This is a genomic window from Methylobacterium sp. TK26 (genome assembly GCF_055361565.1).
Map to the genome: position 1 here is coordinate 4,319,480 of NZ_CM143965.1, position 183,057 is coordinate 4,502,536.

A 183,057-nucleotide genomic window follows, 5' to 3' on the forward strand; every position below is an offset into this window, starting at 1 on the left:
GAACGGATATTTCAGCAGCGCTCGCGTCGGCGCCATGCCCTTGGCGCGGGCCGTCACTGTGTAGGGCTTGGCGAGTTCGTCGAGCAGGTTCGCCCGCATCCGGCGGATCATCGCCGCCGTGCCGCCGAGGCCGATCACCAGGGTCGGCACGATGAGGTGGGCGGCGAGCGAGCGGATCTTCTCCCCGTCCCAGGGCCGGTTGGTGAGGGAGGCGTCGTAGAGGCCGCCGATGGAAAGCCCGAACCAGCGGTTCGCGTAGAACAGCAGGATCAGCGCCAGCAGGAAGCCCGGCACGGCGAGGCCGACATAGCCGAGCACGGTCACGACGGAATCGCCCCAGGTGTACCGGTGCGTGGCCGAGTAGATCGCCGCCGGGATCGCCACGAGGTGGACGAAGATCACGGCCGTGATGTTCACGAGCAGCGTCAGCCACAGGGCATCGCCGACCACGTCGGCCACCGGCTTGTCGTATTCGAACGACCAGCCCCAGTCGCCCTGCAGCAGGCCGGAGAAGCCGGCGGGCCCCGGCATCAGCCCGACCCAGATCAGGTATTGTTCCCAGACCGGCCGGTCGAGGCCGTATTGGCGGATCAGCAGTTCCGCCTTGGCCACGGAGCCCGCCTCGCCGGTGGCGCGCAATTCCATGATGCGGTTCGTCAGGTAATCCCCCGGCGGGAGCTTGATGACGAAGAAGACCAGGGCGGAGATGATGAGCAGCGTCACCGCCATGGTGAGGAGACGCCGGAGGATCAGGCCGATCATCGCCCCTCGGCCCGCTTGTCCATGGCCTCGTCCCAGAACACTTCGTCCACCCGCTGCACGCCGATCATCGCCGTGGGCTCCCAGGAATAGAGCGCCTTGGCCGGCAGGTTCACGAGCCGGTCGGCGGTGACGACCGGCTGCAACGCCCCCGCCACCGTGCCGATCACCCAGGTGTTGCGCGCGTGGTTCATCAGCATCTCGCGCCAGATCGCCCCCTGCCGGGCCGCGTCGTCGGTGTGGCGCCATTCCCGGTCGAGGTCGATCAGGCGCTGCACCTCCGGCACGTCGCAGGCTTCGCCGCTCCGGCCCCGGCTTTCGACGTTCATCGACCAGCGCGGCCAGGCATAATGGTCGGGCTGGGCGGGGCTCAGTTCGGTCGGCGGCATGATCGCGGTGGGCACCGCGAGGTCGAGGCCCTGCGCCGCCACCATCACCGTCAGCCCGCCGATGGAGCGGCGGCGCAGGTTGGTGCGCTCCTGCGGCTTGGTGACGAGGCGGATGCCGACCTCCCGCCAGAACTCCGCGATGAGGGTGAGGGCGTCGAGGATCTCGCCGGCCTCGCCGTCGCTCTCCACCACGATCTCCAGCGGGCGCCCGTCCGACAGGAGGCGGATGCCCGAGCCGTCGCGCCGGTCGAGCCCGGCCTCGTCCAGGAGCCGGTTCGCCTGCGCCGGATCGTAGCCCGCGTTGAGGCTTCGCATCTCCGGCGCGTAGAGAGGCGAATCGGGGATGATCGTGTCGTTGCCCTCGGTGCCGAGGCCGAAGAGCAGGGTGTTGTTGAGCGTGCGCCGGTCGGTCGCCAGCGAGAGCGCGTGCCGGTAGCGGATGTCCCGGTTCAGGGCGCGCCAGACCGGATCGACCGTCGTCAGGTTCGGGTAGAGGGCGATCTCCGAGCCCCGGGCCACCGGCCAGAGGTTGGTGCGGTAATGGTGGGCCTTCTCGCCCTCCTTGAGGCTCGGGATGTCCGGCATCATGAGGCCCCGGAACATCAGGTCCGCCTCGCCCGCGTTGGTCTTGGCGACGAGCAGGCCGGAGGAGGCCACGTCCATCACGATGCGGTCCACGTAGGGCAGTTGCGTCCCGGCGGCGTCGACCCGGTGATAGGAGCGGTTGCGCTCGAAGGCGAAGCGCGTCGCCGGGGAGCGGGTGCGCGGCACCCACGCCTGCAGCGTCGGGCAATCCGGGTTCATCAGCTCGTAATTGTCGTCGAGCCGGTTGTGCAGGGCGGCCCAGCTCCGCAGCTTCAGCCCCTTCGCCTTGGCCTCGGCGGCCTCCTTGCCGACGTAGCGCGGGTGATACGGCTTCAGGTAATGCGCCGGCCGGTAGATCAGCGGGTCGCGGGGGGCGGCGAGCGCCGGCAGGAACATCGGGTTCGGCCGGGGCCACGTGTAGCGGATGGTCCGTGCATCCGGGAACTCGACCTGCGGCGGCGTGCCGTCGACCAGGAAGAAGGCCGGCGGCCCCTCGGGGCTCAGTTCCTTCTGGTTGGCCACGTCCTCCCAGTAATAGCGGAAGTCCTCGCTGGTGAAGGGCTGCCCGTCCGACCAGCGGTGCCCGTCCCGCAGGGTGAAGGTGAAGCGGCCGCCCTCTACGTCGATCCGCTCCAGCACGTCGGGCTGGAGCGTCAGGCCGGCATCGTAGCCGACGAGGCGGGTGTAGCCGTAGACAGAGAGGTAGCGGACATCCCGCGCCTTCGCGATCAGGGTGCGGATCGTCCCGCCCTGCTTGCCGAGGCGCCTGCCCCGGGCGGCGAGGTCCGCGACGAGGGGCGTGGCGGGCGGCGCGGGGGCGTCCTCGGCGAGGGCGCGGCGGGGGAGAAACGCGGCGCCGGCAAGGGCCGCCATCACGGCACGGCGTGAGACAGCCGCCGATCCCACCCATCCCATCATCCTAAGGTGCGGCGAAGCCGCCTCGAAGGAGGCCTCCAGGGATCGCGGAGACTTCTGGAGGGCTCCTTCGAGGCTTGCCGAGGCGGGCACCTCAGGGTGAGGGACAGGATGGGAGACGAGTGGCTTTCTTCCCCTCACGGCCCGCCCCCGTGCAATTCCACGTAGGTCAGCCGGGCCGGCGAGTAGCCGGTGGCGCGGTGCATGTCGTCGAAGGCGTGGGCGCGGCGGATCAGGTCGCCGGCCTGCCGCGCCTCCGCGTCCCCGGCCGGCTGCTCGAAGGGGCGGCCGTTGCGGGTCCAGCGGATCGGCTCGGGGCTCGCATCCAGGGCGGTGATCATCGCGATGGTCGGATGCGCCGGGCCGCCATGGGCGTGGATGCGGTGCGCCGCCACGTCGTCGTCGAACAGCAGGCGGGTCAGGCCGCGCACATGCGCCTCCACCACCCGGCGGGCCTGGGAGACGTGGTCGTCGAAGAAGGCCACCGTCCGCGCCGGATCGAGCATCGACCAGTCGGCGCGGGACCAATCCTCGCGGCTGTAACGCGCCCCGGCGTCGCGGTATTGCAGGCCCGACAGGTCCGGGTCGTGGCAGAAGATCCGCGCCTCCGGGCGGGCCTGCCGGATGACCCAGGTGGTCAGGCCCCGGAACACGCCGGATTCGATCACGAAATCCGGCCGCAGCACCCGCATCGCCACGTAGAGTTGCAGCGCGCCGTTGAAGCCGCTGCCGCCCCTTCGCTGGCGCACGGGCGCCTCGGGGATGAGGTGCCAGAACCGCTCCACCAGGGCGCGGACATCCTCCTCCGGTGTCAGGCCGGAGGCGCGCAGATCGGTGTGCAGGATCTCGGCGGCGGCATCGAGCAGGCGCCCGACCTCGCGCGGGGAGGTGGGGCGATGGGTCCAATCCGGCGCGGCGGGCACGAGATCGTAGCCGAGGCGGTCGAAGAGCGGCCCGAGCACCTTCCGGCGCAGGCGTTCGAGGACGATGGGCGGGCGCGGCTGCATCAGGCGGCGTTCCGCTCGGCTTCGGATCGGTAGCGGGCCCAATGCCCCGGCTCGACTTGCATCATGATCCCGGATTCCTGAGGCGCGAGGGCGAAACCCTTCGGCCAGCGCGCGGGGTCCGACGCCTCGCCCGTCACCTTCGTGAAATCGAGGGGATGGTCGAGGCTCGGGTCCGGCACGGCGGCGAGCAGCGCCTTCGTGTAGGGGTGGACCGGATCGCGGAACAGGGTGGCCCTGTCGGCCTCCTCCACGATGCGCCCGCGACACATGACGCTGATCGTGTCGGCCATGTAGTCCACCACCGCGAGGTTGTGGGACACGATCAGGTAGGACAGGCCCAGCGCCTGCTGCAGATCCTTGAGCAGGTTCAGGATCTGCGCCTGCACCGACACGTCGAGGGCCGAGACGGGCTCGTCCAGCACGAGGAGGCGCGGTTCGAGGCTCAGCGCGCGGGCGATCCCGATGCGTTGGCGCTGGCCGCCGGAGAAGGCGTGCGGATAGCGGCCGAGGGCGGAATCCTCCAGGCCGACCATCGCCATCAGCTCGCGGCAGCGCTCGCTCCGCTTCGGCTGCGGCACGCCGTGGATCTCCATCGGCTCCGACAGGATCTGCCGCACGGTCATGCGCGGATCGAGGGAGGCGTAGGGGTCCTGGAACACGAACTGGACGTTGCGGCGATAGGCGAACAGGGCATCGCCCTTCAGCGCGTTCACGTCCTTCGGGCCGTCACCGGCATCGAACAGGATGCGCCCGCCATCGGGCGGCATGGCCCGCATGACCATCTTGGAGACGGTGGTCTTGCCCGAGCCCGATTCGCCCACGAGCCCGAGGGTGCGTCCACCTTGAAGGGTAAGGGACACGTCGGACACCGCCCGCACCGTGCGCGGGCTGGCGAAGAGCCGCCCGGCGCGGAGGGTGAAGGTCTTGCTGACCTTCTCCACCTGCAGGATCGGGCCGGCGAGGGGGGGCGCCTCCCGCGTCGGCGGGATCGTCGCGCGGGCGGGGCGGATCGGCGTCAGGCGCTCGCCCGGCGCCATGTCGAAGCGCGGCACCGCCTCGATCAGCGCCTTGAGATAGGCATGGCCCGGCCGGCGCATCACCTCGTCCTTGGGGCCGGCTTCCACCAAGCGGCCCCGGTAGAGCACCGCCACGTCGTGGGCGATGTTGGCCACCACCCCGAGATCGTGGGTGATGAGCAGGATCGCCATGCCGGTCTCGTCCTGCAACTTGCCGAGCAGGGCGAGGATCTGGGCCTGGGTGGTGACGTCGAGCGCGGTGGTCGGCTCGTCCGCCACGAGGAGCGCCGGGCGCATGATGAGCGCCATGGCGATCATCGCCCGCTGGCGCAGGCCGCCGGAGAGTTCGAACGGGTAGGTCCTCAGCGCCCGCTTCGGATCGGGGAAGCCGACCTTCGCCAGGGCCTCCTCCGTGCGCGCATCCGATTCCCGCCGGTCGGCGCCGGTATGGACGCGCAACGCCTCGCCGATCTGATCGCCGATCGTGTGAAGCGGCGACAGGCAGGTCATCGGCTCCTGGAAGATCATCGCGATCCGCCGGCCCCGGATGTCGCGGATGGCCGGGCCGTCCTCCGGCAGGCGGGCGAGGTCGACCGTCCCGTCGGGCCCTTCGAACAGCATCTGCCCCCGGCTGATCTCGGCGGATCGCGGGAGGATGCGCAGGATCGCCTGCGCCGTCACCGACTTGCCGGAGCCGGATTCGCCCACCAGCGCGAGGGTTTTGCCCCGCCGGATATCGAGCGACAGCCCATGAAGGGCCTCGAACCGGCCGGTCTCGGTACGGAAGGCGACAGCGAGGTCGCGGATCGACAGGAGCGCGCTCACCCGGCCCTCGGCCATTCGTCCGCCGGGGACATAGGCGCCGGGACTCCGGCGTCCACAGGCGACGGGAACAGGTCGCAAGGATCACACCAGCGCACGGCCGGGTGATCGAGGAAGGTCAGCAGTTCGGCGAGGAACGCCCACACCGCCTCGTCATGGGCGAGGTGATGGGTGAGCAGCCCGAGCGGCGCCCCGCTCCCGCTCTCCGCATGGGCGGTGAGGGTCGCGAGCAGGGCGGCGGGGTCGCGCAGCGAGCGGGTGCCGCGCCAGTCGATCACGTCGAGGGCGGCGCCTCCCGGACCCTTCGCCGCCGAGAGGCCGGCATAACCGAGGGCGGGCAGGTCGGCCACGAGATCGGGGGCGATCCGGTTCCAGGGCGGCACGAAGACCGGCAGCAGGGTCTCGCGCGGCACCCTGGCCCGCGCGAGGGCCAGCGCGCGGGCCGCCTCCTCGCGGAGGGTGGCCAGCGGCCGGTGCGGGCCGAACTCCGCGGGCTTCGCATCGGGCGGGGCGTGGTTGTCGTGGGCGAGGCCGTGCACGCCGACACGGAGGGTGCGAACCCCGGCGAGATGCCGGGCGAGCGACGGTTCGATCCGCGCCGGGATCGCCGCGATCAGGACCGGGCGGGAGCCCGCGAGGGCCAGCAGGCGGTCCAGGGCGGGGGTCGCGGCCACCGCGTCGTCGTCCCGCCACCAGAGGCGCACCTCGTCCGCCCGGTCGAGGGCGTCGCGCAGGCGGGCGAAGGCGCGCTCGCGGCGAAGCCGTTCCACCAGGGCGACGGTGCGGGCCGCCCCGTCGAGGGCGGGGCGCGGGCCCTCGGGGAGGGGCGGCGCGGCGAGCACGGCCGCCAGCAGCGTGTCGGGCGAGAGCGCCTCCTCCGGGACGATCCGCGCGCGGCCCATCGCGGCGAGGCGTTCGGCACGCAGGCGCTGCTCGGTCTCGCGGCCCGCCTCGAAGGGCACGAGCACGGCGGGCGTGTCCGTCACGAGCAGGTCCACGGCGGTGTTGTAGCCGCACTGGCTCACCGAGACGCGGGCGCCCGCGAGCAGCGCCCGGTAATCGGCCCGCGCCCGCATCACCGTGCCGGCGGGCAGGCCCTCCGACAGGGCGGCAAGGGTCGCGTCCGGGATGCCGTGCCCGACGAGGAGCCGCCAGCCGAGATCGGGCCGCATCCGCGCTGCGCCGACGGCCGCGCGGAACAGGCCGAGCCCGGCCGCGCTCGATCCGGCGGCGACGAGGATGCCCGCGCGCTCGCCCGGCGGCGGGATCGCGGCGCCCTCGTCCACGTAGCCGGTGTAGCGGAGCTTCGGCCGCACCGCGTCATCAACCGGCCAGGAGGCGTCGAGGGGCGCCAGGGTTTCGTCGCCGTGGACGAGCACCGCGTCGTAGAGGGCAGCCACGCGGGCATGGGCCTGCGCGACCTTGGCCGGGCGGTCGGGCGGCACGAGGATGTCGCGCACCGAAGACAGGATCAGCGGCGCGGGGTCGAGGGCGCGGGCCGCCTCCACCAGGGCGAGGTATTCGGGCGCGAGCCCCCGCCGGCCGAAGGGGAAGAGTTCGGTGACGAGGGCATCCGGCGCGCTCTCGCGGAGCGTCGCGAGGAGGATTTCGCGCCGCTCGGCGAGGAGGGTTTCTCCGGCCGGTTCGCCATCGGGGCCGATGAGGCGGGCGAAGTCGAACCCCTCGATCCGCAGGGGCGGCATCTGCACGAGGCGCACGCCGTCGAGGCGCACCAGCGGCGCCGAGCTTCCGCCGGAGACCAGAACGGTCTCGTGCCCGGCGGCGGCGAAGGCGCGGGCGAGGGCGGCGGCGCGGGTGAGATGCCCCGCCCCGAGAAGATGCGTGACCGCGATAAGGATCCTCACGCGGCCTCCTCGCGGACGGGCGACGCCATCCCGGCCGAACGGGCCAGGGCGTCGGCGATGAGGGCGATGCCCGCCTCTTCGGAGAAGTCCTGCACGAGGCGCGCCCGCGCCGCGCGTCCGAGGCGTCGCCGCCCCTCGGGATCGGCGAAGAGGGTGCGCATCGCCTCCGCCAGGGCGTCGGGCTCGCCCGGCGGGACGAGGATGCCGTGGATTCCATCGGTCAGGAATTCCGGCGTGCCGGCGAAGGCCGTGGCCAGGATCGGCAGGTCCTGGCTCGCGGCCTCCATGAGGACGTTCGGCAGCCCGTCGCGGTCGCCCCCGGCGGCCGGCTTGGTCGGCAGCACGAACAGGTCCGCCTCGCGCATCGCGTCGATGATCGCCGGCTGTGGCAGGGCGCCCCGGAAGGCGACGCGCCCCTGCAATCCGCGCTCCAGGGCGAGCCGTTCCAGGGCGCCGCGCAACTCGCCGCCGCCGATCAGGTCGAGCCGCCAGTGCAGGTCGGCGGGGAGGGCGGCGAGCGCCGCGAACAGGTCGTCATGCCCCTTCTTCGCCACGAGGCGCCCGACGCAGAGCAGCCGCAGCGGCGCCTCCGGGTCGCGCCCGTCGCGGGCGGGGCGGGGCGGGGGCGGCGCGGGAAAGCGGGCGAGGTTGAGCCCGTGATAGGCGAGCCGCGTGCGGCCCGGCCCGAGGGCGTCGAGGCGTGCGAGCCCGTCGCGGGTGCAGGTCACGCCCCACGCGGCATCGGCGAGCTTCTCGGACAGCTCCCATTCGGGCGTGGTCCAGATGTCCTTGGCGTGGGCGGAAAAGCTCCAGCACCGGCCCGTCAGCAGGGCGGCGTAGCGGGCGACGCTGCCGGGCGTGTGCAGGAAGTGGACGTGGAGATGGGCCACCGCCGGCCCGGCCTCGCGGGCCAGCACCAACGCCTGCCCGAGCCGCCGCAGCCGCGAGGCGGTGGGGTCCCGCCGCAGGTCGCGCAGAAAGGTTCTCACGAGCGCCGGGAACGCCCGTTGCCGGCATCCCCAGAGAAGCCCGCGCAGCACCCGGGCGGGATCGTCGCGCAGGTATTCGGGCAGGTAGGCGACGGGCGCGCGGATCGCCGCGTGCATCGGGTGGCGGAACCGGTCGGTGGGCTTGCGCAGGGACCAGATGTCGAGGGCGAGGCCCTGCTTCTCGAGGGCCAGGATCTCCTGCGCGATGAAGGTCTCGGAGAGGCGCGGATAGCCCTTCAGCACGATCGCGATGCGCGGGCCGCTCATGACATCGCCCGGCACGGCGTCTCGGCATCCTCCGGCACGAGGTGGTGCAGGCGGCGCACCACCGCGTCGAGCCCGTCGAGGAGGCCCGGCACCACCACCCGCGAGGGTTCGGGCTGGCCGGGCACCGCGCGCAACGCCGCCGCCATGCGCAGCGGATCGCGCCCGTCCTCCTCCATCAGCACCCGCACGAGGCCGAGCCGTTCGGCGGCCAGCGCCCGGATCGCCTGTTCCCGCCGGGGCTCGGTGCGCGGCACCAGCACGGCCGGGCGGTCGAAGGACAGGATCTCGCAGAAGGTATTGTAGCCGCCCATGGCGACGATGCCCGCCGCCTTGCGCATCAGCACCTCGATCTCGCTGTCGAAGGTGATGGCCGAGACCCGGCCGCCGAGCGCCGCGATGCGCCGGTCGAATCCCCCCCGGATCGCCGCGTCGAGGAACGGCCCGAAGGCCACGAGGCAGGGGAGGGGGATGCCGGGATCGGCCTCGTAGGCCGCGATCACCCAGTCGATCAGCCCCGCGCCGTCGCCCCCGCCGCCCGGCGTGACGAGGAGGAACGGTCCCGCCGCCACCGCCGGCTCCCGGCGGTCGGCCCGCGCCTCGGGCAGCTCGCGGCGCAGGTAGCCCGTGTAGACGAGCCGGTTCCCGATCCGCCGCGCGAGGTCGGGCGCCAGGGCGAGCCCCGCCAGGGGCTCATGGATGCGCCCGAGCCCGTAGACCCAGATCTCGTCATAGAAGCGGTCCATCGCCTCGACGGCGCCCTTGCGCTCCCATTCGGGGGCGAGGCGGTCGGCCTCGTCGAGGACATCGCGCAGGCCGAGCACCAGCTTGGTGCCGCGCGCCGCCTCCCGTTCGAGCACGGGCAGCATCTCCCCGTGGAAGCCGGCGGGCTCCTTGTCCACGATCACCACATGGGGGCGGAAGGCTTCGGCCGTGCGCATCAGGGCCGCCGAGCGGTCCTCCACCGTGCGGGCGAGGGTCGCGGGGCCGGCGCTGGCATAGCTGCCGTCGGAGAGTTTCGTCACCGGGGGCAGGCGCACCGTGCGCACGCCCCGCGCGAAGGCGAAGCGGTCCACCACCGGCGATCCCGACACGATCACCGCTTGCGCATTGGGGCAGGCGGCGACGAGGGCGTGGGCGATCGCCCGGGAGCGCCGCAGATGGCCGAGGCCGAACGTGTCGTGGCTGTAGATCAGGACGCGCAAGGCGGACGTTGACCCCATTCCCCAGCCCGGCGACACGCGCCCCATCCCGCGATGCGTCGGACCATCGCAGCCACATCCGTGCTGCACAAGTGTGACGGTCCTTCGAATCCCATCGTTAACGGGCTCGGAACCGTTCTCTCCTAGGCTCGGCCGGGCCTTTTCCGATGGCCCGATGCCGGGACAGACCATGCACGCCACCGCTCCGCAGACCGGCCGGACGTTCCTCGCCGGCCTGCGCGCGGACCTCGCGGACATCGTCTTCAACGATGCGCGCTTCCTGGCCTTCGGGCGGCTGGCGGCGGTGTTCCTGCTGCCGATCACCTGCGTGATCATCGTCGTGCTGTTCGGCACCGGCCCGGAGCCCCGCCGGAACTGGTACGGCGAGATCCTGGGCAACGACTTCTCGCAGATCTGGGTCGCCGGCCGCGCCGCCCTGGAGGGCCGGGCCGCCGAGCCTTACGACCTCGCCCGCCACCTCGCGAACCTGCGGGAGGCGTTCGGGCCGGATTGCCGCTTCGCGTGGCACTACCCGCCGATCTTCCTGATCCCGTCGGCGGCGATGGCGTGGATGGACCCGCAGGCCGGCTACCTCGCGTGGTGCGCCCTCTCGGCCGCGTTCTTCCTGTTCGTGCTGCGGCGCGCGGCGGGGCGCATGGACATCGCCCTCATCGCGTTCGCCCACCCCCTGGTATTCTGCAACCTGTCCTATGGCCAGAACGGGCTGTTCACCGCCGGACTGATGACGCTGGGCCTCGTCCTCCTCGACAGGCGCCCGCGCCTTGCCGGCCTGTGCTTCGGGCTCCTCGCCTTCAAGCCGCATTTCGCGCTGGTGGCGCCGCTGCTGCTGCTCGCCACCGGGCGGTGGACCGCGCTCGTCAGCTGCGCCGCGACGGTGCTCGCCGCCAGCCTCGCCTCGGTGGCCCTGTTCGGCTTCGAACCGTGGATCGGCTTCCTGCACTCGCTGTCGAGCACCAACCGGATCATCCTGCAGGAGGCCGCGTCGGGGCTTGATCTCAACGCCAGCGCCTTCGGGGCGGTGCGCCTCCTCGGCGGCTCGGTGGCCGTGTCCTGGGCGTTCCAGATCGCGGTGGCGCTCACGGCGCTGGCCTTCGTGCTGCGGGTCTGGCGCTCCGGGGCCTCGCCCGAGTTGCGGGCCGCCGCCTGCCTCTGCGTCACGCCGCTGCTCTCGCCCTACGTGCCGGTCTACGACCTCGTGCCCCTGCTGCCCGCGACCCTCTTCCTCGGGCTCGCCGCCGTGAAGCAGGGCGGGCTCGTCGCCCATGAGCGGCTGCTGATCGCGCTCAGCCCGCTCACCGCCCTCGTGCGGTTCGCGGCCGGCGAGACCGGCTTCTCCTTCGGCCTCGCCCTGGCGCTGGCGACCTTCGCCTGCATCGCGTGGCGCGTCGGCCTGACGGCCCTGCTGCCGCAGGGGGGCTTCGCCCTCACCCGCCGAGCGGTCGCGGGATCCTGAAGGGCAGCATCAGCTGCACCAGCGGGTTGCGGAACCGGTCGAGGGACAGGCTCTCGTGGACCGCCCGCACCGGCTCGCCCGCCAGGGTCGAGGCCAGCAGCGAGCGCGAATAGAACGGCGTGTCCTCGAAGGTGGTGATGACCCGCGCCTTGCCGTCGTCGCTGCGGGTCTCGCGGGGCATCCGCCAGAACCCGGTGGGCGGCAGCTTGGCCGAGAGCGGCGGGCGGATGTCCCGCCTCGTTCCGTCGAAGGCGAAGCCCAGCGAGAGGTTGCGACCGCCGCCGTCCCGGTGGGCCACGTCGTAGAGGATCGCCGCCCCGTCCGGCAGTTCGGCCCGGCACCATGTCCAGCGGGTGAAGGCGTTGCCTAAGGGCTCGTCGCCGTCATTGGTGTCGAAATAGCCGCTCCCCTGCCAGGACATGCTGGGCTCGCTCAACGAGACCTCCACTCGCGAGGCCGGGGCCATCGGCCACCAGCGGTGCCGCCCGGCCGGATCGAGGTGGAACGGCCCCGCCGTGATGCCGGAGGGCCGCAGGCGCACCGTGCCCCGGATACGCCGGGGCAGCGGCGCCCCGCGCTCATCGATCCGCACGGTGAGTTCGGTGCCGTCCCACTCCATCGCGCTCGGGCCGATGGCGATGTGGTCCGCCCCGCGCGTTAGGGTGCCCTGCTTCCGCTCCGTCATGGCGAAGCGGCTCGGGCGGCCGTAGAGCACGACGTTCATCGCGCAATGGTCGAAGGGGTTCTTCTCGCGGCTCCAGCCGTAATATGGCGAGAACACGCTGCCGATGAAGGCGATGATGGTGAGGCCCTGGGTGCCGTCGTCGCTCACCGCATCGACGTACCACCAGACATAGCCGTTGCGCCCGACCTGCCCGTCGAACCGAGGTCGGCGAGGATCGCTGCCGCCGCGAGCCTCCCCGATTGCGCCGCCATCGGCACGCCCGGCCCCGGATGGACCGAGCCCCCCGCGAGGTAGAGCCCCGCCACCTTGGTCCGCGCTCCCGGGCGCTTGAAGGTCGCCGCCCAGCCCTGCGACGCCCGCCCGTACAGAGCGCCCTGACTCCCCGGGAACAGGCCCGCGAAGGCCTCCGGCGTCGTCACCGCTTGAGCCGATTCGCGCGTCAGGGACAGGCCGCAGGCGTGCAGCCGCGCCTTCAGGTTGGTCTCGCATCGGGCGATCTCCGTGGCAGGCAGGGGGCGCTCCGTGCCGTCGGCCGGGGCGTTGACGAGCATCAGCAGGCGCTCCGGCCCGCCGGGAAAGGCGCCCTCGGCGCTGCGGTCCTGGGCGCAGACGTAGACCGTGGGGTCCGTGGGCAGGCGGCGATCGCGCAGGATCGTGTCGAACTCGGCGCGGTAATCGCGGGAGAAGAACACCGTGTGGTGCGCCAGCGGAAAGCCCGCCGTCTCGGCCCGCACGCAGAACGTCACCGCCGAGAGCGAGCGCTCGGCCCGCGCGATCCGGTCGCCGGCCGGCGCCGCCGCCCGGCCCAGCAGCCCCGCGCCCAAGGCCGCCACGTCGCCGTTGCAGACCACGACATCCGCCGGGATGCGCCCGCCGCCCGCGAGCCGCACGCCCGTGACCTTGCCCCCGGCGACCTCGATCTCCTGGACATGGGTGCCGTAGCGGAACTCCGCCCCGTTCTCGACGGCAAGCCCGGCGATCGAGGCGGCCAGCGCACTCAGGCCCCCCTGCACGGTCCAGACGCCGGCCTGCTCCACATGCGCCACCAGCATCAGCGTCGCCGGGGCGGTGAAGGGCGAGGCGCCGCAATAGGTGGCGTAGCGCCCGAAGAGCTGGAGAAGGCGCGGATCGCGGAAATACTCCTTCAGCGCCGACGAGAGCGTCGCGAAGGGCTGGATGCGCCAGAGGTCGCCGATCCCGGAAATGCCGACCCGCTTGGCGAGCCCCGTCGGCCCCGTTTGGCCGGAGCGGATGAAGGGCCCCTCCAGGGTGCGGTAGACCTCCGCCGCGCGGGCGCAGAAGCGCCGGTAGCCCTCGGCTTCGCCCGCCCCGGCGAAGGCGTGGATCGCCGCCGCCGAGGCGTCGATGTCGGCGAAGAGGTCGAGGCGTTCGTCTCGGCTCCAGGCGTGGCGGGCGAGCAGGCTCGCGTCCCGCAGGGTCACGCGCTCGGCGAGGCGCGCGCCGCACTCGGCCAGAAGCTCCTCGAACACCCAGCGCATGGTGAAGACGGTCGGCCCCGCCTCGATGCGCGTGCCGTCCACGGGTACCGCGCGCATCTTGCCGCCCGGCGCCTCGGCGCGCTCCACCACCGTGACCGACAGGCCGGCACGGGCGAGCCTGAGGGCGGCGGCGAGCCCGCCGATCCCGGCTCCGATCACAACGACGCGCGTGGCCGACACGGTTGCGGAGCCTCCCAGGTCGGGATTGATCTTATGGTCCGTGAGTGTCAATTATAAGTGACACATGGCGATGGCAACCCGCCATGACAGGGAGGGCGGCATGGAGCCCGGCGCTCGGATCGAATCGGCCCTCGACAGGGCTGTCGCCTACTCGGAGGCGCCCGGCGCGCCACCCCTTCTGGCGGAAGCGATGCGCTACGCCGTCTTCCCCGGCGGGCACCGCATCCGGCCCCGGCTCTGCCTCTCGGTGGCGCGGGCCTGCGGCGACGACGATCCCCTGGGCGCCGATTCGGCGGCGGCGGCGATCGAGCTTCTGCATTGCGCCTCCCTCGTCCACGACGACCTGCCCTGCTTCGACGACGCACCGACGCGCCGCCAGAAGGACACGGTGCACATCGCCTTCGGCACGCCCATCGCCGTCCTCACCGGAGACGCGCTGATCGTGCTCGCCTTCGAGACCCTGGCGCGGGGGGCCTGGCGGCATCCGCGCCGGCTCGCCCGGCTCGTCGGGCTGCTCGGCCGGGCGGCGGGCTCGCCCTCCGGCATCGCGGCGGGGCAGGCCTGGGAATCCGAGGCTCATGTGGACCTCAGCGCCTACCAGCAGGCCAAGACCGGCGCGCTCTTCGCCGCGGCGACGGTGGCCGGCGCGGCGGCGGCGGGGGCCGAGCCGGAGCCGTGGCGGCGCCTCGGCGAGGCGCTTGGCGAGGCCTATCAGGTGGCCGACGATCTGCGCGACGTCGCCTGCCGCCAGGAGGAGATCGGCAAGCCCGCCGGGCGCGACGCGACCCTCGGGCGGCCCAACGCGGCGGCGCTGCTCGGCACGGGCGGCGCCCTCGACAGGCTGAAGCGCCTCACCCGCGAGGCCATCGCGGCGGTGCCGGATTGCCCCGGCGCGAAGGGGCTGACGGCGGAAATCGAGGCGCAGGCCCGGCTGTTCCTGCCGGCGAGCCTGCGTGCGGTGTCGGCCTGAGCCGGGGCGCGGCCCTGTCGGATTCCCCGGCGGCGCGCCCGCGCCCGCTCTCCGAGCGCTGGCTGGCGCTGCGGAACCGCCTCGTGGCGAGCCCGCGCTTCCAGCGCTGGGCGGCGGGCTTCCCGCTGACGCGGCGCATCGCGCGGGCCAACACGCGGACCCTGTTCGATCTCTGCGCCGGATTCGTCTACGCGCAGGTGCTGACGGCTTGCATCCGCCTCGATCTGTTCGCGATCCTGGCGGAGGGGCCGATGACGGGCGAGGCCCTCGCCGCGCGCCTCGGCCTGCCGCCGGAGAAGGCGCGGACGCTGCTCCTCGCCGCCCGCTCCCTCGACCTGATTCGCGCCCTGCCGGACGGGCGCTTCGCCCTGGCCGATCTCGGCGCCGCCGTCACCGGCAATCCCGGCATCGCGGCGATGGTCGAGCACCACGCCCTGCTCTACGCCGACCTCGCCGATCCGGTCGCCCTGCTGCAGGGCCGCACGGAGCGCACGCGGCTCTCCTCCTACTGGCCCTATGCCGAGGGTGGTGCCGTCGCGCCGGGCGAGGCTGCTCCCTACGGCGCGCTGATGGGCACGTCCCAGGCGATGATCGCGCAGGACATTATCGAGGCCTGCGACCTGCGGGGCATCCGCCACTGGATGGATGTCGGCGGCGGGGAGGGGGCCTTCCTCGAAGCCGCCGCGCCGCATCTGCCGGGGCGCCGGCTCACCCTGTTCGACCTGCCCGCCGTGGCGGAACGGGCCGGGGCGCGCCTCGGGCGGGCCGGGCTCGGCGACCGGATCGCGTGCCTGGGCGGCGATTTCCACGCCGGCCTGCCGCAGGGCGCCGACGCGATCTCCCTCGTGCGCGTCCTCCACGACCACGACGACGCACCGGTCCGGGCGCTGCTGGGCGCGGCCCATGCGGCGCTGGCCCCCGGCGGGCGACTCATCATCGCCGAACCGATGGCGGGAACGCCCGGCGCGGAGCCGGTGGGGGACGCCTATTTCGGCTTCTACCTGCTGGCGATGGGCTCCGGTCGCCCCCGGACGGCGGACGAACTGTCACGGCTGGCCCGCGAGGCCGGGTTCGCGGCGGCGAAAGAGCGCAAAACCCGTCGTCCCCTGCTGGCCCGTGTGCTTGTCGCACACAAAACCGGCAGATGACTGTTAAGACAGGTTGACGCGCAAAAGTGTCTATCTAGAATGACACTCAGGAGACCCGCCCCCGCGGTGTCGCCTTTGAGTCGGGCGGAAATTCCAGTCATGGACGCTCTCGCCGTCATCCTCGAACAACCGGAAAGGCTGGCGCTGCGGCGGCTGACCCTCACCGGCGCGGGTGTGGGCGACGCGGTGGTGGACGTCGCCTGGAGCGGCATCAGCACCGGCACCGAGCGCCTGCTCTGGTCCGGCCGGATGCCGGCCTTTCCGGGCATGGGGTATCCGCTGGTGCCGGGCTACGAGACCGTGGGCCAAGTCGCCGAGGCCGCCGCCGACGCTCCCGTCCGCGTGGGGCAATGGGTGTTCGTCCCCGGCGCCCGCTGCTTCGGCCCGGTGCGCGGCCTGTTCGGCGGCGCGGCCTCCCGCCTCGTCGCCCCCGCCGACAAGCTGCTTCCCGTCGATGGGGCGCTGGGCGAGCGCGCCTGCCTGCTGGCGCTGGCCGCCACCGCCCACCGCGCTTCCGGCGGCATCGCGGAGGGCGAGCGTCCCCTGATCGTCGGGCACGGCGTGCTCGGCCGGCTCCTGGCCCGCGTCGCCGTGGCGATGGGCGCCGAGCCGACCGTGTGGGAGACGAACCCCGCCCGCCGCGACGGCGCGGAGGGCTATGCCATCCTGGCCCCCGAGGACGATGCCCGCCGCGACTACGGGCGCATCCTCGACGTGAGCGGCGATTCCGCCGGCCTCGACGGGCTGATCGCGCGCCTCGCCCCCGGCGGCGAGATCGTCCTCGCGGGCTTCTACGAGGCGCCGCTCTCCTTCGCCTTCCCGCCCGCCTTCATGCGGGAGGCGCGCCTGCGCATCTCCGCCGAGTTCCGGCCGGGCGACCTCGCCGCCGTCACGCGCCTCATCGAGGCGGGGCGGCTGTCCCTCGACGGTCTGATCACCCACCGCGTGCCCGCCGCGCGGGCCGAGGAGGCTTACCGGACGGCCTTCGCCGACCCGGCCTGCCTCAAGATGGTCCTGGATTGGAGGGACGCCGCATGAACGTCCAGATCGACAAGACCGCCCTCGCGGGTGCCGCCCTGCTTCGCGCGGAAGCCGCCATCGAGCCCGATCCCGTCTCCACCGCCCCGGCGAAGAAGGAGACGCAGATCATCGCGATCTACGGCAAGGGCGGCATCGGCAAGTCGTTCACGCTGGCCAACCTCAGCTACATGATGGCCCAGCAGGGCAAGAAGGTGCTGCTCATCGGCTGCGACCCGAAGAGCGACACCACCTCCCTGCTGTTCGGCGGCAAGGCCTGCCCGACCATCATCGAGACCTCCACGAAGAAGAAGCTCGCGGGCGAGCAGGTCGCCATCGGCGATGTCTGCTTCAAGCGCGACGGCGTCTACGCCATGGAACTCGGCGGGCCGGAGGTCGGGCGCGGCTGCGGCGGGCGCGGGATCATCCACGGCTTCGAGTTGCTGGAAAAGCTCGGCTTCCACGAGTGGGGATTCGATTTCGTCCTGCTCGACTTCCTCGGCGACGTGGTCTGCGGCGGCTTCGGCCTGCCGATCGCCCGCGACATGTGCCAGAAGGTCATCGTCGTCGGCTCGAACGACCTGCAATCGCTCTACGTCGCCAACAACGTCTGCTCGGCGGTCGAGTACTTCCGCAAGATGGGCGGCAACGTCGGCGTCGGCGGGCTCGTCATCAACAAGGATGACGGCACGGGCGAGGCGCAGGCCTTCGCGGAAGCCGCCGGCATCCCGGTGCTCGCCTCGATCCCGGCCGACGACGACATCCGCAAGAAGAGCGCGAATTACGAGATCATCGGCAAGCCCGACGGGCGCTGGGGCGACCTGTTCTCCGAACTCGCCGCCAACGTGGCCGGCGCCGCCCCGCACCGCCCGACGCCGCTGACCCAGGACGGGCTCCTCGGCCTGTTCTCCAGCGAGACGACGGGCCGCGACGTGGTTCTCGTCCCCGCGACGCAAGAGGACATGTGCGGGGTCGCCGAGGTGATCAAGCCGTCCCTCGAAGTCGTGTACGACGAGGTCTGACGCGCATGGCCGTCTCCCTCGACATCGCCGAACTGCGGGCCCGCAAGGCGGTCCCCGCCATCGACCTCGCCGCCACCAAGGGCGACGGGCTCGGCTGCCACGCCGGCAAGGACGCGATGCGGGAGGCCGCGGAGGCGGCCGGGATGTCCGAGACCCTGGCGCAGTTGCGCGAGGATTATCCGCAGGGTCCGCACGACCAGCCGCAGAGCATGTGCCCCGCCTTCGGCTCCCTGCGCGTCGGCCTGCGGATGCGCCGCACGGCGACGATCCTCTCCGGCTCGGCCTGCTGCGTCTACGGCCTGACCTTCACCTCGCATTTCTACGGTGCCCGCCGGAGCGTCGGCTACGTGCCGTTCAACTCCGAGACGCTCGTCACCGGCAAGCTGTTCGAGGACATCCGCGACGCGGTCCACGCCACCGCGAAGCCTGAGGATTACGACGCCGTCGTCGTCATCAACCTCTGCGTTCCCACGGCGTCGGGCGTCCCGCTGCGGCTCCTGCCGAAGGAGATCGACGGCGTCCGCGTCATCGGCATCGACGTGCCGGGCTTCGGCGTGCCGACCCATGCCGAGGCGAAGGACGTCCTGGCCGGCGCCATGCTGAAGGTCGCCCGCGCCGAGGCCGAACAGGGTCCGGTCCAGGCGCCGAAGGGCGGCCGCTCCGAGCGCCCGACCGTGGCGCTGCTCGGCGAGATGTTCCCCGCTGATCCGATGGTGATCGGCGGACTGCTGGCGCCCCTCGGCCTCGCCGCCGGGCCCGTCGTCCCGACGCGGGAATGGCGCGAATTGTACGGCGCCCTCGACTGTTCGGTCGTGGCCGCGATCCACCCGTTCTACACGGCGAGCATCCGCGAGTTCGAGGCGGCCGGGCGGCCCATCGTCGGCTCGGCTCCGGTGGGCGTCGAGGGCACGGCCGCTTGGCTGGAGCGCATCGGCGCCGCCTGCAACGTCTCGCCTCAGACCATCGACGCGGCCAAGGCCGGCATCCTCGCCGGTATCCGCGGCGCCCTTTCGGCCTCGCCGATCAAGGGCCGGATCACGCTCTCCGGCTACGAGGGTTCGGAGCTTCTGGTGGCTCGCCTGCTCATCGAGAGCGGCGCCGAGGTGCCCTATGTCGGCACCGCCTGCCCGCGCACCCCGTGGTCCGAGGCGGACCGGGATTGGCTTCAGGCCCATGGCTGCGAGGTCCGCTACCGGGCTTCCCTCGAAGACGATCTCTACGCCTTCCACCATTTCCGGCCGGACCTCGCCATCGGCACGACGCCCGTGGTCCAGAAGGCCAAGGAGGCCGCGACCCCGGCCCTCTACTTCACGAACCTCATCTCCGCCCGCCCGCTCATGGGCGCGGCCGGCGCCGGCTCGCTGGCGACGGTGGTCAACGCGGCGCTCCGCAACAAGCCGCGCTTCGATGCGATGCGCGACTTCTTCGAGGGCGTCGGCACCGGCCACGCGGCCGGCGTCTGGCAGGACGTGCCGCAGAAGAAGCAATCTCCGAAGGCCGAAGGCCCGAAGAAGCCGATTGGGGAGATGGCATAATGCTGATCCTCGATCACGACAGGGCCGGCGGATACTGGGGCGCGGTCTACGTCTTCACGGCGATCAAGGGCCTGCAGGTCGTCATCGACGGCCCGGTGGGTTGCGAGAACCTGCCCGTCACCTCGGTGCTGCACTACACCGACGCCCTGCCGCCGCACGAGCTTCCCATCGTCGTGACCGGTCTGGCCGAGGAAGAGCTCGGCCGCCACGGCACCGAGGGCGCGATGAAGCGCGCCCATTCCACCCTCGATCCGGGTCTGCCCAGCGTCGTCGTCACCGGCTCCATCGCCGAGATGATCGGCGGCGGCGTGACCCCCGAGGGCACCGGCCTTCAGCGCTTCCTGCCGCGCACCATCGACGAGGACCAATGGCAGGCCGCCGACCGGGCGATCACCTGGCTCTGGCAGGAATACGGGGCGCGGAAATTCGCCAAGAAGGGCATTCCGGCCCGCCCCGCCCGCAAGGAGGGCGAGAAGCCCCGCGTCAACCTCATCGGCCCGGCCTACGGCACGTTCAACATGCCGAGCGACCTCGCCGAGATCCGGCGGCTGGTTGAAGGCATCGGCGCCGAGGTGAACCTCACCTTCCCGCTGGGCTCGCACCTCGCGGATGTGGGCAAGCTCGTCAACGCGGATGCCAATATCTGCCTCTACCGGGAGTTCGGCCGGGGCCTCTGCGAGGCGCTTGAGCGTCCGTATCTGCAGGCGCCCATCGGTGTGCTCTCGACCACCAAGTTCCTGCGGGCGCTGGGCGAGATCCTGGGCGTCGATCCCGAGCCGTTCATCGAGCGGGAGCGCCACACCACGATCAAGCCGGTCTGGGACCTGTGGCGGTCGGTGACGCAGGACTTCTTCGGCACGGCGAGCTTCGGCATCGTCGCCACCGAGACCTATGCGCGGGGCGTCCGCCACTTCCTCGAAGAGGAGATGGGCCTGCCCTGCCACTTCGCCTTCGGCCGTTCCGCCGGGCTCAAGCCCGACAACGCCAAGGTGCGGGACGCCATCGCCAAGAACCCGCCGCTGGTGCTGTTCGGCTCGTTCAATGAGCGGATGTACCTCGCGGAGGCCGGCGGCCGGGCGACCTACGTGCCCGCCTCGTTCCCCGGCGCGATCATCCGGCGGCACACCGGCACGCCGTTCATGGGCTACGCCGGCGCGACCTACCTCGTGCAGGAGGTCTGCAACGCCCTGTTCGACACGCTCTTCCACATCCTGCCGCTCGCCCGCGACATGGACAAGGTCGAGCCGACCCCGGCCCGCACCCACCGCGAATTGCCCTGGGACGCCGAGGCGCTGTCCGCCCTCGACCGCGCCGTCGAGGCGCAGCCCGTCCTCGCCCGGATCTCCGCCGCCAAGCGCCTGCGCGACGCGGCCGAGCGCGCCGCCCGCACGGCCGGCGCCGACACCGTTGCCGCCGGTCACGTGACCGGCGCGCGCACCGCACTCAGCGCGGGGATCCCCGCATGAGCCGCCTTCCACAAGAGGAGACCTGAGGATGCGTACGATGGCCCCGACCGCGCGCCTGCATCAGGAGGAACTCCAGTTCCGGCTGATCCTGGCCGCGACCTACCCCTTCTTCCTCGCCGCCGCCGCCCTCGGCCGGATATCGCCCGCCCGCAAGCCCGCCCACGCGGGCCTGCCGGCGCCGCACCGTTCCGTTTTCGGCGAAGCCCGGGCGATGGCCGTGCAGGCCATTCCCTTCGCCTTCATGGGATGAGCGTTCGCGCTTGAGCCCCAACACGAGACGCTTCCGTCCGGTCACGCGGGGGAAGTGAGGCCGCGCCACACGCGGCAGCACCCGTCGCGCTTCGTGAGAGGCGCGGCCAACACACGGAGGTCTTAAACCATGGCTGGTGGACCCATCACGACTGAGAGACCGAGCAGCCTGTCCGGGCTGACGGAACCGGAGGCCAAGGAGTTCCACGCGATCTTCCTGACGAGCTTCCTCATCTTCACGGCGATCGCCGTGGTCGCCCACATCCTCGTTTGGCTGTGGCGCCCGTGGCTTCCCGGACCGCAGGGTTACGCCTCCCTCGAAGGCGTGACCGACACGGCCCGCGCCCTCGTTTCGATGATCGGCTGAGGAGGATCGGATGCACAAGGTTTGGTTGCTCTTCGATCCGCGGCGCACGCTGGTGGCTCTGTTCACCTTCCTCTTCATCCTGGCGCTGCTGATCCACTTCATCCTGCTCTCGACCGACCGGTTCAACTGGCTGGAAGGTCCGAAGGCGAACAAGGCCGCGAACGCCATCACGCTCGCGCTGCCGGAAATGCCGGCCTGACACCATTGAGCGGAGGGGCGGACCACGCCGCCCGCCCCTCCGAACGACGAACGGGAGGTCTTCGCCATGGCGATGCTGAGCTACGAGCGCAAATACCGGGTCCGCGGCGGCACCTTGCTCGGCGGCGACCTCTTCGACTTCTGGATCGGTCCCTACTTCGTCGGGTTCTTCGGCGTGACGGGGATCTTCTTCACCGTGCTGGGCACCGCCCTGGTGATCTACGGCGCGGCCCTCGGGCCGACCTGGAACATCTGGCAGATCAACATCGCCCCGCCGGACATCAGCTACGGCCTGAAGCTCGCGCCCCTGAAGCAGGGCGGGCTCTGGCAGATCATCACCATGTGCGCGCTGGGCTCGTTCGTGTCCTGGGCGCTGCGCGAGGTCGAGATCTGCCGCAAGCTCGGCATCGGCTACCATGTGCCGATCGCCTTCGGCATGGCGATCTTCGCCTATTTCACCCTGGTGGTGGTCCGCCCGTTCCTGATGGGCGCCTGGGGCTACGGCTTCCCCTACGGCATCCTCTCGCACCTCGATTGGGTGTCGAACACCGGATACCAGTATCTCCACTTCCACTATAACCCGGCGCACATGCTCGCGGTGACGTTCTTCTTCACCACGACGCTGGCGCTCGCCATGCACGGCGGCCTGATCCTGTCCTCCACCAATCCGCCGAAGGGCGAGGTGGTGAAGACCCCCGAGCACGAGGACACCTTCTTCCGCGACACGATCGGCTACTCGATCGGCACCCTCGGCGTGCACCGTCTCGGCTGGTACCTCGCCCTGGCGGCCGGCTTCTGGAGCGCGGTCTGCATCGTGATCAGCGGTCCGTTCTGGACCCAGGGCTGGCCCGAATGGTGGGGCTGGTGGCTCAACCTGCCCGTGTGGCGCTGACGAATATCCCGCAGTCCGCGCGGGGTGTGTCGCGGACGCTGCGAGCCGGGTCGGGGCGACCGACCGGCCTCCGGGGGATCGGACGATGGCCTATTATCAGAATTTCTTCACCCAGGTTCAGGTCCGGCCCCTGGAGCCGGAGATGGGCATCCCGGTCGCGGTCGATGGCCGCGTCGGCAAGCCGTTCAACAGCTATCTGTTCGGCCTCATCGGCAACAGCCAGGTCGGGCCGATCTACATCGGCTACATCGCGGCCCTGTCGATGGTCTGCGGGCTGATCGCCTTCGAGATCATCGGCCTCAACATGTGGGCCTCGGTGAATTGGGATCCGGTGCAGTTCGTGCGCCAGCTCCCCTGGCTCGCCCTGGAACCGCCGCTGCCGAAATACGGCCTGCGCATCCTGCCGCCGCTGGCTGAGGGCGGCTGGTGGCTGATCGCCGGTTTCTTCCTCACCGCCTCGATCCTGCTGTGGTGGGTCCACCTCTACCGCCGCGCCAAGGCGCTGGGCCTCGGCACGCATGTGCCGTGGGCCTTCGCCAGCGCCATCTGGCTCTACCTCGTCCTCGGCTTCATCCGGCCGATCATGATGGGCTCGTGGTCCGAGGCGGTGCCCTTCGGCATCTTCCCGCACCTCGATTGGACGGCGGCGTTCTCGCTCCGCTACGGCAACCTCTTCTACAACCCGTTCCACATGCTCTCGATCACCTTCCTCTACGGGTCGGTGCTGCTCTTCGCGATGCATGGCGGAACCATCCTCGCCTGCTCCCGCTACGGGGCGGATCGCGAGATCGACCAGATCGTGGATCGCGGCACGGCCACCGAGCGCGCCGCCCTGTTCTGGCGCTGGACCATGGGCTTCAACGCCACGATGGAATCGATCCACCGCTGGGCGTGGTGGTTCGCGGTGCTGACGACGCTGACCGGCGGCATCGGCATCCTCCTCACCGGCACGGTGGTGGACAACTGGTACCTCTGGGCGGTCAAGCACGGCGTCGCGCCGTCCTACCCGCAGGTCTACGGGCCGATCGTCGATCCGGCCCATCTCAACCCCGTCGTGAAGCCGTGAGGAGGGCGCCATGAAGACCGTTCTCTCCGTGGCGGGGGCCGCCCTGGCCCTCTTCCTCACCATCGCGATGTTCGGCGGGGCGGGCTGGACCCACCCCCCGATGGCCAACAAGCAGACCGGCTTCCGCGGCACCGGCATGGACCTCATCCGCACCCGTGCGGGTAACGAGGAACTGGCCGACGCCAACCGGGCGCCGGCCCCGGCCGACCCCGCCGACGCCTCGGGCGACAAGGCGTCGGCCGTCTATGAGAACGTGCAGGTGCTGGGCGATCTCTCGGCCGAGCAGTTCAATCGCGTGATGGTGTCGATCACTGAATGGGTCGCGCCGCAGCAGGGCTGCACCTACTGCCACAGCACCGAGAACATGGCCTCCGACGAGCTGTACCAGAAGCGCGTCGCCCGCCGCATGCTCCAGATGACCCAGCACATCAACTCGACCTGGAAGGAGAAGCACGTCCACGAGGCCGGCGTGACCTGCTACACCTGCCACCGGGGCAATCCCGTGCCGGCCAACATCTGGTTCGACACGCCCCCGCCCTCGGCCGGTGCCAAGTTCATCCCGCGCAACAACGGCCAGAACCTCGCCTCGGCGAATGTCGGCCTGACCTCGCTGCCCTATGCCGTCTTCGATGAGTATTACGGCAAGAAGGACGTGCCGGAATCCTTCGTGCGGGTGAACGCCACGACGGCTCTCCCCGAATCGAAGAGCAAGCCGATCCAGGACGCGGAGCGCACCTTCGCGATCATGATCACCATGTCCCAGGCGCTGGGGGTGAACTGCACCTTCTGCCACAACACCCGCTCGGTGGCGCAGTGGGACACCAGTACCCCGAACCGGGTCCATGCGTGGTACGGCGTGCAGATGGTCCGCGACCTGAACCAGGACTACATGCACCCGCTGACCACGACGTTCCCGGCGGCCCGCCTGGGGCCGACCAACGACGTCGCCAAGATCAGCTGCGCCACCTGCCACAACGGCGCGAACAAGCCGCTGAACGGGGCGAACGTGATCTCGCCCTACCCGGAACTCGCCAAGCCCACGACGCAGGTCGACCTGCCCGTCGGCGAGGCCAAGGATCCGATCCCCGGCACGAACACCCCGACGCCCAAGCCCCCACCGCTGTAGCGCGCGCCCGGCCGCTCCCCGTTTGAGGGGGGCGGCCGAAGCCGCTTTCGGAGGAACCCTCGGGGCCGCCCGGACGTCTCACCCTTACGGCCGAGCTTGGCCGGAGGACGGACCATGACGATCACGATCTCGCACCTGCAGCCGATCATCGCCATCCTGGCGGGCATCCTGATCCTCGTGATGCCGCGACTGCTGAATTACATCGTCGCGATCTACCTGATCGCGGTCGGCGTGATCGGCCTCGGCCTCTTCCGCGGCCTCTCCTGAACCGGTTCCGGCGGGGCCCGTCCGCGCGTCCATCCCCTCCCTTTCGGCGGGTGGGCGTCACGGGCGGGATTTCGTCACACGAGGCTGCCGTTTCGCATTGCCCGTTCATCTTGCGTTGCGGTGCCGAATGGTTCACCCCGCCGTGAAGGGCATTCACGGCCCAACGGCGAGCGACGAGCGGTATCGAGATGGCTGGCGACGCGAAGTGGGTCTACGCTTTCGGTGATGGCAAGGCCGAGGGTAAATCGCAGATGCGCGATCTGCTCGGCGGCAAGGGCGCGAATCTGGCCGAGATGTCGAATCTCGGCCTCCCGGTGCCTCCGGGCTTCACCATCACCACCGAGGTCTGTACGTATTACTACGACCACGGGAAGAGCTACCCGCCGGAGCTGAGGGACCAAGTGACCGCCGCCCTGGCGCAGGTCGGCAAGCTCACCGGCCGCGCCTTCGGCGATGCGAAGGCCCCGCTCCTCGTCTCGGTTCGCTCCGGCGCCCGCGCCTCCATGCCCGGCATGATGGACACGGTGCTGAACCTCGGCCTCAACGACGAGACCGTGACGGCGCTCGCCAAGGAGGCCGACGACGAGCGCTTCGCCTACGATTCCTACCGCCGCTTCATCACCATGTACTCGAACGTCGTGCTCGACGTGGAGCACCACGCCTTCGAGGAGGCGCTGGAGCAGTACAAGGAAACGAAGGGCTTCGACCTCGACACCGAACTCGGCGCCGAGGACTGGAAGACCCTGATCCAGACCTACAAGAAGATCGTCCGTGAGCAGCACGGCGCGGACTTCCCGCAGGGCGCCGACGACCAGCTCTGGGGCGCCATCGGCGCCGTGTTCAATTCCTGGATGATTCCGCGCGCGAAAAAGTACCGCGAGCTGAACAGCATCCCGGAGAGCTGGGGCACCGCCGTCAACGTGCAGGCGATGGTGTTCGGCAACATGGGCGACACGTCGGCGACCGGCGTGGCCTTCACGCGGAACCCCTCCACCGGCGAGCGGGCGCTCTACGGCGAGTTCCTGATCAACGCCCAGGGCGAGGACGTGGTGGCGGGCATCCGCACCCCGCAGAACATCACCGAGAAGGCCAGGGAAGAGGCCGGCAGCGACAAGCCTTCGATGGAGAAGGCCATGCCCGAGAGCTTCGCGGAGCTGACCCGGATCTACGGGATCCTGGAAGGCCATTACCGTGACATGCAGGACATGGAGTTCACCATCGAGAAGGGGAAGCTCTGGATGCTCCAGACCCGCAACGGCAAGCGCACCGCCAAGGCGGCTCTGCGCATCGCCGTGGATCTGGCGGCCGAGGGGCTGATCTCCCGCAACGAGGCCATCGGCCGCGTGGAGCCCTCCGCCCTCGACCAGTTGCTGCACCCGACCATCGACCCGAAGGCCGAGCGCAAGGTGATCGCCAACGGCCTGCCGGCCTCGCCGGGCGCCGCCACGGGCCAGATCGTGTTCAACTCGGAGGATGCCGAGGCGCATCGCAAGGCCGAGAAGAAGTGCATCCTCGTGCGCGTCGAGACCTCCCCGGAGGACATCCACGGCATGCACGCCGCCGAGGGCATCCTCACCACGCGCGGCGGCATGACCAGCCACGCGGCCGTGGTGGCGCGCGGCATGGGCAAGCCCTGCGTCTCCGGCGTCGGCACGATCCGCATCGACTACAAGGCGCAGACGATGACCGTCGGCGGCAAGATGCTGAAGGCGGGCGACAAGATCACCATCGACGGCTCGACCGGACAGGTGATCCTCGGCGAGGTGGCGATGCTGGAGCCGGAACTCTCCGGCGACTTCGCCACGCTCATGGAATGGGCCGACGGCATCCGCACCATGAAGGTGCGCACCAACGCCGACACGCCCACCGATGCCCGCACCGCGCGCAACTTCGGCGCCGAGGGCATCGGCCTCTGCCGCACCGAGCACATGTTCTTCGAGGGTGACCGGATCATCGCCGTGCGCGAGATGATCCTGGCCGACGACGCCGAGGGCCGGAAGGCGGCGCTGGCGAAGATCCTGCCCTACCAGCGGCAGGACTTCATCGAGCTGTTCAAGATCATGTCCGGCCTGCCGGTGACGATCCGCCTGCTCGATCCGCCGCTGCACGAGTTCCTGCCGCACACCGATCAGGAGGTGCAGGAGGTCGTGAAGGCGACGGGCGTTTCGGAGGACAAGATCCGCCAGCGGATGCGCGAACTCTCCGAGCACAACCCGATGCTCGGCTTCCGCGGCTGCCGCCTCGCCATCGCCTTCCCGGAGATCGCCGAGATGCAGGCTCGCGCCATCTTCGAGGCCGCCATCCAGGCCGCCGAGGAGACGGGGAGCCCGGTGACGTCCGAGGTGATGGTGCCGCTGGTCTTCACCCGCGCCGAGTTCGACCTCGTGAAGGGCCGGATCGACGCCACGGCGAAGGCCGTCGAGCAGGAGAAGTCGGCCAAGCTCGACTATCAGGTCGGCACGATGATCGAACTGCCCCGCGCCGCCCTGATGGCGGGCCAGATTGCCGAGACGGCGGAGTTCTTCTCCTTCGGCACGAACGATCTGACCCAGACGGCGCTCGGCATCTCCCGCGACGACGCGGCGACCTTCCTCGGGCCCTACACCCAGAAGGGCATCCTGCCGGCCGACCCGTTCATCACCATCGACCAGGAAGGCGTGGGCGAACTGGTGCGGATCGGCTGCGAGCGCGGCCGCGCGACCCGGGGGAACATCAAGCTCGGCATCTGCGGCGAACACGGCGGCGATCCCGCCTCCATCGCCTTCTGCCAGGAGGTCGGGCTCGATTACGTGTCGTGCTCGCCCTACCGCGTGCCGATCGCCCGCCTCGCCGCCGCCCAGGCGGCCCTGGGCAAGGCCCATGTGGGCGAGGGCTAACGCCCTCCTGGCGCCCCCCGTCGCAGGGCGGGGGGCGCCGCCAAGCTTTCGACAAGCATAGCGGTGCAAAAAATCATGCAACCGGTAATTGTCACGCTTGAACCTTTGCCGTTACGGCACGTTGCATGCTAGCGACCCATAGCGTCCGCATGAGCATGGCCGGATCGTCCGGTCGATGGCGTCGCGGGTGAAGCTAACTCCCATGAGCGACAGCAGCCCGACTCCGCTGGCCCTCGGCCCCTGTGCCGACGAGACCATCGTCCCACGCGCCGCCCTGCGCGCCTATCTGGCCCTCACCGCCGGCCTCGGCGCGATCGGCACCGGCTTGATGCTGATGATGTCCGTCGCGGCCAACAGCGGCGGCGAGGCCGAGCGCATCGCCGACGCGCGATCCGACGGCTACACCCTCACGCTGGTCTCGGCCTTGGCCGTGAACCTCGCGAAGCCTCTGCGCTAAACCCCCGGAGCGGAGGGGGCGGCGAACCGCCCCCCGTTCCTCAATCCTGGCCTTCCATCGCTTCCAATTCGGCGATCATGCCCTCGATCATCCCGAGGCCGACCTGCCAGAAGCCGGGATCGCGCGCGTCGAGCCCGAACGGTGCCAGCAACTCGCCATAGGGCTTTGCGCCGCCCGCTGAGAGCAGCGCCATGTAGCGCTCCGCGAAACCGTCGCCGGACTTCTGATAGACGCCGTAGAGCGAGTTCACGAGGCAATCGCCGAACGCATAGGCGTAGACGTAGAACGGCGAGTGGATGAAGTGCGGGATGTAGGCCCAGAAGGGCTCGTACCCCGCATCCAGGGTGATCGCCGGGCCGAGGGATTCCGCCTGCACCGACAGCCACAGGGCGTTGATCTGCTCGGTGGTCAATTCGCCCTTCGCGCGGGCGAGGTGGACCTTCCGCTCGAACAAGTAGAACGCGATCTGGCGCACCACTGTGTTGATCATGTCCTCGACCTTCGCGGCGAGCATCGCCCGGCGCTGGGTCGTGTTCTGGGTCGCGGCGAGGAGCTTGCGGAAGGTCAGCATCTCGCCGAACACGCTGGCGGTCTCGGCCAGCGTCAGCGGGGTCGGCGCCATGAGCGCGCCGTTCGGGCCCGCCAGCACCTGATGCACCCCGTGCCCGAGTTCGTGGGCGAGCGTCATCACGTCCCGCGGCTTGCCCTGGTAGTTCACCAGCACGTAGGGGTGCACGGAGGGCACGGTCGGGTGCGCGAAGGCCCCCGGCGCCTTGCCCGGCCGGGTCGGCGCGTCGATCCAGTTGCGGTCGAAGAAGCGCTTGGCGATGCCGGCCATGTCCGGCGAGAACGCCTCGTAGGCGGTCAGCACCGTATCGCGCGCCTCGGTCCAGGGGATCGTGCGCTGATCGACCTTCGGCAGGGGCGCGTTGCGGTCCCAATAGGGCAGGGTCTCCTGCCCGAACCACTTGGCCTTCAGCTTGTAGTAGCGGTGCGACAGGCGCGGATAGGCCGCCTGCACGGCATCGACCAGCGCCGCCACGACCTCCGGCTCGACGCGGTTCGAGAGGTGGCGGGCATCGGCCACGTCCCGGAAGCCGCGCCAGCGGTCGGAGATCTCCTTGTCCTTGGCCAGCGTGTTGGTGATGAGCGTGAACACGCGCAGGTTCGTGCGCAACACCTCGCTGATCGCCCCCGCCGCCTCCTTGCGCACGGTCCCGTCCGGGTCCTGCAGCTTGTTGAGGGTCGGCTCCAGGGACAGCCGCTCGCCCTGCACGGTGAAGCGCAGGCTGGCGATGGTCTCATCGAACAGCCGGTCCCAGGCGGCGTTCGCCGTCACCGACTTCTCGAGGAACAGCTTCTCGATCCGGTCCTCGAGCTGGAACGGCTTCTCCCGGCGGAGGTCGTCGATCCACGGGGCGTAGCGCGAGAGCGGCTCCCGCGCCTTGGCGGCGTCGAGGGTCGCGTCGTCCACGCGGTTCAGTTCGAGGCCGAAGAACAGCAGGTCGCCGGAGGCGTTGGTCAGCCGCTCGCGGGTGTCGCCGTAGAACTTGGCGCGGGTCTCGTCCGTCGTGTCGCCGGAATAGACGAGCCCGGCATAGGACATCAGCTTGCCGAGCAGGTCCTCGATCCGCTCGTAGGCGGCGACGGCTTCCGCGAGGCGCGCGGACGCGTCCGGCCCCGTGGCGAGGCCGGTGATCTTGCCCGCATACGATTCGTTGAACTGGCGGCATTCCTCCTCGGCGCGGGTGAGGTCCGTCGAGAAGTTCGGATCGTCCAGCCCGCCATACAGGTCGGTCAGGTCCCATTCCGGCAGCGGGCCGAGAATCTGGCCGAGATCGGCCGCCTTCGCGGCGGCGCGGGCGGCATCGGCTCCTTCTGCCATCACGGCGGGCAGCGGGGCGGCGGGGCTCACTCTCATCGGGTCTTCAGTCCTCGGGCGCGTTGGGGCAGCGTGCGCTCAGGGGGGATATCGAGCGAAGCCCGCTGCAGTTCAACGCAAGCGTCCATCTCTTGCCCCAGAGCACGATCCGCCGGGAAGACAAAACGTCGTTAAGCGCGACTTTACGGATCTGGGCGAGGGTACGGCTCGAAACGAAACAGCCGCCGAATCGGACGCGCGCCGGACTCCCGGCGCCGAGCCGCAGGGTGCGGCCTCAAGGGTGCCGCCATGTCGACCGCCGTCCTCATCGTCGACGACGATCCCGTGCAGCGCCGCCTGACCGAGGCCGCCGTCCGCCGGTTCGGCTTCGAGGCGCGGGTGGCAGAGACGGGCATCGACGGACTCGCCATGCTGCGGGCCGAGGGCGCCGACGTGGTGCTCCTCGACATGGTGATGCCGGGGCTCGACGGGCTCGGCGTCCTGGCCGAGATGCGCCGCAGCGGCCTCGACACGCCGGTCATCGTGCAGACCTCGAACGGCTCCATCGACGCCGTCGTGAACGCCATGCGGGCGGGCGCGGTGGATTTCGTGGTGAAGCCGGCCGGCGCGGAGCGCCTTCAGGTCTCGATCAAGAATGCCCTGCGCGTCGATCACCTCGAAGAGGAGGTGCGCCGGATGCGCCGACGGGCCTCCGGGGCGCTGAGCTTCAAGGACCTCACCTCCCGCAGCCCGGACATGGAGCGGGTGATCCGCCTCGCCGAGCGGGCCGCCAAATCCACCATCCCCGTCCTGATCGAGGGCGAATCGGGTGTCGGCAAGGAGGTGCTGGCCCGCGCGATCCAGGGCTCCGGCGACCGCAAGGGCAAGCCCTTCGTCACGGTCAATTGCGGCGCGATCCCCGAGAACCTCGTGGAATCGACCCTGTTCGGGCACGAGAAGGGCGCCTTCACGGGGGCCACCGAGAAGCACGCCGGCAAGTTCGTGGAAGCCTCGGGCGGGACGCTGTTCCTCGACGAGATCGGCGAATTGCCCCTCGACGCGCAGGTGAAGCTCCTGCGCGCCCTTCAGGAGGGCGAGGTCGATCCGGTGGGCGGCAAGCGCGCGGTGCGTGTGGACATCCGCCTGATCTCGGCGACCAACCGCTCGCTCCTCGACCTCGTGAAGCAGGGCAAGTTCCGCGAGGACCTGTTCTACCGGCTGAACGTCTTCCCGATGACGCTGCCGCCTCTGCGGGCACGCCGCGAGGACGTCGCCGAGTTAGCGCGCTCATTCTGTGCGCGGTTTGCCGCCGAAGAAGGCAAGCGCGTCCGGGGCATCAGCCAGGAGGCGATGGCGCTGCTCACCCGCTATCCCTGGCCCGGCAACGTCCGCCAGCTGGAGAACGCCCTGTTCCGCGCCGTGGTGCTGGCCGATGGCGACGAACTCACCCTGGCCGAGTTCCCGCAGATCGCAGCGCAGGTCGAGGGATTCGACGTGCGCATTCCCCCGGCGCCGAACCAGCCGGTGATGCAATCCTACGTGCCGGAGCCGGTGCGCGAGATCGTCCGGGTGGAGGTGCGCGATCCGCACGCCCTGTCGCTGGTCACGGAGGAGACCGGCGAGATCAAGACGATGGAGACCCTGGAGACGGACATCATCCGCTTCGCCCTGCAATTCTACCGGGGGCGGATGTCCGAGGTGTCCCGGCGGCTCGGAATCGGCCGCTCGACCCTCTACCGCAAGCTGAAGGATCTCGGCCTCGAAGGCGAGGAGAAGGCCGACGACGCGGCCTGACCGGCGAATCGACCGGACCACCCGGCGCAACTCGACTTTGGTACGGGAAATGGCCTGTCGAACTCCCCTGCGGAGGGGGCATCGGGCGATTGCGACGATTGAGCCCGTCGGCTAGATACGCTACCAACGAAAAAACAGTTGCGCCCAAGGGATCCGCATCAGATGGCCGAGAGTCAAACCGTGTCGGGGCACGCCTACAGCCCGGCGATGGATGGGTCCACTCACGAGCAGACCTATCGCGGCTTCGTCCGCTTCGTGGAAATCGGAACCGGCGTCGTCATCTGCTGGGTCCTCGCCCTCGCCGTGGGCGGCATCCGCGAGGCGTGGCTGATGGCCATCTTCGGTGTGGTCGCCTCGGGTGCGGCCGGCGCCGTCGGCGCGCTCGCCCCGGCCATCGGCTGGCGGGCTCCGCTCGTGGTCGGCGTACTTCTTGCTTTGTATCTCGCGTTCGCCTGAGGCCGCATCGCGCGGCCGGGCCGGACCGGGGTCCCGGTCGGTTCAGCGGATCCGCTCGGCGGCAGGAATGCCGTCGGGTTACAACCGCTTCGAAATTCCTATCGCAACCTGACATGATCCCTCGAAATGTCGCCGAGCTTGGCGCATGCGGGGGGTCACACGCTTTTGTCTGAGGGTCGACGCATGCGCATCGCTGTGCTGTCCGAAAGGGACTCCGCGGAACCGCGGGTCGCGGCGGTGCCGGAGACGGTGAAGAAATTCAAGGCGCTCGGCGCCGACGTGGTGGTCGAATCCGGGGCCGGGACCCGCGCGGGCATCCCGGACAGCGAGTTCGAGGCCGCCGGCGCCACCGTCGCGTCGAGCGCCGAGGAGGCCGCCCGCGACGCCGACCTCGTGCTGAAGGTCCGCCGCCCGGCCAAGGAGGAGCTTCCGCACCTCCGGCGCGGCGCGACCGTGATCGCCATCATGGACCCCTACGGCAACGAGGCGGCCCTGAAGGACATCGCCGACGCGGGGGTCGATGCCTTCGCGATGGAGCTGATGCCCCGCATCACCCGCGCGCAGGTGATGGACGTGCTGTCCTCCCAGGCGAACCTCGCCGGCTACCGCTCCGTGGTGGACGGCGCCTCCGAATACGGCCGCGCCATGCCGATGATGATGACGGCGGCCGGCACCGTGCCGGCGGCCCGCGTCTTCGTGATGGGCGTGGGCGTCGCCGGCCTCCAGGCCATCGCCACCGCCCGCCGCATGGGCGCGGTCGTGACCGCCACCGACGTGCGCCCCGCCACCAAGGAGCAGGTCGAATCGCTCGGCGCGAAGTTCGTCGCCGTCGAGGACGAGGAGTTCAAGCAGGCCGAGACCTCCGGCGGCTACGCCAAGGAGATGTCGGCCGAGTACCAGAAGAAGCAGGCCGATCTGGTGAAGGGCCACATCGCCAAGCAGGACATCGTCATCACCACGGCCCTCATCCCGGGCCGCCCGGCGCCGAAGCTCGTCTCCGAGGAGATGGTCGCCTCGATGAAGCCGGGCTCGGTGCTGGTGGACCTCGCGGTGGAGCGCGGCGGCAACGTCGTCGGCGCGAAGCCGGGCGAGATCGTCGTCACCGACAAGGGCGTGAAGATCGTCGGCCACCTCAACGTGCCGGGGCGCCTCGCCGCCACGGCGTCGAGCCTCTACGCCCGCAACCTCTACGCCTTCATCGAGACCCTGGTCGACAAGGAGTCCAAGGCTCTGGCGATCAAGTGGGACGATGAACTGGTGAAGGCCACCAACCTCACCCGCGACGGGTCCGTCGTCCACGCCTCCTTCCAGCCGAAGACCGACGGCGCCGCCTCCGAGGCCGGCGCGGTCGGCCTGGCCAAATCGGAGCCGGGCAAGTCCCCGGCTGCCGGCGCCGCCTGATCCGTCGAGGGGATTCCTGTCATGGCAAACGTTGTCGTCGTTCCTCCCGACCAAGCGGCCGATCAGGCCCGCGTCCTGGCCGATGCGGCCCGTGCCGCCGCCGCCGTCGCCCGTAACGCCGCCGATCAGGCGCAGGTCATCGCCGACGGCATGGGCCACGGCGTGGCCGCCGCCACCGGCGGCGCGGTCGATCCCACCGTCTTCCGGCTCGCGATCTTCGTGCTGGCGATCTTCGTCGGCTACTACGTCGTGTGGTCGGTGACCCCGGCGCTCCACACGCCGCTCATGTCCGTCACCAACGCGATCTCCTCGGTGATCATCGTCGGCGCGCTCCTCGCCGTGGGCGTGCCGCTCATCGAGAAGGGTACGGGCGTCGCCCGCTTCTTCGGCTTCATCGGTATCGTGCTCGCCAGCGTGAACATCTTCGGGGGCTTCCTCGTCACGCAGCGCATGCTCGGCATGTACAAGAAGAAGGGCTGAGCCGGTGTCCGAGAACGTCTCCTCACTCCTCTACATCGTCGCCGGCGTCTTGTTCATCATGGCGCTGCGGGGGCTCTCGCACCCGACCACCTCCCGCCAGGGCAACATGTACGGCATGGTCGGCATGGCGCTCGCCATCCTGACCACCCTGGTCGGCCATCCGCCGGCCGGCTTCGGCGCCTGGATCCTCGTGCTGCTCGGCCTTGGCCTCGGCGGCGGCGCGGGTGCGGTGATCGCCAAGCGCGTGCCGATGACCGCCATGCCGCAGCTGGTCGCGGCCTTCCACTCGCTCGTCGGCCTCGCGGCGGTGTTCGTGGCGGCGGGCGCCCTCTACGCCCCGCAGGCCTTCGGCATCATCGAGAACGGCCACTTCCACAAGCAGTCGCTCTTCGAGATGGGCCTGGGCGTCGCCATCGGCGCCATCACCTTCACCGGCTCGGTCATCGCCTTCGCGAAGCTCGACGGCCGCATGTCCGGCAAGCCGATCATGCTGCCGCAGCGCCACCTCATCAACGCGCTGCTCGCCGCCGGCCTCGTGCTGCTGATCGCCCTGTTCATCGGCACCGAATCGAAGGCCATCTTCTGGCTGATCATCCTCGCCTCGCTGGTGCTCGGCGGCCTGATCATCATCCCGATCGGCGGCGCCGACATGCCCGTCGTCGTGTCGATGCTCAACTCCTACTCGGGTTGGGCGGCGGCCGGCATCGGCTTCACCCTGGGCAACCTCGCGCTCATCATCACGGGCGCGCTGGTCGGCTCCTCGGGCGCGATCCTGTCGTACATCATGTGCCACGCGATGAACCGCTCGTTCATCTCGGTCATCCTCGGCGGGTTCGGCGGTGATTCCGCCGCCGCGGCCGGGGGCGGGCAGGTCGAGACGCGCCCCGTGAAGCAGGGCTCGTCGGACGACGCGGCCTACATCATGAAGAACGCCGAGCGCGTCATCATCGTCCCCGGCTACGGCATGGCGGTCGCCCAGGCGCAGCACAGCCTGCGCGAGATGGCCGACATGCTGAAGAAGGAAGGCGTCGACGTGAAATACGCCATCCACCCGGTGGCGGGCCGCATGCCGGGCCACATGAACGTGCTGCTCGCCGAGGCGAACGTGCCCTACGACGAGGTGTTCGAGCTGGAGGACATCAACGGCGAGTTCCCGCAGGCGGACGTCGCCTTCGTGATCGGCGCCAACGACGTCACCAACCCGGCCGCCAAGACGGACAAGGCCTCGCCGATCTACGGCATGCCGATCCTCGACGTGGAGAAGGCCAAGACCGTGCTGTTCATCAAGCGCGGCATGGGCTCGGGCTACGCGGGCGTGGAGAACGAGGTGTTCTTCCGCGACAACACGATGATGCTGTTCGGCGACGCCAAGAAGGTAGTCGACCAGATCCTCAAGGCGTTCTGATCGCCCGAATGGGACGGAACCGGTGGGCGGGCGATGAGCCCGCCCCTTTTTCGTGTGAGGGTGCCACAGCATTGCCCCGGCCGGCGGTGTAGGATGCGCCCGTGTCTGCCGCCTCAGCCCTGATCGAACCCGCCTCCCTCCTCGGCGTCGACTGCTCCGTCACGGGGCGGCGCTGGGCGACCCGCTGCGCGGGGCTCGACAGCGATCTCGCCATCGCGCGGATGGTACAGGCCCACGCCCTGCCGGAGCTCCTGGCCCGCGTGCTGGCCGGGCGCGGCGTGCGCCCCGACGCGGCCGACGCCTTCCTGGCACCGCGCCTGCGCGACCTTATGCCGGACCCCGACACGCTCCTCGACATGCAGCCGGCGGTGCGCCGCCTCGCCCGCGCCGTGCGCGAGGGCGAGCGGGTGGCGGTGTTCGGCGATTACGACGTGGACGGCGCGGCGAGCGCGGCGATGCTCGCGGAATACCTGCGCGGCCTCGGGCTCACGGTGCCCGTTTATATCCCCGACCGGATCGCCGAGGGCTACGGTCCGAACGAGGGCGCCATCGCGGCGCTCGCGGCCGAGGGCGCGCGGGTCCTCGTCTGCGTCGATTGCGGCACGAGCGGCCACGGTCCCCTGGAACAGGCGGCGCGCAATGGCCTCGGCGTGATCGTCCTCGACCACCACGCCGCCTCGGAGATCCTGCCGCAGGTCCATGCGGTGGTGAACCCGAACCGGCAGGACGACCTGTCCGGCCTCGGCCATCTCTGCGCGGCGGGGGTGGTGTTCCTCACCCTCGTGGCCCTGAACCGCCTGCTGCGGATCGAGGGCTATTTCACATCCGAGCGGCCGGAGCCGCGCCTCACCGATTGCCTCGACCTCGTGGCCCTGGCCACCGTGGCCGACGTGGTGCCCCTGCGCGACCTGAACCGCGCCTTCGTGGTGCAGGGCCTGTCGGTGATGCGCCATCGCGGACGCACCGGCCTCGCCGCGCTCCTCGATGCCTCGTCGCTCTCGGAACCGCCCGAGGCGTGGCATCTCGGCTTTGTGCTGGGGCCGCGCATCAACGCGGGCGGCCGGATCGGCGATGCCGGGCTCGGCGCGCGGCTGCTCTCCACCCGCGACGCGGCCGAGGCGGCGCGGATCGCCGCCGATCTCGACCGCCTGAACCGCGAGCGGCAGGCCATCGAGGCGCAGGCCGTCGCCGAGGCCGAGGCCGAGATGGACCGGGCGCTCACGGATGATCCGGCCCTGCCGGTCCTCGTCATCGGCAAGAGCGAATGGCACCCCGGCATCGTCGGCCTCGTGGCCGCGCGGCTGAAGGAGCGCTTCGGCCGTCCGGCCTTTGCCTTCGCGATCCGGCCGGATGGTAGCGCCACCGGGTCCGGGCGCTCGGTGCCGGGGGTCGATCTGGGGCATGCGGTGCGGGCCTGCGTCGAGGCCGGCACGGCGCGTAAGGGCGGCGGCCACGCCATGGCGGCGGGCGTCACCCTCGACGGCGACGCGATTACCGCCTTCGGCCGGCATCTCTCGACCCATCTCGGGGCGGCGGTGGAGAAGGCCCGCGCGGCGGACGCCCTGCTCATCGACGGCACCCTCAGCGCCGGGGGCGCCACAGCCGAGACGGTGCGGCTGCTCCAGCGGGCGGGCCCGTTCGGGCAGGGCGCGCCGGAGCCGCTCTTCGCCCTGGCGCGGCACCGGATCGTGGATGCCGGCATCGTCGGGACGGGCCATGTCCGCGCGCGGCTGCGCAGCCGCGATGGGCAGGCGGTGGGTGCCATCTGCTTCCGCGCCGCCGAGCGGCCCCTCGGCCGGGCGATCCTCGACAGCATCGGCCGCGAGGTCCACGTCGCGGGCACGCTCTCGCGGGACCAATGGCGCGGCGCCGAGCGGGCGCAGGTCCGCATCGTCGATCTCGCCCCGGCGGATTGACCCCTCCCGTGGACGCCAGCCCGCCCCCCGCCATCGTGCGCCCGGCGCCGGATTGCGACGCAGCGACCCGCGCCCGCATCCTCGCCCCCCGCCGGCCGGGGGACGACGTGGCGAACCTCACCTGCTCCGTGCGCCTCGGGCCGGGGGAGCGCGTGACGAAGCGCCTGCTCCTCGAAGGATCGGCGGCCTCGGGCGTCACCGTCGCCTGCGACGGCGGCGCCATCGGGCCGGGGGAGGCGGGGGCCGGCCTCCTCGACTTCGCGGTGGAGATCCGCTCACGTCCGCCCGCGCCGGGCTCCACCCGCTGGGACCGGCCGGAGGGCGTCACCCTCCGGGGCTGCGCCATCCTCGGTCATGTCCGCATCTGGGGCATGGGGATGAACGGGCAGGGCGAGCGGGTGCGAGATTCCTCGCACAGCCTCGGCCATACCGAGCGCGCTCAGGCGGCCGCGCCGAGCCGGGTGAGCATTCTCGACAGCGCGATCACCGCCTTCGGGCGAATCCCGGTCTATCTCGGGCCGGGGGTGACGGGCTTCACCCTGCGCGGCTCCACGATCGCCGGCACGTCATCCGCGACGGCGGTCTATCTCGATGCCGAGAGCGCGGACAACGTGATCGCGGACAACGATTTCGACATCCGCACCGGCCGCGAGATCGTCGCGGTCGATGGCTCGGCCCGCAACCGGATCACCGGTAACCGCTTCGCCCTGCACGGGGAGGGCGGGGTGCGCCTCTACCGCAATTGCGGGGAGGGCGGCACGGTGCGCCACCAGACGCCGTCCGAGAACGTCGTCACCGGCAACACCTTTCGCGGCGCGGGCTTCTTCGCCGCGCCGATCGTCGTGAATTCCCGCAACGGCTGGGACATCCATTGCGGGGCCGATTCCGGCTACCCGTTCGGCAGCAGCCTCGACAACCGGGACAACGGCACCGGCAACGTCGTAGAGCCGAACCGGACGGAGTGAGTGGGCTAGCCGCCCGCCATCACCAGCGCCCAGAACCGCTTGTAGCGGGTGTCCGGCGCGTCCACGCGGGCGATGCCGATCCGGCGGATCTGCGGGATCAGCATGTTCTTGTTGTGCTCCGGCGAGTTCTTCCAGCGGGCGAAGACCTGCTCGAACGTCTCCGAGCCGGCGCTCAGGTTCTCGGCGGCGTAGGCGCGCGCGAGGCCCGCCGCGCCCATGCGGGAAGTGAAGCTGCCGCCGACATCGTGGCTGAGCTGCCCGTGCCGGGCATTGTTGCCGGCCTGGAAGGCGGCGGCCTTCACGAGGCCGGAATCGACCACCACCGGGCTCAGGCCGTGCTGAACGCGGTAGGCCGAGATCGCGGCGGCGGCGGCGACCTCGTCGAGGAGGGTCGTCTGGGTGGGATAGCGCGCGGCCGGCTCCTCCGTGAGGGAGAGACGTCCGCAGCCGGCGAGGGGCAACAGGGTGAGGGCGAGGGTCAGGAGGCGGGTCGGCGTCACGGGATCGGCTGCTGAGCGGATGCGATGCGCGTCCCTCCCGGTCCCTTGCGGCGAAAGCACGGCAAACCGCGGCGGCGATGGCGCGCGCCGCCCGGCCGTGGCGCGGGGGCCACGGCGGCTCAGGTGATGTAGGGCTCGCAGGCCAGCATCGACGGTGCGAAGGCCGAGAGCAGGGCCTGATCGAGATGGCCCTGCATCTCGACCATGATGGCCAGCGCTTCGGCGGGTCTCGCGGGCTGGCGGTAGGCGCGCCGCTCGGTGAGGGCGGAGAACACGTCGCAGATCGCGACGATGCGCACGAGATCGCTGATCTGCTTGCCCTTCAACCGGTCGGGATAGCCGGTGCCGTCGATCCGCTCGTGATGGTGGCGGACGACGTCGATCACCTCGTCATCGAAGCCGCCCTGCGCGATGAGCAGCGAGGCGCCGATCTCCGGGTGGCGGCGCATAAGCCGCAACTCGTTGACGTCGAGACGGCCCGGCTTGTCCAGGATCTCCTTCGGGATGCGGGCCTTGCCGAGGTCATGCAGCAGGCTTGCCCGCGCCAGCCGGGCGAGGTCGGTGCGCGACAGGCCGATCCGCCCGCCGAAGGCCGCGCAGAGCCCCGCGACGCTCAACGTATGCTCGTAGACGCCGGCATCGTGGCGCCACAACTCCGCGAGCCAGGCCGAGATGCCGGCGTCCGAGACGGCGGCGAGCACCGTCTCGGTGCCCCTGTCGACATCCGCCGGCGCCAGCGTCCCGCCCAGGGCGGCGCTGTCGAACAGGTCGGTGACGATGCTCCTGGCCGCCTGCGCCCGCTCGGTCAGGCGGCGGGCCCGCGCCGCCGCCGCCCGGCTGGCCGCCTCGATCAGCGCGAAGGTCTTAGTGAGGATCACCTCGCGCGAGGCGCCTGCCGGCAGGACGACGGTGTTGGCGTCCCGCTTCACGCCCTCGCCGCGGGCGAGGATGATGCGGGGCACGGCGGGGTTGAAGACGTCGAGCCGGCGGGTCCAGTCCGCCAGGGCGACGGGGGCGAGGTCGAGCACCGCCAGGACCGGGCGACCCCGCGCGGGGGATTCCCCGGGGGCATGCGCGCGGCAGGCGGTCACGAACGCGATGGCACGGGCCAGCGCGGCTCGCTCGGTGGGCCGGTCGGAGACCAGCAGGACGAACGCATCACTCGCTAGAGGAAGCGGTCTGTCCGGAGACGGAGACACGCGAACCTCGTGAGTCTGAAGGTGGCCGCCGGTTCTTTGGCATTAGCACGATCGCCTTATCGAGGCGTTAACCATCTTCCTCTTTCGCGCGGAGGGGAAGTATGTCGTTTCGATGAACGTGACGTTGTGTTCATAGCCTGCTCCCCCCACCGGCCGAGGAGTTATCCTACGGCGGCCGCTTATTTGCGAGGAGGTCGCGCGTTACCGCCACACGGAGAAGCTGCACAGCTTTCGCGTGTGAGGGTTGCCGATTTATGCTGCGGGCTGGGGTCGCTTAACTGCCGGTGAGGCGTTCGGCCTAGCCGAGATAGTGGCCGTACAGGTCCACGTGGTGGGCGAGGCCGAGGCCGTGGTCGCGCACCAGCCGCTCGGCCCGTTCCGTGTCCCGCGCCTGCAGGGCGGCGATGATCGCCTGATGCTCGCGGATGGAGCTTTCGGCCCGCTCGCCCTGGCGCAGCGCGGCGTTGCGGATCGCCCGCACATGCATCAGCAGGTTGCCGGTCAGTTCGGTGATCGCCTCGCAATGGCCGAGGCGGATGATGGTCTGGTGGAAGCGGATGTTCGCGTCCGAGTATTCGTCGATGTGTTCGGCCGGCTTGCCGGAGTAGAATTCCGGGAAGCCGTCCCGCAGCTCCTGCAACTGTGCGTCGCTGGCCCGCGCGCAGGCGAGGCGCGCGGCCATGCTCTCCAGGGCCGCCCAGGCCTGGATCATCCCCACGATCTCGCGCTTGCTCTTGCGGATGACGAAGACGCCGCGCCGCGCCTCGGAGCGCACGAAGCCCTCCTGTTCCAGCACGGTCAGGGCCTCCCGCACGGGGGTGCGGCTCACGCCGAGATCTTGCGAGAGCTTGCGCTCGTCCAGGCGGATCTCGTCCGACCGCCCGTAGATGTCCATCTTGGTGATCGCCGCCTTCAGCGCCTCGTAGGCGAGGGTCCGAAGGCTCGAACTGACGACGATCGGCTTCACGCTCAGCGGTTCAGAATTCGCCATGCCTCGTCCGGCCGTCCTACGGTCAGGTCTCGTGTTCCATGAGACCAAGACCGGCCTAGACCAAAGGCGCCTTGGGGAATAGGCGAAAGCACAAAGTTTCACAGGCAGTGGCAGGGCGGCAGCACTTCCCGGGCGAGCCGCCATGCACCGGAGGATCGGAATGGACGCGCAGGAGCGGCAGGCACGGGAGGGCGTGGTCGCGGCCGCGCGGGACCTCGACGCGATGGGGCTCAACCGGGGCACGTCGGGCAACGTCTCGTGCCGCTTCGGCGGGGGGCTGCTCATCACCCCCTCCGGCGTGCCGACCGCCGACCTCACCCCGGAGGGCATCGTGCCGATGGGGCTCGACGGGAGCTACCCGGAGGGCATGAAGCCGTCCTCGGAATGGCGCTTCCACCGCGACATCCTCGCCGCGCGGCCGGAGGTCGGCGCCGTGGTGCATGCGCACCCGATCTATTCCACCGCCTTCGCCCTGTGCGGGAAGGCGATTCCGGCGGTGCATTACATGATCGCGGCCTTCGGCGGGCCGGACGTGCGCTGCGCCCCCTACGCTCCCTACGGCACCGAGGCCCTGTCGCGGCTCGCCCTGGAGGCGCTGGAGGGCCGCTCCTGCTGCCTGCTGGCCAACCACGGCATGATCGCCGCCGGCTCCGATCTCCGCCGCGCCCTGTGGCTGGCGCAGGAACTCGAGACCCTGTGCCAGCAATACGCGGTGGCCCTTCAGGTCGGGGCGCCGCAGGTTCTGTCGGACGCGGAGATCACCGAGACGGTCGAACGCTTCCGGGGCTACGGGTTGAATGCGGGCACCGGGGCAAAGAGCGCGACTTGATTGGGCATCGGCATGTCGCCAGAGTGCCCACGAACCCGGCAATCCGCGACCGGCACTTTTACTCCCTGAGCAAGATCGACCGATGGCTGCGCGCGATACCCGCGAAACCCAGTACAGGCCGCTCTCTAAGCCCGGAATCTACCTGGCGCGGATGGTGATCTTCCTCGCCCTCGTCGGATTTCTCGCCTTCATTCTGTTCAAGCAGATCACGCCGGCCTTTCTCGCCAATCCCGGGCTGAACGGCCTGATCCTCGGCGTGCTGCTCATCGCGGTGATCATCGCCTTCGGGCAGGTGATGCGGCTCTCGCGTGAGGTCGCCTTCGTCAACGCGGCGGCGGCGGGGGAGACCGCGCGCAAGCCCGCGCTCCTGCTCAAGCCGCTCTCCCGCGCCATCGCCGCCCGCACCGGCGGCAATCCCGTGCCCGGCACGGGGATGGTGCTCGACACCATCGCAGCCCGCCTCGACGAGGGGCGCGAGATGCTGCGCTACATCGCCGGCATCCTCATCCTGCTCGGCCTCCTCGGCACCTTCTGGGGCCTCATCGACACGCTCTCGGCGGTGGGCGGCGTCATCAAGGGCATGCGCGGCGGCGGCGATGCCGGCGTGATGTTCGATGAACTGAAATCCGGACTCGCCGTGCCGCTCTCCGGCATCGGCCTCGCCTTCTCCGCCTCGCTGTTCGGCCTCGCCTCGTCCCTGATCACCGGGTTCCTGGAGTTGCAGGCGGGGCAGGCCCATGCACGTTTCCACAACGAATTGCAGGATTGGCTGATGGCCGTCGGCGTCGCCACCGAGCCGACCCTCACCGCCGCCGCCCCGGCACCCGCCCAGGCCGGCCCCTCGACGCGGGAGTTGAAGGAGGCGGTGGATCACCTCTCGGCCATCATCGCCGACAGCGGCGGCAACCGCGCGACGACGCTCGCCATGACGAACCTCGCCGAGGGCATCCAGGGCCTCGTCCAGCACATGCGGGCCGAGCAGCAGATGATCCGCGACTGGGTGGAGGCCCAGGCGAGCCGCGAGCGTGAACTGAAGCAGGTGCTCGACCGGCTCGGCCGGGAGCGCGTCTGATGGCGTCCACCGCCGCCCGTAGCCGGCGCAGCCTCAACGTCTGGCCGGGCTATGTCGACGCCCTGGCGACGCTGCTGCTGTCGGTGGTCTTCCTGCTGACCGTCTTCGTGGTCGGGCAGTTCTTCCTCTCGCAGGAACTGACAGGGCGCGACGCGACGCTCGCCCGCCTGAACCGCCAGCTTGCGGACCTCACCGACCTCTTGGCCCTCGAACGCTCGAAGAAGCAGGGCGACGAGGCGGAGATGCGCGACCTGCGCTCGACGCTCGCCGCCGTGCAGGCCGAGCGCGATCAGGCCAAGACCCAGGCCGAGGCTGCCACGGTCAGCCAGGGCGCGGCCGGCACTCTCGACAAGCAACTGGAAGCCGAGCGCGGCGCCACCAAGCGGGCCCTGACGCAGGTCGATCTCCTCAACGAGCAGATCGCCGCGATGCGCCGCCAACTCGCGGCGCTGGAGGATGCCCTTGCCGCCTCCGAGAACCGCGACCGGGAGAGCCAGGCGCGCATCGCCGAACTCGGCAGCCGCCTGAACGTGGCGCTGGCGCAGAAGGTTCAGGAACTCGCCCGCTACCGCTCCGACTTCTTCGGCCGCCTGCGGCAGATCCTGGGTAGCCGAGCCGACATCCGCGTGGTGGGCGACCGCTTCGTCCTGCAATCGGAGGTGCTGTTCCCCGGCGGCTCGGCGACGCTGAAGCCCGAGGCCGCGCCGGAACTCGACCGGATCGCCGCCGCCATCGCCGACCTCGCCAAGCAGATCCCGGCGGACCTGCCCTGGGTCCTGCGCGTCGATGGGCACACGGATGCCCGGCCCATCGCGACCTCGCAATTCCCGTCGAACTGGGCGCTGTCGGCGGCCCGCGCCATCGCGGTGGTGCAGTACCTCGCCAGCAAGGGCATCCCGCCGCAGAACCTGCTGGCAGGGGCCTTCGGCGAGTTCCAGCCCCTCGACCAGGGGACGACGGACGAAGCCTATGCCCGCAACCGCCGGATCGAACTGAAGCTGACCGAGCGGTAGGCGGCGCGCTACTGCGCCGTCTCGCTCGGCACCGTGCGGTTCCGGCCCGATTCCCGACCCCGCGCCGTCTCGTCGAGGGCATCGGTGAATTGCAGGCTCGCCAGCTGCGCGTAGAGCGCGCCGTAGGCGAGCAGGCTCTCGTGCGTCCCCGATTCCACGATCCGCCCGTCATCGATGACGAGGATGCGGTCGGCCGCGCGGATCGTCGCGAGGCGGTGGGCGATCACGATGGTCGTGCGCCCGCGCATCAACGTGCCCAGCGCCGCCTGCACCGCGCGCTCGGACTCGGCGTCGAGCGCCGAGGTCGCCTCGTCGAGGAGCAGGATCGGCGCGTCCTTCAGGATCGCGCGGGCGATGGCGATGCGCTGCCGCTGCCCGCCGGAGAGGGTCACGCCGCGCTCGCCCACCTGGGTGTCGTAGCCCTGCGGCAGGGCCTCGACGAAGGCGTGGGCGTTGGCGAGGTCCGCCGCCCGGCGCACCTCCGCGTCCGTCGCGGCGGCGCGGCCGTAGCGGATGTTCTCCGCGACGGTGCCCGAGAACACCACCGGGTCCTGCGGCACCAGGGCGATGCGGGCGCGCAGGGCCTCCGGATCGACCGTCGCGATGTCGATCCCATCGACGCGGACTTGCCCGCCCTGCGGATCGTAGAAGCGCAGGAGCAGTTGCAGCACCGTCGACTTGCCCGCCCCCGAGGGGCCAACCAGGGCGATCCGCTCGCCGGGCGCCGCCGTGAAGCTCAGCCTGTCGAGGGCGAGATGGTCCGGCCGCGTCGGATAGGAGAAGCGCACCGCGTCGAACTCCACCCCGCCGCGCGCCGGCTCCGGCAGGGGCAGGGCGGGTACGGGGGCCTTCACCGCCGGCTCGGCGGAGAGGATCTCGGTGAGCCGCTCGGCGGCGCCGGCCGACATGGCGAGGTCGCCGTAGACCTCGGAGAGCTGGCCCAGTGCCCCGGCGCCGAACACCGCGTAGAGCACGAATTGCGAGAGCTGGCCGCCGGTGATCGTGTGGGCCAGCACGCCCTGCGCGCCGTACCACATCACCCCGACCACGGAGGCCGAGATGAGGAAGATCGCGACGCCGGTCAGGATGGCCCGCGCCCGGATCGAGGCCTGCGCGGCGCCGTAGGCCTCTTCCGATGCGGCGCGGAAGCGCGCCGCCGTCTCGGCCGAGCGGCCGAAGGCCTGCATGGTCCGCACCGCGCCGACCGCTTCGGCCGCGTAGGCCGAGGCCTCCGCGAGGCGGTCCTGCGCCGCCCGCGAGCGCCGCCGCACCCCGCGCCCGGAGAAGATGAGCGGGAACACGATCACCGGGATCGCCGCGAGCACCAGCACGGACAGGCTCGGGCTGGTGATCACCATCATCGTGATGGCGCCGACGAACAGGAACAGGTTGCGCAGCAGGATCGAGATCGAGACGCCGAAGGCCGCCTTGATCTGCGTGGCGTCGGCGGTGAGCCGGGAGACGATCTCGCCGGATTGCGCCTTGTCGAAGAAGGCGGGGTCGAGGATCGTCAGCCGGGCGAAGACCGCCGAGCGAAGGTCCGCCACCACGCGCTCGCCGAGGCTGACGACGGTGTAGACCCGCGCCGCGCTCGACAGGGCGAAGCACAGCACCACGCCGAGCAGGGCGAGGAAATAGGCGTCGATGACGCCGCTGCCGTCCTCGGTGAAGCCGTGATCGATCACCCGCCGCATGGCGATGGGCACGACGAGGGTCGAGCCCGAGGCGCAGACCAGCGCCACGATGCCGAGCGCGATGCGGGCCCGGTAGCGCAGGGCGAAGGGAATGAGCGGGCGCAGCGCCTTGATCGGTGCCTTCGGCCGCGCGGGACCGGCGGTGCCTGCGGCGGCTCTACCTTTGCGGGCCATCACGCCTCATCGTTCACTCCCCCGACGCTTGTTCCGGCGGGACGGCTGGGGTATACGCCGCCCCTTATCCGATTGCGTGTGTTCAATGGCCGCGGGCCGTCACCCGGTCGGCTTCCGACGCGCGGTTGCCATGAACGCCCCGTTCGACGCAACAGCGTAGACCCGTTTTAAAGTGGCAACCGGGTCGGGCGGCGCCCTTCGTGCCTCCCGCCGGCTGCGAGAACAATAGGGATCACGAGTCATGGCGAAGGCACCGGTGAACAAGGCCCCGGCGATTGCTCCGGGGAAGAGCGTCGAGAAGGTGAAGCGCTCGTCGGCGCCGACGGAGCACCCGGATTACCACTTCATCAAGGTGGCGATGACGGACGGCACAGTCTACCAGACCCGCTCCACCTGGGGCGCCGAGGGCGACACGCTCAACCTCGACATCGACCCGCTGACGCACCCGGCCTGGACCGGCGGCGAGCAGAAGATGCTCGACCGCGGTGGCCGCGTCTCGCGCTTCACCTCGCGCTTCGGCAACCTCGGCGCGCGCCGCTAAGGCGCCCCGCGACTCAGTTTCGATAGTCAGGCGGGCGGTCCTTCGGGGCCGCCCGTTTTCGTTGGTGACAGAATGTCCACAGGGGCGTTATACGTTAGTTGAACGTGGATCGTGGAGGATGCCATGAAGATCGAGGTGAAGAAGATCGGCAACTCGACGGGCCTGATCCTGCCGAAGGAATTCGTGAGCCGGCTGAACCTGTCGCAGGGGGATTGGCTGCACGTGACCGAGAACGCGGATGGTTCGGTGCGGCTGTCGCCCTATGACCCAACTTTCGAGAAAGGCATGGAGATCGCCGAGAAGGCGATGAAGACGTACCGCAACGCCCTCTCCGAACTCGCCAAGTAGGCCAACTCGCGAACGACGACGATGAGTGGAATCGTCTGGCTGACAAGTGAACTTGTTCAAGCCATCCACGCCCGGCAGCTTCGTCTGTTCGGCGGGCCGACCGGCCTGCGAGATGAAGGAGCACTCGAATCCGCCCTCGGCCGTCCGGTCAACCGGGCGGCCTATGGTGAGCCCGATCTCGCCGAGTTGGCAGCGGCCTACGCGTTCGACATCGCCAAGAATCATCCCTTCGTGGACGGGAATAAGCGCGCTTCTCTGCTCGCCCTCGTCACGTTCCTCGGACTCAACAAACTCGAGTTCGAGGCCGACGAAGCGCAAGCCGTGGTGATGATTCGCGGCCTCGCTTCAGGCGAGATCGACGAAGCCGGCCTCACGCGCTGGATCCGGGACAACTGGCCGAAAGACTAGCGCCCGCGTTACGGCGTCCCGGTGCCTTCCTGTGGGTGGGAGCGAGGCTTATCTCGTTGTCAAACGCAGTCGAGATGTCGAGCCGATGCCGAGCCCCTACAGAGACCGCGAAGCCAACCGCTTCACCGCCCGCGCCGGGCGCTATGCCAGCGTCGGCGCCAATGTTGGCGGCGTTGCCGCGCGCATGGCCATGTCGCGCCTGTTCGGGAAGGAAGGCACCACCAACGCCGCCGCCCTCGCGGAGGCCCTGGGCGGCCTGAAGGGGCCGATCATGAAGGTGGCGCAGCTTCTCGCCACCGTGCCGGATCTGCTTCCGCCGGAATACGCGTCCGAGTTGCAGAAGCTCCAGGCCGACGCGCCACCCATGGGCGCGGCCTTCGTGAAGCGCCGGATGCAGGCCGAACTCGGGCCCGACTGGTCGAACCGCTTCGGCAGCTTCGACCTGAAGCCCGCCGCCGCCGCCTCGCTGGGGCAGGTCCACCGCGCCACCACCAAGGACGGCCAGCAACTCGCCTGCAAGCTTCAGTACCCGGACATGCAATCGGCCGTGGAAGCCGACCTCAAGCAGCTCGAAGTCGCCTTCGCCCTGCACCGCCGGATGAATTCCTGGCTCGACACCCGCGAGATCGCCAAGGAGATCGGCGAACGGGTGCGCGAGGAACTGGATTACGAGCGCGAGGCCAAGCACGCGAAGCTCTACGGCGCCGTGCTGCGCGACATCGACGCCGTGCGCGTGCCGGAGGTGTTCCCGGAACTCTCCACCGGTCGCCTCCTGAGTCTCGGCTGGCTCGACGGTGAGAAGATCCTCGGCTTCACCGAAGGGTCGGTGGAGATCCGCAACCGCATTGCCCAGGCGATGTTCAAGGCGTGGTGGCACCCGTTCAGCCGCGCGGCGGTGATCCATGGTGATCCGCACCTCGGCAATTACACGATCTTCCGCGACGGCGGCGAGCCGGCGGGCATCAACCTGCTCGATTACGGCTGCGTCCGCATCTTCCACCCGCGCTTCGTCGGCGGCGTGGTCGATCTCTATCGCGGCCTGCTGGAGAACGACGAGTCGCGGGTCGTCCACGCCTACGAGGTCTGGGGTTTCCGCGATCTCGACCGGGAGAAGATCGAGATCCTCAACATCTGGGCGCGGTTCATCTACGGGCCGCTGCTGGAGGACCGGGTCCGCACCGTCGCCGACGGGGTGAAGCCCGGCGAATACGGACGGCGGCAGGCCTTCGAGGTGCATCAGGCCCTGAAGGAGCGCGGGCCGGTGACGGTGCCGCAGGAATTCGTCTTCATGGACCGGGCTGCGGTCGGCCTCGGCGCGGTGTTCCTGCACCTGCGCTCCGAGCTGAATTACCACCAGTTGTTCGAGGCGGAGATCGAGCACTTCTCCACGGACGCCCTCACCGTGCGTCAGGGGAAGGCCCTAGACGCGGCCGGGCTCGCCCGCCCGGTCTGAGGCGGGGCCGGCGTGCGCCATCGCACGCCGCCGCAGGAATAGTATACCCGAGCCGGCGACAGCATTCACTGCAGTTGCCGGCATCGCGACCCCGATCTTCGCCGCATTCCGGGAGCAGAAACCATCGGATACCGGTTCGCGACCGGCCCCTGACAACCTCCGGTTGGGCGCTTCCCGCGCAAGCGGCGTTGCTTAAAGCTTGGCTTAAGGGGATACAGCTACCCGTTGGGTTGCGGCAGTTCGGCCGCCGGTGGAGAATCCGATGCGCGTCTCGCGCTCCAACCAGGCCGCGCTGGCTGCCCTTCTCGCCGGTCTGATGGCCGGCGGACCGGTCCGTGCCGCCTCGCCCGAGCCGAGCCCCACCTCCGTCGATGCGGCGGCCAAGCCCTCCATTGCCGCCACCCCCGAACCCAAGGGCGACGAGGGCAAGGACGCCAACCCCGTCTCCGATTACAAGCCGCCGGAGCCCGCACCGGACAGCGCCCCCGCGCCGGCCCCCACGGCCACCGCCCCCGCCGAGCCGACCGAGCCGCTTCCGGCAGCCGTCTTCGCGCGGCTGAACGAGTCCGCGCCGCTCCTCACCCGGCTGGGTGCGAAGGAGCGCGCGGCGATCAAGACCTTCTACGATGCCCGCGCCGACAAGCCCGTCTGGATCGCGGACGGGGCCTGGACGCCGGCCGCCAAGGCCATCGCCGCGCGCCTCGGCGCGGCCGACGAGGATGGGCTCGATCCACGCGCCTATCCCGTGCCAAATCTCGCCGACAAGCCCGACGACAAGGCTGTCGCCGATGCCGACCTGCGCCTCTCGGCGGCGGCGGTGCTCTATGCGCGGGATGCGCGGGGCGGGCGGATCAACCCGTCCTCGATCTCGCGGCTCATCACCCCGACCCTCGACCTGCCCACCGCCGACGCGGTGCTGACCAAGCTCGCCGAGGCGGGGACACAGGCCGGCGACACGCTTGCCGCCTACAACCCCGCCACCGAGGGCTATCGCGCCCTAAAGGCTCAGCTCGCGGGCCTGCGCGGCCCGAAGGTGCCGGAGGCGAAGCCGCTGACCCTGCCGTCGGGCCCGACCCTCAAGACGGGGATGCGCGATCCGCGCGTGCCCGCCCTGCGGAATCATTTCGGCCTGGAGAGCCGGCCGGGCGAGGGCGACCTCTACGATGCGTCCGTGGCGGACGCCGTGACGCGGTTCCAGCGGGAGCGCGGTCTGCCGGGGGATGGCGTGCTGAACAAGCGCACGCTGCTGGCGCTCGCCAATCTCGGCCGTCCGACGAAGTCCGGCGACGAGGCCGAATTGCTCGTGAACATGGAGCGCTGGCGTTGGCTGCCCCCGACCCTCGGGCCGGATTACGTGCTGGTGAACGTGCCGGAATACCGCCTGCGCATCTTCCGGGACAGCAAGCTCCGCGACGAGACCCGCGTGATCGTCGGCAAGGCGGAATCGCCCACGCCGACCTTCTCGGGGATGATGGAGTACGCCGTCGTCAACCCGTCCTGGTACGTGCCGCCGTCCATCCTGAAGACGATGGCGCCCAAGCTCGCGAGCTACGGCGGCAAGACCTGGGGCGGATACGAGATCGTCCGCCGGGGCGGCCACATCTCCCTGCGCCAGCCGCCGGGTGAGAAGAATGCCCTCGGCTTCATCAAGTTCATGTTCCCCAACCAGCACGCGGTGTACCTGCACGACACCCCGAACCGCTCGCTGTTCTCGGCCTCGACGCGGGCGTTCAGCCATGGCTGCGTGCGGGTGGACGACCCGTTCCGCTTCGCCGACACGGTGCTGCCGGACTGGACCGAGGAGCGCCTGAAGAAGCTGATCGGTAAGGGCGAGCGGACGATCCGCCTGCCGCAGAAGCTGCCGGTCCATCTCGCCTACTTCACCACCTGGGTGGACGACCTCGGCTCCCTGCGCCGGGCGCCCGACCTCTACGGCTACGACGCGCCGATGCGCGCCGCCCTCGGCCTGCCGGGCGGCGGCGGCCCGGCCATGGCGAAGCTGGCGAAGGAGCCGGCCCGCAAGGTCGCGGAGGGCAGCGCCCGTCAGGCGGCGCCGACGCGACACGCGACCCATGCCCGCCCGCATCCGCGCCGCTACGCGCAGCCGGAGATGGACGCCTTCGATTCGCCCCGGGCCGGTCGCGGCGGGCGACCGGAATACGGCGAGCCGGGGCTCTGGACCCCCGCGCCCGCGCCGGTCTCGCGCTCGTTCTGGTAGGCGCGGGCCTTTCTCCCCAGCGAGGCGTGCGCACCCGCACGGCCGGGCACGATTTTGCCATGGTCCAGGCTTAGCCGTTCGGCCGTGTTGGCCGCGCGGAGTCACTCCAGGCACGGCCACGGATCGTCCCGCCTCGGGCGGGCTCCGGGAGGAGAGTGCCGTGCCGACCAGTCGCGTCTCCACCCGATCGATCCGCCGGTGGGTCGTCGCCGCATCGGGCGTCCTGGCGGCGATGGTCGTGGGCACGGTGGAGACGGAGAACGCGGTCGCCAACGGCGACACCCGCACCCTCTCGATCTACCACACGCACACGCAAGAGAGCCTGACCGTCACCTTCAAGCGTGACGGCCGCTACGACCGCGCCGCCCTCGACCAGTTGAACTGGCTGCTGCGCGACTGGCGGGTCAACGAGCCCACCAAGATGGACCCACGCCTGTTCGATACGGTGTGGGAGGCCTACCGGCAGGTCGGCTCCGGCCAGCCGATCAACATCGTCTCGGCCTATCGCTCCCCCGGCACCAACGCCATGCTCCGGCGGCGCTCGAAGTCGGTGGCCGAGTACAGCCAGCACATGCTCGGCAAGGCGATGGACTTCTACCTGCCCGACGTGACGATCGACCGGATCCGCGAGGTCGGCTTCATGATGTCGCGCGGGGGCGTGGGCTGGTATCCCCGCGCCAACACGCCGTTCATCCACATGGATGTCGGCTCGGTGCGCTCCTGGCCGCGCATGACGCACGACCAGTTGGCCCGCCTGTTCCCGGACGGGAAGACCGTCCACCTGCCCGCCGACGGCCACCCGATGGCCCGCTACGAGGAGGCGAAGGCCGAGATCCTGGCGCGCGGCGGCACGGTCGCCGGCATCACCACCCAGTTGGCCGGTGGCGAGGAGGAGGACGGGCCGAGCTTGATGAGCTTCCTCGCCGGCCTGTTCGGCGGCTCGAAGCCGGAGCCGGTCGCGCCGCCCGCGCCCGCCGTCGCCGCGCGCCGGGGCAAGGCGCCGCCAATCGTCGCCGTCGCCAGCGCCGATGCCGAGGACACGAGCGGGGCGAAGGCGGCCCTGGCCTATGCGGCGCCCGCCGCCGCGCCGCAGGCCGACGCGAAATCGATGCTGACCGCCGAGCGCGCCGCCGCCCCGGCCGCCGAACCCGATCTGCCCTCCGTCGTGGCGCCGCTGCCGCCGCGTCGCCCGAGCGAGGCGACCATCATCGCCGCCGCCGCGATCACCATGCCGCTTCCGCCGCCGCGCCCGGTGCAGCTCGCCGCCCTCGACGGCGGAATGGCGTTGCCGCTCCGCGCGGCCATCCCCGCCGCGCCCGCACCGATGCCGCACGCGACCCTCGTGGGGCCGAATGCGGATTCGAAGGCGCAGCTACGTTCGCTGTTCGAGGCGGTCGCGATGGGGCCGGTGGCCGCTCCGGCGAGCCGCAACGTGCCGGTGCGCGTGGCCACCGCGAAGCCCCAGGCCGTCGCCCCGGCCCTGCCGGTGGACGGACCCTCCCGCGTCACGACCCGCTTCGCGCGGGAGGTGCCGGACGGCGCCCTGCTCGGAGACCGCTTCACCGGCCCTGCGGCGGTGAAGCTTCGGACGTCGCAGTGAGGCGCGCGCCTCACTCCATCCCGTCATCCTCGACCGGACGGTAATAGCGGATCACCCGCCCGTCCGGGTATTCCACGGCGCGCCTGCGCATCACGAGGTAGCCCGACCCCACCGCCGAGCTCAGCCGGTCGAGGCGCTGGTCGTCGTAGGAGGGCAGGAAGCCCGCCTCGCTGTAGGTGCGGTAGACGTAGCGGCGCCGCGGCTCCATCGCCACGATCCGGGGGGCTCGCGCGTGGACCATGCGCGGCGGGGGCGGCGCCTCGCGCGCGACCCGGACGCGACGGGGCCGCACGGCGACCCGGCGGGGCGCCTCGGCCGTCCGGCGCTTCACCCGCGCCTCCTTCCGCACGGGCGCCGAGACGGCGGCCGGCGTCTCCGGCTTGGCGGCCTCGGGGCCGGGTTTGGCCGCCTCCGGCTGGCGGGCAGGCGGATCGGTCCATGTCGAGCCGCCGGCCGCATGGGCCGCGAAACCGGTGCAGAGAAGGGCGGCGATGAGGCTGCTGCGCACGCCGTGCGGCATGGGGACCTCCCGAAAGATGCTGCCGCGAAGGCGGTGCAGGATTGCCAAGGACTATACAGCAACCGCACGATTCGAGATATGGCGCGCCGCAATGAGCGGCAAACTTCTACAACTCAAATCGCTATCGAACACGAAAGTGAGTTAATTCCGATCTCGCAGGATTATTGAGCTGTTTCGGCGCAAACGCGAACGCCCAAACCGGATGTTCGGTTTTTCGATGCGGCGCGAAGACCTTCGACGGAACTCAGCCCCGCCGGAGCGGTTTGCGAGCCGATGCCATCCGACATGACCCGTGATGCGGCCCCCCTGCGGGTCAGCGTCGATCTCAACCTCTGCCAAGCTTACGCGCAGTGCTGCTACGCGGCACCGCGACATTTCCGCATCGATGGGCGGGAGGCACTGTTCTACGATCCGGCGCCCTCGGCGGCCGATCGCCTCGACATCGAGCGCGCCCGCTTGGCCTGCCCGGTCCAGGCCATCCGCGTCGAAGACAGCCAATCCTGACATGGCCGACCTTCCTTCGCCGGAGCGTATCGTCGTGGTCGGGGCTGGGCTCGCGGGCCTGCGCGGCGCCGAGGCCCTGCGCGCGGCCGGCTATCGCGGTGCCCTCACCCTCGTCGGCGACGAGCCGCACCGCCCCTACGACCGGCCGCCCCTGTCCAAGCATGTCCTGCTCGGGCACCTGCCGGCGGATGCGAGCCGCTTGCCCTCGGACCTGACGGACGACGTGACGTGGCGCCTCGGCGTCGGCGCGCGCGCCCTCGACCGGGAGGCGCGGATCGTCCACCTCACGGACGGCGACAGCCTTCCCTACGACCGCCTGCTCATCGCCACCGGCACGCGGGCGCGGCCCTGGGTCCACGAGGACGAGGCGCGGCTCGCCAACGTCTTCACCATCCGCACCCGCGACGATTCCGCCGCGCTCCGGGCGGTCCTGGCCGCGCGGCCGAAGCGCGTCGTCGTGATCGGCGCGGGCTTCATCGGCTGCGAGGTCGCCGCCGTCTGCCGCGAACTCGACCTCAAGGTCAGCCTCGTCGATCCCGCCGCCACCACGCTCTCGCGGGTGCTCGGCACCACCGTCGGCGGGATGATCGGCGAGGTGCATCGCAAGGCGGGCGTCGAGATGCGCTTCGGCAGCGAGGTCGAGCATCTCGAACACAAGGACGGCCGCGTGACCGGCGTGCGGCTCACCGACGGCAAGCATCTCAAGGCCGACGTGGTGGTGGTCGCCCTCGGGGCCGTGCGCAACATCGAATGGCTCGACGGCTCCGGCCTGTCGGCCGATCCGGGCGGACTCGATTGCGACGAGCACGGCTTCGTCCTCGACGACCAGAGCCGCCCCGACCACGCCATCACGGCGGCGGGGGATGTCGCGCGCTTTCCCCACCCGCTCTATGGCGGGCGGCGGGTGGCGCTGGAGCATTGGGGCCACGCAGTCGCGCAGGCCGAGTATGCCGGGCGGCTGCTCGCGGGGCTCGAACCGGCTGCGCCCTACGCGGCAGTGCCGAACTTCTGGTCCACGCAGGGCAACATGGTGGTGAAGTCGGCCGGCCTCACGGACGGCGCCGACGCGGTCGCCATCGTGCAGGGCGATCCGGCCGAGCGCCGCTTCGTCGCCGTCTACGGGCGGGCCGGGCGGTGCATCGCGGCGGTCGCCGTCGACAGCGCCCGCTGGCTGCCGATCTACGCCGAAAAGGTCGCGACCGCCGCGCCCTTCCCCCCGACCGAGACGGCCACCGACCGTCCCCTGCGCGACCTCGAGATCCAGGATCCGGGCTTCGCCTGACAGACCGGCAACGGAGCCGACACCATGGCCGACGCCACACTCCTCAACCAAGTCAAGGATTTCGCCAACCGGGCGAATCCGTACCCGATCTATGCCCGTCTGCGGCAGAACCCGGTCTCGCATCAGGACGACGGCTCGCCGGACGGCACCTGGGTGGCCTCCACCCACGGCGCCATCGCGAGCCTGCTCGGCGACCCGAGGGTGAGTTCCGAGACCCTGCCGCCGGCCGACCGGCCGAAGACCGGCAACCCGGTGAAGGACTACCTGATCAAGCCGATCAAGGACCGGATCACCAACCAGCACCGGCCCTTCATCTTCCGCGATCCGCCGGACCACGATGCCCTGCGCGCGGCGGTGATGCACCAGTTCACCCGGGAGCGGGTGCAGGGGATGCGCGCCCGCTCCGACCGGCTGGTCGAGGAGTTGCTGGACGCCAAGCGCGACGCGCACCGCTTCGACGCGGTGGACGACCTCGCCTATCCCCTGCCGGTGACGGTGATCTGCGAATTGTTCGGCGTGCCCCGCGAGGACGAGGCGCAGTTCCACTCCTGGGCGACGCAACTCGCCACGGCCCTGGAGCCCGACAGCCTCGCCGACGACGAGAACCGCGCGGAGAACAGCCGGACCTTCGACGCCATCGCCGATTACATGGCGGGCCTCATCAAGGACAAGCGCCGCCACCCGAAGGACGACATGCTCTCCGGGCTCGCCAACGAGGCGACGCCGGAGGGCGTGAAGATGGGCGATTACGACCTGATCGCCACCTCGGTGCTGATGCTGGTGGCCGGGCACGAGACCACGGTGAACCTCATCACCAACGGCCTCCTGACGCTGCTGCGCCACCCGGACGAGTTCGAGAAGCTAAAGGCCGACCCGGCGCGGGCGCCCCGCGTCATCGAGGAGTTGCTGCGCTACGAGCCCCCGGTGCAGTTCCGGACCCGCACGACGCTCAGCCCCATCGACATCGCCGGGGTCACGATCCCTCAGGGCGCGGACCTCGTGCTGCTGCTGGCCGCCGGCAACCGTGACGCCTCGGTCTTCCCCGATCCCGACACGTTCAACCCCGACCGGGTCGGAAGCCGCCATCTCGGCTTCGGCGGGTCGCTGCACTATTGCGTCGGCGCGCCCCTCGCGCGGTTCGAGGCCGAATCGGCGCTGACCGCCCTGACCCGGCGGCTCAAGAACCCGCGCCTCGTGGAAGACCCGCCGCCCTACCGGTCAGGTGCGGCCCTGCGCGGGCCGCAGCACCTGCCCATCGCCATCGACGGGATGGCCTAGTGCATCGATCCAGACGAAGGCGTCAGCCGTGTCTGGAAAAATTGATGCACAAACAAGAAGCTAGGGCAGAGACGCATGAACGGAGTGAGTGCGTCGCTGCACTAGGTCGTCAGTTCTCCCGCCGGCCGAACACTGCGTGGAGCAGCCCCTGCTGGGCCGCGACCGGGCTCGCCACCGGGCGCGGCGTCGGCCGGTCCTCGGTGATCAGCCCGTCGAGGTGAAGGATGCGCGAGTGCAGCCGCCGCGTGCGCAGGATCAGCTGCTGCAGGCGCATCGGCAGGAGCGCGAAGGCCTCGGCCTTCGGCGGCTCCGTGGCGCCGAGCTTCACCCGGTGCTTCTCCTCCGTCGCCTGGGCGGGGGTCATCTCGCCCTCGGCCACGGCGCGCTGCACCAGCAGCCAGGAGGCGATCTGCATGAGCAGCGTCGTCAGGCGCATGCTCTCGGCGGCGTAGCTCAGGGTCGCGTCCCGCGAGACGAGGCGCGATTCGTCCCGCCCGTCGCCGTCGAGATAGCCCGCCGTCTCCTCCACGAGGGCCATCCCGTCGCGGAACAGGGCCTTGAACGCGTCCGAGTGAACGTAGCTGGCTCCGAACTCCACCCACTCCCGGTTGTCCCGAAACGTGACGTCGTACCCGTTCATCCTGCCTCCTGTGCCGCAGAGCGGCCCCGTCTGTCCCAGGCCGGACCATCGCCCAGCGGATTCTGCGGTGGCGGGGCAATCCTAGCGCCTCGGACGAGGCGTGGCGAAGTTACCTCCCGTTAACCTTAAACCGCCAGAAGCGCCGATCGCTGACTCCGCCCGCAAATTTGAGCGATCGCCGATCCGGGCCGCCATCCCTGTGGACCACCTCCGCAGGTGAGAATGGGCGTCATCGACTGTGGCGCGCAGGCCGCAGGGGCGATCAAGCCGCGCCTCAGGTGCGGCGGCGCACGGCGACGCCACATTCCGGCCCCTTCGATAGGGAGTGTTAAACGCCATCACGACACGGTGCGGCCCACCACTCCGAAGGCCGCCCGGGCCAAACGACATCCGGACCAGAGCCAGCGACACATGCGCAGACAGGCACATCACCGGTACACCTCCCTCCGCTCCACGGCCGTGCTCGGCCTTGCGCTGAGCACGGCCCTCGTCGGCGTGGCGATGGCGGCTCCGGCCCGCGATCAGGCCGGCTACGCGCAGGCTGAGTGGGCGCAGGATTACGCGGCGCCGGCCGCCATGCAGGTCCAGCGCGAGACGGTGCCGATCCTCTCGCCGCAGACCGTCGCCGCCACCGAGCAGATGGCCGAGAAGTACCGCGAGATCGTCTCGCGCGGCGGCTGGCGTCCGGTGACGGGCGCCGAGCGCCTGCGCATCGGCTCGAAGGGCCCGGCCGTGGCGGCCGTGCGCCAGCGCCTGATCGTGACCGGCGACCTCGACCCGGCCTCGGCCAACACGGGCGTGTACGATTCCTACGTCGCGGCCGGCGTGAAGCGCTTCCAGGCCCGCCACGGCCTGAGCCAGACCGGCGCGATGAGCGCGGCCACCGAGCAGGCCATGAACGTGCCCGCCGAGATCCGCCTGCGCCAGCTCGAGACCAACGTGCTGCGCCTGCGCTCCTATTCGGGCGACCTCGGCCGCCGCTTCGTCATCACAAACATCCCGGCGGCTTTGGTGCAGACCGTCGAGGACGGCCGCATCGTCACCCTGCACGCGGCCGGCGTCGGCAAAATCGACCGGCAGTCGCCGATCATGAACACCAAGGCGACGCAGATCAATTTCAACCCGACCTGGACGGTCCCGGCTTCCATCGTGAAGAAGGACCTGATCCCGAAGATGCAGAAGGATCCGAACTACCTCACGGATAACCGGATCCGCATCCTGTCGAACGGCCAGGAAGTCTCGCCGAAGGCGGTGAACTGGAACTCCGACGAGGGCACCCGCTACACCTACCGGCAGGATTCGGGCGCCGACTTCAACTCGATGGGCATCGTCCGCATCAACATCCCGAACCCCTACGGCGTGTTCATGCACGACACGAACACCAAGGGCGTGTTCGGCGACGACTTCCGCTTCATCTCCTCGGGCTGTGTCCGCGTGCAGAACGTGCGCGAGTACATCACGTGGCTCCTGAAGGACACGCCCGGCTGGGGCCGCGAGCAGGTCGAGCAGGCCATTGAGAGCGGCAAGCGCGTCGACGCCACCCTCACGCAGCCGGTGCCGGTCTACTGGACCTACATCACCGCCTGGGCGACCCCGGACGGCGTCGTGCAGTTCCGCGACGACATCTACAAGCGTGACGGCGTGAACGTGCCCTCGACGATCAGCGCCCCGACCCCGGTGGCGAGCGCCGAGTCGACCATGCCGCAGACCTTCGAGCCGGGCGACGAAGACGCCAACTGAGTTCGGCACTCACCGCGATCCGAAGGCCCGCGTCTCCCCAGGCGCGGGCCTTTCTCGTATGGGGCGCCGCTGTCATGCGCCGGTCGCCGAAATCTGCTGCATCGGCCGGGCCTGAATGGAGCCGCCCATGCCGCCTCTGACCCGTCGCGAGACCCTCGCCGGCGCCGCCGCCCTGACGCTCGCCGCCGGACGCGCCGAAGCCGAGGCGAAGGAAGCCACCGGCATCGTGTTCGGCCTCGATGGCGCCGCCCGTGCGCCGCTGCCGAACGTCCTCGTCTCCAACGGGCAGGAGGTGGTGCGCACCGACGCCCAGGGGCGCTACCGGCTGCCGATGCCGGGCGACGGCGCGGTCTTCGTCGTCAAGCCGCCGGGCTACGCCCTGCCGCGCGATGCCGACAACGTCGTCCGCCACAGCTACGTCCACCAGCCGGAGGGCACGCCGCACGAGATCGGCCTGCGCTACCGGGGCGTCGCCCCGACCGGCCCGCTGCCGACCTCCATCGACTTCACCCTAGCGAAGCAGGACGAGCCGGAGGATTTCGACGTCCTGCTCTTCACCGATCCGCAGCCGGAGACGCGGCGCGAACTGGACCACGTCCGCGATACGGCGGTCGCGCGGGCGATGGGCATCCCGGCGGCCTTCGGCCTCACCACGGGCGACGTGCTGTTCGACGACCTTTCCCTCTACGGGCGGTCGAACGCCATCGTCGGGCGCATCGGCATCCCCTGGTACAATCTCCCCGGCAATCACGATCTCAACATGCAGGCGCCCGACGCCCGCTACAGCCGTGAGACGTGGAAGCGCGTCTTCGGCGCCCCGTCCTTCGCCTTCCAGCACGGGCGGGCGCTGTTCGTGCTGCTCGACAACGTGGTCTGGCTCGGGCCGCCGGTCCCGGTCGGCGCCAACACCTATGAGGGGCGGATCGGCGAGCGGAACCTCGCCCTCCTGCGCAACCTCCTCGCGGAGGTGCCGGCCGACACGCTGATCGTCCTCGCGACCCATATCCCGCTGCACACGGATGCGACGCCGAGCGGGCCGCACAACAACACCGCCGACCGCGCGGCGCTGCTCGACATCCTGCGCGGGCGCAAGGTGCTGGCCATCTGCGGCCACACCCATACGACGGAGCACCATTACCTCGCGGAGGGGCTGCACCACCACGTTCTCACGGCCGTCTCGGGTTCGTGGTGGAGCGGGCCGGACACCCGCACCGGCATCCCCTCGGCCGACAGCCGCGACGGGACGCCGAACGGCTTCCACGTCCTCTCCGTGCGGGGGACCGCCTACACGACTCGCTACGTCCCGGCGCAGGGCGAGCCGGACGGCACGATGCGCATCGCCTTCGAGAGCCAGATCCGGAGCGGCGCCCCGGAAGTCGTGCGGGCGCTACGGCCGATGGAGGCCCTGCGCCCGCCGATCCCGCAGGACGCGCTCGCCGACAGCATCGTGGTGGTCAACGTCTTCGACGGCGGCCCGAAGACGTCGGTGACGTGGCGGGTGGGCAACGGCCCGGCCGAACCGATGGTCCGCACCCGCCGGCCGGACCCGTTCGTCACCGAACTCTTCGCGCGCTATCCCGAGGCCAAGAAATCGTGGGTCCAGGCGATCCCGTCGAGCCATGTCTGGACGGCGCGTCTCCCAGCGGACCTGCCGCCGGGAGCGCACCGGATCACCGTAGAAGGGAGCGACGAGTACGGCCGCCCCTTCCGTTCCGCCACGGTGCTGGAAATCACCCGTGGCGCATGAGGTGCCTCAGGCGGCGAGCTGACGCTGGCCGTGGTTGCCCTCGCCGATCTCCTCGATGATCTTCTTGCAGAAGGCGTCGAGGTCGTCGGGGTTGCGGCTGGTGATGATGCCCTGATCGGTCACGACCTCCTTGTCGTGCCAATTGCCGCCCGCGTTGATCACGTCGGTCTTGATCGACGGGAACGAGGTCATGTCGCGGCCCTTCACCGCCCCGGCCTCGATCAGCAGCCACGGGCCGTGGCAGATCGCGGCGACGACCTTTCCGCTCGTCAGGAAGCCCTTGATGATCTCCAGGGCCTTCGGCTCCAGGCGGAGCTTGTCGGGGTTGATCTGGCCGCCCGGCAGGACGAGGGCGTCGAAGCCGGAGGCATCGAGGCTCTCGATGTCGGCATCGACCTTCACGTCCTTGCCCCAGTCGGTCTTGTCCCAGCTGCGGATGGTGCCTTCGCTCTGGCGCGACTTCGGCGCGGCGATGGTGACGTGGGCACCGGCCTCGGAGAGCTTGGCCTGCGGCACGGTGAGTTCGGTCTCCTCGAAACCGTCCGTGGCGATGATGAGGATCTTGGCTTGCTTGATGTCGGTCATGGGGGCTCTCCCGATCGTGGAGTTGCCCGCCCAACCGCCTCACCGCTGGCGTGTTCCCTGACCGATTGAGGCAGTTCGCCCCATCGGCGAGCCGGGTTTCCGCCCGGAACAAGCCCGTGCCGGACCCGTTGGCCCTATGAACCCGGACGCTTCAGGAGACACCGTTCATGGCCAATCCAGGCATCCCCGATCCGATCCCCGGCGATCTGCCGCTGCCCCCGCCTCCGCCCGATCAAGAGCCGGATGTCGGGCCGACCGGCCCGCGCACGCCCTACCCGGTCAACGATCCCGGAATCGGTGAGCCCGGCGGGCCCGGCTCCGAGCCGGACGTGTTCCCCGGCACCCCGAGCGACCCCGGTACGCGGATGTGATCCGATTCGGGACGTCAGTGCCCGCCATGCGAGGCGCGGATGTCCCTCGGCGCAGCCAGGATTTCGGAGAGGCTCGTCGCCACGTGACGGGCCTCTTCGTCCGTCAGGCGTAGCTGGAACGGGGGGAGGGCGCCCGCCTGGAAGGCGACGACGGCCTGTCCCTCTTCGTCGGTGCCGACTTCGATGGCCGCCGAGGTCACGTCGAGCATGGCGATGTCCTCGCCCAGCGTGTCGGCGGATTCCGGGTCGTCGCCCTCGTCGGATTCGTCGATGGCCGTGAGCAACTGGCCGACGGCGCGCATCAGCGCGCGGGCCGCCCGCGCATCCATCACCACTGCCGTCGCCTGATCGTCCTTCTGGAACGAGAGCTGGATGTTCGCGCCGTCCAGCGAGACCGAGATGCCTGCCATATACCGCCCGGAAGCCGTTTCGATGGGCCCGCTGCGGCCGACGGCGTCGGTGCGGAGGCGGGCCGATGTGCCAGCCGTAAGCGGCTGTTCCCTATGTTCTATATGCACCGCCGGGCGGGGAAATCACAGGGGCCGGCGGGGTGCGGCGCTTACGTGCCTCGGTTGCGACCCCGGTGATGCCTTGTTGCCGCCGCAGGGTCGGCCTATCTAAGTCCGTGGGGGGCACACCTGCCGAGACCGACGCTCACGCGAAAGGTTCTGTGTCTCGCGCCCCGCCGCTCTGGAAAACACCAGACATACCGTCGTGCGATTTGCGGCCATGATGCCGCGCGCATGATCTATGGACGAACGAGGTACACTACGTGAATACCGGCACTGTAAAGTGGTTCAACGAGACCAAGGGCTATGGATTCATCCAGCCCGATGACGGCGGCAAGGACATCTTCGTCCACATTTCCGCGGTCGAGCGCGCCGGAATGCGCAACCTGGTCGAGGGCCAACGGATTTCCTACGAGATCCTGCAGGACAAGCGCAGCGGCAAGGACGCCGCCAGCAACCTTCAGGCCGCCTGATCCAAAGCCAGACTGACGGGGCACCCTGAACGGCCCCATCGACAGCCGTCCCGGGCGCAGAGGCGTCCGGGACAGCGCATGACCCATAATGAGAAACGACGCCGGATGCGCAGGGACGCGCCGGTCCAGATAAGAAAAGCAGATACGAGAATGCAGTTCGAGTTCACGCGGCGCCGCAGCGTCCGCTCCCCCGTCACCGATGCGCCCACCTTCAAGGTCGGCCGCCTCGCCGATGCCGGCAAGACCGGCCGGGACATGAGCCACCTGATCGACCGCTCCTACAACTACCACTCCTCGCGCGAGCTGCACTGGCATCTCGCCGACCGCCTCGGCCTCGCGCCGAACGCGCTCTCGCTGCGGGAGACGATCGCCGCCTGACGGTCGGGGCGCTTCAGGCGCCCCAGGCCGCGATCACCGGATCGCGCAAGGCGGTGGACAGGGCGACCAACTCGCCATGGACGGGATCGGCGCGGTTGTAGACCGCGCCCTCGCCCCGCAGGCTGCACACGGTGCCGCCCGCTTCCCGCAACACCAGATCGGCCGCCGCGAGATCCCAATCCCGCGCGTCCGACGAGATCATCCCCACATCGACCGAGCCTTCGGCCACCCGCACGAGGCGGAGCGCCAGGGACGGGATACGGTCGATTCGCACGAAATCGGGCTGCGGCCCCGCGCCCCGCGTCAGCCGGTCGAGCATCGGCTTCGGCCCGGTGATGCGGGCGGCCTGCAGGCCCTCGCGCGGATCCACCACGATCTTCTGCTCATCGCGATAGGCACCCTGGCCGCGCACCGCCTCGTAGGCGACGCCGAGCGCCGGCGCGTGCACGAAGCCGATCACCGGCTCGCCTGCATGGAGCAGAGCCACGGCGATCGACCAATCGGGATGCCCGGAGAGGAAGGCGCGGGTGCCGTCGATCGGGTCCACGATCCATACGAGGTCCCGCCCGATCCGCGCGTGGTCGTCCGCCGTCTCCTCCGACAGCCATGCCGCCTGGGGCACCATCTCGCTGAGGCGGATCTTCAGGAAGGTATCAACGGCAACGTCGGCCTCCGTGACCGGCGAGCCGCCGGCCTTCGACCAGACCCGCGCCGTCGTCTGCTGACCCTTCCGGAAGAACGGCTTCGCGATGGAGGCGGCCTCGCGCATCACCGTGCGCAGTTCGGGCATCAAGTCCGCCACGCTCGCGTCGGTGAAGGGCTTCGACATTCTGGTCCTGCTTCGGACGTGCCGGCGACAGCGCGGAAAGGGTCGCGCGGACGGCGACGGGCGCCGGGTTCCGAGTACGGGGGAAGATGCGTCCGGCCAACTTAAGCCTCATGCCCCCATGCCACAAGCGCGGCCGTGTCGCGGGCGATGCCGGCACATGATGAATCGATGTTGAAGAGTCGTCGCAAGAAAACATTGAGCATTCAAGGAAGCATTGAGCATTCCGTCAGTGAAGTCCTCGTCCAGAATCGCTTAACTGCAGCTCTTAAGGCGTAACAAGGGAGGGCGATGCGAATTTGCTGCGCATAACGGACGGCCTGACCGGGCCGCCACTTGCGAGAATCGCCGGAAGGCGCTGAGGCTCGGACGATGGATATGCGTGACCACAGCCACGACCCGATCCAGGCGATGCCCGCCTTCGCGGCGTCGCCCCTCCCGCTGATTGGGTGCCGTCCGGGCGCCCGGCCTGCCTTCGGCGTGGCGCTCGCCTATGCCGAGGACGATGCCGACATCAGCGGCGAGGATTGCTTCCACCTCATCCTCGTGGATGCCGAGGGCCGGACGCTGCAGCGCGTCGGCCCCTTCATGGAAGAGGACGTCGTGGCCACCTGGCGTGACCTCGCCACCCGGGCGGGCCTCGTGCGGATGATCGTCCGCGAGGACGGCGCGCTCGTGCCGGTGTCGCAGCAGGTCGGGCGTCTGATGCTCGGCAAGACCCGCATCCGCCGCCGCCATGCCGGGCTCGGCGCCCGCCGCCCGCGCTTCCTCGTCCGCCGCAAGACCGGCCGCCTGCCGGCCCGGCCGCAGATCTTCCGCGGCGAGGCCGAGATCATCGCCCGCTCGTAACGGGCGACGGGCCTTAGGACAGGCCCCGGATCAGCGCATCCGCCGTGAGGCCCGCGAAGAGGATCAGCCCCGCATCCCGGTTCGACCGGAACAGCCGCAGAGCGCCGGCCCCGTCCCGCTCCTGAAGCCGCAAGACCTGCCACGCCAGATGCCCGGCGAAGGCGGCGACGCCCAGGAAGCCCACCGGCCCCGCGCCGGCCCGCCACGCGGCGAGCCCCACCAGCACCGCAGCCAGCCCGTAGCACAGCCCCACCGCGCCCTTGAGACGCCGGCCGAACAGCCGTGCCGAGGAGCGGATGCCGGCCATCTCGTCATCCTCGATGTCCTGCACCGCGTAGATCGTGTCGTAGCCGACGATCCACGCGACGGAGGCGGCATAGAGTAGGAGCGGCGCCGCATCGAGCCGCGCGAACACGGCGACCCAACCCATCAGCGCGCCCCAGCCGAAGGCGAAGCCGAGCACGAGCTGGGGCAGGGACATGACCCGCTTCATGAACGGGTAGATCGCCACCGGCAGCAGCGAGCACAGTCCGACGAGGATCGCCGTGCCGTTGAACTGCACCAGCACCGCGAATCCCACGAGGGCCTGCGCCAGCAGGAACAGGGCCGCATGGCGCACCCGCACCTGCCCCGAGGGGAGGGGGCGCAGCCGCGTCCGCTCGACCTTCGCGTCGAGGTCGCGGTCGGCGATATCGTTGTAGGTCGAGCCGGCCCCGCGCATGGCGATTGCGCCGATCAGGAAGAGCAGGCAATCGACCGGATCGGGGAAGGTGCGGTCGGCGGCGATGGCCGCCAGCGCGGCCGACCACCAGCATGGGAGCAGCAAGAGCCACCAGCCGATGGGCCGGTCGATCCGGGCGAGGCGCAGGTAGGGGCGCCACGACAGGGGAGCGTGGCGATCGACCCAATGACCCGCGACCGCATCGGCGGGGCGCCCGTCTTTGAAGGCGGCCCCGTTCGCGGGAGGCAGCGTGCTCAGAGCGCGCCCTGCGGCAGCTTGAACGAGCCGCTCAGGCCCGGCCCGCCGAGGAGCCCGCCGCCACCGCCGCCGGCCTGCGCCTGGGCGCGGGCCTGCGCTTCCATCTTAGCCGCCTGGGCCGCGACGCCGCAGATCTGCGTGCGGATGCCGGAGACCTTGGTGTGGTCCAACTTGAAGCCTTCCGCGAACGAATCGGGGATCGAGCACCATTCCTTGTTGGCGGCGATCCACTTCATGCCCTCGGACCCGTTGGTCACGAGCCGGCCGAACAGGCTGCACGCCTCGCCGGGGGTCATCTTCTTCTTCGAGGTCGAGGCCGCGTTAGCCCGGCTGACCAGCGCCTTGCGCTCGGCCAGGGTCTTCTGGATGCCGTTGCAATCGTTGGCGACGGTCGGCGCGGGGGCCGCCGGCTGAGTCGACATCGGCGTCGTCGGCATCGGCGACGACGGCATCGTGGTCGCCATGCTCTGGGCATTCACCTGGCCGGACACCAGGAGACCGGCCGCCAGCGACGCCGCTCCCAGCACGAAGCTCCTGTAGTTCATTCCGAGACTCCCCTCGACACGCTGCCTCGTCACGCTCCACGCGTTACGAGATCGTTACCACCGGCTTCGCCATAGGAATGTGGCGTCAATCGAGCGGTAGGGTGCATCTCGTGTGAGGCCCTGGGGAAGAGGGCGAAATCCGCCGGCTGTCGCAGGGCTGCAACACCGGCCGCCGCCGCGTCCGTTGACACCCGCGCGCGCTCGCGCGACGACCCGGCCATGCCGGCCTACGACTTCAAAGCCCCCCGCCTCTTCGTGGAGACGCCGCTCGCGGCCGGCACCGTGCTGCCGCTCGAACGGGCGCAGGCGAACTACCTCATCAACGTGCTGCGGCGGGGTGAGGACGATCCGGTCCTCGTCTTCAACGGGCGCGACGGCGAATGGCACACGCGCCTCGTCGCGACGGGCCGCAAGGACGGGCAACTCCATTGCGTGGCGCAGACGCGCCCGCAGCACCCGCCCTCGGACCTCCATTATCTCTTCGCGCCGCTGAAGAGCGCGCGGCTCGACTACCTCGCCCAGAAGGCCGTGGAGATGGGCGCGGGTCAGATCCGCCCCGTCATCACCCGCTTCACCCAGGGCGACCGCATCAACATGGACCGGCTCCAGGCCAACGCCATCGAGGCCGCCGAGCAATGCGGCATCCTGGCGATCCCCGAACTCGCGCCGCCGCTCCGCCTCGACGAGGCCCTGGCCGGGCTGGACGAGGCCCGTCTCCTCGTCTTCTGCGATGAGGACGCACCCATCTCCGATCCGGTGCGCGCCCTGTCGGAGGCCGCCGACCCGGCGAACCCGCCGCCGCTCGCGGTGCTGGTCGGGCCCGAGGGCGGCTTCTCGGAGGAGGAGCGCGCGGCGATCCGTGCCCGGCCGAACACGGTGGCCCTGTCCCTCGGCCCGCGCATCCTGCGGGCGGACACGGCGGCGGTGGCGGTCCTGGCCCTCGTCCAGGCGGTTCTGGGGGATGGCCGCTAATCCCCGAAAGCGCGTGTGCCGGCGCACACGCCGCGCCGGACGCGCAAGGATCGGCCCGTTCTCGCCCACAGCCACGCTTGGCGCGCAGGTTTGGTCGCGTTGTCCCCCCGTCCGCTCTCGACTATGTGCGTGTCAGGACGCCGGCCGCGTGGACCTCCATGCGGGCGGCGGTAGCCCGTCCAAAGTCCCGTTCTCGGGACGGGGTTTTAACCGGGCGGGACGACCGGGAGACCGGCGCGCCGCCATCCGAACGGATCACAATTCCTGGGTGGGCAGCGCATGGCGCGCGACTCCGATGACACGACGCCGCTGACGACGCGTGCCGAACTGATCGACTGGTTCGCTGCCGGTGAGAAACCGCGCGAGCGGTTCGCCATCGGCACCGAGCACGAGAAGATCCCCTTCTACAGGGCCGACCGGCGCCCCGTGCCCTATGACGGGGACACGGGGATCGGCGCGCTGCTGGCAGGGCTCGGCCGCGACACCGGCTGGGAGCCGATCACCGACCGGGGCGCGGTCATCGGGCTGGCGGCGAACGAGGGCGGCGCGATCTCGATCGAGCCGGGCGGACAGTTCGAACTGTCGGGCGCGGCCCTACCGGATGTCCACGCCACGGCGGCCGAACTCGCCACGCATCTCGATGCGGTGAAGCGCGTGGCCGAGCCCATGGGCATCGGCTTCCTCACCCTGGGCATGAGCCCGAAATGGCGGCGGGACGAGACGCCCGTCATGCCCAAGAGCCGATACAAGATCATGGCCGGCTACATGCCGAAGGTCGGCAGCCTCGGCCTCGACATGATGCTGCGCACGGCCACCGTGCAGGTGAACCTCGATTTCAGCTCCGAGGCCGATATGGCGCGCAAGATGCGCGCCTCCCTGGCGCTCCAGCCGGTGGCGACGGCCCTCTTCGCCAACTCGCCCTTCACCGACGGGCGGCCGAACGGCTTCCTCACCCGCCGCTCGGAGATCTGGCGCGACACCGATGGCGACCGCACCGGGATGCTGCCCTTCGCCTTCGAGTCGGGCTTCGGCTACGAGGCCTATGCCGACTGGCTCCTCGACATGCCGATGTATTTCGTGAAGCGCGGCGACATCTACCACGACGTGTCGGGCGCCTCGTTCCGCGACCTGATGGACGGCCGACTGGCCCAATTGCCGGGCGAGCGCGCCACGGTGTCCGACTGGGCGAACCACGCCTCCACCGCCTTCCCCGAGGTACGCCTGAAGCGCTTCCTCGAAATGCGCGGTGCCGACGTGGGCGATGCGGGCATGATCGCCGCGCAGGCGGCGTTCTGGACCGGCCTGCTCTACGACGAGGGCGCCCTCGACGCCGCCCTCGACCTCGTGAAGGGCTGGACCGCCTCGCAGCGGGAAGCCGCCCGCGCCACGGCGCCCCGCCTCGGCCTCGCGACGCCGGTCGCCAAGCAGACCCTCGGCGAGGTCGCCGCCGAGGCCCTCGCCATCGCCCGCGCCGGCCTCAAGGCCCGCGCCCGCCGTGATGCCGACGGCCACGACGAGACAGGCTATCTCCAGCCTTTGGAGATGATCGTGGCCGCCGGACGCACCCGCGCACAAGATCTCCTCGATGCGTACGAGTCTCGCTGGGAATCGTCAGTCGATCCCTCCTTCTCGGAGTGCGTATTTTAATCCTGATCATCGGTGACGCGCCGGCCCGCGGCATTTCAAGTGGAACGTCTTTGCGGGCAAAGCTGTTCTGCGTCCGGACACATCACTCTGAAGGATCCGGCCATGTCCCGCATCGCTACCTTCGCCGTCGGCGCCGTCACCTCGGTGGCCCTCGTCGCCGGCTCGCTCACCGCCGCCCAGGCGGCCCCGCTTCCGGCCCAGACCGCCGTGAAGGTCGCCGGTGAGAACACCAGCGTCGATCACGTCCGCTACCGCGGCTACGGGTACGGCTATGGCTACGGTCATCGCCGTGGCTACGGCGGCCGCGCTGCCGGCGCCCTGGCGGCCGGTGCCGCCCTCGGCCTGATCGGTGGCGCCATCGCCGCCAGCGCCGCCCCGCGCTACGGCTATGGCTACGATTACGGATACGCCCCGGCCTATGGCTACGGCTACGCCCCGGCCGCGACCTACGGTTACGGCTACGCCCCAGCCTACGGCTACGGTGGGTATGGCGGCTACGGCGGCGGCTACTACGGCTACGGCTGGTAAGCACTCGTCCGGTTGAGTAGGACTCCCCGCTCCGGTTCGCTCCGGAGCGGGGAGTTTGCGTTTGAGCGGGTCCGCCACGACGATCCTCGATCTGGCGGGGCTGAAATGCCCGCTGCCGGTGTTGCGAACGCGCAAGGCGTTGCGCGCCCTGCCGGCCGGCGCCACGCTGGTCGTGCTCTGCACCGACCCGATGGCGGCCATCGACATCCCCAACCTCGTCCGGGAAGAGGGCGCGCGGCTCGATGGCGCCGACCGCGACGGGAGCGATCTGCGCTTCACCATCACCGCCTTCGCGATGCCGCCGCATTCTTGACCGATCCGCTAGGTCCGAGAAGGACCTGGAGCGGACCGACAGAATGCCAGCACAGATCGGCGGCGTGCGCGTCGTCCATGACGGATGGGCACGCTACCTCGTAGCGGAAGTCATCCAGCCCGACGGCACGCGAATCAGTCGCGAGGTGGAGGATCACGGCCGGGCGACGGCCGTCTTCCCCTACGACCCCGAACGCAAGGTGGCGATGCTCGTCTCGCAGCTGCGGGCGCCGCTCCTCTATGCCGGCGGCCCCGAGAGCATCCTCGAAGCGCCCGCCGGCCTCTTGGAGGACGAAGCCCCGGAGGAGGGGGCGCGGCGGGAGGTCAGCGAGGAAACCGGCATCAGGCTCGGCGCCCTCGATCTCGTGGCGAGCGCGTGGTCGGCCCCCGGCATCTCGACGGAACGGATGGACCTGTTCCTGGGGGCCTATTCGGCGGCCGACCGGATCGGCGTCGGCGGCGGCCTGATGGACGAGAGCGAGGCGGTGACGGTCCACGAGATCCCGCTGGCGGAGCTCGCGGCGATGGTCGGGCGCGGGGCGCTCAGCGACATGAAGACCCTGGTGCTGCTTTTCGCCCTGCAGATCCGCAGGCCGGACCTGTTCGCACCGCACGGGTGAGGGCCGGGGCGCGGAACGCCCCGGCCGTTCGCGATCAGGCGTCTGCAGCGCGCAGGCTGCGGCCGGTCGGCTGCCCCGCCTGACGCAGGGAGCGGCGGCGGTCGGCATCGGCGCCGAGGAGCAGGGCGATGCCCGCGCCGAGGGCGAGGCCGAGGAGCAGCGCCACCGGCAGCACGATCTTCGGCGAGGGCGGGAAGGTCCGCTGAAGGGCCGGCGTCGCCACGGAGATGATGCGCACGTTGGTGGTGTTCAGCCGCTCCTGCTCGCTCGCCTCGCGGGCGCGGCGGAGATAGGCCTCGTACACGCCCTTGCGGGCATCCAGCGTCCGCTCCAGCTCGCGCAGGCCGACATAGGCCCGGTCGCTGACGGTGGTCTCGGTCTTCACCCGGTCGAGGTTGGAGCGGACGGCGGCCTCGCTGGCGGCGGCGCGGTCGTAATCCTTCTGGAGCGTGTCGATGATGCGCTCCTTCTCCCGCTGGATCAGGCGCTGCAGGTCGCGCTGCTGGGCGTATTGCTCGGCCATGGCCGGGTGCCGCTCGCCGAGGCGGGTGGCGAGTTCGGCGGTGTTGCGCGAGAGCGTGGCGTATTGCTGCCGCAGGGCCTGCATTTCGAGGGATTGCAGCATCTCCGGCAGGGCGGTGCTCGGATCCGACGAGCGCATCTTCCGGGCCTGCTCCAGGCGCGACTTCGACTCGGCGGTCTTTATCGCGGAGCTGACGAGCTGCTGGTTCAGGTCGCCGAGCTGCTGGTCGGTGAGAAGACGGCCGCTCGACGCGACGAGCTTATGCTCCTCCCGGTACTTCACGACTTGCCGCTCGGCGTCCTCGACGTCGCGCTTCAGGTTGGCGAGGCGCCCGGCCAGGGCATCGGAGGCGCGCTTGGCCGAATCCATGCGGGCGGCGGCTTCCTCGGCGAAGTAGGCGTCGCCGATGGCGTTGGCGATCTTGGCGGCCTTGGCCGGATCGCGGGATTGCACCGACACGTCGATGACGAAGGTGCGCTCCGGCCGGCGGACGATGATGTTCCGCTGCAGCGTGTCGAGGGCGATGTTCACCGGATCGCGGCTCACGTCCGGCGGCAGGGTGCCCATGACGTTGCGCAGCCAATACAGGAACGGGTTGGTGGCCTCGGGGCGGACGAACTCGTCGTCCCGGTCGAGATGCAGCTTCTCGACCACCCGGCGCAGCACGTTGTCCGACTGGATGACGCGCACTTGGCTTTCGGCGATGGAGACGCCGCTATCCGCCTGGGGCGCGCGGGCGTTCAGATCGTTCTCGACCACGCGCAGGTCGGTCGGATCGACCAGCACCTGGATGTTCGAGGTGTAGCTCGGCGGCAGCAGCCCGAGGACGATGACGGCGGCGGCGACCATGATGAGGCCACCGAGCACGATGAAGGGCGAGCCGCGCCACAGCCGCCGGGCGATGGTGCGCGCGTCCGTACGCGGCTCCATCTCCGGCAGCACCATACGCACCGGCTCGCCGCTGATGCGTGTCGAGAAGTCGAACATACGCCTCGCTCCTTGACTGTCCGTCCCGCGGCCCGTGTGTCTTGATCAGGAACACGGTGTCCCATTTCAAGACAGTTGAACCACTACGAGGACTTACTCAAGACCGATGTCGCAAGCGGCATACCGCGCCGTATACGTCAAAGGCCAATGTTACCTGTGCCGCTTCTTCTGCCAAAGCGCCCGTTCGTCGCTGGCAGGGGGCGGTCAGGGGATCGTGGAACCGGGGGCCGCATAGGCGCGCGGGTCGCCGTCGAGCCGCGCCAGCAACCGGGCCGCATCCTGCGCGGCGAGGTCGTTCCAGCGTCCGACATTGTCCCGCGCCGCCTGGGCGCCCTGGTGGAACTCGTCCGAGGCGACCCAAGCCGCGATGGCGCGCGCGCTGCGCTCGGCGTCGTCGGGGCGGATCAGCAGGCCGGATGCGCCCAGCACCTCGCGGAATACCGGCGCATCCGGGGCGATGACCGGGATGCCGCCGTGCTGCACTTCGAGCAGCGGCAGGCCGAGCCCTTCCGCGTTCGAGGTGGAGAGCAGGGCGTGGCAGGAATCCGCCAGCACGAGCAGGTCGGAATCCGGCAGGTAGCCGTGCCAATGCAGGTACGGAGGCGGGGCGTCGAGGAAGGTGTGCTTCCCCCAGCCGGTGCGGCCGACGATGTGCAGTTCCGCCGGGACGCCGATGCTGTTCAGGGCTTCCACGACGGCGAGGGCGGCCGGGTAGTTCTTGCGCGGCTCGACCGTGCCGATGGCGAGCAGCCGCAGCGGGTCGCTGGGGCGGCGCGGCCCCGGCCCGACGCGCTCGGCGAGCTTGAACACGTCGCGCACCGGGGGGCGGAGCAGGAACACGCTCGCCTCGGGGGAACAGTAGCGGCGCAGGTCCTCGCCCGTCGTGCGGCTGTTCACGAACAGGTTGCGGCCCCAGCGCATCGCCAGGGCGAAGGCTGGGCTGAGATAGGCCCGGCTGCGCAGGCTCAGGTCCTCGGGGCGGCTCACGAGGAAGGTGTCGTGGATGTAGAGCAGGCAGCGCGCGGCGGCCGGCGCGCAGAGGGGCGCGGGCGGGAAGCCGGGGAAGAGGAACAAAGCCTCGGGATCGCGGAGCGCCAGCAGCGGCAGGTCGACCCACTGCCGCAGGATCATCTCCGGGACGGACCGGCTCGTCACCGACCGCACCTCGTGCGGGGCCAGGGCCTCCGACGAGAACAGGTCCATCGTGACGCGCTCGATGCCGGTGACGCGCCCGCGCAGGTGCGTCCGGTCGATGTAGATCCGCTGCCGGCGCTTGAGGGAGCCGTGCATCACACCGCCCTCCCGCGCAACGTGCTGGCGAGATAGAGGCAGCGCCGCACGATGAGCGGCATGCGCCGTCCGAGCACCGCCTGTTTCGTCCGCCGCAACCGCCTGACGAGGGGCGAGGAGGGGGCTTGCACGGTGCCCTCGGCGCCGCGCAGACGCTCGGCCGCGAAGGGGAAGTGCCCGAGCATCGCCGGGGCGAAGGCGGTGCGCGCCGGCCCGTCCGCGATGAGGCCGCGCTCGCGCAGCACGGCGTCGAGGGACAGAGCGGCGGCGGCCGGGCTGTAGCGGTTCTCCAGGGCGATCCGCGCGAAGGCGCCCAGCGCCTGTCGCCCGGCCGCGTCCGCCACGAGGTCGGCGAGTGCCTGCGCCAGGGCGCCGGACCGGGGCTCCACGAGGCGGCCGGACACCCCGTCGATCACCGAAGTGGTCAGGCCGGAGGTGCGGTAGGCCAGGGTCGGCACGCCGCACAGGCCGGCTTCGATCGGCGTCTGGCCCAGCGTCTCGTGACGGCTGGCGGTGACGTGGAGATCGCAGGCGCCGTACCACGCCGCCAGCTCGTCCTCGCTGGCGACGAGGCCCGGCGCGAACAGGGTGTCGAGGCCGAACTTCGAGGGATCGTCCAGGCGGCCGATGGCGACCACGCCGACGCCGGGCCGGGCCACCGCGCGCAGGGCGTCGCGCAGGTCGGCGAAGCCCTTGTCCGGCCCGTCCACGATCACCGACGAGACGAGGATGAGCACGTCGCCCTCGGGCAGGCCGAGGCGCCGCCGCAGCGCGGCCTTGTCGCCGGGGCGGAAGATGCCCGTGGGGAAGGCGAGGCTGACGGGCCGCGTCGCCGCCGGGGCGGGGGCGAGGGCTTCGCTGCGCGCCCGCGTCCAGGCGGAATTGGCCAGCAGCAGGGGGCCCTCCGGCGCGGCCAGCACGGCGCGCTTGCGGGCATGCATCCCCGCGATCCGCCTTGGCGCGAGGGGCGGGTACTCGTCCGGGGTGGGGCAGGTGGCGTCGCAGCCGGTCTCGGCGCGGGTGCAGTCGCGCGGATGGCAGCAGCGCCCGGTGATGGCGAAGAGGTCGTGCAGGACCAGGGCGGTCGGGTAGGCCCCCGCGAGCCGCCCCACCACGTCGAGGCTGCGGGTGGCGCCGTGGACGTTGCCGACCAGCACGAAATCGGGCCGCGCCGCCGCGATGCGTGCCTCGGCCTCGGGGAAGCTGTCGGTCCATTCGGCGGCGGCCGCCCGGGTGGTCAGGATCTCGTGCGTCACCCGATGATGCGCGAGGGCCAGCGCCTCGGACAGGCGGCGATGGGCGACGCCCGCGCCGCCGACCGTGCCCGTGCCCGTGACCGAGACGATGGAGAGCGCCGCGCCGGGCCGGGGCGCCGGCCCGCGCCGCAGGAGGACGGGACGGCCGATCCGCCGCTTGGCCTCGCGCGGCAGGGACGCCCAGTCGCCCCCCGCACCGGCCGTGAACAGGATGCCGTCCGCCTCGTCGAGCCGGCCGTCGAGACCGGGCACATCGAGGCCGAGCACCATGTCGCTATACAGCACGCGCAGGCCCGCCACCGCCGAGGCCCCGCTCAGAGCGAGTTCGAGGGCGAGTGCCGTCAGCGCCCCCGGCGCGAGCATGTCGCCATCACGCAGGACGAGGGTGGCATCCTGTGCCGCCGATGTGTTGGAGATCGCGGTGCGGTGCTCGGGGTAATCCTGACGCTCGATCGAGGCCAGGGTCTCGGGCGAGGCATCCTCCGGGATCAGCACGCGGATCATCGGCCACGGCCGTCCGTCCGGCAGACGCGCCGGGCGGACAGGGCATTCCGGGGCGGCCGCGAAGGGCCAACCCGTGATGCCGCATGCCGCAGGCGGAACTGTGCTCGAACCCGACACGTCCGGTTTGCCACTCGCTCGCAACGGCACTGCAGGGGGTTAACCGGTGCGATGCCTGTGTCGATCCTCGCCGCACCGGATCGTGACGGCAGCCGCCAATACGATCATAGTAAAGCGTGGGTTTCGCGGTCTATATATCGGCCAGGCGTGAAGATATTCTGTCCATAAGGCGCTACGCCGTGACGCGGATGCGCGGCGCCCCGTCCTCCATGCGTCCGATGATCGACGCGGCCGGATAGCCGGCGGCACGGATGCGGTCGAGGATCGCGGAGGCGCTGTCGGCCTCGCAGGAGACGAGAAGGCCGCCCGAGGTCTGCGGATCGGTGAGGAGGTGGCGGCGCCAATCCGGCAGATCCGCCGGCAAATCGACATGGCCGCCGAATGCCGTCCAGTTCCGGTGCGAGGCCCCGGTGACGAAGCCGTCCCGCGCCAGCCCCTCCGCGAGGGGCAGCAGGGGCAGCCTGTCCGCGTCGAGGACGAGGGTGATGCCCGCGCCGCGCGCGAGTTCGAGCCCGTGGCCGAGGATGCCGAACCCGGTCACGTCGGTCAGGGCATGGACCGCCGGGTCGGCGGCGAGGTCGGTGCCGACCTTGTTCAGCAGGGTCGTGGTGGCGACGAAGTCGCGATAGCCGTCCGCGCTCAGGGCCTCGCGCTTTATGGCGGCGGAATAGACGCCGACCCCCACGGGCTTGGTGAGGATCAGCACGTCCCCGGCCTTCGCGTCGGCGTTGCGCCGCACCGCCTCGCGGCGGCAGGTGCCGATGACGGCGAGCCCGTAGATCGGCTCGGGCGTGTCGATCGAATGGCCGCCCGCCACGGGAATGCCGGCCTCGCCGCACTTCTCCGCGCCCCCACGCAGGATCTTCGCGACCACTTCCGGCGCGATCTTGCCCACCGGCATCCCGAGGATCGCCAGGGCGAAGATCGGCCGCCCGCCCATGGCGTAGACGTCCGAGATCGCGTTCGTCGCGGCGATCCGGCCGAAATCGGCGGGGTCGTCCACCATCGGCGTGAAGAAGTCCGTGGTGGCGATGATGCAGGTGCCGTCTTCCTGCTCCCAGACGGCGGCGTCGTCGGCGGTCTCGTTGCCGACCAGCAATTGCTTGAACTGCGCGGCGGCCGGCTGGTCGGCCAGCAGCGTGCGCAGCACTTCCGGATCGAGCTTGCAGCCGCAGCCGCCCCCGTGGGCGAGGCTCGTGAGGCGCGGGCTGTCGGTCATCGCAGGGGCTCCATCGCGGATCGGTTGCCCCCGCCGGGGGCTTGGACGTGGCGGCAAGGTAGTGCGGGCGGCGCGGCAGGGATACCGTCCGCGCCGCGGCCATGGAGGAGTCCGGCGTGAGGGTCCATTTCACCGCCGATACACATTTCGGCGATCCCCGGGCGCTGCGCTTCGACCACCGGCCCTTCCCGGACCTCGACGCGCATGACGAGGGGCTGATCGCGGCCTGGAACGCGGCGGTCGCGCCGGGGGACGTCGTCTGGCACCTCGGCGACTTCGCCCTCGGCCCGCCGCCCGAACGGATCGCGGAGATCCTCGCGCGGCTCAATGGCGAGAAACATCTCATCACCGGCAACATCGACGGGCCGGGGACGCTGGGTGCGCCGGGATGGGCCTCAGTGCGAGCCTATGCGGAAATCGCAGTGGAGGGTCGCGCCCTGGTTCTGTGCCACTACGCCTTCAGGACGTGGAACGGCATCGGGCGCGGGGCGCTGAACCTGCACGGCCACAGCCACGGCAAGCTGACGCCGATGCCGAAGCAATACGATGTCGGGGTCGATCCGATGGGCTTCGCGCCGGTCGATCTCCCGGCCATCCTCGCCTCCCGTCGCCGCAAAGCTCGGCCGGCGACGTGAGGAACCCTTTCGCCAGCGTCGCAGTTGAAGCGGACAGAAGACGAGGGCGGTTTTAGATCTGCCTAAGCATTCGTCAATTAGTCACCTGTTAACGATTAGCAACAGTCGATGCCATGCGAAACCTGAGATCCAGTCTCTCGGCCTGCGTCTTTGGCGTGATCGCCGGTTCGGTCGTTGCCACCTCGGCGTTGGCGGTTCCCGCCTGCATCGAGGCCCGGAAGAAGGTCGATGAGGCGGCGGCCCTGCGCTTCCAGGTCCGCCAGGACATGCGGCTCGGGGACCACGACCGGGTCTGCGACACCCTCGATGAGATCGGCGACCGCTACAACGACGCCCGTGACGCCTTCGACGAGTGCGGCGAGGGCGTGGTGGCCATCGATTTGCGGGGAGAACTCCGGCAGCTCCGCATCGCAAAGAAGATTAACCGCTGCGATTGATGATACGCCGCATTCGCTGAATTTGTGTGCCCGCGCACAGCGGGACCGTTCATTCTCAAACAATCAGACGCAACGGTCGGCTTGAGCGCCGCCGGGGAGCTTGTTCGACCATGTCCAACGCCACGAGCCGCACCGACATCGCCGTTGCGAACGGCCCGTCCTTCGTCGCCGCCCTCTGCGGCTTCGTCAGTTCCATGGTGGCCGCCTCGGCCCTCGTGCTGCTCCTCGTGGCCCTCTGAGCCAGCACGGCCCCCGGCATGCCGGGGGCCTCGTCGCCTCACGGAGTGACGGACCAGAACCGCTGCCGGTTGAACAGGATTTCCTGGACCTTCTGCACCGAGGCGGTCGACACCGGATCCGGACGGCATTGCGGCTCGGGCGGACGCCCGGAGGCCGCCGCCGGAGTGATCGGCAGCTGAGCTGAGACGAGACCGAGCCTCGCCTGGAATTCGGGCTGACGCGCCGCCGTGATGGTCAGGATTGCGGTGATCAGGGCGCCTGCGACGGCACCGAGGGTAAAGTTCAACATACGCGCTACGACCCGCCGGATCTCGATCTGCGGCCTGAGAGCCTTCTCGCGCCATATGTCGGCTGCAAGATGGCAGACGGGACCGAACTCGCCGATTCAACCCATGACTTATCATGGGCCGTGATTCTTGCCAGTTTGTGAAGTGTCTTGGACACATGACTGCAGTCGATCCGAGCCTTCAGCGCAAGATGCAACGTACAGATGCAGTTTCGCGGACTAAAATATATTTGTGATTGGTAATATCGTCTTTCAGTACTGCGATAGCGGCATTCGCCAGTTTTTCAGACCATCGCCATACCCTGCTAACCGATTTCAGATGTCCTCCAGCAAACTCACCGGGTCTTAACTGGTGATGCGCGAGAAGGCGGTTCGTTCGACCGACCCACGAACCCCAAACCGCGCAAACCGAGGATCGCGATGAGCTACGCTGCCAACGCCTACGCCAAGACCTCGCGCAGCGTCCTCACGGCACGAGAAGCGGAGTCGGCCGTGCTGACCAAGGCGTCGCAGCGTTTGCAGATGGTCCGCGACGATTGGGCGAACCAGTCGGGCGAGTTGGTTGCGGCGCTGAACTTCAACCAGAAGGTCTGGACGATCCTCGCGACCTCCGCGACGGACCCGGCCAACCAGCTCCCCGAGGACGTGAAGCAGGGCGTGGCGAACCTGGCCGTGTTCGTGTTCCGTCAGATGATCGAGACCATGGCCGATCCGGCGGCGGAGAAGCTGACGCCGATCATCACGATCAACCTGAACCTCGCCGCCGGCCTCGCCGGGCGCTGAGGCGCCCTCAGGACGCGTCGGCCGGCGCGTCCTTGTCCGCCAGCAGGCTGCGCAGCTGCTCCTCGTAGGCGAGGAGATCCTTGCCCCGCTTCAGGGCGCGATACAGGTCGCCGCCCTGCACCTGCTCGTAGATCGCGGCGATGTAGGGCCGCGTGCTCGGAGCCGCCTCCATCAGGGCGTTCGACTGCTCCACGAAGCTGTTCTCCGCGAGCGTCGGATCATCCGCGAGATACATCAGCGTCAGCGCGAAATAGAGCCGCTTGCACGGGGTGTCGGCCTCCGACTCCGTGATGATGTCGCTCTCGCGCAGGAACTTCGTGTTGGTCTCGATCACGAAGCTCGACCGGCGCGGCCCGTTGCGGATCGCCGCATTCCCGATGATCAGCCGCTCGTCCGGCTTCAGCTCGATTTTCAGCGGCATGGTGCGGCCTCCCTCGCAGGCCCCCTGTCGTAGGAGAGCCGCGTTAACGTTCCGCTAACCGTGAGCCGGCGCCCTGACGCCGCGGTGTTGTTTAGTCATTAACCGAGTTTCACTGAAGCGCCGCGCAGAAACAAAACAGTCTATTATTTTAAGACAGTCGAAAGCCGGCGTGGCCAAATGTTCACTCGCCTCCAAAACGGAGGTGCCTCAACCAGAATGGATACGTCATCATGTCCGGCGTCACGCTCACCGCTGCCACCCGCCAGAACCTGCTCTCGCTGCAGGATACGGCGTCGCTGACGGCCACCACCCAGAACCGGCTCGCCACCGGCAAGAAGGTCTCCTCGGCTCTCGACAACCCGGTCACCTTCTTCACGTCGCAGTCCCTCGACCAGCGGTCGGGCGATCTGTCGAACCTGCTCGACGGCATCTCCAACGGCGTGCAGGCGATCCAGGCCGCCAACCAGGGCATCACCTCCATCCAGAAGCTGGTCGATCAGGCCAAGTCGGTCGCCAACCAGGCCCTCTCGACCCAGATCACCACCACCGGCACGGCTTCGAACGCCTACACCACGGCGACCACCGCCACGACGGTCAACCTGTTCGTGAACGGCTCCTCGACCTCCGCCACGATCCCGGCCAACGCCACGATCGATCAGGCGATCACGGCGCTCAACACCGCCGTGGGTTCCGGCAGCTTCACGAAGGACACCACCGGCACCAAGCTCGTGATGAACGCCAGCTCGGATGTCGAATTCAACACCGCCGGCGACCAGACCGCCCTCGGCTTCGCCGCGGGTTCCGGTACGGCCACGACCTACGGTGCCACCACCGCCGTCGCGCAGAGCGCCGACCTCTCGGTCTCCGGCGTTTCCGCCCGCTCGGCCCTGGCGACGCAGTACAACAGCCTGCTGACCCAGATCGACCAGCTCGCCGGCGACGCGAGCTACAACGGCACGAACCTGATCGGCGGCAAGGGCACGAACAACAACCTGACGATCAACTTCAACGCCAAGGGCAACTCGAACCTCCAGGTCACGGCGACCGACGAGACCTCGAGCGGCCTCGGCCTGAGCGCGATCACCAGCTCGTCCGGCGGCACCGCCGGCCGCGGTAACTTCCTGCTCAACACCGACATCAACACGACCCTGACGAAGCTGACCTCGGCCTCCAACACGCTGCGGTCGGACTCCTCGACCTTCGGCTCGGCCCTGTCGGTCGTGCAGAACCGTCAGGACTTCACGAAGAACCTGATCAACGTCCTCGACACGGGCTCCGCGAACCTGACGAACGCCGACCTCAACGCCGAGGCGGCCAACTCCCAGGCCCTCTCGACCCGCCAGTCGCTGGGCATCTCGGCCCTCTCGCTGGCGAACACCGCCCAGCAGGGTATCCTCCAGCTCCTCCGCTGATCCCAGCGACGGAACCGGAGACGACGACAAGACGGCCGGCGCATTGCGCCGGCCGTTTTCGTACGTGAGGGATGTCTCCGACAGATACGAGCAGGGTTGATCTCGCGAAAGTAGTTTTAACGATCCCGAAAGCATGACCGTGATTGGATAGGGATAACGAGTGGATAACTCGCGCTTCCACCCATCGGGGTCATTTCCATGTCGTCCCAAATCACGCTCACCGCGGCGACACGCCAGAACCTTCTCTCGCTGCAGGACACGGCCGCCCTCCAGGCCACCACCCAGAACCGCCTCTCCACGGGCAAGAAGGTCTCCTCGGCCCTCGACAACCCGGTGACGTTCTTCACCTCGCAATCCCTCGACCAGCGCTCCGGCGACCTGTCGAGCCTGCTCGACGGTATCTCGAACGGCATCCAGACGATCCAGGCGGCGAACCAGGGCATCACCTCGATCCAGAAGCTCGTGGATCAGGCGAAGTCGGTGGCGAACCAAGCGCTCGCCACGCAGATCACCACGACGGGCACCGCCTCCACCGCCTACGCGGTGCCGAACACGACCCAGGCCACGGCGATCAACCTGTTCGTGAACGGCTCCTCGACCGCCGCGACGCTGCCGACCAACGCGACGATCGACCAGACCATCACCGCCCTCAACGGCGTCGTCGGCGCGGGCAGCTTCTCGAAGGACACGACCGGCACCAAGATCGTGATGAACGCCAGCTCGGATATCGAGTTCGCCACCACGGGCGACCAGACCAAGCTCGGCTTCGCGGCCGGCACCGGTACGCCGACGACCTACGGGTCCACCACCGCCGTCGCGCAGAGCGCCGATCTCGTGGTGAACGGCGTCACGTCCCGCGCGGCTCTGGCCACGCAGTACAACAGCCTGCTTACGCAGATCGATCAGCTCGCCACCGACGCCAGCTACAACGGCGTCAATCTGATCGCCGGCAAGGGCACGAACAACAACCTGACGATCAACTTCAATCCGAAGGGCAATTCGAGCCTGATCGTCCAGTCCATGGACGAGACCTCGAACGGCCTGGGCCTCGGCGCGATCACCACCACGTCGTCGGGCAGCAGCGTCTACGGCCAGGGCAGCTTCCTGCTCAACAGCGACATCAATTCGACCTTGACCAGCCTGACCAAGGCGTCGAACCAGCTTCGCTCGGATTCCTCGACTTTCGGCTCCAACCTCTCGGTGGTGCAGAACCGTCAGGACTTCACGAAGAACCTGATCAACGTCCTCGACACGGGCTCGTCGAACCTGACGAACGCCGACCTCAACGAGGAGGCGGCGAACTCGCAGGCCCTCTCGACCCGTCAGTCGCTGGGCATCTCGGCTCTCTCGCTGGCGAACACTGCCCAGCAGGGCATCCTGCAGCTGCTGCGGTAAGCCGCTCAGAGCGCCACGGTCCGGAACCCGGCGAAGACATCCCGCCGGTCCGGGCCGAAGAAGTTGCGGTACATCCCCGTCACCATGCGGGCGCGGGTCGCCCAGGCCCCGCCCCGCAGCACCTTCCGCGTGCCGAAGGACGGCTCGGAATACTCGCGGTAGGCATCCGGCGCGAAACCGGGGAAGGGGAGGAACGCGCTCTCCGTCCATTCCCACACGTTGCCCATCATCTGCCGGCAGCCCCACGGGCTGTCGCCGTCGGGACAGGCGGCGACATCCACCGTGCCGAGCCACGCGCCGTCGAGGTTGGCGCGGCCGGCGTCGGGCGCCGCCTCGCCCCAGGGATAGGTGCGCTTCGTCCCGCCGAGGCTTCCGTCGGACGCGCGTTCCGCGAGCGCCGCCGCCTCCCATTCCGCCTCGCTCGGCAGCCGCCGCCCCGCCCAGCGGCACCACGCCCGCGCCTCGTGCCAATTCACATGGATCACCGGGCGGTGGGGCTTCAGCGGCTCGTGGGTCTCGAAGACGCGGACCTCCCAGCCCGCCGCGCCACGGCGCCAGTAGACCGGATGCGTCGCCCCCGATTCGGCAAGCCACGCCCGTCCGTCGGCATCCCAGTGGCGCGGCTCGCCATAGCCGCCATCCTCCACGAAAGCCGCGAACTCGGCGTTGGTGACGGGCGCCTGAGCGATGCGGAACGGGGCGACCTCCACCGGATGCGCCCATTTTTCGTTGTCGAAGACGAAGCGCGCCGCGTCACGCTCGGCGCCGAGGCGCAGGATTCCGCCGCCGACCGCGACATCGCCCGGCAGGGGCCCGGCCTCGTCGGGGGAGGGGGGCGCGAAGCGGGGACGGGGCTGGCCGAGCGTCTGGCGTGTATAGGTGAAGGCCTCGGCGTGCATGTCCTCGTGCAGGCCGGTCAGGCGGTAGAGATAGGCCTCGTCCGGCGTCGGCTCCCGTCCGGTGAGCCGGGCGGCGAGGGCATCCTGCACCTGCTCCATGTAGGCGAGGGTGCCGTCGAGCGTCGGCAGCGGCAGGTCCCAGCGCGTTGCATGGGGCACGGCAGCCGAATCATAGAGGGAATCGGCATCGGCCCGCAGGGGCGGGCGCCCGTCGAGCCCGCGCAGGACGAAGTGCTCATGGAACCACGCGAGATGGCCGATCTCCCACAGCAACGGGTTCACGATGGAAAGGCGCGGACCCATCAGGGCCTCGCCGTCGAGGCCATCGAGCAGGGCGAGCGTCCGCGCGCGGGCATCGCGCAACGGCGCCATGAGGTCGGTGTCCTGCACGGCCATCTCCGCTTCCCTGTTTCCGGCGTGGTCTCGGTGGCCTGACATGCGCATCGCCATTGCGACACCCCATGCCGCGACCCGTCGCACGGGAAACCGTGCCACGGCGACGCGGTGGGCCGGCTTCCTCAGGGAACTCGGTCACGAGCCCGCGATCAACCCCGCGCCGGGCACGGAGGGCGACCTGCTCATCGCCCTCCACGCGTGGCGCAGCGCCAAGATCGTCGCCCGCGTCCGCGCCGAACATCCCGACAGGCCGATCGTGGTCGTGCTGACCGGGACCGACCTGTACCATTTCCTCGCGTCCGATCCGGGGCCGACGCTGCGCTCCCTCGACCTCGCGGACCGCCTCGTCGGCCTGCACGACAAGGTCGCCGACGCCCTGCCGGAGCGGTACCGTTCGAAGCTGCGGGTGATCCACCAATCGGCGCGGGGGCGGGCCGCGCGGGAGGCCCCGCTCGCGGACGTGTTTGAGGTGCTGGTCGTCGGGCATCTGCGGACGGAGAAGGACCCGTTCCGCGCGGCCCTGGCCGCGAGACGCCTGCCGCCCGATTCACGGGTGCGGATCGTCCATCTCGGCGCGGCGCACGATCCCGCCTGGGCCGAGGCTGCCGCAGCCGAGCAGCGGGACAACCCCCGCTACGTCTGGCTTGGCGACCTACCGGCCGCGCGTGTGCGACGGATGATGGCCCGCGCCCGGCTGATGGTCCTGTCCTCGATCATGGAGGGAGGGGCGAACGTGATCTCGGAGGCCCTTGTTTCGGGCCTGCCGGTCCTCGCCTCGCGGATCGACGGGTCGGTGGGCCTGCTCGGCGAGGAGTATCCAGGCTACTACCCGACGAGCGACACCGCCGCCCTGGCCGACCTGCTCGGGCGGGCCGAGACCGAGCCGGCTTTCCTCACCGCCCTCGAGGCCGCCTGCGCGGTGCGGGCGCCGCTGTTCACGCCGGAGCGGGAGAAGGCCGGGCTCGGCGAACTCCTCGCCGAGATTGCGTAGCGCTATTTTTTCGAAGCCTCGTAGCGCGCCTTGTTCTCGGCGTTCGGCGGGTAGAGGCCTGGCAGGGCCGCGCCTTGGTTGACCTCGTCCATGATCCAGCCCTCGAACCGCTCCTGTTCGGGGGCGAGTTCGAGCACCGTCTCGATCAGGGCGGCGGGAATCAGTACGGCGCCGTCCGCATCGGCGACGATGATGTCGTCGGGGAACACCGCGACGCCGCCGCAGGCGATGGGCTGCTGCCACGCCACGAAGGTGAGGCCCGCCACGGAGGGCGGCGCGGCGCCGCCCTGGCACCAGACCGGGAGGCCGGTGCCGAGCACGCCTGCGAGGTCGCGTACCACGCCGTCCGTCACGAGGGCGGCCACGCCCTTCTTCGCCATGCGCGCGCAGAGGATGTCGCCGAAGATGCCCGCATCGGTCACGCCCATGGCATCCACGACGGCGATGCAGCCCTCCGGCATCGCCTCGATGGCGGCGCGGGTGGAGGTGGGGGACGACCACGATTCCGGCGTTGCGAGGTCCTCCCGCGCGGGCACGAAGCGCAGGGTGAAGGCCCGGCCGACGAGGCGCGGCTGGTCCGGCCGCAGGGGCCGGGGGCCGCGCAGCCACACGTTGCGCAGACCCTTCTTCAGAAGAATCGTGGTGATGGTGGCCGTGGTGACGCCCGCCAGCGTCTCGACGATCCGCGCGTCGTTCGACATCCGCGATTTCTCTCTCGTAGCGGCGGGCCTGCCCTTAGCCGCCGGTCATCGGGGGGAAGAAGGCGATCTCGCCGGCTCCGGCGATGGGGGTGTCGGGCTTGGCGTGCACCCGGTCGATGGCCGCGCGCACGATCCCCGGATTCTCGAAGGCGTAGGCGTATTCCTCGCCCCGCCCGGCGAGCCAGCGGGCGAGGTCGGCCACGGTGACGACCTCCGGCGGGGGGGTGAGGGTTTCCTCGGCCTTGCCGACGCGCTCGCGCACCCAGGCGAAATAAACGAGCTTCATGCGGCCCTAGCGCGGATCGTTGATGACGTGGCGGATGCCGGCCCTCATGTAATCCCACCCGGTCCAGATGGTGAGGGCGGCGGCGAGCCACAGGAGGGCGAGGCCGATGGCCGTGGTTCCGGGCAGGATGATCTCCCCGGCCGGGCCGGCGACGAGGAAGCCGAGCGCAATCAACTGCACCGTGGTCTTCCACTTGGCGATCCGGCTCACCGGCACGCCGACCTTCAGCTCGGCGAGATATTCGCGCAGGCCCGAGACCAGCACCTCGCGGCACAGGATGACGATGGCCGCCCAGACCGAGGAGCCCGTGATCGTGTGGTCGGCCGCCAGCATCAGCAGGCAGGCGGCCACGAGGAGCTTGTCGGCGATGGGGTCGAGCATCCGGCCGAGGGCCGAACTCTGCTGGTAGGTCCGCGCCACGTAGCCGTCGAGGTAATCGGTCACGGCGGCGACCACGAAGACCACGAACGCCACGGAGCGGGCGGTGATCGATTCGGGGTAGAACAGCAGCGCGACCATCACCGGCACGGCGACGAGCCGCCCATAGGTGAGGCAGTTCGCCAGGTTCCAGGCCGGTGAGCGTCGCCGAGGCAAGACCGCGTTCATTGGGGGCGTGAAATCAGAGCGCGGCAATCCCGTCAACGGCTCGGCCCCATTCTCGTGCTCCGGCTCATGCGCCGGCATGGAAGAAGTCGTAGACGGCACGGGCCGTCGCCGCGTTGACGCCGGGCGCCTTGGCCAGATCCTCGTAGGCCGCGCGCTCGATCGCCTTCACCGTCCCGAAATGGTGGAGCAGCGCGCGCTTTCGAGAGGGGCCGACCCCGGCGATTTCATCGAGGGGGTTCTTCGTCATCTCACGTTTGCGTTTGGCCCGGTGGGTGCCGATGGCGAAACGGTGCGCCTCGTCGCGCAGGCGCTGGATGAAATACAGGGTCGGGTCGCGGGGCGGCAGCTTGAAGGCCGGCTTGCCGGGCACGAAAAAGGTCTCGCGGCCGGCATCCCGGTCTCGCCCCTTGGCGATGCCGACGAGAGGCACGTCCTCGACGCCGATGGCGGCGATGGCCGCACGGGCGGCCTCCAACTGGCCCTTGCCGCCGTCGATCAGCACGAGGTCGGGCCAGGCGGGGAAGGCATCGGCATCCATCGCGTCGGCCTCCGGCACCGGCTCAGGCGCGCCGCCCTCGGCGGCAGCCACGGCCGCCTCCGGCGCGTTGCGCGGCGCGTCCTTCACGAGGCGCTTGAACCGGCGCTGGAGGACTTCGCGCATCATCCCGAAATCGTCGCCGGGGGTCAGCTCCTCGGACTTGATGTTGAAGGTGCGGTAATACTGCTTCATGAACCCTGTCGGCCCGGCGACGATCATCCCGCCGACCGCGTTCGTGCCCATGATGTGCGAGTTGTCGTAGACCTCGACGCGCCGCGGCGCCTTGTCGAGGCCGAGCGCCTGCCCGAGGGCCGTCAGCAGCTTGCCCTGCGAGGCCGTGTCCGCGAGGCGGCGGGCCAGCGCCTCCTTGGCGTTGCGCTGGGCGTAGTCCACAAGATTCTTGCGCTCGCCGCGCAGGGGCCGGTGGATCTCCACGCGGTACTCGACCCGGCTCGACAGGGCGGCGCCCACCAGTTCCGCATCCTCGATGGCGTGGCTCGTGAGCACGACGCGGGGCGCGGGCTTGTCGTCGTAGAATTGGCCCATGAACGAGCCCAGCACCTCGTCGGCCGTCATGGAGCGGTCGGCCTTCGGGAAGTAGGCGCGGTTGCCCCAGTTCTGGAAGTTCCGGAAGAAGAACACCTCGATGCAGAACTGCCCGGCCTGCTCGTCCAGGGCGAACACGTCGGCCTCCTCCACGCCCTGCGTGTTCACCCCTTGCACGCCCTGGATGGCGGAGAGGGCGGCGATGCGGTCCCGGAAGCGGGCGGCGCGCTCGAACTCCATCGCTTCGGAGGCGGACTGCATCTCGGTGCGCATCCGGTCCTTCACGGCGTTCGACTTGCCCGCGAGGAAGGCGCGGGCGGAATCCGCCATCGCGGCGTAATCCTCCGTGCCGATCTCCCCCGTGCAGGGGCCGGAGCAGCGCTTGATCTGGTAGAGCAGGCAGGGCCGGGTGCGGTTCTCGTAGTAGCTGTCGGTGCAGGTGCGCAGCAGGAACGCCCGTTGCAGGGCGTTCACCGTGCGGTTCACCGCCCAGACGCTGGCGAAGGGGCCGTAATAATTGCCCTTCCGCCGCCGCGCGCCGCGATGCTTGACGATCTGCGGGGCGGGACCATCCTCGGTGACGAGGATGTAGGGGAAGGACTTGTCGTCCCGCATCAGCACGTTGAAGCGCGGCTTCAACTGCTTGATCAGGTTGGCTTCGAGGAGCAGCGCCTCGGTCTCGGTGGCGGTGGTGACGAACTCCATCGCCGCCGTCTGCGAGATCATCCGCGCGATGCGGTTCGAATGCGCCTGGCCCCGGGCATAGGAGCCCACCCGCGCCTTCAGGTTCTTGGCCTTGCCGACGTAGAGGACATCGCCCTTGTGGTCGAACATCCGGTAGACGCCGGGGGACACGGGCAGCGTGTTCCAGAACCGGCGGATCACCTCCGTGCCGGCCTGCACCGCTCCCGGCTCGAAATCGAAGTCGATCTCGGCAGAGGGCTCGGCCGTCAGCGAGGTATCCGGCTCGTCGGCATCCTCGAACGCGGCCGCGCGGCCGTCGTCGAAGGTGTCGGGGGGCAGGTCGTTGAGGGCTCTGCGGCTCATCCCGCGAATGTAGGCGCTTTCCCGCGCCTGTGCATCGCGGAGTTGCGGTTCAATCGAACAGCGCGTCGATATCCGACTGATCGACGTGGCCCGGATCGTCGGGCAGCTTCGGCCCGTTGAGCAGCCCGCGCTCCTCGTCCTCGGCCTGCGGCGTGGTCGTGGCCACGATGTCGCGGAAGCTGTCGAGGGCGGACCAGGCGGCGATGACGCGGTCGAGGTGCTCCTCGATGAACTTCATCACCTGGACGATCTTGCTGATGCGCTGCCCGGTAAGGTCCTGGAAGTTGCAGGCCTCGTAGGCATTCACGACGCGGTCGAGGATCGCGTCCACATGTGGGCGGGCATCGGCCGTGAGGTTCAGGGAGCGCAGCACCGCCGCGTGGCTTTCCACGTCCTCGACCACGCTGAGGAGCGTCGTCGTGGCGCGCTCGGTGGATTCCACCACCGCGTCGAGTTCGTCGGCGGCCCGGCGCATGCCCTTGCCGTTCGATTCCGAGCGGTGGAGGGCGGCGAGGTCGGCCTTGGTGCGGACGATGGCGTCCTTCATCGAGTCGAGTTCGCCGCGCATCGCCAGTGCGTCGTTGAGCTCCTTGCGACAGGCTTCCACCGTCTCGCTGGCGCTCAATTGCATGATCCGGCGGAGATCTTTGATCGCCGATAGGATCTCCTCCGAGCGTTCAGGCTGCGGCAGTTCGATCGGCGCCGGGGTCTCAAGGCCCAGGCTCTGCTCGATACGGTAGCGTTTGGTCTTCATCGGTCGGCTGACGGCCTGCGCTTGCTCGATTGGCCTAGGATTGTCCGAAAACCATTAGCGGACTGTCACCGCGCGGCGAACTTGTTGCGCCGATGTCCGCGGCGTCTGTGCGGCACTTCGCGCCTTTGAGGAAATTCGCGGCACGGGCACGCAATTGACGGTTGATTCACGTTGAAATCTTCCACCCGTGGACGGGGGCCGATTGGTGAGTCGTTCACCATGAACTTCAACGGCATTGCGCCGATCGGGAGCCGATGATCCGCGCCATTGGACGAGGGGTCCGCCGCGGAGTGGCTGCGATGAAGAGTGGAAGGGTCGTTTCGGTCGCCGGTGTTCTGCTGGCGACATGGCTCTGCGGGCCGGCTTCGGCCCAGCAGGCGCGCTATGCCGAGGCCGCGCCGACCGGCGGCTACGGCGGCGGGCTGATCGAGTATCTCGTGACCGGCCGGGCCGACAGCCCCGTCCGGGGCAACTGGCCGCGCCCGAACGCGGCGGTGCAGCGGCAGGCGGCGATCATCACCGGAGACCGGGTGCCGCCCTACGGCGAGCCCTCGTTCATGCCCTACGCGGCCCCGTCCGCGCAGGCCGCGCCGCCGCTGCCGATGCAATCCGCCGCGCCGGCCCCGGAGTACCGGGTGAGCCAGGAGATGGACCCGCAATATCTCCGGCAGGAGGTCCCCTTCGACGGGGCGCAGCGGCCCGGCACCATCGTGGTCGACACCACCTCGAAGCACCTGTTCCTCGTCCAGCCGGGCCACAAGGCGATCCGCTATGGGATCGGCGTCGGGCGGCCGGGCTTCTCGTGGAGCGGCCTCAAGACGGTGAGCCGCAAGGCCGAGTGGCCGGATTGGATCCCCCCCGCCGAGATGCTGGCCCGCCGGCCCGACCTGCCGCGCCACATGGCCGGCGGCCCGGCCAACCCCCTCGGGGCGCGGGCGCTCTATCTCGGCTCGTCGCTCTACCGCATCCACGGGACGAACGAGCCGAACACGATCGGCCGCAACGTGTCCTCCGGCTGCATTCGCATGATGAACGAGGACGTGATCGACCTCTACGAGCGCGTGCCCGTCGGCACCCGCGTCGAGGTGCTCTGAGCCAACGAAAAGGGCCCGGCTGGAGGCAGCCGGGCCCTCGTCGGATCAGGTCGTGGTGGTTGGATCAGGTCCAGTCGCTGTCGTCGCCGCCGCCCAGGTCGCCGCCGAAATCGCCGCCCTGGTCGCTCCAGCCGGCATCCTGGAAGCCGGCGCTGTCGTTGCCGCCGCCAAGCGCCGAGCCGAGATCGTCGGTGCCGCCGCCCGCGCCGTCGCCGTAATAGTTGTTCACCACGGTCTCACCGCCGCCGCCGAGACCCGCCGACGCGGCGCTGCCGAGGGCCGAGTGCCCGCCCGCGAAGGCGTTGGAGAGGGCGCTGCCGAGGAGCATGCCGCCCGCCGCGCCGGCCGCCATCGGCAGCGCGGTGGCGAGGAAGCCGCCGCCACGAGCCGGGGCCTGCTGACCGCCCGCCCACGGGCCGCCCTGCTGCGGATAGCCACCCTGCTGGGGATAGCCTTGCTGCGGGGAGCCGCCCGGCTGCGGCGCGTAACCCGGCTGCTGGCCGCCCCACGGCTGGCCGGAGGGGCGCTGCTGCTGCGCGTAGCCCTGCTGGGGCTCCTGCGGACGGGACGAGCTGCCGCCGCCGAAGATGCTCGACAGGAAGCCGCCGCCACCCGAGGATTGCGACGAGGCCGACTGGTGCTTGGCCTCTTCCAACTGCTGGTTGAGGCTCTTGATCGCCTCTTCCTGCACGTAGATCAGCTGCGCCATCGCGTAGGGCGCGTAGGGCTGCGTGCGAAGCTTCTCGGCGATGAAGCGTTCGGCATCGGCGTCGCGCGGCTGGCTCTGGGCCTGCTGCAGACGCTGGAAGATGCCGGAAATGATATCGCGTTCCTCGCTGTTCATCGGAACCTCCTCGGATCGGACACACGACCGGCGGCGCACCGCGCGGCTTGGGCAGGACATGGGATCGCGGTGACGCTTTGTCAGGGGCGCCTTGCAAAATTGTCATGCCGCCGAAGGCAGGTCCCGAAACGAAAAAAGCCCGGCCGAATGGCCGGGCTCCCGAAGCCGCGGCCGAAGCCGCGGCGGTTGAGGTCTTAGTACGAGCCGAACTTGTAGTTCACGCCGGCGCGGACGACGGCGAACTCGGTGTCGCGGCGGGTGTTGGCCGGGCCGGAAACGAGGGTGACGCCGGGGGTGGTGGTGGAGACGAGGGCGCCGCCGATGTTCTGGGCGAACGAGCCGGCGGTGCGGCGGTTCTGCTCGAGGTTCACGTAGAGGCCTTCGACCTTCAGGGTGACGGCCGAGGAGCGGAAGAAGTTCAGGAACGAGTCGGTCGGGAGAGCGTACTCGACACCGCCGCCGACGGCGTAGCCGGTCTGGAAGTCATCGGAGTTGACGCCGGTGCCGAACTGACGGCCGCCGCCGGAGCCGTAGGCGAAGCCGCCGGTGGCGTAGACGAGGGTGCGGTCGAAGGCGTAGCCGAGGCGGCCGCGCACGGTGCCGAAGTAGTCGAGGCCCGAGAGGCCGTTCGGGTTGAACACCAGGGTGCCCGGGATGATGGCGGAGCCGTTGGCGCCGATGGCGGAGAAGCGGTTCCGCTGGCGGCCGAAGTCGGCGTACTGGGCGTCGGCTTCGATACCGACGACCACGCCCGAACCCGGGGTGAACTGGTAGTTGTAGCCGATCTGGCCGCCGCCGACGAAGCCTTCGTTGTTGTTGGAGTTCGAGAAGGCGAGGACGCCGCTCTGGAGGGTGTTGCCGGTCGCGAAGATGGCGTTACCGGGGGAGACGCCGACGACGGTCGGGGCGCGGCTGGAGGAGGCGTCGAAGCCGTAACCGGCGTTGAAACCGGCGTAGAAGCCCGTCCAGGTGAAGACCGGCACCGGGGTGAAGATCGGCGGCGGGGCGGCGCGGCGCGGCAGGTCGGCGGCCGAAGCGGCGGCGGTCAGGCCGGCGAGGCCGGCGAGAGCGGAGGTGGCGCGGAGAAAGAATTTCATGGTGACGGTCCTCATAGGTGGCCCGGCTGCGCCGGCCCGAACTGGTTGATCCAGCGGTTCCGAGGTCGCTTTTGCACGACGATGCCACCAGCTGCTGATGCAGCCCCTTGCGGCGGCCCGCCTTTATCCTCGTTACCTTGACGCTCTAAACGCACCCGAATGGTCAAGGTTCGCTTGCTGCCACGCTTTTTTTGCGGCTTCCCGTTTGACAGATTGTCGCACCCCCCTTTCCACCCCGTCAGTGGGTGAGGGCGATGGCCGAGATGAGGCGGCCGTAATCGGGCTCGCTGCGGTGGGTGGTCCGGCGGAAGCTGTAGAAGCGGTCGGGCTCCGCGTAGGTGCAGCGGTTGAGGGCGGCGGCCTCGCCGATCCCCGCCTCGCTGAGGCGCGTCAGGATGAATCCGGGGAGGTCGAACTGCGCGTGGCCGGGCTTCGTGCCCCGACCGAGGAACCCATCCATGCCGGGCGCCTCGGCCTTGAACCGGGCGATGAAATCCGGGCCGACCTCGTAATTGGATTGGCTGATCGTCGGGCCGAGCACGGCGACGATGGAGGAGCGTTCCGCCCCGAGTTTTTCCATGGCCGCGACCGTGGCGCCGATCACCCCGGTCAGCGCGCCTTTCCACCCGGCATGAGCGGCGCCGATCACGCGGTTCTCCGGGTCGGCGAACAGGATCGGGCCGCAATCGGCCGTGGCGATGCCCAGCGCGAGGCCGGGCACCCGCGTCACCATCGCGTCGGCCTTCGGACGCGCGTCGGCGGGGAAGGGCGCCTCGACCGTCACCACGTCGGCCGAATGGACCTGATACAGGCTCACGATCCGATCGGAGGGCAGGCCGAGGGCGGCGCACATCCGCCCGCGGTTCTCGGCCACGGCCTCCGGCCGGTCGCCGGAGCCGAGCCCGCCATTCAGCGAGGCGTAGATTCCTTCCGACACCCCCCCGACGCGGGTGAAGAAGGCGTGGCGGATGACCGGATGCGAGGACAATTCCGGTGCCTCGATGAACTGGCCTGCGCTCATAGCCCCGCCCTCACGTCAACTCTGACGCCCGGATAGCCCAAGGCGATGCGCGTGGCGATGTGATACCGATGTTGCAGTGCCGCATTATATGGGCATGGCTGGCTACGGCCGGCGGCACTTCCATGGAGGACCGCCATGCAACAGACGGACGAAAACGAGCGTCAGGAGCAGACCGCGCCGCACAAGATCGCAGGCGCACAGCGGGCTCCGGTTCCCTGTTACGAGCTTCCGGAACCCAAGGCCGAGGTCTCGGACGCCGAGGGGCAGAAGGCCCCGAAGGACACCACCTCCGGTTTCGGCTCCTTCGAGAGCTGAACCCCCGGCAAACGCGCCTCCCGCGACACGCGCGGGGGGCGCCTCACCCCGGCGAGAGGCCGGGCAGCGGCCCGAGGCCCGGTGCCGCCACCGCCATCACCTTGAACAACCGCCCCATTCCCTCGGGCCTGTCATCCGTCAGCCGTGCGACGGCGGCATCGATGGCCTCGGCCTGGGCGTCATCCGCCCGCAGCCGGAGTTTCGCGGCGCGCTCTCGCAGGCCGAGCGCGGCCAGGAACGCGCCCTGATCGGTCGGCCCATGGACCGTTGCGCCCGCCTCTCGGGCAGCGAGTGCCAGGGCCGCGAAATCGACGTGGCAGGTCAGGTCGGCCTCGCCCGGCGCGGCGAGGGGATCGGCGAAGGCATGCCCCGACAGGGCCTGCAACGTGTCGCCGAACCCGGGGCGGACATGCCCGTAATCGAAGGCGAGGAGCACGCCGCCCTGCGCGCAGACCCGTCTGGCGAGGGCGCGCACGAGATCGAGGCCCGGTCCCGGTACCGAGACCACGGCACCGGTCGGCGCCTGGGCGGCGATGCCCGGCGTCGGTTCCGGCGCGAGTCCGAAGGCGAGACCGCCCTCGGATCCGAGCCCGACCAGTCGCTCATGCCAGCCATCGGGCGCGCGGACGAACTGGCGCACCGGCAGGCAATCGAAGAACTCGTTGGCGATGAGGATCGCCGGTCCGTCCGGCAGCGTGTCGGGGGAGGCGTGCCATGTGGCGCCGGCCCCCGCGAGCCGGCTCTCCTGCGCCTGCCGCAGAACGGGGCTCGTCTCCACGAGGTGGGGGGCGATGCGCACCCCCGGCGCGGCGGCGCCCAGAGCCCGCAGGGCGTCGGCCATCAGCGTGCCCCGCCCGGGGCCGAGTTCGGCGATCAGGAGCGGGTCCGGCCCGCCCATGGCCCGGTGCACATAGGCCGCCCAGGCGCCGACCAGTTCGCCGAACATCTGCGTGATCTCGGGGGCGGTGGTGAAGTCGCCCCGCGCCCCGAGGGGATCGCGCGTGCGGTAATAGCCGTGAATTAGGTGACCGAGGCACAGGGCCATGTAGCGGTCGATGCCGATCGGCCCCGTCTCGCGGACGATGGCCGCGATCTCGCGCCCCAGCGGTGTCACGCCTCGGCGCGCGCGGCCGGCGCCTCCTCGTCCGTTGCGGCGGCCGTCCGCTTCGGCCGGGTGCGGCCCGTGGCGGCGAGGACGATATAGGTCAGCCCCACCAGCATCATCGGGATGCAGAGGAGCATCCCCATCGTCACGCCGCCGCCCATCGGGCCGAGGCCGTTGCCGAACAGGAAGCCCAGTTGCGCGTCGGGCTCGCGGAAGAACTCGCAGGCCGTCCGCGCCACGGCGTAGCCGAGCACGAAGATGCCGCCGAGAAGGCCCGGCTTGCGGAAGCCGAAGCGCCGCACGCAGATCGCCATCACGATGAAGAGCAACAGGCCCTCCGTCGCCGCTTCGTAGAGCTGGCTCGGGTGGCGCGGCACCGGCCCGCCGGTCGGGAAGACGATCGCGTAGGGGAAGTCGGGGGCGATCCGGCCCCACAACTCGCCGTTCACGAAGTTGGCGATGCGGCCGAAGAACAGGCCGATGGGCACGACCACCGCGCCGATATCGAGGAGCGTGTAGCCGTTGAGCCCCCGCGAGCGCGCAAACAGCAGGAAGGCGAGGATCGCGCCGAGGAAGCCGCCGTGGAAGGACATCCCGCCGTTGCGGATGGCCAGGATCTCCCACGGGTCGGCCATGTACATCGGCAGGTTGTAGAACAGCACGTAGCCGATGCGTCCGCCGAGGACGACGCCGAGCGCCACCCACACGACGAGATCGTCGATGTCGGTCGGAACGGGGCGCTTGACCACGCCCCACAGCCGGTCGGCCATCACGAGGCGGCGCGCGTAGTACCACCCGCCGATCAGGCCGGCGATGTAGGCGAGGGCGTACCACTTGATGGTGATCGGCCCGATCGCGATGGCGACGGGATTGATTGCCGGAAATGGCAGGGCGAGGAGCGGCATGGGCGGGATCTCCGCGGCGGGAGTGGCGCCGCAGGCCCGCGCCGTCAACCCCGGCGCAGGATCAGGAACCCGTGTCCGTCCGGCCCCGTGCCGTAGCAGGCGCTGCCGTCCGAGGAGAGCCGCGCGCCGCGTAACGATCCCGCGAGGGCGGCCGGGTCGTCGGCTGAGACGACGAACCGCGTGCTCGCCCGGTCGGACGGCCCGTAGGGTTGCGCCGGCCGGCTCCGCACCGGGGCGCGGTAATGCAGAAGCTCCACATGCGGGGCGGGCGCAGGGGGCGCCAGGGCGATCACGTCCACGACCGGATCGGGCAGGCCGTCGAGCCGCGCTTGCTCCGGCCCCTGGTTCAGCCCCCGCTCGGAGACCGTGAGGCCGAGCCCTTCGAGGCAGGCGATGGCGGCTTCGCGATCGCTGACGGTGATGGCCGAATGGTCGAGCCCGAGGAACAGGCCGGGGGCGTCGGCCCAGCGCGCGGCGGGCTTGCCGCCGGGGAAGTGGATGAGTTCGAGGGGGTGCCCGTCCGGGTCGCGGAACTTGTAGGCGACGACGCCCCCGGTGGAGGGTGGCAGCACCTGCGGCCCGCCCTGGCTGATCGGCTCGGCCACGAGCCCGCGCGTGGCAGCCGCCATGTCGCGCACGACGATGGCGAGGTGCTGGAAGACCGGATCGGTCGCATCCGCCCCGGCAGGGTAGGGGGCTCCCGGCGGATCGGCCTGCACGAAGGCGACGTGCTGTTCCCCGAGGCGCATCCGCAGCCGCCGGCCCGACAGGCCCAGCGCCTCGGCTTCCGCCAGCGGCACCGGCTCCGGCGGGGCTTCGGATGCGAAGCCGAGGTGGTCGCGGTAGAAGCGCTCCGTCCGGTCGAGGTCGGCGACGGTGCGGTCGAAGCGCAGGATCGCGCGGATGCCGGTCACGGCCGGCTTGCCCCGCGCACGTTCGTATAGATGGCGTAGACCGTGTGCGACGCGCACAGGAATAGGCGGCTGCGGTTGCGCCCGCCGAAGGTGAAGTTCGCCACGGTGGAGGGCACGAGGATCTTGCCCAGCAACTCGCCGCCGGGATCGAGGCAATGCACCCCATCGCCGGCGCTCGACCAGAGATTGCCGTCCTCGTCGCAGCGAATGCCGTCCGCGTTGCCGGGGTCGATGGTGCAGAACACCCGCCCGCCGGAGAGCCGCCCGTCCTCGCCGACGTCGAAGACGCGGATGTGCTGCACCGGTTCGGCCGCGAATTGAAGGCCGGTCTCTACGATGTAGAGGCGCGTCTCGTCGGGCGAGAAGCATAGGCCGTTCGGCCCCTGGAAATCGTCGGCCACCACCCTGAGCGAACCGTCGCGGGGATCGAAGCGGTAGACGTTGGCCGGAAGCTCCGCCTCCTGCTTGCCGCCCTCGTAATCGGTCTGGATCCCGTAATGCGGGTCGCTGAACCAGACCGTCCCGTCCGACTTCACGACGATGTCGTTCGGCGAGTTGAGGCGCTTGCCCTCGTAGCGCTCGACCAGCGAGGTGATGCTTCCGTCGAGTTCGGTGCGGTGGATGCGCCGGCCCCGGTGGGCGCAGGAGAGGAGCCGCCCCTCGCAATCGCGGGTGTGGCCGTTCTCGAAGTCGCTGTCCCGGCGGAAGACGCTGAGGCCGCCGCCCTCGCTCCAGCGCATCACCCGGTTGTTCGGCAGGTCGGAGAACAGGAACTCGTCCCTGTCCCCGAACCAGACCGGACCCTCGGTCCAGCGGAAGCCTTCGGCGAGCTTTTCCAGTTCCGCGTTCGGCAGCACGCAGCGCTTGAAGCGCGGCTGGGTCAGTTCGTACCCATCCATGGCGCGGTTCTTACTTGAAGCGGCCGGGCTGGTTGATCGTCGGCGTGACCTCAAGCCCGGTCACGATCATCGCGCAGGGCTCGTCGCCCACCGTGCCGGAGAGATGGCCCTTCTTGCCGTCGCGCTCCTTGGTGTTCTGGTCCTCGCCCATCATCAGTTCGCCCGGCCCCATCTCGACGCGGGTGCCATCCATGGTCTCCACGAACCAGCGGCCGGAGAGGATGGCGATCCATTGCGGGCGGGGGTTCTCGTGCCACTCGCCGACCCAGCCGACCGGCAGGACGGTGAAGGTGACGCCGGCTTGCGTCTTCTCCTGCTTGTCGTTCCATTGCGGCGCGGTCTGCGGATCGACGCCCTCGAACTTGAACTGCGTCAGCTCGCACTTTGTCTGCCGGCTGATCCCGTCCGCGTCGGTGTAGACGTGCCAGTAGGCCATCGTCGGAGGGGTCGGCTCGCTCATCGTCGCTCCTTGCGCCGCCTCGTGCGGTCGTCCGGGCAACGTCGTTCGCGGCGGCGGGTTGCCGCCCGCCCTCGCAGGGGAGGGCGGAACGAGGGGCAGGGCTGCGCCCCCCGCCGCGAGGGCGAGGGCTTGGCGGCGGTTCAAACGGTCAGTCGGTTCGGTCATGGCCCCTCCGCTCGAAAGGACGGATGAGGCCGGCACTTACATCCGGTCGGGCAGGCGGTCGTCCTGCGCGAGGTTCGAGAAGCGGGTGATGTTCGCGTCGAACTGCAGTTCCACGGTGCCGGTCGGGCCGTGGCGCTGCTTGCCGATGATCACCTCGGCCTTGCCGTGGACGCGCTGCATCTCGGCCTCCCAGGCGAAGAACTCCTCCGTGCCCTCGCGCGGCTTCTTGTTGCCGACATAGTATTCCTCGCGGAACACGAACATCACCACGTCGGCGTCCTGCTCGATCGAGCCCGATTCACGCAGATCCGATAGCTGCGGGCGCTTGTCGTCGCGGTTTTCCACCTGACGGGAGAGCTGCGACAGGGCGATCACCGGCACCGCCAGTTCCTTGGCCAGCGCCTTCAGGCCGGTGGTGATCTCTGTCATCTCCTGTACGCGGTTGTCGCTGCGCTTGCCCGAGCCGGAGAGCAATTGCAGGTAATCGATGATCAGAACATCGAGGCCCTTCTGGCGCTTCAGGCGCCGGGCGCGGGCCGACAACTGGGCGATGGAGATGCCGCCGGTCTGGTCGATGTAGAACGGGATCGTCTGCATGTCCCGCGCGGCATCGGTGATCTTGTAGAAGTCCTCCGGCCGGATGTCGCCGCGCCGGATCTTGTAGGACGGCACGCCCGATTGCTCGGCGATGATACGCGTCGCCAATTGCTCCGCCGACATTTCGAGGGAGAAGAACCCGACGATGCCGCCGTTCACCGTGCGGATCGTGCCGTCCTGATGCTTCTCGCCCCGGTAGGCCTTGGCGACGTTGAAGGCGATGTTGGTGACGAGCGAGGTCTTGCCCATGGCCGGGCGCCCGGCGAGGATGATCAAGTCGGACGATTGCAGCCCGCCCATCTTCGCATCGAGGTCGCTGAGGCCGGTGGCGATGCCGGAGAGCTTGCCCTCGCGCTGGTAGGCCTTGGCGGCCATGTCCACGGCGGCGGTGAGCGCGTCCGAGAATTTCTGGAAGCCGCCATCGTACTTGCCGGCCTCGGCCAGTTCGTAGAGCCGCCGCTCCGTCTCCTCGATCTGGTCGCGCGGAGCCTGCTCCACCGGCGCCTCGTAGGCGCCGTTCACCAGTTCCTCGCCGATGGCGATCAGCCGGCGGCGGATGGCGAGGTCGTAGATGGTGCGGCCGTACTCGGCCGCGTTGATCACCGTCGTGGCGTCGGCGGCGAGGCGGGCGAGGTACTGGATCACCGTCTGGCCGCCGAAATCGGCATCGCCTAGATAGGTCTTCATGGTGATCGGCGTCGCCAGCTTGCCGGATTTGATCAGCGAGGCCGCCACGGTGAAGATCTGCTGGTGGGCATCCTCCATGAAGTGCTCGGAGAGGAGGAAGTCCGACACGCGGTAATAGGCGTCGTTGTTCACGAGGATGGCGCCGAGCAGCGCCTGTTCCGCGTCGATGTTGTGCGGGGCGACGCGGTATTCCGCCTTCACCGCTTCGAGCTTGGCCGTGATCGCGTTGGGCAATGCCATCGGCGGAACGTCTCCCGTCTGGCGCCCGAGCGGCGCATCTCACATCCCGACCATCGCCTCGAGTGGTTGACCGAAGCTTAGCCGATCACCGCGCCCCAGGGTCTCACCCCGGATGCGCGAATGCCCGCCGACTCGAAAGCGGGCGGGCATCCATGCTGGAACAAATACGGAACGTGTCAAGCGGTGACGGCGGTTCTCCCCGCAATCACCGCTGAGCAGGGCCTCAGCCCCGGTCGTCCGCACCCTCGCCGGCATCGGCCAGGGCCGCGCCGACTTCGAGGCCCAGGTCGTCGAGGTTGAACGCATCGCGCTCGATGACCGCCTCGCCGCGGGCCTGACGCTCGGCCTCTTCCGGGCTCCGGGCGATGTTGACGGTGATCTGGACCTCGACCTCGGGGTGCAGCGTCACCGGCACGGTGAACAGGCCCAGCGTCTTGATCGGCTGGTTGAGGACGATCTGGCCGCGCTCGACGGAGTAGCCGTCCTTCGTCACGATCTCGGCGAGGTCGCGGGTCGAGACGGAGCCGTAGAGCACGCCGGTCTCGCCGGACTGGCGGATGAGCGTGAAGCTCTGGCCGTTCAGCTTCTCGGCGACGGTCTCGGCGTCCTTCTTGCGGTCGAGGTTGCGGGCCTCGAGCTGGGCGCGCTGGGCCTCGAAGTGCTTCTTGTTGGACTCGGTGGCGCGCAGGGCCTTGCCGCGGGCGAGCAGGAAGTTGCGGGCGAAGCCGGGGCGGACGTTCACGGTCTCGCCCATCTGGCCGAGCTTGGCGACGCGTTCGAGCAGGATCACTTCCATTGTCTGTCTCCTTCGGGGGGTAGGGTGGGGCCGGACGGCCCCGGGGTCACGGCGCCACGGGGCCTTTCGGCCGGCGGCGGTCGAGGGCGGTATCGGCGAGGCCGAAAAGGGTGAGCGCGATCAGGGCGATGCCCTGGGTCACGAACAGGACCATGTACATCGCGAAGAGCATCAGCCCGCGCCCCGGGCGTCCGCGCGAGCGGTCGTGGAAGGCGGCGAGGCCCTGCAGGGCGAACACGGCGGTGAAGGCGCCGACCAGGGCGACGCCGAGCACGCCGGCATAGCCCGGCGCGAAGCTCAGGAGCCCGGCCACCGCCAGGGCGCCGAGGCACGAGCGCGGCATCTTCGTGGAGGGCAGATCGGGCCAGGGCCGCATCAGCCGGCCGGAGATGCGCACGATCCGCGCGGCGGCCCAGAGATAGAAGGTGAGGAGCATCGCCAGACCGTGCGCGGCGAGCGCCGGGACGATGGTCGCGAAGGCGTCGGCCAGCTCGTCGCGGGTGACGTCGGTCTTGCTCGGCTCGTCCTTGGCCGCGTCATCCTGCGCCGTCTCGGGGGCCTTGTCCGCCTGCGGGGCCGGGCGGGGCGTCCCGGTGCGCGTCTCGACCAGGGCGTGCGAGAGCTTCTGGAGCTGCGCCTCGTAGGCCGCGAAGTTCGGCGAGGACAGGACGGCGATGGAAATGAAGGCGAGGGCGGCGGTCGCCGCGATCCAGCCGAGGAGGCGGCCGGTCGGGTACCATTCGAGGCCCTCCGGCGTCTCGCGGCCGAGGAGCGCGAGGTAGGCGAGCCACCATGCGGGCAGGGCGATGTAGGCGGCGAAGGCGAGGCCCATGAAGGGCTGGATCACCGCCATCAGCACGAGGCTGCCCGTGGCGGCGGCGGTGAGGGCGGCCCGGTGGCTCCAGCCCAGGCCGACGATCAGGATCGGCAGCGGGGCGAGCAGGTAGAGGGTGACGGCAAGGCCGGTTCCCTTCAGCAGGACGCCGAAGAGGAGTGCGGAGACGAGGCCCGCGCCGATGCCGAGGACGAGGTTGTGGGTCATGGGTTCCGCTGTCCCCCCGCCCACGAGGGAGGGGTTAGGGGCTGGAAGAACGCTGCCCCAACGATCGAGCGGGGTCGCCGCTCTGAAGGAGCCGGCCCGGGTCTGCCGGGCCGGCGGTTCTCGTGTCGCCTACTTGATCACGTAGGGGAGCAGGCCGAGGAAGCGGGAGCGCTTGATCGCCTGGGCGAGTTCACGCTGCTTCTTGGCCGACACTGCCGTGATGCGGGACGGGACGATCTTGCCGCGCTCCGACACGTAGCGGGAGAGGAGCTTCACGTCCTTGTAATCGATCTTCGGCGCGTTGGCGCCGGAGAACGGGCAGGTCTTCCGACGACGGAAGAACGGACGACGGCCACCGCCGCCACCACCAGCACCGAAAGCCATGATCAGTTCTCCCCGCCGAAGCTGCTGCCACCGCCGCCGCCGAAGCCGTCGTCGTCACGACGCCGGCCGCGCTCACGATCCTTGCGGTCGTCGCGGTCGCGCTTCTGCATCATCGCGGACGGCTCGGAATCGAGTTCCTCGACCCGCACCGTCATGAAACGCAGGATGTCTTCGGAGATCTGCATCTGGCGCTCCATCTCGGCGATCGCCGCAGGCGGCGCGTCGATGTTGAGGAGCGCGAAATGCGCCTTCCGGTTCTTCTTGATGCGGTAGGCGAGGGACTTCACGCCCCACATCTCGATCTTCTCGAGACGCCCGCCGTTTTGCTCGATGACGCCCTTGTAGGTGTCGATCATCGTTTCGACTTGCTGGGACGTCACATCCTGGCGCGCCAGGAGCACGTGCTCGTAGAGAGGCATTCCGGGCCTTTCATGGTCAAAGGAGGCCCGACCGCTTGCGCGGCATGTCCGGGCCGGTTCACTTTCACGTTTGCTCGGCGCCAAGCCCTTCGAGCCGATGTAAGGCCCGAGCGGTTGATCGAAGGCGGAGACACGGGACGACGAGGCGAGCCTCTATGCCGCGAGCGGCACCGTCCGTTCAGCCCCCGGCCGGAGCGAACGCGAGGGGCGCGCATAGCCCCTTTGGGCGCATGGCGCAAGTCCGAGAGCCTGTCGCGCGGCCTTGCGAAGAGGCCCGCAAGCCGACAGGTAAGGCCCCAGCGCAACGACCGAAGACGATCATGCCCGCCCATCCGCTCCGCCTCGGCGTCAACATCGATCACGTGGCCACCGTCCGCAACGCGCGGGGGGGCACCTATCCCGATCCGGTGCGCGCGGCGCGCCTCGCCGTGGAGGCCGGTGCCGACGGCATCACCGCCCACCTGCGCGAGGATCGCCGCCATATCCGCGACGCCGACATCGCCGCGCTGCGATCCGCCCTCACCGTGCCGCTGAACTTCGAGATGGCGGCGACCGACGAAATGGTCGCCCTCGCGATCGCCACCCGGCCGCATGCCGCCTGCCTCGTGCCGGAGAAGCGCGAGGAGCGCACCACCGAGGGCGGGCTCGATATCGTCGGCGGGCGCGCGCACCTCGCCCCCCGCATTCGCGCGCTGGCCGAGGCGGGCATCCGCGTCTCGCTCTTCGTGGAGCCGGAGCCGGCGGTGATGGAGGCCGCCCACGTCCTCGGGGCGCCGGTCGTGGAACTGCACACCGGTAGCTATTGCGAGGCCGCCGTGGCGGGCGACCGGGCGGAGGTCGAGCGGGAACTCGCGCGCATCCGCCTTGCGGCCTCGCACGGCGCCGGCCTCGGGCTGGAGATCCATGCCGGGCACGGGCTCACGACGGAGAGCGTCGGGCCGGTGGCGGCGGTGCCGGAGATCCGCGAACTCAACATCGGCCACGCGCTCATCGCCGACGCGATCTTCGTCGGCCTCCCCCAGGCGATCCGCGACATGCGCGCGGCGATGGACAGGGCGCGCGGATGATTCTCGGCATCGGCTCCGACCTCTGCGACATCCGCCGGATCGAGAAGACCCTGGCCCGGCACGGGGAGCGCTTCACGCACCGGGTCTATACGGAGGGCGAGCGCGCCCGCTGCGACCGCCGCAAGGCCCGCGCGGAGGGCTATGCCCGGCGCTTCGCCGCCAAGGAGGCCTGCGCCAAGGCGCTGGGCACCGGCCTGAGCGAGGGCGTGTTCTGGCGGGACATGGAGGTGGTGAACCTCCCCTCCGGCCAGCCGACCCTGCGCCTTACTGGCGCCGCGGCCGAGCGGCTGGCGGCGATGCTGCCGGAGGGGCACACGGCGCGGATCCACGTGAGCCTCACCGACGACCCGCCCCTGGCCCAGGCCTTCGTGGTCATCGAGGCCCTGCGGGATTAGGATGGGACCTCCGCGCGTTGCCGGGGGGCTTCGCATGGTTTAGATCGCCGCACCCAGCGGACACGATGGCGGCGCAATCCTAGCGAATGGATTGCGCAAAAGCCGCCCTCGGCGTCACCTCCCGGGCGCCGGACGGCGGACCCGGTCGATCAGTAGGAACGTGCGCGTGAATCACGAGGGCAAGTCGCTCGCCAAGCCGGCGGATACCGGCACCTGGGCGAGCATCCGCGAGACCCTGAAGGTCGGCATCCAGGCGCTGCTCATCGCGCTCGTGGTCCGCACCCTGCTGTTCCAGCCGTTCAACATCCCCTCGGGCTCGCTGGTGCCGACGCTGCTGATCGGCGACTACCTGTTCGTGTCGAAATACTCCTACGGCTACTCGAAGTTCTCGCTGCCCCTCTCGGAATACATTCCGATCGAGGCCAAGGGTCGGGTCTGGGCGGCCGAGCCGAAGCGCGGCGACATCGCCGTGTTCAAGCTGCCGAAGGACAATTCCACCGACTACATCAAGCGCGTGATCGGCCTGCCGGGCGACAAGATCCAGATGATCGACGGCGTCCTCAACATCAACGGCCAGGCGGTGAAGCGCGAGCGCGTCGCCGACTATGAGACCGCCGACGCCTACGGCCAGCCGACCAAGGTGCCCCAGTACATGGAGACCCTGCCCGGCGGCGTGGCCCACCGGGTGATCGAGCGGGATGGGGACAACGGCTTCTGGGACCGCACGGAACTGTACACCGTCCCCGCCGGCCACTACTTCATGATGGGCGACAACCGCGACAACTCCACCGATTCGCGGGACCTCGCCAATGTCGGCTACGTGCCGTTCGCCAACTTCGTCGGGCGCGCCGAGATGATCTTCTTCTCCATCGACGAGGGTACGCCGGCCTGGCAGATCTGGAACTGGCCCGCCCACGTGCGCTGGACGCGCCTGTTCTCGACGATCCATTGAGCGCGGACGCGACACCCCTTCCGCGCGTCTCGGCGCGGGCCAAGCGAGCGCACAAGCCGCGACCGCCGCTCGCCGAACTCGAGCAGAAGATCGGCCATGTTTTCGCGGACAGGGAACTCCTGACCCGCGCGCTGACCCATACGAGCAAGGCCGCCGGCCGCAACGGCAGCTACCAGCGGCTCGAATTCCTCGGCGACCGGGTGCTCGGGCTCGCGGTGGCCGAGGGCCTCTACGCGGCCCTGCCGGATGCCGACGAGGGCGACCTCTCGCGCCAGCTCGCTGGCCTCGTGCGGCGGGAGACCTGCGCGGCCGTGGCCGGCACCTGGGGCGTCGGCGCGCACCTGATCCTCGGCCAGGGCGAGGTGATGGGGGGCGGGCGCCGCAACCAGACCATCCTGGCCGACGTGTGCGAGGCGATCCTCGGCGCGGTCTATCTCGACGCCGGCTTCGATGCGGCCCGCGGCATCGTTGAGGCGCATTTCCGCCCGGCCGAGCCCGGCACCGCGCCGCGCGGGCGCGACGCGAAATCGACCCTGCAGGAATGGGCCATGAGCCGAAGCCTGCCGATTCCCACCTATGCCGTCGTGGAACGCACCGGCCCCGACCACGCTCCGCATTTCCGCATGGCGGTGCAGGTCGAGGGGCTGGAACCCGGCTACGGCGAGGGCACCTCGAAGCGCGTGGCCGAGCAGGCCGCCGCCGGGGCGCTGCTCGCCCGCGAAGGCATCCATGCGGTGGGTGAAGCCCCCGCGGAGACGACATGACCGACCAGGATTCCCCCGACCACGCCGGGCTCACGCCCACGCCCTTGCCCGGCACGCCGGCCGATTCGAAGGCGGGCTTCGTCGCGCTGATCGGCATTCCGAATGCCGGCAAGTCGACGCTGCTCAACAGCCTCGTCGGCACGAAGGTCTCCATCGTGTCGCGAAAGGTGCAGACCACCCGCGCCCTGGTGCGCGGCATCGTGATGGAGGGCGCGGCGCAGATCGTCCTCGTGGACACGCCCGGCATCTTCGCCCCCAAGCGCCGGCTCGACCGGGCGATGGTGCATTCCGCCTGGAGCGGCGCCGCCGATGCCGACGCGGTGTGCCTGCTGGTCGATGCCCGCAAGGGCGTGGACGAGGAGGTGCAGGCGATCCTCTCGCGCCTCAAGGACGTGAAGCGGGAAAAGCTGCTGATCCTCAACAAGATCGACCTGATCCCGCGCGAGCGGCTCCTGGCCCTCGCCGCGCAGCTGAACGAGGCGGCGCCCTTCGCCGAGACCTTCATGATCTCGGCCCTGAAGGGCGACGGCATCGGCGACCTGCGCAAGGCGCTCGCCGCGCGGATGCCCGCCGGCCCGTGGCTCTACCCGGAGGATCAGGTCTCCGACGCGCCCCTGCGGATGCTCGCCGCCGAGATCACCCGCGAGAAAATCTACGACCGGCTGCACGAGGAATTGCCGTATCGCTCCACGGTCGAGACCGACCAGTGGCAGGTGAAGACCGACGGGTCGGTGCGGATCGAGCAGACGATCTTCGTGGAGCGCGAGAGCCAGCGGTCGATCGTGCTGGGCAAGAACGGCCAGACCATCCGCTCCATCGGGCAGGCGGCACGCCTCGAGATCGCGGAGGCGGCGGAGGCGACGGTCCACCTGTTCCTGCACGTCAAGGTGCGCGAGAACTGGGCCGACGATCCCGCCCGCTACCGCGAGATGGGCCTGGAATTCCCCCGCGGCTGATCCGCCCCCGGTGCTGGGCAGCGGGGGGCGCCCGGTGTATCAGGGAGCCATCCCCCGATTCCCTGTCTGGCGAACGCGCTCACGGACTGCGTGCGGGGGTGATGTTTCCCCGACCGTTTTCTCGATAGCCCTCGCATCATGTCCCACGCCGTCTACGGCTTGCCTCCCGTCGACCTCGCCGAGACCCCCGACACGGCCCTGCAGGTCTCGCCCGTCATCGTCGGTTCGTCGCGTCTCGAAGACGTCCCGGATGCGAGCCTGGAAGGCGCGACCGTGTACGCGCCGGCCGGCACGATCGAGCGCCGCTATGTCCTCGCCCACGCCCTGCGCGCCCTCGCGCCCGGCGCGCGGCTGACGGCGCTGGCGCCGAAGGATCGCGGCGGCGCGCGCCTCGCCAAGGAGCTGGCCGGCTTCGGCTGTGTGCCGTCGGACATGCCGAAGCGGCACCACCGCATCTGCACCGTCGCCCGGCCACCCGAGCCGGCGGGGCTCGGGGTCGCCATCGACGAGGGCGGGCCGCGCCACATCGACAATCTCGCCCTGTGCACGCAGCCGGGCATCTTCTCCTGGGACAGGCTCGATCCGGGCACGGCCCTGCTGATGCACCGCCTGCCGGCGCTCAAGGGGCGCGGCGTCGATCTCGGCTGCGGCCTCGGCCTGCTCGGCCGGGCGGTGCTGGGCTCCTCCGCCGTCACCGAGATCATCCTGATCGACCTCGACCGGCGGGCCATCGAGATGGCCAAGCGCAACGTCTCCGATCCGCGCGCCAGGATCGTCTGGGGGGACCTGCGGGCGGCGTCGGGCCTGCCCACCGGCCTCGACTTCGCCGTGAGCAACCCGCCCTTCCACGATGGCGGCGCCGAGGATCAGGCGCTCGGCAAGATCTTCATCCAGCGCGCGGCTGATTCCCTCAGGTCGGGCGGGACGCTGTGGCTCGTGGCCAACGCGCATCTGCCCTACGAGGCGACCCTGCGCGAGCGGTTCCGCAGCGTCGAGACGGTGGCGCAGGAGGGCGGCTACAAGGTGTTCGAGGCCAGGCGGTGAGCAAGGCCGTCCGCCTCGACAAGCTGCTGGCCAATCTCGGCTACGGCTCCCGCCGGGAGATCCAGACCCTCGCGCGGATGGGCGAGATCCGCCTCGACGGCGAGGCCCTGTCCGATGCCGGCGCCCGCATCGCCCTGACGCCGGACCTGCCGGCCCGTCTCACGGTGGAGGACGAAGCCCTCGATCCGCTGCCCGGCCTGTGCCTGCTGCTGCACAAGCCGGTGGGCGTCACCTGCTCGCACAAGGAGGCGGGGCCGCTGGTCTACGGGCTGCTGCCGGAGCGCTGGCGCCATCGCGACCCGCCCCTCTCGACGGTGGGGCGCCTGGACAAGGACACGTCCGGCCTGCTGCTGCTCACCGACGACGGCGCGCTGCTGCACCGGATCATCTCGCCGAAGGCCAACGTCGCCAAGCGCTATCGGGTCACGCTCGCCCGGCCGCTCCGGGGCGACGAGGAGGCGGCGCTCGCCGCCGGCACGCTGATGCTCGACGGAGAGGACAGGCCCCTCCTGCCGGTGGCGATGGAGACGCAGGACGCGACCCATTGCGCCGTCACGCTGACGGAGGGCCGCTACCATCAGGTGCGCCGGATGTTCGCGGCGCTCGGCAACCACGTCGAGGCCCTGCACCGGGACAAGGTGGGCGGCCTCGACCTGCCCGGCGACCTGCCGGCCGGGGAGTTCCGCATCCTCGGCGAGGCGGAGATCGCCGCGTTGTTCGCGGCGGCGTAACCCCCGTGAGACTTGCCACCGCCGGGTGGTTCTGCTAACCGCCCGACCCATCCCACACGCGGAGCCGGCCCCATGATTCAATGGGGCGTTTCCGGTGGCTGGCTTGAGGCCGGTCGCAACCCTCCGCGGCGGATTTAACCGGAGAGAGATTTACGATGGCCGTCGACTTTTCCATGCGTCAGCTGCTCGAAGCCGGCGCTCACTTCGGGCACCAGTCGCACCGCTGGAACCCGAAGATGCAGCCCTACATCTTCGGCACCCGCAACAACATCCACATCATCGACCTCGCCCAGACCGTCCCGGCGATGCATCAGGCCCTCCAGGCCGTAAGCGACACCGTGGCCCGTGGCGGCCGCGTGCTGTTCGTCGGCACGAAGCGCCAGGCCGCCGACACGATCGCCGAGGCCGCCCGCCGTTCGGCCCAGTACTACGTCAACTCCCGCTGGCTCGGCGGCACGCTGACCAACTGGAAGACGATTTCGGGCTCGATCTCCCGCCTCCGCAAGGTCTCCGAGACCCTGGAGACCGGCGGCCCGGGCCTGACCAAGAAGGAGCGCCTGATGCTGTCCCGTGAGCAGGACAAGCTCGAGAAGGCGCTCGGCGGCATCAAGGACATGGGCGGCGTGCCGGACCTGCTGTTCGTGATCGACACCAACAAGGAGCAGCTGGCGATCAAGGAGGCGAACCGCCTCGGCATCCCGGTCGCCGCCGTGGTCGACACCAACTGCAACCCGGACGGCATCACCTACGTCGTGCCGGCGAACGATGACGCGGGCCGCGCCATCGCGCTGTACTGCGACCTGATCGCCCGCGCCGCCATCGACGGCATCTCGCGCGCCCAGGGTTCGTCGGGTGTCGACCTCGGCGCCTCCGAGGAGCCGATGGCCGAGGAGCTGCCGGCCAACGACGATTCCGCCCCGGCTTCCGTGGCGACCGACTCCCTCGATCCGGCCGACGTGGCGATGCTCGCCGAGTCGACCGAGCATTTCGAGCTTCTCGCCGCCCCGCGCGGCGCCCCCGACGACCTGACCAAGCTGAACGGCGCCGGTCCGCAGATCGTCCAGAAGCTCAACGATGCCGGCATCTACCATTACTGGCAGATCGCCGCGATGACCGCCGAGGAAGTCGCCAAGGTCGATGCCGACCTGAAGCTCAACGGCCGCATCGACCGTGATTCGTGGGTCTCGCAGGCCCGCGGCTTCGTCGAGGCCGCCGCCGCGGCCTGATCCGACCGGAGCGTGGACCGGCCGTCATCGGCCGGTCGCACACCCCAGCCTACCGGGCCCGGCCGCTCGCCCCGAGCGCCGGGCCTCTGTCATCGAACCGCCCTCAACCGCACGAAAGGAACCGGCCATGGCCAACATCACTGCCGCGATGGTGAAGGAGCTTCGCGAGAAGACCGGCGCCGGCATGATGGATTGCAAGGGCGCCCTCGCCGAGACGCAGGGTGACATCGAGGCCGCCGTCGACTGGCTGCGCAAGAAGGGTCTCGCCAAGGCCGCCAAGAAGGCCGGCCGCGTCGCCGCCGAGGGTCTGGTGGCCGTCGAGTCCGCGGGGCACCACGCCGCCATCGTCGAGGTGAACTCCGAGACCGACTTCGTGGCCCGCAACGACGGCTTCCAGGCCTTCGCCCGCGAGGCCGCCAAGATCGCCCTCAACACCGACGGCACCCTCGAGGGCCTGCAGAACGCGACCTTCCCCGGTTCGTCCGAGACCGTCTCGGCCCACCTGCAGAGCCTGATCGCCACGATCGGCGAGAACATGAACCTGCGCCGCGTCGCCAAGCTCGACGTGACCAAGGGCGTGATTGCCAGCTACGTCCACAGCCAGATCTCCGAGGGCCTCGGCAAGATCGGCGTGCTCGTGGCCCTCGAGTCCGAGGGGGACGTGGACGCCCTCTCGACGCTGGGCCGCCAGATCGCCATGCACGTCGCGGCGACGAACCCGGTGGCCCTCGACGCCTCCGGCGTCGATGCCGGGACCGTGGAGCGCGAGTCGAACATCCTGCGTGAGAAGAACGCCGGCAAGCCGGATCACGTCATGCAGAAGATCATCGAGAGCGGCCTGAAGTCCTACTACAAGGAAGTCACCCTCCTCGAGCAGCCCTTCGTGCACGATGGCTCGAAGACCGTCTCCCAGGTGCTCAAGGAAGCGGCCGGCAAGGTCGGCGGCCCCGTCACCCTGAAGGGCTTCGTCCGCTACGCGCTGGGCGAGGGCATCGAGAAGGAAGAGGGCCCGGACTTCGCGACCGAGGTCGCCCAGCAGGCCGGTCGCGCCTGATCCGAACGGATCCCTCGCGGATCTAAAGCGAAGCCCGCCGGGTCGCCCCGGCGGGCTTTGTTCTGCGCACTCGCGCGCGTCGTTCTTGTGCGGTGCAATAATCCGCGTTGGCGCGTGCCGCGACGCACAGCGTGACGACGGCCGGGCCCCTATCTTGGGCCCATGGCAAAGAGCTTCAGCTACCTCATGATCGGTGTCTTCGCTTCCGGCCTTTTCATGACGGCCGCGGGCGTGTTGGATTTCGTCTCCAACCACTGAGATCGCCCGGCGCCCTGGCGCCGGCTTCCCCTCGACGGGTCCACCACTTCATCACCGGGCTGCCCAGGCAGTCCGGTGATTTCGTCTGTGCCGCCCTCGACGCGCGGGCGGGGTCTGACGTAGAAGCTGCCGCCCGGCGGTTCGGGCTGTCACGAGGACTCCAGATGCCCGCATCGACGCCCTTTCGTCGTGTGCTCGTGAAGCTCTCCGGCGAAGCCCTGGCGGCCCCCGACGGCTATTGGCTGCATCCCCCGACCCTGGCCGCGCTGGCCGAGGACATCTCCCGGTCCATCGAGAAGGGGCTGGAGATCGCCATCGTCGTCGGCGGCGGCAACATGATCCGTGGCGCGCGCATTTCCGCTGCCGGATGGATCGACCGGGCGACCGGCGATTCGCTCGGGATGATGGCGACGGTGATGAATTCCCTCGCCATCGAGACGGCGCTCAACGCGGCGGGCGTGCAGGCGCGGACGATGTCGGCCGTGTCGATGCCGACGATCTGCGAGACCTATGCCCGCCAGCCGGCCCTGCACCACCTCGACAAGGGGCAGGTGGTGGTCCTCGCGGGCGGCACCGGCAACCCGTATTTCACCACCGACACCGCCGCCGTGCTGCGCGCCGCCGAACTGCGCTGCGACGCCGTGCTCAAGGCGACGCAGGTGGACGGGGTCTATTCGGCCGATCCGAAGAAGGACCCCAACGCCGTCCGCTACGACCGCATCACCCATGACGAGGCCATCGCCCGCGACCTTAAGGTGATGGACACCGCGGCCTTCGCGCTCGCCCGCGAGAGCCGGTTGTCGATCGTGGTCGGCTCGGTCCACGCGCCGAGTTCCATCGCCGCGATCCTGTCGGGCGATGCCCCTTCGACCCATGTGGTCCCCTAACCCTGGGGATGCTGCAACCCGGCGTTTGCGGGCGAGAAAAAATTCGTCCATTGAGGCCGCGATCGCGCGCCCTGCGCTGCGCCTCCTTTCCACCATGCCCGTAGGGACCTGACGCCATGGCCACTCCGGAATTCGATCTCAACGACATCAAGCGCCGTATGCAGGGCGCCGTCTCGTCCCTCTCGAAGGATCTCGGCTCCCTCCGCACCGGCCGGGCCACGCCGGGTCTGGTCGATCCGATCCAGATCGATGCCTACGGATCGATGATGCCGATGTCCCAGGTGGCGACGGTGAGCGTGCCGGAGCCGCGCCTCCTCTCCATCTCGGTCTGGGACCGCAGCATGGTCACCGCCGTCGAGAAGGCGATCCGCGAATCCGACCTCGGCCTCAACCCGCAGACGGAAGGCCAGACGATCCGCCTGCGCATCCCCGAGATGAACGAGCAGCGCCGCAAGGAGATGGTGAAGGTCGCGCACAAATACGCGGAGGAGGCCCGCGTCGCCGTGCGCCACGTCCGCCGCGACGGGCTCGACCACCTCAAGAAGCTCCTGAAGGACAGCGCCATTTCCGAGGACGACGAGAAGCGTCAGGCCGGCGACGTCCAGAAGGTCACGGACGCCCACATCGCCGAGATCGACGGCGTGCTGTCGTCTAAGGAAAAGGAAATCATGCAGGTCTGAGGCCGGCGTGACCGAGGTTTCGGCCGAGGCGGCCTCGGCCGCGCCAGTCGCTCCCGCGCGCCGCTCGCGCCGGGAATTGTGGCTGCGCGTCGCCTCCGGGATCGTTCTCGGGGCTGCCGTCATCGCGGCACTGATCCAGGGCGGATGGGCCTTCGCGGCCGTGTGGCTTGTCGCTGGCATCGCCGGATACGGCGAATGGATCGTCATGAGCCGCGTGGAGCCGCGCGAGGTGCTGATCGCGCTGGGCGCCGCGACCCTCGCCGCCATGGTGCTGGCCCTCCAGCAGGACGCCCCTGCTGTCGCCTGCGCCGCGATCCTCGTCCTCGGGGCGGCGGCCTGCGCCACCGTGGCGCGGACCGGCGCGGGGCGGGCGAGGGCGCTGATCGGCCTCGTCTGCGCGGGCGTGATCGCCTCGGTGCCGACCGCCCTGCGGGATGACGCCACCTTGGCGCTGATCGGGCCGATCTGGATGTTCGCGGTGGTCTGGGCCACCGACATCACCGCCTATTTCGTCGGGCGCCGCCTCGGCGGGCCGAAGCTGATGCGGCGGGTATCGCCCAACAAGACGTGGTCCGGGGCTTTGGGCGGCCTCCTCGGGGCCGTCGCCGCCGGGACGCTGGTCGCCGTCGGCGCGGACCTGATGGGGATGACCCTGCCGCGCGGCGCCTCCCTGCCGGTGGTGGCGGGCGTGAGTGCGCTGGCCTCCGTCCTGTCCCAGGCGGGCGATCTCTACGAATCGTGGCTGAAGCGCCGCCACGGCGTGAAGGATTCGAGCCGCATCATTCCCGGCCATGGCGGGGTGATGGACCGGCTCGACGGGTTTTTCGCCGTGGCCGTGCTCGCGGGACTCTATCTCGCCCTGCGCGGGTATGGCCTGATCGGCTAATATCTCAGGAGTTCCACCCGTGACGCAGACCGTCACCGTCCTCGGGGCCACTGGCTCCATCGGCCGTTCCACCGCCGACCTGCTCACGCAGCACGCCGACCGTTTCCGCACCGGGGCGGTGGTGGGCGGGCGCGACGCGGCGGCGCTGGCCAAGGTCGCCCGCGAGCTGAACGCGAGCTTCGCGGCGCTCGCCGACCCGGCCGCCGGCCCGGCCCTGGCCGAGGCGTTGTCCGGCAGCGGCATCGCCAACGGCGCGGGGGAGGGGGCCGTGCTCGACGCCGTCGCGCGCGACGCCGACATCGTCGTCGCGGCGGTGAGCGGAGCCGCCGGGCTCAAGCCGACGCACGCCGCCCTGCGCCTCGGGCGCACGGTGGCGCTCGCCAACAAGGAGAGCTTGGTCTGCGCGGGCGACGCCTTCATGCGCGACGCCAAGCGCTACGGCGCCACCATCTGGCCGATGGATTCCGAGCACGACGCCCTTGCGCAGGCCCTGCACGGGCGGCCCCTCGACGACGTGCGCACTCTGATGATCACCGCGTCCGGTGGCCCGTTCCGCACCTGGACGCGGGAGCGCATCGCCGCCGCGACGCCCGCCGAGGCCGCCGCCCACCCGACTTGGTCGATGGGCATGAAGATCAATATCGATTCCGCCTCCCTGATGAACAAGGGGCTGGAACTGATCGAGGCGCACCACCTCTTCGGCATCGAGCCGGAACGGCTCGATGTGGTGGTGCATCCGCAATCGGTTATCCACGGGATGGTCTACTGGATCGACGGGGCGGTGACGGCGGAACTGGCCCTGCCGGACATGCGCGTGCCGATCTCGCATTGCCTCGGCCTCGGCGATCGGCTCAGCATCGAGCGCGGGCGACCCCTCGACCTCGTGAAGCTCGGCGCCCTGACCTTCGAGGCGGCGGACGAGGAGCGCTTCCCCTGCCTGCGGATCGCCCGCGCCGCCATGGCCGACGGGGGCGCGGCTCCGACCGTGATGAACGCCGCGAACGAGGTGGCGGTGGCCGCCTTCATCGCCGGCCGCATCGGCTTCTACGGCATCGCCGAACTGGTGGAGCGGGCCTGCACGCATTTCGCGCCGGTCTACCCGCACGCCCCGGCGGATGTCGAAGAGGCTCTGGCCATCGACGCGCATGTGCGCGCCTGGAGCGCCGAGGCGCTGCCGGAGATGCGCGCCGCCGGCTGAGGCCGGCTCAGGTCGGCGGCGTGCCGTTCGCCGCCAGCACCTGCCCCGCGAGGTAGAGCGAGCCGCAGATGAGGATGCGCGGCGCCCGCTCGAAGGCGATGTCGCCCACCGCCGACAGGGCCGCCTCGACGCTCGGGGCGATCCGCGACGACAGGCCGGCGCGCTCGGCGATCTCCGCGACCTCCTCCGGCGGACGGGCGGCGACCTGACCGGAGATCGGCACCGCGATCAGCGCGCGGGCGAGCCCGACGAAATGGCGCAGGAAGCCGTCGGCGTCCTTGGTCCCGAGCAGGCCGACGATCAGCACGAGGGGCGCGTCGCTGCGCTCGCCGAGGTCGCCCATGGCGGCGGCGAGGATGCGCCCGCCATCCATGTTGTGCCCGCCATCGAGCCAGAGTTCCGCGCTGCTGGGGACGAGGGCGGCGAGGCGGCCCTTGCCGAGGCGCTGCAGCCGGCCCGGCCATTCGACGCCCGTCAGGCCGCGCTCCAGGGCAATGGTGCCGATGTCGCCGAACCCGGCCGCGCGGAGGGCCGCGATGGCGGTGCTGGCGTTCACGAGCTGGTGCCGGCCGGCGAGCTTCGGCTTCGGCAGGTCGAACAGGTCGGTCTCGTCCTGGTAGACGAGCCGCCCGCGCTCCTCGTGGACGGAGAAATCCTGGTTGCCGATGATGATCGGATCGGCCCCGACGCGCTCGGCCTGCCGGCAGAGCACCGTATCGGCCTCGGCGTAATCCTGGGCCGCGATCACCGCCGGGCAGCCGCGCTTGAAGATGCCGGCCTTCTCGGTGGCGACCGATTCCACCGTGTCTCCGAGATATTCCGCGTGGTCGCGGCCGATGGGCGTCACCACCGCGCAGGCGGGCTGGTCGATGACGTTTGTGGCGTCCACCCGGCCGCCGAGGCCGACTTCCAGCAGCAGCACGTCGGCCGGATGCTCGGAGAAGAGCAGCAGCGCGGCGGCGGTGGTGATCTCGAAGACGGTGATCGGCTCGCCCGCGTTGGCGGCCTCGCAGCGGGAGAAGGCGTCGGCCAGAGTCTCCTCGTCCACGAACCGCCCGCCGCCGATGGCGCCGAGGCGGATCCGCTCGTGGAACCGCACCAGATGCGGCGAGGTGTAGACGTGGGCCGCGAGCCCCCCGGCCTCCAGGATCGCCCGCATGAAGGCGATGGTCGAACCCTTGCCGTTGGTGCCGGCGACATGGATCACCGGCGGCAGACGCCGCTCCGGGTGGTTCAGCCGCGCGAGCAACCGCTCGATCCGCCCGAGGGACAGATCGATGGTGCGAGGGTGCAGCGCCAGGAAGCGCGCCAGAAGGGCGTCGGAGGAATCCATCGGCCCTCAGGCCATTTCAGAGGCGGGTTCCGCGGCCGGCTCGGCCTGCGCGGGGGCGGGCAGGTTCATCAGCAGGCCGCAGAGGCGGGTGATCGTGTCCTTCAACTGGTGCCGGTGCACCACCTGATCCACCATGCCGTGCTCGCGCAGGTATTCCGCGCGCTGGAAGCCGTCCGGCAGCTTCTCGCGGATCGTCTGCTCGATCACGCGCGGGCCGGCGAAGCAGATCAGCGCCCCCGGCTCGGCGAGGTGGACATCCCCCAGCATCGCGTAGGAGGCGGTGACGCCGCCCGTGGTCGGGTTCGTGAGCACCACGATGTAGGGCAGACGCGCGTCGCGCAGGCGGCGCACCGCCACGGTGGTGCGGGGCATCTGCATGAGCGAGAGGATGCCCTCCTGCATCCGCGCGCCGCCGGAGGCGGAGAACAGGACGTAGGGGGTCTTCTTCTCGACGGCCTTTTCGGCGCCGCGCACGAAGGCCTCGCCCGCCGCCATGCCCAGCGAACCGGCCATGAAGCCGAATTCCTGAACGGCCAGCGTCATCGGGATGCTGCCGACCCGGCCGAAGCCGATCTTGAACGCGTCCTGCAGGCCGGTCTTGCTGCGGGCATCCTTGAGCCGGTCGACGTAACGCTTCTCGTCGCGGAACTTGAGCGGGTCGGTCGGCACCTCGGGGAGGGCGACGTCGATCCACGTTCCCCCGTCGAACATCATCTTGAGACGCGCCGTGGCGCTCATCTTGAGGTGATGCTCGGAGCCCGGAATGACCCAGTGGTTGGCCTCCACCTCCTTGTGGAAGACCATTTGGCCGGTGTCGGGGCACTTGACCCAGAGGTTCTCCGGGGTCTCGCGCTTGAACAGCGTCTTGATCCGGGGGCGCACGACCTCCGAGATCCAGTTCATCGGTTCGACCATGCTGAGACGCCCGTGTCGTTCGATGCGGAAAGAGGGTTCAGGCGCTGCGGCCGGCAGAGCGGACGCCCTCGGCCAGTTCGCGCACCAGGGACGTGACGGCCTCGACCGTGCCGGGCCCGGCGCGGCCCTCGCCGTCGAGGGAGCGATGGAGCGCATCGACCAGCGCCGAACCGACGACGACCCCGTCCGCACCCTTCGCAATGGCGGCCGCGTGGGCGCCGGTCTTCACGCCGAAGCCGACCACCACCGGCAGATCCGTGTGCTTGCGGATCCGCCCCACCGCCTCGGCGACACGCCCGAAATCGGGGGTCGCCGTGCCGGTGATGCCGGTGATCGACACATAGTAGACGAATCCCGCCGTGTTCGCGAGCACGGCCGGCAAGCGGCGCTCGTCGGTGGTGGGGGTGGCCAGCCGGATGAAGGCGATGCCCTTCGCCAGCGCCGGCAGGCAGAGTTCGGAATCCTCCTCCGGCGGGCAATCGACCACGATCAGCCCGTCGATCCCGGTCTCGACCGCGTCGGCCAGGAACCGGTCCACCCCGTAGGTGTGGATCGGGTTGTAGTAGCCCATCAGCACGATCGGCGTGGTGTCGTTCTCGGCGCGGAAGCGGCGGACGAGACCCAGCGTCTTCGCCACGTCCTGCCCGGCCTTCAGGGCGCGCAGGCCCGCCGCCTGGATCGCCGGCCCGTCGGCCATGGGATCGGTGAAGGGCATGCCGAATTCGAGGATGTCCGCCCCCGCGCCGGGCAGCGCGCGCAGGACCTCCAGCGAGGTCTCCGGGTCGGGATCGCCACCCATGATGTAGGTGACGAGCACCGCGCGGCCCTCTGAGCGGGCCTTGGCGAAGGCGGTGTCGATGCGGCTCGGCGTGGCAGACGGCATGGGTCGGTGCAAACGGCTTTCGGGGAACGGATCGCGCTACACCATCCCCGCCCTGCCGTGAAGCGGGGCGGGGTCGGCGCTTGTCTCGCTCAGGGTTCCGCCAGCGGCAGGCCCCGGCTCGGCGGGGAGCGCTGCAACTCCGGCGTGGCCTCGAACAGCGTGCGGTGCGCGAGCACGGCGTAGGTGTCGGTCATGCCCGCGATGTAGTCCGAGATGCGGCGCGCGATTCGCGGCTCGGAGGCCTGCGCGAGGTCGGCGCTCCATTCCGGCGGCATGCGCGACGGGTCGGCCTTGAAGGCGGTGAACAGGTCCGAGACAATGGAAGCCGCCTGCTCGCGCACCGCCATCACGCCGGGGTCGCGGTACATCCGCTTCCAGAGGAAGCGCATCACCTCCGCATCCGCCGCCTCGATGGCGGGAGAGAACGCGACGACCGGCGCCCCGGCGGCGTGGATGTCGGCGACGGTCTTGGGGTTCAGCGCCGCGATCCGCCGCCCGCCCTCGCGGATCACGTCCTCCACGAAACGGGTGATGACCCGCCGCGCGAGTTCGTGGACCACCCGCGCCGATTCCAGGCCGGGATGCAGGGTGGCGATCTCATCGAGCAGCCCCCCGAGGAACGGCACGGCGTCGAGGTCGGAAAGGTCGAACAGGCCGGCGCGCAACCCGTCATCGAGGTCGTGCGCGGCATAGGCGATGTCGTCGGCGAGCGCGGCGGCCTGCGCCTCCGGCCCGGCATGGAGCGCGATGTCGAGGGGATTCACCGCGTCGTATTCGAGGATCGCCGCCGGGATGCCGCGCTCGGCATAGCGCGGGGTCGGCAGGCCCTCGGCGGTGAGGAGCGGGCCGTTGTGCTTCACCAGCCCTTCCAGGGTCTCCCAGGTGAGGTTCAGCCCGTCGAAGCCGGCATAGCGTCGCTCCAGCCGGGTGACGATCCGCAGGGTCTGGGCGTTGTGGTCGAAGCCGCCGAACGGCGCCATGCAGGCGTCCAGCGCATCCTCGCCGGTATGGCCGAAGCAGGTGTGGCCGAGGTCGTGCGACAGGGCGAGGGCCTCCGCCAGATCCTCATCGAGCCCCAGCGCCCGGGCCAGGGCGCGGGCGATCTGCGACACTTCGAGGGAATGGGTCAGCCGCGTCCGGTAATGGTCGCCCTCGTGATGCACGAAGACCTGCGTCTTGTGCTTCAGCCGCCGGAAGGCGGTGGAATGGATGATCCGGTCGCGGTCGCGCTGGAAATCGCTGCGCGTGGGCGAGCCCGGCTCGGGGATGAGCCGGCCCCGTGTCGCAGCCGGGTCCGTCGCATAGGGCGCGCGCCACCGCTCGCCGTTGGGCCGTCTCGTATCCTGCACGCTCGCTCCTCACGCGCCCGCATTGCAGCACGGACCCGAGGCTCATATCTTGGTGGTCCGAGGGCGCAGGGCAATCGCCGTCCCGCGCCGCCGCGGAAATGCCTGTGGCTGAACCGATGTCCGAGATTATCCTGACGCCCCGCGCCGCCAAGCGCATCAACGAGATCATGGGTGGCGAGCCGCCCGGATCGCTGCTTCGCATCAGCGTGAACGGCGGCGGCTGTTCCGGTTTCTCCTATTCCTTCGACATCGCCCGCGACCGGCAGGACCAGGACATCGCCATCGAGCGCGACGGCGCGACGGTGGTCGTGGATCCGGTCTCGGTGCAGTACATGGCCGGCTCGACGATCGACTTCGTGAACGATCTGATCGGCCAATCCTTCAAGATCGAGAACCCGCTGGCCACCGCGTCCTGCGGGTGCGGTACTTCGTTCTCGCTTTAATCGAGGCTTGCAGCGTTGCGGGCGGGTGACAGGTCCCGTCCGCCACGCTCACGCCACCATCGCGGGATTGTGTCGCGTCGTAAAACGCGCCACCCGATAAGGCGCGCCCGTGCTTCGGTAAATCGGACCTGTCCATGACCTTTCCGGCGGCCCGCCGTCTTCGGTCGGCTCTCGCGGCCTGCGCTGCCGCGCTGGCGGTCGGCCTCGTCGTCCCGCAGCCGGGGGTTGCGCAGGAAGGCGCCGCCGCCGTCCAGGACGTGACGCTCACCGACGTGATGCTGCCCATCGGCGCCACGGTCGTGAAGGTGCCGAAGCTGACCGCGAGCGGCACGCGCCTGTCGAGGGACGACCTCGCGGCGATCCTGAAGCCCGACGGGCCGGAGCCGTGGGCGACGCGCCTCGCCCGCCTCGACGCGGCGAGCCTGACCGCCCCGGTGGTCGATTCGGAACATGCCGGCCCCGGCGACCTGCGCCAGAGCGCGACCTATCGCGACGTGGTCGCGAAGGATGTCCGCGCGGGCAGGATCGGCGAACTCACCGCCTCGGGCGTCACGCTGTCGTCCAAGGGCACCAAGGCGTCGCCGGGGGCGGCCGGCACCTACGGCGCCTTCCGCGCCACCGATGTCGACCTCACCTCCTTCGGGCGCCTCGCCACCGAGGCGGGGGACGGCAAGGGGCCGGTGCTGCGGGTCTACGGCAGCCTGCAACTCTCCGACATCGCCATCTCGGACGAGAAGGGCACGACCGTGAAGGTCACGCGGCTCGAAGGCCGCGACCTCGGCGCCCGGCAGGTGCCGGGGGGCTGGAACGGCGCCCTCGACGCCCTCGCGGGCGGGCTGAACGATCCGGCGACGCAAAGCCGCTCGGCCTCGGCCGCTGCCGACATCCTCGGCGCGCAGACGGTCGGCAGCATCGACATCAAGGGCGTGAGCATCAGCGATTCCACCGCCGAGCCCCTGCTCGCGGAAATCGAGCGCCTCTTCTACTCATCCGCCGGCCCCGATGCGGGCGTCGGCATCGAGGGGTTCTCCCATGCCAGCGGCGCCACCCGGACGCGGCTCGGGCGGCTGACCCTCACCGGCACGAGCCTCGGGCCGGTCATCGCGGAATTGCGCCGCCTCGCCGAGAAGCCCGACACCACCCCCGGCCCCGACGAGGCCCGCCGCCTCGCCACCGGTCTCGGCACGCTCACCCTCACCGACCTCACCGTCGATCTGCCGCCGGAGCCGCCGGTGCAGAAGCGCGGCGCCCTTGACACGCCGCGCGAGAAGCTGGCGCAGAGCGCCAAGCCCACCCGCGCGCGGATGGCCGAGGCCCGCGCGCCGGATGCGAAGGCGGGCGATCCCCTGGTGCCCATTCCGGCGAAGGTGAACCGCGTCGTCCTGCGGCGGGGCGTCTTCGGGCCGGGGCCCGTCGTGGAGGGGGCTCCGGCCTCGACGCGGCTGACGCTCACCGGCCTCGACGTGCCGGCCTCCCTGGCCGCCGGCCTTCCGCTGGTGGGCGCCCTGCCGGCCTTCGGCTACGGCGATCTGAGCTTCGACATGTCGGCCGACGCCGCCTGGGACGATGCCGCGCGCACCGTCGCCCTGCGCGACGTGACGCTCTCCGGCAAGGATATCGGCACGGTGAAGCTCGCGGCCCTGTTCGGCGGCATCGGCCCCGAACTGTTCTCCGGCAGCGTGCCGGCGCAGACGATGCTGCTGTTCTCGGGCAACGCCCGCACCCTCGACCTGACCGTGGAGAACAGCGGCCTGTTCGAGCGTTTCCTCGCCGCGCAGGCGAAGGAGCTGAGCCTCAAGCCCGATGAGCTGCGCAAGGAATACGTCACCGCGAGCGTGCTCGGCGTGCCGGTGATCCTCGGCAACGGCCCGGCGGCGAAGAACATCGGCGCGGCCATGGGCCAGTTCGTGATGAACCCCGGCAAGCTGACGATCCGCGCCAAGGCGAAGGAGCCCACCGGCATCGGCTTCGTGGAACTCGGCACCGCCCCGTCGCCCGCCGCCGTGCTCGAACGGCTGGACGTGGACGCCAAAGCGAACTGACGCTCAGTCCGCGATCACCTCGGGGTGGCGCGCGGACAGGCTCGTGCGCGTCGCGTCGGCCCAGGCCCGGTCCCGCTGCGGACGGGGACGGTCGAGGGCGATGTCGGCGACGAGCGTCGCGGGGCGGCGGGAGACGAGCAGCAGCCTGTCGGCGATGGCGATGGCCTCGGCGACGTTGTGCGTCACCATCAGAACGCTCATCCCGGCCGCATCGACCGTGTCGACCACCAGCGCCCGCAATTCGGACGCTGCGTTGTCGTCGAGCGAGACGAAGGGCTCGTCCAGCACCAGCACGCGCGGCCCCCCCGCGAGCGCCCGCGCCAGGGCCACCCGCCGCTGCATCCCGAGGGAGAGCGCGCCGGGGAAGCGGGTCCGCCAGGGCGTCAGGCCCAGCCGCTCGAACAGGGCATCGAGGTCGCGGCCCCGTTCCGCCTTCCTGAGGCCGAGGCGGACATTGTGCTCGACGCTGCGCCACGGCAGCAGGCGCGGTTCTTGGAACACGATGCCGGCCTGTTCCGCGCCCGCGACCTCCCCGGTGAAATCCGTGTCGAGGCCCAGCAGGATGCGCAGCGTCGTCGTCTTGCCCGCGCCCGAGGGACCGATGAGACAGACGATCTCGCCTTCGCGGATGGTGAAGGCGAGGTCGCGCACGGCCTCGACGGGCTCGGCGCCCTTCGGCCGGTAGGTCTTCCCCGCGACCGCGACCCGCAGGACCGGCGCGGTCTCAGCGCCAGCGTCGGACATGGGCTTCGAGCCGCTGGAGGAGAAGCACGTCGATCCCGATCATCACCGTCATGAAGACGAGGCTGTAGCCGATGATGGCGGCCACGTCGGTGCTCTGGATGAAGTAGAAGTTGATTGCGAAGCCGACCCCGTCCGGCCGCCCCAGCAATTCCACCACGAGGACGATCTTCCAGGCGAGCGACAGGCCAGACCGAGCCGCCGTGACGATGTAGGGCTGCAATTGCGGGATGAGCACGTCCCGCATCCACGTCCAGCGGTCGAAGCGATAGGCGCGGGCCATCTCCTCCAGGCCGGGATCGAGGTTGCGCGCGCCCTCGCGGACGATGACGGCGACGTTCGGCAGCTTGTTCAGCACCACGGCGAGGATCGCCGCCGTCTCCGTGAGCCCGACCCAGACATAGGCGAGCACGGTGATGACGAGGGCGGGCGTGTTGAGCAGTACGAGGAGCGGCGTGTCGAGGGCGAGGTCGGCCTTGCGCGAGCGCCCCAGGGCCACGCCGAGGGCGATGCCGAGCGCCATGGCGATGGCGAAGGCGATGGCCACCCGCAGCAGGGTGATGCCGATGTTGTGCGCGAGGTCGCCGCGCTGGGCCTCCGCGACGATGAAGTCCAGCACCGCGAGGGGCGCGGGCAGCAGGCGCGAATGGGCCTCCCACGCGGCGGCCTGCCACGCGGCGACGAGGATCGCCAGGGAAACGATGCGGGTCAGCACGCCGGCGGAACCACGCTGGCGTCAACCATCGCGGGAGCCGTCGTAGTAGAAGTCCTGCGGCAGGCCGTTGCCCGCGCCGACGAGGCGTTCGCCGCCCAGCCGCGACAGCACCGCATAGAGCTTGGCGGCGTCCGTGCGCTCGGCCGAGATCGGTCGGCGTGGGGTCCCGGTCAGGAACTCGCGCTTCAGGGTCTCGAAGGTCGCGTCGTCCTTCGCGTCCATGAGCGGGCGCACGATGTCCCAGGTCGAGGGGTCGGTCGCCAGCATGTCCTTCGCCGCCCGCGAGGCGCGGTAAAAGCCGCCCACCGCCGCCGGCTTCTCGGCCACGGTGGCGGCGTGGAACAGGTAGCCGATCAGCGAGACGTCCCCGCCCGCTCCCAGCGCGCGCATGATGTCCTCGGCGCGGATCAGCCGGCGGAACCCCTTGGGTTCGAGGCGCGCGCAATAGGTCCAGTAGGTCAGCGCCGCGTCGAGGGCGCCCTGTTCGAGCTTGAGGGTGATCAGCGGAGGCGCGCCGTAGGCGATCTCGCACTGCTTCTCCAGGTCGATCCCGGCCGCGTCGCGGGCCTGGGCCTTCAGCAGCAGCCAGTTCTTGTCGAGGGGCCCGCCCGCCACGCCCAACTTCTTGCCGACGAGGTCCTTCAGGCTCTGGATCGGGCTGTCCTTCGGCACCATCACGGCGCCTTCGGAGGTGGAATAGGGGATGAAGCGCAGGGCCTGGCCTTCGTTGCTGAGCCGGGCCGCCCAGAGCAAATCGCCGATGATCGTATCGACCTGACCGCCGACGAAGCTGATCCGCGCGGCATCGTTGCCGGCGAGCTTCGTCGGTTCCAGGGTGAAGCCGTTGGCGGTGTCGAGGCCCCGCGCCTTGATGACCGCCGCCTCCCAGGTGGAGGTGCCGAAGGGCAGGCTTCCGAGCTTGATCGAGGGGAGGTCGCCCGCTTGCCCGGCGCGGGCCGCGAGGCCGCCGAGCAGGCCGGCGGCGAGCATGGCGCGCCGTGAAAGCATGGGCCGTTCCTCCTCCGGTCTATCCGGTCCGATGGCTTTCGCGGCCATGCAGCCTTGGGCGCCGCCACGGGCGGACGCCATTGCCAAAAGGTCATAGGGCGGCCCGCCCGCCGCGTCCACCTGCGCGCGGGCGACCTTGCACCGCGCCGAAGGGGCAGGCACGTTGTGCGCCAACGATTAGGGAGCGAACACGATGACCGAGCGGCGTGAAGGCGCGATGGACGACGCGGCGGTGGAGGCGCGGCTGAAGACCGAGCTTCCGTCCTGGCGCCTGGAGGACGGGTGGATCCGCCGCACCTACAAGACGGCCGGGTGGAAGAGCACGCTGATGGTGATCAACACGGTCGGCCACCTCGCCGAGGCCGCGTGGCACCACCCCGACATCACCGCCTCCTATGCCTGGGTCGAGGTGCGGCTCATGAACCACGCCGCCAAGGGCATCACCGACAAGGATTTCGCCCTGGCCAAGAAGATCGAGGAGGTCGTCTCCTGGCAGCCGGGCCTGGAAGGCCAGGGGCTCGAAGGCACCCCCACAGATCCGCGCTTCGCCTACATCAAGTACGAGAAGTAGGCCGGCTCACCGCCGCCCGAACAGCCGCTCGATGTCGGCGAGCTTCAGCTCCACCGAGGTCGGGCGGCCGTGGTTGCACTGGCCGGAATTGGGCGTCGCCTCCATCTCGCGCAGCAGGGCGTTCATCTCCTCCGGCTTGAGGCGCCGCCCGGCCCGCACCGAGCCGTGGCAGCTCATCCGCGAGAGCACCGCGTCGAGGCGCCGCCCGAGCGGGCCCGTCTCCGTGGCGGGGTCGCCGCCCTCTTCGAGGCCGCTGGCGTCGAGGGCGTCGAGGATGTCCGTCACGAGGTCGCGGATGCTCGCGCCGACGAGCAGCGCCGGCACCTCCCGGATCAGCACCGCCCCCGGCCCGAACGGTTCGAGGCTGAGGCCCAGCCGTTCCAGATCCGCCGCGCAGGCGCAGAGCCGTTCCGCCGCCTCCGGCTCCATCTCCACCACGTCGGGGATCAGCAGCCCCTGCCGGGCGATGCCGCCCTCCGCCCGCTGCGCCTTCAGCCGCTCGTACACGAGGCGTTCGTGCGCCGCGTGCTGGTCCACGATCACGAGCCCGTCGCGGGTCTGGGCGAGGATGTAGGTGCCGTGGATCTGCGCCCGCGCCGCGCCGAGGGGATGGTCTTCCCCGGCGGGCTCGCTCTCCGGTGCGGCCTCCGCCTGCGGCGGCAGCGCGGGCAAGGGCTCCAGAAGGGCCTGGACCGATTCCGCGAGGCCGGGCGTCGGCCGGTAGGCGGGGGTGCTGTAGCCGGAGGGCGCGGCGAAGGAGGGCAGGCCGCGCGGCAGCGGCGCGGTCGCCGTGTGGAACAGGCTCGGGGCGGCATAGCCCGAATGCGCGGTCATGCGCGGCAGGGTGGGGCGCAGGGCTTCCAGGGTCCGCTGTCCCCCGGTGGTGGCGGAGCGCGCGCCGCCCCGGCGCAGGGCATCGTGGATCGCGCTCACGATCAGCGCCCGCACGAGACCGGGCTCGCGGAAGCGCACCTCCGTCTTGGCCGGGTGGACGTTCACGTCCACGAGGTCGGTGGCGCAGGCGATGACGAGGCCGAGCACCGGGTGCCGGTCGGAGGCCAGGGTGTCGGCATAGGCGCCGCGCACCGCGCCAAGCAGCAGCCGGTCGCGCACCGGCCGCCCGTTCACCACGAGGTGGATGTGGCTCCCCACGCCCCGGTGGAATGTCGGCAGGCTGACATGGCCGGTGACGGCGAAGCCCTCGCGCTCCAGGCCGACCGGCAGGGCGTTCGCCGGGAAGTCCGGCCCCAGCACCGCCGCCAGACGCCGGAGGGACGCCTCGTCCCCCGTCTCGGCGGGGAGGACCAGGGGCTGGCCCGATTCCGTGCGCAGGGTGAAGCGGATGCCGGGCTGGGCGGCGGCGAGGCGGCGGACGATCTCGCCCACGGCCGCGTTCTCGGCCCGGTCGGATTTCAGGAACTTCAGGCGGGCCGGGGTCGCGGCGAAGAGGTCCGTGACCTCGATGCGGGTGCCCCGTGCGCCCGCCGCCGGGACGACCTCGCCCTTGCGGCCGGCATCGACCACGAGGCTCGCCCCGGCCTCGGCCCCCTCGGCGCGGGTGGTGATCGACAGGCGCGAGACCGCGCCGATGGAGGGCAGGGCCTCGCCGCGGAAGCCCAGGGTGGCGATGGCGCCGAGGTCGCCGTCCGGCAGTTTCGAGGTGGCGTGCCGCTCGACCGCGAGGGCGAGGTCGTCGGGCGACATGCCCCGCCCGTCATCGACGACCCGGATCAGGCGGCGCCCGCCGCTCTCGATCGTGACCTCGATGGCGCGGGCACCCGCATCGATGGCGTTCTCGACCAGTTCCTTGACGGCCGAGGCCGGGCGCTCGACCACCTCGCCCGCCGCGATGCGGTCCACGAGGACGGGGTCGAGGCGGCGGATCGGTGCGGCGGGAGCGGACATTTCCCGTCAGAATACCCCCTGGCCGCGCCGGGCGACAGGGGCCGCGTTGCGGTCAGGCGAAGCGGCTCGACCCGCCAAGGCTGATCCGGGCCGCGCCGTGGGCGCGGGTGCCGTGGGTCGGCGCCGTGTAGGGCCGGCGGGAGAGGTCGTAGAGGGCGTTGCCGATCAGGCCGCCCGCCCGGCGCAGGCTCGACCCGTCGCAGGTGGCGGCGATGCGCACGCCGATCTCGTGCGTGTGGCTGCGCCCGTAGAGCCAGACCGCGAGCCGCGCCCGCGTCGATTCCGGAATGCCTTCCACGAGATCGGGCAGGTCGCCCGGTGTCGCCCGCGCCAGACGGCCCACCGTTTCGGGTGGCACCGGGCAATCGAGGGTCGGGTCGTCGAAACTGCGAGTGCGGGCCTGGGACATTGCTTCACCCATCAGCTGATGAGTGGATGATGAGGATCGATTGGTTAACGAAAGGTAGCGTGGCCGTTTCCGGGACGCTTAACTCTTGGAGCTGAGCCCGGAAATTCTGATTTGCCGAGACGTCTCATTGATTTCCGATGCTTGGATGCAACACAAGCTTGGGCTCGGCACGTTTTGGCGACGCAAGCCATTTGCTTCGACGTTGGGCGCCCTACACAGCGCCTGAGCAAAACGCTCAGCGCGGCGCCATGCGCAGGGCGCCGTCGAGGCGGATGACCTCGCCGTTGAGCATCGTGTTGGCGATCGCATGGCCGACCAGGGCGGCGAATTCGGACGGCTTGCCGAGGCGGGGCGGGAAGGGCACCGATTGGCCGAGCGCCTCGCGCACCGGCTCGGGCAGACCCGCCATCATCGGCGTCTCGAACACCCCGGGGGCGATGGCGACGACGCGGATTCCGTGCTGCGCCAATTCCCGCGCCAGCGGCAGGGTGAGGCTCGCCACGCCGCCCTTCGAGGCGGCATAGGCCGCCTGGCCAATCTGCCCGTCGAAGGCGGCGATGGAGGCGGTCGAGACGATCACCCCGCGCTCGCCCTCACCGTTGGGCGTGCCCGCCGCCATCGCCTGGGCGGCGAGGCGGATCATGTTGAACGTGCCGATGAGGTTGACCCGCACGGTGCGGGCGAAGGCGTCGAGGTCGTGCGGCCCGTCGCGGCCGACGACCCGCCCGCCCGAGACGATGCCCGCGCAATTGACGAGCCCGTGCAGGCCGCCATGCGTGGCGACGGCCGCCTCGACGGCGGCGCGCCCCTGTGCCTCGTCGGCCACGTCCGTGCGGACGAAGGTGGCGCCCAGCGCCTGCGCGACCTCGCCGCCGCGCGGCTCGAGATCGGCCAGAACGAGCTTCGCGCCCTGGGCCGCGAGGTGTTCGGCGACGCCCCGCCCGAGGCCGGAGGCCGCGCCTGTGACGAGGAAGGCGTGATCGGCGATCTGCACGGGAATCCTACAGCGGCTTGCGCAACCGGCGCGCGATGAGCCCCACCACGCCCTCGCGGAACAGCAGCACGCAGAGCACGAAGACGCAGCCCTGGATCACCGTCACCCAGGCGCCGAACTGCGCGAGGTAGGTCTCCATGGTGACGATCACCAGCGCGCCGACGATGGGGCCGAACACCGTGCCCATGCCGCCCACCAGCGTCATCAGCACCACCTCGCCCGACATCGACCAGTGGACATCGGTGAGCGAGGCGAGCTGGAACACGATGGCCTTGGTGGCGCCCGCGAGGCCGGCGAGCGTCGCCGAGAGGACGAAGACCGCGAGCTTGTACTGGTTCACCCGGTAGCCGAGGGAGACGGCCCGGTTCTCGTTGTCGCGGATCGCCTTCAGCACCTGCCCGAAAGGCGAGTGGATGATGCGGTAGATCGCAAGCATCCCGAAGAAGAACACCACGGCGACGAGGGCGTACATCGCCCGGTCATCATCGAGGGGGATCACCCCGAACAGGGACCCGCGCGGCACCGCCTGGATGCCGTCCTCGCCGCCGGTGAACTTCGCCTGCAGGGCGAAGAAGAACGCCATCTGCGCCAGCGCCAGGGTGATCATCGAGAAGTAGATGCCCTGCCGCCGGATCGCCAGCGAACCGAAGACGAGCCCGAGCAGGGCGGCGGTGGCCGTGCCGAGCAGGATCGCCAGTTCCGGGGTCAGCCCCCACATCTTGGCGCTGTAGGCCGAGAGGTAGCTCGCCATGCCGAAATAGGCGGCGTGTCCGAAGGAGAGCAGGCCGCCGTAGCCGAGCAGCAGGTTGAAGGCCAACGCGAACAGCGCGAAGCACAGAACCTTCATCAGGTAGACCGGGTAGAGCACCATCGGCGCCGCCACGAGCAGAAGGGCGAGGCCGATGAAGATCTTGCGCTGAAGCGCCTTGTCGTCCCGGCTCGCCGGCAGGGCGGCGGCGATCGGGGCGGCGTCGAGGGCGGCGGTGTCGGCCATGTGTGTCGAGCCTCGATTCGCGGTCAGGCCGTGCGCCCGAACAGGCCGGCGGGTTTCACGAGCAGCACCACCACCATGATGACGAAGATCACGGTGGAGGAGGCCTCCGGGTAGAACACCTTGGTCAGGCCCTCGACGAGGCCGAGCGCGAAGCCGGTGATCACCGAGCCGATGATCGAGCCCATGCCGCCGATCACCACCACCGCGAAGACCACGATGATGATGTCCGCGCCCATGTTCGGGTTCACCGAATAGATCGGCGCGGCGAGCACTCCGGCGAAGCCCGCGAGCGCCACGCCGAACCCGTAGGTGAGCGTCAGGAACAGCGGGACGTTCACGCCGAAGGCCTGGACGAGGGTCGGGTTCTCGGTGGCCGCGCGCAGGTAGGCGCCGAGCTTGGTCTTCTCGATGACGAGCCAGGTGGCGATGCAGACGGTGAGCGAGGCCACCACCACCCAGGCCCGGTAGTTCGGCAGGAACATGAAGGGCAGGCGCTGGCCGCCCGAGAGTTCGGCCGGGATCGCGTAGGGCAGGCCCGACACGCCGTACTGGTTGCGGAACAGGCCCTGGATGATCAGCGCGAGCCCGAAGGTCAGGAGCAGACCGTAGAGGTGATCGAGCTTGTAGAGCCGCGCGATCAGCACCCGTTCGAGGATCACGCCGAACACGCCGACCACGAGGGGCGCCAGACCCAGCGCCCACCAATAGCCGAGGCCGAAATAGGTGAGCAGCATCCACGCCACGAACGCGCCCATCATGTAGAGCGCGCCGTGGGCGAAGTTGATGATGTTCAGCAGACCGAAGATGATCGCCAGCCCGAGCGACAGGATCGCGTAGAACGATCCGTTGATCAGCCCGAGCAGCAACTGGCCGAACAGCGCCTGGGTCGGCACGCCGAAAATCGTCATCATGGCCGAAACTCCCAGACGCCTACACGCTCAGCCCTTCACCAGCGGGCAGTTGCCCTCGCCCAGCGGGCGGAAGACCTGATCGCCGGGGATCGTCTCGAGCTTCTTGTAGAGGTCCCACTCGCCCTTCGACTCGGCGGGCTTCTTGACCTCGAACAGATACATGTCGTGGATCTTGCGGCCGTCGGCCCGCACCACGCCCTTGCCGAACAGCGGGTCGTCGGTCGGCGTCGCCTTCATCTTGGCGACCGTGGCGGCGCCGTCTGCGGTCGACTTCATCTCGGCCACCGCCTTCAGGTAGTGGAGCACGTCCGAATACACGCCGGCATGGTTCGAGGTCGGCTTCGAGCTCTTCATCTGCTTAGAGAAGCGGTCGGAGAAGGCGCGGGTCTGGTCGTTGAGGTCCCAATAGAAGGGCTCGGTGAGCACGAGGCCCTGCGCGACCTTGGTACCAAGGGAATGCACGTCCGACGAGAAGACGAGGAGGCCGGCGAGGGCCTGCCCGCCCTCGGTGATGCCGAACTCGCCGGCCTGCTTGATCGCGTTGATCGTGTCGGCGCCCGCGTTGGCGAGCCCGATCACCTTGGCGCCGGAGCTTTGCGCCTGAAGCAGGAAGGACGAGAAGTCGGCGGTCGGGAACGGGGTCTTCACAGAGCCGACGACCTTGCCGCCGTTCTTGTTGATGACGTTCGTCGTGTCGCGCTGGAGCGTCTGGCCGAAGACGTAATCGGCGGTGAGGAAGTACCACGTCGTCCCGCCGCGCTTCACCATCGCGCCGCCGGTGCCGTTGGCCAGCGCCACCGTGTCGTAGACCCAATGGATGGTGTTCGGGCTGCATTGCGGGCCGGTGAGGTCCGCGGTGCCGGCGCCCGTGTCGATGAAGACCTTGTTCTTCTCCTTCGTCACCTGGCTGATCGCCAGGGCGACGGAGGAGGTGACGCCGTCGGTGATCATGTCGACCTTGTCGCGGTCGTACCATTGCCGGGCGATGGCCGCGCCGACATCCGGCTTGTTCTGGTGGTCGGCGGAGACGATCTCGACCTTCAGGCCCTTCTCCTCGGGCTTGAAATCCTCCAGGGCGAGCTTGGCGGCGACCACCGAGCCCTCGCCGCTGATGTCCGAATAGGCGCCCGAGCGGTCGCCCAGGATGCCGATCTTCACGGCGGTCTGCGCCGAGGCCGGCGCGACCATGGCGACGCCCGCGAGGAAGGCGCCCGCGAGCGCGGCGAGCGGAAAGCGTCCGTTCATCGGTGTCACTCCTTGGGGCCGGATCGGCCGGTCAACAGTAGAGGCAGGATCAGTGATGCTTACACGCCGAGATAGGCGTGGAGTTTGTCGATATTCGCGTCAAGATCGGCGTTGGCGATCTGATCGACGACGCGGCCTTGCTCGATCACGAAGTGACGGTCGGCCAGCGTCTGTGCGAAGCGGAAGTTCTGCTCCACGAGGACGATGGTATAGCCGTCCGCCTTCAGCTTCTGGATCGTGCGGCCGATCTGCTGGACGATCACCGGAGCCAGTCCTTCGGTGGGTTCATCGAGCAGGATCAGCTTCGCCCCCGTGCGCAGGATGCGGCCGATGGCGAGCATCTGCTGTTCGCCGCCCGACAACTTGGTGCCCTGGCTGCCCGCCCGCTCCTTGAGGTTCGGGAACAGGGTGTGGATCTCGGCCACCGTCATGCCGCCGGGCTTTACCCGGGGCGGCAGCATCAGGTTCTCGTGCACCGTGAGGCTCGAGAAGATGCCGCGCTCCTCGGGCACGTAGCCGAGGCCGAGCTTGGCGATCTTGCGCGAGGCCATGCCGATGGTCTCGACCCCATCATAGACGACGGAGCCCGTGCGGCGCCCGAGGATACCGATGATGGCCCGCAGCGTCGTGGTCTTGCCGGCGCCGTTGCGGCCGAGCAGCGTGATGACCTCGCCGGCCTTCACGTCGATGTCGATGCCGTGGAGCACGTGGCTCTCGCCGTACCAGCCTTCGAGGCCGCGCACGGTGAGGAGCGAGGCCGCGGCGGCGGCGGGGGATGCCTTCATGGCCGCCTCACGCATGTCCCGCCCCGATGTAAGCCTCGATCACGCGGGGATCCTTCGAGACGGTGGCGTAATCGCCCTCGGCCAGCACCTGCCCGCGCGCCAGGACGGTGATCCGGTCCGACAGGGAGGCCACCACCGACAGGTTGTGCTCCACCATCAGGATCGTGCGGTCCTTGCCGACCCGGCGGATCAGCTGCGCGGTGCGGTCCACGTCCTCGTGGCCCATGCCGGCCATAGGCTCGTCGAGGAGCAGCATCTCGGGGTCGAGCGCCAGGGTCGTGGCGATTTCCAGAGCGCGCTTGCGGCCGTAGGAGAGCTCCACCGCCAGCGTCCTGGCGAACTCGGAGAGGCCGACCGCCTCGACGAGTTCCAGAGCCTCGGCGTCGAAGGCGCGCAGGATTGTCTCCCCGCGCCAGAAGTCGAACGAATCGCCGTGCCGCCGCCGCTGGAGGGCGATGCGGACGTTCTCCATCACCGTGAAGTGCGGGAACACCGCCGAGATCTGGAATGACCGGACGAGCCCAAGACGCGCCACGTCGGCGGGCTTCAGGCCGGTGATGTCGCGATCCTTATAGCGGATCGAGCCTGCGGTGGGCTGCAGGAATTTGGTGAGAAGATTGAAACAGGTCGTTTTGCCGGCCCCGTTGGGGCCGATCAACGCGTGGATCGTGCCGCGTTCGACTTGCAGCGCAACATTGTTGACCGCACGAAATCCCTTGAATTCCATGGTCAACCCTTGAGTTGCCAGGATCACGTCCCGTCCCAAGAGCGGCCCTCCCCGCGTTGTTTAAGGCTCTATGAACGAAGCTGACTCACGCCGTCCACCGGATTCGGTGGGGCGCCACAAACAATCCACGGCCGCTGATACGCCCGCCCTGGTTTTGCCGGCTGACCGGAAGGCCTAAAGGGGCGGCCGGGGTTTTGGAGTGGTGACGCGATGACAGGATCACAGGACGGGCTCGATGGCCTGCAGACGCCCTGCCTTCTCCTCGACGAGGGCAAGCTTTCCGCCAACCTCGCCGGCATGCGCGCGCAGGTGGAGCGGCACGGCGTGACCTTCCGCCCGCATCTCAAGACCGCGAAGTCCATCGACGTCGCCCGCATGGCGATGACGGGTCCGGACGGCCCCGCCACGGTCTCGACGCTGAAGGAGGCCGAGTATTTCGCCGAGCGCGGCGTGCGCGACCTGACCTACGCGGTCGGCATCGCCCTCCACAAGCTCGACCGCGTCGGCGCGATCCGCAGCCGCTGGGGCGTGGACCTCGCGGTGGTTCTCGATTCGCTCGCGCAGGCCGAGGCGGTCGCGCGATGGAGCCGGGCCACCGGGGACAGGCTGCCCGTCTTCATCGAGGTCGATCCCGATGGCCACCGCTCCGGCGTGAAGCCCGGCGATTCCGACCTCCTGCGCGGCATCGGCGCGACGCTCGCCGAGGGCGCGGAACTACGCGGCGTGCTGCTCCATGCGGGCGAGAGCTACGGCCTCTCGGATCCCGAGGCGCTGGCGGAGGCCGCCGAGGGTGAGCGCCGGGCGGCGGTCCAGGCGGCCGAGACCCTGCGGGCGGCGGGGCTGACCTGCCCGGTGGTGAGCGTCGGCTCGACCCCGACCGCGCGGCACGCCCGCCATCTCGACGGCGTCACCGAGGTGCGGGCCGGCGTCTACATGTTCGGGGATCTGGTCCAGGCCGGGATCGGCTCCTGCGCCGTGGACGACATCGCCGTCTCGGTGCTCGCCAGCGTCATCGGCCATCGGCCGGACAAGGGCTGGATCATCACCGATGCCGGCTGGATGGCGATGTCCCGCGACCGGGGCACGGCCGCGCAAGCCGTGGACCAGGGCTACGGGATCGTCTGCGACCGGGCGGGGCGTCCCTTCGAGGACCTGATCGTCGCCCAGGCGAACCAGGAGCACGGGGTGCTCGCCCTGCGGAAGGGCTCAGGGGCCGAGCGCCCCGACCTGCCGGTGGGCACGCTGGTGCGGATCCTGCCGAACCACGCCTGCGCCACCGCCGCGCAATACGATTGCTACCACGTCCTCGACGGCGAAGGACGGCGCTACGCGGAATGGCCGCGGATCAACGGGTGGTGATCGCTCTGGGACAATCATCCCGGCCGCAATCCTCGTCCTGAGGGGCCGCGAAGCGGCCTCGAAGGAGATTTCCAGAGGACGCGACGATCCCTGGAACCCTCCTTCGAGGCTCGCGCCTCAGGATGAGGTTTAGGCCGCTTGTCGAGGCTTAGTACTCGATCAGGTCTTCCAGCGCGTAGTGCTTCACCGTCTTCCGGTTGGCGATCAGCTCGTCCACCGTCGGCTCGCCCTTCAGGGCGCGGGCGATGGCGATCTTGGTCGCCTCGTAATTGGTCCGGTAGAGGTCCTTGCGGTCGAGGTTGTCGTCGTCCGCGCAGCGGATATCGAGCCAGATCATGATAATCATGCAGAGGTCGTCGAGGCCCTCCTTCGGGAGGATGCCCTCGATGATGCAATCCACGATGGCATCGCCCGTCGCCGCCTGGACGACGCCGCCCAAAAGCTCGACGTAATCGGCGCTCTGGATCGTGACCTTGCTGGTCATCATCGTCACCGGCCGCACGAGCTGGTTGAGATCGCGCACCACGTACATGCGGGTGTGGCCCTGGGCCTGCCCCATCATCGAGGCGAAGGCTTGGCCCACCGGGCCGCGCACCGAACCGATCAACACTTCGGGCATGGCGTCGGTGTACTGACCCTCGGCGGCCAGCACGGTGGCCTCACCGGCGCGGAACCAAATCTCTGACATGAACGCCTCCTTGTCGCGCCGGGGAGACATCATCCCTCCCACGCCGTCAACCGGGACTCGTCAGATCAAACCGATTCCGTCGAGGACACCCACCATCGCGAAGGCGACCGTCACGCCCGAAACCGCGTAGACGACCCATTTGTAGGCCCCCTTCACGCGTTTGTCCTCGGGCAGCGCCCGCGTCGCGAGGAGGATGAGCAGGCCGAGCGCCAGGGGCAGCAGCAGGGCGTTCATCACCTCGACGGCGACGTTCAACGCCACGAGATTCGAGACGAGTTGCACGGCGATGGCGCCCGCGACCACCGCGACCGTGAAGATGGCGTAGAAGGCCGGCGCCTCGCGGGGGGATTTCTCCAGGGAATGCGGCTGCCGCATCACGTCGCCGAAGCCCCAGGCCAGCGCCAGCGCGACCACGTTCAGGGCGATGAAGGCGGCGGCGATGATCCCGATCCCGAACACCGCCTGCCCGAGCAGCGGGCCCAGGGCCGGCGTGAACGCCTTGGCGAGGTCGCCCACCGTCTCCAGCCCCTGCTTGCTGCCCTGGCCGGATTGGCCGATCGTGGCCGCCGCCGTGATAAGGATCGCGCCCATCACGCATTGCGAGATCACCGCGCCGATGAACGTATCGAGCCGCGCGCGGCGCATGTGATCCCAGCCCAAGCCTTTGTCCACGATGGCCGATTGCTGGTAGAAGATCATCCACGGCATGATGACCGCGCCGATGTTGGCGGCGATCAACACGCGGAAATCGCCGTTGCCGAGGGGTATGTGCGCGAACGACTTGAGGATCGCGTCGGGATCCGGCTTCGCCGCGATGGCGAGCCCGATGAAGACCAGTTCGAACAGCCCCACCACCAGCGCGACCCGTTCGACCCGCCGGTAGCTCCCGGTGAAGACGAGGAGCAGCAGGAGGGCGGCCGGAAGTCCGAGGCTGACGAGGCGCGGCACCCCGAACAGGTCCCCGATCCCGGCGATGCCGGAGAACTCGGTGACGATGGCGCCTACTCCCGCCACGACGAGGCCGGCATAGGAGATCCAGGCCAGCACCGGCCCGTACTGGTCGCGGATCAACTCGCCGTGGCCGCGCCCCGTCGCCGTCCCGAGGCGGACGGTCAGTTCTTGGACGATGTAGAGGATTGGGATCAGCAGAAGCTGCAGCAGGAGCAGCGAGTATCCCCATTTCGCGCCGCTCTGCGCCGCAGTGATGAGGCTGCCGACATCCGTATCGGCCAGCATCACCACGAGGCCGGGTCCGGCGACCTTGAGGAAACCCGACAGGCGGGGCAGTGAGGAGGCCGTAGAGGCTTGGCGCGTCGGCATGGGGCGGGAACAGGCCGTGCCGGCACCGGTTCCGCGCGAGGGCGGGGTGCGTCATTTCTCACGAGGGGAGTATCATGGCCGAGCAGCCGGGACGAGAAGCAGGCTGGAGCCTTCAAGCCAGCGCCGTCAGCGAGGGTGTGCGCCTCGAACTGACCCTGCCGGATTTCGCGGGCCAGCCGGTGACGGCGGCGGTGATCCTCGATCGGGCCGAGGCCAGAGCCTTCGCCCGCGCCCTGCTCGCGGCGGCGGGCGATGCGGCCGAGCGCACCTTCCCGCGCCCGGAACTCTGAACGCTTACTGCGCCTGGAGACCGGGGCGACGGCCCGGCAGACGCGGAACCTTGGTGCCGCGCTTCTCGATGGGCGCCGCACAGGAATAGGCGAACTCGATCTTCAGCGCGTCGAAATCCGTCTCGCCCGTGATCGTGCAATCCTCCCGGACGGTCTCGTCCAGATAGGTGCGGGCCGCCGTGCGGAACCGGCCGGTGCGGGACGCGGCCGGATCGGGATCGATGCGCAGGTCGTTCAGGTTGCAACCGGCGACTTCGCGCAGGGCGTTCGAGACGATGAGCATCCGGCGCTGCTGCCGGTTGTCATAGATCTCGTAGGGCTCCTTGCAGCCGATGGTCACGACCTGCGACGGCAGGCCGACATAGGTCTTCGAGATGTAGGAGAAGCTCGTCGCGGAGCAGCCGGCGAGCGCCGCCGCCAGCACCGGGGCCGCCAGGACGAGGAGCGGAAACCGCCGCACGATCCGCCATCCCTCTCTCAACCGGGCCATCCCGACCCGCTCGGGCACCCGTGAACGCATTGAACCGCGCCCCACTCTGCGGTCAAGCTGTCGGCGCCTCACGCCGCGCCGCCATCGCCGGCCTGTGTCCCCCTGGCCACCGCCGGAGCGCGCAGCATCGCGAGCACCACCCGCGCGGCCGCCCGGCTCGGGGTGTCGCCGTCCGGCAGGATGGTGAGGTCGTCCATCCGGTCCAGGGCGGCGACCTGCGCCTCGCGTTCCGGCCCGCCGCGCAGCAGCGGCAGCAGCGACGCCGAGAGGTTTTCCGGCGAGCAATCGGCCTGCACGAATTCCGGCATGGCGTTCCGGTTCAGGATCAGGTTTGGCAGGACGATGCTCGGCACCTGGATCAGCCGCCGGGCGATGAACTCCTCCGCCCGCGAGACCTTGTAGGCCACGACGCTCGGCACGCCGGCCAGCGCCAGTTCGAGGGTCACGGTGCCCGAGGCCGCGAGCGCCGCCCGGCCGGAACGGAACGCCGCGTACTTCTCGGACTCGCCCGAGACGATCCGCACCGGCACGTCCCAGGCCTTCGCCAGTTCCTCGATCCGCGCCCGATGGCGCGAGACCGCCGGAAGCACCGCCTCCACCGCGACCTCCCGCGCGACCCGCGCCAGGGTCGGCCCGAAGACCGGCATCAGCCGCTCGATCTCGGAGCGGCGGGAGCCCGGCAGCACCACGAGAGGGTAGGGGGCCCGCTCGCGCCGTGCCTGCGCCGCCGCATCGGGCTGCAACTCGCCGAGCCGTTCGATGAGCGGATGGCCGACATAGGTGCAGGCCGGGCCGCCCAGGCGCCGATGCGCCTCCGGCTCGAACGGCAGCAGCGCAAGCACATGGTCGATGAAGGGGCGCATGCCCTTCGCCCGCCACGGGCGCCACGCCCAGACGCTCGGCGAGACGTAATCCACGATGGGGATGGCGGGCACCGCCTTGCGCACGCGCTTGGCGACCGCATGGGTGAAGCCGGGGCTGTCGATGATGACGAGTACGTCCGGCCGGGCCGCGACGATGTCGTCGGCCGTCTCGCGGATGCGCCGCAGCAGCGTCCGCGCGCGGGCGAGCACCGGCAGGTAGCCCATCACCGCCACGTCATCGAGGGGGAACAGCGAGACGAAGCCCGCCTCGGCCATGGCCTCGCCGCCGACGCCGCCGAAGGTGACGCCCGGCGCCGCCTCGCGCAGGGCCCGCATCAGCTTCGCGCCGAGCTGGTCGCCGGAATCTTCGCCCGCCACCAGCCAGATCCGGGGGCCGCTCATGCGTCGCCTCCGAAGCCGATCACGAACAGGCCGAGCCTGTCGGCCTCGGCCGCCGTCGCGGCCCGGTCGATGATGAGGGTCCCGCCGGCCTTCAGGGCGAGCCCGGCGCAGCCGGCCGCATGGGCGTTGCGGATTGTGCGGGGGCCGACGGCCGGCAGATCGATGCGCAGGTCCTGACCCTGCTTGGGCGCCTTCACCAGCACCGTGCCGGCATTGGGGCGCCCCCGGCCGAAGGGCTTCCGCCCCAGGGCACGGGCGCGGGCGAGCATCTTGTCCGTGCCCTCCGGCCCCTCGACGGCGAGGATTCTGTCCCCGGCCACCGCCACCGCCTGCCCGACATCGAATGGCGCCAGCGCAGAGAGCACGGCCTGCCCGGTACGGATCGAGGCCATGGCCTCGGCATCGGCCTTCACGAGGCCGAGGGGGCCTTCCGGGCAAAGCAGATCGGGTGCGGCCTCGTGGACGCCAAGCACCCGGTGCCCGTTCTCCTCCACCAGCGACACGGCGGCGCGCAGCAGGCGATCATCGCCGCCGCCCGCGATCTCGCGCAGGGCCTCGCGGTTGCGCCACGCCGCGCCGGCATTGAAGATCGCCGCCGCGCTCGGCCGGGCGACGCTGCCCGCCGGCACCACCACCGCCGGTCCCCAGCTCTTGAGGTGGGCGAGCGTCGCGGCGAGGTCGAGGAGGTCCACCACCGCATCCGCCCGCCCGCGCAGGGGGCGGCCGGTGAAGCCGCGCAGGGCGATCATGCGGAACGGCTTGCCCGCCCGGACCAGGGAATCGGCGACGAGTTCCGGCAGGCGGCCGGCGCCGGCGATCAGGACGAGGTTTCCCCCGCCGGGCGAAGCGGCCTGCTCCATGGCGAGGGTGTCAGGCGCCGCCCACCGGGATGGGGGCCTCGCGGGGCGTGCAGATGGAGCGCTTGCCGCCCGCGCGGATGAATTCGATGATCTCGCGCACCGCCGTGTGGGATTCGAAGGTCGCGGCCACGTCCTCCACCCGCTCCATCAGCGTGCCCTCCTGCGCGAAGAGCAGCCGGTAGGCCCGGCGCAGGGTGTGGATGTCCTCGCGGGCGAAGCCCCGCCGTTGCAGGCCGACGATGTTCAGCCCCGAGAGGTAGGCCCGGTTGCCGAGCACCATGCCGTAGGGGATGCAATCGTTCTCCAGCCCGGACAGGCCGCCGACGAAGGCGTGGGCGCCGACGCGGGCGAACTGGATCACCGCCGCGCCGCCGCCGAGGATCGCGTAATCGCCGACCCAGCAATGGCCGGCGAGCATCACGTTGTTCGAGAAGACCACGTTCGAGCCGACATGGCAGTCGTGCCCGACATGGGAATTGGCGAGGAACGCGCAGCGGTCGCCGATCACGGTCTGCAACCCGCCTCCCGCCGTGCCGGGGTTCATGGTGACGCCCTCGCGGATCAGGCATTCCTCGCCGATCGTCAGGGTCGAGGGCTCGCCGCGATACTTCAGGTCCTGCGGCGGATGGCCGATGGAGGCGAAGGGGAAGATCCGCGTGCGCGCGCCGACGCGGGTGCGCCCGGCCACCACGACGTGGCTCACCAACTCGCAGCCCTCGCCGAGCACCACATCCGGCCCGACATGGCAGAACGGGCCGATCCGCACCCCGTCGCCGATCTCGGCACCGGATTCGACCACGGCGCTCGGGTGGATCGCGGGTGCGCTCATCGGTTCACTCCGTCACCAGCATGGCGCCGATCTCGGCCTCGGCCACCAGCACGCCGTCCACCTTCGCCTCGCCCCGGAACCACCACATGGTGCGGCGGTGATTGATCTTGCGCATCTCGAAGCGGATCTGGTCGCCTGGGATGACCGGCTTGCGGAACTTGCACTTGTCGATCGTCATGAAGAATACCTGCTTCGTGCGAAGCTCGTCCGTCATGATGTGGCGGCAGCAGATCGCGCCGGCCGTCTGCGCCATGCCCTCGATGATGAGCACGCCGGGGAAGACCGGTAGATTGGGGAAATGGCCCTGGAACTGCGGCTCGTTGGCCGTCACGTTCTTGATGCCGACGCAGGATTCGTCCCGGTCGATCTCCACGATGCGGTCGACCATCAGGAACGGGTAGCGGTGCGGCAGTAATTCCAACAACTTGTGGATGTCGGCCGTCCCGAGAACCTGATCCGCCTCGCTCATCGTGTTGTGCCGCCCTCGATGTCTGCCGGCGCCGTGCCGGCGGCGGCCTCTCTTTTGCAGAAATGCGTGGATGTGCAAGGGCGGAGCGGCGTTTTAGGGCACGCGCCCCTCAGGACTTCTCGCCCTCGGCGGCATCCTGGCCCGACCGTTCCGCGAGGCGGGCGAGGGTCGTCAGCTCCCGGAACCAGGCCCGGACGGGCTTGGCCGGCGTGCCGCCCCAGCGCGAGCCGGGCGGCACGTCGCGGTTGACGTTCGAGGAGCCGGCGATCTGCGAGCCGCGCCCGATGCGCAGGTGCCCGACCACGCCGACCTGCCCGCCGAGCACCACGTAATCCTCCAGGGTCGTGGAGCCGGAGATGCCCACGCCCGAGACGATGACGCAATGACGCCCGATCACGACGTTGTGGGCGATCTGCACGAGGTTATCGATCTTCGTGCCCTCGCCGATCACCGTATCGCGGGAGGCGCCCCGGTCGATGGTGGTGTTGGCGCCGATCTCGACATCGTCCTGCACGATCACCCGGCCGACCTGCGGCACCTTCAGGTGCGTCGCGCCCATGGCGAAGCCGAACCCGTCCTGCCCGATCCGGGCGCCCGGATGGACGATGACCCGGTTGCCGACGAGGGCATGGCTCAGCGTCGTGCCGGCGCCGATGGCGCAATCCCGGCCGATCCGCACCCCCGGCCCGATCACGGCGTTCGGGCCGATCACCGTGCCCGACCCGATCTCGGCACCCGGCCCGACCACGGCGCCGGGATCGACCGTCACGCCTTCCTCCAGCCGCGCCTCCGGATGGACATGGGCGCCGGAGGCGAGGCCCCGGCCGCCGAATTGCGGCCCCGGCCGCAGGGCGTCGGGATGCAGGCGCCCGAGCAGTGCGGCGTAGACCCGGTAGGGATCGCGGCAGACGATGGCGACCGTCTCCGCCGGAACGCGGGCGGCGAAGCGCGGCCCCACGAGGCAGATGCCGGCGCGGGTCTGCGCCAGGGCCTCGCCGTAGCGGGCATTGTCCATGTAGGCGAGGTCGGCGGGTCCGGCGCTCTCCAGCGGCGCGGCCCCGGCGATTGTGCGGGCGGGGTCCACACCCTCGGGGAGGGCGGTGCCGGCCGCGGCGGCGATGTCGGCGTAGGCGAGCGCGGCCGAGGGCGTGAAGAACTCTGTGTCGGACATCTCGAACCAAACCGCGCCGATGACGCCCGTCGTCGGGCTCGGCGCGTCCGGCGAGGGAGCTCCCGGAATCGAAACGTCCCCACGCGGGGGACGGTCGGCAAAGGGGAGCGTCAAGGCGCTCTATAAACGAGAAACTCCGGCCGGGGCATCCCCGGCCGGAGCATCGAAGCAGGGTTTTAGAAGCGCGAGCCGCCGGAGAAGCGGAACGCCTGGGTCTGGTCGCGGCCGATATGGCCGATCTTGCCGGTGCCCGGGATGATGACCTTCTCACCCTCGTCCTTGCTCAGGGCGTAGGCGTAGTCGAACCGGATCGGGCCCAGCGGCGAGTTCCAGAGGATGGACGCGCCGATCGAGGACCGGATGACGGCCTTGTCGCGGACGTTCACGCATTCCGGCTCGACGCCGAGGGTGAAGGCGTTGAAGTTGCATCGACCGGCGGCGAAGCCGTTGATGAATTGGTCGCCGTTCACGTCGAAGGTGCGCTGGCCGTGATAGCCGAACAGCGTACCGGCATCGGCGAACACGGCGCCCTTCAGGCCCAGATCGCGCGGCACGCCGTAGAGCGGGAACTGGATTTCCACGGTACCGCCGACATAGGTCGAGCCACCGATGGCGTTGGAGCGGGCGTCGGCGATGCCGACGTCGCGGGGGCCGATGCCGTTCGGCGCGAAGCCGCGCACCAGCGACGGGCCGAGGAAGAACTGGTCGGTGACGCGCAGCGGCTTGCCGTCCAGCGCCTCGACGTGACCGCCCTGGAAGCGGACGAAGCCGACGACGTCCTCGTAGAGTTCCTTGTAGTAACGGGCGTCGGCCGTCACGCGGAAGAACTTCGAGTCGCCGCCCAGGCCCGCCACGTCCGGCTTCAACTCGGCGTAGATGCCGTTGCGCGGTGCGCCGATGACGTCGAGCGTCGAGTAGGCGAGGGTCAGACCGGCCAGCGAGGTGAGGGTGTTGCCCTGCGAACCCTTGATGGCGATCGAGGCTTCACCGTCATACGCGCAGTTCGGGTAGATCGACTGACCGCCGACGTCGCGCCCGTTCAGGATCGTGCCGCCCGCGTAGGTCTGCGTGTAGCCCGGGATCGGGATCGAGCAGTCGTTGTACGGCTTCTTGAGGCTGTTCGGGACCTTCAGCTCGGTGTTGTACAGCGAGTAGCGAAGGGTGACGCCGAATTCCTCGGTGATCGGCAGGCCGATGCGGAGCTGGCCGCCGTAGACGGTCGTCTCGTAGCGCGAGTACCGGGTCAGGTCCGAGTACTTGTAGAAGGCGTCGAAGCCGGCCGCGAGGCGGTAGCCGAGGAAGTACGGCTCGGTGAACGAGAAATCGACACCGCGCGAGTATTGGCCGCCGGTACCGGCGAGGCGCACGTACTGGCCACGGCCGAGGAAGTTCGACTCGGAGACCGAGACTTCGCCGATGATGCCGTCCTGGGTGGAGTAGCCGCCCGCCACCGAGAACGAACCCGTGGGCTGATCCTCGACATCGATGTTCACGACGACGCGGTCGGGGGAGGAACCGGGCTCGTTCGAGAACCGGACCTTCTTGAAGAAGCCCAGGCCGTTCAGGCGGCGCTCGGCGCGGTCGGTGAGCACGCGGTTGTAGGCGTCGCCCTCGGCGAAATCGAGCTCGCGGCGGATGACGTAATCGCGGGTGCGGGTGTTGCCGCGGACGTTGATGCGCTCGACGTAGACGTGCGGGCCGTCCTCGACCACGAAGCCGAGGGAGACCTTCTGGGTCGCCGGGTCGCGCTGGCCGGTCGGACGGACCTGGGCGAAGGGATAGCCCGCCCGGTTCACGTCACGGGTCAGGGTGTTGAGCGTCCGCTCGACGTCATCGGCGTTGTAGGTGTCGCCGACATTGGTCGCGATGTCGCTGCGCAGGGCCTCGGTGTCGAGGCCGGGCAGGCGCGAATCCACCGCCACGGCGCCGACCGCGTATTGCTGGCCCTCGTTCAGGGTAATGGTGATGACGTAGCCGGATTGCTCACCCTCGACGTAGCGCGCATCGGCGTTCACCACCTGGAAGTCGGCATAGCCGTTCTTCAGGTAGTAGCGGCGCACCTGCTCGAGGTCCTGGCTGATCCGGTCCGGATCGTAGACGTCCGAGGTCTTGATGAACGACAGGAAGTTCATCTCCGACGAGCTCATCAGCCCGCGCAGCGTCCGCTCGGAATAGGCCTCGTTGCCCACGAAGTTGATCGACAGGATGCCGGTCTTATCGCCTTCGTCGATGTCGTAGATCACGTCGACGCGGCCGTTGGGCAGCGTGACCGTGCGGTAGGTGGCCTTGGCGAGACCGCGGCCGAAGCGCTTGTAGACGTCGCGGATGCGGGCGAGGTCGGCGTTGATCGTGGCCTCGCTGTAGGGGCCGCGCGACTTCGACTCGACCACGCTTTCCAGCGTCGCCTTCTCGACCTTCTTGTTGCCCTCGAAGACCACCCGGTTGATCAGGTTGTTCTCGCGCACGGTCACGACCGTGCGTCCGCCACCCTGGGACACCTTCACGTCCGAGAACATGCCGCTGGCGAGCAGGTTGCGCCGGGCCTCCTCTGCGGAGCCCGAAGCGGTGCCGGTGACGTAGGACCGAATGGTGTCGGAATCGACGCGCTGGTTGCCCTGCACGACAATCTGCTGAGCCTGGGCGGCTCCGCCCAGGACCATACCCGCCCCGGCGGAGATCAGGACGATGGTCTTCCGCATCGACTTACGCCGATGCTTGCCCGTCAACGACATCATGCAATCGCCCGTTTCTGATCTGGTCGCAGGCCTTGCCTGCGCGGGCGACCGTTGGTCGATCGTCCCATTCCCGTGGTCCAAGCGTGGCTTCGGTCCAAGCAAAGCTCTTAAAGGGATTCCCCCGCCAAGCAAACGTGGCCGTACCGTTCAGGAGGGGATTTTGCGGGGTCGTGGCCTTCGCGCCACTTAACGCGGCGGTCACCGTGCAACGAAAGCGACAATCATGCTGAACGAGGCGTAAACGCCTGTAGCGGTAGCGCTTTCCGGTGGCCTCGTCCGATGCGTTCACCGGTTGTGAACCCTCCCGGAAACTCGCCCGGGTAGAGGCTACGGCCAAGATTGTGGCGCTCGCTGGGCGCCGGGGCGGGGGCGGGCGGGTTTATTTTTGCACCCTATCCACCGCCCCCGCAGGGGCGGATCAGGTGTTCCGCAGGGAGGCGCCGAGGTTGAGGATGTCGTTCCAGGCGGCGAACAGCATCAGCATCAGCACCAGGGCGAGGCCGATGCGGAAGCCGACCTCCTGCGCGCGCTCGCTGAGCGGGCGGCCGCGCACCACCTCGAAGGCGTAGAACAGCAGGTGCCCGCCATCGAGCAGCGGCACGGGGAAGAGGTTCAGCAGCCCGATCGAGACGGAGAGCAGGGCGATGAGCCCGACCAGCCCGCCGACGCCGCCGGTCTTGGCGACCTCGCCCGAGACGCGGGCGATGCCGATGGGGCCGGAGAGCTGATCGGCGGATTCGCGGCCGGTGATCAGCTTGCCGAGATAGGAGAACGTCCGCTCCACCACGAAGTAGGTTTCGCTCACCCCGAGCTTCAGGGAGTCGGCGATGTTGTACTGGACGAGCTTCGCCTCGCTGCCGTTCGGCGAGCGGATGCCGAGCCGACCGATCCGGTGACGGCCGAAGGGCGTGCGCTCCTCGATGGTGGCCGGCGTCGCGTTGATGGTGAGATTGCGGCCGTCCCGCTCGACGGTGAAGACGAGGGGGGTGCCGGCCGAGCCCGTCACCGTCCGGTACATGGCGTTGAAGTCGCCGACCGGCTCGCCGTCGATGGCGGTGATGAGGTCGCCCGGCTTGAAGCCGGCTTGGTCGGCGACGCTGCTCGCCTCCACGGACGAGACGCGGGCCGGCAATTCGTAGCGCCCGCCGAGCCAGATCGCCCCGGCGAAGAGCGCGATGGCGAGGATGAAGTTCGCCACCGGCCCGGCGGCGACGATGGCCGCGCGCTTGGCGACCGGCTGGGTCGGGAAGCTGATCGCCCGCTCCTGCGGGGTCATCTGCGCGATCAGTTCGGGGGCGGGCACGCTGGCGCCGTTGGCGTCGCCATGGAACTTCACATAGCCGCCGAGGGGGATGGCGCAGAGCTTCCAGCGGGTGCCGCGACGGTCGTTGAAGCCGAACAGCTCCGGACCGAAGCCGATGGAGAAGGCGTGGACGCCCACGCCGCACCAGCGGCCGACGAGGAAATGGCCCATTTCGTGCACGAATACGACGACCGTGAGCACGAATAGAAACGGGATGACGGCGCCGAAGAAGCTTCCGGCGGTGCCGCCCATAGCGTTGAGAAAATCCATGCGTCCCGTCCCGGCCGTCGGCGCGGGGCCGTCTTCCGTCGGTCCCGTGATCCGTCATTAGCAGATCGGTACTGGCGGAGGCTATTCAATCCTGCCGCATCCGCGGCGCCCCCCGCAATCCACCCCTCAATGGCCGCCGCCCCCGCCCGCGCCGGCCCTTGGCTTGCGGATCAGCGGCACCGCGCAGGCCATGGCGAGGAACAGCACGGTGAGGACGAGGAACACGTCCTCGAAGGCCATCACCAGCCCTTGGATACGCACCGTGTTGGTCATGGCCTTCAGCGCCATGGACGAGGCGGCGCTGCCGTAATCCGAAAAGCCCCGCTGCAGGGCGTCGAGGCGCTCCAGGGCCGGGGCGTGGGACCATGTGAAGCGCTCGTGCAGGCGGGTGAGATGCAGGTCCCAGCGGTCGTTGAGCAGGGTGTTGATGAGCGCGAGCCCCACCGCGCCGCCGAGGTTGCGGGTGAGGTTGTAGAGCCCGGCGGCGTTCTTCATCCGCGCCGGGGGGAGGGTGCCGAGCGCGATGTTGTTGATCGGGATCATGCACAGCATCAGCGAGCAGCCGCGCAGCACCTGCGGCCACAGCAGTTCCCAGAAGTCCCAATCCTTGGTCAGGCCGGTGACGATCCAGGTGCCCGCCGCGAAGCCGGCGAAGCCGATCGCCATCAGCACGCGGGGATCGACCTTGCCGGAGAATCGCCCTGCAATGGGCGCGGTGGCGAACATGCAGAGGCCGGAGACGAACATCGTCTCGCCGATCATCAGCGCCGAGTAGCCGCGCACCCGGGCGAGATAGACCGGGTAGAGGTAGGTCAGTCCGTAGAGGCCGATCCCCATGACGAAGCTCGCCACGCAGCCGCTGGCGAAGTTGCGGTCGGAGAACGCGCGCAGGTCCACGATGGGCTGGCGGGCGGTAAAGGCCCGCCAGAAGAACAACAAGCCGCTCGCGACGCAGATGATCGCGCAGGCGAAGACCGCCTCGTCCTGCAGCCAGTCATGGTTCGGGCCTTCCTCCAGCACGTATTCCATGCAGCCGAGGAAGGCGGCCATCGCGGCGAGGCCGAACCAGTCGAAATCGTCGAGGAGCGAGAGGTTCGGCTTGTCGAAATCCACGAGGATCGCGGTCGAGACCGTGACGAGGATGCCGGGCACGACGTTCACGAGGAACAGCCAGTGCCAGGACATGAGGTCGGTGAGATAGCCGCCGACCGTGGGGCCGATGGTCGGCGCCAGGGTCGCCACGAGGCCGATCATCGGCGAGACGATGGTCCGCTTCGAGGGCGGGAAGATCGTGAAGGCCGAGGCGAAGACGGTCGGGATCATCCCGCCGCCGATGAAGCCCTGGAGCGCCCGCCAGACGATCATCTCGCCGATGGTCGAGGAGGAGGCGCACATCAGGCTCATGAGGGTGAAGCCGCCCGCCGAGATGGCGAACATCCACCGGGTCGAGAGCACCCGCGAGAGGGTGCCCGAGAGCGGAATCGAGATGACCTCCGCGATGAGATAGCTGGTCTGGACCCAGGGGATTTCGTCGCCGGAGGCCGAGAGCCCGGCCTGGATCTCGTTGAGGGAGGCCGAGACGATCTGGATGTCCAGGATCGCCATGAACATCCCGAACACCATGCACAGGAAGGCGATCATCCGCCGCCGGTCGATCGGCGGATCGGCCGGCACCGGCATGGCGGCGGGTGACAGGGCGGCGGAGGCGGCCATGGCGTCGGGCTCTAATGCGCCTCGGCGACCTGGGCGTTCGCGCGCCCGCCCGCCTCGCGGGTGTCCACCTTCACCACCGCCGAGAGGCCCGGCCGCAGGATGCCTTCGCGGGCGACGTCGAGAGGCACCTTCACCCGCACCGGCAGGCGCTGCACGATCTTGGTGAAGTTGCCCGTGGCGTTGTCCGGCGGCAGCAGGCTGAACACCGAGCCGGAGGCCGGCGAGAAGGATTCCACCACGCCCCGGATCGGCCGGTCGGGATAGGCGTCGACGGTCACGATCACCGCCTGGCCGGGGCGCATCCGCTCGACCTGCGTCTCCTTGAAGTTCGCGTCGATGCGCACGCTCTGCAGCGGCACGAGGGCGGCCACGCGGGTGCCCGGCGCGACGTAGGCGCCCGCCTCCACCGCCTTGTTCCCGACCACGCCGTCGAAGGGGGCGCGGATCACCGTGAAGTCGAGGTCGCGCTGGGCGCGGTCCACGGCGGTGCTCAGCTCGGCCGAGAGGTTCCGGGCCTCCTTCTGCTGCGCCCGCAGGACATCGACGTTGGCGCGGGCGGCGAGCAGGGCGGCCTCGGCGCCCTTCACCGCCGCCTCGGTGCGGTCGCGATCCGCCTTGGTCTGATCGATGCGCGACTTGGCGACGTAATCGGCCTGCATCTGCATGGCGCGGCGGTAATCGGCATCGGCGCGCACGGCGTCGGCGCGGCTCGCCTCCACCTGCGCGGAGGCCTGCCCGACCTGCGCCTCGGCGGCATCCGCCTGCCGGCCGATCCGCTCGATGGTGCTCTGCTGGGTGGCGAGCTTGTCCCGCGCCGATCGCAGGGCGAGGCGGTAATCGCCATCATCGAGCTTGGCGATGACATCGCCCCGCGCGACGGTCTGGCCGTTCACCACGGGCGCGGCTTCGAGATAGCCCGAGACCTTGGCGGCCAGCACCGAGATGTCGGCCTGCACATAGGCGTCGTCGGTCGAGATGAAGAACCGCCCGACGCTCCACCATTGCCACCCCTCGTAGCCGCCCCCGCCGACGGCCGCCGCCAGCAGGCCGAGGAGCAGGAGCTTGCGGAGCGGGCGCCTGCGCTTCACCGGCTCGGCCGGGGCCAGGGCCTGCGCGGGCAATGTGGCGACCGAACGGGAATCGGCATGCGGCGGAGACGCCGCGGTGAGGTTCTCGTCGTCCGCGACCTCGGTCGGCCGCCCGGCATCCTCACGGAGGGACATCCGAATACACTCCAGTTTGACCGAACCGTTCGGTCAATGCGCGGGACGGGCGTTGACGCCGATCCCGAATTCCCTCAGCATATTTTGACCGAACCGTTCGGTCAATGAGCTTGGGGGCAGGGAAGGTGGCGGGCACGGGTGCCGTCGAGCGCGACGGGGTCGAAACGGAGAAGCGACGGCAGATCCTGGAGGGCGCGCGCCGGGTGTTCACGGCGTCGGGCTTCGACGGGGCGAGCATGGGCGAGATCGCTAAGGCCGCCGGCGTGTCGAAGGGGACGCTCTACGTCTATTTCGACAGCAAGGACGCGCTGTTCGAGGCGCTGACCATCGCGCAGAAGCGCGACCTCGCGGAGGCCTTGTTCGCGCTGAATGTCGAGGATCCCGACATGCGCGGCGTGCTCACGCGCCTCGGGCGGATCTATCTCAGAGAGATGAGCAAGCCCGAGCACGTCTCGCTGGTGCGGATGGTGATCGGCGCCTGCGAGAAGTTCCCGCATCTCGGGCGGGCCTTCTTCGAGGCGGGGCCGGCGCTCGGGGTCGGGCGGCTCGCGGCCTATCTCGACGCGCAGGTCGCGGCGGGGCGCCTGCGGGAGGCGGACACGACGCTCGCCGCCAAGCACTTCCTGCACCTGTGTCAGGCCGGCTTGTTCACGCGGCTGCTGTTCTCGGCCGGGGGCATCGAGAGCGAGGGCGAACTCAACCACCGCGTCGATGAGGCGGTGCGGATCTTCCTCGCCGGCTATGGGCCGTGAGGGCGCCGGGCCGAGGGGCCCGACGCCTCGTGCGGATCAGGCCGAGGCGGTCTGAGCCGAGATCCAGCGGGACAGGTCGCCCTTCGGGGACGCGCCGACCTTCTGGTCGACCCGCTCACCGTTCTTGAACAGGAGCAGCGTCGGGATCGAGCGGATGCCGTACTGAGAGGCGATCCCCGGGTTCTCATCGACGTTGACCTTGGCGATCTTCACCTTGCCCTGGAGATCGGCCGCGATCTCTTCGAGCGCCGGGCCGATCTGCCGACAGGGGCCGCACCATTCGGCCCAGAAATCCACGACGACCGGCTCGGCGGACTTGAGAACGTCCTGCTCGAAGCTCGCGTCGGTAACCTTCACCGTCGCCATCGTACTACCTTTCGCAACGCCGCCGGCTGGGGATGCCGGGCGGCCACGGACGGACTCTTGCCCGAACGGTCGAGGCAGAATTGGCGACGGGCGTCCGGGTGGTCAAGGAGCGCGGCGCGGGACGCATGACGGCGGGGCACGCCAATCATGCCCGAACCGATTGCGTCCACGGTTTTCTCAGCCCGCGATCCCCACCCGCGCCAGGGCGGCCTCGACGGTGGCGTCGTCCAGTTCGCGGATGACCGGGCCGGAGGTCCAGACCAGCATCGGCAGGATCCGCTTGCCCGGATAGATCCGCGCAAGCAGCCGGGCGTAGAGGGCGATCTGGCTCGCCTCCATCTCGGGGAGGGGGGCATCCTCGGCGGGGGGACGGCCGGTCTTGAAGTCGGCGAGCGTCACCGTGTCGGCGGTGACGGCGAGGCGGTCGAGGCGGCCCGTCACCGGGCGCTCCACCCCGCCGACGCTGACGCGGCCGGACAGGCTCACCTCCGCGCGAGCGTCGTCCGTGAAGAGCGGCGCGAGGGCGGGATCCTCGATCAGACGCATCACCGCCCCGAGGATGCCCCGCAGGGCTGGTTCGCCGAGGCCGGGCGCGCGGGATTGCAGATAGGCGAACCCGGCCTTGCGCCGCGTACCCGGCTCCACGCGCGGCAGGTGCTGCAACAGGGCGTGGACGAGAAGGCCCCGGCGGCGAGCGTTGGCGTCGGCGAGGCGCGGCGGGGGCAGGCGCGCGCCGTCTGCGGCATCGAGCATGCCGGAGGGATGCAGCGGCGCCTCCGCCACGGCTTCCGTCTCGACGCGGCGGCGCAGCCACGCGGGAGCCTCGGGCCGGTCCTCGCGGGTGCGGGACGCGGGCACCTCGCCCTTGCCCGTGGCGCCCTCGCGCCAGAGCATCGCCGGGCCGTAGGACAGTTCGACGGTCTCGCCCTCGCCGAGGGCGGCTTCCATCCCGGCGCGGATCATCCGGCACCATGCGGCGTCCGTCTCGCGGATCTTGCCCCGGAAGGGGGCGACGATCAGCCGGTCGGCGGCGCGGGTCATGGCGACGTAGAGGAGGCGGTTGTGCTCCTGCCGCGACCGCGCGGAAAGGGCCGCGCGGACCTGCTCCGTCACCGCGCAATCCTGCGACTTGCCGGCCCAGACCGGCGGCAGCACCGCGTCGCGCCCGAGCATCGGCAGCAGCGGCGGGTCCTTTCCGGCGAAGGCCTCGCAGCCGTCGAGGATGACGACGACCGGCGCTTCCAGCCCCTTCGAGCCGTGCACGGTCATCACGCGCACCTCGTCTCGGCCCGATTCCAGATCGCGCTTCACCGTGTGCCCGGCCTCGGCGCCGACATAGCGCGCCAGGAAGCCGCCGAGCGACGGCGCCTCGTCGCTGCCCTCGGATTGCGCCGCCGCCGCAAGGAACACGTCGATGGCGTCGCCCGCCTCGCCGCCGAGCCGCGCCACGAGCTTCGCCCGTCCCTCCATCGGGCCGAGCAGCCGCGCGTAGAAGCCGAACGGCCCCAGCGCGCCGGCAAGGCCGATCCAGGTGTTCAGGGCGTCCCGCGCCGTGATCGCGGCGGCGTCGCCCGCCTCGGCGTGGCGGGTGAGGGCGTCCTGCAGCGTCTCGGCTTCGTCCCGGCCGGAGGCGAGGTGCACGAGGTCCTCGTCGGTCAGCCCCACGAGGGGCGTCTTGAGGGCGGTCGCGAGGGTCAGGTCGTCGGCGGGCAGCAGCCCGGCGCGGCCGATGGCGACGAGATCCATCACCGCGATATGGGCCGAGACCTCCAGCCGGTCCTGGCCGGCGACCGGGACGCCGAGGCCCTTCAGGGCGCGGATCACCTCCTCGAAGGCGGGGCCGCGCTTGCGCACGAGGATCAGGATGTCGCCCGGCCGCCAGATCCGGCCGGTGGCGTCGCCGTCGCGGGTCCAGGCCTGCACGGCAGAGGCCACCCGCCGCGCGACCCGCAGCGCCGGGGCGCCGGGATCGGGCGTATCAACCGGGGCGGTCCAGGCGCTCACCTCGTCGGTGGCCTCCGGCTCGGCGATGTCCCACATCTCCACGGAGCCCGCCGCCTGGGGGCGGGCGCTCGCGTGGACGGGCTTGCGGATGTCCTCCTCGGACAGGCCGTCATTGTGCGCGTCGATGGCGAAGACCGCATCGACCGCCTTCAGCACCATCGTCGTGGAGCGGAACGAGAGGGTGAGGGGCACGTCCTCGAAGACGATGTTCGCCGCCCGCGATTCGGTGATCCAGGCCTTGCGCGTCACCGCGAATTCGCGCGGGTCGGCGCCCTGAAAGCCGTAGATCGACTGCTTCGGGTCGCCCACCGCGAAGCGGGTGCGGTGGCCCTCCCGCGCGCCGGCCCCGGCGGCGAATTCCTGGGTGAGGGTGCGCAGGATCGCCCATTGCTCGGGGTTCGTGTCCTGCGCCTCGTCCACGAGGACGTGGTCGATGCCCTTGTCGAGCTTGTAGAGCACCCAGCCCGCCCCGACCCGCGACAGCAGATCGAGGGCGCGGCGGATCAGGTCGTCGAAATCGAGGGCGCCGAGGCGGGCCTTCTGCCCCTCCACCCGGCGGTGGATCTCGGCGGCGAGGGTGAACAGCGCCTCCGTCCGCGCATGGGCACGGGCGGCGCGCAGCCGGTCGAACAGGGGGACGAGGCGGTCCCGCTCCTCGATCAGGGCGAGCTTCACCGGCTCGGGGACGGATTTGGTGCCGAGGCTCTTGTCGGCCTTCGGCTCGTCCTTCTGCGTGAAGAAGATCGCCTTGTAGTGCTCGACCGCCTCGCTCCGATCGGGGCGGCTCAGCGACGCGTGGGCCTCCATGACCGTTTCGGCCAGGGTGCCATCGCTGGCCTTGCCGGTCTGCAAGGCGGTGGCGATGGCGGTGAGGTCGTCGAGCCCGTCATCGAGGATCGCGGCCTCGATCCGCTCGGCACTCTCCCCGGCGGCGAGGCCCAGTTCGCCGCGCAGGCGACTGAAGGCGCCGTCGAGGCCATTCCGGCTCGCCATCAGGGCATGGGCGCGCACCGCCGCGCGCACCGCATCGTGCAGGGCCTCCCCCGTCGCCTCGGCGGTCACGCGGGCCAGCGCCGCGCCCAATGGGCTTTCGCCGGCCTGGGTCGCGTCGGCGAGCACGTTCGCCGTCTCCAGGGCGAACATCTCCTGAGCCTGCGTCTCGTCCAGCACCACGAAGCGGGCCGGCACGTTCGCCTCGAAGGGGAACATGTGCAGCAGGCGCTCGCAGAGCGCATGCAGGGTCTCGATCTTGAGGCCGCCCGGCGTCTCCACGGCGCGGGCGAAGAGGCGGCGTGCCATGCGCAGGCGGTCGGCCGTGGGCCGTTCGCCGGTCAGTTCGATGAGTTCGTCCGAGAGGGCGGCGTCGTCGAGCGTCACCCAGCGGCCGAGGCGCTGGAACACGCGGATCGCCATGTTGGCGGCGGCGGCCTTGGTGAAGGTGAGGCAGAGGATGCGGCCGGGGGGCGATCCGTCGAGGAGCAGCCGCACCACCCGGTCGGTCAGCACCTTGGTCTTGCCCGCGCCGGCATTGGCCGAGACCCAGGCCGAGGCGCGCGGATCGGCCGCCCGGCGCTGGTTCTCGCGGGTCAGCGGATCGACGACGATCGTTCGGGCAGTGTCTGGCAGGGTCCGTCCCGCTGAGGAATCCAAGATGTCCGTCCGCGCGATCCTCGTGAGATCCGACTTGTACACGAGGTGTTCGCCTTGCGCGCCATCTCCGTGATGCACTGGGATTGCGGAGGCGGCTGCGCCGCCGCATGGATGGGCGAGGGCGTTTGCCTGCGAAACCACCCGATCCGCCGGTGACGATGACCAATTCCAACGAGGCCCGTCCGCCGATCCGCTTTCGCGGCCGCTCGTTCATGGCGACCGTGCTGGCGCCCGTGCCGCCGGTCTCGGACTGGTTCGCCGACCTCGACGCCCTCTGTCGGCGGGCCCCGGCCTTCTTCGCCGGGCGCCCGACCATTCTCGATCTCACCGGCCTGTCGCTGACGCGGGAAGATCTCGACGGGCTCGTGGCGGACCTCACCGCGCGCAACATCCCCATCCACGGCATCGAGGGCGCGCCGCCCGGCATGCTCGGCCCCGGCCTGCCGCCCTCGCTCTCGGGCGGCCGCCCCTCGGGGGAGGTGGCGACGCCCGACGCCCCCGCGCCGGAGCCCTCCGCCCGCGTGATGCCGGCCCGGTCGCTCATCCTCGACAGCCCCGTCCGCTCCGGCCAGACGATCCTGCATCTCGACGGCGACGTCACCGTGCTCGGCGCGGTCGCCTCCGGCTCGGAGGTGATCGCCGGGGGCTCGATCCACGTCTACGGCGCCCTGCGCGGGCGGGCGGTGGCGGGCGCATCGGGCAACCCCACCGCGCGGATCTGGTGCCGCCGGTTCGAGCCGGAACTCGTGGCCATCGACGGCCTGTACAAGGCCGCCGACGATCTCGACCCCGCCTTCCGCAACCAGCCGGTGGAGGTGCGGCTGGTCGAGGATTCGCTGAGGCTGTCGCTGTTCGATCAGACCCGGTAGGCGGCTGGGCCGATCAGGGCTTGGATTCGGCTCCGGCCTCGACCTTCGGCGCCGCCTTGGCCTCGGCTTCCGCCTCCAGCTTGGCCTCGACCTCCGCGCGGATGCGGGCTTCCATCTCGGCGCGCGCCTTGGTGTCGGCTTCGGCCTTGCTCTTCGCTTCCACCTCGGCGCGCATCTTGGTCTCGATGTCGGCGCGCATCTTCGCCTCGAGGTCGGCTTTTGCCTGGGCTTCGGCCGCTGCCTTCTTGGTGGCCTCACGCTCGGCGGAGCGCTTGTCGGCCGCGGCGACATACTCCTCCGGCCCGAGATCCACGTAGGACCTCAACTCCGTGTCGAAGGTGGCGGCATCGCCCGTGTCCTTCGGGCAATCCGGCGTCCCGCCCGGCTTCTTGATCTCGTCCTGAACCGCCCCGTCAATCGCCGCAAATTCGGTGCGCAGGGTGGCCACCTTGGCATCGACCGCCGCCCGCTGCGGGGCGGTGGTGCTCACGGCGCAGCTCGCCGCGGTCTTCTGCAGGATGAGGCCCATGAAATAGGCCTGGAGCCGGATCTGGTTCGGCTTCTCGGCCGGCGCGGCCGAGGCCTGCGGCGCGGACGAGGCCGCCGTGTTGCAGCGCTTCAGCCCGTCATAGGCGTCGGCGAAGCCGGGGATGCTGAAATCGGCCGCGCCGTCATCGAACTTGAGGACGATCTGCTTCCCCTTCGCCAGCTTCGGAAGGACGCTGTCCGGCAATTGCGACCACAGGAGGTTGGCCTCTCCGGTCCAGCCCTGCTTGGCGAAGATCACCTGCTTGTCGATGGAGAAGGACGCCTTCACGGCCTCATCCTTGTCCCAGGTCCAGTTCGCGTAGCCGAGGACGAGGTTCACCTTTCCCTCATCCAGCGAAAGAACGATGGCGTTCTCCGCGTTGTTGTCGTCCTTGTCGCGGTAGGAATACGACATCTGGCAGGTGTTGTGGCCTGTCTGGCCAAGATTCCGCTCGATCTCCCAACCGCGAACGTTCTCGAAAAGCTTGCGTTCACCGGCCCGGGCAGGCGCGCTCAATCCCCCGCACACGAAAGCCAGAGTGATCGCGGCGAGGAGGGGGCGCTTGCTCATGTCGTGCTTCCTGAAACCGGTTCGGGAATTCGGTTGATCCCGTGGCGGCGATGTTCGATCAAGCTGATCGCAAAGGTATCGAACAGCCTTCAGGTCACGATTTCGAGACGATATCTGCTGTTTCAGGCAATTCCCGTCCAGCACGGTTAACCCCGCCGGACGGGATCGCTGGTTCCGGCACTAGCGAGCCAGCAGCGCCAGCAGCACGATCACCGTCACGCCCAGGACCAGCGACAAGCCCCGCCAGAACAGCAGCGGATCGCGCTCGATCAGCGGGACGCCCCGCGTCTCGGTGAAGGCCGGGTTCGGGTGGCGCAGGTCGTGGACGAATTCGGACAGCACCTCGTAGCGGCGCTGCGGGTCGGGATGCGTCGCCCGGCGCAGGGCGCCATCGACCCAGGCCGGCAGGAGGGGCCGGGCGTGGCGCGCGGAGACGTAACGCAGGCGCTTCTGCTTCCCGGCCGTGCGGGCGCGGGCGGCCTCGCCGCCATAGGGCAGCCGGCCGGTGAGCATCTGGTAGGCGAGGATGCCCAGCGCGAAGATGTCCGAGCCCGGCGAGGGCGGGTAGCCGAGGAAGCATTCCGGCGCGGTGTACTGAATGGCGCCCTGCGGCAGGGCCTCGTCCGTGCGCCCGCCTTCCTCCACGAGGCCGGCGACGCGGGTCGCGCCGAAATCGATGATCTGCACCGTGCCGGCGCCATCGATCAGCACGTTCTCCGGCCGGAGGTCGCCATGGACCATCTCCCGGCGGTGGAAGGCCTGAAGGCCCCGCGCGATCTGCTCCACGATCCCGCGCACGCTCTCCAGATCGGGCTCGCTCCGGTCGGCCATCCATTGGGCGAGGGTGCGGCCCTCGACGTAGCGCATCACCGTGTAGAGGTGGCCGCGCGGGGTGCGGCTCTCATGCGCCTTGAGGACGTGCGGGCTGTCGATCCGCCGGGCGATCCACTCCTCCATCATGAAGTGGCGCAGGTAGTCGCGATCGCCGCGCAGTTCGAGGCCGGGCACCTTCAGGGCGACGCGCGCCCCGGTCTCGCGGTCGGTGGCGAGGTAGACGTGGCCCCGGCCTCCCGCATGGAGCCGCCGCAGGATGTCGTAGCCCTCGAACCGCGTCGGCGGGTCGAGGAGGGGGGCGGGGGGCAGGTCGCCGACCTCGCCCATCACCTCGCCGGGCTCGCCGTCGGGCAGGGAGTCCACCCGGACGATCAGTGCCGTCAGATTGTCGCCGCTGCCTGATTCATAGGCAGCATCCACGATCCGCCGGGCGGCGCCCTGCAGGTCGTCTCCGGCCGCGTTCACGGCCTCGGCGATGTCGCGCGGTGACAGGTGCTCGTGCACGCCATCGGTCGTGAGGATGAAGACGTCGCCGGCCTGCACCGGCACCGTGGTGCAGTCGATCTCGACATGGGCGTCGGCCCCGAGCGCCCGGCCGAGGTAGCTCTCCTGCGAGGAGATGACGACCCGGTGGTCCTCGGTGATCTGTTCGAGGGAGCGGCCGGCGAGGCGGCAGAGGCGGCTGTCGCCGCAATGGAAGACGTGGGCGGTGCGCGAGCGCAGGACGAGGGCGGTGAGCGTCGTCACGCAGCCCCGGTCGGAATCGCCGGGGGCCGCAGCCCGGCGGGTCTCGGCATGGAGCCAGGAATTGGTGGCCGTCAGCACGCGCTTGGCGGCGTTGCGCACGGTCCAGGAATCGGGGGTGGCGTAATAGTCGGAGAGGAAGCTCTTGACGCCGGTCTCGCTCGCCATCGCGCCGAGGGCGCTGCTGCTGATCCCGTCCGCGACGAGCGCCGCGATGCCCTTGAGCCTGAGGGCGGGGCCTTCCGGCACGAGGGCGCCGTGGAAGTCCTGGTTCTCGTCCTTGCGGCCGCGCTCGCTGTGCTGGCCGATCGTGACCGTCAATGTCCGCGTCATCGCCCGACCGTGAGGCGGCGCCCCGGAGGTGGTCCGGGGCGCCGTACTGCTGACAACCCTTACGCGGCGAGGCGGCGGACGCCCTCGGCGGAGGCCGGGAGCGGGCGCTTCGGCGCCGTGCGCACATGGGTCGAGTAGAGGGTCAGGCCGGTGAAGGCGAGGCCGCCCACGAGGTTGCCGAGCACGGTCGGGATCTCGTTCCAGAGGAAGTAGTCCATGATGGAGAACTTCGCGCCGAGCATCAGGCCCGACGGGAACAGGAACATGTTCACGACCGAGTGCTCGAAGGTCATGAAGAAGAACAGCATGATCGGCATCCACATGGCGATCACCTTGCCGCTCACGTGGGTCGAGATCATCGCGCCGACGACGCCGGTCGAGACCATCCAGTTGCAGAGCATTCCGCGCAGGAACAGCGTCATCCAGCCGCCGAAGCCGTGGGCGGCGTAGCCGAGGGTGCGCTTCTCACCGATGTTCGAGATGAACTCGGCGGTCTTATCGGGCGGGCTGGTGAAGCCGTAGGTGAAGACGCAGGCCATCATGAAGGCCACGGTGAGCGCGCCGAGGAAGTTGCCGACGAAGACGAGGCCCCAGTTGCGCAGCACGCCGCCGACGGTGACGCCGGGGCGCTTGTCGAGGAGGGCCAGCGGCGCCAGCACGAACACGCCGGTCAGAAGGTCGAAGCCCAGCAGGTAGAGCATGCAGAATCCGACCGGGAACAGGGCGGCGCCGACGATCGGCTGGCCGGTCTGCTGGGTGATCGTCACGGCGAAGACGGCGGCCAGCGCCAGGATCGCGCCGGCCATATACGCGCGGATGAGGGTGTCGCGCGTCGACATGAATACTTTCGCCTCGCCGGCATCGACCATTTTCACGGCGAATTCTGAAGGTGCCAGGTAAGCCATCGTGTCTCCTACTAGATCGTGTGCGATCGGCGGCGCTTCGGGGTCCAATCGACGTTGACGGAGTGTCCGAGCGACGGCCTGACCGGCCGTCTCCTGCCGAGATCGCCAGGCGCCGCCGGTCTTGAAGCAAGAGGCGAGCCCGTTTCCGGCACGGGATGCCGCAGGAAATACCTGTCGCGTTCATGCAACAGGAAATGGCATCGGCCGCTGGCGGAGGACGATCCAAGGATCCCGGCAAAATTTGCCGGGAGGATCACAAACTTAACCCTTCGGTAACCATACCCGCCGTCAATGGTCCGGTAAGGACTGTTAACAGGCGGCCATGAGCGCAGCTTCACCAGAGCCGATCATTCAAGAGCCCGCCGCTGCAGAGCCGCGGGTGACCCTCCGGCCGCTGAGCTTCCGCGGCCGGGTCTTCAAGGCCCTGGCGCTGACGCCGGAGCCCCCGGTCGGAGACTGGCTCGCCGGTCTCGACCTCGCGCTGAAGCGGTCGCCGACCCTGTTGAAGGGCCGGGCCCTGATCCTCGACCTCGCGGAGCTGAAGCCGTCCCTGGACGATCTCCAGGGCCTGCTCGACGAGCTGCGCGGTCGCGACATCCGCGTCCTCGGCATCGAGGGGTCGGACCAAGCGGGCGAGGGCCTGCCGCCGATCCTCCTGCAGGGGCGCCCCGGCGCCTCCATCGAGGTCCCGGCCGTGCCCGCCGAGCCCGAGCCGCAGATCGTCACCTCGATCACCGTCGAGGGGTCGATCCGCTCCGGCCAGAGCATCGTCAACCCGACCGGGGACGTGACCGTGATGGGCCACGTCTCCTCCGGGGCCGAGGTTCTCGCCGGCGGTTCCATCCACGTTTACGGCGCCCTGCGGGGGCGCGCCATCGCCGGCGCCGCCCGCAACCCACGCGCCCGAATCTACTGCCGCAAGTTCGAGCCCGAGCTGCTGGGGATCGACCGCCTCGTGCGGACTGCGGAAGACATGGGATCGGCTCTGCGCGGCATGGCCGCTCAGGTCTGGCTCGATGGCGGCACCATGAAACTGGCTAAGCTGGATTAAGGGAGAGCGACGCGTGGCAAAGGTTCTCGTCGTCACATCGGGCAAGGGCGGCGTCGGCAAGACGACGACCACCGCTGCCCTCGGAGCGGCCCTCGCGCAGGGTGGCCAGAGCGTGTGCGTCGTCGATTTCGACGTCGGCCTGCGTAACCTCGACCTCGTCATGGGTGCCGAGCGCCGGGTGGTCTACGATCTCATCAACGTCGTGAACGGCGACGCCAAGCTCCCGCAGGCCCTCATCAAGGACAAGCGCCTCGACGGCCTGCACCTGCTTCCGGCCTCGCAGACCCGCGACAAGGATGCCCTGACCGACGAGGGCGTGGCCCGCGTCATGGACGAGCTTCGCGCGAAGTTCGACTGGGTGGTCTGCGACTCGCCGGCCGGCATCGAGCGCGGCGCCCAGCTCGCCATGCACCACGCCGACGTCGCCATCGTCGTCACGAACCCCGAGGTCTCCTCGGTGCGCGACTCCGACCGGATCATCGGCCTGCTCGACTCCAAGACGGCCAAGGCCGAGCGCGGCGAGGAGATGGAGAAGCACCTGATCCTCACCCGCTACGACCCGACCCGCGCCGACCGGGGCGACATGCTGAAGACCGAGGACGTGCTCGAGATCCTCTCGATCCCGCTGCTCGCGATCATCCCGGAAAGCCAGGAAGTGCTCCGCGCCTCCAACGTCGGCTGCCCGGTGACGCTGAACAACCCCCTCTGCGCCCCGGCCCGCGCCTACGCCGACGCGGCCAAGCGGCTCCGGGGCGAGGACGTGCCGATGGTGCTCCCCACCGAGCGCAAGTCCTTCCTCGACAAGCTCTTCATGCGGAGGGCGGCATGAGCATCCTTGGGATCTTCCAGAAGCGCACGTCGAGCGCGGTCGCTCGCGACCGGCTCCAGCTGATCCTCGCCCATGAACGCGCCGAATCCGGTCGCCCGGACCTCGTGATCCAGCTCCGCGAGGAGATCCTGGCGGTGATCGCCAACCATGTCGCGGTGGAGCCCGACAAGGTGAAGGTCACGCTGGAGCGCGGCGCGGGTGTCTCGACGCTCGGCCTCGACATCGAGCTTCCCCTCGGGGCCTCGGCCAAGCTCGACGCGAAGCTCGCGAGCAAGCTCGCCGAAGTCGCCAAGCAGAGCACGAAGAAGGCGGCGTAAGCCTCCGCGCCCCTTCCCCTCGCGGGGGAGGGGCTTCAATCGCGCGAATGCAGCCTGAAAGCCCCCGGGTTTTCGGGCTGCGTCGTCACGACCGCCGCCGGCAGGATCGGCGTGTCGTCGACCTTCTCGATGCGGAAGGCGGCGCAGAGGCGGGCCAGCGCCAGCACCGCCTCGCTCAGCGCGAATTGCGCGCCGATGCAGACGCGCGGCCCCGCGCCGAAGGGCAGGTAGCTGAACCGCGCCGGGGCCGGACGGCCGGGCAGGAAGCGGCCCGGATCGAACGCGTCGGGATCGTCCCAGAGCTTGCGGTGCCGGTGCAACACCCAGGGGCTGACGATCACGATGTCGTCCTTGCGGATCGCGTGGCCCGCCGCCTCGTCGGCCGCGAGCGCCCGCCGCACCACCACGAAGGCCGCCGGGTAGAGCCGCAGCGTCTCGTCGATCACCGCGCGGGTCAGCGGCAGGCGTCCGTCCGCATGGCTGCCGGTCGGGTCGGTGAGGTCGGCCGCGCGCGCCTCGGCGGCGACGCGCTCCTGCACCTCCGGAAACAGCGCCAGCATGTAGCTCGCCCAGAACAGCGTGCCCGCCGTGGTCTCGTGGCCCGCGAGGATCATGGTCGCGACCTGATCGCGCAATTCGCGGAGGGTGAACGGTTCCCCCGTCTCCGGGCTGCGCGCGGCGACCAGCAGGTCGAGGAGGTCGCCCCGGTGGTTCGCGGCCTCCTCGGCACGGGCCGCGATCAGCGAATCGAGGAACGGAATCCAGCGCCGCCGGAAGCGGGCGCGGGGCCAGTCGAGCGGAGCGGGCCAGCCGGGCGGCATCAGCACGTCCAGGACGTGCGGACGGCCGATCCGCTCGCTGTATTCCGCGATGAAGGCGCGCAGCGCCGGCCCCTGCCGGTCCATCCCCACGGAGAACATCGAGCGGCCGGCGATGTCGAGGGCGAGGCTGTGGAAGGCGCCGAACAGGTCGAGGGGCCCTTCCGCCGCCCTGGGGCGCAGGGCGTCGATCCCGTCGATCACCGCCCGGTCGATATGCGGCACCAGCCCGTCGATGGCGCGGGGCGTGAAGGCGGGGGCGAGCGTCCGCCGCTGGTGGCGCCACGCGGAACCTTCGCTGATGAGGAGCCCGTCGCCGAGGATCGGCCGGAGGATGCGCGTGGTGCCCACGGTGCGGGCGTAGTTCGCCTGATTCTCCACGAGGACACGGCGGATCGCATCCGGGTCGCTGAAGATGAAGCTGGAGCGGCCGAGCAGTCCGCGACGGGTGACGGTCTCCTCGAAGGCCGCCTTGGGGAAGCCGATCAGGCCGTTGTCGCGGATCGAGCGCAGATACGCCGGCAGCGACAGGTCGCGCGCGGGCGGCTCCCGGTGCGGTGGCACCATCCGCGGCGCACGCTCGGCGGCCTCGCGGCCAGGGGGGGCGGCTTCCATCGGCATCGTGTCCATCAGGGCGAGGGTGATGGCCGAGGCGGGCGCGAGAGTAAACGCCCGCGAGTCATTCGGCCGCGTTTCGCAGCGGCTCGGCCGTCTGCTCCACGCGCAGGGTGCCGGGGAACAGGGCCGTCTCGGCGTCGCCAGAGACGGAGGCGATGACGCTCGCGCGCGGCACGATGTCCTCCACGACCTTCAGCAGCGTGCCGGCCCCGCCTTCGAGATGGTCGGTGGCGCGGTCCACCACGAGGATTTCCGGCTGGCGCAGCAGGGCGCGCGTCAGGCCGAGGCGCACCCGCACCCGCTCCGGCAGCAGGATCCCGCGGTTGCCCACCTGCCGTTCGAGGCCCCGGCGCCGGATGCCGTTCTCGAGGTCGAACTCGCGGCAGACGGCCAGCACCTCGCGCTGGATGATCTCCTCGCCATGCATCCGCGCCGTGTCGATGCGGCCGAACAGGACGTTGTCGAGCACGCTGGCGCGGGGATTGATGCGGACGGGGTCGTAGGTTTCGATGTCGCAGTTCTCCTCCCCGTCCATCGCGTCCTGCACGATGCCCCGCGCCCCGACGATCCGCGCCCTGAGGATCGGGTCGAGGAGGCCGAAACGCATGCGCGGCTCGATATACGCGAGGGTGAGGGCCAGGAACGCCTCGCTGTCCTTCTCGGTGAGGCGGCCGGTGGCGGTGAGGCGGGTGAGCCGCGCCTCGTAATCCGGCACCATCTCCGGGGTGATGAGCGAGAAGCGCCGGAACAGCGGATGGCCGGGGGGGACGTCCTTGAAGATCTCGCTGAGGTTCCGGGCGATCTCGACGCCCATCCGGTCGAGGTCGTCAAGCAGGCGTGCGCGCCCCAGTGCCATGCGGAAGGGCGCCATCGCCGCCAGCCGCAGGGGCTCGGTCAGCGCGGGATCGCGCGGGACGCCGAACAGCAGGTTCTCGCCGAGCGTGGCCTGCTCGTTGTAGGCGCCGCGCGAGAACGGGATCACGAGCCCCGCCAATCCCTGCCGCTCGAAATGCTCGCGCAGATGCTCTCGGGCGCCGATGACGCGCTGCCCAATCTCCGAATCGTGGCTCACCGAACTCAGGGCGCCGAGCCCGTAGCGGTAGAGGTCGTCGCCGAGACCCAGCCGGGTCAGGATGTCCACGAGACGTGCGTCCAGCCCGTCCGCATCCCCGACGCCGAGGGCGTCGTAGTCGATCCAGGGGTCGCTGATGCTGTCGAGGGGATTGCCGGTCTGGATCGCCTCGCGGATCCTCTGCTTGGTGAAATCGAGCCGGCGGCTGGCCAGGGGTTTGACGCGCAATCCGTAGAGCAGGTTGTCCCTGATTGAGCCGGGGAACAGCACGGGCGTGATGCCGGCGAAGGCGACCCGCGACGAGAAGATCGAGCGCGGCAGGGTGGCGAGGTCGTAGGGGCCGACCCGCATCGTGCCCCCGCGCGCCACCTGCAGCCCCGCGAGCACCAGGGCGAATTCCTGGGCGATGGGCCCCGGCGGAACCAGGGCGACCTTCGCCGGAAGGGGGATCTCCACGGTGCCGACATCGACGGCCGAGCTTCCGCGCGGATCGCGCAGGACGAGACCCTCGGTCGAGAGCGGTGAGCCCAGCGTCAGGCTCGGCCCGCCGTCGTCCTGATAGGGCGTGAGGCGGTCGGGGCCGAAATGCGCGGCGACCGTCTCGTACTTCACCTCCACGTCCAGGCGCTGCTGATCCCAATCGATCAGCTCCTTCAGGGGAGGGGGCAGGTCGCGATAGGCCGCGAGGACGGCCACCAGCTGGCCGATGTCGAGTTCGCCCTTCAGGGCGAAGACCCCGCCGATGGCGTAGAACAGGAACGGCGTCACCTGCGCGAGCAGGTTGTTCAGGTACTTCACCGCGAACTTGCGGCGGTAGATCCGCAGGCGCAGGTCGTAGAGGGAATAAAGCCGTCCGCCGATCTCGGCCCGCTCCCAGCGGCCGGTGTTGTTCAGCGTCACGGCAGGCAGGCCGTCGAGCACCTCCGCCACCCGCCCGGCGAAGGCGCGGGACGCGATCTGCCGCTTGCGGCTCAGCACGATGATCTGGCGCCGCAGGCGGGGAATCACCGTCATCTGCACGCCGACCATCCCGCCGGCCACGAGGCCGAGCCAGACGTTCTGCATCAGGATGAAGGCCAGCGCGGTCAGGGCCTGCGTGCCGAGCTGGGCCGGCACCACGATGGCGTCGCCGATGAAGGAGCCGATGGGCTCGACCTCGTCGCGGATGATCGTGGCCGTCTCGGAGGATTTGACCTCGCTCTGCGCCTCCGGCGTGAAGCGCAGCATCAGGGCGAAGAGCTGGAACCGCAGCCGGCGCAGCATCCGCTCCCCGAGGATGCCCTTCTGCAGGTTGATCCAGAACTTGAAGGCCCCGTTCACGATCACGAGGCCGAGGAACATCAGCGACAGGCCGAACAGCAGTTCCAGGCGGTCCACCTGGAAGCCGTCGAACAGTTCCGTGCGCCCCCCGCCGAGGAAGGCGGGCCAATCGACCTTGATCTCAAGGAACGTCGCCGTGTCCTGGCCATGGGAGAAGGCGCGGCCGGTGATGGCGTCGTTAACGATGCGCTTGGGCAGATCGAGCGAGGCGAAATAAAATGGCAGCGACGCCAGCACGACGGCGCAGATCGCGATCTGATTCCGCTTCGAATGGCGCCAGATGTAGGAGAACAGCCGCGGCTCGAGCTCGCGCATGACGTCCTTCTCGTCGGTGGGCTGCGCGACACCCGAACGCTGACCGCGACGTGCCCTATTTATAGCGCAACTCCGGGTCGTCGCGTGCCGAACTGCATGCCTCCCCCGCGAAAACCCGCCCGTTTCGCTGCGTGGGCTTGCCGTAAGCGGTGTGTCTCTCTATTGCAGCGCAACCGCCACACATCTGCCCATGGCCCGGGGCGGACGACATGATGTCGTCCGGTGCTCCGTCACAGCCAGGGCCACCGAGCGTGAACCCGGCCATGGACCTGCGCAACATCGCCATCATCGCCCACGTCGACCACGGGAAAACCACCCTGGTCGACAAGCTGCTGCAGCAGTCCGGCACCTTCCGCGAAAACCAGCGCGTCGAAGAACGCGCCATGGATTCGAACGACCTGGAGAAGGAACGGGGCATCACCATCCTGGCCAAGGCGACCTCGGTCGTCTGGAAGGATACCCGCGTCAACGTGGTCGACACCCCCGGCCACGCCGATTTCGGCGGCGAGGTGGAGCGTATCCTCTCGATGGTCGACGGCGTGATCGTGCTGGTCGACGCCGCCGAGGGGCCGATGCCGCAGACCAAGTTCGTGGTCGGCAAGGCCCTCAAGATCGGCCTGCGCCCCATCGTGGCGGTGAACAAGGTCGACCGGCCGGATGCCCGCATCAACGAGGTTGTGAACGAGGTGTTCGACCTCTTCGCCGCCCTCGACGCCACCGACGAGCAGCTCGACTTCCCGATTCTCTACGGGTCCGGCCGCAACGGCTGGATGGGCCTGTCGCCGGAGGCTGATCCCGAAGAAGGGCTCGCCCCGCTGTTCGACCTCGTGCTGAAGCACGTTCCGCCGGCCAAGACCGAGCCCGGCCCGTTCCGGATGCTCGGCACCCTGCTCGAAGCCAACCCGTTCCTCGGCCGCATCATCACCGGGCGCATCGCCTCCGGCACGGTGAAGCCGAACCAGTCGATCAAGGTCCTCGACCGCGAGGGCAAGGTCGTGGAGACCGGCCGCGTCTCGAAGATCCTGGCCTTCCGTGGTCTGGAGCGCGCCCCCATCGACGTGGGCGAGGCGGGGGACATCGTCTCCATCGCCGGCCTCGTGAAGGGCACCGTGGCCGACACGTTCTGCGATCCGTCAATCAGCGACCCGATCCAGGCCCAGCCGATCGACCCGCCGACCGTCACCATGTCGTTCATCGTGAACGATTCGCCCCTGGCCGGCACCGAGGGTGACAAGGTCACGAGCCGCATGATCCGCGACCGCCTGTTCAAGGAGGCCGAGGGCAACGTCACGCTCAAGATCGAGGAAGCGGCCGACAAGGATTCGTTCTACGTCTCCGGCCGTGGCGAATTGCAGCTCGCGATCCTGATCGAGACCATGCGCCGCGAGGGCTTCGAGATCGCCGTGTCGCGTCCGCGCGTGGTGTTCGAGAAGGACGAGGCCGGCGAGCTTCTGGAGCCCGTCGAGGAAGTCGTCATCGACGTGGACGAGGAGCACTCGGGCGTCGTCGTCCAGAAGATGTCCGAGCGGAAGGCCGAGATGATCGAGATGCGGCCGTCGGGCGGTGATCGCCTGCGCCTCGTCTTCCACGCCCCGACCCGTGGCCTCATCGGCTACCAGGGCGAGCTGATGACCGACACGCGCGGCACGGCGATCATGAACCGCCTGTTCAAGGCTTACGAGCCCTTCAAGGGCGAGATCCCCGGCCGCCGCAACGGCGTGCTGATCTCGAACGACAAGGGCGAGGCCGTGGCCTACGCGATGTGGAACCTTGAGGATCGCGGCCCGATGATGATCGAGCCCGGCGCCAAGGTGTACCAGGGCATGATCGTCGGCGAGCACAACCGCGAGAACGATCTCGAGGTGAACGTGCTCAAGGGCAAGAAGCTCACCAACATCCGCACCACGTCGAAGGACGAGGCGGTGCGCCTGACCCCGCCGATCCGCATGACGCTGGAGAAGTCGCTCGCCTGGATCCAGGACGACGAGCTGATGGAAGTGACGCCGAAGTCCATCCGCCTGCGCAAGACGGTCCTCGATCCGAACGACCGCAAGCGCGCCGAGCGCTCCAAGGAAGCCTGAGTGACGAAAACCCCCGGAGCGCCAAGCGCTCCGGGGGTTTTTTCAGCTTCCGCCGGGGTCGGTCTCGCCCTTCTGCCCCTTCGGGCCTTCCCCCGGCTTGCCGCTCGTCTTCTCGTTCGGATCCTTCACCGCGTCGGGGGCGGTGTTTTTCGGACGATCTTCGGACGTCTCGCGCTCACTCATCGCCGTCTCTCCTCTCCGCACGGGAATGGCCTCCGGCCACCTTCTCGCCGGCCTCGGGGCCGCGCGACGCCGTTTGATCGGAATGCCCGCCGGACGAACCGCCGATGGCCGGCGGGGACGCACCCGCCGCTCCGCCGCTCATGTCCTTCCTGCGGTCCGATTCGTCCTTGCCGCCGCTGCCCATGCCGGTGATCTCGGCCTGCTGCGCGGTCTGATGGCCGCCGCCGGCCGGCGGCGAGCCGGACGAGCCGACCTTGGCGTCGGGCTTGCGGGTGACAGTGCCGGAATCGCTGGTCTCGCGCGGCATCAGCGCTTCCCATCATCCTGGCCGATCGAGGCGGTCGCCCGGTCGATGGCCTCGGACGCGGACGAATCCTCGCCACGCAGGCGGCGAAGGTTCTCAGGTGGGGTCTCCGCTTCGGTGGCGTCGGTGGCGTCCTGGCCGGGCGTGCCCGAGGCGATGCGGGCGGTTTCGGCCTCACCCGACGGATTGCTCTTCAAGTCGGCCTGCGTCCGCTGCGGAAGGCCGACATCCAGGGGCGAATCCTGCCCGAGATCCTGACCGTTGCGGTCGGCGTAGGCGTCGAAGTCCTTGAGCGACTGACGCTGATTGGTGTCCGCCATGATGGCCTCTCACGTGTCCCTGATATGCGGGACAACGGGGCCGGCGGGTGATCGTTGCGGCCCGGCGCGGAGCACCGGGCCGCAGAGGGTCGGACTAGCCGATCCCGTCGAAGAGGGCCGACGAGATGTAGCGCTCGGCGAAGGAGCAGGCGATCGTCACGATGCGCTTGCCCTGGAATTCCGGCCGCTTGGCCAGTTCGAGGGCCGCCGCGACGTTGCCGCCGGTCGAGATGCCGCCGGGGATGCCTTCCAGCTTCGCGAGGGCGCGGGCCGTCTCGAACGCGGTGTCGTTCGAGACCTTCAGCACGCCGTCGAGGACGTCGGTGTGTAGGTTCTCGGGGATGAAGCCGGCGCCGATGCCCTGGATCTTGTGCGGGCCGGGCTGGCCGCCGGAGATGACCGGCGAATCCACCGGCTCCACCGCGAAGACTTTCAGACCCGGCAGGCGGGGCTTCAGCACCTCGGAGACGCCGGTGATCGTGCCGCCGGTGCCGACGCCGGCCACGAAGGCATCGAGCTTGCCGTTCGTGTCGGCCCAGATCTCCTCGGCCGTGGTGCGGCGGTGGATGTCCGGGTTGGCCGGGTTCGAGAATTGCTGCGGCATCACCGCGCCGGGAATCTCGCGCAGAAGTTCCTCGGCCTTGGCGATGGCGCCCTTCATGCCCTGCGCGCCGGGGGTGAGGGCGAGTTCGGCGCCCAGGAAGGCGAGCATCTTGCGCCGCTCGATCGACATCGTCTCCGGCATCACGAGGATCAGCCGGTAGCCCCGCGCGGCGGCGGTGAAGGCCAGCGCGATGCCGGTGTTGCCGGAGGTCGGCTCCACCAGCGTACCGCCGGGCTGCAGCTTGCCCGAGGCTTCGAGCGCATCGATCATGTTGACGCCGATGCGGTCCTTGACGCTCGCGATCGGGTTGAAGAATTCGAGCTTCAGGAGGATCTCGGCATCGACGCCGTGCTCCTTGGGCAGGCGGTTCAGTTTCACGAGCGGCGTATTGCCGATGGTCTCGGTGATCGAACCGTAGATGCGACCGTGGCCGACCTTGGCCGGCGCGTTGAGGGAATCGGCCATCGCGTGCTTCCTGTCTGCGTTCCTACCGATGTCGGATGCGAAAGCCCCATGCCAAGGGGGTGGGGGGCTTTCGCATCCGCGCCGACGCCTGCGATAGACGCTCGAATTGGATCGGGCAATCGCCGTAAGTGCCTTGTCCGCCAAATCATTTTATTATCGCGGGGGATTAAGCCCCTCCGTGGAAGAAACTGTTTTGTGACTGCCGTAACGATAGAAAATCCTTCTTGAGAGGCCGGCCATGATCCACCCCACCCGCCGAACCGGCCTCGCTCTCCTGGCAGCGTTCGCGGTGTCTCCGGTACGGGCCGGGGTGTTGCGCGTCACCCTCGCTACCGCCACCCCCGGGGGCGGCTTCCCGGCCTTCGGCGATGCCTTCGCCGCTTCGGTTCACGCGGTGGAGCCCGATCTCGTGATCGAGACCCGCCCCAGCGGCGGCTCGGCGGAAAATCTCAGGCTGCTTTCGCGGGGCGAGGTCGATCTCGCCCTGGTCCAGGGCGCCTATGCCTATCCGGCCCTCGACCGGGGCGACGGCCCGACCGTGCTGGTGCCCATGTACGCAACTCCCGGGTTGTTCGTCCTGCGGGCCGATTCCCCGTTGCGATCGGTCGCCGATTTGCGGGGCAAGCCGGTGGCGCTGGGCACGCACAATTCCGGGCTGACGGTGATGGGCCGCGCGGTGCTCGCCGCCTCCGGCCTCGATCCCGAGCAGGACATTCGCCCGATCCTCCTCGACCATGCTGGGGACGGCCCGGCCATGGTGCTGGATGGGCGGGTAGCCGCCCTCTGGGGTGGGGGAATCGGCTGGCCGGGCTTCGTCGCCGTGGCCAAGGCGCCCGGCGGCGCGCGCTTCATCGGCCCCTCTGAGGAGGCCATGGTGAAAGTGGTTGCGAAGGACCCGGCCCTGCGGCGCCTCACCGTGCCGGCCGGTAGCTTTCTGGGGCAGGACAGCCCGATCGCGACCGTTGGGTCGTGGAGTTTCATCCTGGCCCGGCCGGGCTTCCCGCCCGACGCCGCCTATCGGATCGTCAGCGCTCTGGCGAAGGCCAATGCCGAGACGCGCTCCCGCCATCCGCAGGTCGGCGAGAGCGATCCACGCGGGCTCGACAGCCTCGTGCCACCGGCCGCGCTCAACGAGGGGACGCGCCGCTACCTCGCTGAGGCGAGGGCAGGGCGCTAGCGGAAGCCGGCCGCGCGGCGGTCGCGCTTGCGCTCGGTCGCCGGCTGGTAGGCGATCTCGGCGTGATGGGTGCAGTAGGGCAGGCCGGTGATGGACCGGGCGCCGCAGAAGCGGAATTCCGGCGTGGTCGGATCGCCGAGCGGCCAGCGGCACATGGATTCACGCAGATCCATGATCGTGACCCGCTTGGACACAGCGATGGCGGCCGGCTCCGAGGCCGACGCGGCCACGGGAACGGGCGCCGCGGCCTGCGGAAATTCCGGGGCGGGGCGATGCGAGACGACGACGGCCGGCTCCGGCGCGGCCGCCACGATGGCCGGCTTCTCAGGCTCGGCGGGTTTCAGGGCGACGATGGGCGCGTCCTCGCCGGACTTCACCCGACCGGCGAGCCCGAGACGGTGGACTTTCCCGATGACGGCATTGCGCGTCACCCCGCCAAGCTGCGCAGCGATCTTGCTGGCGCTCTGGCCGTCCTCCCACAGGCGGCGAAGCAGCGCGACGCGCTCTTCCGTCCAGCTAAGGCCCGCTTCCATCGTCCCCCTCCGACCCCTCGCCCAGCGGCGCACGCGACGCGTCCGAGCCGGCCAGCGGAAGCCGGGCCGGTGCGACACCGTGTCTCTCCGAGCCGTCCCCTAGACCCTACGACGCCGTTCGCGGCCGTTGCAAGGGCGGCGGCCCCACGCTTTTCGGGCGCCATCGGGGCTGTCCACCGCCAAGACTCGGCCGGGACGCAGGGGCACGGGGGATCGTGTCCGCACTGCAACATCGGTGTTATAAGCCAAACTTGGCCTTTACGGCGGGAACGTGAAACGGCCAAGCTCGTTCCCATAAGGCTATTGCGGCGCTTACCAAGCGAGCCGGCCGTTCGGGACAAGGACGATGGGTAAGGTTCGGACCGGGCTGCGCATCGCCGCCGCCCTCGGTTTGGCGGCGCAGATGGCGGCATGCGGCTCCGTGCCGCGTACGGCCTACACCGCACAGGAGGCCGCCGACGCGACCGTGCCGGGCATCCCCGATGCGCGCGTGTTCGCCGATGCCTCCTTCGACACGATCGCGCGCCTGTCGAGCGTTCCGCAGCGGAAGCAGGACCGCTTCACCTACCTCGCCCTTTCGGGCGGCGGTGGGGATGGCGCCTATGGCGCGGGCGTGCTGAACGGATGGACCGCGTCGGGCACCCGGCCCGAGTTCAACCTCGTCTCCGGCGTGTCGACGGGGGCGCTCATCGCGCCCTTCGCCTTCCTCGGCTCGGCCTACGATTCCTATCTCACCGAGTTCTACACGAGCGGCGTGGCCGAGACCCTGGTCTCGCAGCCGAGCATCACGAGCGTGCTGTTCGGCTCCGGCCTGTTCGGCGACGGGCGTCTGCGCGACCTGATCGGGCGCTACGTGTCGAACGACCTGCTCGATGCTATCGCCGCCGAGCATGCGAAGGGCCGCCGTCTCCTCGTGGTGACGACGAACCTCGATTCCCAGCGTGCCGTGATCTGGAATATGGGCGCCATCGCGTCGAGCAACGCGCCGAACCGGCTCGACCTGTTCCGTGACGTGCTCGCCGCCTCGGCCAGCATCCCGGCGGTGTTCCCGCCGCAATTCATCGACGTGAGCGCCGGCCCGGCGCAGTTCAAGGAAATGCACGTCGACGGATCGGTGGTGACGCCGGTCTTCACCCTGCCGCAGAGCCTGCTGCTGCGCGACGGCAAGCTGCCCACCACGGGCAAGGGTCAGATCTTCGTGGTGATCAACGGCCGGCTGGAGCCGGATTTCGAGGTGACGCAGAACAACACCCTGGCCATCGTCGGCCGGTCCTTCACGACGGCGAGCCGGGCGCGGTCCCGCGCGGCGCTCGCCGCGACCTATGCCCTGGCCCGCACCAACAACATCGGCTTCAACCTGACCTATGTCGATGAGTCGGGGCCGAAGGCGCCGACCGCGCAGGGCTTCAGTACCGCCTATATGCGCAGCCTCTACCAGAACGGGTTCGATAAGGCCCGCACCGGGAACCTGTGGGAACACACCGTGCCCGCCGCGCCCATCGTGAAGACGCAAATCGCGCAGACGGTGAACCGCTAGGGTGCCCGGCGCGGGCGCCGGGCCTACTTCCGCAGGATCTTCGTGACGAGACGGCCGATGGGCGACGCCGTGCTCGCGTTGCGATCATCGCGGACAACCGGCCGGTCTTCGTTGCCGAGGAGCTTGGTGACGATTCGTCCGATAAGGCTCATCCGGGGGTCCTCTCGCATCATGCGCCAAAACGGCGCAGCTTGCGGTTCAACGGGCGACGGTGGCGCCCTGTTCCGCACCATGCGCCCCTCGCCATGACGAAGGGCCCCGCGCCGATGCAGGTTCTGGTCCTCGACGGGCACCCGGATGCCGGGCGGCTCGTGACGCATCTCCTCGACCGCTACGCAGTCGCCCTTGATGGCGCCCGCGTGGAGCGTGTCGCCCTGCGCGACCTCGTCTTCTCGTCGAACCTGCGGCGGGGCTATGCCGAGGAGCAGCCTTTGGAGCCCGATCTGACGCGGCTCGCCGGGCTGCTGGACGCGTGCGATCACCTCGTCATCGCCTTTCCCCTGTGGTGGGGCGGCGAGCCAGCGCTGGTGAAGGGCCTCATCGACCGGCTGCTGTTGCCGGGCTTCGCGTTCCGCTACCATCGCGACGATCCGTTTTGGGATCGGCTGATGGTCGGGCGGTCGGCCGACCTCATCGTCACGATGGATACGCCGCCCTGGTACCTGCGCCTCGTCTACGGCGATCCCGTCGGGCGGCGGTGGCGGCGGCAGATCCTCGGCTTCTGCGGCTTCCACCCCGTCCGCATCCTGCGCCTCGGCCCGACGCGGCAGGGCGGAACCGCGAGGCGGCTTGCGGCCTGGGACAGACGTGTGTCCCGATTGGCCCGCTCGGCAACGGGCCTGAAGCGTGGGCGTAAAGGACAGGCATGAGAGAGGCCGTGACGTTCCGTTCGACCCTGCTGGCGGCGCTCTTCCTCCTGGGCCCGGCCCATGCCGAACCCTGCATCGAGGCCCTCGTCGAGCCGGCGGTGGAGGCCGGCGTGCCCCGCGACCTCGCTCAGGCGCAGCTCGGCACGCTCATTCCCGATCCCGAGGTGCTGGCGGCGACCCAGAACCAGGCCGAGTTCACGAAGCCGGTCTGGGCCTATGTCGAAGCCTCCGTCACGCCGGAGAAGATCGCGGAGGGCCAGCGCAAGCTGCAGCAATGGTCGGGCGCCCTCGATGCCATCGAGGCCCGCTACGGCGTGGACCGCTACACGCTGGTGGCGTTCTGGGGCGTGGAATCGAGCTACGGCGCCGTGCTCGATGACCTGACTGTCGTCCGCCCGGCAATCCGCTCCCTCGCGACGCTCGCCTGCGGCGATCCGGGGCGGCCGGATTACTGGAAGGCCGAGTTGATCGCCGCCTTGAAGATCCTCGCGGCGGGCGATGCGACGCCGGAGCGGCTGACCGGCTCCTGGGCGGGCGCGCTCGGCAACACGCAGTTTATGCCGAGCGTGTTCCTCTCGCGGGCGGTGGATTTCGACGGCGACGGACGCCGCGACCTCTGGGACTCTGTGCCCGATTCCCTGGCCTCGACGGCGAACTTCCTGGTGGCCGAAGGCTGGAAGACCGGCGAGCGCTGGGGCAGCGAGGCGACCCTCCCGCCGGATTTCAACCTCGCCCTGGCCGACGAGACCACGGCACGCACCCTGGCGGAATGGCGCGACATGGGCGTGCGCCCGGTTCGCGGCGACGGGTTGAAGGACGAGAACAGGGCGACGCTGTTCCTGCCCACGGGCGCGCGCGGCCCGGCCTTCCTGCTGCTGCCGAACTTCGCGGTGATCCTGCGCTACAACACGTCCTTCTCCTACGCGCTCACGGTGGCGCAACTGTCGGACCGCCTGCGCGGCCTGCCGGGCTTCGGGCGAGACTGGCCGCGCGGCGACAGGATGCTCGGGGCGGACGAGCGCCGCGGTCTCCAGACGCTCCTGACCGAGCACGGCCATCCGGTGGGCACCGTCGATGGCAAGATCGGGCCGCGCACGCGGGCGGCCCTGCGCGCCTTCCAAGCCGCCGCCGGCCTTCCGCCCGACGGCTATGCTGACGCCACCATGCTCGACACGCTGCGGGCGAAGGCGCGCTAGGAGGCGGGCCGGACCTGGAGGATGGTGTCGGCCGGCCCTGCGGCCTCCGTGTAGACGCCCGCCGTCAGCGCGCCGCCATAGACCGCCGCCGTATCGAGATTGGTGCGGAAGCGGCGCTGCTCCGGCCGGCCGTTCCGCTGCGGCGTGTGGCCGTGGACGACGTGGCGGCCGAAATCATGCTCCTCGTCGAGGAAGCTGTCGCGGATCCAGAGGCGGTCGTGCGGGTCGCTCTCCAGGGCCGGAACGCCCGGCCTCAGCCCGGCATGGACGTACCAGTGCCCGGCATCCGAATGCAGGGTCGGCAGGCTCTCGATCCAGTCGAGGATGGCGCGGGGCAGATCCGCCACCTCCCGCGCGCCGAAGGAGTCGAGGGTGGCCTCGCCGCCATTGGCCAGCCAATGCAGCGCGGATTCCTCGGTGGTGAGGGAATCGAGCAGCATCCGCTCGTGATTGCCCATCAGGCAGGTGACGTGATCGGGCTCCGCCCAGTGCAACCGGCTGATCGTGCGCAGCACGGCCGCCGAGTCCGGCCCCCGGTCGATATAGTCGCCGAGGAAGACGAGCCGCCTCTCGCGACCATCCGCATGGGCCTCGATGCGTTCGAGAAGCGCGTCGAGGAGGTCGCTACACCCGTGAATGTCGCCGATGGCGTACGTGAAGACCGTCGATTGCATCAGCTGTTGTCCACGGGCGCGGGACACTGTGCAAGACGGCGGAAGCGCTCGGTCTTCCGTCTTAGGGGGAGGTTATCGCGCCCATGCCGCCGCCGGACCCCGCGCCGGTCCCTTGCGAGGTCGCGCCGACGCCGCCACCGCTGGACGCCAGGGCACGCCGCTTGTCGGCCTGCCCGCTGGTGGGGTCGAAATATTTGGCGGCGTCGCCGAGCTGGGCCGAGGGCTGGCAGTTCGGCGTGCAGGACAGCGACTCGCGGTCCATCCCGCGCTGGACCGTGATGGTCGCCTCGCGGGACGCCTCGACGCGGATCATCGTCTCGGCGATGAGCGCCCCCGCGCTGTCCAGGGCGATGAGGTTGGTGGACCCGAAGCTCTTGCCAGTGAGGATCAGAACGCCGTTCTTCTGCGGCGTCACCTCTGCGATGAACGGATTGCCGACCACGACCGTCTGCGTCTTCTCCGGCAGGCGGATCACCTTCGCGTTGTCGACGATCACCGTCACCACCGGCAGCGCCTCGGGCTGGGCGGCGGAGACGACGCCCGGCAGAAGGCCCACCACGGTGAGGGCGACGCCGAACAAGCCGGCCGGCAAAGGGGTGCGACGCATAGAAACATGCCCGTACAAGGCGCGCGGCGAGACCGAGCCCCTACAGCAAGCACGAAACTGGTAAACGCTTCCCTAAAACCTATACCGGTCTTCCTGCTTATACTGCCGAGCTTTGCCCGCTTTTTAGATCAACTTCTCTTGAAACCCCCTGAAATGTGTCACCCGCTCCCATGGTTGTGAGATCCGTTTAACTCAATCTCAAGGCGTGCTGGCCAGTGTGAGGGAGCCGCCGATCGAGGCGTAACACTTCGTCGGTCAATTCGCTTCTATCGAAATGGGACCTTCATCATGAAGAGCATCGTCAAGCGCTTCGCCGGCGACGAATCCGGCGCCACCGCCATCGAGTACGGCATGATCGCCGCCCTCATCGCCGTCGTGATCATCGGTACGCTGAAGGTCATCGGCTCGCAGCTCAACTCCAAGTTCGCCTCCATTTCGGCTCAGCTGCAGTAATCGGTTAACCGATCTACTCCGATCCGCGGCACGGCGAGTGACCGTCGCGTCCCGAGAGGGACGGGGCGGAAGCTCACCGTGCCGGAGCCGTTCGGACCGACACCGGGGTACATGATGAGCGGAACCGTCATCGCCGAATTCGGCCTGCTGGTGCTGTTCCCGTTCCTGATGGCCTATGCCGCAGCGAGCGACCTGCTCACCATGCTCATTCCGAACCGGATTTCGCTGGCGCTGGTCGCCGGCTTCGCCGTGCTCGCGGCGAGCGGGTTGATGACCCCCGGCGAGATCGGCCTGCATGTCGGCGCCGCCGCCCTCGTCCTGACGGCGACCTTCACACTCTTCGCCCTGAACATCATCGGGGGCGGGGATGCCAAGCTCGCGGCCGCGACGGCCCTGTGGCTCGGCTTCGACGGCTTGATCGATTATCTCCTCGCGGCCTCCGTCCTCGGCGGCCTGCTGACGCTGGCCCTGCTCGCCGCGCGCTCGCATCCTTTGCCGAACCCGTTGGCCCGGCTGCCCTTCGCCCTGCACCTGCACGACCGCAAGACCGGCGTACCCTACGGCATCGCGCTGGCCGCCGCCGCCTTGCTCGTCCTGCCCGAGACCTCGGTCTGGACCGCCCTGGCCGGCGCCTGAGGCAAATGGCCAAGGATCTGGAGCCGGCGCCCCGGCGCCGCTAAAAGGGGTCCATGCCCCTCGCATTCCTGCGACGCCCCGATCCCGATCACCTCGACGTCCACCACGAGGGCGCGCTGCTGCGCGTTGCCCTGCGTCGGCGGGACGCCGCCCGCCGCATCACCCTGCGCGTGTCCGCCGCGACCGGCGAGGCCGTCATCACCCTGCCGCCGCGCATGGCGGTGAGCACCGCCCAGCGCTTTGCCGCGAGCCATGCCGGCTGGATCGCCGCGCGCCTCGCCCGCGTGCCGGAGCGAATCTCCTTCGAGCCCGGCGCCGAGATCCCGATCCGGGGCGAGCCGCACCGGCTCGTCCTGCGCGGAATCCGTGGCGGCACCGCGCGCTGGGAGGAGGAGGAGGGGGGCGCGAAGGTGCTGTCCCTCGCCTGCGAGGAGGCCCACTTCCCCCGGCGGATCCGCGATGCCCTGATGCGCGCGGCCCGCGCCGACATCGAAGCCGCCATCGACCGCCATGCCGCGACCCTCGGCCAGCGCCCCGTGCGGATCACCCTGCGGGATACGCGCAGCCGCTGGGGCTCCTGCACCGCACGGGGGGAGTTGAACTTTTCCTGGCGGCTGATCCTCGCGCCGCCGATGGTGCTCGACTACCTCGTCGCGCACGAGATGGCGCATCTGCGCGAGATGAACCATTCCTCGCGCTTCTGGGCCGTGGCGCATCACCTCTGCGGCCATGTCGATGCCGCCGAGGCGTGGCTGAAGCGGAACGGCACCGAGCTGCACCGCTTCGGTTAGGGCTCAGCCCTTCACGCGCAAAACGCGGCGGGCCGTGACGACCTCCGCCGGCCAGACGGGGCGCGGGTTGACCTCGCCGGGGTCGAGGGTGCGCGGCGCGGTGCTGTCGCAGATCTCGCGCTGGCGCAGGATCACCGGGTTCCCGAACTGGTCGTGACGCCGGATGATGCCACCCTCCCGGCAATTGCCGGCCAGGGCGGCCGAGCCGCCGCGACGGCCATAGGGATTCACCGCCACCGGGGGATGCTCGACGGTGAGCGCGTCGGAATGATTGAGCGAGCGCTCGACATAGGTCGTCTCGCCCACGGGCAGTCCCTGGGCGCCGGCTTGGGCGAGGGTGGCGACAAGAAAGGCGGCCGAGAGGGCGGGAAGTCGCATGATGGGGTTCCGAATTGTGGCGGGCGCAGGTGCGTTCGCCACAATCTAGGCCATAAGCGGCCCGCCGGGTAGCCGGTGCTGCATCCATGCATGGGTCGCTCGCTTGACAGCGCGGGTGCCCGCATGGTCGGAACACCCTCGCTTACCGGGCCGCCGCCGTCAGGGCGCGGTCTCTCCGACAGGGTCAGATGGTGCCGTTCCTCGTGAGGCTCGATCGATTCCGGCATGCGGCTGCGCTGTCCGGGCTCCTCATCCTGATGTCGGTCCTGGCCGCCGCGCCCGCCGCCGCGCAGGGGACCGTCCGCAAGACGTTCGACGATTGGCAATTGCGCTGCGAGACGCCGGCCGGCGCCAAGGCCGAGCAATGCGCCCTCGTCCAGTATCTCGCCGCCGAGGACCGGCCGAACCTGACCCTGGTGGTCATCGTGCTCAAGACCGCCGACAACAGGGGCTACCTTCTGCGCGTCGTGGCGCCCCTCGGCGTCCTGCTGCCCTCCGGCCTCGGGCTGAAGATCGACCAGACGGATATCGGCCGCGCCGGCTTCGTCCGCTGCCTCACCACCGGCTGCGTCGCCGAGGTGGTGATGGATGGCGGCCTGATCCAGCAATTCAAGAACGGCTCGAAGGCGACCTTCATCGTCTTCCAGACGCCCGAGGAGGGCGTCGGCATCCCGCTCTCGATGAAGGGCTTCGCAGCCGGCTTCGACAGCCTCAAGTAAACCGCCTGGCCGGGTTCTCGCTCATGGTTGGACATCGGATCCGTCGTTTCGGCCTCCTCGTCGCGGTGGGCTTCGCCGTCTCTCCGGCTACGGCACAGGAGGAGGGCAACGTCTTCTCGAACATCTTCAAGTACGGCGGTACGACGGTTCCTCCGTCGCAGCCGAAGGAGACCGAGGCGGCGTATTGCCCGAACGTCGACGTGATGGAGGGCGGCGCGGCCCTGCGCATCATGGCCGGCGGCAACGTGCGCACGCAGATCGGCCTGGGGCGCCTCGCCCGCGAATGTTCCCGCCGGGAAGACGGCTCGGTCGTGGTGAAGGTCGGCGTCGAGGCGCGCGTACTGCTCGGGCCCGCCGGTGCGCCCGGCCGGTTCGAGGTGCCCGTCAGCTTCTCCATCAAGCATGACGACAAGACCGTGATGACCCGTACCGCCCGCACCAATGCCGAGATCGGCAAGGGGGAGGCGCAGGGCTTCGCGCAGATCGTCGTGGATGATCTCGTCGTTCCGGCCGCCCTGTCGCGGGATTACGAGATCGAGGTCGGGCTCGGCGCCGCCAAGGCGACCTCCGCCAAGGCGAAGCCCCGCCGCAAGCCGGCCGCCGCCGCCGCACCGGCCGGCGGAGGCGACGCTGCCCAGTGAGCCGCGCGCACGGTCGGTCGCCTTCCGCCTCGAACCGAGCGGCGATCCCGTCTTCGAGTCGCGGCTGATCCTGCCGGGCCGCCCCGGCGGCTGGTTCGCCTTGAGCTTTTCGGCCGATCCCCTCGCGCCGCCCCGCCGCCCGGTGCTGCGCATCACCCGCGCCGGGGGCGAGGAGCAGGTGATCGTCTGCCCCGGCCCGGCCTTGGGCCGCGCGCAGTGGATGGGACTGTTCCCGGACGACGCGACGCAGATCCTGCTCGCCGCCGCTCCCAGCGCGAGGCTCGAACGGGTCGAGCGCCGCAGCGAGGCGAGCGTCCTCCTGGCCTGCGCATGGCGGAAGCCGGGGAATGTCCTGGCCGCTTTGTGGGCCCGGGCGAAGGGGCAATCACGCCGCTATCGGGATATTGTGCGCGGCGGCGTGGCCGTGACCCGGCGACAGCACTTCGCGGCCTGGGCCGCCACGCGGCACGTGCCCTTCGAGGGTCCGGTGCCGAACTTCGCGATCCGCTGCATCGTTCTCGCGCATGGCGCCGCGCCTAAGGCTCTGGAGTGCACCCTCGCGACGGTACGGGCGCAAACCCTGGCGGCGGAGACGGTCGCCCTCACCGATCTGTCCGTGGGGAGCCCTTCGGACTTGCTGTCGGATGCGGCGGCTCTCTGCATCCTGAATGCCGGCGACGCCCTCGAACCGGATGCCTTCGCCTTGTTGGCGGCGAACCTCGGTAATGCCGATCTCGCCTATGCCGACGAACTGGACGCCGATGGTGCGCCGCGCCTGAAACCCGATTGGAGCCCGGACCTCGCCATGGGTACGGGCTATGTCGGCCGCGTTGCCCTCGTCTCGCGCGCGCTGATCGAACGCCTCCCGGACGAGCCTTTGGGGCCTGTCGGGCAGGCGGCGGACATGCTCGGCCGCATCGTGGCCAAAGCCTGCCGGCGCGCCGTCCATTGCCCGCGACCCCTCGCGACCGTCGTCGCTTCACCATCCGGCGCGTTCCGCGAAGTGGCATGGCCGCTCCCCGATCCCGCGCCCCTCGCCAGCGTGGTCATCCCGTCCCGCGACCGGCTCGACCTCATCTCCACGGTCAGTCGCGGCGTGCTCGAGGCGACGGACTATCCCGCCATCGAGCTGATCGTGGTCGATAACGGCTCCACCGATCCCGCCGTCCTCGCTTTCTACGAGGAACTGAACCGCGATTCTCGCGTGCGGATCGTTAGCTTCCCGCAGCCCTTCAACTTCTCGGCGATGGTCAATGCGGGGGTGGCGGCCGCATCCGGGCAGGTCGTCGTGCTGCTCAACAACGACATCGGCGTGCGGGGGCCGGGCTGGCTCGGCGCGATGGTCCGTCAGGCGATCCGGCCGGAGGTCGGGGCGGTCGGGGCCAAGCTGCTGTTCGGCGACGGCACGCTGCAACATGCCGGCGTCGTCGTCGGCCTCGCGGGGCGGGCGGGCCACATCCTGCGGCGGCGTCCGGCCGATACGCCGGGGCATCTCGGCCGCTTGCGCGTTACGCACGAAGTCTCGGCGGTGACGGCGGCTTGCCTCGCCGTCTCCCGCGACAAGTATCTCGCGGTGAGCGGCTTCGATGCCGAGACCTTCCCCATCGACTTCAACGACGTCGATTTCTGCCTGCGCCTCGGCGCGAAGGGCTGGAAGACGATCTGGACGCCGGAGGCGGAACTCTTCCACTTCGAATCCGTGAGCCGCGGCCCCTCGGTGGGCGCCAAGCGCGAGCGCTTCGAGCGCGAGGCGGCCCTGTTCACCACCCGATGGCTCGACGTGATCCGGCACGATCCCTTCTATCACCCGGCCCTGTCGCTCACGACCTTCGGCGAGGACCTGGAGTGAGTCGCCCCGATCCGACTGGCGGCGCCTTTCTCGGCGACGGCCCCAAGCCATCGCCCATCGCCCTCGCGGCCGAATTGCTGCGCCAGCCCCGCGCAGCCCTCGACATCCTCGCCGCCCGCCTCACCGGCAAGCGCCTGCGCGCCCGCCAACGCCTCGCGGCGCTCGTGGGGATCGACCATCGCCTCGCCCTGCCGCCCTCCGCGTTGAACCGCGCGACGGAGGAGCCGCCGGGGGAGGGGAGTTTCACCCTCGTCGGCAGCGGGACGCTCCTGCGAGGCGCCTCTGAACGGATCACCCGCGCCTTCGCGGAAAACCCGACGCTCCAGGCGATCTACGGCGACGGTCTGGTCCAAAGGCAGGCCGGCGACCCGGCCCATCCCGTCCTCCCGCCGGCCTTCGACGCGGATCTCCTGATGGCGGTCGATTACCTCGGGCCGCTCGCCCTGCGCCGTGGCGCTCTCGCCCCGGTGGCCAGCCCGGTCGCAGCGGCGCTGGCGATCGCCGATAGGTACGGTGCCGAAGCGATCGGCCACCTGCCGGGCCTGCTCTATTGCCGTCGCCCCGGCGACGACGCCTCGGCCGACCGCCTGACCGCCGTGCGACAGCACCTCGACCGCACCGGCCGCGAGGACGCGACCGTGATGACGGACGCGGATGGGATCGTCCGCGTGACGCATCCACTCGCCGACACGCCCCTCGTCAGCGTCATCGTCCCCACGCGTGACAGGCTCGATCTCCTGCGGCCCTGCCTCGATGCGCTGCGCAGCCGCACCGTGTGGCCGAGGCTGGAGATCCTCGTTTGCGACAACGACAGCCGCGAGCCGGAGACCCTCGCCTATCTCGAAACCCTGGCGGGGGAGGGGAGGGGGGTCGTCGTGCCCTGTCCCGGCCCGTTCAATTTCGCCGCGATGAACAACGCGGCGGCGGCGAAGGCGCGCGGCAAACTCCTCGTTTTCATGAACAACGACGTGGAGGCGTTCCGCGCGGATTGGCTTGTGGCGATGGCCCGCCATGCCCTGCGGCCGGGTGTCGGTGCGGTGGGTGCCAAGCTCCTCGATGGGGCGGGCCGCATCCAGCACGGTGGAATCGTCCTCGGCACGGGCGGCCTCGTCACGCACGCCCACCGCCACTTCCCCGGCGACGCGCCGGGCTATCTCTCCACCCTGCGCGCGGCGCATCGAGTCTCGGCGGTGACGGCCGCCTGTTTGATGGTCGAGGTCGAGAAGTTCAGAGCGGTCGGCGGCTTCGACGCGGAGACCTTCGCGGTCGACTTCAACGACGTCGACCTCTGCCTGCGTCTCAACGCGGCCGGCTTCCGCACGGTCATGGCCCCCGAGGCGGTGCTCCACCACGGCGAGGCGGCGAGCCGTCGCTGGACGGAGGAAGCCCGCGCCCGCCACGAGCGCGAGGTCGCGGCCTTCAAAAAGCGATGGGGGCCGCTGCTGGTGCAGGACCCCCATTATAACGCAGGCTTCGAGCGTAACCTGTCGACCCACGCGAGGCTCGCCAGCGACTTCCCGCAGGCCGGCGCGATCCGCCGGCCCGCCTGACGCTCACTGCACGAGGCGCGGGCCGCCCATCTGCACCTTCTCGTTCTCGGCCATGATGCCGAGGCGCTTGGCGACCTCGGTATAGGCCTCGATCAGCCCGCCCAGGTCCTTGCGGAACCGGTCCTTGTCGAGCTTGTCGGAGGACTTGATGTCCCAGAGGCGGCAGGAATCGGGGGAGATCTCGTCGGCCACGACGATGCGCATCATGTCGCCTTCCCAGAGCCGGCCGGTCTCCATCTTGAAGTCCACGAGCCGGATGCCGACGCCGAGGAAGAGGCCGGACAGGAAGTCGTTGACGCGGATCGCCAGCGCCATGATGTCGTCGATCTCCTGGGGCGTCGCCCAGCCGAACGCGGTGATGTGCTCCTCCGACACCATCGGGTCGTTGAGCTGGTCGTTCTTGTAATAGAACTCGATGATCGAGCGCGGCAGCTGCGTGCCTTCCTCCAAGCCGAGGCGGGTCGCCAGCGAACCGGCCGCGACGTTGCGGACGACCACTTCGAGGGGGATGATCTCGACTTCCCGGATCAGCTGCTCGCGCATGTTCAGCCGCCGGATGAAGTGCGTGGGCACCCCGATGTCGTTGAGGTTCTGAAAGACGAATTCCGAGATTCGGTTGTTCAGAACGCCCTTGCCGTCGATGACTTCGTGCTTCTTCGCGTTGAACGCGGTCGCGTCATCCTTGAAGTGCTGGATGAGGGTGCCCGGCTCCGGCCCCTCGTAGAGGACCTTCGCCTTGCCCTCGTAGATGCGACGGCGGCGGTTCATGGGCGTATACCGTGGTTTGAGGAAGTCCATGGCCGGGGCTCCTGGGTAGCGCGACGAGTGAAGCGGGATCCACGGCGCGGCGACCGTACGTTTGGTCGTGCTGCCGAAGGCCCCTCGGAAGGGCCCGGCGGCCACACCGAAACTACCCGAAGCGGACTGGTAGCACAACGCGTTAGCCCCCCGCGCCGCGCGGCGGCAGGGCTGTCACACGGTCTTGGCCGGATAGCGGCAGAGATCGCGGATCCGGCAGGAGGGGCAATCGGGCTTGCGCGCCTTGCACACGTACCGGCCGTGCAGGATCAGCCAGTGGTGGGCGTGCAGCAGGTAGGGCTCCGGGACGATCGCTTCCAGCTTCGCCTGGATCTTGTCGGTGGTGGAGGCCACCGCGAGGGGAATGCGGTTGGCAACGCGGAAGATATGGGTGTCGACCGCGATTCGCGGGACGCCGAAGGCCACGTTCAACACGACGCTCGCCGTCTTGGCCCCGACGCCGGGCAGGACCTGCAGCGCGTCGAGGCTCGCCGGCACCTCGCCCCCGTGCTCCTCGATGAGGATGCGGGACAGGGCGATGACGTTCTTCGCCTTGGTGTTGAACAGGCCGATGGTGCGGATGAAATGGCGCACCGTTTCCTCGCCGAGCGCCAGCATCGCCTGCGGCGTATCCGCCACGGCGAAGAGCGGCCCGGTCGCGAGGTTCACACCCTTGTCGGTGGCTTGGGCGGATAGCACCACCGCTACGAGCAGCGTGTAGGGGTTCGTGTAGCGCAGATCGCTTTTCGGCTCGGGATTCGCCTCTTGGAGGCGCCGGAAGATCTCCTCCACACTCGCCGCATCGACCGGCTCCGGCGCGGCTACGGCATGGCCGTCGAGGGCGGGTGTGGGAAGGCGGGGCGCGAGCCGTCCACGAACGGTGGCGGCGGACGGCTTTCTGACGGGCATTCGCGCGTTATATCTGTGGGATGGCGAGCTACAATCCTTCAGTCCATCCGGACGGGCTCGATCCGGACAGCTTCGACCGGCCCGTCTTCACGGCGACCATCCGGCCGCACCAGAGCTTGAGCCGAACCGGCTTCCGCGTGGTCATGACCGGGCTCTGCCTGGTGTCGTTCACCGTGTCGGTCTGGGCATGGCGGATGGGCTTCTGGCCGATCGCCGGCTTCTTCGGCCTCGACATGCTCGGCATCTACCTCGCCCTCAAGGTCAGTTTCCGGCGCGGGTCCTCCTTCGAGGAGGTGATGATCTCGCAGATCGAGATTCTCCTCGCCCGGGTGAGCCACCGGGGCGAACGGCGCGAATGGCGCTTCAACCCCCTCTGGACCAAGATCGTCTCGGTCGATGACGACGAGTACGGCCTGCAGCGACTCGCCCTCGTGTCCCGCCGACAGGAAGTCGCCGTCGCCCGCGATGCGGGGCCCGAAGAGCGCGCGCGGATCGCAGACGGCCTGAGCCGGGCATTGGCCGACATCAAGAAGGGCCGCTGAGGGTCTGGAGTGGGCGTCACGCGGCCGTCACCGGCCTCTGGCAGAAAAATCGACGGACCTCGAAAAAGGCGGTTGACGCCGCCGGGGACGATCCGTATACCCCTGTTCA

Annotated in this window: 182 protein-coding genes (1 of these 182 running past the window's edge); 91 read left to right on the top strand and 91 right to left on the bottom strand. The window is 69.9% G+C overall.

All coding sequences use genetic code 11. From position 1 onward, the window contains the following. The 7 genes from ACXJ1Y_RS21005 to ACXJ1Y_RS21035 form a co-directional block, all read right to left on the bottom strand. A protein-coding gene (locus ACXJ1Y_RS21005; protein ID WP_463848017.1) for an ABC transporter permease crosses the window boundary here: on the bottom strand, positions 1-762 show its 5' portion. The gene continues 255 nt to the left of window position 1, outside the view; the window shows 762 of its 1,017 coding nt (coding positions 1-762); its start codon is at positions 760-762; its stop codon lies beyond the left edge, outside the window. Next, positions 759-2,606, bottom strand: coding sequence for an ABC transporter substrate-binding protein (locus ACXJ1Y_RS21010; protein ID WP_463848018.1), 1,848 nt, complete (start codon positions 2,604-2,606; stop codon positions 759-761). The genes ACXJ1Y_RS21005 and ACXJ1Y_RS21010 overlap by 4 nt, the downstream gene beginning before the upstream one ends. Positions 2,607-2,785: 179 nt before the next feature. Beyond that, positions 2,786-3,655, bottom strand: a complete 870-nt coding sequence (locus ACXJ1Y_RS21015; RefSeq protein ID WP_463848019.1) for a hypothetical protein — start codon at positions 3,653-3,655, stop codon at positions 2,786-2,788. Continuing rightward, entirely contained in the window at positions 3,655-5,511 is a 1,857-nt protein-coding gene (locus ACXJ1Y_RS21020; RefSeq protein ID WP_463848020.1) for an ABC transporter ATP-binding protein, read from the bottom strand. Before ACXJ1Y_RS21020 ends, ACXJ1Y_RS21015 begins: the two co-directional genes overlap by 1 nt. Further along, a complete protein-coding gene (locus ACXJ1Y_RS21025) occupies positions 5,493-7,358 on the bottom strand; it encodes a glycosyltransferase (RefSeq protein ID WP_463848021.1) in 1,866 nt (621 codons plus the stop codon). The genes ACXJ1Y_RS21020 and ACXJ1Y_RS21025 overlap by 19 nt, the downstream gene beginning before the upstream one ends. Then, positions 7,355-8,614: a glycosyltransferase gene (locus ACXJ1Y_RS21030; protein WP_463850190.1), complete on the bottom strand. Its 1,260-nt coding sequence runs from the start codon at positions 8,612-8,614 to the stop codon at positions 7,355-7,357. The genes ACXJ1Y_RS21025 and ACXJ1Y_RS21030 overlap by 4 nt, the downstream gene beginning before the upstream one ends. Next, positions 8,611-9,816 carry a glycosyltransferase family protein gene (locus tag ACXJ1Y_RS21035; RefSeq protein WP_463848022.1) on the bottom strand — a complete coding sequence of 402 codons (1,206 nt, stop codon included), beginning with the start codon at positions 9,814-9,816 and terminating at the stop codon, positions 8,611-8,613. The genes ACXJ1Y_RS21030 and ACXJ1Y_RS21035 overlap by 4 nt, the downstream gene beginning before the upstream one ends. Positions 9,817-9,988: 172 nt before the next feature. Here ACXJ1Y_RS21035 and ACXJ1Y_RS21040 point away from each other — a divergent pair, with 172 nt between their 5' ends. Continuing rightward, the gene (locus ACXJ1Y_RS21040) at positions 9,989-11,287 is read left to right on the top strand and encodes a glycosyltransferase family 87 protein (protein WP_463848023.1); all 1,299 of its coding nucleotides are present in this window, start codon (positions 9,989-9,991) and stop codon (positions 11,285-11,287) included. Here the strand turns inward: ACXJ1Y_RS21040 and ACXJ1Y_RS21045 are convergent. Further along, positions 11,259-12,119 (bottom strand): carotenoid 1,2-hydratase family protein, encoded by an 861-nt coding sequence (locus tag ACXJ1Y_RS21045; RefSeq protein ID WP_463848024.1) that lies wholly within the window; start codon positions 12,117-12,119, stop codon positions 11,259-11,261. The genes ACXJ1Y_RS21040 and ACXJ1Y_RS21045 overlap by 29 nt on opposite strands. After that, complete coding sequence (crtD, locus tag ACXJ1Y_RS21050) at positions 12,116-13,651, bottom strand: 1-hydroxycarotenoid 3,4-desaturase CrtD (protein WP_463848025.1); 1,536 nt, start codon at positions 13,649-13,651, stop codon at positions 12,116-12,118. Before crtD ends, ACXJ1Y_RS21045 begins: the two co-directional genes overlap by 4 nt. Before the next feature lie 100 nt (positions 13,652-13,751). Between crtD and ACXJ1Y_RS21055 the strand changes: the two genes are divergently transcribed. From ACXJ1Y_RS21055 to ACXJ1Y_RS21125, 15 genes are all read left to right on the top strand, one after another. Beyond that, complete coding sequence (locus ACXJ1Y_RS21055) at positions 13,752-14,621, top strand: polyprenyl synthetase family protein (RefSeq protein ID WP_463848026.1); 870 nt, start codon at positions 13,752-13,754, stop codon at positions 14,619-14,621. Between the two features lie 14 nt (positions 14,622-14,635). Next, positions 14,636-15,769 (top strand): methyltransferase, encoded by a 1,134-nt coding sequence (locus tag ACXJ1Y_RS21060; RefSeq protein ID WP_463850191.1) that lies wholly within the window; start codon positions 14,636-14,638, stop codon positions 15,767-15,769. A gap of 99 nt (positions 15,770-15,868) precedes the next feature. Next, positions 15,869-16,807, top strand: a complete 939-nt coding sequence (gene bchC, locus ACXJ1Y_RS21065; protein ID WP_463848027.1) for a chlorophyll synthesis pathway protein BchC — start codon at positions 15,869-15,871, stop codon at positions 16,805-16,807. Then, entirely contained in the window at positions 16,804-17,808 is a 1,005-nt protein-coding gene (locus ACXJ1Y_RS21070) for a chlorophyllide a reductase iron protein subunit X (RefSeq protein WP_463848028.1), read from the top strand. Before bchC ends, ACXJ1Y_RS21070 begins: the two co-directional genes overlap by 4 nt. Positions 17,809-17,813: 5 nt before the next feature. After that, positions 17,814-19,343 carry a chlorophyllide a reductase subunit Y gene (bchY, locus tag ACXJ1Y_RS21075; protein ID WP_463848029.1) on the top strand — a complete coding sequence of 510 codons (1,530 nt, stop codon included), beginning with the start codon at positions 17,814-17,816 and terminating at the stop codon, positions 19,341-19,343. Continuing rightward, positions 19,343-20,809: a chlorophyllide a reductase subunit Z gene (gene bchZ, locus ACXJ1Y_RS21080; RefSeq protein ID WP_463848030.1), complete on the top strand. Its 1,467-nt coding sequence runs from the start codon at positions 19,343-19,345 to the stop codon at positions 20,807-20,809. The genes bchY and bchZ overlap by 1 nt, the downstream gene beginning before the upstream one ends. 28 nt (positions 20,810-20,837) lie before the next feature. Next, positions 20,838-21,059, top strand: a complete 222-nt coding sequence (locus tag ACXJ1Y_RS21085; RefSeq protein WP_463848031.1) for a hypothetical protein — start codon at positions 20,838-20,840, stop codon at positions 21,057-21,059. 129 nt (positions 21,060-21,188) lie between these two features. Then, positions 21,189-21,425 carry a light-harvesting antenna LH1, beta subunit gene (gene pufB / locus ACXJ1Y_RS21090; protein WP_238204760.1) on the top strand — a complete coding sequence of 79 codons (237 nt, stop codon included), beginning with the start codon at positions 21,189-21,191 and terminating at the stop codon, positions 21,423-21,425. Between the two features lie 10 nt (positions 21,426-21,435). Next, a complete protein-coding gene (gene pufA, locus ACXJ1Y_RS21095; RefSeq protein ID WP_243958276.1) occupies positions 21,436-21,624 on the top strand; it encodes a light-harvesting antenna LH1, alpha subunit in 189 nt (62 codons plus the stop codon). A gap of 66 nt (positions 21,625-21,690) precedes the next feature. Beyond that, positions 21,691-22,515 carry a photosynthetic reaction center subunit L gene (pufL, locus tag ACXJ1Y_RS21100; RefSeq protein WP_463848032.1) on the top strand — a complete coding sequence of 275 codons (825 nt, stop codon included), beginning with the start codon at positions 21,691-21,693 and terminating at the stop codon, positions 22,513-22,515. A gap of 85 nt (positions 22,516-22,600) precedes the next feature. Then, positions 22,601-23,581: a photosynthetic reaction center subunit M gene (gene pufM / locus ACXJ1Y_RS21105; protein ID WP_463848033.1), complete on the top strand. Its 981-nt coding sequence runs from the start codon at positions 22,601-22,603 to the stop codon at positions 23,579-23,581. A 10-nt stretch (positions 23,582-23,591) separates the two neighbouring features. Next, complete coding sequence (pufC, locus tag ACXJ1Y_RS21110; RefSeq protein ID WP_463848034.1) at positions 23,592-24,707, top strand: photosynthetic reaction center cytochrome PufC; 1,116 nt, start codon at positions 23,592-23,594, stop codon at positions 24,705-24,707. A gap of 114 nt (positions 24,708-24,821) precedes the next feature. Beyond that, positions 24,822-24,974, top strand: coding sequence for a DUF3096 domain-containing protein (locus ACXJ1Y_RS21115; protein ID WP_342166329.1), 153 nt, complete (start codon positions 24,822-24,824; stop codon positions 24,972-24,974). Between the two features lie 188 nt (positions 24,975-25,162). Next, positions 25,163-27,850, top strand: coding sequence for a pyruvate, phosphate dikinase (gene ppdK, locus ACXJ1Y_RS21120; RefSeq protein ID WP_463848035.1), 2,688 nt, complete (start codon positions 25,163-25,165; stop codon positions 27,848-27,850). A 202-nt stretch (positions 27,851-28,052) separates the two neighbouring features. Further along, positions 28,053-28,307 (top strand): hypothetical protein, encoded by a 255-nt coding sequence (locus ACXJ1Y_RS21125; RefSeq protein ID WP_463848036.1) that lies wholly within the window; start codon positions 28,053-28,055, stop codon positions 28,305-28,307. A 40-nt stretch (positions 28,308-28,347) separates the two neighbouring features. Here the strand turns inward: ACXJ1Y_RS21125 and ACXJ1Y_RS21130 are convergent, their stop codons facing one another. Further along, on the bottom strand, positions 28,348-30,228 hold the full coding sequence (locus ACXJ1Y_RS21130; protein WP_463848037.1) for a M3 family oligoendopeptidase: 1,881 nt from the start codon (positions 30,226-30,228) through the stop codon (positions 28,348-28,350). A 249-nt stretch (positions 30,229-30,477) separates the two neighbouring features. Here ACXJ1Y_RS21130 and ACXJ1Y_RS21135 point away from each other — a divergent pair, with 249 nt between their 5' ends. The 7 genes from ACXJ1Y_RS21135 to ACXJ1Y_RS21165 all read left to right on the top strand — a co-directional run bounded on the left by ACXJ1Y_RS21135 (position 30,478) and on the right by ACXJ1Y_RS21165 (position 38,585). After that, positions 30,478-31,962 (top strand): sigma-54-dependent transcriptional regulator, encoded by a 1,485-nt coding sequence (locus tag ACXJ1Y_RS21135; RefSeq protein ID WP_342166333.1) that lies wholly within the window; start codon positions 30,478-30,480, stop codon positions 31,960-31,962. Positions 31,963-32,124: 162 nt separating this feature from the next. Further along, positions 32,125-32,418: an aa3-type cytochrome c oxidase subunit IV gene (locus ACXJ1Y_RS21140; protein ID WP_463848038.1), complete on the top strand. Its 294-nt coding sequence runs from the start codon at positions 32,125-32,127 to the stop codon at positions 32,416-32,418. 183 nt (positions 32,419-32,601) lie between these two features. Then, entirely contained in the window at positions 32,602-33,819 is a 1,218-nt protein-coding gene (locus tag ACXJ1Y_RS21145) for a Re/Si-specific NAD(P)(+) transhydrogenase subunit alpha (protein WP_463848039.1), read from the top strand. Positions 33,820-33,840: 21 nt separating this feature from the next. Next, a complete protein-coding gene (locus ACXJ1Y_RS21150) occupies positions 33,841-34,299 on the top strand; it encodes a proton-translocating transhydrogenase family protein (protein WP_238204817.1) in 459 nt (152 codons plus the stop codon). A gap of 4 nt (positions 34,300-34,303) precedes the next feature. Continuing rightward, complete coding sequence (locus ACXJ1Y_RS21155; protein WP_463848040.1) at positions 34,304-35,704, top strand: NAD(P)(+) transhydrogenase (Re/Si-specific) subunit beta; 1,401 nt, start codon at positions 34,304-34,306, stop codon at positions 35,702-35,704. 101 nt (positions 35,705-35,805) lie between these two features. Further along, the gene (gene recJ, locus ACXJ1Y_RS21160) at positions 35,806-37,620 is read left to right on the top strand and encodes a single-stranded-DNA-specific exonuclease RecJ (RefSeq protein ID WP_463848041.1); all 1,815 of its coding nucleotides are present in this window, start codon (positions 35,806-35,808) and stop codon (positions 37,618-37,620) included. A gap of 8 nt (positions 37,621-37,628) precedes the next feature. After that, the gene (locus ACXJ1Y_RS21165; protein WP_463848042.1) at positions 37,629-38,585 is read left to right on the top strand and encodes a right-handed parallel beta-helix repeat-containing protein; all 957 of its coding nucleotides are present in this window, start codon (positions 37,629-37,631) and stop codon (positions 38,583-38,585) included. 5 nt (positions 38,586-38,590) lie between these two features. Here the strand turns inward: ACXJ1Y_RS21165 and ACXJ1Y_RS21170 are convergent, their stop codons facing one another. From ACXJ1Y_RS21170 to ACXJ1Y_RS21180, 3 genes are all read right to left on the bottom strand, one after another. Then, positions 38,591-39,085 carry a CAP domain-containing protein gene (locus ACXJ1Y_RS21170; RefSeq protein WP_463848043.1) on the bottom strand — a complete coding sequence of 165 codons (495 nt, stop codon included), beginning with the start codon at positions 39,083-39,085 and terminating at the stop codon, positions 38,591-38,593. A gap of 119 nt (positions 39,086-39,204) precedes the next feature. After that, the gene (locus tag ACXJ1Y_RS21175) at positions 39,205-40,284 is read right to left on the bottom strand and encodes an HD-GYP domain-containing protein (RefSeq protein WP_463848044.1); all 1,080 of its coding nucleotides are present in this window, start codon (positions 40,282-40,284) and stop codon (positions 39,205-39,207) included. Between the two features lie 298 nt (positions 40,285-40,582). Next, on the bottom strand, positions 40,583-41,275 hold the full coding sequence (locus ACXJ1Y_RS21180) for a GntR family transcriptional regulator (protein WP_463848045.1): 693 nt from the start codon (positions 41,273-41,275) through the stop codon (positions 40,583-40,585). Positions 41,276-41,435: 160 nt separating this feature from the next. On the opposite strand from ACXJ1Y_RS21180, the gene ACXJ1Y_RS21185 reads away from it, so the two are divergent. From ACXJ1Y_RS21185 to ACXJ1Y_RS21195, 3 genes are all read left to right on the top strand, one after another. Beyond that, the gene (locus ACXJ1Y_RS21185; protein WP_463848046.1) at positions 41,436-42,104 is read left to right on the top strand and encodes a class II aldolase/adducin family protein; all 669 of its coding nucleotides are present in this window, start codon (positions 41,436-41,438) and stop codon (positions 42,102-42,104) included. A gap of 82 nt (positions 42,105-42,186) precedes the next feature. Continuing rightward, positions 42,187-43,176: a flagellar motor protein MotA gene (locus ACXJ1Y_RS21190; RefSeq protein WP_463848047.1), complete on the top strand. Its 990-nt coding sequence runs from the start codon at positions 42,187-42,189 to the stop codon at positions 43,174-43,176. Beyond that, on the top strand, positions 43,176-44,189 hold the full coding sequence (locus tag ACXJ1Y_RS21195) for a peptidoglycan -binding protein (RefSeq protein ID WP_463848048.1): 1,014 nt from the start codon (positions 43,176-43,178) through the stop codon (positions 44,187-44,189). Before ACXJ1Y_RS21190 ends, ACXJ1Y_RS21195 begins: the two co-directional genes overlap by 1 nt. A gap of 8 nt (positions 44,190-44,197) precedes the next feature. Here the strand turns inward: ACXJ1Y_RS21195 and ACXJ1Y_RS21200 are convergent, their stop codons facing one another. Further along, positions 44,198-46,057: an ABC transporter transmembrane domain-containing protein gene (locus ACXJ1Y_RS21200; protein WP_463848049.1), complete on the bottom strand. Its 1,860-nt coding sequence runs from the start codon at positions 46,055-46,057 to the stop codon at positions 44,198-44,200. Positions 46,058-46,358: 301 nt separating this feature from the next. On the opposite strand from ACXJ1Y_RS21200, the gene rpmE reads away from it, so the two are divergent. From rpmE to ACXJ1Y_RS21230, 6 genes are all read left to right on the top strand, one after another. Then, the gene (gene rpmE / locus ACXJ1Y_RS21205) at positions 46,359-46,598 is read left to right on the top strand and encodes a 50S ribosomal protein L31 (RefSeq protein ID WP_313898773.1); all 240 of its coding nucleotides are present in this window, start codon (positions 46,359-46,361) and stop codon (positions 46,596-46,598) included. 123 nt (positions 46,599-46,721) lie between these two features. Beyond that, positions 46,722-46,946, top strand: coding sequence for an AbrB/MazE/SpoVT family DNA-binding domain-containing protein (locus ACXJ1Y_RS21210; protein WP_243958330.1), 225 nt, complete (start codon positions 46,722-46,724; stop codon positions 46,944-46,946). A gap of 21 nt (positions 46,947-46,967) precedes the next feature. Beyond that, the gene (locus tag ACXJ1Y_RS21215) at positions 46,968-47,354 is read left to right on the top strand and encodes a type II toxin-antitoxin system death-on-curing family toxin (RefSeq protein ID WP_463848050.1); all 387 of its coding nucleotides are present in this window, start codon (positions 46,968-46,970) and stop codon (positions 47,352-47,354) included. A gap of 85 nt (positions 47,355-47,439) precedes the next feature. Further along, entirely contained in the window at positions 47,440-48,807 is a 1,368-nt protein-coding gene (locus tag ACXJ1Y_RS21220; protein WP_463848051.1) for an ABC1 kinase family protein, read from the top strand. A gap of 262 nt (positions 48,808-49,069) precedes the next feature. Continuing rightward, positions 49,070-51,025, top strand: coding sequence for a L,D-transpeptidase family protein (locus tag ACXJ1Y_RS21225; protein ID WP_463848052.1), 1,956 nt, complete (start codon positions 49,070-49,072; stop codon positions 51,023-51,025). A 160-nt stretch (positions 51,026-51,185) separates the two neighbouring features. Then, a complete protein-coding gene (locus ACXJ1Y_RS21230) occupies positions 51,186-52,625 on the top strand; it encodes a peptidoglycan L,D-endopeptidase MepK (RefSeq protein WP_463848053.1) in 1,440 nt (479 codons plus the stop codon). A gap of 10 nt (positions 52,626-52,635) precedes the next feature. On the opposite strand, the gene ACXJ1Y_RS21235 is transcribed toward ACXJ1Y_RS21230, so the two are convergent. Continuing rightward, the gene (locus ACXJ1Y_RS21235) at positions 52,636-53,145 is read right to left on the bottom strand and encodes a hypothetical protein (RefSeq protein ID WP_463848054.1); all 510 of its coding nucleotides are present in this window, start codon (positions 53,143-53,145) and stop codon (positions 52,636-52,638) included. 285 nt (positions 53,146-53,430) lie between these two features. Here ACXJ1Y_RS21235 and ACXJ1Y_RS21240 point away from each other — a divergent pair, with 285 nt between their 5' ends. From ACXJ1Y_RS21240 to ACXJ1Y_RS21250, 3 genes are read left to right on the top strand one after another with little or no spacing between them, the layout of a single operon-like run. Further along, positions 53,431-53,649, top strand: a complete 219-nt coding sequence (locus ACXJ1Y_RS21240) for a ferredoxin (protein ID WP_342166353.1) — start codon at positions 53,431-53,433, stop codon at positions 53,647-53,649. A 1-nt stretch (position 53,650) separates the two neighbouring features. Then, positions 53,651-54,931: an NAD(P)/FAD-dependent oxidoreductase gene (locus tag ACXJ1Y_RS21245; protein WP_463848055.1), complete on the top strand. Its 1,281-nt coding sequence runs from the start codon at positions 53,651-53,653 to the stop codon at positions 54,929-54,931. A gap of 24 nt (positions 54,932-54,955) precedes the next feature. Next, a complete protein-coding gene (locus ACXJ1Y_RS21250) occupies positions 54,956-56,209 on the top strand; it encodes a cytochrome P450 (protein ID WP_463848056.1) in 1,254 nt (417 codons plus the stop codon). A gap of 109 nt (positions 56,210-56,318) precedes the next feature. Here the strand turns inward: ACXJ1Y_RS21250 and rcdA are convergent, their stop codons facing one another. Next, the gene (gene rcdA / locus ACXJ1Y_RS21255) at positions 56,319-56,849 is read right to left on the bottom strand and encodes a protease adaptor protein RcdA (RefSeq protein WP_463848057.1); all 531 of its coding nucleotides are present in this window, start codon (positions 56,847-56,849) and stop codon (positions 56,319-56,321) included. A 411-nt stretch (positions 56,850-57,260) separates the two neighbouring features. Between rcdA and ACXJ1Y_RS21260 the strand changes: the two genes are divergently transcribed. Both ACXJ1Y_RS21260 and ACXJ1Y_RS21265 read left to right on the top strand, forming a co-directional pair. Further along, positions 57,261-58,589, top strand: coding sequence for a L,D-transpeptidase family protein (locus ACXJ1Y_RS21260; protein ID WP_463848058.1), 1,329 nt, complete (start codon positions 57,261-57,263; stop codon positions 58,587-58,589). A 127-nt stretch (positions 58,590-58,716) separates the two neighbouring features. Further along, positions 58,717-60,336 (top strand): calcineurin-like phosphoesterase C-terminal domain-containing protein, encoded by a 1,620-nt coding sequence (locus tag ACXJ1Y_RS21265; RefSeq protein WP_463848059.1) that lies wholly within the window; start codon positions 58,717-58,719, stop codon positions 60,334-60,336. Between the two features lie 6 nt (positions 60,337-60,342). Here ACXJ1Y_RS21265 and ACXJ1Y_RS21270 read toward each other — a convergent pair whose 3' ends face one another. Further along, positions 60,343-60,921 carry a type 1 glutamine amidotransferase domain-containing protein gene (locus tag ACXJ1Y_RS21270; RefSeq protein ID WP_463848060.1) on the bottom strand — a complete coding sequence of 193 codons (579 nt, stop codon included), beginning with the start codon at positions 60,919-60,921 and terminating at the stop codon, positions 60,343-60,345. A 167-nt stretch (positions 60,922-61,088) separates the two neighbouring features. On the opposite strand from ACXJ1Y_RS21270, the gene ACXJ1Y_RS21275 reads away from it, so the two are divergent. Further along, positions 61,089-61,292 carry a hypothetical protein gene (locus ACXJ1Y_RS21275; RefSeq protein ID WP_463848061.1) on the top strand — a complete coding sequence of 68 codons (204 nt, stop codon included), beginning with the start codon at positions 61,089-61,091 and terminating at the stop codon, positions 61,290-61,292. A gap of 14 nt (positions 61,293-61,306) precedes the next feature. Here the strand turns inward: ACXJ1Y_RS21275 and ACXJ1Y_RS21280 are convergent, their stop codons facing one another. Continuing rightward, a complete protein-coding gene (locus ACXJ1Y_RS21280) occupies positions 61,307-61,702 on the bottom strand; it encodes a hypothetical protein (RefSeq protein ID WP_463848062.1) in 396 nt (131 codons plus the stop codon). Positions 61,703-62,064: 362 nt separating this feature from the next. Here ACXJ1Y_RS21280 and ACXJ1Y_RS21285 point away from each other — a divergent pair, with 362 nt between their 5' ends. Further along, positions 62,065-62,274, top strand: a complete 210-nt coding sequence (locus tag ACXJ1Y_RS21285) for a cold-shock protein (RefSeq protein WP_243958359.1) — start codon at positions 62,065-62,067, stop codon at positions 62,272-62,274. Positions 62,275-62,424: 150 nt separating this feature from the next. Beyond that, positions 62,425-62,652, top strand: coding sequence for an AsnC family transcriptional regulator (locus tag ACXJ1Y_RS21290; protein ID WP_463848063.1), 228 nt, complete (start codon positions 62,425-62,427; stop codon positions 62,650-62,652). A 13-nt stretch (positions 62,653-62,665) separates the two neighbouring features. Here the strand turns inward: ACXJ1Y_RS21290 and ACXJ1Y_RS21295 are convergent, their stop codons facing one another. After that, positions 62,666-63,481, bottom strand: a complete 816-nt coding sequence (locus tag ACXJ1Y_RS21295) for a 3'(2'),5'-bisphosphate nucleotidase CysQ (RefSeq protein ID WP_463848064.1) — start codon at positions 63,479-63,481, stop codon at positions 62,666-62,668. A 369-nt stretch (positions 63,482-63,850) separates the two neighbouring features. Between ACXJ1Y_RS21295 and ACXJ1Y_RS21300 the strand changes: the two genes are divergently transcribed. Then, on the top strand, positions 63,851-64,327 hold the full coding sequence (locus ACXJ1Y_RS21300) for a DUF6101 family protein (protein WP_463848065.1): 477 nt from the start codon (positions 63,851-63,853) through the stop codon (positions 64,325-64,327). A gap of 13 nt (positions 64,328-64,340) precedes the next feature. On the opposite strand, the gene ubiA is transcribed toward ACXJ1Y_RS21300, so the two are convergent. Both ubiA and ACXJ1Y_RS21310 read right to left on the bottom strand, forming a co-directional pair. Further along, on the bottom strand, positions 64,341-65,306 hold the full coding sequence (ubiA, locus tag ACXJ1Y_RS21305) for a 4-hydroxybenzoate octaprenyltransferase (protein ID WP_463850192.1): 966 nt from the start codon (positions 65,304-65,306) through the stop codon (positions 64,341-64,343). Next, a complete protein-coding gene (locus ACXJ1Y_RS21310; RefSeq protein WP_463848066.1) occupies positions 65,303-65,851 on the bottom strand; it encodes a hypothetical protein in 549 nt (182 codons plus the stop codon). Before ACXJ1Y_RS21310 ends, ubiA begins: the two co-directional genes overlap by 4 nt. A gap of 219 nt (positions 65,852-66,070) precedes the next feature. Between ACXJ1Y_RS21310 and ACXJ1Y_RS21315 the strand changes: the two genes are divergently transcribed. The 5 genes from ACXJ1Y_RS21315 to ACXJ1Y_RS21335 all read left to right on the top strand — a co-directional run bounded on the left by ACXJ1Y_RS21315 (position 66,071) and on the right by ACXJ1Y_RS21335 (position 69,930). Beyond that, a complete protein-coding gene (locus ACXJ1Y_RS21315) occupies positions 66,071-66,823 on the top strand; it encodes a 16S rRNA (uracil(1498)-N(3))-methyltransferase (protein WP_463848067.1) in 753 nt (250 codons plus the stop codon). A 279-nt stretch (positions 66,824-67,102) separates the two neighbouring features. After that, a complete protein-coding gene (locus ACXJ1Y_RS21320) occupies positions 67,103-68,470 on the top strand; it encodes a glutamate--cysteine ligase (protein WP_463848068.1) in 1,368 nt (455 codons plus the stop codon). 102 nt (positions 68,471-68,572) lie between these two features. Continuing rightward, positions 68,573-68,998 (top strand): hypothetical protein, encoded by a 426-nt coding sequence (locus ACXJ1Y_RS21325; protein WP_463848069.1) that lies wholly within the window; start codon positions 68,573-68,575, stop codon positions 68,996-68,998. A 61-nt stretch (positions 68,999-69,059) separates the two neighbouring features. Next, positions 69,060-69,311 carry a sulfurtransferase TusA family protein gene (locus tag ACXJ1Y_RS21330; RefSeq protein ID WP_463848070.1) on the top strand — a complete coding sequence of 84 codons (252 nt, stop codon included), beginning with the start codon at positions 69,060-69,062 and terminating at the stop codon, positions 69,309-69,311. 43 nt (positions 69,312-69,354) lie between these two features. Beyond that, the gene (locus tag ACXJ1Y_RS21335) at positions 69,355-69,930 is read left to right on the top strand and encodes an NUDIX domain-containing protein (RefSeq protein ID WP_463848071.1); all 576 of its coding nucleotides are present in this window, start codon (positions 69,355-69,357) and stop codon (positions 69,928-69,930) included. 34 nt (positions 69,931-69,964) lie between these two features. Here the strand turns inward: ACXJ1Y_RS21335 and ACXJ1Y_RS21340 are convergent, their stop codons facing one another. From ACXJ1Y_RS21340 to selD, 4 genes are all read right to left on the bottom strand, one after another. Continuing rightward, positions 69,965-71,440: a GumC family protein gene (locus ACXJ1Y_RS21340; protein ID WP_463848072.1), complete on the bottom strand. Its 1,476-nt coding sequence runs from the start codon at positions 71,438-71,440 to the stop codon at positions 69,965-69,967. Between the two features lie 204 nt (positions 71,441-71,644). After that, positions 71,645-72,730: a glycosyltransferase gene (locus ACXJ1Y_RS21345; protein ID WP_463848073.1), complete on the bottom strand. Its 1,086-nt coding sequence runs from the start codon at positions 72,728-72,730 to the stop codon at positions 71,645-71,647. Then, on the bottom strand, positions 72,730-74,490 hold the full coding sequence (locus ACXJ1Y_RS21350; RefSeq protein ID WP_463848074.1) for a glycosyltransferase: 1,761 nt from the start codon (positions 74,488-74,490) through the stop codon (positions 72,730-72,732). Before ACXJ1Y_RS21350 ends, ACXJ1Y_RS21345 begins: the two co-directional genes overlap by 1 nt. 289 nt (positions 74,491-74,779) lie before the next feature. Further along, entirely contained in the window at positions 74,780-75,826 is a 1,047-nt protein-coding gene (selD, locus tag ACXJ1Y_RS21355; protein ID WP_463848075.1) for a selenide, water dikinase SelD, read from the bottom strand. A gap of 116 nt (positions 75,827-75,942) precedes the next feature. On the opposite strand from selD, the gene ACXJ1Y_RS21360 reads away from it, so the two are divergent. From ACXJ1Y_RS21360 to ACXJ1Y_RS21370, 3 genes are all read left to right on the top strand, one after another. Then, positions 75,943-76,461, top strand: a complete 519-nt coding sequence (locus tag ACXJ1Y_RS21360) for a metallophosphoesterase (protein WP_463848076.1) — start codon at positions 75,943-75,945, stop codon at positions 76,459-76,461. A 113-nt stretch (positions 76,462-76,574) separates the two neighbouring features. Further along, on the top strand, positions 76,575-76,898 hold the full coding sequence (locus tag ACXJ1Y_RS21365) for a hypothetical protein (protein WP_463848077.1): 324 nt from the start codon (positions 76,575-76,577) through the stop codon (positions 76,896-76,898). Between the two features lie 110 nt (positions 76,899-77,008). Further along, positions 77,009-77,137: a hypothetical protein gene (locus tag ACXJ1Y_RS21370; RefSeq protein ID WP_279598002.1), complete on the top strand. Its 129-nt coding sequence runs from the start codon at positions 77,009-77,011 to the stop codon at positions 77,135-77,137. A gap of 38 nt (positions 77,138-77,175) precedes the next feature. On the opposite strand, the gene ACXJ1Y_RS21375 is transcribed toward ACXJ1Y_RS21370, so the two are convergent. Further along, positions 77,176-77,427 (bottom strand): hypothetical protein, encoded by a 252-nt coding sequence (locus tag ACXJ1Y_RS21375; protein ID WP_463848078.1) that lies wholly within the window; start codon positions 77,425-77,427, stop codon positions 77,176-77,178. 417 nt (positions 77,428-77,844) lie between these two features. Here ACXJ1Y_RS21375 and flaF point away from each other — a divergent pair, with 417 nt between their 5' ends. Further along, entirely contained in the window at positions 77,845-78,207 is a 363-nt protein-coding gene (gene flaF, locus ACXJ1Y_RS21380) for a flagellar biosynthesis regulator FlaF (RefSeq protein ID WP_463848079.1), read from the top strand. 7 nt (positions 78,208-78,214) lie between these two features. On the opposite strand, the gene ACXJ1Y_RS21385 is transcribed toward flaF, so the two are convergent. Continuing rightward, the gene (locus ACXJ1Y_RS21385) at positions 78,215-78,628 is read right to left on the bottom strand and encodes a flagellar biosynthesis repressor FlbT (RefSeq protein ID WP_463848080.1); all 414 of its coding nucleotides are present in this window, start codon (positions 78,626-78,628) and stop codon (positions 78,215-78,217) included. Positions 78,629-78,855: 227 nt separating this feature from the next. On the opposite strand from ACXJ1Y_RS21385, the gene ACXJ1Y_RS21390 reads away from it, so the two are divergent. Then, on the top strand, positions 78,856-80,040 hold the full coding sequence (locus tag ACXJ1Y_RS21390) for a flagellin N-terminal helical domain-containing protein (RefSeq protein WP_463850193.1): 1,185 nt from the start codon (positions 78,856-78,858) through the stop codon (positions 80,038-80,040). Positions 80,041-80,238: 198 nt separating this feature from the next. Then, positions 80,239-81,435, top strand: a complete 1,197-nt coding sequence (locus ACXJ1Y_RS21395; RefSeq protein WP_463848081.1) for a flagellin N-terminal helical domain-containing protein — start codon at positions 80,239-80,241, stop codon at positions 81,433-81,435. A gap of 5 nt (positions 81,436-81,440) precedes the next feature. Here the strand turns inward: ACXJ1Y_RS21395 and senA are convergent, their stop codons facing one another. Beyond that, complete coding sequence (gene senA, locus ACXJ1Y_RS21400; RefSeq protein ID WP_463848082.1) at positions 81,441-82,724, bottom strand: selenoneine synthase SenA; 1,284 nt, start codon at positions 82,722-82,724, stop codon at positions 81,441-81,443. Between the two features lie 46 nt (positions 82,725-82,770). Between senA and senB the strand changes: the two genes are divergently transcribed. After that, on the top strand, positions 82,771-83,721 hold the full coding sequence (senB, locus tag ACXJ1Y_RS21405; protein ID WP_463848083.1) for a selenoneine biosynthesis selenosugar synthase SenB: 951 nt from the start codon (positions 82,771-82,773) through the stop codon (positions 83,719-83,721). Positions 83,722-83,723: 2 nt separating this feature from the next. On the opposite strand, the gene ACXJ1Y_RS21410 is transcribed toward senB, so the two are convergent. From ACXJ1Y_RS21410 to ACXJ1Y_RS21430, 5 genes are all read right to left on the bottom strand, one after another. After that, positions 83,724-84,422: a ribonuclease activity regulator RraA gene (locus ACXJ1Y_RS21410; protein WP_463848084.1), complete on the bottom strand. Its 699-nt coding sequence runs from the start codon at positions 84,420-84,422 to the stop codon at positions 83,724-83,726. A 34-nt stretch (positions 84,423-84,456) separates the two neighbouring features. Next, complete coding sequence (moaD, locus tag ACXJ1Y_RS21415; protein WP_463848085.1) at positions 84,457-84,708, bottom strand: molybdopterin converting factor subunit 1; 252 nt, start codon at positions 84,706-84,708, stop codon at positions 84,457-84,459. A gap of 6 nt (positions 84,709-84,714) precedes the next feature. Then, on the bottom strand, positions 84,715-85,314 hold the full coding sequence (gene pgsA, locus ACXJ1Y_RS21420) for a CDP-diacylglycerol--glycerol-3-phosphate 3-phosphatidyltransferase (RefSeq protein WP_463848086.1): 600 nt from the start codon (positions 85,312-85,314) through the stop codon (positions 84,715-84,717). A gap of 64 nt (positions 85,315-85,378) precedes the next feature. Next, positions 85,379-87,445: an excinuclease ABC subunit UvrC gene (uvrC, locus tag ACXJ1Y_RS21425; protein WP_463848087.1), complete on the bottom strand. Its 2,067-nt coding sequence runs from the start codon at positions 87,443-87,445 to the stop codon at positions 85,379-85,381. Between the two features lie 49 nt (positions 87,446-87,494). Next, the gene (locus ACXJ1Y_RS21430) at positions 87,495-88,199 is read right to left on the bottom strand and encodes a protein phosphatase CheZ (RefSeq protein WP_463848088.1); all 705 of its coding nucleotides are present in this window, start codon (positions 88,197-88,199) and stop codon (positions 87,495-87,497) included. 299 nt (positions 88,200-88,498) lie between these two features. Between ACXJ1Y_RS21430 and ACXJ1Y_RS21435 the strand changes: the two genes are divergently transcribed. Beyond that, entirely contained in the window at positions 88,499-89,293 is a 795-nt protein-coding gene (locus ACXJ1Y_RS21435; protein ID WP_463848089.1) for a L,D-transpeptidase, read from the top strand. Positions 89,294-89,357: 64 nt separating this feature from the next. Here the strand turns inward: ACXJ1Y_RS21435 and ACXJ1Y_RS21440 are convergent, their stop codons facing one another. The 3 genes from ACXJ1Y_RS21440 to pgeF all read right to left on the bottom strand — a co-directional run bounded on the left by ACXJ1Y_RS21440 (position 89,358) and on the right by pgeF (position 92,255). Then, positions 89,358-90,137 (bottom strand): DUF2076 domain-containing protein, encoded by a 780-nt coding sequence (locus ACXJ1Y_RS21440; protein ID WP_463848090.1) that lies wholly within the window; start codon positions 90,135-90,137, stop codon positions 89,358-89,360. A 194-nt stretch (positions 90,138-90,331) separates the two neighbouring features. Next, positions 90,332-91,234, bottom strand: coding sequence for an outer membrane protein (locus ACXJ1Y_RS21445; protein WP_463848091.1), 903 nt, complete (start codon positions 91,232-91,234; stop codon positions 90,332-90,334). 238 nt (positions 91,235-91,472) lie between these two features. Beyond that, positions 91,473-92,255, bottom strand: coding sequence for a peptidoglycan editing factor PgeF (gene pgeF / locus ACXJ1Y_RS21450; RefSeq protein ID WP_463848092.1), 783 nt, complete (start codon positions 92,253-92,255; stop codon positions 91,473-91,475). A gap of 135 nt (positions 92,256-92,390) precedes the next feature. Here pgeF and ACXJ1Y_RS21455 point away from each other — a divergent pair, with 135 nt between their 5' ends. Then, positions 92,391-92,570, top strand: coding sequence for a hypothetical protein (locus ACXJ1Y_RS21455; RefSeq protein WP_463848093.1), 180 nt, complete (start codon positions 92,391-92,393; stop codon positions 92,568-92,570). Positions 92,571-92,613: 43 nt separating this feature from the next. Here ACXJ1Y_RS21455 and ACXJ1Y_RS21460 read toward each other — a convergent pair whose 3' ends face one another. From ACXJ1Y_RS21460 to rpsF, 10 genes are all read right to left on the bottom strand, one after another. Beyond that, a complete protein-coding gene (locus ACXJ1Y_RS21460) occupies positions 92,614-93,684 on the bottom strand; it encodes a class I SAM-dependent methyltransferase (RefSeq protein ID WP_463848094.1) in 1,071 nt (356 codons plus the stop codon). Next, positions 93,681-94,580 (bottom strand): prolipoprotein diacylglyceryl transferase, encoded by a 900-nt coding sequence (gene lgt / locus ACXJ1Y_RS21465; protein WP_463848095.1) that lies wholly within the window; start codon positions 94,578-94,580, stop codon positions 93,681-93,683. The genes ACXJ1Y_RS21460 and lgt overlap by 4 nt, the downstream gene beginning before the upstream one ends. Positions 94,581-94,624: 44 nt before the next feature. Beyond that, the gene (locus ACXJ1Y_RS21470) at positions 94,625-95,494 is read right to left on the bottom strand and encodes a VOC family protein (RefSeq protein WP_463848096.1); all 870 of its coding nucleotides are present in this window, start codon (positions 95,492-95,494) and stop codon (positions 94,625-94,627) included. Continuing rightward, positions 95,491-96,393, bottom strand: coding sequence for an SMP-30/gluconolactonase/LRE family protein (locus ACXJ1Y_RS21475; RefSeq protein WP_463848097.1), 903 nt, complete (start codon positions 96,391-96,393; stop codon positions 95,491-95,493). Before ACXJ1Y_RS21475 ends, ACXJ1Y_RS21470 begins: the two co-directional genes overlap by 4 nt. Before the next feature lie 10 nt (positions 96,394-96,403). Then, complete coding sequence (locus tag ACXJ1Y_RS21480) at positions 96,404-96,853, bottom strand: cupin domain-containing protein (RefSeq protein WP_463848098.1); 450 nt, start codon at positions 96,851-96,853, stop codon at positions 96,404-96,406. A 201-nt stretch (positions 96,854-97,054) separates the two neighbouring features. After that, positions 97,055-98,542, bottom strand: a complete 1,488-nt coding sequence (locus ACXJ1Y_RS21485) for a replicative DNA helicase (RefSeq protein ID WP_243951997.1) — start codon at positions 98,540-98,542, stop codon at positions 97,055-97,057. Positions 98,543-98,765: 223 nt separating this feature from the next. After that, positions 98,766-99,338 (bottom strand): 50S ribosomal protein L9, encoded by a 573-nt coding sequence (gene rplI, locus ACXJ1Y_RS21490; protein WP_463848099.1) that lies wholly within the window; start codon positions 99,336-99,338, stop codon positions 98,766-98,768. Between the two features lie 46 nt (positions 99,339-99,384). Continuing rightward, the gene (locus ACXJ1Y_RS21495) at positions 99,385-100,380 is read right to left on the bottom strand and encodes a DUF2232 domain-containing protein (RefSeq protein WP_463848100.1); all 996 of its coding nucleotides are present in this window, start codon (positions 100,378-100,380) and stop codon (positions 99,385-99,387) included. Positions 100,381-100,509: 129 nt separating this feature from the next. Further along, positions 100,510-100,764 carry a 30S ribosomal protein S18 gene (gene rpsR / locus ACXJ1Y_RS21500; protein ID WP_091948993.1) on the bottom strand — a complete coding sequence of 85 codons (255 nt, stop codon included), beginning with the start codon at positions 100,762-100,764 and terminating at the stop codon, positions 100,510-100,512. Between the two features lie 2 nt (positions 100,765-100,766). Continuing rightward, positions 100,767-101,183, bottom strand: a complete 417-nt coding sequence (gene rpsF / locus ACXJ1Y_RS21505) for a 30S ribosomal protein S6 (RefSeq protein WP_463850194.1) — start codon at positions 101,181-101,183, stop codon at positions 100,767-100,769. Positions 101,184-101,503: 320 nt separating this feature from the next. Here rpsF and ACXJ1Y_RS21510 point away from each other — a divergent pair, with 320 nt between their 5' ends. The 13 genes from ACXJ1Y_RS21510 (at position 101,504) to dxr (ending at position 113,281) form a co-directional block, all read left to right on the top strand. Next, positions 101,504-102,250: a pyridoxine 5'-phosphate synthase gene (locus ACXJ1Y_RS21510; RefSeq protein WP_463848101.1), complete on the top strand. Its 747-nt coding sequence runs from the start codon at positions 101,504-101,506 to the stop codon at positions 102,248-102,250. Next, positions 102,247-102,645 carry a holo-ACP synthase gene (acpS, locus tag ACXJ1Y_RS21515; protein WP_463848102.1) on the top strand — a complete coding sequence of 133 codons (399 nt, stop codon included), beginning with the start codon at positions 102,247-102,249 and terminating at the stop codon, positions 102,643-102,645. Before ACXJ1Y_RS21510 ends, acpS begins: the two co-directional genes overlap by 4 nt. A 166-nt stretch (positions 102,646-102,811) precedes the next feature. After that, positions 102,812-103,597, top strand: coding sequence for a signal peptidase I (gene lepB / locus ACXJ1Y_RS21520; RefSeq protein ID WP_463848103.1), 786 nt, complete (start codon positions 102,812-102,814; stop codon positions 103,595-103,597). Next, positions 103,567-104,361: a ribonuclease III gene (gene rnc, locus ACXJ1Y_RS21525; protein ID WP_463850195.1), complete on the top strand. Its 795-nt coding sequence runs from the start codon at positions 103,567-103,569 to the stop codon at positions 104,359-104,361. Before lepB ends, rnc begins: the two co-directional genes overlap by 31 nt. After that, on the top strand, positions 104,358-105,317 hold the full coding sequence (era, locus tag ACXJ1Y_RS21530; protein WP_243952005.1) for a GTPase Era: 960 nt from the start codon (positions 104,358-104,360) through the stop codon (positions 105,315-105,317). The genes rnc and era overlap by 4 nt, the downstream gene beginning before the upstream one ends. Positions 105,318-105,455: 138 nt before the next feature. Further along, positions 105,456-106,361 carry a class I SAM-dependent methyltransferase gene (locus tag ACXJ1Y_RS21535; RefSeq protein ID WP_463848104.1) on the top strand — a complete coding sequence of 302 codons (906 nt, stop codon included), beginning with the start codon at positions 105,456-105,458 and terminating at the stop codon, positions 106,359-106,361. Beyond that, positions 106,358-107,092, top strand: coding sequence for a pseudouridine synthase (locus ACXJ1Y_RS21540; RefSeq protein ID WP_463848105.1), 735 nt, complete (start codon positions 106,358-106,360; stop codon positions 107,090-107,092). Before ACXJ1Y_RS21535 ends, ACXJ1Y_RS21540 begins: the two co-directional genes overlap by 4 nt. Positions 107,093-107,247: 155 nt before the next feature. Then, positions 107,248-108,318 (top strand): 30S ribosomal protein S2, encoded by a 1,071-nt coding sequence (locus ACXJ1Y_RS21545; RefSeq protein WP_463848106.1) that lies wholly within the window; start codon positions 107,248-107,250, stop codon positions 108,316-108,318. A gap of 127 nt (positions 108,319-108,445) precedes the next feature. After that, on the top strand, positions 108,446-109,372 hold the full coding sequence (gene tsf, locus ACXJ1Y_RS21550; protein ID WP_463848107.1) for a translation elongation factor Ts: 927 nt from the start codon (positions 108,446-108,448) through the stop codon (positions 109,370-109,372). A gap of 422 nt (positions 109,373-109,794) precedes the next feature. Further along, on the top strand, positions 109,795-110,517 hold the full coding sequence (gene pyrH / locus ACXJ1Y_RS21555) for a UMP kinase (RefSeq protein ID WP_243952010.1): 723 nt from the start codon (positions 109,795-109,797) through the stop codon (positions 110,515-110,517). A 116-nt stretch (positions 110,518-110,633) separates the two neighbouring features. Then, positions 110,634-111,197: a ribosome recycling factor gene (gene frr, locus ACXJ1Y_RS21560; RefSeq protein ID WP_463848108.1), complete on the top strand. Its 564-nt coding sequence runs from the start codon at positions 110,634-110,636 to the stop codon at positions 111,195-111,197. Positions 111,198-111,204: 7 nt separating this feature from the next. Next, positions 111,205-112,083: a phosphatidate cytidylyltransferase gene (locus ACXJ1Y_RS21565; protein WP_463848109.1), complete on the top strand. Its 879-nt coding sequence runs from the start codon at positions 111,205-111,207 to the stop codon at positions 112,081-112,083. 19 nt (positions 112,084-112,102) lie between these two features. Further along, a complete protein-coding gene (gene dxr / locus ACXJ1Y_RS21570) occupies positions 112,103-113,281 on the top strand; it encodes a 1-deoxy-D-xylulose-5-phosphate reductoisomerase (protein ID WP_463848110.1) in 1,179 nt (392 codons plus the stop codon). Between the two features lie 7 nt (positions 113,282-113,288). On the opposite strand, the gene ACXJ1Y_RS21575 is transcribed toward dxr, so the two are convergent. From ACXJ1Y_RS21575 to ACXJ1Y_RS21590, 4 genes are all read right to left on the bottom strand, one after another. Continuing rightward, the gene (locus tag ACXJ1Y_RS21575; RefSeq protein WP_463848111.1) at positions 113,289-114,614 is read right to left on the bottom strand and encodes a bifunctional folylpolyglutamate synthase/dihydrofolate synthase; all 1,326 of its coding nucleotides are present in this window, start codon (positions 114,612-114,614) and stop codon (positions 113,289-113,291) included. Positions 114,615-114,620: 6 nt separating this feature from the next. Further along, positions 114,621-115,529 carry an acetyl-CoA carboxylase, carboxyltransferase subunit beta gene (gene accD / locus ACXJ1Y_RS21580; RefSeq protein ID WP_463848112.1) on the bottom strand — a complete coding sequence of 303 codons (909 nt, stop codon included), beginning with the start codon at positions 115,527-115,529 and terminating at the stop codon, positions 114,621-114,623. Positions 115,530-115,566: 37 nt separating this feature from the next. Beyond that, on the bottom strand, positions 115,567-116,412 hold the full coding sequence (gene trpA / locus ACXJ1Y_RS21585; RefSeq protein ID WP_463848113.1) for a tryptophan synthase subunit alpha: 846 nt from the start codon (positions 116,410-116,412) through the stop codon (positions 115,567-115,569). Between the two features lie 89 nt (positions 116,413-116,501). Next, positions 116,502-117,761: a deoxyguanosinetriphosphate triphosphohydrolase gene (locus ACXJ1Y_RS21590; protein ID WP_463848114.1), complete on the bottom strand. Its 1,260-nt coding sequence runs from the start codon at positions 117,759-117,761 to the stop codon at positions 116,502-116,504. A gap of 116 nt (positions 117,762-117,877) precedes the next feature. Between ACXJ1Y_RS21590 and ACXJ1Y_RS21595 the strand changes: the two genes are divergently transcribed. Next, on the top strand, positions 117,878-118,204 hold the full coding sequence (locus tag ACXJ1Y_RS21595) for a HesB/IscA family protein (protein WP_243952017.1): 327 nt from the start codon (positions 117,878-117,880) through the stop codon (positions 118,202-118,204). 134 nt (positions 118,205-118,338) lie between these two features. After that, complete coding sequence (locus ACXJ1Y_RS21600; protein ID WP_463848115.1) at positions 118,339-120,246, top strand: aq_1923 C-terminal domain; 1,908 nt, start codon at positions 118,339-118,341, stop codon at positions 120,244-120,246. Positions 120,247-120,249: 3 nt separating this feature from the next. Here ACXJ1Y_RS21600 and ACXJ1Y_RS21605 read toward each other — a convergent pair whose 3' ends face one another. From ACXJ1Y_RS21605 to ACXJ1Y_RS21615, 3 genes are read right to left on the bottom strand one after another with little or no spacing between them, the layout of a single operon-like run. Beyond that, positions 120,250-120,990, bottom strand: a complete 741-nt coding sequence (locus ACXJ1Y_RS21605; protein WP_463848116.1) for an ABC transporter ATP-binding protein — start codon at positions 120,988-120,990, stop codon at positions 120,250-120,252. Further along, positions 120,971-121,702, bottom strand: coding sequence for an ABC transporter permease (locus ACXJ1Y_RS21610; protein WP_463848117.1), 732 nt, complete (start codon positions 121,700-121,702; stop codon positions 120,971-120,973). The genes ACXJ1Y_RS21605 and ACXJ1Y_RS21610 overlap by 20 nt, the downstream gene beginning before the upstream one ends. Before the next feature lie 21 nt (positions 121,703-121,723). Further along, positions 121,724-122,710 carry an ABC transporter substrate-binding protein gene (locus ACXJ1Y_RS21615; RefSeq protein WP_463848118.1) on the bottom strand — a complete coding sequence of 329 codons (987 nt, stop codon included), beginning with the start codon at positions 122,708-122,710 and terminating at the stop codon, positions 121,724-121,726. Positions 122,711-122,903: 193 nt separating this feature from the next. Here ACXJ1Y_RS21615 and ACXJ1Y_RS21620 point away from each other — a divergent pair, with 193 nt between their 5' ends. After that, entirely contained in the window at positions 122,904-123,281 is a 378-nt protein-coding gene (locus tag ACXJ1Y_RS21620) for a 4a-hydroxytetrahydrobiopterin dehydratase (protein ID WP_463848119.1), read from the top strand. Positions 123,282-123,287: 6 nt separating this feature from the next. On the opposite strand, the gene mutL is transcribed toward ACXJ1Y_RS21620, so the two are convergent. From mutL to ACXJ1Y_RS21660, 8 genes are all read right to left on the bottom strand, one after another. Beyond that, positions 123,288-125,186 (bottom strand): DNA mismatch repair endonuclease MutL, encoded by a 1,899-nt coding sequence (mutL, locus tag ACXJ1Y_RS21625; protein ID WP_463848120.1) that lies wholly within the window; start codon positions 125,184-125,186, stop codon positions 123,288-123,290. Positions 125,187-125,238: 52 nt separating this feature from the next. Next, positions 125,239-125,595 carry a hypothetical protein gene (locus ACXJ1Y_RS21630; protein WP_463848121.1) on the bottom strand — a complete coding sequence of 119 codons (357 nt, stop codon included), beginning with the start codon at positions 125,593-125,595 and terminating at the stop codon, positions 125,239-125,241. Between the two features lie 235 nt (positions 125,596-125,830). Then, on the bottom strand, positions 125,831-126,589 hold the full coding sequence (locus ACXJ1Y_RS21635; RefSeq protein ID WP_463848122.1) for an SDR family NAD(P)-dependent oxidoreductase: 759 nt from the start codon (positions 126,587-126,589) through the stop codon (positions 125,831-125,833). 7 nt (positions 126,590-126,596) lie between these two features. Further along, entirely contained in the window at positions 126,597-127,583 is a 987-nt protein-coding gene (locus ACXJ1Y_RS21640; protein ID WP_463848123.1) for a branched-chain amino acid ABC transporter permease, read from the bottom strand. Positions 127,584-127,606: 23 nt separating this feature from the next. Beyond that, positions 127,607-128,494 (bottom strand): branched-chain amino acid ABC transporter permease, encoded by an 888-nt coding sequence (locus ACXJ1Y_RS21645; protein WP_463848124.1) that lies wholly within the window; start codon positions 128,492-128,494, stop codon positions 127,607-127,609. Positions 128,495-128,521: 27 nt separating this feature from the next. Then, positions 128,522-129,739: an ABC transporter substrate-binding protein gene (locus tag ACXJ1Y_RS21650; protein WP_463848125.1), complete on the bottom strand. Its 1,218-nt coding sequence runs from the start codon at positions 129,737-129,739 to the stop codon at positions 128,522-128,524. 59 nt (positions 129,740-129,798) lie between these two features. Then, a complete protein-coding gene (locus ACXJ1Y_RS21655) occupies positions 129,799-130,539 on the bottom strand; it encodes an ABC transporter ATP-binding protein (protein ID WP_463848126.1) in 741 nt (246 codons plus the stop codon). Then, positions 130,532-131,251: an ABC transporter ATP-binding protein gene (locus ACXJ1Y_RS21660; protein ID WP_463848127.1), complete on the bottom strand. Its 720-nt coding sequence runs from the start codon at positions 131,249-131,251 to the stop codon at positions 130,532-130,534. The genes ACXJ1Y_RS21655 and ACXJ1Y_RS21660 overlap by 8 nt, the downstream gene beginning before the upstream one ends. Positions 131,252-131,461: 210 nt before the next feature. Here ACXJ1Y_RS21660 and ACXJ1Y_RS21665 point away from each other — a divergent pair, with 210 nt between their 5' ends. Next, the gene (locus tag ACXJ1Y_RS21665; protein WP_463848128.1) at positions 131,462-132,610 is read left to right on the top strand and encodes a DSD1 family PLP-dependent enzyme; all 1,149 of its coding nucleotides are present in this window, start codon (positions 131,462-131,464) and stop codon (positions 132,608-132,610) included. A gap of 148 nt (positions 132,611-132,758) precedes the next feature. Here ACXJ1Y_RS21665 and fae read toward each other — a convergent pair whose 3' ends face one another. Beyond that, positions 132,759-133,298, bottom strand: coding sequence for a formaldehyde-activating enzyme (fae, locus tag ACXJ1Y_RS21670; protein WP_243952031.1), 540 nt, complete (start codon positions 133,296-133,298; stop codon positions 132,759-132,761). Between the two features lie 60 nt (positions 133,299-133,358). Next, complete coding sequence (locus tag ACXJ1Y_RS21675) at positions 133,359-134,618, bottom strand: NRAMP family divalent metal transporter (protein ID WP_463848129.1); 1,260 nt, start codon at positions 134,616-134,618, stop codon at positions 133,359-133,361. A 74-nt stretch (positions 134,619-134,692) separates the two neighbouring features. Here ACXJ1Y_RS21675 and ACXJ1Y_RS21680 point away from each other — a divergent pair, with 74 nt between their 5' ends. Next, positions 134,693-134,908, top strand: a complete 216-nt coding sequence (locus ACXJ1Y_RS21680) for a hypothetical protein (RefSeq protein WP_463848130.1) — start codon at positions 134,693-134,695, stop codon at positions 134,906-134,908. 4 nt (positions 134,909-134,912) lie between these two features. Here the strand turns inward: ACXJ1Y_RS21680 and ACXJ1Y_RS21685 are convergent, their stop codons facing one another. The 10 genes from ACXJ1Y_RS21685 to ACXJ1Y_RS21730 form a co-directional block, all read right to left on the bottom strand. Further along, positions 134,913-135,398, bottom strand: coding sequence for a hypothetical protein (locus ACXJ1Y_RS21685; RefSeq protein ID WP_463848131.1), 486 nt, complete (start codon positions 135,396-135,398; stop codon positions 134,913-134,915). 68 nt (positions 135,399-135,466) lie between these two features. Then, positions 135,467-136,663 (bottom strand): lipid-A-disaccharide synthase, encoded by a 1,197-nt coding sequence (gene lpxB / locus ACXJ1Y_RS21690; RefSeq protein ID WP_463848132.1) that lies wholly within the window; start codon positions 136,661-136,663, stop codon positions 135,467-135,469. Continuing rightward, entirely contained in the window at positions 136,660-137,523 is an 864-nt protein-coding gene (locus tag ACXJ1Y_RS21695; protein ID WP_463848133.1) for an LpxI family protein, read from the bottom strand. The genes lpxB and ACXJ1Y_RS21695 overlap by 4 nt, the downstream gene beginning before the upstream one ends. Before the next feature lie 10 nt (positions 137,524-137,533). Continuing rightward, positions 137,534-138,352: an acyl-ACP--UDP-N-acetylglucosamine O-acyltransferase gene (lpxA, locus tag ACXJ1Y_RS21700; RefSeq protein ID WP_463848134.1), complete on the bottom strand. Its 819-nt coding sequence runs from the start codon at positions 138,350-138,352 to the stop codon at positions 137,534-137,536. A 4-nt stretch (positions 138,353-138,356) separates the two neighbouring features. Further along, the gene (gene fabZ, locus ACXJ1Y_RS21705; RefSeq protein WP_243952038.1) at positions 138,357-138,821 is read right to left on the bottom strand and encodes a 3-hydroxyacyl-ACP dehydratase FabZ; all 465 of its coding nucleotides are present in this window, start codon (positions 138,819-138,821) and stop codon (positions 138,357-138,359) included. A gap of 109 nt (positions 138,822-138,930) precedes the next feature. Beyond that, on the bottom strand, positions 138,931-139,992 hold the full coding sequence (gene lpxD / locus ACXJ1Y_RS21710; protein ID WP_463848135.1) for a UDP-3-O-(3-hydroxymyristoyl)glucosamine N-acyltransferase: 1,062 nt from the start codon (positions 139,990-139,992) through the stop codon (positions 138,931-138,933). Positions 139,993-140,168: 176 nt separating this feature from the next. Beyond that, positions 140,169-142,727, bottom strand: a complete 2,559-nt coding sequence (gene bamA, locus ACXJ1Y_RS21715) for an outer membrane protein assembly factor BamA (RefSeq protein ID WP_463848136.1) — start codon at positions 142,725-142,727, stop codon at positions 140,169-140,171. 418 nt (positions 142,728-143,145) lie between these two features. After that, positions 143,146-144,300: an RIP metalloprotease RseP gene (gene rseP, locus ACXJ1Y_RS21720; protein WP_463848137.1), complete on the bottom strand. Its 1,155-nt coding sequence runs from the start codon at positions 144,298-144,300 to the stop codon at positions 143,146-143,148. Between the two features lie 126 nt (positions 144,301-144,426). Next, entirely contained in the window at positions 144,427-146,013 is a 1,587-nt protein-coding gene (locus ACXJ1Y_RS21725; protein ID WP_463848138.1) for a DHA2 family efflux MFS transporter permease subunit, read from the bottom strand. Positions 146,014-146,024: 11 nt separating this feature from the next. Beyond that, a complete protein-coding gene (locus tag ACXJ1Y_RS21730; protein ID WP_463848139.1) occupies positions 146,025-147,236 on the bottom strand; it encodes an HlyD family secretion protein in 1,212 nt (403 codons plus the stop codon). A gap of 104 nt (positions 147,237-147,340) precedes the next feature. Here ACXJ1Y_RS21730 and ACXJ1Y_RS21735 point away from each other — a divergent pair, with 104 nt between their 5' ends. Further along, a complete protein-coding gene (locus tag ACXJ1Y_RS21735) occupies positions 147,341-147,988 on the top strand; it encodes a TetR/AcrR family transcriptional regulator (RefSeq protein WP_463848140.1) in 648 nt (215 codons plus the stop codon). A 36-nt stretch (positions 147,989-148,024) separates the two neighbouring features. Here the strand turns inward: ACXJ1Y_RS21735 and trxA are convergent, their stop codons facing one another. Both trxA and addA read right to left on the bottom strand, forming a co-directional pair. After that, positions 148,025-148,354 carry a thioredoxin gene (gene trxA / locus ACXJ1Y_RS21740; RefSeq protein WP_463848141.1) on the bottom strand — a complete coding sequence of 110 codons (330 nt, stop codon included), beginning with the start codon at positions 148,352-148,354 and terminating at the stop codon, positions 148,025-148,027. A gap of 177 nt (positions 148,355-148,531) precedes the next feature. After that, entirely contained in the window at positions 148,532-152,008 is a 3,477-nt protein-coding gene (gene addA, locus ACXJ1Y_RS21745; RefSeq protein ID WP_463848142.1) for a double-strand break repair helicase AddA, read from the bottom strand. Positions 152,009-152,166: 158 nt separating this feature from the next. Here addA and minC (ACXJ1Y_RS21750) point away from each other — a divergent pair, with 158 nt between their 5' ends. Then, complete coding sequence (gene minC / locus ACXJ1Y_RS21750) at positions 152,167-152,877, top strand: septum site-determining protein MinC (protein ID WP_463848143.1); 711 nt, start codon at positions 152,167-152,169, stop codon at positions 152,875-152,877. 13 nt (positions 152,878-152,890) lie between these two features. Here the strand turns inward: minC (ACXJ1Y_RS21750) and ACXJ1Y_RS21755 are convergent, their stop codons facing one another. The 3 genes from ACXJ1Y_RS21755 to ACXJ1Y_RS21765 form a co-directional block, all read right to left on the bottom strand. Beyond that, the gene (locus tag ACXJ1Y_RS21755) at positions 152,891-153,976 is read right to left on the bottom strand and encodes a hypothetical protein (protein ID WP_463848144.1); all 1,086 of its coding nucleotides are present in this window, start codon (positions 153,974-153,976) and stop codon (positions 152,891-152,893) included. 180 nt (positions 153,977-154,156) lie between these two features. After that, positions 154,157-155,887 carry a bifunctional protein-serine/threonine kinase/phosphatase gene (locus tag ACXJ1Y_RS21760; RefSeq protein ID WP_463848145.1) on the bottom strand — a complete coding sequence of 577 codons (1,731 nt, stop codon included), beginning with the start codon at positions 155,885-155,887 and terminating at the stop codon, positions 154,157-154,159. A 59-nt stretch (positions 155,888-155,946) separates the two neighbouring features. Then, positions 155,947-156,792: a formate/nitrite transporter family protein gene (locus ACXJ1Y_RS21765; RefSeq protein WP_243952049.1), complete on the bottom strand. Its 846-nt coding sequence runs from the start codon at positions 156,790-156,792 to the stop codon at positions 155,947-155,949. Between the two features lie 322 nt (positions 156,793-157,114). Here ACXJ1Y_RS21765 and minC (ACXJ1Y_RS21770) point away from each other — a divergent pair, with 322 nt between their 5' ends. The 3 genes from minC (ACXJ1Y_RS21770) to minE are packed head-to-tail and all read left to right on the top strand — an operon-like array spanning position 157,115 to position 158,989. Continuing rightward, a complete protein-coding gene (gene minC, locus ACXJ1Y_RS21770) occupies positions 157,115-157,843 on the top strand; it encodes a septum site-determining protein MinC (RefSeq protein ID WP_463848146.1) in 729 nt (242 codons plus the stop codon). Positions 157,844-157,856: 13 nt separating this feature from the next. Then, complete coding sequence (minD, locus tag ACXJ1Y_RS21775; protein WP_463848147.1) at positions 157,857-158,672, top strand: septum site-determining protein MinD; 816 nt, start codon at positions 157,857-157,859, stop codon at positions 158,670-158,672. Continuing rightward, the gene (minE, locus tag ACXJ1Y_RS21780) at positions 158,669-158,989 is read left to right on the top strand and encodes a cell division topological specificity factor MinE (RefSeq protein ID WP_342167269.1); all 321 of its coding nucleotides are present in this window, start codon (positions 158,669-158,671) and stop codon (positions 158,987-158,989) included. Before minD ends, minE begins: the two co-directional genes overlap by 4 nt. A gap of 35 nt (positions 158,990-159,024) precedes the next feature. Here minE and ACXJ1Y_RS21785 read toward each other — a convergent pair whose 3' ends face one another. Continuing rightward, entirely contained in the window at positions 159,025-160,428 is a 1,404-nt protein-coding gene (locus tag ACXJ1Y_RS21785) for a cytochrome P450 (RefSeq protein ID WP_463848148.1), read from the bottom strand. A 58-nt stretch (positions 160,429-160,486) separates the two neighbouring features. After that, a complete protein-coding gene (locus ACXJ1Y_RS21790) occupies positions 160,487-163,132 on the bottom strand; it encodes an ABC transporter transmembrane domain-containing protein (RefSeq protein WP_463848149.1) in 2,646 nt (881 codons plus the stop codon). Between the two features lie 263 nt (positions 163,133-163,395). Here ACXJ1Y_RS21790 and typA point away from each other — a divergent pair, with 263 nt between their 5' ends. Beyond that, positions 163,396-165,213 (top strand): translational GTPase TypA, encoded by a 1,818-nt coding sequence (typA, locus tag ACXJ1Y_RS21795; RefSeq protein ID WP_463850196.1) that lies wholly within the window; start codon positions 163,396-163,398, stop codon positions 165,211-165,213. A gap of 42 nt (positions 165,214-165,255) precedes the next feature. On the opposite strand, the gene ACXJ1Y_RS21800 is transcribed toward typA, so the two are convergent. The 4 genes from ACXJ1Y_RS21800 to cysK form a co-directional block, all read right to left on the bottom strand. Further along, complete coding sequence (locus tag ACXJ1Y_RS21800; protein WP_463848150.1) at positions 165,256-165,396, bottom strand: hypothetical protein; 141 nt, start codon at positions 165,394-165,396, stop codon at positions 165,256-165,258. Beyond that, positions 165,389-165,703: a hypothetical protein gene (locus tag ACXJ1Y_RS21805; RefSeq protein ID WP_463848151.1), complete on the bottom strand. Its 315-nt coding sequence runs from the start codon at positions 165,701-165,703 to the stop codon at positions 165,389-165,391. Before ACXJ1Y_RS21805 ends, ACXJ1Y_RS21800 begins: the two co-directional genes overlap by 8 nt. Further along, positions 165,703-166,020, bottom strand: a complete 318-nt coding sequence (locus ACXJ1Y_RS21810; protein WP_463848152.1) for a hypothetical protein — start codon at positions 166,018-166,020, stop codon at positions 165,703-165,705. Before ACXJ1Y_RS21810 ends, ACXJ1Y_RS21805 begins: the two co-directional genes overlap by 1 nt. 94 nt (positions 166,021-166,114) lie before the next feature. After that, positions 166,115-167,089 (bottom strand): cysteine synthase A, encoded by a 975-nt coding sequence (cysK, locus tag ACXJ1Y_RS21815; protein ID WP_463848153.1) that lies wholly within the window; start codon positions 167,087-167,089, stop codon positions 166,115-166,117. Between the two features lie 238 nt (positions 167,090-167,327). On the opposite strand from cysK, the gene ACXJ1Y_RS21820 reads away from it, so the two are divergent. Beyond that, on the top strand, positions 167,328-168,266 hold the full coding sequence (locus ACXJ1Y_RS21820) for a TAXI family TRAP transporter solute-binding subunit (protein ID WP_463848154.1): 939 nt from the start codon (positions 167,328-167,330) through the stop codon (positions 168,264-168,266). Here the strand turns inward: ACXJ1Y_RS21820 and ACXJ1Y_RS21825 are convergent. Beyond that, positions 168,263-168,799, bottom strand: coding sequence for a GcrA family cell cycle regulator (locus ACXJ1Y_RS21825; RefSeq protein ID WP_463848155.1), 537 nt, complete (start codon positions 168,797-168,799; stop codon positions 168,263-168,265). The genes ACXJ1Y_RS21820 and ACXJ1Y_RS21825 overlap by 4 nt on opposite strands. Positions 168,800-169,145: 346 nt before the next feature. On the opposite strand from ACXJ1Y_RS21825, the gene ACXJ1Y_RS21830 reads away from it, so the two are divergent. Next, positions 169,146-170,336 (top strand): patatin-like phospholipase family protein, encoded by a 1,191-nt coding sequence (locus ACXJ1Y_RS21830; RefSeq protein WP_463848156.1) that lies wholly within the window; start codon positions 169,146-169,148, stop codon positions 170,334-170,336. Positions 170,337-170,359: 23 nt separating this feature from the next. Here ACXJ1Y_RS21830 and ACXJ1Y_RS21835 read toward each other — a convergent pair whose 3' ends face one another. Further along, positions 170,360-170,488, bottom strand: coding sequence for a TFIIS helical bundle-like domain containing protein (locus tag ACXJ1Y_RS21835; protein WP_463848157.1), 129 nt, complete (start codon positions 170,486-170,488; stop codon positions 170,360-170,362). Positions 170,489-170,581: 93 nt separating this feature from the next. Here ACXJ1Y_RS21835 and ACXJ1Y_RS21840 point away from each other — a divergent pair, with 93 nt between their 5' ends. Both ACXJ1Y_RS21840 and ACXJ1Y_RS21845 read left to right on the top strand, forming a co-directional pair. Then, positions 170,582-171,205, top strand: coding sequence for an NAD(P)H-dependent oxidoreductase (locus ACXJ1Y_RS21840; RefSeq protein ID WP_463848158.1), 624 nt, complete (start codon positions 170,582-170,584; stop codon positions 171,203-171,205). Between the two features lie 8 nt (positions 171,206-171,213). Beyond that, positions 171,214-172,401, top strand: coding sequence for a lytic murein transglycosylase (locus tag ACXJ1Y_RS21845; protein ID WP_463848159.1), 1,188 nt, complete (start codon positions 171,214-171,216; stop codon positions 172,399-172,401). On the opposite strand, the gene ACXJ1Y_RS21850 is transcribed toward ACXJ1Y_RS21845, so the two are convergent. Continuing rightward, positions 172,398-173,075 carry a metallophosphoesterase family protein gene (locus tag ACXJ1Y_RS21850; RefSeq protein ID WP_463848160.1) on the bottom strand — a complete coding sequence of 226 codons (678 nt, stop codon included), beginning with the start codon at positions 173,073-173,075 and terminating at the stop codon, positions 172,398-172,400. The two genes, ACXJ1Y_RS21845 and ACXJ1Y_RS21850, sit on opposite strands and share 4 nt — an antisense overlap. A gap of 61 nt (positions 173,076-173,136) precedes the next feature. Further along, positions 173,137-173,682, bottom strand: a complete 546-nt coding sequence (locus ACXJ1Y_RS21855) for a pilus assembly protein N-terminal domain-containing protein (protein ID WP_463848161.1) — start codon at positions 173,680-173,682, stop codon at positions 173,137-173,139. Positions 173,683-173,970: 288 nt separating this feature from the next. Between ACXJ1Y_RS21855 and ACXJ1Y_RS21860 the strand changes: the two genes are divergently transcribed. The 3 genes from ACXJ1Y_RS21860 to ACXJ1Y_RS21870 all read left to right on the top strand — a co-directional run bounded on the left by ACXJ1Y_RS21860 (position 173,971) and on the right by ACXJ1Y_RS21870 (position 175,562). After that, positions 173,971-174,135 carry a Flp family type IVb pilin gene (locus tag ACXJ1Y_RS21860; protein WP_342167254.1) on the top strand — a complete coding sequence of 55 codons (165 nt, stop codon included), beginning with the start codon at positions 173,971-173,973 and terminating at the stop codon, positions 174,133-174,135. Positions 174,136-174,246: 111 nt separating this feature from the next. Further along, positions 174,247-174,771, top strand: coding sequence for an A24 family peptidase (locus ACXJ1Y_RS21865; RefSeq protein WP_463848162.1), 525 nt, complete (start codon positions 174,247-174,249; stop codon positions 174,769-174,771). Positions 174,772-174,824: 53 nt separating this feature from the next. After that, complete coding sequence (locus ACXJ1Y_RS21870; RefSeq protein WP_463848163.1) at positions 174,825-175,562, top strand: M48 family metallopeptidase; 738 nt, start codon at positions 174,825-174,827, stop codon at positions 175,560-175,562. A gap of 3 nt (positions 175,563-175,565) precedes the next feature. Here ACXJ1Y_RS21870 and ACXJ1Y_RS21875 read toward each other — a convergent pair whose 3' ends face one another. Continuing rightward, positions 175,566-175,940, bottom strand: a complete 375-nt coding sequence (locus tag ACXJ1Y_RS21875) for a hypothetical protein (protein WP_463848164.1) — start codon at positions 175,938-175,940, stop codon at positions 175,566-175,568. 257 nt (positions 175,941-176,197) lie between these two features. Between ACXJ1Y_RS21875 and ACXJ1Y_RS21880 the strand changes: the two genes are divergently transcribed. The 4 genes from ACXJ1Y_RS21880 to ACXJ1Y_RS21895 all read left to right on the top strand — a co-directional run bounded on the left by ACXJ1Y_RS21880 (position 176,198) and on the right by ACXJ1Y_RS21895 (position 180,699). Beyond that, on the top strand, positions 176,198-176,659 hold the full coding sequence (locus ACXJ1Y_RS21880; protein ID WP_243952077.1) for an invasion associated locus B family protein: 462 nt from the start codon (positions 176,198-176,200) through the stop codon (positions 176,657-176,659). Positions 176,660-176,682: 23 nt separating this feature from the next. Beyond that, entirely contained in the window at positions 176,683-177,300 is a 618-nt protein-coding gene (locus ACXJ1Y_RS21885) for a hypothetical protein (protein ID WP_463848165.1), read from the top strand. 100 nt (positions 177,301-177,400) lie between these two features. Further along, positions 177,401-179,149 (top strand): glycosyltransferase family 2 protein, encoded by a 1,749-nt coding sequence (locus tag ACXJ1Y_RS21890; RefSeq protein ID WP_463848166.1) that lies wholly within the window; start codon positions 177,401-177,403, stop codon positions 179,147-179,149. Then, positions 179,146-180,699, top strand: a complete 1,554-nt coding sequence (locus ACXJ1Y_RS21895; RefSeq protein WP_463848167.1) for a glycosyltransferase family 2 protein — start codon at positions 179,146-179,148, stop codon at positions 180,697-180,699. The genes ACXJ1Y_RS21890 and ACXJ1Y_RS21895 overlap by 4 nt, the downstream gene beginning before the upstream one ends. Positions 180,700-180,702: 3 nt before the next feature. Here the strand turns inward: ACXJ1Y_RS21895 and purC are convergent, their stop codons facing one another. Both purC and nth read right to left on the bottom strand, forming a co-directional pair. Continuing rightward, positions 180,703-181,497 carry a phosphoribosylaminoimidazolesuccinocarboxamide synthase gene (purC, locus tag ACXJ1Y_RS21900; RefSeq protein ID WP_238205833.1) on the bottom strand — a complete coding sequence of 265 codons (795 nt, stop codon included), beginning with the start codon at positions 181,495-181,497 and terminating at the stop codon, positions 180,703-180,705. Between the two features lie 174 nt (positions 181,498-181,671). Then, entirely contained in the window at positions 181,672-182,406 is a 735-nt protein-coding gene (gene nth, locus ACXJ1Y_RS21905) for an endonuclease III (RefSeq protein WP_463848168.1), read from the bottom strand. Between the two features lie 20 nt (positions 182,407-182,426). On the opposite strand from nth, the gene ACXJ1Y_RS21910 reads away from it, so the two are divergent. Next, positions 182,427-182,948, top strand: a complete 522-nt coding sequence (locus ACXJ1Y_RS21910; protein ID WP_463848169.1) for a DUF2244 domain-containing protein — start codon at positions 182,427-182,429, stop codon at positions 182,946-182,948. The last annotated feature ends 109 nt before the right edge of the window (positions 182,949-183,057 follow it).

Coding starts and splice junctions, on each gene's coding strand:
- purC (WP_238205833.1), bottom strand. CDS start 181,497: ATGGACTTCCTCAAACCACGGTATACGCCCATGAACCGCCGCCGTCGC.
- ACXJ1Y_RS21375 (WP_463848078.1), bottom strand. CDS start 77,427: ATGTTGAACTTTACCCTCGGTGCCGTCGCAGGCGCCCTGATCACCGCA.
- ACXJ1Y_RS21020 (WP_463848020.1), bottom strand. CDS start 5,511: ATGGCCGAGGGCCGGGTGAGCGCGCTCCTGTCGATCCGCGACCTCGCT.
- ACXJ1Y_RS21640 (WP_463848123.1), bottom strand. CDS start 127,583: ATGGCCGACACCGCCGCCCTCGACGCCGCCCCGATCGCCGCCGCCCTG.
- ACXJ1Y_RS21730 (WP_463848139.1), bottom strand. CDS start 147,236: ATGTCCCTCCGTGAGGATGCCGGGCGGCCGACCGAGGTCGCGGACGAC.
- ACXJ1Y_RS21030 (WP_463850190.1), bottom strand. CDS start 8,614: ATGAGCGGCCCGCGCATCGCGATCGTGCTGAAGGGCTATCCGCGCCTC.
- ACXJ1Y_RS21495 (WP_463848100.1), bottom strand. CDS start 100,380: ATGACCCACAACCTCGTCCTCGGCATCGGCGCGGGCCTCGTCTCCGCA.
- accD (WP_463848112.1), bottom strand. CDS start 115,529: ATGGTCGAACCGATGAACTGGATCTCGGAGGTCGTGCGCCCCCGGATC.
- ACXJ1Y_RS21215 (WP_463848050.1), top strand. CDS start 46,968: ATGAGTGGAATCGTCTGGCTGACAAGTGAACTTGTTCAAGCCATCCAC.
- ACXJ1Y_RS21785 (WP_463848148.1), bottom strand. CDS start 160,428: ATGCCGATGGAAGCCGCCCCCCCTGGCCGCGAGGCCGCCGAGCGTGCG.
- minC (WP_463848143.1), top strand. CDS start 152,167: ATGACCAATTCCAACGAGGCCCGTCCGCCGATCCGCTTTCGCGGCCGC.
- ACXJ1Y_RS21630 (WP_463848121.1), bottom strand. CDS start 125,595: ATGTCCCAGGCCCGCACTCGCAGTTTCGACGACCCGACCCTCGATTGC.
- ACXJ1Y_RS21840 (WP_463848158.1), top strand. CDS start 170,582: ATGACGAAGGGCCCCGCGCCGATGCAGGTTCTGGTCCTCGACGGGCAC.
- pyrH (WP_243952010.1), top strand. CDS start 109,795: ATGCCCGCATCGACGCCCTTTCGTCGTGTGCTCGTGAAGCTCTCCGGC.
- selD (WP_463848075.1), bottom strand. CDS start 75,826: ATGACCGACAGCCCGCGCCTCACGAGCCTCGCCCACGGGGGCGGCTGC.
- ACXJ1Y_RS21480 (WP_463848098.1), bottom strand. CDS start 96,853: ATGAGCGAGCCGACCCCTCCGACGATGGCCTACTGGCACGTCTACACC.
- ACXJ1Y_RS21140 (WP_463848038.1), top strand. CDS start 32,125: ATGGCCGAGAGTCAAACCGTGTCGGGGCACGCCTACAGCCCGGCGATG.
- ACXJ1Y_RS21135 (WP_342166333.1), top strand. CDS start 30,478: ATGTCGACCGCCGTCCTCATCGTCGACGACGATCCCGTGCAGCGCCGC.
- lpxB (WP_463848132.1), bottom strand. CDS start 136,663: ATGAGCGGCCCCCGGATCTGGCTGGTGGCGGGCGAAGATTCCGGCGAC.
- ACXJ1Y_RS21575 (WP_463848111.1), bottom strand. CDS start 114,614: ATGGATTCCTCCGACGCCCTTCTGGCGCGCTTCCTGGCGCTGCACCCT.
- ACXJ1Y_RS21910 (WP_463848169.1), top strand. CDS start 182,427: ATGGCGAGCTACAATCCTTCAGTCCATCCGGACGGGCTCGATCCGGAC.
- rseP (WP_463848137.1), bottom strand. CDS start 144,300: ATGGATTTTCTCAACGCTATGGGCGGCACCGCCGGAAGCTTCTTCGGC.
- fae (WP_243952031.1), bottom strand. CDS start 133,298: ATGTCAGAGATTTGGTTCCGCGCCGGTGAGGCCACCGTGCTGGCCGCC.
- ACXJ1Y_RS21865 (WP_463848162.1), top strand. CDS start 174,247: ATGATGAGCGGAACCGTCATCGCCGAATTCGGCCTGCTGGTGCTGTTC.
- ACXJ1Y_RS21220 (WP_463848051.1), top strand. CDS start 47,440: ATGCCGAGCCCCTACAGAGACCGCGAAGCCAACCGCTTCACCGCCCGC.
- ACXJ1Y_RS21880 (WP_243952077.1), top strand. CDS start 176,198: ATGTCGGTCCTGGCCGCCGCGCCCGCCGCCGCGCAGGGGACCGTCCGC.
- ACXJ1Y_RS21535 (WP_463848104.1), top strand. CDS start 105,456: ATGTCCCACGCCGTCTACGGCTTGCCTCCCGTCGACCTCGCCGAGACC.
- ACXJ1Y_RS21385 (WP_463848080.1), bottom strand. CDS start 78,628: ATGCCGCTGAAAATCGAGCTGAAGCCGGACGAGCGGCTGATCATCGGG.
- ACXJ1Y_RS21600 (WP_463848115.1), top strand. CDS start 118,339: ATGACCTTTCCGGCGGCCCGCCGTCTTCGGTCGGCTCTCGCGGCCTGC.
- ACXJ1Y_RS21210 (WP_243958330.1), top strand. CDS start 46,722: ATGAAGATCGAGGTGAAGAAGATCGGCAACTCGACGGGCCTGATCCTG.
- frr (WP_463848108.1), top strand. CDS start 110,634: ATGGCCACTCCGGAATTCGATCTCAACGACATCAAGCGCCGTATGCAG.
- pgeF (WP_463848092.1), bottom strand. CDS start 92,255: ATGAGCGCAGGCCAGTTCATCGAGGCACCGGAATTGTCCTCGCATCCG.
- ACXJ1Y_RS21340 (WP_463848072.1), bottom strand. CDS start 71,440: ATGTTCGACTTCTCGACACGCATCAGCGGCGAGCCGGTGCGTATGGTG.
- ACXJ1Y_RS21240 (WP_342166353.1), top strand. CDS start 53,431: ATGACCCGTGATGCGGCCCCCCTGCGGGTCAGCGTCGATCTCAACCTC.
- ACXJ1Y_RS21280 (WP_463848062.1), bottom strand. CDS start 61,702: ATGGCAGGCATCTCGGTCTCGCTGGACGGCGCGAACATCCAGCTCTCG.
- mutL (WP_463848120.1), bottom strand. CDS start 125,186: ATGTCCGCTCCCGCCGCACCGATCCGCCGCCTCGACCCCGTCCTCGTG.
- ACXJ1Y_RS21115 (WP_342166329.1), top strand. CDS start 24,822: ATGACGATCACGATCTCGCACCTGCAGCCGATCATCGCCATCCTGGCG.
- ACXJ1Y_RS21365 (WP_463848077.1), top strand. CDS start 76,575: ATGCGAAACCTGAGATCCAGTCTCTCGGCCTGCGTCTTTGGCGTGATC.
- ACXJ1Y_RS21870 (WP_463848163.1), top strand. CDS start 174,825: ATGCCCCTCGCATTCCTGCGACGCCCCGATCCCGATCACCTCGACGTC.
- ACXJ1Y_RS21265 (WP_463848059.1), top strand. CDS start 58,717: ATGCCGCCTCTGACCCGTCGCGAGACCCTCGCCGGCGCCGCCGCCCTG.
- ACXJ1Y_RS21685 (WP_463848131.1), bottom strand. CDS start 135,398: ATGGCCCGGTTGAGAGAGGGATGGCGGATCGTGCGGCGGTTTCCGCTC.
- ACXJ1Y_RS21645 (WP_463848124.1), bottom strand. CDS start 128,494: ATGATGACGATTTTCGGCGTGCCGACCCAGGCGCTGTTCGGCCAGTTG.
- ACXJ1Y_RS21680 (WP_463848130.1), top strand. CDS start 134,693: ATGGCCGAGCAGCCGGGACGAGAAGCAGGCTGGAGCCTTCAAGCCAGC.
- ACXJ1Y_RS21655 (WP_463848126.1), bottom strand. CDS start 130,539: ATGCGTGAGGCGGCCATGAAGGCATCCCCCGCCGCCGCCGCGGCCTCG.
- pufB (WP_238204760.1), top strand. CDS start 21,189: ATGGCTGGTGGACCCATCACGACTGAGAGACCGAGCAGCCTGTCCGGG.
- rplI (WP_463848099.1), bottom strand. CDS start 99,338: ATGGAAGTGATCCTGCTCGAACGCGTCGCCAAGCTCGGCCAGATGGGC.
- cysK (WP_463848153.1), bottom strand. CDS start 167,089: ATGGCCGATTCCCTCAACGCGCCGGCCAAGGTCGGCCACGGTCGCATC.
- ACXJ1Y_RS21605 (WP_463848116.1), bottom strand. CDS start 120,990: ATGTCCGACGCTGGCGCTGAGACCGCGCCGGTCCTGCGGGTCGCGGTC.
- ACXJ1Y_RS21455 (WP_463848093.1), top strand. CDS start 92,391: ATGCAACAGACGGACGAAAACGAGCGTCAGGAGCAGACCGCGCCGCAC.
- ACXJ1Y_RS21150 (WP_238204817.1), top strand. CDS start 33,841: ATGGCAAACGTTGTCGTCGTTCCTCCCGACCAAGCGGCCGATCAGGCC.
- lgt (WP_463848095.1), bottom strand. CDS start 94,580: ATGCCGCTCCTCGCCCTGCCATTTCCGGCAATCAATCCCGTCGCCATC.
- ACXJ1Y_RS21295 (WP_463848064.1), bottom strand. CDS start 63,481: ATGTCGAAGCCCTTCACCGACGCGAGCGTGGCGGACTTGATGCCCGAA.
- ACXJ1Y_RS21805 (WP_463848151.1), bottom strand. CDS start 165,703: ATGCCGCGCGAGACCAGCGATTCCGGCACTGTCACCCGCAAGCCCGAC.
- senB (WP_463848083.1), top strand. CDS start 82,771: ATGCGCATCGCCATTGCGACACCCCATGCCGCGACCCGTCGCACGGGA.
- ACXJ1Y_RS21070 (WP_463848028.1), top strand. CDS start 16,804: ATGAACGTCCAGATCGACAAGACCGCCCTCGCGGGTGCCGCCCTGCTT.
- flaF (WP_463848079.1), top strand. CDS start 77,845: ATGAGCTACGCTGCCAACGCCTACGCCAAGACCTCGCGCAGCGTCCTC.
- ACXJ1Y_RS21615 (WP_463848118.1), bottom strand. CDS start 122,710: ATGCTTTCACGGCGCGCCATGCTCGCCGCCGGCCTGCTCGGCGGCCTC.
- ppdK (WP_463848035.1), top strand. CDS start 25,163: ATGGCTGGCGACGCGAAGTGGGTCTACGCTTTCGGTGATGGCAAGGCC.
- ACXJ1Y_RS21145 (WP_463848039.1), top strand. CDS start 32,602: ATGCGCATCGCTGTGCTGTCCGAAAGGGACTCCGCGGAACCGCGGGTC.
- typA (WP_463850196.1), top strand. CDS start 163,396: ATGGACCTGCGCAACATCGCCATCATCGCCCACGTCGACCACGGGAAA.
- ACXJ1Y_RS21325 (WP_463848069.1), top strand. CDS start 68,573: ATGTCCCGCATCGCTACCTTCGCCGTCGGCGCCGTCACCTCGGTGGCC.
- ACXJ1Y_RS21055 (WP_463848026.1), top strand. CDS start 13,752: ATGGAGCCCGGCGCTCGGATCGAATCGGCCCTCGACAGGGCTGTCGCC.
- ACXJ1Y_RS21650 (WP_463848125.1), bottom strand. CDS start 129,739: ATGAACGGACGCTTTCCGCTCGCCGCGCTCGCGGGCGCCTTCCTCGCG.
- ACXJ1Y_RS21760 (WP_463848145.1), bottom strand. CDS start 155,887: ATGACGCGGACATTGACGGTCACGATCGGCCAGCACAGCGAGCGCGGC.
- ACXJ1Y_RS21130 (WP_463848037.1), bottom strand. CDS start 30,228: ATGAGAGTGAGCCCCGCCGCCCCGCTGCCCGCCGTGATGGCAGAAGGA.
- uvrC (WP_463848087.1), bottom strand. CDS start 87,445: ATGAGCCGCAGAGCCCTCAACGACCTGCCCCCCGACACCTTCGACGAC.
- ACXJ1Y_RS21860 (WP_342167254.1), top strand. CDS start 173,971: ATGAAGAGCATCGTCAAGCGCTTCGCCGGCGACGAATCCGGCGCCACC.
- fabZ (WP_243952038.1), bottom strand. CDS start 138,821: ATGAGCGAGGCGGATCAGGTTCTCGGGACGGCCGACATCCACAAGTTG.
- ACXJ1Y_RS21010 (WP_463848018.1), bottom strand. CDS start 2,606: ATGGCGGCCCTTGCCGGCGCCGCGTTTCTCCCCCGCCGCGCCCTCGCC.
- trxA (WP_463848141.1), bottom strand. CDS start 148,354: ATGGCGACGGTGAAGGTTACCGACGCGAGCTTCGAGCAGGACGTTCTC.
- ACXJ1Y_RS21660 (WP_463848127.1), bottom strand. CDS start 131,251: ATGGAATTCAAGGGATTTCGTGCGGTCAACAATGTTGCGCTGCAAGTC.
- ACXJ1Y_RS21290 (WP_463848063.1), top strand. CDS start 62,425: ATGCAGTTCGAGTTCACGCGGCGCCGCAGCGTCCGCTCCCCCGTCACC.
- ACXJ1Y_RS21225 (WP_463848052.1), top strand. CDS start 49,070: ATGCGCGTCTCGCGCTCCAACCAGGCCGCGCTGGCTGCCCTTCTCGCC.
- ACXJ1Y_RS21185 (WP_463848046.1), top strand. CDS start 41,436: ATGGACGCGCAGGAGCGGCAGGCACGGGAGGGCGTGGTCGCGGCCGCG.
- bchY (WP_463848029.1), top strand. CDS start 17,814: ATGGCCGTCTCCCTCGACATCGCCGAACTGCGGGCCCGCAAGGCGGTC.
- ACXJ1Y_RS21190 (WP_463848047.1), top strand. CDS start 42,187: ATGGCTGCGCGCGATACCCGCGAAACCCAGTACAGGCCGCTCTCTAAG.
- ACXJ1Y_RS21445 (WP_463848091.1), bottom strand. CDS start 91,234: ATGAAATTCTTTCTCCGCGCCACCTCCGCTCTCGCCGGCCTCGCCGGC.
- ACXJ1Y_RS21040 (WP_463848023.1), top strand. CDS start 9,989: ATGCCGGGACAGACCATGCACGCCACCGCTCCGCAGACCGGCCGGACG.
- ACXJ1Y_RS21430 (WP_463848088.1), bottom strand. CDS start 88,199: ATGAAGACCAAACGCTACCGTATCGAGCAGAGCCTGGGCCTTGAGACC.
- ACXJ1Y_RS21765 (WP_243952049.1), bottom strand. CDS start 156,792: ATGGCTTACCTGGCACCTTCAGAATTCGCCGTGAAAATGGTCGATGCC.
- pufL (WP_463848032.1), top strand. CDS start 21,691: ATGGCGATGCTGAGCTACGAGCGCAAATACCGGGTCCGCGGCGGCACC.
- nth (WP_463848168.1), bottom strand. CDS start 182,406: ATGCCCGTCAGAAAGCCGTCCGCCGCCACCGTTCGTGGACGGCTCGCG.
- ACXJ1Y_RS21440 (WP_463848090.1), bottom strand. CDS start 90,137: ATGAACAGCGAGGAACGCGATATCATTTCCGGCATCTTCCAGCGTCTG.
- bchZ (WP_463848030.1), top strand. CDS start 19,343: ATGCTGATCCTCGATCACGACAGGGCCGGCGGATACTGGGGCGCGGTC.
- ACXJ1Y_RS21475 (WP_463848097.1), bottom strand. CDS start 96,393: ATGGATGGGTACGAACTGACCCAGCCGCGCTTCAAGCGCTGCGTGCTG.
- ACXJ1Y_RS21235 (WP_463848054.1), bottom strand. CDS start 53,145: ATGCCGCACGGCGTGCGCAGCAGCCTCATCGCCGCCCTTCTCTGCACC.
- lpxD (WP_463848135.1), bottom strand. CDS start 139,992: ATGTCCGACACAGAGTTCTTCACGCCCTCGGCCGCGCTCGCCTACGCC.
- pufM (WP_463848033.1), top strand. CDS start 22,601: ATGGCCTATTATCAGAATTTCTTCACCCAGGTTCAGGTCCGGCCCCTG.
- ACXJ1Y_RS21315 (WP_463848067.1), top strand. CDS start 66,071: ATGCCGGCCTACGACTTCAAAGCCCCCCGCCTCTTCGTGGAGACGCCG.
- ACXJ1Y_RS21180 (WP_463848045.1), bottom strand. CDS start 41,275: ATGGCGAATTCTGAACCGCTGAGCGTGAAGCCGATCGTCGTCAGTTCG.
- pgsA (WP_463848086.1), bottom strand. CDS start 85,314: ATGAACGCGGTCTTGCCTCGGCGACGCTCACCGGCCTGGAACCTGGCG.
- ACXJ1Y_RS21665 (WP_463848128.1), top strand. CDS start 131,462: ATGACAGGATCACAGGACGGGCTCGATGGCCTGCAGACGCCCTGCCTT.
- ACXJ1Y_RS21275 (WP_463848061.1), top strand. CDS start 61,089: ATGGCCAATCCAGGCATCCCCGATCCGATCCCCGGCGATCTGCCGCTG.
- lpxA (WP_463848134.1), bottom strand. CDS start 138,352: ATGAGCGCACCCGCGATCCACCCGAGCGCCGTGGTCGAATCCGGTGCC.
- ACXJ1Y_RS21270 (WP_463848060.1), bottom strand. CDS start 60,921: ATGACCGACATCAAGCAAGCCAAGATCCTCATCATCGCCACGGACGGT.
- ACXJ1Y_RS21250 (WP_463848056.1), top strand. CDS start 54,956: ATGGCCGACGCCACACTCCTCAACCAAGTCAAGGATTTCGCCAACCGG.
- ACXJ1Y_RS21260 (WP_463848058.1), top strand. CDS start 57,261: ATGCGCAGACAGGCACATCACCGGTACACCTCCCTCCGCTCCACGGCC.
- ACXJ1Y_RS21300 (WP_463848065.1), top strand. CDS start 63,851: ATGGATATGCGTGACCACAGCCACGACCCGATCCAGGCGATGCCCGCC.
- ACXJ1Y_RS21755 (WP_463848144.1), bottom strand. CDS start 153,976: ATGAGCAAGCGCCCCCTCCTCGCCGCGATCACTCTGGCTTTCGTGTGC.
- pufA (WP_243958276.1), top strand. CDS start 21,436: ATGCACAAGGTTTGGTTGCTCTTCGATCCGCGGCGCACGCTGGTGGCT.
- trpA (WP_463848113.1), bottom strand. CDS start 116,412: ATGCCGTCTGCCACGCCGAGCCGCATCGACACCGCCTTCGCCAAGGCC.
- bchC (WP_463848027.1), top strand. CDS start 15,869: ATGGACGCTCTCGCCGTCATCCTCGAACAACCGGAAAGGCTGGCGCTG.
- ACXJ1Y_RS21125 (WP_463848036.1), top strand. CDS start 28,053: ATGAGCGACAGCAGCCCGACTCCGCTGGCCCTCGGCCCCTGTGCCGAC.
- ACXJ1Y_RS21790 (WP_463848149.1), bottom strand. CDS start 163,132: ATGCGCGAGCTCGAGCCGCGGCTGTTCTCCTACATCTGGCGCCATTCG.
- ACXJ1Y_RS21885 (WP_463848165.1), top strand. CDS start 176,683: ATGGTTGGACATCGGATCCGTCGTTTCGGCCTCCTCGTCGCGGTGGGC.
- ACXJ1Y_RS21410 (WP_463848084.1), bottom strand. CDS start 84,422: ATGTCGAACGACGCGCGGATCGTCGAGACGCTGGCGGGCGTCACCACG.
- ACXJ1Y_RS21395 (WP_463848081.1), top strand. CDS start 80,239: ATGTCGTCCCAAATCACGCTCACCGCGGCGACACGCCAGAACCTTCTC.
- ACXJ1Y_RS21350 (WP_463848074.1), bottom strand. CDS start 74,490: ATGATCCGCGTGCTGATCCCGGAGGATGCCTCGCCCGAGACCCTGGCC.
- ACXJ1Y_RS21595 (WP_243952017.1), top strand. CDS start 117,878: ATGTCCGAGATTATCCTGACGCCCCGCGCCGCCAAGCGCATCAACGAG.
- ACXJ1Y_RS21085 (WP_463848031.1), top strand. CDS start 20,838: ATGCGTACGATGGCCCCGACCGCGCGCCTGCATCAGGAGGAACTCCAG.
- ACXJ1Y_RS21310 (WP_463848066.1), bottom strand. CDS start 65,851: ATGAACTACAGGAGCTTCGTGCTGGGAGCGGCGTCGCTGGCGGCCGGT.
- ACXJ1Y_RS21695 (WP_463848133.1), bottom strand. CDS start 137,523: ATGGAGCAGGCCGCTTCGCCCGGCGGGGGAAACCTCGTCCTGATCGCC.
- ACXJ1Y_RS21200 (WP_463848049.1), bottom strand. CDS start 46,057: ATGGCCCGCAAAGGTAGAGCCGCCGCAGGCACCGCCGGTCCCGCGCGG.
- ACXJ1Y_RS21510 (WP_463848101.1), top strand. CDS start 101,504: ATGCCCGCCCATCCGCTCCGCCTCGGCGTCAACATCGATCACGTGGCC.
- ACXJ1Y_RS21810 (WP_463848152.1), bottom strand. CDS start 166,020: ATGGCGGACACCAATCAGCGTCAGTCGCTCAAGGACTTCGACGCCTAC.
- ACXJ1Y_RS21335 (WP_463848071.1), top strand. CDS start 69,355: ATGCCAGCACAGATCGGCGGCGTGCGCGTCGTCCATGACGGATGGGCA.
- ACXJ1Y_RS21800 (WP_463848150.1), bottom strand. CDS start 165,396: ATGAGTGAGCGCGAGACGTCCGAAGATCGTCCGAAAAACACCGCCCCC.
- rpsF (WP_463850194.1), bottom strand. CDS start 101,183: ATGCCTCTCTACGAGCACGTGCTCCTGGCGCGCCAGGATGTGACGTCC.
- ACXJ1Y_RS21435 (WP_463848089.1), top strand. CDS start 88,499: ATGAAGAGTGGAAGGGTCGTTTCGGTCGCCGGTGTTCTGCTGGCGACA.
- ACXJ1Y_RS21195 (WP_463848048.1), top strand. CDS start 43,176: ATGGCGTCCACCGCCGCCCGTAGCCGGCGCAGCCTCAACGTCTGGCCG.
- ACXJ1Y_RS21850 (WP_463848160.1), bottom strand. CDS start 173,075: ATGCAATCGACGGTCTTCACGTACGCCATCGGCGACATTCACGGGTGT.
- acpS (WP_463848102.1), top strand. CDS start 102,247: ATGATTCTCGGCATCGGCTCCGACCTCTGCGACATCCGCCGGATCGAG.
- ACXJ1Y_RS21015 (WP_463848019.1), bottom strand. CDS start 3,655: ATGCAGCCGCGCCCGCCCATCGTCCTCGAACGCCTGCGCCGGAAGGTG.
- minC (WP_463848146.1), top strand. CDS start 157,115: ATGAGCGCAGCTTCACCAGAGCCGATCATTCAAGAGCCCGCCGCTGCA.
- ACXJ1Y_RS21675 (WP_463848129.1), bottom strand. CDS start 134,618: ATGCCGACGCGCCAAGCCTCTACGGCCTCCTCACTGCCCCGCCTGTCG.
- ACXJ1Y_RS21825 (WP_463848155.1), bottom strand. CDS start 168,799: ATGGAAGCGGGCCTTAGCTGGACGGAAGAGCGCGTCGCGCTGCTTCGC.
- pufC (WP_463848034.1), top strand. CDS start 23,592: ATGAAGACCGTTCTCTCCGTGGCGGGGGCCGCCCTGGCCCTCTTCCTC.
- ACXJ1Y_RS21835 (WP_463848157.1), bottom strand. CDS start 170,488: ATGAGCCTTATCGGACGAATCGTCACCAAGCTCCTCGGCAACGAAGAC.
- ACXJ1Y_RS21545 (WP_463848106.1), top strand. CDS start 107,248: ATGGCCGTCGACTTTTCCATGCGTCAGCTGCTCGAAGCCGGCGCTCAC.
- era (WP_243952005.1), top strand. CDS start 104,358: ATGACCGACCAGGATTCCCCCGACCACGCCGGGCTCACGCCCACGCCC.
- ACXJ1Y_RS21735 (WP_463848140.1), top strand. CDS start 147,341: ATGAGCTTGGGGGCAGGGAAGGTGGCGGGCACGGGTGCCGTCGAGCGC.
- minE (WP_342167269.1), top strand. CDS start 158,669: ATGAGCATCCTTGGGATCTTCCAGAAGCGCACGTCGAGCGCGGTCGCT.
- rpsR (WP_091948993.1), bottom strand. CDS start 100,764: ATGGCTTTCGGTGCTGGTGGTGGCGGCGGTGGCCGTCGTCCGTTCTTC.
- ACXJ1Y_RS21820 (WP_463848154.1), top strand. CDS start 167,328: ATGATCCACCCCACCCGCCGAACCGGCCTCGCTCTCCTGGCAGCGTTC.
- ACXJ1Y_RS21620 (WP_463848119.1), top strand. CDS start 122,904: ATGACCGAGCGGCGTGAAGGCGCGATGGACGACGCGGCGGTGGAGGCG.
- rcdA (WP_463848057.1), bottom strand. CDS start 56,849: ATGAACGGGTACGACGTCACGTTTCGGGACAACCGGGAGTGGGTGGAG.
- ACXJ1Y_RS21875 (WP_463848164.1), bottom strand. CDS start 175,940: ATGCGACTTCCCGCCCTCTCGGCCGCCTTTCTTGTCGCCACCCTCGCC.
- ACXJ1Y_RS21345 (WP_463848073.1), bottom strand. CDS start 72,730: ATGCACGGCTCCCTCAAGCGCCGGCAGCGGATCTACATCGACCGGACG.
- ACXJ1Y_RS21485 (WP_243951997.1), bottom strand. CDS start 98,542: ATGGCATTGCCCAACGCGATCACGGCCAAGCTCGAAGCGGTGAAGGCG.
- ACXJ1Y_RS21320 (WP_463848068.1), top strand. CDS start 67,103: ATGGCGCGCGACTCCGATGACACGACGCCGCTGACGACGCGTGCCGAA.
- ACXJ1Y_RS21855 (WP_463848161.1), bottom strand. CDS start 173,682: ATGCGTCGCACCCCTTTGCCGGCCGGCTTGTTCGGCGTCGCCCTCACC.
- tsf (WP_463848107.1), top strand. CDS start 108,446: ATGGCCAACATCACTGCCGCGATGGTGAAGGAGCTTCGCGAGAAGACC.
- ACXJ1Y_RS21245 (WP_463848055.1), top strand. CDS start 53,651: ATGGCCGACCTTCCTTCGCCGGAGCGTATCGTCGTGGTCGGGGCTGGG.
- ACXJ1Y_RS21725 (WP_463848138.1), bottom strand. CDS start 146,013: ATGGCCGCCTCCGCCGCCCTGTCACCCGCCGCCATGCCGGTGCCGGCC.
- moaD (WP_463848085.1), bottom strand. CDS start 84,708: ATGAAGCTCGTTTATTTCGCCTGGGTGCGCGAGCGCGTCGGCAAGGCC.
- ACXJ1Y_RS21830 (WP_463848156.1), top strand. CDS start 169,146: ATGGGTAAGGTTCGGACCGGGCTGCGCATCGCCGCCGCCCTCGGTTTG.
- bamA (WP_463848136.1), bottom strand. CDS start 142,727: ATGATGTCGTTGACGGGCAAGCATCGGCGTAAGTCGATGCGGAAGACC.
- ACXJ1Y_RS21370 (WP_279598002.1), top strand. CDS start 77,009: ATGTCCAACGCCACGAGCCGCACCGACATCGCCGTTGCGAACGGCCCG.